The 230,686-nt window shown below is 53.5% G+C and carries 201 protein-coding genes, 3 rRNA genes, 1 pseudogene and 5 riboswitches (1 of these 210 cut by a window edge); of the genes and pseudogenes, 165 read left to right on the plus strand and 40 right to left on the minus strand.

What is annotated here, in order from left to right; translation table 11 throughout:
• The first annotated feature begins 305 nt into the window (after positions 1-305).
• The 6 genes from coxB (at position 306) to MKX51_RS01035 (ending at position 5,721) form a co-directional block, all read left to right on the plus strand.
• A complete protein-coding gene (coxB, locus tag MKX51_RS01010; protein ID WP_340944983.1) occupies positions 306-1,355 on the plus strand; it encodes a cytochrome c oxidase subunit II in 1,050 nt (349 codons plus the stop codon).
• Positions 1,356-1,483: 128 nt separating this feature from the next.
• On the plus strand, positions 1,484-3,322 hold the full coding sequence (gene ctaD, locus MKX51_RS01015) for a cytochrome c oxidase subunit I (RefSeq protein WP_340995456.1): 1,839 nt from the start codon (positions 1,484-1,486) through the stop codon (positions 3,320-3,322).
• A 6-nt stretch (positions 3,323-3,328) separates the two neighbouring features.
• Positions 3,329-3,955: a cytochrome (ubi)quinol oxidase subunit III gene (locus tag MKX51_RS01020; RefSeq protein ID WP_036722156.1), complete on the plus strand. Its 627-nt coding sequence runs from the start codon at positions 3,329-3,331 to the stop codon at positions 3,953-3,955.
• A 4-nt stretch (positions 3,956-3,959) separates the two neighbouring features.
• Positions 3,960-4,283, plus strand: coding sequence for a cytochrome C oxidase subunit IV family protein (locus tag MKX51_RS01025; protein ID WP_036722158.1), 324 nt, complete (start codon positions 3,960-3,962; stop codon positions 4,281-4,283).
• Positions 4,284-4,311: 28 nt separating this feature from the next.
• Positions 4,312-5,220 carry a cytochrome c oxidase assembly factor CtaG gene (gene ctaG, locus MKX51_RS01030; RefSeq protein ID WP_340946759.1) on the plus strand — a complete coding sequence of 303 codons (909 nt, stop codon included), beginning with the start codon at positions 4,312-4,314 and terminating at the stop codon, positions 5,218-5,220.
• A 36-nt stretch (positions 5,221-5,256) separates the two neighbouring features.
• Complete coding sequence (locus MKX51_RS01035) at positions 5,257-5,721, plus strand: DUF420 domain-containing protein (RefSeq protein WP_340990880.1); 465 nt, start codon at positions 5,257-5,259, stop codon at positions 5,719-5,721.
• 596 nt (positions 5,722-6,317) lie between these two features.
• On the opposite strand, the gene MKX51_RS01040 is transcribed toward MKX51_RS01035, so the two are convergent.
• Entirely contained in the window at positions 6,318-6,929 is a 612-nt protein-coding gene (locus tag MKX51_RS01040) for a helix-turn-helix domain-containing protein (RefSeq protein WP_340990881.1), read from the minus strand.
• A gap of 266 nt (positions 6,930-7,195) precedes the next feature.
• Between MKX51_RS01040 and MKX51_RS01045 the strand changes: the two genes are divergently transcribed.
• Complete coding sequence (locus MKX51_RS01045) at positions 7,196-8,203, plus strand: phosphotransferase enzyme family protein (RefSeq protein ID WP_340990882.1); 1,008 nt, start codon at positions 7,196-7,198, stop codon at positions 8,201-8,203.
• A 319-nt stretch (positions 8,204-8,522) separates the two neighbouring features.
• Positions 8,523-9,059: a nucleoside deaminase gene (locus tag MKX51_RS01050; protein ID WP_340990883.1), complete on the plus strand. Its 537-nt coding sequence runs from the start codon at positions 8,523-8,525 to the stop codon at positions 9,057-9,059.
• A 259-nt stretch (positions 9,060-9,318) separates the two neighbouring features.
• On the opposite strand, the gene MKX51_RS01055 is transcribed toward MKX51_RS01050, so the two are convergent.
• From MKX51_RS01055 to MKX51_RS01065, 3 genes are read right to left on the minus strand one after another with little or no spacing between them, the layout of a single operon-like run.
• On the minus strand, positions 9,319-10,908 hold the full coding sequence (locus MKX51_RS01055) for a methyl-accepting chemotaxis protein (protein ID WP_340990884.1): 1,590 nt from the start codon (positions 10,906-10,908) through the stop codon (positions 9,319-9,321).
• A 29-nt stretch (positions 10,909-10,937) separates the two neighbouring features.
• Positions 10,938-12,938, minus strand: a complete 2,001-nt coding sequence (locus MKX51_RS01060) for a chemotaxis protein CheA (protein ID WP_340990885.1) — start codon at positions 12,936-12,938, stop codon at positions 10,938-10,940.
• Positions 12,939-12,967: 29 nt separating this feature from the next.
• Positions 12,968-13,396, minus strand: coding sequence for a chemotaxis protein CheW (locus MKX51_RS01065; protein ID WP_340944970.1), 429 nt, complete (start codon positions 13,394-13,396; stop codon positions 12,968-12,970).
• Between the two features lie 210 nt (positions 13,397-13,606).
• On the opposite strand from MKX51_RS01065, the gene MKX51_RS01070 reads away from it, so the two are divergent.
• From MKX51_RS01070 to MKX51_RS01095, 6 genes are all read left to right on the plus strand, one after another.
• Positions 13,607-14,566, plus strand: a complete 960-nt coding sequence (locus MKX51_RS01070) for a tyrosine-type recombinase/integrase (protein WP_340944968.1) — start codon at positions 13,607-13,609, stop codon at positions 14,564-14,566.
• 497 nt (positions 14,567-15,063) lie between these two features.
• On the plus strand, positions 15,064-15,792 hold the full coding sequence (locus MKX51_RS01075; RefSeq protein ID WP_340990886.1) for a hypothetical protein: 729 nt from the start codon (positions 15,064-15,066) through the stop codon (positions 15,790-15,792).
• A gap of 52 nt (positions 15,793-15,844) precedes the next feature.
• On the plus strand, positions 15,845-16,255 hold the full coding sequence (locus MKX51_RS01080; protein WP_340990887.1) for a GntR family transcriptional regulator: 411 nt from the start codon (positions 15,845-15,847) through the stop codon (positions 16,253-16,255).
• Positions 16,255-17,184 carry an ABC transporter ATP-binding protein gene (locus MKX51_RS01085; RefSeq protein ID WP_340990888.1) on the plus strand — a complete coding sequence of 310 codons (930 nt, stop codon included), beginning with the start codon at positions 16,255-16,257 and terminating at the stop codon, positions 17,182-17,184. The genes MKX51_RS01080 and MKX51_RS01085 overlap by 1 nt, the downstream gene beginning before the upstream one ends.
• A gap of 2 nt (positions 17,185-17,186) precedes the next feature.
• A complete protein-coding gene (locus MKX51_RS01090) occupies positions 17,187-18,089 on the plus strand; it encodes an ABC transporter ATP-binding protein (RefSeq protein ID WP_340944959.1) in 903 nt (300 codons plus the stop codon).
• On the plus strand, positions 18,082-19,371 hold the full coding sequence (locus MKX51_RS01095; protein ID WP_340990889.1) for an ABC transporter permease: 1,290 nt from the start codon (positions 18,082-18,084) through the stop codon (positions 19,369-19,371). Before MKX51_RS01090 ends, MKX51_RS01095 begins: the two co-directional genes overlap by 8 nt.
• 48 nt (positions 19,372-19,419) lie before the next feature.
• Here MKX51_RS01095 and MKX51_RS01100 read toward each other — a convergent pair whose 3' ends face one another.
• Positions 19,420-20,304 (minus strand): helix-turn-helix domain-containing protein, encoded by an 885-nt coding sequence (locus tag MKX51_RS01100; protein WP_340995457.1) that lies wholly within the window; start codon positions 20,302-20,304, stop codon positions 19,420-19,422.
• A gap of 148 nt (positions 20,305-20,452) precedes the next feature.
• Between MKX51_RS01100 and MKX51_RS01105 the strand changes: the two genes are divergently transcribed.
• The gene (locus MKX51_RS01105; RefSeq protein ID WP_340990890.1) at positions 20,453-22,111 is read left to right on the plus strand and encodes a family 43 glycosylhydrolase; all 1,659 of its coding nucleotides are present in this window, start codon (positions 20,453-20,455) and stop codon (positions 22,109-22,111) included.
• A 114-nt stretch (positions 22,112-22,225) separates the two neighbouring features.
• On the plus strand, positions 22,226-22,432 hold the full coding sequence (locus tag MKX51_RS01110) for a hypothetical protein (RefSeq protein WP_340990891.1): 207 nt from the start codon (positions 22,226-22,228) through the stop codon (positions 22,430-22,432).
• Between the two features lie 507 nt (positions 22,433-22,939).
• Here the strand turns inward: MKX51_RS01110 and MKX51_RS01115 are convergent.
• The 4 genes from MKX51_RS01115 to ytxJ all read right to left on the minus strand — a co-directional run bounded on the left by MKX51_RS01115 (position 22,940) and on the right by ytxJ (position 25,942).
• On the minus strand, positions 22,940-23,395 hold the full coding sequence (locus MKX51_RS01115; RefSeq protein ID WP_340990892.1) for a hypothetical protein: 456 nt from the start codon (positions 23,393-23,395) through the stop codon (positions 22,940-22,942).
• A 132-nt stretch (positions 23,396-23,527) separates the two neighbouring features.
• Positions 23,528-23,697: riboswitch (cyclic di-AMP (ydaO/yuaA leader) on the minus strand.
• A 240-nt stretch (positions 23,698-23,937) separates the two neighbouring features.
• On the minus strand, positions 23,938-25,269 hold the full coding sequence (locus MKX51_RS01120; RefSeq protein WP_340990893.1) for a WD40 repeat domain-containing protein: 1,332 nt from the start codon (positions 25,267-25,269) through the stop codon (positions 23,938-23,940).
• 107 nt (positions 25,270-25,376) lie between these two features.
• A complete protein-coding gene (locus MKX51_RS01125; RefSeq protein ID WP_036722203.1) occupies positions 25,377-25,619 on the minus strand; it encodes a glutaredoxin family protein in 243 nt (80 codons plus the stop codon).
• A complete protein-coding gene (gene ytxJ / locus MKX51_RS01130; protein ID WP_340990894.1) occupies positions 25,616-25,942 on the minus strand; it encodes a bacillithiol system redox-active protein YtxJ in 327 nt (108 codons plus the stop codon). The genes MKX51_RS01125 and ytxJ overlap by 4 nt, the downstream gene beginning before the upstream one ends.
• A gap of 227 nt (positions 25,943-26,169) precedes the next feature.
• Between ytxJ and MKX51_RS01135 the strand changes: the two genes are divergently transcribed.
• Positions 26,170-26,892 carry an SDR family NAD(P)-dependent oxidoreductase gene (locus MKX51_RS01135; protein WP_340944909.1) on the plus strand — a complete coding sequence of 241 codons (723 nt, stop codon included), beginning with the start codon at positions 26,170-26,172 and terminating at the stop codon, positions 26,890-26,892.
• Positions 26,893-26,943: 51 nt separating this feature from the next.
• Positions 26,944-27,579 carry a ThuA domain-containing protein gene (locus MKX51_RS01140; RefSeq protein ID WP_340990895.1) on the plus strand — a complete coding sequence of 212 codons (636 nt, stop codon included), beginning with the start codon at positions 26,944-26,946 and terminating at the stop codon, positions 27,577-27,579.
• A gap of 93 nt (positions 27,580-27,672) precedes the next feature.
• On the opposite strand, the gene MKX51_RS01145 is transcribed toward MKX51_RS01140, so the two are convergent.
• Positions 27,673-28,572, minus strand: a complete 900-nt coding sequence (locus MKX51_RS01145; RefSeq protein WP_340990896.1) for a CHAD domain-containing protein — start codon at positions 28,570-28,572, stop codon at positions 27,673-27,675.
• A 223-nt stretch (positions 28,573-28,795) separates the two neighbouring features.
• On the opposite strand from MKX51_RS01145, the gene MKX51_RS01150 reads away from it, so the two are divergent.
• Positions 28,796-29,701: a lipoate--protein ligase family protein gene (locus MKX51_RS01150; RefSeq protein WP_340990897.1), complete on the plus strand. Its 906-nt coding sequence runs from the start codon at positions 28,796-28,798 to the stop codon at positions 29,699-29,701.
• A gap of 241 nt (positions 29,702-29,942) precedes the next feature.
• Here the strand turns inward: MKX51_RS01150 and MKX51_RS01155 are convergent, their stop codons facing one another.
• Positions 29,943-31,136 carry an IS256 family transposase gene (locus tag MKX51_RS01155; protein WP_076086938.1) on the minus strand — a complete coding sequence of 398 codons (1,194 nt, stop codon included), beginning with the start codon at positions 31,134-31,136 and terminating at the stop codon, positions 29,943-29,945.
• A 373-nt stretch (positions 31,137-31,509) separates the two neighbouring features.
• A complete protein-coding gene (locus MKX51_RS01160; protein WP_340990898.1) occupies positions 31,510-32,292 on the minus strand; it encodes a carbon-nitrogen family hydrolase in 783 nt (260 codons plus the stop codon).
• Positions 32,293-32,400: 108 nt separating this feature from the next.
• On the opposite strand from MKX51_RS01160, the gene MKX51_RS01165 reads away from it, so the two are divergent.
• From MKX51_RS01165 to MKX51_RS01200, 8 genes are all read left to right on the plus strand, one after another.
• Complete coding sequence (locus MKX51_RS01165) at positions 32,401-32,829, plus strand: MarR family winged helix-turn-helix transcriptional regulator (protein ID WP_340944901.1); 429 nt, start codon at positions 32,401-32,403, stop codon at positions 32,827-32,829.
• A gap of 39 nt (positions 32,830-32,868) precedes the next feature.
• Entirely contained in the window at positions 32,869-33,504 is a 636-nt protein-coding gene (locus MKX51_RS01170; RefSeq protein ID WP_340944900.1) for a nitroreductase family protein, read from the plus strand.
• Positions 33,505-33,541: 37 nt separating this feature from the next.
• A complete protein-coding gene (locus tag MKX51_RS01175; protein ID WP_076083848.1) occupies positions 33,542-33,838 on the plus strand; it encodes a putative quinol monooxygenase in 297 nt (98 codons plus the stop codon).
• 199 nt (positions 33,839-34,037) lie between these two features.
• Positions 34,038-35,666 (plus strand): phospholipase D-like domain-containing protein, encoded by a 1,629-nt coding sequence (locus MKX51_RS01180; protein ID WP_340990899.1) that lies wholly within the window; start codon positions 34,038-34,040, stop codon positions 35,664-35,666.
• Between the two features lie 67 nt (positions 35,667-35,733).
• Positions 35,734-36,114, plus strand: a complete 381-nt coding sequence (locus tag MKX51_RS01185; RefSeq protein WP_340944898.1) for a hypothetical protein — start codon at positions 35,734-35,736, stop codon at positions 36,112-36,114.
• A gap of 116 nt (positions 36,115-36,230) precedes the next feature.
• Positions 36,231-36,557, plus strand: coding sequence for an ArsR/SmtB family transcription factor (locus MKX51_RS01190; protein WP_036700195.1), 327 nt, complete (start codon positions 36,231-36,233; stop codon positions 36,555-36,557).
• Between the two features lie 106 nt (positions 36,558-36,663).
• On the plus strand, positions 36,664-38,442 hold the full coding sequence (locus MKX51_RS01195) for a SulP family inorganic anion transporter (protein WP_340944895.1): 1,779 nt from the start codon (positions 36,664-36,666) through the stop codon (positions 38,440-38,442).
• Between the two features lie 571 nt (positions 38,443-39,013).
• Positions 39,014-39,721 (plus strand): DUF1361 domain-containing protein, encoded by a 708-nt coding sequence (locus MKX51_RS01200; RefSeq protein ID WP_340944893.1) that lies wholly within the window; start codon positions 39,014-39,016, stop codon positions 39,719-39,721.
• Here MKX51_RS01200 and MKX51_RS01205 read toward each other — a convergent pair.
• Positions 39,718-40,083, minus strand: a complete 366-nt coding sequence (locus MKX51_RS01205) for an MGMT family protein (protein WP_340990900.1) — start codon at positions 40,081-40,083, stop codon at positions 39,718-39,720. The two genes, MKX51_RS01200 and MKX51_RS01205, sit on opposite strands and share 4 nt — an antisense overlap.
• 295 nt (positions 40,084-40,378) lie before the next feature.
• Here MKX51_RS01205 and MKX51_RS01210 point away from each other — a divergent pair, with 295 nt between their 5' ends.
• The 9 genes from MKX51_RS01210 (at position 40,379) to MKX51_RS01250 (ending at position 50,051) form a co-directional block, all read left to right on the plus strand.
• The gene (locus MKX51_RS01210; RefSeq protein WP_340990901.1) at positions 40,379-41,926 is read left to right on the plus strand and encodes a spore germination protein; all 1,548 of its coding nucleotides are present in this window, start codon (positions 40,379-40,381) and stop codon (positions 41,924-41,926) included.
• Complete coding sequence (locus MKX51_RS01215; RefSeq protein ID WP_340990902.1) at positions 41,923-43,080, plus strand: Ger(x)C family spore germination protein; 1,158 nt, start codon at positions 41,923-41,925, stop codon at positions 43,078-43,080. The genes MKX51_RS01210 and MKX51_RS01215 overlap by 4 nt, the downstream gene beginning before the upstream one ends.
• A 2-nt stretch (positions 43,081-43,082) precedes the next feature.
• Positions 43,083-43,286 carry a hypothetical protein gene (locus tag MKX51_RS01220; RefSeq protein ID WP_076083870.1) on the plus strand — a complete coding sequence of 68 codons (204 nt, stop codon included), beginning with the start codon at positions 43,083-43,085 and terminating at the stop codon, positions 43,284-43,286.
• A 27-nt stretch (positions 43,287-43,313) separates the two neighbouring features.
• Entirely contained in the window at positions 43,314-44,438 is a 1,125-nt protein-coding gene (locus MKX51_RS01225; protein ID WP_340944886.1) for a GerAB/ArcD/ProY family transporter, read from the plus strand.
• Between the two features lie 127 nt (positions 44,439-44,565).
• Positions 44,566-45,186, plus strand: coding sequence for a hypothetical protein (locus MKX51_RS01230; RefSeq protein ID WP_340990903.1), 621 nt, complete (start codon positions 44,566-44,568; stop codon positions 45,184-45,186).
• Between the two features lie 57 nt (positions 45,187-45,243).
• Positions 45,244-46,044: a phosphotransferase family protein gene (locus tag MKX51_RS01235; RefSeq protein ID WP_340990904.1), complete on the plus strand. Its 801-nt coding sequence runs from the start codon at positions 45,244-45,246 to the stop codon at positions 46,042-46,044.
• Between the two features lie 40 nt (positions 46,045-46,084).
• Positions 46,085-46,630, plus strand: a complete 546-nt coding sequence (locus tag MKX51_RS01240; protein WP_340990905.1) for a DUF1697 domain-containing protein — start codon at positions 46,085-46,087, stop codon at positions 46,628-46,630.
• Positions 46,631-46,793: 163 nt separating this feature from the next.
• Positions 46,794-48,983, plus strand: coding sequence for an ArnT family glycosyltransferase (locus MKX51_RS01245; RefSeq protein WP_340990906.1), 2,190 nt, complete (start codon positions 46,794-46,796; stop codon positions 48,981-48,983).
• Between the two features lie 84 nt (positions 48,984-49,067).
• Positions 49,068-50,051 (plus strand): glycosyltransferase family 2 protein, encoded by a 984-nt coding sequence (locus tag MKX51_RS01250; RefSeq protein ID WP_340990907.1) that lies wholly within the window; start codon positions 49,068-49,070, stop codon positions 50,049-50,051.
• A gap of 75 nt (positions 50,052-50,126) precedes the next feature.
• Here the strand turns inward: MKX51_RS01250 and MKX51_RS01255 are convergent, their stop codons facing one another.
• The 3 genes from MKX51_RS01255 to MKX51_RS01265 form a co-directional block, all read right to left on the minus strand.
• Entirely contained in the window at positions 50,127-50,693 is a 567-nt protein-coding gene (locus MKX51_RS01255; protein ID WP_340990908.1) for an FAD-dependent oxidoreductase, read from the minus strand.
• Positions 50,694-50,882: 189 nt separating this feature from the next.
• Positions 50,883-52,352, minus strand: a complete 1,470-nt coding sequence (locus MKX51_RS01260) for a sensor histidine kinase (protein WP_340990909.1) — start codon at positions 52,350-52,352, stop codon at positions 50,883-50,885.
• A complete protein-coding gene (locus tag MKX51_RS01265) occupies positions 52,349-53,035 on the minus strand; it encodes a response regulator transcription factor (protein ID WP_340990910.1) in 687 nt (228 codons plus the stop codon). The genes MKX51_RS01260 and MKX51_RS01265 overlap by 4 nt, the downstream gene beginning before the upstream one ends.
• Positions 53,036-53,521: 486 nt before the next feature.
• On the opposite strand from MKX51_RS01265, the gene MKX51_RS01270 reads away from it, so the two are divergent.
• The 3 genes from MKX51_RS01270 to MKX51_RS01280 all read left to right on the plus strand — a co-directional run bounded on the left by MKX51_RS01270 (position 53,522) and on the right by MKX51_RS01280 (position 58,352).
• Positions 53,522-54,685: a glucose-1-phosphate adenylyltransferase gene (locus MKX51_RS01270; protein WP_340944870.1), complete on the plus strand. Its 1,164-nt coding sequence runs from the start codon at positions 53,522-53,524 to the stop codon at positions 54,683-54,685.
• A gap of 23 nt (positions 54,686-54,708) precedes the next feature.
• A complete protein-coding gene (gene glgD, locus MKX51_RS01275) occupies positions 54,709-55,812 on the plus strand; it encodes a glucose-1-phosphate adenylyltransferase subunit GlgD (protein WP_340757339.1) in 1,104 nt (367 codons plus the stop codon).
• A gap of 107 nt (positions 55,813-55,919) precedes the next feature.
• Complete coding sequence (locus tag MKX51_RS01280) at positions 55,920-58,352, plus strand: glycogen/starch/alpha-glucan phosphorylase (RefSeq protein WP_340990911.1); 2,433 nt, start codon at positions 55,920-55,922, stop codon at positions 58,350-58,352.
• Positions 58,353-58,587: 235 nt separating this feature from the next.
• On the opposite strand, the gene MKX51_RS01285 is transcribed toward MKX51_RS01280, so the two are convergent.
• Positions 58,588-59,067 carry a GAF domain-containing protein gene (locus MKX51_RS01285; protein WP_340944868.1) on the minus strand — a complete coding sequence of 160 codons (480 nt, stop codon included), beginning with the start codon at positions 59,065-59,067 and terminating at the stop codon, positions 58,588-58,590.
• A gap of 231 nt (positions 59,068-59,298) precedes the next feature.
• Between MKX51_RS01285 and MKX51_RS01290 the strand changes: the two genes are divergently transcribed.
• The 3 genes from MKX51_RS01290 (at position 59,299) to MKX51_RS01300 (ending at position 61,880) form a co-directional block, all read left to right on the plus strand.
• Complete coding sequence (locus MKX51_RS01290) at positions 59,299-59,598, plus strand: hypothetical protein (RefSeq protein WP_036700151.1); 300 nt, start codon at positions 59,299-59,301, stop codon at positions 59,596-59,598.
• A 179-nt stretch (positions 59,599-59,777) separates the two neighbouring features.
• Positions 59,778-60,356: a GNAT family N-acetyltransferase gene (locus MKX51_RS01295; RefSeq protein WP_340990912.1), complete on the plus strand. Its 579-nt coding sequence runs from the start codon at positions 59,778-59,780 to the stop codon at positions 60,354-60,356.
• Positions 60,357-60,383: 27 nt separating this feature from the next.
• Positions 60,384-61,880: an MDR family MFS transporter gene (locus tag MKX51_RS01300; protein ID WP_445322048.1), complete on the plus strand. Its 1,497-nt coding sequence runs from the start codon at positions 60,384-60,386 to the stop codon at positions 61,878-61,880.
• 496 nt (positions 61,881-62,376) lie between these two features.
• Here MKX51_RS01300 and MKX51_RS01305 read toward each other — a convergent pair whose 3' ends face one another.
• Positions 62,377-62,844 (minus strand): MarR family winged helix-turn-helix transcriptional regulator, encoded by a 468-nt coding sequence (locus MKX51_RS01305; RefSeq protein ID WP_036722277.1) that lies wholly within the window; start codon positions 62,842-62,844, stop codon positions 62,377-62,379.
• A gap of 259 nt (positions 62,845-63,103) precedes the next feature.
• On the opposite strand from MKX51_RS01305, the gene MKX51_RS01310 reads away from it, so the two are divergent.
• Both MKX51_RS01310 and MKX51_RS01315 read left to right on the plus strand, forming a co-directional pair.
• Complete coding sequence (locus MKX51_RS01310) at positions 63,104-63,901, plus strand: ABC transporter ATP-binding protein (RefSeq protein WP_340990914.1); 798 nt, start codon at positions 63,104-63,106, stop codon at positions 63,899-63,901.
• Complete coding sequence (locus tag MKX51_RS01315) at positions 63,880-65,148, plus strand: ABC transporter permease (RefSeq protein WP_340990915.1); 1,269 nt, start codon at positions 63,880-63,882, stop codon at positions 65,146-65,148. Before MKX51_RS01310 ends, MKX51_RS01315 begins: the two co-directional genes overlap by 22 nt.
• Positions 65,149-65,230: 82 nt before the next feature.
• Here the strand turns inward: MKX51_RS01315 and MKX51_RS01320 are convergent, their stop codons facing one another.
• The gene (locus tag MKX51_RS01320; protein ID WP_340944860.1) at positions 65,231-66,490 is read right to left on the minus strand and encodes a BaiN/RdsA family NAD(P)/FAD-dependent oxidoreductase; all 1,260 of its coding nucleotides are present in this window, start codon (positions 66,488-66,490) and stop codon (positions 65,231-65,233) included.
• 197 nt (positions 66,491-66,687) lie between these two features.
• On the opposite strand from MKX51_RS01320, the gene MKX51_RS01325 reads away from it, so the two are divergent.
• The 3 genes from MKX51_RS01325 (at position 66,688) to nadE (ending at position 69,932) form a co-directional block, all read left to right on the plus strand.
• Positions 66,688-68,373 (plus strand): ATP-binding protein, encoded by a 1,686-nt coding sequence (locus MKX51_RS01325; RefSeq protein WP_340990916.1) that lies wholly within the window; start codon positions 66,688-66,690, stop codon positions 68,371-68,373.
• Between the two features lie 170 nt (positions 68,374-68,543).
• Entirely contained in the window at positions 68,544-68,978 is a 435-nt protein-coding gene (locus MKX51_RS01330; RefSeq protein WP_340944855.1) for a BrxA/BrxB family bacilliredoxin, read from the plus strand.
• 144 nt (positions 68,979-69,122) lie between these two features.
• Complete coding sequence (gene nadE / locus MKX51_RS01335; RefSeq protein WP_340990917.1) at positions 69,123-69,932, plus strand: ammonia-dependent NAD(+) synthetase; 810 nt, start codon at positions 69,123-69,125, stop codon at positions 69,930-69,932.
• Positions 69,933-70,248: 316 nt separating this feature from the next.
• On the opposite strand, the gene MKX51_RS01340 is transcribed toward nadE, so the two are convergent.
• On the minus strand, positions 70,249-71,067 hold the full coding sequence (locus tag MKX51_RS01340; RefSeq protein ID WP_340990918.1) for an alpha/beta hydrolase family protein: 819 nt from the start codon (positions 71,065-71,067) through the stop codon (positions 70,249-70,251).
• A 281-nt stretch (positions 71,068-71,348) separates the two neighbouring features.
• Between MKX51_RS01340 and acpS the strand changes: the two genes are divergently transcribed.
• From acpS to MKX51_RS01405, 13 genes are all read left to right on the plus strand, one after another.
• Positions 71,349-71,753, plus strand: a complete 405-nt coding sequence (acpS, locus tag MKX51_RS01345; RefSeq protein WP_340990919.1) for a holo-ACP synthase — start codon at positions 71,349-71,351, stop codon at positions 71,751-71,753.
• 32 nt (positions 71,754-71,785) lie between these two features.
• Entirely contained in the window at positions 71,786-73,165 is a 1,380-nt protein-coding gene (gene mutY, locus MKX51_RS01350; protein ID WP_340990920.1) for an A/G-specific adenine glycosylase, read from the plus strand.
• A gap of 1,296 nt (positions 73,166-74,461) precedes the next feature.
• Positions 74,462-75,499 (plus strand): LacI family DNA-binding transcriptional regulator, encoded by a 1,038-nt coding sequence (locus MKX51_RS01355; RefSeq protein ID WP_340944846.1) that lies wholly within the window; start codon positions 74,462-74,464, stop codon positions 75,497-75,499.
• 1,145 nt (positions 75,500-76,644) lie between these two features.
• Entirely contained in the window at positions 76,645-78,060 is a 1,416-nt protein-coding gene (locus MKX51_RS01360; protein WP_340990921.1) for an extracellular solute-binding protein, read from the plus strand.
• A 248-nt stretch (positions 78,061-78,308) separates the two neighbouring features.
• Positions 78,309-81,215 (plus strand): extracellular solute-binding protein, encoded by a 2,907-nt coding sequence (locus MKX51_RS01365; RefSeq protein WP_340995459.1) that lies wholly within the window; start codon positions 78,309-78,311, stop codon positions 81,213-81,215.
• 72 nt (positions 81,216-81,287) lie between these two features.
• Positions 81,288-82,193, plus strand: a complete 906-nt coding sequence (locus MKX51_RS01370; protein ID WP_445322049.1) for a carbohydrate ABC transporter permease — start codon at positions 81,288-81,290, stop codon at positions 82,191-82,193.
• 5 nt (positions 82,194-82,198) lie between these two features.
• A complete protein-coding gene (locus MKX51_RS01375; protein ID WP_076085569.1) occupies positions 82,199-83,062 on the plus strand; it encodes a carbohydrate ABC transporter permease in 864 nt (287 codons plus the stop codon).
• 19 nt (positions 83,063-83,081) lie between these two features.
• The gene (locus tag MKX51_RS01380; RefSeq protein ID WP_340990922.1) at positions 83,082-84,524 is read left to right on the plus strand and encodes a tetratricopeptide repeat protein; all 1,443 of its coding nucleotides are present in this window, start codon (positions 83,082-83,084) and stop codon (positions 84,522-84,524) included.
• Positions 84,511-85,134 carry a Yip1 family protein gene (locus tag MKX51_RS01385; RefSeq protein WP_340990923.1) on the plus strand — a complete coding sequence of 208 codons (624 nt, stop codon included), beginning with the start codon at positions 84,511-84,513 and terminating at the stop codon, positions 85,132-85,134. Before MKX51_RS01380 ends, MKX51_RS01385 begins: the two co-directional genes overlap by 14 nt.
• Positions 85,135-85,152: 18 nt before the next feature.
• Complete coding sequence (locus MKX51_RS01390; protein ID WP_340990924.1) at positions 85,153-87,723, plus strand: DUF5696 domain-containing protein; 2,571 nt, start codon at positions 85,153-85,155, stop codon at positions 87,721-87,723.
• Positions 87,723-88,622 (plus strand): carbohydrate ABC transporter permease, encoded by a 900-nt coding sequence (locus MKX51_RS01395; RefSeq protein WP_340944837.1) that lies wholly within the window; start codon positions 87,723-87,725, stop codon positions 88,620-88,622. The genes MKX51_RS01390 and MKX51_RS01395 overlap by 1 nt, the downstream gene beginning before the upstream one ends.
• Positions 88,623-88,644: 22 nt before the next feature.
• Entirely contained in the window at positions 88,645-89,658 is a 1,014-nt protein-coding gene (locus MKX51_RS01400; protein WP_340990925.1) for a carbohydrate ABC transporter permease, read from the plus strand.
• A gap of 14 nt (positions 89,659-89,672) precedes the next feature.
• The gene (locus MKX51_RS01405; RefSeq protein WP_340990926.1) at positions 89,673-92,351 is read left to right on the plus strand and encodes a glycoside hydrolase; all 2,679 of its coding nucleotides are present in this window, start codon (positions 89,673-89,675) and stop codon (positions 92,349-92,351) included.
• 118 nt (positions 92,352-92,469) lie between these two features.
• On the opposite strand, the gene MKX51_RS01410 is transcribed toward MKX51_RS01405, so the two are convergent.
• Positions 92,470-93,078, minus strand: a complete 609-nt coding sequence (locus tag MKX51_RS01410; protein WP_340990927.1) for a superoxide dismutase — start codon at positions 93,076-93,078, stop codon at positions 92,470-92,472.
• 416 nt (positions 93,079-93,494) lie between these two features.
• Between MKX51_RS01410 and MKX51_RS01415 the strand changes: the two genes are divergently transcribed.
• The 5 genes and pseudogenes from MKX51_RS01415 (at position 93,495) to folE (ending at position 96,979) form a co-directional block, all read left to right on the plus strand.
• Positions 93,495-93,914: a GNAT family N-acetyltransferase gene (locus MKX51_RS01415; protein ID WP_036723776.1), complete on the plus strand. Its 420-nt coding sequence runs from the start codon at positions 93,495-93,497 to the stop codon at positions 93,912-93,914.
• A 204-nt stretch (positions 93,915-94,118) separates the two neighbouring features.
• Positions 94,119-94,736, plus strand: coding sequence for a signal peptidase I (lepB, locus tag MKX51_RS01420; RefSeq protein WP_340990928.1), 618 nt, complete (start codon positions 94,119-94,121; stop codon positions 94,734-94,736).
• 35 nt (positions 94,737-94,771) lie between these two features.
• Positions 94,772-95,959: pseudogene (gene queG / locus MKX51_RS01425) on the plus strand (tRNA epoxyqueuosine(34) reductase QueG); the annotation flags it as partial.
• 122 nt (positions 95,960-96,081) lie between these two features.
• Positions 96,082-96,327, plus strand: a complete 246-nt coding sequence (locus MKX51_RS01430; protein ID WP_036700040.1) for a YneF family protein — start codon at positions 96,082-96,084, stop codon at positions 96,325-96,327.
• Positions 96,328-96,385: 58 nt separating this feature from the next.
• Complete coding sequence (folE, locus tag MKX51_RS01435) at positions 96,386-96,979, plus strand: GTP cyclohydrolase I FolE (RefSeq protein ID WP_340990929.1); 594 nt, start codon at positions 96,386-96,388, stop codon at positions 96,977-96,979.
• A gap of 459 nt (positions 96,980-97,438) precedes the next feature.
• Here folE and MKX51_RS01440 read toward each other — a convergent pair whose 3' ends face one another.
• The gene (locus MKX51_RS01440) at positions 97,439-98,626 is read right to left on the minus strand and encodes a Fe-Mn family superoxide dismutase (protein ID WP_340990930.1); all 1,188 of its coding nucleotides are present in this window, start codon (positions 98,624-98,626) and stop codon (positions 97,439-97,441) included.
• A 183-nt stretch (positions 98,627-98,809) separates the two neighbouring features.
• Positions 98,810-99,808, minus strand: coding sequence for an alpha/beta hydrolase (locus tag MKX51_RS01445; RefSeq protein ID WP_340995464.1), 999 nt, complete (start codon positions 99,806-99,808; stop codon positions 98,810-98,812).
• 285 nt (positions 99,809-100,093) lie between these two features.
• On the opposite strand from MKX51_RS01445, the gene MKX51_RS01450 reads away from it, so the two are divergent.
• Entirely contained in the window at positions 100,094-100,846 is a 753-nt protein-coding gene (locus tag MKX51_RS01450) for an IclR family transcriptional regulator (RefSeq protein WP_036723784.1), read from the plus strand.
• Positions 100,847-101,011: 165 nt separating this feature from the next.
• Complete coding sequence (locus tag MKX51_RS01455; protein ID WP_340990931.1) at positions 101,012-103,231, plus strand: helix-turn-helix transcriptional regulator; 2,220 nt, start codon at positions 101,012-101,014, stop codon at positions 103,229-103,231.
• 92 nt (positions 103,232-103,323) lie between these two features.
• Here MKX51_RS01455 and MKX51_RS01460 read toward each other — a convergent pair whose 3' ends face one another.
• Positions 103,324-103,917, minus strand: a complete 594-nt coding sequence (locus tag MKX51_RS01460) for a hypothetical protein (RefSeq protein WP_340990932.1) — start codon at positions 103,915-103,917, stop codon at positions 103,324-103,326.
• Positions 103,918-104,112: 195 nt separating this feature from the next.
• Between MKX51_RS01460 and MKX51_RS01465 the strand changes: the two genes are divergently transcribed.
• Together MKX51_RS01465 and MKX51_RS01470 are read left to right on the plus strand one after the other, a co-directional pair.
• Positions 104,113-105,345, plus strand: coding sequence for an IS110 family transposase (locus MKX51_RS01465; protein ID WP_340990933.1), 1,233 nt, complete (start codon positions 104,113-104,115; stop codon positions 105,343-105,345).
• Between the two features lie 238 nt (positions 105,346-105,583).
• Positions 105,584-106,603: an ABC transporter substrate-binding protein gene (locus MKX51_RS01470; RefSeq protein WP_340990934.1), complete on the plus strand. Its 1,020-nt coding sequence runs from the start codon at positions 105,584-105,586 to the stop codon at positions 106,601-106,603.
• Positions 106,604-106,697: 94 nt separating this feature from the next.
• Here MKX51_RS01470 and acnA read toward each other — a convergent pair whose 3' ends face one another.
• Positions 106,698-109,442 carry an aconitate hydratase AcnA gene (gene acnA, locus MKX51_RS01475; RefSeq protein WP_340990935.1) on the minus strand — a complete coding sequence of 915 codons (2,745 nt, stop codon included), beginning with the start codon at positions 109,440-109,442 and terminating at the stop codon, positions 106,698-106,700.
• Between the two features lie 309 nt (positions 109,443-109,751).
• On the opposite strand from acnA, the gene MKX51_RS01480 reads away from it, so the two are divergent.
• From MKX51_RS01480 to def, 8 genes are all read left to right on the plus strand, one after another.
• Entirely contained in the window at positions 109,752-110,780 is a 1,029-nt protein-coding gene (locus MKX51_RS01480; protein ID WP_340990936.1) for an amidase domain-containing protein, read from the plus strand.
• A gap of 19 nt (positions 110,781-110,799) precedes the next feature.
• Entirely contained in the window at positions 110,800-111,891 is a 1,092-nt protein-coding gene (locus tag MKX51_RS01485; RefSeq protein ID WP_076084775.1) for a D-alanine--D-alanine ligase, read from the plus strand.
• A 47-nt stretch (positions 111,892-111,938) separates the two neighbouring features.
• Entirely contained in the window at positions 111,939-112,256 is a 318-nt protein-coding gene (locus MKX51_RS01490; RefSeq protein ID WP_039308646.1) for a hypothetical protein, read from the plus strand.
• On the plus strand, positions 112,253-113,260 hold the full coding sequence (gene uvsE / locus MKX51_RS01495) for a UV DNA damage repair endonuclease UvsE (protein WP_036723795.1): 1,008 nt from the start codon (positions 112,253-112,255) through the stop codon (positions 113,258-113,260). The genes MKX51_RS01490 and uvsE overlap by 4 nt, the downstream gene beginning before the upstream one ends.
• A gap of 180 nt (positions 113,261-113,440) precedes the next feature.
• Positions 113,441-114,328, plus strand: a complete 888-nt coding sequence (locus MKX51_RS01500; RefSeq protein WP_036723796.1) for an inositol monophosphatase family protein — start codon at positions 113,441-113,443, stop codon at positions 114,326-114,328.
• Positions 114,329-114,344: 16 nt separating this feature from the next.
• On the plus strand, positions 114,345-114,635 hold the full coding sequence (locus MKX51_RS01505) for a hypothetical protein (RefSeq protein WP_340990937.1): 291 nt from the start codon (positions 114,345-114,347) through the stop codon (positions 114,633-114,635).
• 165 nt (positions 114,636-114,800) lie between these two features.
• Positions 114,801-116,093 carry a stalk domain-containing protein gene (locus tag MKX51_RS01510; RefSeq protein WP_340990938.1) on the plus strand — a complete coding sequence of 431 codons (1,293 nt, stop codon included), beginning with the start codon at positions 114,801-114,803 and terminating at the stop codon, positions 116,091-116,093.
• 111 nt (positions 116,094-116,204) lie between these two features.
• Positions 116,205-116,768 carry a peptide deformylase gene (gene def, locus MKX51_RS01515; protein ID WP_340995465.1) on the plus strand — a complete coding sequence of 188 codons (564 nt, stop codon included), beginning with the start codon at positions 116,205-116,207 and terminating at the stop codon, positions 116,766-116,768.
• Positions 116,769-116,937: 169 nt separating this feature from the next.
• Here def and MKX51_RS01520 read toward each other — a convergent pair whose 3' ends face one another.
• Both MKX51_RS01520 and MKX51_RS01525 read right to left on the minus strand, forming a co-directional pair.
• Complete coding sequence (locus MKX51_RS01520; RefSeq protein ID WP_339312634.1) at positions 116,938-118,254, minus strand: glutamate-1-semialdehyde 2,1-aminomutase; 1,317 nt, start codon at positions 118,252-118,254, stop codon at positions 116,938-116,940.
• 105 nt (positions 118,255-118,359) lie between these two features.
• Positions 118,360-119,418, minus strand: a complete 1,059-nt coding sequence (locus MKX51_RS01525; protein ID WP_340990939.1) for an LCP family protein — start codon at positions 119,416-119,418, stop codon at positions 118,360-118,362.
• 102 nt (positions 119,419-119,520) lie between these two features.
• Between MKX51_RS01525 and bcp the strand changes: the two genes are divergently transcribed.
• Entirely contained in the window at positions 119,521-119,982 is a 462-nt protein-coding gene (gene bcp, locus MKX51_RS01530; protein ID WP_340990940.1) for a thioredoxin-dependent thiol peroxidase, read from the plus strand.
• 120 nt (positions 119,983-120,102) lie between these two features.
• Positions 120,103-124,389: an acyl-CoA dehydratase activase-related protein gene (locus tag MKX51_RS01535; RefSeq protein ID WP_340990941.1), complete on the plus strand. Its 4,287-nt coding sequence runs from the start codon at positions 120,103-120,105 to the stop codon at positions 124,387-124,389.
• Here MKX51_RS01535 and MKX51_RS01540 read toward each other — a convergent pair.
• Positions 124,327-124,899: a hypothetical protein gene (locus MKX51_RS01540; protein ID WP_340990942.1), complete on the minus strand. Its 573-nt coding sequence runs from the start codon at positions 124,897-124,899 to the stop codon at positions 124,327-124,329. The genes MKX51_RS01535 and MKX51_RS01540 overlap by 63 nt on opposite strands.
• Before the next feature lie 130 nt (positions 124,900-125,029).
• Here MKX51_RS01540 and MKX51_RS01545 point away from each other — a divergent pair, with 130 nt between their 5' ends.
• The gene (locus MKX51_RS01545; RefSeq protein WP_340990943.1) at positions 125,030-125,482 is read left to right on the plus strand and encodes a MarR family winged helix-turn-helix transcriptional regulator; all 453 of its coding nucleotides are present in this window, start codon (positions 125,030-125,032) and stop codon (positions 125,480-125,482) included.
• Positions 125,479-127,011 carry a DHA2 family efflux MFS transporter permease subunit gene (locus MKX51_RS01550; RefSeq protein ID WP_340990944.1) on the plus strand — a complete coding sequence of 511 codons (1,533 nt, stop codon included), beginning with the start codon at positions 125,479-125,481 and terminating at the stop codon, positions 127,009-127,011. The genes MKX51_RS01545 and MKX51_RS01550 overlap by 4 nt, the downstream gene beginning before the upstream one ends.
• Before the next feature lie 186 nt (positions 127,012-127,197).
• Here MKX51_RS01550 and MKX51_RS01555 read toward each other — a convergent pair whose 3' ends face one another.
• Positions 127,198-128,151 (minus strand): helix-turn-helix transcriptional regulator, encoded by a 954-nt coding sequence (locus MKX51_RS01555; RefSeq protein WP_340990945.1) that lies wholly within the window; start codon positions 128,149-128,151, stop codon positions 127,198-127,200.
• A 38-nt stretch (positions 128,152-128,189) separates the two neighbouring features.
• On the minus strand, positions 128,190-128,870 hold the full coding sequence (locus MKX51_RS01560) for a DedA family protein (protein ID WP_339253397.1): 681 nt from the start codon (positions 128,868-128,870) through the stop codon (positions 128,190-128,192).
• 108 nt (positions 128,871-128,978) lie between these two features.
• Here MKX51_RS01560 and MKX51_RS01565 point away from each other — a divergent pair, with 108 nt between their 5' ends.
• The 4 genes from MKX51_RS01565 (at position 128,979) to guaA (ending at position 136,701) form a co-directional block, all read left to right on the plus strand.
• Positions 128,979-130,403: a polysaccharide deacetylase gene (locus MKX51_RS01565; protein WP_340990946.1), complete on the plus strand. Its 1,425-nt coding sequence runs from the start codon at positions 128,979-128,981 to the stop codon at positions 130,401-130,403.
• Positions 130,404-130,739: 336 nt separating this feature from the next.
• Entirely contained in the window at positions 130,740-132,104 is a 1,365-nt protein-coding gene (locus MKX51_RS01570; protein WP_340990947.1) for a DUF58 domain-containing protein, read from the plus strand.
• Positions 132,073-134,571 carry a DUF4129 domain-containing transglutaminase family protein gene (locus MKX51_RS01575; RefSeq protein WP_340990948.1) on the plus strand — a complete coding sequence of 833 codons (2,499 nt, stop codon included), beginning with the start codon at positions 132,073-132,075 and terminating at the stop codon, positions 134,569-134,571. The genes MKX51_RS01570 and MKX51_RS01575 overlap by 32 nt, the downstream gene beginning before the upstream one ends.
• Before the next feature lie 591 nt (positions 134,572-135,162).
• Positions 135,163-136,701, plus strand: coding sequence for a glutamine-hydrolyzing GMP synthase (gene guaA / locus MKX51_RS01580; protein WP_340944398.1), 1,539 nt, complete (start codon positions 135,163-135,165; stop codon positions 136,699-136,701).
• A 179-nt stretch (positions 136,702-136,880) separates the two neighbouring features.
• Here the strand turns inward: guaA and MKX51_RS01585 are convergent, their stop codons facing one another.
• Positions 136,881-137,900, minus strand: a complete 1,020-nt coding sequence (locus MKX51_RS01585) for a phosphotransferase (RefSeq protein ID WP_340990949.1) — start codon at positions 137,898-137,900, stop codon at positions 136,881-136,883.
• Positions 137,897-138,970 carry a ribosome small subunit-dependent GTPase A gene (gene rsgA / locus MKX51_RS01590; RefSeq protein WP_340990950.1) on the minus strand — a complete coding sequence of 358 codons (1,074 nt, stop codon included), beginning with the start codon at positions 138,968-138,970 and terminating at the stop codon, positions 137,897-137,899. Before rsgA ends, MKX51_RS01585 begins: the two co-directional genes overlap by 4 nt.
• Before the next feature lie 540 nt (positions 138,971-139,510).
• Positions 139,511-139,610, plus strand: a riboswitch (purine riboswitch).
• Between the two features lie 126 nt (positions 139,611-139,736).
• Between rsgA and MKX51_RS01595 the strand changes: the two genes are divergently transcribed.
• From MKX51_RS01595 to MKX51_RS01660, 14 genes are all read left to right on the plus strand, one after another.
• Entirely contained in the window at positions 139,737-141,137 is a 1,401-nt protein-coding gene (locus tag MKX51_RS01595; RefSeq protein WP_340990951.1) for an NCS2 family permease, read from the plus strand.
• Between the two features lie 157 nt (positions 141,138-141,294).
• Positions 141,295-143,295 carry a hypothetical protein gene (locus tag MKX51_RS01600; protein ID WP_340990952.1) on the plus strand — a complete coding sequence of 667 codons (2,001 nt, stop codon included), beginning with the start codon at positions 141,295-141,297 and terminating at the stop codon, positions 143,293-143,295.
• The gene (locus MKX51_RS01605; RefSeq protein WP_340990953.1) at positions 143,292-147,131 is read left to right on the plus strand and encodes a glycosyltransferase family 39 protein; all 3,840 of its coding nucleotides are present in this window, start codon (positions 143,292-143,294) and stop codon (positions 147,129-147,131) included. The genes MKX51_RS01600 and MKX51_RS01605 overlap by 4 nt, the downstream gene beginning before the upstream one ends.
• Before the next feature lie 96 nt (positions 147,132-147,227).
• Positions 147,228-148,205, plus strand: coding sequence for a glycosyltransferase family 2 protein (locus MKX51_RS01610; protein WP_340944389.1), 978 nt, complete (start codon positions 147,228-147,230; stop codon positions 148,203-148,205).
• Complete coding sequence (locus MKX51_RS01615; RefSeq protein ID WP_340944388.1) at positions 148,195-148,599, plus strand: GtrA family protein; 405 nt, start codon at positions 148,195-148,197, stop codon at positions 148,597-148,599. The genes MKX51_RS01610 and MKX51_RS01615 overlap by 11 nt, the downstream gene beginning before the upstream one ends.
• A 71-nt stretch (positions 148,600-148,670) precedes the next feature.
• The gene (locus tag MKX51_RS01620; protein ID WP_340990954.1) at positions 148,671-149,324 is read left to right on the plus strand and encodes a class D sortase; all 654 of its coding nucleotides are present in this window, start codon (positions 148,671-148,673) and stop codon (positions 149,322-149,324) included.
• A 125-nt stretch (positions 149,325-149,449) separates the two neighbouring features.
• A riboswitch (cyclic di-GMP riboswitch) is annotated at positions 149,450-149,531 on the plus strand.
• Positions 149,532-149,604: 73 nt separating this feature from the next.
• Positions 149,605-149,685: riboswitch (cyclic di-GMP riboswitch) on the plus strand.
• Positions 149,686-149,698: 13 nt separating this feature from the next.
• On the plus strand, positions 149,699-150,508 hold the full coding sequence (locus MKX51_RS01625; RefSeq protein ID WP_340944386.1) for a transglutaminase-like domain-containing protein: 810 nt from the start codon (positions 149,699-149,701) through the stop codon (positions 150,506-150,508).
• A 368-nt stretch (positions 150,509-150,876) separates the two neighbouring features.
• Positions 150,877-152,437, plus strand: a 16S ribosomal RNA gene (locus MKX51_RS01630).
• A 243-nt stretch (positions 152,438-152,680) separates the two neighbouring features.
• A 23S ribosomal RNA gene (locus tag MKX51_RS01635) occupies positions 152,681-155,726 on the plus strand.
• Positions 155,727-155,861: 135 nt separating this feature from the next.
• Positions 155,862-155,978 (plus strand): 5S ribosomal RNA (rrf, locus tag MKX51_RS01640).
• Together the 16S, 23S and 5S rRNA genes form the textbook arrangement of a ribosomal RNA operon.
• 229 nt (positions 155,979-156,207) lie before the next feature.
• Positions 156,208-156,954, plus strand: coding sequence for an acyl-[acyl-carrier-protein] thioesterase (locus MKX51_RS01645; protein WP_340990955.1), 747 nt, complete (start codon positions 156,208-156,210; stop codon positions 156,952-156,954).
• Positions 156,955-157,140: 186 nt separating this feature from the next.
• Positions 157,141-157,701 carry an RNA polymerase sigma factor gene (locus MKX51_RS01650; RefSeq protein ID WP_340990956.1) on the plus strand — a complete coding sequence of 187 codons (561 nt, stop codon included), beginning with the start codon at positions 157,141-157,143 and terminating at the stop codon, positions 157,699-157,701.
• Positions 157,676-158,809 (plus strand): DUF4179 domain-containing protein, encoded by a 1,134-nt coding sequence (locus MKX51_RS01655; RefSeq protein ID WP_340990957.1) that lies wholly within the window; start codon positions 157,676-157,678, stop codon positions 158,807-158,809. The genes MKX51_RS01650 and MKX51_RS01655 overlap by 26 nt, the downstream gene beginning before the upstream one ends.
• Positions 158,810-159,049: 240 nt before the next feature.
• Complete coding sequence (locus MKX51_RS01660; RefSeq protein WP_340990958.1) at positions 159,050-159,313, plus strand: hypothetical protein; 264 nt, start codon at positions 159,050-159,052, stop codon at positions 159,311-159,313.
• On the opposite strand, the gene MKX51_RS01665 is transcribed toward MKX51_RS01660, so the two are convergent.
• Positions 159,314-160,219 carry an AraC family transcriptional regulator gene (locus MKX51_RS01665; protein WP_340990959.1) on the minus strand — a complete coding sequence of 302 codons (906 nt, stop codon included), beginning with the start codon at positions 160,217-160,219 and terminating at the stop codon, positions 159,314-159,316.
• 19 nt (positions 160,220-160,238) lie between these two features.
• Complete coding sequence (tsaA, locus tag MKX51_RS01670; RefSeq protein WP_340990960.1) at positions 160,239-160,637, minus strand: tRNA (N6-threonylcarbamoyladenosine(37)-N6)-methyltransferase TrmO; 399 nt, start codon at positions 160,635-160,637, stop codon at positions 160,239-160,241.
• Positions 160,638-160,811: 174 nt separating this feature from the next.
• Here tsaA and MKX51_RS01675 point away from each other — a divergent pair, with 174 nt between their 5' ends.
• The 21 genes from MKX51_RS01675 to ilvA all read left to right on the plus strand — a co-directional run bounded on the left by MKX51_RS01675 (position 160,812) and on the right by ilvA (position 187,970).
• Positions 160,812-162,950, plus strand: a complete 2,139-nt coding sequence (locus tag MKX51_RS01675; protein WP_340990961.1) for a DNA topoisomerase III — start codon at positions 160,812-160,814, stop codon at positions 162,948-162,950.
• A gap of 248 nt (positions 162,951-163,198) precedes the next feature.
• Positions 163,199-164,446 (plus strand): MFS transporter, encoded by a 1,248-nt coding sequence (locus tag MKX51_RS01680; protein ID WP_340990962.1) that lies wholly within the window; start codon positions 163,199-163,201, stop codon positions 164,444-164,446.
• Positions 164,447-164,525: 79 nt separating this feature from the next.
• Positions 164,526-164,789 carry a DUF1294 domain-containing protein gene (locus tag MKX51_RS01685; RefSeq protein WP_036693313.1) on the plus strand — a complete coding sequence of 88 codons (264 nt, stop codon included), beginning with the start codon at positions 164,526-164,528 and terminating at the stop codon, positions 164,787-164,789.
• Between the two features lie 50 nt (positions 164,790-164,839).
• Positions 164,840-165,274, plus strand: a complete 435-nt coding sequence (locus MKX51_RS01690; RefSeq protein ID WP_340944376.1) for a universal stress protein — start codon at positions 164,840-164,842, stop codon at positions 165,272-165,274.
• Positions 165,275-165,519: 245 nt separating this feature from the next.
• A riboswitch (purine riboswitch) is annotated at positions 165,520-165,621 on the plus strand.
• Between the two features lie 243 nt (positions 165,622-165,864).
• Positions 165,865-166,350: a 5-(carboxyamino)imidazole ribonucleotide mutase gene (purE, locus tag MKX51_RS01695; RefSeq protein WP_340944374.1), complete on the plus strand. Its 486-nt coding sequence runs from the start codon at positions 165,865-165,867 to the stop codon at positions 166,348-166,350.
• A gap of 137 nt (positions 166,351-166,487) precedes the next feature.
• A complete protein-coding gene (gene purK / locus MKX51_RS01700) occupies positions 166,488-167,720 on the plus strand; it encodes a 5-(carboxyamino)imidazole ribonucleotide synthase (protein WP_445322050.1) in 1,233 nt (410 codons plus the stop codon).
• A gap of 6 nt (positions 167,721-167,726) precedes the next feature.
• Positions 167,727-169,022, plus strand: coding sequence for an adenylosuccinate lyase (gene purB, locus MKX51_RS01705; protein ID WP_340990964.1), 1,296 nt, complete (start codon positions 167,727-167,729; stop codon positions 169,020-169,022).
• 317 nt (positions 169,023-169,339) lie between these two features.
• Positions 169,340-170,230: a phosphoribosylaminoimidazolesuccinocarboxamide synthase gene (locus tag MKX51_RS01710; RefSeq protein WP_340944372.1), complete on the plus strand. Its 891-nt coding sequence runs from the start codon at positions 169,340-169,342 to the stop codon at positions 170,228-170,230.
• 283 nt (positions 170,231-170,513) lie between these two features.
• The gene (purS, locus tag MKX51_RS01715; protein WP_019913657.1) at positions 170,514-170,759 is read left to right on the plus strand and encodes a phosphoribosylformylglycinamidine synthase subunit PurS; all 246 of its coding nucleotides are present in this window, start codon (positions 170,514-170,516) and stop codon (positions 170,757-170,759) included.
• 5 nt (positions 170,760-170,764) lie between these two features.
• Positions 170,765-171,454: a phosphoribosylformylglycinamidine synthase subunit PurQ gene (gene purQ / locus MKX51_RS01720; RefSeq protein ID WP_238653883.1), complete on the plus strand. Its 690-nt coding sequence runs from the start codon at positions 170,765-170,767 to the stop codon at positions 171,452-171,454.
• The gene (gene purL, locus MKX51_RS01725) at positions 171,432-173,678 is read left to right on the plus strand and encodes a phosphoribosylformylglycinamidine synthase subunit PurL (protein ID WP_340990965.1); all 2,247 of its coding nucleotides are present in this window, start codon (positions 171,432-171,434) and stop codon (positions 173,676-173,678) included. The genes purQ and purL overlap by 23 nt, the downstream gene beginning before the upstream one ends.
• The gene (purF, locus tag MKX51_RS01730) at positions 173,663-175,159 is read left to right on the plus strand and encodes an amidophosphoribosyltransferase (protein ID WP_340944370.1); all 1,497 of its coding nucleotides are present in this window, start codon (positions 173,663-173,665) and stop codon (positions 175,157-175,159) included. The genes purL and purF overlap by 16 nt, the downstream gene beginning before the upstream one ends.
• Before the next feature lie 916 nt (positions 175,160-176,075).
• A complete protein-coding gene (purM, locus tag MKX51_RS01735; RefSeq protein ID WP_340990966.1) occupies positions 176,076-177,116 on the plus strand; it encodes a phosphoribosylformylglycinamidine cyclo-ligase in 1,041 nt (346 codons plus the stop codon).
• A complete protein-coding gene (purN, locus tag MKX51_RS01740) occupies positions 177,116-177,730 on the plus strand; it encodes a phosphoribosylglycinamide formyltransferase (RefSeq protein ID WP_340990967.1) in 615 nt (204 codons plus the stop codon). Before purM ends, purN begins: the two co-directional genes overlap by 1 nt.
• 403 nt (positions 177,731-178,133) lie before the next feature.
• Positions 178,134-179,681 carry a bifunctional phosphoribosylaminoimidazolecarboxamide formyltransferase/IMP cyclohydrolase gene (gene purH / locus MKX51_RS01745; RefSeq protein WP_340990968.1) on the plus strand — a complete coding sequence of 516 codons (1,548 nt, stop codon included), beginning with the start codon at positions 178,134-178,136 and terminating at the stop codon, positions 179,679-179,681.
• Positions 179,682-179,704: 23 nt separating this feature from the next.
• Positions 179,705-180,970 carry a phosphoribosylamine--glycine ligase gene (gene purD / locus MKX51_RS01750; RefSeq protein WP_340990969.1) on the plus strand — a complete coding sequence of 422 codons (1,266 nt, stop codon included), beginning with the start codon at positions 179,705-179,707 and terminating at the stop codon, positions 180,968-180,970.
• A 211-nt stretch (positions 180,971-181,181) separates the two neighbouring features.
• Entirely contained in the window at positions 181,182-182,504 is a 1,323-nt protein-coding gene (locus MKX51_RS01755; RefSeq protein ID WP_340990970.1) for an SEC-C metal-binding domain-containing protein, read from the plus strand.
• Between the two features lie 229 nt (positions 182,505-182,733).
• Positions 182,734-183,576: an NmrA family NAD(P)-binding protein gene (locus MKX51_RS01760; RefSeq protein WP_340990971.1), complete on the plus strand. Its 843-nt coding sequence runs from the start codon at positions 182,734-182,736 to the stop codon at positions 183,574-183,576.
• A gap of 45 nt (positions 183,577-183,621) precedes the next feature.
• Positions 183,622-184,113, plus strand: coding sequence for a PadR family transcriptional regulator (locus MKX51_RS01765; RefSeq protein ID WP_340995467.1), 492 nt, complete (start codon positions 183,622-183,624; stop codon positions 184,111-184,113).
• 311 nt (positions 184,114-184,424) lie between these two features.
• Positions 184,425-186,509 carry a methyl-accepting chemotaxis protein gene (locus tag MKX51_RS01770; protein ID WP_340990972.1) on the plus strand — a complete coding sequence of 695 codons (2,085 nt, stop codon included), beginning with the start codon at positions 184,425-184,427 and terminating at the stop codon, positions 186,507-186,509.
• Positions 186,510-186,707: 198 nt separating this feature from the next.
• Positions 186,708-187,970, plus strand: coding sequence for a threonine ammonia-lyase IlvA (gene ilvA / locus MKX51_RS01775; protein ID WP_076080190.1), 1,263 nt, complete (start codon positions 186,708-186,710; stop codon positions 187,968-187,970).
• Positions 187,971-188,064: 94 nt separating this feature from the next.
• Here the strand turns inward: ilvA and MKX51_RS01780 are convergent, their stop codons facing one another.
• Positions 188,065-189,003 carry a hypothetical protein gene (locus MKX51_RS01780; protein WP_340990973.1) on the minus strand — a complete coding sequence of 313 codons (939 nt, stop codon included), beginning with the start codon at positions 189,001-189,003 and terminating at the stop codon, positions 188,065-188,067.
• Between the two features lie 41 nt (positions 189,004-189,044).
• Positions 189,045-189,707, minus strand: coding sequence for a DUF1129 family protein (locus tag MKX51_RS01785; protein WP_340990974.1), 663 nt, complete (start codon positions 189,705-189,707; stop codon positions 189,045-189,047).
• 185 nt (positions 189,708-189,892) lie between these two features.
• Here MKX51_RS01785 and MKX51_RS01790 point away from each other — a divergent pair, with 185 nt between their 5' ends.
• The 13 genes from MKX51_RS01790 to corA all read left to right on the plus strand — a co-directional run bounded on the left by MKX51_RS01790 (position 189,893) and on the right by corA (position 202,017).
• The gene (locus MKX51_RS01790; protein WP_340944354.1) at positions 189,893-190,093 is read left to right on the plus strand and encodes a hypothetical protein; all 201 of its coding nucleotides are present in this window, start codon (positions 189,893-189,895) and stop codon (positions 190,091-190,093) included.
• 204 nt (positions 190,094-190,297) lie between these two features.
• Positions 190,298-191,128 (plus strand): alpha/beta hydrolase family protein, encoded by an 831-nt coding sequence (locus MKX51_RS01795; RefSeq protein WP_036730916.1) that lies wholly within the window; start codon positions 190,298-190,300, stop codon positions 191,126-191,128.
• Positions 191,129-191,211: 83 nt separating this feature from the next.
• Complete coding sequence (locus tag MKX51_RS01800) at positions 191,212-192,003, plus strand: DODA-type extradiol aromatic ring-opening family dioxygenase (protein ID WP_340990975.1); 792 nt, start codon at positions 191,212-191,214, stop codon at positions 192,001-192,003.
• Between the two features lie 154 nt (positions 192,004-192,157).
• On the plus strand, positions 192,158-193,273 hold the full coding sequence (locus MKX51_RS01805; RefSeq protein WP_340990976.1) for a DUF3048 domain-containing protein: 1,116 nt from the start codon (positions 192,158-192,160) through the stop codon (positions 193,271-193,273).
• 204 nt (positions 193,274-193,477) lie between these two features.
• On the plus strand, positions 193,478-194,095 hold the full coding sequence (locus MKX51_RS01810) for a DUF47 domain-containing protein (protein ID WP_036730910.1): 618 nt from the start codon (positions 193,478-193,480) through the stop codon (positions 194,093-194,095).
• Positions 194,096-194,107: 12 nt separating this feature from the next.
• Positions 194,108-195,097, plus strand: coding sequence for an inorganic phosphate transporter (locus MKX51_RS01815; protein WP_340944350.1), 990 nt, complete (start codon positions 194,108-194,110; stop codon positions 195,095-195,097).
• Between the two features lie 330 nt (positions 195,098-195,427).
• On the plus strand, positions 195,428-196,156 hold the full coding sequence (locus tag MKX51_RS01820) for an amino acid ABC transporter ATP-binding protein (protein WP_036693252.1): 729 nt from the start codon (positions 195,428-195,430) through the stop codon (positions 196,154-196,156).
• Positions 196,157-196,188: 32 nt separating this feature from the next.
• Positions 196,189-197,043, plus strand: a complete 855-nt coding sequence (locus MKX51_RS01825) for a glutamate ABC transporter substrate-binding protein (protein ID WP_340990977.1) — start codon at positions 196,189-196,191, stop codon at positions 197,041-197,043.
• A 185-nt stretch (positions 197,044-197,228) separates the two neighbouring features.
• A complete protein-coding gene (locus MKX51_RS01830; protein WP_340757177.1) occupies positions 197,229-197,879 on the plus strand; it encodes an amino acid ABC transporter permease in 651 nt (216 codons plus the stop codon).
• A gap of 42 nt (positions 197,880-197,921) precedes the next feature.
• On the plus strand, positions 197,922-198,572 hold the full coding sequence (locus MKX51_RS01835; RefSeq protein ID WP_340944346.1) for an amino acid ABC transporter permease: 651 nt from the start codon (positions 197,922-197,924) through the stop codon (positions 198,570-198,572).
• An 87-nt stretch (positions 198,573-198,659) separates the two neighbouring features.
• The gene (locus tag MKX51_RS01840) at positions 198,660-199,949 is read left to right on the plus strand and encodes an ATP-binding protein (RefSeq protein WP_340990978.1); all 1,290 of its coding nucleotides are present in this window, start codon (positions 198,660-198,662) and stop codon (positions 199,947-199,949) included.
• Between the two features lie 3 nt (positions 199,950-199,952).
• Positions 199,953-200,855, plus strand: a complete 903-nt coding sequence (locus tag MKX51_RS01845) for a response regulator (protein ID WP_340990979.1) — start codon at positions 199,953-199,955, stop codon at positions 200,853-200,855.
• A gap of 202 nt (positions 200,856-201,057) precedes the next feature.
• Complete coding sequence (corA, locus tag MKX51_RS01850; protein ID WP_340944342.1) at positions 201,058-202,017, plus strand: magnesium/cobalt transporter CorA; 960 nt, start codon at positions 201,058-201,060, stop codon at positions 202,015-202,017.
• A gap of 26 nt (positions 202,018-202,043) precedes the next feature.
• Here the strand turns inward: corA and MKX51_RS01855 are convergent, their stop codons facing one another.
• A complete protein-coding gene (locus MKX51_RS01855) occupies positions 202,044-202,592 on the minus strand; it encodes a tyrosine protein kinase (RefSeq protein ID WP_340944339.1) in 549 nt (182 codons plus the stop codon).
• 374 nt (positions 202,593-202,966) lie between these two features.
• Here MKX51_RS01855 and MKX51_RS01860 point away from each other — a divergent pair, with 374 nt between their 5' ends.
• The 4 genes from MKX51_RS01860 (at position 202,967) to rlmD (ending at position 206,539) form a co-directional block, all read left to right on the plus strand.
• Complete coding sequence (locus tag MKX51_RS01860) at positions 202,967-203,257, plus strand: YerC/YecD family TrpR-related protein (RefSeq protein WP_019913624.1); 291 nt, start codon at positions 202,967-202,969, stop codon at positions 203,255-203,257.
• A 3-nt stretch (positions 203,258-203,260) separates the two neighbouring features.
• Positions 203,261-204,031 carry a sirohydrochlorin chelatase gene (locus MKX51_RS01865; RefSeq protein WP_340990980.1) on the plus strand — a complete coding sequence of 257 codons (771 nt, stop codon included), beginning with the start codon at positions 203,261-203,263 and terminating at the stop codon, positions 204,029-204,031.
• A 104-nt stretch (positions 204,032-204,135) separates the two neighbouring features.
• A complete protein-coding gene (locus tag MKX51_RS01870; protein WP_340944336.1) occupies positions 204,136-205,026 on the plus strand; it encodes a diacylglycerol kinase in 891 nt (296 codons plus the stop codon).
• Positions 205,027-205,060: 34 nt separating this feature from the next.
• Positions 205,061-206,539: a 23S rRNA (uracil(1939)-C(5))-methyltransferase RlmD gene (gene rlmD / locus MKX51_RS01875; protein WP_340990981.1), complete on the plus strand. Its 1,479-nt coding sequence runs from the start codon at positions 205,061-205,063 to the stop codon at positions 206,537-206,539.
• Positions 206,540-206,714: 175 nt separating this feature from the next.
• Here rlmD and MKX51_RS01880 read toward each other — a convergent pair whose 3' ends face one another.
• The gene (locus MKX51_RS01880) at positions 206,715-207,956 is read right to left on the minus strand and encodes a tyrosine-type recombinase/integrase (RefSeq protein ID WP_340990982.1); all 1,242 of its coding nucleotides are present in this window, start codon (positions 207,954-207,956) and stop codon (positions 206,715-206,717) included.
• A gap of 65 nt (positions 207,957-208,021) precedes the next feature.
• Complete coding sequence (locus tag MKX51_RS01885) at positions 208,022-208,537, minus strand: helix-turn-helix domain-containing protein (RefSeq protein WP_340990983.1); 516 nt, start codon at positions 208,535-208,537, stop codon at positions 208,022-208,024.
• A gap of 163 nt (positions 208,538-208,700) precedes the next feature.
• Between MKX51_RS01885 and MKX51_RS01890 the strand changes: the two genes are divergently transcribed.
• The 21 genes from MKX51_RS01890 to MKX51_RS01990 all read left to right on the plus strand — a co-directional run bounded on the left by MKX51_RS01890 (position 208,701) and on the right by MKX51_RS01990 (position 221,593).
• Positions 208,701-208,934, plus strand: a complete 234-nt coding sequence (locus MKX51_RS01890; RefSeq protein WP_340990984.1) for a helix-turn-helix transcriptional regulator — start codon at positions 208,701-208,703, stop codon at positions 208,932-208,934.
• A gap of 154 nt (positions 208,935-209,088) precedes the next feature.
• Positions 209,089-209,418, plus strand: a complete 330-nt coding sequence (locus MKX51_RS01895) for a hypothetical protein (RefSeq protein ID WP_340990985.1) — start codon at positions 209,089-209,091, stop codon at positions 209,416-209,418.
• A gap of 190 nt (positions 209,419-209,608) precedes the next feature.
• Positions 209,609-210,247 (plus strand): hypothetical protein, encoded by a 639-nt coding sequence (locus MKX51_RS01900; RefSeq protein WP_340990986.1) that lies wholly within the window; start codon positions 209,609-209,611, stop codon positions 210,245-210,247.
• 2 nt (positions 210,248-210,249) lie between these two features.
• On the plus strand, positions 210,250-210,450 hold the full coding sequence (locus MKX51_RS01905; protein WP_340990987.1) for a helix-turn-helix domain-containing protein: 201 nt from the start codon (positions 210,250-210,252) through the stop codon (positions 210,448-210,450).
• A complete protein-coding gene (locus tag MKX51_RS01910; RefSeq protein WP_340990988.1) occupies positions 210,447-210,662 on the plus strand; it encodes a hypothetical protein in 216 nt (71 codons plus the stop codon). Before MKX51_RS01905 ends, MKX51_RS01910 begins: the two co-directional genes overlap by 4 nt.
• 22 nt (positions 210,663-210,684) lie before the next feature.
• Entirely contained in the window at positions 210,685-211,035 is a 351-nt protein-coding gene (locus tag MKX51_RS01915) for a hypothetical protein (protein ID WP_340990989.1), read from the plus strand.
• Positions 210,986-213,817 (plus strand): DUF927 domain-containing protein, encoded by a 2,832-nt coding sequence (locus MKX51_RS01920; RefSeq protein WP_340990990.1) that lies wholly within the window; start codon positions 210,986-210,988, stop codon positions 213,815-213,817. Before MKX51_RS01915 ends, MKX51_RS01920 begins: the two co-directional genes overlap by 50 nt.
• Positions 213,818-214,158: 341 nt before the next feature.
• Positions 214,159-214,332 (plus strand): hypothetical protein, encoded by a 174-nt coding sequence (locus MKX51_RS01925; protein WP_340990991.1) that lies wholly within the window; start codon positions 214,159-214,161, stop codon positions 214,330-214,332.
• Positions 214,333-214,828: 496 nt separating this feature from the next.
• Positions 214,829-215,278: a hypothetical protein gene (locus tag MKX51_RS01930; RefSeq protein WP_340990992.1), complete on the plus strand. Its 450-nt coding sequence runs from the start codon at positions 214,829-214,831 to the stop codon at positions 215,276-215,278.
• Between the two features lie 4 nt (positions 215,279-215,282).
• Positions 215,283-215,639: a hypothetical protein gene (locus tag MKX51_RS01935; RefSeq protein ID WP_340990993.1), complete on the plus strand. Its 357-nt coding sequence runs from the start codon at positions 215,283-215,285 to the stop codon at positions 215,637-215,639.
• A 1-nt stretch (position 215,640) separates the two neighbouring features.
• The gene (locus MKX51_RS01940) at positions 215,641-216,042 is read left to right on the plus strand and encodes a hypothetical protein (protein WP_340990994.1); all 402 of its coding nucleotides are present in this window, start codon (positions 215,641-215,643) and stop codon (positions 216,040-216,042) included.
• Positions 216,014-217,084: a hypothetical protein gene (locus MKX51_RS01945; protein WP_340990995.1), complete on the plus strand. Its 1,071-nt coding sequence runs from the start codon at positions 216,014-216,016 to the stop codon at positions 217,082-217,084. Before MKX51_RS01940 ends, MKX51_RS01945 begins: the two co-directional genes overlap by 29 nt.
• Before the next feature lie 54 nt (positions 217,085-217,138).
• Positions 217,139-217,657, plus strand: coding sequence for a hypothetical protein (locus MKX51_RS01950; protein ID WP_340990996.1), 519 nt, complete (start codon positions 217,139-217,141; stop codon positions 217,655-217,657).
• A gap of 69 nt (positions 217,658-217,726) precedes the next feature.
• Positions 217,727-218,038, plus strand: a complete 312-nt coding sequence (locus tag MKX51_RS01955) for a helix-turn-helix domain-containing protein (protein ID WP_340990997.1) — start codon at positions 217,727-217,729, stop codon at positions 218,036-218,038.
• Positions 218,039-218,183: 145 nt separating this feature from the next.
• The gene (locus tag MKX51_RS01960) at positions 218,184-218,369 is read left to right on the plus strand and encodes a hypothetical protein (RefSeq protein ID WP_340990998.1); all 186 of its coding nucleotides are present in this window, start codon (positions 218,184-218,186) and stop codon (positions 218,367-218,369) included.
• A 73-nt stretch (positions 218,370-218,442) separates the two neighbouring features.
• The gene (locus MKX51_RS01965) at positions 218,443-218,682 is read left to right on the plus strand and encodes a helix-turn-helix transcriptional regulator (RefSeq protein WP_340990999.1); all 240 of its coding nucleotides are present in this window, start codon (positions 218,443-218,445) and stop codon (positions 218,680-218,682) included.
• Between the two features lie 121 nt (positions 218,683-218,803).
• On the plus strand, positions 218,804-219,067 hold the full coding sequence (locus tag MKX51_RS01970; protein WP_340991000.1) for a terminase small subunit: 264 nt from the start codon (positions 218,804-218,806) through the stop codon (positions 219,065-219,067).
• A 50-nt stretch (positions 219,068-219,117) separates the two neighbouring features.
• Positions 219,118-219,561: a helix-turn-helix domain-containing protein gene (locus MKX51_RS01975; RefSeq protein ID WP_340991001.1), complete on the plus strand. Its 444-nt coding sequence runs from the start codon at positions 219,118-219,120 to the stop codon at positions 219,559-219,561.
• 111 nt (positions 219,562-219,672) lie between these two features.
• Positions 219,673-219,921, plus strand: coding sequence for a hypothetical protein (locus tag MKX51_RS01980; protein WP_340991002.1), 249 nt, complete (start codon positions 219,673-219,675; stop codon positions 219,919-219,921).
• A gap of 549 nt (positions 219,922-220,470) precedes the next feature.
• The gene (locus MKX51_RS01985) at positions 220,471-220,764 is read left to right on the plus strand and encodes a hypothetical protein (RefSeq protein ID WP_340991003.1); all 294 of its coding nucleotides are present in this window, start codon (positions 220,471-220,473) and stop codon (positions 220,762-220,764) included.
• A 256-nt stretch (positions 220,765-221,020) separates the two neighbouring features.
• Positions 221,021-221,593, plus strand: a complete 573-nt coding sequence (locus MKX51_RS01990; RefSeq protein WP_340991004.1) for a sce7726 family protein — start codon at positions 221,021-221,023, stop codon at positions 221,591-221,593.
• On the opposite strand, the gene MKX51_RS01995 is transcribed toward MKX51_RS01990, so the two are convergent.
• Positions 221,562-222,656 (minus strand): beta family protein, encoded by a 1,095-nt coding sequence (locus MKX51_RS01995; protein WP_340991005.1) that lies wholly within the window; start codon positions 222,654-222,656, stop codon positions 221,562-221,564. The genes MKX51_RS01990 and MKX51_RS01995 overlap by 32 nt on opposite strands.
• Before the next feature lie 558 nt (positions 222,657-223,214).
• On the opposite strand from MKX51_RS01995, the gene MKX51_RS02000 reads away from it, so the two are divergent.
• From MKX51_RS02000 to MKX51_RS02030, 7 genes are all read left to right on the plus strand, one after another.
• The gene (locus MKX51_RS02000) at positions 223,215-225,176 is read left to right on the plus strand and encodes a carbohydrate-binding protein (protein ID WP_340991006.1); all 1,962 of its coding nucleotides are present in this window, start codon (positions 223,215-223,217) and stop codon (positions 225,174-225,176) included.
• Between the two features lie 441 nt (positions 225,177-225,617).
• Entirely contained in the window at positions 225,618-225,857 is a 240-nt protein-coding gene (locus MKX51_RS02005; protein WP_036730891.1) for an acyl carrier protein, read from the plus strand.
• Positions 225,854-227,344 carry a class I adenylate-forming enzyme family protein gene (locus tag MKX51_RS02010; protein ID WP_340991007.1) on the plus strand — a complete coding sequence of 497 codons (1,491 nt, stop codon included), beginning with the start codon at positions 225,854-225,856 and terminating at the stop codon, positions 227,342-227,344. Before MKX51_RS02005 ends, MKX51_RS02010 begins: the two co-directional genes overlap by 4 nt.
• Positions 227,345-227,357: 13 nt before the next feature.
• A complete protein-coding gene (locus tag MKX51_RS02015) occupies positions 227,358-228,428 on the plus strand; it encodes a hypothetical protein (RefSeq protein WP_340991008.1) in 1,071 nt (356 codons plus the stop codon).
• Between the two features lie 120 nt (positions 228,429-228,548).
• Positions 228,549-229,478 (plus strand): NAD-dependent epimerase/dehydratase family protein, encoded by a 930-nt coding sequence (locus MKX51_RS02020; protein WP_340995468.1) that lies wholly within the window; start codon positions 228,549-228,551, stop codon positions 229,476-229,478.
• A 13-nt stretch (positions 229,479-229,491) separates the two neighbouring features.
• Positions 229,492-229,743 (plus strand): acyl carrier protein, encoded by a 252-nt coding sequence (locus MKX51_RS02025; RefSeq protein ID WP_340944313.1) that lies wholly within the window; start codon positions 229,492-229,494, stop codon positions 229,741-229,743.
• Positions 229,740-230,686, plus strand: the 5' portion of a protein-coding gene (locus tag MKX51_RS02030; RefSeq protein ID WP_340991009.1) for a UDP-glucuronosyltransferase. 220 nt of this gene lie beyond the right edge of the window; the window shows 947 of its 1,167 coding nt (coding positions 1-947); it begins with the start codon at positions 229,740-229,742; its stop codon lies off the right edge, out of view. The genes MKX51_RS02025 and MKX51_RS02030 overlap by 4 nt, the downstream gene beginning before the upstream one ends.

A 230,686-nucleotide genomic window follows, 5' to 3' on the forward strand; every position in this document is an offset into this window, starting at 1 on the left:
GCAGCGTGCTGCTTCTGGAATCGGTTTTTTTTGTATGCACTTTGCAGATCATCTTCGTATGTCAAATGAATGTTTAGACACAAATACATATGAATACGCTTCAGAAGTAGTTTAACAGTTTTCCGGAAAAATTGAAAGCGCTTATAAAATCAGTATTGACAAGCTTTCCGCGACTCCAAAAATGATTATGTGAATTTGTTGTGAACGATTGACAAAACCGTAGACCGAACTTATATTAATAGTGATTGTTATAATTGACAGGAAAATACTCTAATCTACGAATTCGGGAAAAGCGGGGTAGATCAATGATGAAAACGTGGCAGGCTGGTAAGCGGCTTCTTCCCATGACAGCAGCACTTGGACTCCTTCTGGCCGGATGCGGACGGGAGGACTTGTCGGTACTCAGACCGCAGGGACCCGTAGCGGAAAGCTCTTACGGACTGATGAAGCTGTCAATCACGATCATGATTGTGGTGCTGCTGATCGTCTTCTCCATTGCGGCTTATGTATGGATTCGCTTCCGCCGGAAGAAGGATCAGGATGAGATTCCCAAGCAAGTGGAGGGGAGCTTCAAGCTGGAGGTGCTATGGACGGTCATCCCGCTTATTCTCGTCATTGTGCTGGCGATTCCTACGGTGAAGGTGGTCTTCGCTGCCGGCAATGATCATTCGGATGACAAGGACGCCATCAAGGTCAAGGTGACCGGCCACCAGTACTGGTGGGAGTTCGAATATACGGATTACGGAATAACGACCGCGCAGGATCTGATTATTCCTACAGGTAAGCACATTGCCTTTGAGCTCAGCACCAAGGATGTGCTGCATTCCTTCTGGGTACCCTCACTGGCCGGGAAAATGGACACCAATCCCGACGGCACGGTGAACCGCTTCAGCTTCAGTGCGCCGAATGAAGGCGTTTACCGGGGGAAATGCGCGGAGCTATGCGGACCCTCCCACGGGTTCATGGAGTTTAAGGTGAAGTCGGTCAGCGGTGAGGCTTTTGACAAGTGGGTGGCTTCGATGAAGGCGCCGGAGTCTGTAATGCCGGAGGACCCGGTGCTGGCTGAGAAGTTCAAGTCCCAGTGCCTGAGCTGCCATGCGATTGGCAGCATGCCTGCATCACCGGTGGCTCCCAGCCTGACCGGAATCGGCTCCCGTGAATCCGTTGCCGGGATTCTGCTTAATGATGACACCCGTGAAGATGGAGCCCCGGTTCTGGAGAATCTGAAGACCTGGCTGCATGATCCGCAGAGCGTGAAGCCCGGCAACAAGATGCCGAGCCCGAAGGATATGGGCTTAAGTGATGAAGAGATCGACGGCATTGCCGAATATCTGGCCGGTTATACGCTGGACTAGGGGCCTATGACTGAAGCGGAAGCAGCATATTTGAGAAGGGGGTACGTTCTTTGGCTCACGCAGCGCAATCCTTGCAGCCCTCCCAGCCCTTGAAGCCCGGCCACAGTGCCAAGCGGCATACCGGGCTGATGGACTGGATTACTACCGTTGACCACAAAAAAATAGCCATCCTGTATCTATGGGCCGGCGGCCTTTTCTTCGGCATTGGCGGCCTGGAGGCGATCCTGATCCGTATTCAGCTGATCAAGCCGATGAATACCTTCCTGGATGCCCAGACCTTCAACGAGCTGATTACCATGCACGGCACGACTATGATCTTTCTTGGCGTCATGCCGGTCATTTTCGCGCTGATGAATGCGGTGATTCCGCTGCAGATCGGCGCGCGGGATGTCGCCTTTCCTTTTCTCAACTCGCTGGGCTTCTGGACCTTCCTGTTCGGCGGTCTTCTGCTTAACCTGAGCTGGGTGATGGGCGGCGCGCCGGATGCGGGCTGGACGGCCTATACCCCGCTATCGAGTACGGGCTACAGCCCCTCGCACGGAGTGGACTTTTATACGATAGGGCTGCAAATTGCCGGCCTCGGTACACTGATTGGCGGGATTAACTTCCTGGCTACCATCATCACGATGCGTGCACCGGGGATGTCCTTCATGCGGATGCCGATGTTCGCCTGGGCTACCTTCATTACCTCAGCCATTATTCTGTTTGCATTCCCTGCAGTTACCGTAGGACTTGTCCTGCTTACCTTCGACCGGATTCTGGACGCCAATTTCTTCAATGTTGCCGGCGGGGGCAATCCCGTGCTGTGGCAGCATATCTTCTGGATCTTTGGCCATCCCGAAGTGTATATTCTGATTCTCCCGGCTTTCGGCATCATCTCCGAGGTCATTCCGACCTTCTCGCGCAAGCGGCTGTTCGGGTACAGCTCCATGGTCTTCGCGACAATTCTGATCGCCTTCCTGGGCTTCATGGTCTGGGCGCATCATATGTTCACCACCGGCCTCGGTCCGGTCGCGAACGCCTTGTTCTCCGTCTCTACCATGCTGATTGCCGTCCCGACAGGGATCAAGATCTTCAACTGGCTGTTCACCATGTGGGGCGGACAGGTACGGTTCACGACCCCGAATCTGTTCGCGGCCGGGTTCATTCCTACCTTCACGATGGGCGGGGTAACCGGGGTGATGCTGGCCTCCGCGCCGGCAGACTTCCAGTTCCATGATACGTACTTCGTGGTGGCGCATTTCCACTATGTAATCGTTGGCGGTCTGGTGCTCGGCCTGTTCGCCGGGCTGCACTACTGGTGGCCGAAGATGTTCGGGCGGATGCTCAGCGAATCCTTGGGCAAGTGGACCTTCTGGACCTTCATTATCGGGTTCCACTTAACGTTCTTCGTACAGCATTTCCTGGGACTGATGGGGATGCAGCGGCGCGTATTCACCTATTTGCCGAACCAGCAGTTCGATACGCTCAACCTGGTCAGTACGGTGGGGGCGTTCCTGATGGGAGTGGGCATGATTATCTTCCTTGTAAATGTGTTCTTGACCTCCAGACGGCCGGCGGATGCGCCGGATGACCCGTGGGAAGACGGGCGGACCCTGGAATGGACGATCCCTTCGCCGCCGCCGGAATATAACTTCAAGCAGACGCCGCTGGTGCGGGGCCTGGATGCCTTCTGGAAAGAGAAAATGGCCGGGCATAAGGCGATGACCCCGGCGGAGCCGGTTGGCCCGATTCATATGCCGTCAGCCACGATTCTGCCGTTCCTGATGTCAGTCGGTATCTTCATTGCGGGCCTGGGCTTCATGTTCAGCCGTGATGAATTCAGCAGCGGCATCATGAGCTTCCTGTTCAATAATTATATTGTTACGGCGCTGGGGCTTCTTATTACCTTCGGATCGATGCTGATGCGGTCGCTGTTCGACGATCACGGCTGGCATATTGAACCCGAAGAGCTGGAAGGAAGGTGAGCAGAGATGACAACGGCACATGCTGAAGCGGCGGACGGTACACTCCCGCATGAACCCGAGAAAGCGACCCTGGAAGGACGCAATAAAGTGCTGGCCTTCTGGCTGTTCCTCGGAGGGGAGGCGGTGCTCTTCGGCACCCTGTTCGCTACCTTCCTGGCGCTGCGCAATCAGACGAATGAGGGACCCTCGGCGGCTGAGCTATTCCATCTGCCGCTGGTTGCGGCAGCGACCTTCCTCCTCCTGGTCAGCAGTCTGACCAGTGTGTTCGCCATTCAGGCCATGCACCGGGGAAATGTGGCCCAGTTACGGAACTGGCTGGTGGTGACTGTCCTGCTCGGCCTTGCCTTCCTGATCCTGGAGATCTACGAGTTCAGTGTATATATCCGGCATGAGGAATTCGGGATGACGACGAGTGCGTTCAGCTCGGCCTTTTATACGCTGGTCGGGTTCCACGGTGCCCATGTCGCCTTCGGGATTCTGTGGATCTCCGTGCTGATTGGACAATTGGCGCATAAAGGCTTGACGGTCGTTACTGCACCGAAAATCTATGTCTCGGCGATGTATTGGCATTTCATTGATGTGGTGTGGGTCTTTATCTTCACAGTCGTATACCTGCTCGGAAAGGTGGGGTGAAGCCATGACGACGAAGCAGCCTTCTTCAGATTCTGCGGTGAAGCACCGGCACCGTCCGGAAGGACCGCAGCGGCATATTGTGGTGTTTGTGTTCTCGGTGGTGCTGACGCTGATCGCCTTTGCCGCGGTGGCGGCCGGAGGGGTGAATGCTACCTTTGCGATCATCCTGCTGCTGGTAATGGCTGTGCTGCAGGTGTTCCTGCAGATGGGCTTCTGGATGCATTTGAAGGACAAAGGGCATATGCTCCCGATTATCTTCATGCTGGGCGGCTTTTTTATCGCAGGCACCTGTATTGTAATGGCGCTCTATTGGGTATGGTGGGATTGATTCTATCTCCGGGGAGGTCTTGAGGATGATACCGGGATTGCAATATTTCAGCTTTACGGAACTATGGAGTCCGTTGTTTCTGGCCCTGATGCTCCTCCTGACTGCCGGATATTTTGTGCTGATTGGTCCGCTGGCCTCCCGTTTTGAGGGCAGCACTGCAGTCCCCTTCTGGCGGAGGGGGCTGTTCTTATGCGGAATGCTGGCCCTCTATCTTGCGCAGGGAGGACCTGTCAGTCTGCTGGGACATATCTTGTTTTCCTTCCATATGGTGAGTATGGCCTTATCCTATCTGGTGGCGGTTCCGCTGATTATGCTTGGTATCCCCGACTGGTGCTGGCGCGCTCTGCTGCGGGTGAATCCGCTGAAGGGACTGGCTTTTCTCGCTAAGCCGGTGGTGGCGGCCCTGCTCTTCAATGGCCTGTTCTCGCTCTACCACATCCCCGCCATCCATGATTATGTCATGCTGCATTTCACCGTTCACCGTCTGTATTATGGCGTCCTGTTCCTGACCTCGGCGCTGATGTGGTGGAATCTGATCAACCCCTTGCCGGAATACCGGGCGCTTAGCGGTCTGGGGCAGGTGGGCTTCATCTTCCTGAACATGGTGCTGCTGACACCGGCCTGCGGGCTGATTATTTTTGCGGGCTCCCCCCTCTATGCTACGTATAGCGACCCGGGCACCTGGGCGAAGGCGATGGGCTACTGTGTACCGCAGAGTCCGGCTGCATTATTGCAGGCTTTTGGCGGTCCCGGCTTCTTCGGATCTCTGTCCCCAAAGGTAGATCAGCAGGTCGGCGGCATCGTGATGAAGTTCATTCAGGAATTTATTTTCGCCTCGATGCTTGCTTATGTGTTCTATCATTGGTATAAAAAAGAGAATGGACAGGAGGACACGGAAGTGTCCGCGCCATCCTCTGCCCTGGCGGAGGAGGTCTGACCTATAATGAGCTGGTAAGTACCGAGGGGGATATTCATGGATATTTTCACATTGTTTCCTACGATCAGTACATCGTTCATCGTCATAAGCGCGGTGCTGGTGGCCATCGGCTGGAGACAGATCATTCAAGGCAAACGCGAAGCGCACAAGAAGACAATGATTGCGGCTGCGGTGGCAGCGATTCTGTTCTTCCTGGTGTATTCGTCTAGAACGATATTCGTGGGCAATACCTCCTGGGGTGGTCCTGAGCATCTGACGACGATCTACCATGTCTTCCTGATCTTCCACATTGTACTGGCTACCGTCGCTGCCGTATTCGGCATCACCACGCTGACGCTCGGCTTCAAGGCCAAGTATGCCAAGCACCGCAAGTGGGGCAGAGTGACCTCCGTCATCTGGTTCATCACCGCTATTACGGGAGTCGCCGTCTATGTACTGCTGTATATCTTCTATCCTGGCGGACATACGAAGCCGGTCTGGGAGATTATCCTGGGCGCTTAAGCCGAGGGAAGAGAAGTCCGGGATGATATGGGAAAAGCCTGTCCATCTGCCGCTGCTGCGGGGGAGGGGCGGGCTTTTTTTGAGGTTGACGAAGTCAAAAAGGATTAGGTTGTTATATCTTTTTTGCTGCTACTAGTGAAAAAAAGATGTGCTAAATTATCGCTGGTAACTCCTGATGATGTACATTAGGGTAACGTGTCATATTAGTAAGTTTGGCATCTGCGGGAGGATGAATATGATAAGGTTCAGTGGTCGTCTGATAACGTTTATCATCTTTATGCGGCTCACTGTGAAATTTTAAATTATCTAACCCGTGTTCATCCACCCAGTCGTAGAAGTACATCTCTATTCGTCCTCTGCTGAGATGCTCAGTTATAAGCAAACGGGACAGATCCGTGAACACAAATGTGTGCCGGGTAAATGAGATAGAGGTGAATAGACCGCTGCCATCCCCATCACATGAGTTCATAATAATATTCGAAAAGTCTTTCTCCAACTGGCTGATGTTGGATGGGGGGCGAGTATTCAGTTCCATTTCCTTTCAATGGAGTACAGCAGACTGGACCATTGTACTGCGTCCCGAGATTGTTCTGGGGTTAAATCAGTTTTTTTCCCAGTGTCTCTTCGAATGTTCCGCCATATTTTTTTTCAAAATGAACGACAGCATTAAGTATTTCAGCCATTTCCCCAGCTGCTGTCATTTCTTTATTTCTTCCTGAACGTATTTGCTCTGCTTCATAACGTTTTGCAACCTCTGCTATAGCTGACTTCATTCCAGTAGGAGAAGTATAAACTGCGTTCTCAGGAAATCTAACTTGTTTGTAACGCTCTCCTTTTTCAACACCGTCAAATCGCCCAAGTGCAATCCAATTATGGATCGTAGCAATACTTACCCCGAAGAATCGGGCGACATCTCCTGTTGTGTAGATTTTAGTGCTTAATACTTCAGCCTCCATCCCTACAGTAACCATGTGGATTAGCACTCGTTGCAGAGCCTGCTCAGAATTACCGTGAACCAAATGACTATCCACGGCCTGAAGCACTTCTGAAGGATTATGAATAGAATTCCGTTCAATGTAATTGGCCAAAGCCTTAATAAACAATGACATCTGTGTTTCAGTCTCGTGAAGATGTGTCTTGAATACTTCGGAGATCGACAATGCTTCCGACAATGCTCTTTCCTTTTCTGTTACATTAAACATATACATCACCTCAACTCCATTCTAACACTTCTCGCTTAAACTTAAAATAACTTAAAGTATACCGCGCATAACTTAAACTTAACTTATATTATTTCCTGTTTTTGAATGATATAACGCATGCTATAAAAAAACCTGAAAATAGATGATGACAAGGGATGACTTCTGGAAGTTGCATTATTATTTGAAAAAGCTCAGGATTATTATTGTATTCAATCGTTAGCAGTCAGGTAACTGATCTACAACGACCTAATTATACATACTAAGGAGAAAACATGGACCCACACATCAAAAGAATGTTCCTGGACGAATATGCTGCTGAAGGTGCTAGGCGCTTTGGGATTAGCCCCAAGGATCTGAACTTCATTGGAGGCTTTCAAAACTTCATATATTCTTATACTCTCGGTGAATCCCAATATATTCTTCGCTTCACTCCTGACACACTTCGTACCTCTGAAGGGCTTGCAGCCGAAATCGAATGGATTCGTTACCTCGCGGAGAAGGGAGTGTCAGTTTCAGCTCCGGTTCTATCGGCGAATGGAAGGGATTATGAGCGTATTCATGGGAATACGATGGATTTTTACGCAGCAGCGTTCAATTTTGCACCCGGCACAAAAGTAGGATATCCGGAATGCCTGGGGAATCCGATGCTATATGAACAATGTGGCCGTATTACAGGCCGTCTTCATGAACTGAGTAAGCGGTATAAACCGGTATTCAGAAGACATACCTGGGAGACTAACGAATACCTTGTGCGGGCGAAAGATTATTTGCCGGCAGAGCTTGGGCCCATTCTGCATGCCCTAGACGGACTAAAAGCTGATTTGAGCAGTTTGCCTGTTACCTCAGATAATTTCGGTTTAATTCACGGGGATATCAACGTAGGTAATTTCTTGGTAGATGAGTCAGGGCGGATAACGCTTTTTGATTTCGATGAGTGTCAATACAGCTGGTATGCTGAGGATATTGCTATCCAGCTCTATTATTTACTATATGTATTTGGGGAAGATTCGAGGTCTGAACGTAAGGAGCAATACGAGCTTTTTATCCGTCATTTCGAGTTAGGCTACACGGAGGATGGCCGGCAGCTTCCCGATGGCTGGAAGAGTCAACTGGATTTGTTTCTTAAACTGCGTGAAATTATCGTAGTCGTCGGCATGCACCGGAGTTGGGATTTAACCCAGGCTGACGATTGGACGCGTAGGTTCTTGCAAGAGAGTACAGTGCGTATTACCAAGGGGATTTCATTAATTGATGGGTTCGGCGAAGAGGGGCAACGATGATAGTTGGAAAAAGCACACTTAATTCCAGCGAAACGGAGAGTTGTGGGTAAGCAATTGGAAAAAGTCCACCTAATCCCCCGAAAATCATCGAATTGGACGGAATCGTAGAAATTAAGTGTTGTTTGTCCAACTACTGTCTGCAAATGGGGCGATGCCGTCAAATTAGATGGACCAAATCCACTTAACGCCACCGGCTGCGTTCAGATTTGTACACTAAACCATTGAATCGGTGTATCCCTGTTCTGAAACGTTCCTGGGTATGATACTTTTCTTATGGGTACCGAAAAAATAGAATGAAATTTAGTTAGGATGGGTGAAAATGGACAACCACTATGAATACCTTCTGCTTGCCTTCGAAGAAGCTGAAAAAGCAAAAGAAGAAGGGACTTACCCAATTGGGGCAGTCATTATTGATTCTAACGGAACTGTTGTTAGCCGGGGTAGAAATAGAGTTTTTTCCAGCTATGATACAACTTCACATGCAGAAGTAGACGCTATAAGAAAGGCTGGACATAAGATATTAGATGTTGAAAGTAAGAAATTTGTTGTAGATAACGGGCTTACGTTATATACGACGTGCGAGCCCTGTCCAATGTGTACGGGGACTATAGTTCTCTCCAAGATAAAAAAAGTGGTGTGGGCTGCAAATGATGCTGAAATCGGAGCATTTAAAAAATTCAAAGAAAGGACAAGTCCGTTGCCGATTTATAATGATTTATTTAATGACATTGAAATTGTGGCTGCTCCCTACTCTGATTTAGAAATTAGACAAAGACTAATGCTGGCTGAATGGAATAATAATCGGGGTTACACCGATAATCATTGGAATAAAGAATTCATACGTGATGGGGAGTGATAATTTACGAAGAGCATATTCTCAGGCGGTTAAGCTCTAACGACCAAGGCATGATCCACACGGCTCATCAAACCGTGGCGGAAAGCTGGATGTTGTTACGTGAACAGCTAAATCTGAAGAATATCGTTAATCGATTCAGCTAACGGTAACCGTCAGCTCAATAAACAGCGACAGTCTAGGACTTGAATTTCTGTCCACCACTGCCGCTGTTTCACTTTCAAGGTCTGTCTAAATATTGTTGCTTGTAGCAAGGATGAAGCTACAACCGGAACGAAGACACCGTGCTCTGCAGCTCCTCGGCCAGGCTGGCCAGGGACTGGGCGGAAGAGGCGGTCTCTTCGCTGCTGGCAGCGGACTGCTGGGTGGTGGCGGAGATGCTCTCCACGGCTGCGAGGACGTTGGTGGACTGGGCGGCTTGTTCTTCGCTGGCGGCGGCGATTTCGGAGATTTTCTGGCCGGCGTTGTTGACCATCGTCACGATCTGATGGAACGAAATGCCGGTCTTCTGCGACAGCTCCGCACTCTCCTGCACAGCGCTCACACTGTAGCGGGTATTCACCTGCATCCCCTTGATGATGCTGGTGATCTGCTTGGTGGCCTCGCCGCTGCGCTCGGCGAGCTTACGGACCTCGTCGGCCACCACCGCGAAGCCGCGGCCCTGTTCCCCTGCTCTGGCGGCTTCAATGGCGGCATTCAGAGCAAGCAGGTTGGTCTGATCGGCAATATCCTCGATGACATCGATAATCTCGCCGACCTTCTGCGAGTCCTCCTCAAGCTTAGCCATCTGCCCGCTGACAGCCTGCATACTCTCCATCGACTCCTGAATGATGCTGTTCCCGTTCTCGGCAATCGTAACGGTCTCATCGGAGATCACCGAGGCCTGCTCGGTATTCTGGGCTACAGAGTGGATCGCGCTGGACAGCTCTTTGAATAACTCGCTGATGGTCCCGGCATCATCCGCTGTGGTTGTGCTGCCGCTTGCCACCTCTTGCGTACTGGCGGAGATCTCCTCGGCGGCGGCGGACAGGCTCTGGGAATGCAGCAGGATGGAGCCCACTGTGTTGCGGAGGTTGCTGACCATCTCGTTCACCTTGGCAGCCAGGATGCCGATTTCATCTCTGGTGTCGATATCGGATTGGCTGCGCAGGTCGCCGTCAGCCACCTTCGAGAGAACTTTGACAACCTTCGCCAGCGGATTAGAAATAATCCGGGAGATAATATATCCTAGCAGGATGCACAGAATGACTGCACCGATAATGATACTGAGGGTAATATTACGCGAAGAGCTATAGAGTGCGGCTCCATTCTGCCGGGCCTGATCCGCTTCCTTGGTGTTGGTGAGAATCAGCTCGTTCAGAATATTCTTCAAGGTATCGCCTTGGTTGTTAAGCGTGCTGCCGCGCAGCATCTCCAGCAGCTTCTCGTCCTGTCCCGTCAGGGAGAGGCTGACAAGAGAATCGTACGTTAACAGATAGTCATTCCATGCGGCTTCAAAAGGGGCAACGGCTTGAACCGATTCCGCGCTCAGCTTGGTTTTGCGGAAGGCCGCGATGTTATCAAGTACGTTCTGCTTCTCTTTTTTATAATCGTCCACCCGCTGCTGGCGTTCCTCAGGGGTCTTCTTAATGTACAGATCCCTGACGATAACGCGCATGACCGAGAAGCTGTTCTGTGAGCTTTGCAGGGAGGAGACGGGAACCAGATTGTTCACATACATATCATCCAGACTCTTATTAATCGAGCCGAGGTTGCTGAGACCGTAGAGACCCACGAAGGAAAGAATGACAGCGACGGTCAGGAAGGACGAGATTAATTTCACGCTAGTTTTTAGATTATAGAACCATTTCATACCTGTTTCCCCCAGTAAAGATGATTTTGTTAAGCGAAGACTCCCGTATTGAAAAAAAAGCTGGCTGTATCTATGATCAGAGCGATATTGCCATTTCCCAGGATGGTAGCTCCTGATATGTTCTCAGTCTTGCCCATGTAGGCGCCGAGCGATTTGATTACGATGTCCTGATTGCCGATAAGCGTATCCACGGCCAGTGCCAGCCGTTTCTCTCCCCGCCCCACGATAATCAGCGGAATGGATGCTGAACTGCCGCCCGCGCCTGCGGGGAGCCGCAGAATATCTTGCAGCCAGACCACCGGCACGAGCTGCCCCCGTGCGGTAATGACAGGCCGGCCCCGGACAGAGCTGATCTCCTCTGGAGCGGCGCGGACGATCTCGGCCACACTGCTCATGGGAATCACGAAGGTGGCTTCCCCCGCATGAACGAGCAGACCCCGGATGATGGCGAGCGTCAGGGGCAGGCGAATCCGGAAGCGGGTGCCCTGCCCCCGTGTGGTCTCGATATCGATCATGCCGTTAATCCGTTCAATATCATTGCGGACGATATCCATCCCGACCCCGCGGCCGGAAATATCGCTGATGTGCGGGGCGGTGGAGAAGCCGGGCCGGAAAATAAGCCGCAGCGCCTCATCCTCAGTCATCCCGCCGGCCTCTTCAGCCGTAATGATGCCCTTCCGCAGAGCAGACTCTGCAATCAGGCTGGAATCGATACCGGCCCCGTCATCCTCTATGACCAGGATGACCTGATTATCCTCATGGGAGGCGGCGACACGGACGGTTCCGGTCTCGCTTTTGCCGGCGCTGCGGCGGATTTCAGGGGTCTCTATGCCGTGATCAACGGCATTGCGCAGCAGATGGATCAGCGGGTCGCCAAGCTCCTCAATGAGCGTCCGGTCCAGCTCCGTCTCCTTGCCTTCAAGAACCAGCTCAACCTGCTTGTTCAGGGAGCCGGACAAGTCCCGGACCATGCGGGGCAGACGGCTCAGCAGCTGCTCTATCGGCAGCATCCGCACCTTAATCATGCTCTCCTGCAGTTCCCCAGTAATCATAGCCAGATGGTCGGCAAGCTGGCCCAGCTCCTCTGTCAGATCATTGGTTCCGTATTGCTGGTGGAATCTGCGGTTCAGCAGATGGAACCGGGTCTGGTCGATGACCAGCTCACCCGCCAGGTTCATCAGCTTCTCCAAACGCTCCACCTGGACGCGGATCGTTTGCGGCTTGGTTTTGTCAGCGGCAGACGGCGGGGATTCTGGGACTTCCGGGAGCTCCCGGCTCCCCACCTCCGGATGGGGCGGTCTCACGAATTCACCGGGACGCGGAGAATCGTTAAGCACTTCTTCTATGTATATACGTTCAACATCCATAATGGATAAGACCTCCTGACGGAGCTCCTCGATATCAATCTTAGGCGACAGCAGCCAGGAGGCCTCGTCGATCCGGCTGTCGTGGTCCTCTATCTCTTCCAGCTCCGGCTTCATGCGCAGGACCGCAGCGACACTCCGCAGCTTGGCATCGATCAGGTGAAGACGGGGCAGCTTCATCTCACAGCCGTAAGAGAGCCACACATGCACCCAGAACAGCTGGAGGGGAAGCTCTGCCTGACTGGTCTGCACAGCGGGGGCCTTATCCTCCGTCTTCTGTAGCTCCTCCGCTGCGAATGTACTCAGCCGCTGCACCAGACCGGACACATCTGTGGTCTCCTGATCCGTAGCAGCGATCTCGCTCTGCAGCGCGCGCATTCCATCCAGCGCTTCGAAGAACAGGCGGATCAGCTCCGGCGTGACCGTCCGTTCCCCTCCCCGCATCTGATGAAGCAGATGCTCCAGATGATGCGTGACTTCCTTCAGCCCGTTGTAGCCCATAGAGGCCGAGGAGCCCTTAAGGGTGTGGGCCGCCCGGAAGAACTGCTGGATTCCGTCTTCTGTCTCCCCGACCTGCTCCAGCCTGAGCACCTCATCCTCGATCAGCTGCAGCTGGTCCTCCAGTTCCTCCAGAAATATCTCTCGGTATTCCGATAAATCAACCATGGTTCGCCTTCTCTCCGTGTAGCCTTTGTTTAGTCGCGCAGCAGGATCTCATTCAGCCTCAGAATGCCGACCAGCTTGGAAGAAGAGAAGCCTACTCCGTTGAAAAAGGAGCTGCTGATTCCGGAGATGCTGTCATGTGCAGGCTGAATATCGCTGAAGGTTGTCACTTTATTCACGTTGTCGACAATGACGCCCAGGGATTCCTCCTGGTGATGGACCACCAGAATGCGTGTGTGCTTGGTCGGGTCCACTTCCTCCATCTGAAGCAGTACTCTAAGGCTGAGCACCGGCACAATTTTACCCCTGAGGTTGATAATGCCCTTCACATAGTGACGGCTGCTGGGGATTTCCGTTATTTCCTGCATTCTTATAATTTCATGGACATCTGAGATCGGGATCGCATAATGCTCGTGATCTATCCCGAATTCAACATATTGTTTCTGCAAAACGGTCTCCATAGTTACCCTCCGGCTTCTCATAGTACTTAGCTGGCCCGCAGCCGCTATTCTGTCTCCGTCTCCCTCCTGAGTTCTTCGCGTTACCTTCTGCTGATCTTGTGTATTCCGCTCTTTAGCCATTCCTGTGAGATAATGGGACAAAATACCACAAGAATGTCGTACAATATCACTTATGCGACATGTCTAATCCTGAGGAGTGATGAAAAAAGAATGAGACAGACCGAATTTAGCCGTACGGCGCTCAGCTTGGTGTACCCGGAAGAGGGCTACCTAAGCGATGATCAGATTGTTCAGATGTTTATGGCTACCTGCTGTACGAATGTTAATACAGGTCGGAATTATAAGCGGGCGATTGCCGATTTCCGCAGATTTATTGCAGGCACCTCCTTGCGGGCAGTGAGCTGGAGGGAGATGGAGGCGTATAAGATTTTCCTGACGCAGGGGGGCTACAGCTATCAGAGGCAGCTGGCACCGGCAAGCATAGCGGCATTCCTTGCGCCGTTGAAGTCTTTTTATAAATGGGGGAGTGACCAGCATATCGGGATCTTTGCAGTGAATCCGACCTCCTCGGTGCGCATCCCCAAAATAACCGTGACCAGCCGCAAAAACTTCCTGACCAAACGGGAGGTGGGAGAATTACTGAATGTACTGGAGCAGCAAGGACTGCGCAATTATCTGATCGGGCTGACGCTGGTAGTGCTCGGTCTGCGGGTGTCAGAGCTGACGGCGATGAAGTGGGGGGATTTCCATAATGATCTGCTGGAGACCTCGGTCTGGCTGACCGTGGAGAACGGCAAGGGGGGCAAGCCCAGAGAAATTAAGGTTCCGCCGACCCTGTGGCAGCTGTATTCCAAGTTGTCTGATACCCTGCCAAGGAAGGAAGAGGTCACCCCGGAGCAGAGAATGTTTCCGTTATCTTCACGGCAGGTAGAACGGATTATTAAGAACGCCGGAGCAGCCAGCACGATTGAGAAAAAGCTGACCCCGCACTGGCTGCGGCATACGAATGCCACACTGGCCTTGCTCCAGGGAGCGTCGCTTCAGCAGGTTCAGGAATCGCTGGGGCATTCCCACATCAACACCACCCAGCGTTATCTCCACACCGTTCAGCAGATTCAAAAGGCTGCCCCGGATTTTGTAGAGGACAGCCTGCGCATGTTCATTCAATAGATTAGATTCGACAAAAATTGCAGAGGCACGAATGAAGCGAAATTGTGGAAGCAGAGGGGATGATCCAGCGAAGTTTCTATACAGAAGTTAGGAAATGACCTATAATAAACGCATTGCTGCTTGAGTATGCGCAAGTATGCATGATTTATCATGTTTTACTCAAAAAAAGTCGCATAAGTGATATTGTACGACAAAAAACGTCAAAGTATACATACAGACTTAGCTTCATGTGGTTTGTTGCATCGAAAATCCGGCACTTGTGCCGCAAATCCCGCGCATGCTCCAATAATAAAGTCCAGACTCCGCCTATGTGCGGGGTTTTTTTGTACATGAAAATCGAAATAATAAAAATAGCAGAGGTAATCAGTTGACAGTGGAAAGTGCAGGTCATATACTGTGTATATAGATATATACAGTAAGCACACACAGATGCACACCGAAGTTAGCTGATCTGCCGGCTCCTGCCGTTCAAGACGAATAAAGCGAGGTTAGAAGTTATGACAACATTAAAGCAAGCGTGGGTCATCGTACGCAGCGAATTCCGCGGTGACCGCTGGAAGCTGCTGTGGGCGCTGCTGTTTGCCATCGTGTTCATGGGATACTTTTCTGCAATTACGGGAATGGTCATCGACGATACGCTCACTGGACACGATAAGCAGCTGCTCAGTGATTTTCTGATGGTGACGACGATGCTCATGCTCGTGATTACTTTTTCCCGGCGGACCATGAAATATATCTCTGAGGATTCCTATACCCGGATGCTGGCGTATATGCGGGCGTTGCCGGTACCGTTAGCTGCTGTTCTCTGTAAAAGAAAGCTGGACACCCTGTTCGCCGTTGCCATGAACAGTACAATCTATTTCAGCCTGCTCTATGCGCTCAACCCTGGAATACGTGCTGAATTGCCGCTTACTTCATATCTGGCTTTTGCCTTTACCTGGATCGGTTACAGTCTGATTATCGCAGGCATGTATATTATAATTGAGTTCTCGGTCAGCGGTGTCATCTACTTCTGGTCTATCTCTGTGATCTTGCTGCTGGCACTGGGTGTGTCCGGTATGGTGTATCTGACTGGAGGCAGCATACTGCTGGCAACGGTCGCTGTATCCAAGGAGTGGGGCCTATTCTCTCCCCTGATGTGGGGGACGCTGGTGCTGGGCGTGTTATCGATTCAGCTGTTCTCCAGATGGACGCTTCACCGGCTGAAGAGCCGTGATCTCGTATGAGACGGGGCAAGGCGTTCATCCGGGGGCCGGGCCTGGAAGGCAGGTGTCAATAATGTGGATTCCGATACAGATTAATGAGAACAGTGCGGAGCCGCTGTACCATCAGATTGAGACGCAGCTGCGGTCGCTGATCATCTCCGGCGCAATAACGGAAGGCACGCTGCTTCCTTCCATCCGCGAATTCGCAGGTGATCTGAAGTGCAGTGTCATTACGGTCCGACGAGTCTATCAGGATCTGGAGAATGAAGGCTTGCTGCGGACCAGACAGGGGACGGGCACCTTTGTATCCCATATCGGGACCGGGGCAATGGAGGACTATAAGCAGGAGACCGTCCGCAAGGCGCTGGAGAGTGCCGTCGATGTGGGGCTGTCCGTGCATTGCAGTGAGGAAGAGCTGAAGGAGCTGTTCACAGAGATCGTGAAGAACAAATACGGGAAGCAGGCAGAAAGAGGGGGAAGCTGATGGGACAGCAAGCCATAGAACTGCGGGATGTATGCAAGAAGCGGCGGCAAAAGACGATAGGACCGCTTAATCTAAGCGTACCGCAAGGGTATATCACTGCACTTGTAGGCCAGAACGGTTCGGGCAAAAGCACATTGCTGCACATGCTGCTGCAACAGAGTTTTCCTGGAGAAGGTGAGGTCCGCTGGTTCGGTGAAGCTTACCGGCACGGGCTGCCGCTGCCGCTCCGCCAGCAAATCGCATATGTGCCTGAGGTATCACAGAGCGAGGAGAACCTCTGGACAGCCGCTGAAGCTGCAGAGTTCCGCAGCCACTGGTATCCTTCCTGGGATCAGGGCTATTTCGAGGAGCTGATCCGTAAGTTTGAAGTGCCGCCGAATGCCAGACTGGGCAAGATGTCCAAGGGCGAGCGCCGCAAGTTCGAGCTTGCGGCCGCCCTGGCGGCGAAGCCACGGCTGCTACTGCTGGATGAGCCGTCCTCGGGCCTCGACCCTTTTGCCTGGAAGATTATGATTGAAGCGCTGCAGAATTACATGGAGGAGCATGAGGCGACGATTATCATCTCGACCCATATTGTTGAAGAGGTGCGGCGGTTGGCTGATTATATCGTGCTGATGCACCAGGGACAGCTGCTGGGAATGACCGAGAAGGATAGTCTGTTTGGTTCATGGAGTGAAATATGGGTTCAAATTGAGGGAGAGCAAGAGCTGCAGGCGCTGGCAGCCGAGCTGCCGCAAGCGCTGGAGCTGAAGCTTACGACGCCGGGTGTGGCTTCATTTTTAACCCAACAAATTTATCTGTATGAGAAACGCATTCACGATTTGGGCGTAAAGGTACTCAAGAGCCGCAGCCTGGAGCTGGATGAAATCCTAAGCTTATGGACCCGGGGGCATCGTCCGGTTCTGATCGACCAGAAGAGAGGGGAATAAGAATGGAAGCATTGCAGTTGAAGCAGGTAGTGAAGCAGTACGGTGAGAAGACGGCCGTCAACGGAATTAGTCTGAAGGTGGAGCAAGGCGAGATTTACGGTCTGCTGGGTGCCAACGGCGCCGGCAAAACAACGACCATGCGCATGGTGCTCGGCCTGATCTACCCCGACGAAGGGAGCATCCTGTATAACGGCAAGCCGTACAGTAAGGAGCTTCAGCATCTGATGGGCTATCTGCCGGAAGAACGGGGACTGTATCCTAAGGTCAAGGTCAGCGATCAGATTATCTATCTGGCAAGGCTGCGCGGGATGTCGGCAAGTGAGGCGGACAAGAGCCTGAAGTACTGGCTGGAGCGCTTCGATGTACCGGAATATTATAATAAGAAGATTGAAGAGCTGTCCAAGGGTAATCAGCAAAAAATGGGCTTCGTCGCCGCTGTGGTCCATAAGCCGAAGATTCTGATCCTGGATGAAGCCTTCAGCGGTCTCGATCCGGTCAATGTGGAGCTGCTGAAGGATACCGTCAGAGAGATGCGGGATCTGGGAACGAGCATTCTGTTCTCCACGCACCGCATGGAGCATGTTGAAGAATTATGCCGGAATATCACGATTCTTGACCGCTCGAACACCGTAGTTCAGGGAGATATCCGTGAGATCAAGAAGGGGTATCCGCGGGAAGAAGTTGTACTGCGCACCGCCGGGGAAGTGAACGGACTTGCCGGGATTGCCGGAGTTACCGGAGTCCAGCGGCAGGAGCGCGGGTATGTGTTAACTATCAGTGACCTGGGAGCCGCACAGCGCATTCTTCAACTGGCTGTGGCTCAAGGCGAGGTCGAGCATTTCGAGATTAAGGAACCGACGCTAAACCAAATCTTTATCAGAGCGGTGGGTGAATCCAATGAATAAAATGGCAACCATTATCGGCTTCACATTCAAGAATAAGGTAAGAACGAAATCCTTCATGATTACCACCTTAATTCTGGTGCTTCTGCTTAGTATCGGGATGAATATCCCTTATCTGATCAAAGTGTTCAACGGAGAAGACGGTGCCAAGGACGCGACACAGATCGGAGTCGTTGCCCAGCAGGGCTTCCGGCCTGCCGAGCTGCTGCTCGCTTATACTCCGCCGGCTGAAGCCGAAGATAAAGTCGTATTTACCGCTTATCCTTCCGCAGATGATGCAACCCTTAAGAAGGGGCTGGAGGATGAGAAAATTGAGGGGTATCTTACCTTTGCCGACAAGGGCAGTGTAGGGGTGCCTCCGGTAACGTATCACAGCAAAGACGGAGACATCAGCAGCAAGCTTAGAACGAATCTGCAAGCCGCTCTGCAGCAGGTGAATACCGGCCTGATTGTCGGCGATAAGCTGACCGAGAGCCAGGTGACGGCGATCTTCGCTCCGGTCTCGATTGATACCGCACAGCTAAGTACTGACGGGGCTGCGGGTGGCGTAGACCAGGATCAGGACAAACCGATTATCAACTATGTCATTGTCTATATCCTGCTGATTCTGTTCTTCATGTCGGTGATGATGACCGGCAACATGATTTCAGCCGAGATTACCTCGGAGAAAAGCTCGCGCATTATGGAGATTCTCATCACCAGCGCCTCGCCACTCACCCAAATGTTCGGCAAGGTCATCGGAATCTTCCTCGTCGGTCTGATGCAGATCGCCATTATCTCGGCTGCCATCGCGCTCAACCTGATGCTGCCGCATAATTCCACGATCCTGAGCGATTTCGATCTGAATCTGGGACAGCTTAATGTCAGCATGATCGTCTATGGCTTCATCCTGTATATCCTGGGCTACTTCCTGTACGCCCTGATGTATGCCGCTGTCGGCTCAATTGTCAGCCGGACAGAGGATCTCGGGCAGGCCGTGATGCCGGTCATGATGCTGGGCTTCGTCAGCTTCTATCTGCCGCTGTTCAGTATCTCGAACCCGGATACCCTGCTGGTGAAGGTCGCCAGCTTCGTGCCATTCACCTCTTCGCTCAGCCTGCTGCTGCGGATCGGGGTCGGGGAGGTCGCCTTCTGGGAGATCATGGTCTCGCTGGCGATCCTGCTGGCGACAACCTTCCTCTTCGGCTGGCTCGCCGCCAAGATCTACCGCACCGGCGTCCTGATGTACGGCAAGCGCCCTAGCATCAAGGAGATCAGAAAAGCAATGAAGGCTTATAAAATCTAAGGAATATTTTTTAGGAAAGCCCGTCTGGTTTAATGGACGGGCTTTTTGCTATACACCATTATTTTTACGATAGTCGGAGGGGTTAATGCCCGTCCATCTTTTGAATTGTCTGCTGAAGTGGGAAAGGTTCTTGTAGCCTAAACGGTTTGAAATCTCATTTAAAGATATTTTGGGCTGCTGTAGTAATATTTTGGCTTCCTGCAGCTTTAAGTCAGATAGATAGGTGCGGGGCGACATCTTGTATATTTTTTGAAATACCTCTAATCCATAGTTGGGGCTTATTCCAAGCGAAGCAATGATGGGCTGGATGTGGAGGGTGTAATCTGAATTGCCCTCGATACAATTTTTCTTAAAAGCTCTCTTGATGGCTTCGGCAATTTCTTTGGCATATTTTGCAGTGGTCATGGATTGGTTGGCACGTTTCTCCGTCTGTACCGGCTGGATATCTACAAGCACCTCCAATAGCTCGAACAAGACTATTTGTGCTTTTAGCTTTGCTTTGGTGAACGGCAACTCAGGCTCATGCAGAATATCGATCCATTTTTGAAGGCATTCTTTCAGCTTGGGATGGTACACATTGGAGGGCTCATAGACCCAGTCACAGTTTTGCATTATTCTCATCCGCAAGGAGGGCTCGTCTACATCGAAATGAGCACAAAAGTAGGTCATCGATGTAGCGGAAATGCATTTATTCGTATGCTCGAACCCAGGCGGAATCAGCAGAATATCATCCCTGTTCACAATGAATTGTTCATGTTCCATCCTTGTCTCTTGAGCCCCATCCAGCACAATTAGAATCTCAAAGGCATGGTGGGATTCTGTAGTCATGCTCCAGTCGGCAGGAACAGTCTGTGTATGTGCGCCAAAAAAACGTATATTCCAATCAATGCGCGGCAGTAGCAGCGTCTGTGTGCCTGTGAGATGGCTATTCATATGTTCCAATGGACAGCACCTTCCTTTGATTTGGGTAAATGTAGCTGTAATCATCCCATCGCATAAGTACGTTAGTAGTTATTATAATATACATAGACAACAGGAAAAGGGTAAATAATATGGCTAAACAGCGAAGGGAAGCAGAAAAATGATGAAGATTAACAATCCTATTATCCCTGGTATGGCACCAGATCCCTCTATTATTAGAGTGGATGATGTGTATTATATTGCGACATCCTCGTTCCATTGGAATCCCGGCGTTCAAATTTTCAAATCAACCGATTTAGCCCATTGGACGCTGACAGCCTCCGTATTAAGTAAAGGTGAAGTGAATTTGAGGGGGACCAATACTCCGGCCGGGATCTGGGCGCCGCATCTATCCTACGATCCTAGGGCGAAACGGTACTGGTTAGCCTATTCGCATATGTTAAACATGGCAGGCCGTGAATTTAATTCGGATTCCTATGCCATGTGGGCAGAGGATATCCATGGACCTTGGTCGGCCCCCATCTATCTGACCTCCATTGGTTTCGATCCGGCACTCTTCCATGATGAAGACGGTAAGCACTATGTGTCGATCCTTGAATGGGAGACCCGTGAAGGGTACCAAGCCCCTGGACATATTGTGATTGCTGAATTTGATTTGAATGAGGGTAAAATGGTTGGGAAGTGGCACCGGGTGACGCAAGGCTTCACCAGCCGCGGTTGTGCTGAAGCACCGCAGATCTATAAATATAGAGATAGGTATTATCTTTTATTAGCTGCTGGCGGAACTGGTTATGCTCATGGTGTTGAGCTGGGACGTGCGGAGAATATTTTTGGTCCCTATGAACCGCATCCGTCGGGAGAGCCGATCATCACCTCCTCGCCGCGCCATCTATTTTCACTTGGGAATCCGGATGCCGGGCATTTTGAGATGTATAATCCAAGTTCAATTATGCAAAAAGCAGGTCATGGCTCATTAGTTCAAACCCAAACAGGCGAATGGTATATTGCTCATCTCATGTCACGCCCTGTGAAAGGAACGCTAATGAATCCATTAGGCCGTGAAACCTCTATTCAAAAAATGCATTGGACAGAGGATGGCTGGCTGGAAATGAAGGATGGATCGAATGTAGCGAAAATGGAAGTTGAGGGGATGACAGGTGTTGAATTAGAGACGGGTGGACTCTCTCATGACGTATTTGATGATTTTAATCAGGAGAAATATGATCTTCATTTTCTGACTCCGTACCGGGACCAGCAAGCGGCATGGGTGAATACGGTTGAACGTCCGGGTTGCTTACGCATTCATGGAGAGAATTCTTTTTTCTCGCAGATCCATCCGGCGATTATGGCCACGCGTGCAACTTCCCTTCATTATGAAGTGCAAACCAGGGTGGAATTTCATCCCGATCACTACTCGGAAACGGCAGGTCTGGGGCTATACTATGATTCGAATAATTGGCTGTACGTTCACTTGACCCACTCCGAATCAGAGGGTACCGTTCTATACGTACTTCAGGCCAAGCTGGGAGAGCGCATCGAGCTGGTCCACAATTACATTCCAGTCCCTGAAGAGACAGCGGAGCTCAAGCTTATCTATAATGCAGGCATCGCGAGTATCCTTTACCGCTTCGGGGATAACGGGGATTGGCAAGCTTTTGTAGAAAATATCGATGTTCTCTATTTGTCGGATGAAGGCGTGAACGGGGAGCCGGGGGAGATTGGCGGATTTACAGGCTTGTTCAATTTCATTGGTTCCGTGGATGCTCACCAGCATGACTCCTTCGCTGATTTTGACTATTATGGCGTGAAGAATTACTAGCCAAGGACGCCCTGCGTTCTTCCGCCCGGGTGTGCCCGGAGCCGTGGTGAACTGGTGAAAACGCCGGAGATGGTGTACCTTAGTAGTATTAGTCTTTAGGAGTGGTGAATGGTTGTGAAGAAAAGTAGACAAACCCCCGTGCTGGTCGCGGCTTCTATCCTGCTCATTATTGTCAGCAGCCTGATCCCGTCGGATCAGTCGACTTGGCTGGGTGCGTTACAGACCCTTCTGCTGGGAGCCGGACTGCTCGGCTGCTGTATGGCTTTTTGGCGGTTTGCCAAGGGCGGCAAGGGCGGCAAGGGCGGCAAGGGCAAGAGCTGAGTTCTATGTAGTGAACGGCCGGCGGAGACAGGAGCAGTGCATGGGATGGTTAGCTATGTAAGGTGAGCCAGGCACTGTATGGGTGCTGATGCTGAGAGTCAAGGATTAAGTCGCGGCGGATGCTGCGGCTTTATTTGATAGAATTTATATGTTTGGGGTCCCCGCAAAGTACCTGAGTCATCACCTACGCTAAAGCCCCACTTTGTGGGGGGATTTTGCGGACTCAGCGGCCCTTATTTTGTGAAAAAGACTGATTATCTTCCCGGAGCGGACTGAGAGGACGCTAAAGGGCTGTATGGAGCGCAAAATGAGGCAAAATTGGTTCATTAAGCGCCTCTCAGTCCGCATGGCCTTCGGAATGGTCCCATTTGCTGAAATAGCGGATCTGTAGTCCGCATGGTCCGCTATCCATCTCCTTTTGTCGCATCCGTACCCTATTTCCGCCACATCCAACCAATTCCGCCACACTCATTCCTATATTCCGCGTATCCTGCGTTATTCCCAGTCTCACCCCGCTGAAGGGCGGTGGACCGCAGGCAAGGCTGAATGTGCGGCTGCCATCTGTTCGCGTATTCCTCTAAGCTGGGCCTTTAGCTCGGGAATGCTGCACTCCAGAATCTGGCTGATGTCGGGGAGGGGGAGCTGGATGCCGTACCATAAGGCACTGGCAACGTGATCATCCCAGTTAAGCAGCGCAGAAGCATATCGGCTGCGGTCGTGGGTGAGCATGGCACACTGGCGGATGCACTCTCTGTAGGCAGCCGCAGCAGCGCCGTCACCTGAGAGGCTGCCCTTCAGCCATAGTGGATGGAGTGCTACGAAGGTGGCGATTGCAGCTTGTTCGGCGCGGGCGCCTTGCTCCAGCAGCAGGCAGCTAAGCGCATAGACGGGACCGCTATATTGCTGGGTGTAGGGGTTGAATCCGGCAGCGGCTGTTAGTTTGGGCGATAAGGGGTCAGGCATGTGGTCACGTTCCTTCCTGAATCTATACTGTGCAGTTCATTCCAGCGCGCAAAAAACCGCAGGCAGAGGAGGACCTCTGCCTGCGGTTGGGTAACAGGCTTAAGACGCCTGGCACAAAAGCGTGGCGGATCAGGGCTCTCTCCTTACGCTTACGAGGTTAGCTGTCGGATTCGGACGGTGAGAGTCGCCCTACCTGCCGGAGACCTGCGCGTGGCATTCTCCTTCGGATTCACCCCAAGTCGGCCTGACGGCCGGATGGTTCCCCCGTTTTCCACATGACGGAAATTCAGCGTGCATGCATATGCTCATTTTCATGAATGCATTCATTTGCTTTCAACACGAATCATACTCTCTTCAGAGGGGGTTTGTAAAAATGGAAAAGAGTGCTATTCGCCTTGTTTTCAGCAAATGGCTGACTGGTTATGCAAATGGAAGCGAAAACTCATATATGTAGCAGATTATCTGCCATTTATCTCGCTCAATCGCCGTTTTTTATTTTTGGCAGACGGCGGCGGAGAAGAAGGGTTCCCCCATGTATCAGCTCACCACCAAAGCGGCCCATTCTGATTCTTCCAGGCAATCATCCGCTTCATCTCACGAACGGTTCCTGTTGTAATCTCATAGTCGCTGCGTTCAGTGGCATGAAGGTCCAGGAAATGCAGCATCCCTCCATAAGTCCCCACGGCCAGCATGGTCTCATCCGGATTGACAGCTAATCCGGAAATGGTGCTTCCGGCATAATAACGCCACAGCTCCCGCCCCTCTACATCAACGAGCCTCAAGTAGCCATAGGCATCGCCAATGACAACACCGTCCTTCAGCGCTGCCGCCGCATACACCCGGGCTTCCCCGTTAACGACCGGATATTCCTGATCTGGCAGGAGCTTGCCTGCTTCTAGATCTTCAAGGGACACGGCAAGAGTAACGCCATTGTAGAAGTGGCAGGCATTGTACCATACACTATGCTGGTCCTTCGTAAATATAGTATAGTGCGGGTAACTGGATTCCGGATTGAATAAGTGAACCTGCCCTGAAGCTGTGTCATATAAAAGATGATCACTGCCCTGGCTGCCATAGGCAATCCATCTTCCATCCGGAGAGACAGCACCATGCGGCATGTCGATCTCAATATGCTCCATCTCATCTGCTTTATATTCTTCGAGGTCAGGATGCAGCAGCTTCACCTCCCATGGCTTCTCCTGCGATTGCTGGACCAGGATAATCCCCTGACTTGTAACAAGCAATAACGCTTGACCGCCGTTAAAAGGAATAACTTGCTCCAAGGGTAACTCCTGATCCAGGCGGTCTATGTTCAAAACGGTAAAGTCCGGGTCCAGCGCTTGAATCGTTCCATTCAGCTCCCGCCACGAAAGCTCGGCCACTACTTCTCCCTGTAATGCGCTGTTCATGGATTGCAGAATAGTAATCCCTTGCGTGCCCGCGAGTGCATAGAACTGATTGTCAGGAGATGCCCCAACCAGGCTAAATTCGTCGAATACGGAAATAACATCCTTATGTACAGCCACAACTGCATTCTTCTCCCAAGGTGAGCCGGTGCTGAACACTACAGCATCATCACTTATGAAATGGATACCGCGAATCGCCTGCATCTCCTTCTGAAAGTGCCCGGAGAGCGGCCACGTTGCCGCCGGCAATTGCTCCCGCAGCTCAGCAATCTCACCGTGCTCATTAGCTCCTCGAATCATCTTATAGATTTTGGCGGCGAGGGCCCCGCGTGTATCCTCTGCGGGTTCATTTCCCGCTGTGTCCCAGCCTTCTGTCAGACCCTTATGTACGAATTGATTGACGTCGCTCACATAACGCTGTCCTTCTTCACGCCATTTGGCGGCATGCTCATCCTGTAGCCATTTCAAAGGATCAAGCCTCCTTTTCCAGATATATATAAATATACAGTTATTTCATCGATGAATCGCAAAAAAAAGGCGCTGCTCCCGTTGAGAGGACAGCACCTTTGCGTATATTACAGAACAGCAGCATCCATAAGCTCCTGAAGCTCAGGGAGATTGAAGCCCTTGACCGCCCGGTCCCCGGATACGGTGACTGGAATGCCCATGAAGCCCAGCTTCTCCACTTCCTCCTGATAGACGGAGCTGGTCATCACATCCCGGACCTCGAAGGGAATGCCCTTGCTCTCCAGCAGCTGCTTCACCTGATTGCATTCGCCGCAGCCGGAGGTCGAATAGACAATTACGTTCGCGCTCATTGTTCCACTGCTTCCTTTATCGCTTTTTGGGTAATCTTCCAGTGTGAGGTGTTCCAGCGGACCTCGCTGTCCTCCAGCAGGAAAATCTGCGGGGATTCATGCTTGATCCCGAAATCCTCAGCAATCTGATTGGAGACAGGACGGTCTTCGATCACATGAACCACGGCTGCAGGCGTATCTGAATGCTGTGCATAGGCCTGGAATTCCTCGTTGGCCTTGGCGCTGATCGGGCAGGTGGTGCTGTGCTTGAAGAGCAGTTTTTTGCCGGGCTGCCCGATATATTGCTGTAGTTCATCCTTAGTATGGATCTGTTGAATAGACACCTTAGAATCACCTTCCTGTGTAAGAGTGAATGAAACCTGTTGTCAACAATTGTGTTGTTAACAACTATTAATCATGATTGTAGCATAGTTCAAAATTAAAGCAAAAGAAAGTTCAGCTAAGCCTGCCCCTCCCTTGCAGGACGTTGTTAACGGCCGGTGGCCATGCTAATGTGAGAGGGATGAACTTAGGCTCAGTGCATAATCATGCAGATATGAGGGGGGAGCTTATGAAAAGGGTTGCTTGTGTCACCGGTGCTGACCGTGGACTCGGATTGTACCTGGTTCGCTCTCTTTTAGAGAGTAAATACATGGTGTTTGCCGGACAGTATTTGCCGGACCCTGCGCTACTTGAAGCTTTGAAAGCGCAATACCCGGATAGCCTGAGGCTGGTCCCTCTCGATATCGGCAGTGCAGGGAGCGTAAAGGAGGCCGCGCGGAGTATTGCCGGAAGTACAGGGCACCTTGATATAATTATCAATAACGCAGGGATTATCCACAAGTCTGATGATGCAACGGTGCTCGTGGATATGGATGATGAAGCTATGGCGGAGATTTATAACGTGAACACGCTGGGTGCGCTGAGGGTGAGCAATGCACTGATGGGCTTACTGCTGCAAGGCCGCCAGCGTCTGGTGGTTAATATCTCGTCGGAGGCCGGAAGCATCGGGCGGAACAAGCGGATCAATATGTATGGCTACTGTATGTCGAAGGCCGCGCTTAATATGCAGTCTTCGCTGCTGCACAATCATCTGCGTGCGATGGGCGGACAAGTGCTGGTCTTCCATCCCGGCTGGCTGCAGACTTATATGAACGGGGAGAAGGATGCAGAGGCGCCTGTAACTCCTGAAGAATCAGCAGGCAAGATTATGACGATCGTTCATAACCACAGGATGTATCTAGCCGAAGAACCGGCTTATATCGATCTGGACGGCAATCTCTGGCCCTGGTGACACGAACACATTCAGGACAGGCTAACTTGGCAAAAGAGAGGTGTGTACATCATGTCTTCATACAAAGCACTAGCGTTCGGCAGCTATACTGAAGTGAAATATCATCCCTTCGAAGGGGTAGACCGTGAGCTGGAGCAGCTCCTTGAGCCGGAGCTCCAGGTGGTCTCTACGGAGGATTACGGACGGATGAACCAGGCAGAGCTGGCAGAATGCAGGCTGGTGGTCTCCTATACGGAATTCTCCGAGGAGCAGTTACCCGCTGCGCAGAGCGGAGCCCTGCTTGCTTATGTGGCTGGCGGCGGCGGGCTGCTTGTCGTGCACAACGGCATATCCCTGCAGCGTAATCAGGAGCTTGGGGCGATGCTCGGTGCCCGGTTCACCCATCATCCGGCGTTCACGACGCTTCAGATGAAGGTGACTGCGCCGGAGCATCCGATTATGGAGGGGATCTCTGATTTTGTGATAGAGGACGAGCCTTACTATTTCGAGCAGCATCCCCACTTCGAGACAACGGTACTGGCCGAATATCCTCATGACGGAGCGATGAGACCGGCGGCATGGTGCCATACCTTCGGCGAAGGCCGGGTGGTCTATCTGATGCCTGGGCACCATCTGCCTTCCTTCTCTTCAGAGCCGCTGCGCCGGATGATCCGCAGAGGCGGATTATGGGCTGCCGGAATGCTATAGTACGTGACGCTTATGATAAAAGGCAGGATACCGCTTGGATAACATGCGGTGTCCTGCCTTTGTGTAAATGATAGGATGATCAGCTATGATGCCCTATTTTTGGGGCTCAGCTCCAGCAACAGGGACGACCTCGTTCTGATGAAGAGCTTCCAGTACCTCTGCACGCAGCGTATCGGTGAAGGCGACCCAGACTTTTTTGCCGACATCCAGCTCTTCGCGTCCAATCGATTGCAGCGTCTCAAGCCATACCCGCTTGTCATTAATGAGTCCGAGCTGGTCCTGGATGTCCTTATAGAAGGCTTCATGGGCATGGAATTTCTGATTCAGCGCAAAAGCAGCCGCATTCGCCGTATACCGCAGTTCCTTGGCCGCAATCCGCAGCTCATGAAGGGCTTCGAAGGCTTCCTTCGATTCAGCGGATGGACCCTTGAACAGGGTCTTGCAGGCTTTTTTCTTCTGTTCAAAGGCGACTTCGAGCTCGCGCATGGCTACATTGGCGTCTTTTTTGGCAGCGAAGGACTCTAACTGGGTCTGGGTAAAAGGGGTCCACAGCGCTTCGAGCGCTTGGCCGGACAGCTTGGGCAGTGCCTTCTTCAGCTTCTTGCGGGCGTCCTTCCGTGTGTCCTTCTGGTGTTCAATGACCGCCTTCAGCAGCTTGGCAGTCTTCTTATCGCCCGCCGCCTTCGCTGCCTTACGCCTGGCCTCAAACGATCCGATCAGCACATCTGCATCACGGACTCTGCCGAGCTTCTTCTGGGCCTGCTTGAAGCTGTCATACAAGTCTGCCGTTGCAGTATGGCCCGGATCAAGAATGGACAACAGGGTCAGCAGCTTGCGGCTATTGACTCTGGCCTGATGAATATCCTCATCGTTGAACCCTTTTCGCGCATCCTTGCTATAGTCCTGAAAATTAATATACAGCTTGCTCATAGCCTGTTCCCATTGCCTGGATTTGCTTAGTTGCCTGTCCTTTGCCTGTGGTACGGTGGTCATGCAGCATCACTCCTAGAGGTTGTGTATAGCATGAGCTTATGCGCGAATCTTATGGCTGGTATATTCTTCTGTACTACATTAAGGATAACGGGTTCGCTCCACCATTTCAAATCTGTAAGGGAGGCACTGCCGGTTATACGGTGCGCGGAGAGATCGGTTACAATGTGAATAGTTAACGGAGTTAAGATTAGCTTAGACCTTATAGATAGAAAGGGGAATCAGCATGCGGAGTGAACCTTATGATGTACTGGAGAACGGGTCGGCAGGGAGGCTGCCGGAGCAAATGATCCTCTTCACGCATACCGGCGGTGAAGCCGGGGGAGAAGGGGAAGAGGCATCTGCGGAGGATATGCTGATTCCGTTTGCTTTTGAAGAGGTGCTGTGCCGTGATGTCGGGGCCGGTAGGGTCCCGCCGGTGCTGCATCTCTGGAGCCACCCCGGCGGAGTCGCGCTTGGGCTGCGGGACAGCAAGCTGCCCCGCGCAGCAGAGGCGATGCAGGCGCTGGAGCGGCAGGGCATCCGTACGGCAGTCCGCCATTCGGGCGGCGCTGCGGTGCCGCTGGATGCGGGAGTGATCAACGTGTCCCTGCTGCTGCCGAAGCCTGCGGGCAAGCTGGACTTCCACGATGATTTCCGGCTGCTGGCTTCGTTGATTACCGAAGCGGTAGCCGCGGGCCATCCGCAGGCAGCGGTGCAGATCCGGGCAGAAGAAGTCACCGGGTCGTATTGCCCCGGTGACTTCGACCTGGCGATCGGCGGCCGTAAGTTCTGCGGCATCGCCCAGCGCAGACAGAGCAGCGCATACTTCGTCCATGCGTTCGTGATTGTGTCCGGCTCGGGGCTCGCGCGCGGAGAGTGCATCCGCCGCTTCTATCAGGATGCAGCGGACGGCGATGCCTCCCTAGACTATCCGCGCGTGCGGCCGGAGACCATCGCTGCGCTCGCGGAGCTTGGCGGCCCGTCTTCGGCGGCCGAATTCACCTCGGGGATCCGGCAGGCAGTTGCCGGCCGGGGAACCCGCCTGCTGCCGGCGGAGCTTCTGCAGCAGGAGACAGGCTACAGCCTGCGGTACAGCGACCCCCAGGTGCTTGAAGCAGCGCGTATGCTGCGCGAGAGGTACGCCCGCTGAAGCGGGCGGATACTGACGGAAGCAACGGGTGGATGGATGTATGCGAATAACCGCATACAATGTGCAGACTGGGGTGTGCGCAGCCCGAATGTATGTGAAAAACAGCATACAATGTGCAGGCTGGGGTAGCGTCAAGAAGTTTGTGTAAATGAGTAGAAGTACCTCCCCGGGGTTACGGGTTGGGGGTGTAGTGTTTCTGGGGGGAGGGGGAACCCCGACCCCCAGAAACTGGATTCCTTAGTTACTCTTCTTCGGCTGTCGGCAACGAAGGGTAGCGGGCTTCATAGAGCTGGCTGAGCTTCTTTTTCACCGTGTCCACCCCAAAGCCAGGGGTCACTCGCTGCCCAAACCTTTCGTTGTAGCCTAACATCTCCAGATACACGATTTTTTCTGCCGCATCCATGTTGGTCAGACTGTTCATCGGCTTCAGACGTTTGCGGATTTCCTTGTTCATTCGCTCAATGGGATTGGACGTGTAAATCGCTTTACGCATCGGTTCCGGGTACTTGTAGAACGTCAGTAACGTCGAAAGCTGCTCCTCCCAAGACCGCATTTCCTTCGGATATAACGCATTCCACTTCGCTTTCACCGTGTCAAAGTTCGCCCGGGCCACGACCTCATCCGGTGCATCATACACGGTCTTCAGGGCTTTAATCACATCGGTTTTGTGCTCCACCCGGATTTTGGGTAACGTGGCTCGTACTTTGTGCACCACACAATGCTGCACATCCGCCTGCGGGTAGGTTTCTTTAAAGGCCGCATCTAGCCCCGGCAGTCCATCAAATACACCCAGCAGCACTTCCTGGGCCCCGCGTGCGTACAGATCTTTGAGCACCTCCCGCCAGCCATTCGAGCTCTCTTGACCCCCCACGTAGAACCCCAGGATTTGACGCTGACCTTCTTCGTCGATTCCCATGGCAAAATAGACGACTTCACCCCGGACCGTGCCCCGTTTCAGCTTCACGTACAGCCCATCCAGGTAAATCACAGAGTAGCGCTTGCTCAGCGGACGTTTCTGCCACTGGTGAATGTCCTCCAGCACCGTAGCGGTGATGTTACTGATGGTGGTGGGCGAGTAATGGCTGCCGAACATGCTTTCAATAAATCGGGCCACGTCCCGGGTACCCATGCCGGATTTATACATCTGGATCACCGCCTCCTCCAGCCAGCCCTCCCGCCGCTGGTACGGTTCAAACATCTGAGTTTGAAAGAGACCCTGGCGGTCCCGGGGAACCTGAAGATCCTCAATATGGCCGTATCTCGTGTGCAGATCCCGTGTATAGTATCCGTTACGGCTATTGCTGGCACCGGCTTCTTCACTCGCCATAAACCCTTGGATTTCGGCACGCAGGAGCGATTCCATATTCTCTTTCATGAAGTCTTTAACAAGTTTTTCAAATAGATTATTTAGCATATGTTCGGGTACAATAGTCATCGAGTAGGGCTCCTTCTTGGTGTTGTGGTAAACCCGAGGATACCCTACTTTTTTGTTGCCTGGCTAGGCTCCAAATTGTGGTACACAACTTACTTTACGCCATCCAGGCTGGGGTGTGTGCAGCCCAAATGTATGCGAAAAACAGCATACATTTGGCAAGCTGGGGTGTGCGCAGCCCAAATGTATGCGGAAAACAGCATACAATGTGCAGGCTGGGGTGTGCGCAGCCCAAATGTATGTGAAAAACAGCATACAATGTGCAGGCTGGGGTGTGCGCAGCCCCAATGTATGCGAAAAACAGCATACATTGGGCAGGCTGGGGTGCGCGGCCGAGTGTATGCGAAAAACCGTACACAATCCCCTGCCGCCCCAACTACATATACAACTCCGGGCGACGGTCCGCGAAGACCGGGATTTGCCCCCGTACCTCACGGACCCGGGTGAGGTTAAGCTCGCCGCGGAGGATCTCTTCGCCGCCGGAGGCCTCGCTGACAATCTCGCCCCAAGGATCGATGATCAGGGAATGTCCAGCGAAGGTATTCGCCGGATCTGTCCCTGCCCGGTTACAGGCTACAACGTAGCACTGGTTCTCAATCGCCCGGCTGATCAATAGCGCGCGCCAGTGAGAGAGGCGGGGCAGCGGCCATTCGGCGCTGATGAACAGGATCTCCGCCCCTCCGGCCATATGGACCCGGACCCATTCCGGGAACCGGATGTCGTAGCAGATCAGCCCGGCACAGAGAATGCCGTCCAGCGTGAACAGTCCTTTGGCACCGCCGGGCTGGAGGTAGAGATGCTCCTCCATCAGCTTAAACAGATGCAGCTTGCTGTACTCCCCGATGCATACCCCGCTGCGGTCAAAGACATACATACTGTTCGTAACGCCGCCGTTCTCCTGCCTGACGGCAATGGAGCCGGCAACGATATTCACGCCGTATTCCCGGGCCAGATCCGACATCAAGGCCCCCGTGGTATGTCCGCCGGAGTCGGCAATTTCCCCCAGACGGGTCAGATCATATCCCGTTGTCCATAGCTCGGGAAGAATAATGCAGTCCGGACGGCCGACAGCAGCCTCACGTATTTTGCGCTCCGCCGCAGCATAATTCACCTCGGGTTTGCCGAATGCTATATCAAGCTGAATCAAGGCAATTCTCATGTGGAAATCTCCTCCTGAATAATATTAGTTGACGGGTCAATGATTTCGGTGTAAAGTGTATTTTATCGAAAAGGTTTTGCACAATATATTTGCCTTAGGGGGTATATTTTGAGGGAAGCTCAGCCCGATGAACATAAGATTTTTGAACTTCTGCAAGCTCTGCACAAAGGCATCGGCCCGAAGTTCGAGCGTTGTGCAGGCGTGACTCCTACCCGGTTCAGATTGCTGCAGGAGTTATATCACAGTTCGGAGATAAGCCAAATCTCGCTGCAAAAGCTAGTGGATATCGACGCTGCAGCGGTCACCCGCCACTTAAGAGGGCTGGAGGACACCGGAATGATCGCCCGCCGTAATAATCCAGCCGATAATCGCGTGACTCTCGTCTCCCTGACTGGTCAAGGCCGTGAACATATCGATGCCTACCGGGAGAACAAAACCCAGTTCATCAGCGATCTGCTGACCGGCTTCAATGAACAGGAGCGTACAGTGCTCGCAGACATGCTTACCCGGCTCCAGCATAATATCAATGTACTGTAGCCGTAACCTATAATCAAACCCATAAAGGAGCTAATTCATATGAACACTACCAAAAACAATGATTACATCAGCATTATTACAGGACGCCGCTCGATCCGCAAATATGATTCATCCGTCAAAATCAGCAAAGAGGAAATGACAGAGATTCTTACAGAAGCTACGCTGGCGCCTTCCTCCGTGAACATGCAGCCTTGGCGTTTTGTGATCATCGAAAGCCCGGAAGCCAAAGCCAAGCTGGCCCCTATTGCCAAGTTCAACCAGACTCAGGTCGAAACCTCCGCAGCGGTGATTGCCGTATTCGGTGATATGAATAACTTCGATTACGCTGAACAAATCTACGGAACGGCTGTAGAACGCGGACTTATGCCTGCCGAGGTGAAAGAAAGACAGCTGGCCGCCCTGGGCGCCCACTTCGCCAAGCTGCCCGCAGATGTGAACAGAGAGACCGTGATGATTGACGCGGGGCTGGTCTCCATGCAGTTGATGCTGTCCGCCCGCGCACACGGATATGACACCAATCCGATCGGCGGATTTGAAAAGGATCAGATCGCTGAACTGTTCGGTATGGACAAAGAACGCTACATTCCGGTGATGCTGATTTCAATCGGTAAAGCGCTGGAAGAAGGCTACGCCTCCGTCCGTCTGCCTATTGACACGATTGCCCAGTGGAAATAATACTCTATACCCATGAAATTCTAGGAGGAATATCCAAATGATTATTATCCATGCGCTGCTTCATGTGAATCCTGCACGGGAGGAAGAGTTCCTGGCCACGGCGAAGCCGCTGATTGCCGCCACGCACGAAGAAGAAGGGAACCTGTCCTACGAGCTGTATAAGCATGCAGCAGACGGAAGTCTCTATATCATGGTTGAGACCTGGCGTGATCAGGCCGCCGTTGCCGCTCATAACACAAGCCCTCACTTCACCGGCTTCGCCGCCAAAGCGGGAGAGTTCCTGACCGCACCGCTTGATGTTAAGGTGTATAGCGCTGAGGAATTGAGTAAATAATTACGAATTAAGCGGTTCACCCTATACGATCTGGAATCCCGGGATGCTCCGGCAGTCTATTGACTGCTGTGGCATCCTTTTTTTGCAAGACGCCATGCCGTTTATAAAACGTACAAGCCGGGTATCTTACCTTACCCTTACTTGGATTGTCATTTGCTGACGAAGCAAGGCGGGGAAGAACGAAGGAGATGAAGACAGCATGACTAATCTACATACCAATCACCGGTTAACCTCAATCCCTGCTGCTGCCGGGCAGGACGGGCAGCTTCAGCAGGATCTCATAGATTACGTGAATTATCATATTTCGGGCCGCTCCCTGGCGTCACTCACCGAAGGTGCGGAGGAGGCGGAGCCGGCGTTTGCCCCTCTTTTGCAAAGTGATACCGTGCGCGCTTACCGTCAGGAGTGCGGGGGCGTCATAACGGATATGCAGCAGCTCGAACAGCTGCCGGGTATAAGCCAGGAATGGCTTAATCAGCTCGCGGATACAGTAGCAGGACTCGATTCCGGTAAGCTCAGAGCTCTGGCCCCGCAGACCACCCGGCATAACCGGGTAGATCCTTATGTGAACGGACCACAATGTCTGGACATGCTGCTCGGCGAGATCGGCAAGGCTGAGCGTTACATTCATCTGTCCGTGATGCTGTTCTTCAATGACCATTCAGGGAACCTTATCGCTAGTGGGCTGCTTCATGCACTTGAACGCGGAGTAGAGGTTAGAATCATGGTGAATTATACGGTCACTGCGCTCGGATACGGCCAGAACCTGGAGGTGGGGCAATTCTCCAAGATTGCCGGGCGTCTGGAGCAGGCAGGTGCAAAACTGCTGGATACCTTCCACTCCTATTACGGTGCAGAGGAATGGGCTGCGAAGCGCAAAGTGCTGAAGTCACAGGGCGTGCCTGAGAGCATCCTTTTTCTGCAGGATAAGGTTCAGGAGGATGTGGAGGTGACCGGGCTGAATGTGATTGACCACCGCAAATTCATGATTGTAGACGGAATAACTTCCATTATCGGCAGTCTGAATATCGGGGACCAGTATACGTTTGCCACCCCCATTCAGGAAGCCCCGGATCAGCAGGTAGATGGACGTCCGCTCGGTATCCCCGCCAGGGAAGAGGAATGGCATGACGGCTGCTTCAGGATTCAGGGGGCTGTGGCCCAGTCGCTGAACGCTGTTTTTCACTCCAGGTGGCTGCTGCTCGGGGGAGATCACTTTGACCTGGCGTCAACCTTCTATCGTCCTGTGGTGGACTATGCATTTGGGGAGGAGGAGTGTACGCTCTTCGCGAGCTTTCCCGGCAACCCGGTGAATCTGATTCAGCAATATATTCTGGATGTGATCACCTATGCGGCCGATGAGACTCTTATTGTGAATCCGTATCTGATCGATCAGGCCTTCTGGGACCGGCTGGGTGAAGTGGGGCCGGAGCGCGCCTGCCATCTCACCATCTGCAATCCGCTGGAGGTTAATGATCATCCGACAAACCGGGCGGCGGTGCGCAGCAACATGTACGTTCCCTTTTGTAACGGCGTATCCTTCTATGATTATAGTGCGACTGAACGCTTCTCCCACTGGAAAATCATCTACGACCACAGAGCGCAGGCGGTATTTCACGGCTCTTATAATATTAATGAACGGAGTGCCTGCCATGATTACGAGCTGGGCCTGCTGGTGAAGGGCAGAAGCCTCGCCGAGAAAGTGAAGCACATGATTGATTATGACCTCAGCGTATCGCGCCAGATCACCGGCAAACACGAGTTCTTCAAGCATCCTTGGCTGCATCCCAGCACCTATCTGAACAAAGCAACACAGAATTACACCTGATATCCTCTCCGGCGCCCGGTCATGTATAATGACGTTATACCAATGAACGAAGATGGAGCTAATGAAGATGAACATACACATTCTTGGACAAGGTCCCCGGACCGGAGAAATCAGATTCGCGGCAGCGGAATGGGGGGAAGCCAGAGCCATCTGGTGCGGACCGCCTGTTCAGCCGGGTGAGGAATGGGTGGCAGAATGGGAGCTGCCGGCGCTGTTCATGAGCTGGGTCGATATTGTGCCTGCTCCCGGCGGTGCCTTTGGCCTGCGTATCGAAGGGGATACGGTCATCCTGACAGGCGTGCTGGAAAATATAGAGGAGGACGGCACGGGTTATCTGCGGATCGGTAGCGACCTGATCATGTTCGAATGCCTGGGCGAACCGATGGCACTGGGCGGCTTCGTCGAGCTGAGGACCCGTGAAGCCAGGCTGTATCCGGTGAATCTCTAGGGGCCGCAGGGCCCCCGGCGGACGAACTATTTCCTGCCCCGGCATAGCCACCTTCAGGCAAATGAGCTAATATAATATAGATTGAAACAAGTAACAGCATAAGGAGCAGAAGTCTGATGAACAGCGATATTCAACAATTTAAGACGGAATTCTTCAAGGCGCTGGCTCACCCGATGCGGATTCGGATTCTGGAGCTGCTTAGCGAAGGCGAGAAGAATGTGAACGAGCTGCAGGCGATCCTGGGTTCGGAAGGCTCTGCGGTATCCCAGCAGCTGGCCGTCCTCAGGGCCAAAAATGTGGTCACCAGCGTCAAGGAAGGGACCACTGTCATCTATGCCCTCCGTGATCCTCTGATTAAGGAGCTTCTGGCTGTAGCCAGACAGATCTTCGACAATCATCTGGTGAGTACCATTTCCCTGCTTGAAGGCATCCGCAGCGAATAACCCCGGCCTCCGGGGGCGGATTACCCCGTTGACAAGAGCAGCGGGCAGGAGTAATGTGGGTATTATATTCAAATAATCAGATATTCAGAGAAAAGAAGGTTAGAGGATGACAGGGTGGGGCCGTTTCAAAGGCTATAACATTGCTTCGCTGCGCAAGGATATCATTTCAGGGACAATCGTCGGCGTTATTGCCATCCCGCTTGGGATGGCATTTGCTATTGCTTCCGGTGTGAAGCCGGAGTACGGAATCTATACAACTATTGTGGCCGGCATACTGATTTCCTTATTTGGCGGGTCCAGGTTTCAGATTGGCGGGCCTACGGGTGCATTCATTCCTATTTTGTTCGCTATTGCCATGCAGTACGGGTATGAGAATCTGCTGATTGCCGGAATGATGGCCGGGGTGATTCTTGTCTTGATGGGTGTTCTGCGGCTTGGGGTATTGATTAAGTTCATTCCGAAGCCGGTGACCATTGGTTTTACGGCCGGGATTGCCGTTATTATCTTCAGCGGGCAGATTGCGAACTTCCTTGGCCTGAGGGATATGAAGCGGCATGAGAGCTTCATCGACAATATGAAGGAGATCGGGGCGCATCTCTCCACAATCAATCTGTACAGTATTCTGACTGCGGGGGTATGTCTCGCCGTAGTGGTGCTGGGGTTGCGGTTTGCCCCGAAGGTGCCGGGTTCTCTAATTGGACTGTTGTGTGCCACGGTTATCGCAGCCCTGTTCTTCAGCGGCAAGGTGACGACCATCGGCTCTGCCTACGGAGATATCCCGAATACACTCCCCAGCTTTCACTTCCCGGTCATTACGTGGGAGAAGATCAAGCTGCTGATCCGTCCGGCTTTTGTCATTGCGCTGCTGGGAGCCATTGAGTCGCTGCTCTCCGCAGTCGTGGCCGACGGCATGTCGGGCAGCCGCCATGACAGCAACCGTGAGCTGATCGGCCAGGGGGTCGCCAATATCGCCGCGCCGCTCTTCGGCGGGATACCGGCTACCGGTGCGATTGCCAGAACCGCCACCAATATCCGCAGCGGTGCCGCTTCTCCGCTCTCCGGGATCATTCACGGTGTGGTGGTGTTCCTGATCCTGCTGCTGTTCGCCCCGTACGCCTCCAGCATTCCGCTGGCAGCGATGGCCCCGATTCTGATGGTCGTAGCCTGGAATATGAGTGAACGCAAGGAATTTCTCCACCTGCTGAAGCTGAAGACCGGGGATTCACTGGTGCTGGCGATTACCTTCCTGCTGACGGTATTCGCTGATCTGACCGTGGCGGTAGAGGTGGGGCTGATCCTGGCCGTTGTCCTCTTCGTCAAGCGTATGGGTGAGGTGCATAGAATCTCCAAGGTGCTGCCTGACCCGTCTTCCGTCAAGGTCGAGGCCCATATGGTAACCGAGAGCCACGACTGTCCGCAGATCGGAATCTACAATGTGGAGGGACCTCTGTTCTTCGGCGCTGCCTACCGCTTCGACCACACCATGCCCGAGCTCGGCCCGGATCAGCCTAAGCTTATCCTGCTGCGCATGGGCAAGGTGCCGCTGATGGATACGACAGGCGAGGCCAATCTGGCTGCGCTGGTGAAGGAGCTGCAGAACGCTGGCGGCAGGCTGATGATCTCAGGCATCCAGAGCCAGCCGCTGGAGCTGCTGAAGAAGACAGGACTGTATGACCGGATTGGGGCAGCCCAGTTCTATGATCATACCGGCGAAGCGATCAATGATGCGCTGGGAAGCGTGAATCCCAGCCGTTGCCGGGGCTGCGAACATGCGGCCTTCAGAGAATGCAGCGCCCTCTCGGGGCTGGAGGAATCCTCATCGCGCAGCGCTGCCTTCAAGGGGCGCACTCCGGCGGTGGCCCGCAAGCTGAGCGGCGGGGTATAAGTATAACCTGCGCGCTGCAGGGCCAATGCGGGTACAAGGCAACCTTGGCTGCCGGTCCGCAGGCAGCAGTTGCAGCTAGGGTAAATCATACACAAGCAGTGTTTCCCTTCGGGGTGGCGCTGCTTTTTTATTTTTGGGGTAAGGGCCAGTAACATTTATAGATAAATCCTGCACAAAATGCAACAATGCTACCCAATAGAAGCGGCTTATGCTGAAATCCTGCACAAAATGCAACATCTCCGGCGCTAACTTGCTCTAACTACCGGAAATCCTGCAAATTATGCAACATTGCTTCCTAGCCAGTAACATTTATAGATAAATCCTGCATAATGTGCAACATTGCTGCTTCATACAAGCGGCTGGTGAGAGAGAGAGAAAAGTCTCAGGAGTGGCAGAGTTAGGCGGAGGTGGCGCATAGGCCAGGAGGTGGCGCATAGGCCAAATGTATGTGAAAAACCAAAACCGACCACAATGCAAAGCGTGAGGGTACAGCCCCCGATATTGGACTATCCAGCCCCATATTTGTACAATTACATAAATGGACTATATCAAGGTAAGGGGATTATCCTTCATGAAAGAACTGAATTACACCAAGGTCTTCATCCTTCTGGCTGCTATGACGGCGGCAACACTTGCTGTATACCGCGTTGTTTCGCTGCAGACGGATACGTTCTATGCCTTTCTGCTCTGGAATCTGTTTCTGGCCTGGGTGCCGTTCTTCTTCTCCATGGCCGCGCATGAGCTGGATAAGCGGAAGATCGGGGGGCTGCTGATTTTGCCGCTGGGCGTAGCCTGGCTGCTGTTTTTTCCGAATGCGCCTTATATTATGACGGATCTGATCCATCTGACTGTCCGCAAAAGCAAGTATATCGTCGGCGGAACGATCCAGAACCGGTACTGGTATGATCTGACCACCCTCCTCCTGTTCACCTGGAGCGGCTGGCTGACCGGATTCTTCTCCCTGTACCAGTTCCAGCACGTGATCTACCGGAAAAGCAACATGCTGCTCTCATGGGTCTTCGTCCTGTTCGCCTGTGTCATGGGCGGCTACGGCGTCCTGCTCGGCAGAGTCTACCGGCTGAACAGCTGGGATGTGCTGACGGACCGCCATCAGCTCTACCGGCTGGTCATGGACAGTCTGAACCGGCAGTCAGTGTTCTTCAGCCTGTTCGTCGCCTTTGTGCTGCTGGTGATTTATGCCACGATGTATTGCCTGCTGAACGGGCTGGCGGGCGGGGGCCGCAGGAGTTATTCCGAGGGCCGGAGGAAGACAGGTTAAGTGTCCTCCTCATCGCCGGGTTCAGGCGGAAGCTCCAGGTCCATCTCCAGCTCCGGAGCCGGAACATACTGGTAACGCTCCAGGTCAACCACGCCCCGTTCATCGAAAATAACGCCCTCTCCGGTTAAATATAGCTGCTGTAGGGATGCGGATTCGTCTTCGGTGAGCGAGATCATTCCTTTGGCGTTGATGACCCTGTGCCACGGCAGCTTGTACTTCCTGCTCATGGAATGCAGAATGCGCACGACCTGCCGGGCCGCCCGGGGACTTCCGGCCGCCCGGGCAATCCCGCCGTAGGTCATGACGGAGCCTTCCGGGATCGACTGAATAATGAGAATAACTTTTCGCGTGAATGGTGTCATTTTACGTGCTCCTTTTACCTTTCTCTGTCTGTAACAGTCCCACCGCTGTTTTCTAACTGTACTAACCATAACATAAAGCGGCTGCTGCAAGGAGCATTTGCCTTAGTGGAGCAGCGGCTGACGATATCATACGAAGCTTGGTCCAGCCTGCCCCTCTGTTACAGAGCGGGCTTATTTGCTGTGCCGTTCAAGGGCCGGGTGGCTTCTGCCTCTCCCATGCAGTAAATTCTGGCGAATAGGAGTCAGAGAGACGGGGGATAATCAGAGCAATAGATCTCTGACAGGAGTGATAGCAGTGAAGAACAAGCATTCTGCACTGAATAGTGAAGCTGCCGGTACCCTGTCCGCGCATCCTCCGCTAAGCCCTTCGCTGGAGGAGACGGTGGAACGGCTGCGGAAGATTTTCAATAACGACGGGACACTGAGAGTAAGGATCATAGAGAACAGTCAGGGTGCTCCCGTCCGCTGCGGATTAATCTATGTCGATGGAATGGTGGACCGGAATCTGATTCAGACGGGGATCATCAAGCCGATACTCGCTTACCAGCCCGCAGAACAAGAGCACCGGGACCCTGCAGCCCTAATGGAGAGAATCCGGATGACTGTCATTGATACCCCGGATGTCATGGTCTCCGAGGAGTTGGATGGACTGATAGGGGCGATCGTCAGCGGGAAGGCGGTGCTGCTGCTGGAAGGCTATGCCGGAGGGCTTATCATCAATGTTCAGGGCTGGGACTCCAGAGCGATAGAAGAGCCTACTACGGAAAAAACGGTGCGTGGCCCCCGTGAGGGCTTCACCGAATCGCTGCTTGTGAATCTGACCCTGATCCGCCGCAGGGTGCGGGACCCGGATCTGAAAATCGAATTCATGGAAATCGGAACACGCAGCAAGACGCAGACCTGTATCTGTTATATGGGAAGTCTGGCCTCTCCCGATATTATTAAGGAGCTGTATGACAGGCTGGAGAAGGTAGAAATTGATCTTATTCTGGACACAGGTTATCTGTCCGAGCTGATCCGTGACGAGCCCTACTCTCCGTTTGAAACCGTTGGAAGTACCGAACGGCCGGACACACTCGTGAGCAAAATCATGGAGGGCCGGGTTGCGGTCCTCGTCGAAGGCACCCCTTTTGCGCTGACCGTTCCTTATGTATTCGTTGAGAACTTCCAGGCCAGTGAGGATTATTATATCAACTATTATTTTGCATCGTTTAACCGTGTGCTTAGAGTGTTGGGAGCCTTCATGTCGATCAGTATCCCGGCCGGTTATATTGCCCTTGTAACCTATGCCCAGGAGATGGTTCCCACCCTGCTGCTGCTTAGTATTGCGACTGCCAGGCAATCGGTGCCTTTTCCAACCATAGTTGAAGCGCTGCTTATGCTGACCATCTTCGAGGTGCTGCGGGAAGCGGGGGCACGGATACCGACATCGATTGGCCAGGCTGTAAGCATCGTCGGGGCGCTGGTGCTGGGCCAGGCTGCCGTAGATGCGCGGATTGTCAGTGCGCCGATGGTCATTGTGGTGGGATTGACAGGGATAACGACGCTGCTGAATCCAAGGCTGACCGGGCCGCTGATCATCGCCAGACTGGCACTGCTGGGCAGCACCTTCTTCCTGGGCCTCTACGGATATTTCTTCGGTCTGCTTGGTCTGGTCATTCATCTGATGAGCCTGCGCTCCTTCGGCGTCTCTTACATGCTTGGGGTAGGCTCGATCCGCCCCCAGGATATTAAGGATACAACCATCCGCGCGCCCTGGTGGGATATGAATTTGCGGCCTGCGATGATTGGCATGCGCAACCGGAGAAGGAAGCCGTCCAAGAGACCGGCCAAGCGGTCATGAGATCTCTGCCGAGAGGGTGTACCTCTCTTATCTCACTGTTGCTGCTGCTGAGCCTGGGACTCACCGGCTGCTGGAATTATGCCGAGGTGGATGATATGGCGATTGTAGCCGGAGTGGCCATTGATAAGAATGAGGATGGGAAGCTGCTGCTCACAGCAGAGATTGTGGATACAGGCGGGTCGGCGGACAAGGCTCAGGCGGGCTACAAGATGGTCAGCCTCAGCGGGAATACGATGTTTGAAATCGTCCGCAATATGATCTCTATGACCGGCAAGAAGCTTTTCTGGAGTCATGCGAAGGCCATAATCATCAGTGAGGAAGCCGCCAGAGAGGGGCTAGTCAAAGTCATTGACTGGTACAGCCGGGACACGGAGACCCGCTCGGATGTGTTCATCTTCGTGTCTGGAGAGAAGACGGCCCGTGAGATCCTGAATATGAAAAGCACCACGGAAGCAATCCTGTCCTTTGAATTGGCCCAGATGATGCGTGATGAGAAGTATACGAACAACGCCCCGGCGGTGGAGATATGGGATTTCATCGATAAGCTGGAGACTTCAGGGATTAATGCGACGGCCCCAATCATTCATATTCACCGGAAAAATGGTGAGCAGAGCGAAAGGGTGGCAGGTACCGCCGTATTTGTGAAGGACCGGATGATGGGCAAACTGAGCGGCGATGAGACGAAGACGATGCTTATAATCAAAAATATCCTGCAGGGAGGGGTGCTGGCAGTGGATGATAAGCGGGGGAATCCGGCGTATTCCCTGGAGATTATCTCCAATCATACCAAGCTGAAGCACGAAATGGTGGATGGCAGGCTCCGGATACAGGTTCGTACTGTAACGAAGACAGGGTTGGATGAGGTCATGACCCCGGAGGGATTCCTGAAGGATGAGACGATTCAGGATATCGAGCAAAGGGCAGCTGAGCAGCTGCAGGCGGATATTCTGGCGTTAATTCATAAGTTGCAGCAGCAATATGAGGCTGATATTTTGGGCTTTGGCGAGAGCTTGTACGAGAACCAGCCTAAGCTCTGGGCCAAAGTGAAGGACCACTGGCCTGAGGTCTTTGCCGGTCTTGAAGTGAGCGTCAAGTCCAAGGTGACGATACAGAGCAGTGCCAAGACTTCGCGGGCCATCCGGCTGGGGGATTAAGTATGTTCATTTACGTGATATTGATCTACGCATTGATCGCTGTAATTGATCCATATGGGCTGCGGAAGAAGGGAATGAAGCGGGATTTCCTGGTCTGCTCCGCCCTGTACCTGATCTCCTTCGGGCTGGCCTTCGCACTGTCGATGCGCTGGGAGATTCCCAGTCCGTCCCCGCTGTTTGTGGAATGGGTGAAAAAGCTATATTAGAGCGCACCGCTGAAGGAGGAGGAGAGTGTGAGCAAAGAGACTATTCCGGCTGGACAGTCCATCAGCATCGCTATATTATTTGTCACCGGCGCTTCCCTGTTCCTGGGAACTTCGTCACAGTCCGGCAACAGCAGCTGGATTGCCCAACTCTTGGCGATTTTGCTGGCCGTTCCGCTTATGCTCGTCTATGCGAGACTCCATGTCCTGTTTCCGGGCAAGGATCTGTTTGACATGCTGATTGCAGTGTTCGGCTCCGTCCTGGGACGGATGCTTTCCTGTCTGTATATCTGGTATGCTTTGCATCTGGGAGCGCTGGTGCTGCGCAATTTCGGGGAGTTCAGCAAGACCGTAGCCTTAACCGCAACTCCGATGCTCGCACCCATGCTTATGATTGGCCTGCTCTGTATCTGGGTCGTCCACGCCGGGATAGAGGTGCTTGGAAGAAGTGCTAAGTTTCTCCTGTTATTCTCGCTAATTGTGATTGTAACCCTGCAATTGCTCTCAGTGCCCAAGTTTGAATACCATCATCTGAAGCCGCTACTCAATACAAGGTTTGAACTTATTCTTGCAGATACAGCAGGCTCGTTCACCTTCCCCTTTGCCGAGATTGTGGTCTTTCTGGGCGCATTCAGCGCCATTCCGGCCAAGGGCTCTGCCAAGCGGGTGCTGGTCAGCAGCACATTGATTGCAGGGGGGATCATTATTATGATCACGCTGCGTAACCTGCTGATACTTGGCCCTGATATTCTGTCCGGTCTGTACTTCCCCTCTTACGTGGCGGTCAGCCGGATTAATATCGGCGATTTCGTTACCCGGATCGAGGGCTCGGCGGCCATAGTGTTTGTTACGGCGCTCTTCGTCAAGGTCAGTCTGTGCCTGTATGTAACCTGCAACGGGATAGCGAAGGTATTCAAGCTGGGGAGCTACCGTTCTGTTGTGCTTCAGATGGGGCTGATCATGGTCTATCTGTCGGATTTTATCTATTCCAATATTATGGAAATGGAGTATTTCGCGTATCATATTTACAAGATATATGCACTCCCGTTCCAGGTGCTTATCCCTGTATTGCTGTGGCTTACAGCGGAGTTTCTCGCCCGCAGAAGGAGCAGCAGGCAGCAGGCTCTTCCAGAGCAGCAGCCGGAAGGATCATAAACGCAGAAGCGCCGTCTCCTAGCCCCGCCCATGCGGGGCTGTCCGATTTTCAACCTGTCCTGAAGTTAGCTATAATGAGAGGCAAGAGAGAATCTCATAGAACAGGTAGGAAAGGCGTGGATGATAGATGAGCGTATCCAGCATTGTAATGTCCTCACATTGGGGCAGAGAGGTCAGACATAAGCTTATTACTCAAGGCTCCAAGGTGCTGGCGGTGGTGTTTCCGGGACAGAATTATTCCGCCGAGCGGCCGCTGCTGGATTATGCGGGCAAGCTGGCCCGGGAATACGGCTGTGACCTGCTGCTGTTAGAATACGGCTACCAGGCTGCCAGAGTGGCCTTCAAGCGCGAAGAGATTGATATTGTTGCTGAGGAATGCAAGATTGCGCTTGCTTCACTTCCCGACTACGAGCAGCTTTTGTTCATCAGCAAGAGTATGGGGACGATTATTGCCGGTAAGGTGGCGTCAGAGCCCGGAGTGGGCGAGAAGGTCTCGCATCTGTTCCTTACCCCTGTTCCCGAGAGCCTTCCGTTCATCCGGCAGAGCCGGGGCAGTGTGATTTACGGCGGGAGTGACCCGATGTTCACCGGGCAGCATCCCGCCGAGCTTAGCAGCATGAAGCAGGTAAGGGTATACAGGATTGACGATGCCAACCACGCTCTGGAAGTGGACAGTGTCAACGAATCGCTGGCTGTGCTGCTGGTTATTATTAATTTCTATCATGAGTTTTTCCGCGATTCACTATAAAGGGAGATGAGAGCATTTACTCGCGGATCAGTCTGGATTAGCCGGGAGGGCATTGATATGCAGGGGAAGGTAATCGGTCAAGGCAGATCGGCTGAAGTGCTGGAGTACGGGGAAGGAAAGATTCTTAAGCTGTACCGCGATGACGTTCCGGAAGAGCATGTGGACTTAGAATATCGTTTCAGTAAGTGTGTGTATGAACAAGGTGTTGCTACTCCGCAGCCCCATGAGCGGGTAGTGGTAGAGGGCAGACCGGGAATTGTGTATCAGCAGATCGCCGGTCCTACTCTGTTACAGCAGATGAACCGGAAGCCGTGGCTGAACTTCAGCGGCTTCAAGCAGATGGCCGGCCTGCATCACAGCCTTCATCAGCTCGATGGCATGGGCGAAGCCGGGGCGCAGAAGAAGCGGCTGGAACAGCAAATTATCGCCGCACCGATGCTTGAGACAGAGGAGAAGACACAGATTCTGTCCCGGCTTGCCCGGCTGCCGGACGGGGAGAAGCTATGCCATGGCGATTTCCACCCGGATAATATCCTGATGGATGATAAGCTGTGGGTCATTGACTGGATGACCGGCGTCCGCGGCAATCCTGCAGCGGATGTGGCACGGTCAGTAATCATGTTCCGTATCGGGGCCATGCCTGAGCAGGCTTCTGTGTTCGCTAAGGTGTTACTGGGGTTCGCCAGAAAAAGGCTGACCGCGCAATATCTCCGCAGATATCTGAAGCTGTCAGGCTTGACGCTTGCTGATATTAACCCGTGGATACTGCCGGTAGCAGCCGCACGGCTGGTTGAGGGACTTTCGGTTCCCGAGAAGGAGCTGCTGGTCCGCGAGATCCGCAGACGCCTGAGGGCATAGCACTGCGGGCAACAGACTGTATAGAGGAGGCAGAATGCAGGTGAATACATACATTGCATGGCTGCGCGGCATCAATGTCGGCGGCAACAAAGTAATTAAAATGCAGGATCTGAAGGCCATGCTCGGAACGCTTCCATTCAGGAATGTACGCACCTACATCCAGAGCGGCAATGTTATATTTGAGAGTGAAGCGTTAACAGGCGACGGGCTGGCGGAGATGATTAGCGGGAAGATTCAGGAGACCTTCGGCTTGGAGGTGCCTGTCATCATCCGTTCTCTGGAGGAGCTGGAGGCGGTCATCGCCGGTAATCCGTTCCCGCAGAGTGAACAGGAAGCCTACAAGCGCCTGTACGTCTCGTTTCTGGCAGCGGAGCCAGCCGCTGAAGCACTGGAGAAGCTCCGTCCCTATGAGGATGGAGCCGATAAGGTGCGGGTGCTCGGCAGGGAGCTGTATGCCTTCTATGAAGTGAGTGTGAGCGAGTCGCCGCTGTTCAAGGTGCCGTTCGACAAGCTGCTGGGAACGGCGCTTACCGCGCGCAACTGGAACACCCTGAACAAGGTAGCAGCGCTGGCCCGTAAGCCGTAAAGGAAATAGCAGCTCTCCCAAATACCCCACCAGGATGTATCTCTTGGTGGGGTATTTGGCGTGTCCGGCACGTTCAGCAAACATTCAGCGGGCATTCATTGCCGGTTAAGGTACGGATGCCATAATACACCTAAGAAATGAACGAATCGGAGTGGATCAAACGATGAAAATACTGAAGAGGCCGGGTACCGATGTTGTACTGGTAATGATTATGCTGCTGGCAGCCGTCCTGTACGGATACGGAATCTGGAATGACCAATATGCCAATACGTACTATACAACCGCAGTGGGCAGCATGCTGCAGAGCTTCCATAACTTCTTCTTCGCTTCCCTGGATTCAGCAGGGTCTGTAACGGTCGATAAGCCGCCGGTAACCTTCTGGCTGCAGACCTTAAGCGCGCTGGTCTTCGGCCTGCATGGCTGGAGTGTCATTCTGCCGCAGGTGCTCGGCGGCATAGGCTCGGTACTCTTAATTTATCTGCTGGTGAAGCCTGCCTTCGGACAGGCGGCTGCACGGCTTGCAGCGCTCGTTATGGCGGCTACCCCGGTAGCAGCGGCGGTAAGCCGGACGAACAATATTGATGCGCTGCTGGTGTTCACGCTGCTGCTGGCGGCATGGTTCCTCTTCCGAGGCACCCGGACCCACCGGACGGGCAGCCTGCTCGCCGCCTTCGGGCTCATCGGTGTCGCCTTCAATGAGAAGATGCTGCAGGCTTATATGGTTCTTCCGGCCTTTTATCTATTCTATCTTCTGGCAGCCAAGGTGAACTGGAAAAAGAAGGCCGGCACCCTTGCAGCCTGCACTGCCGTACTGCTGGCAGTGTCTCTATCCTGGGCTGTAATTGTCGATTCCATTCCGGCAGATGAGCGGCCTTACATCGGGAGCAGCGGCACCAATTCTGTGCTTAATCTGGCTTTTGGCTATAACGGTGTGTCCCGTCTGACCGGTGACCGCAGCACTGGAGGACCCGGGAGCGGCGGATTCGGCGGCGGCATGCCCGCAATGAACGGGGAAATGCCGGAATTAGGCGGTGAATTCCCGCCTATGGATGGAGCTGATGGACAAGGGGGCGCAGACGGGCAAGGGGCGACGAACGGCCGTGATTCCGCCGCCGGGGACAATCAGAGCCGTGACAGCGGCGGGACTGCTCCAGGCCAGAACGGACGCGGTGGCGGAATGGTGCCGGGCGGTCAGGACGGCGGACGGCGCGGAGAAGGAGCGGAAGGCGGATTCGGCGGGTTCGGCGGCCCGAACGGACGCGGCGGGATGAACGGCGGCGGCATGTTCAACACCGGCACCGCCGGTCCGCTGCGGCTGTTCCAGCAGGAGCTGTCCGGCCAGGCGAGCTGGCTGCTGCCGTTCGTGCTCTTCGGCAGCATCGGGATCTTGGCCAGCTTGCGCCGCAGGAGCTTCACCCGGCAGCATAAGGAAGCCATCTTCTGGCTGGCCTGGCTGGTTCCGGTCATGGGATTCTTCAGCATCGCAGGCTTCTTCCACCAGTATTACCTGATTATGATGGCTCCGCCGGTGGCGGCGCTGGCAGGTACAGGCTGGTCTCAGCTCTGGAGCTACTATAAGGAGCGGAAGGCCTGGCTGTCCTGGCTGCTACCCGCAGCGGTGCTGGCTACAACGGTACTTGAGGTGTACATTATCCGTCCGTACGACGATACCATCGGCAGCGGCTGGTCCACCGGTATTCTGGCAGCAGGTCTTGCCATGACGGTACTGCTGGTCATTCTGCGGCTGCTGAAGGTGGTACGCGATAAGCCCTCCTGGTTACATGCCGCTGCGGTAACAGGGTTCCTGGTGCTGCTGATTGGCCCGCTCTACTGGGCATTTACACCGATTGTCTATGGAAATAATAGCATGACTCCAGCAGCAGGGCCGGATAGCGGCAGCTCCTTCGGGATGGGTGCAATGGGCAATATGAGCGGCATGCCCAACATAGCCAACATGGGCGGGGGCGGAAGGAACAACGCTGCCGGTATCAATGAGTCTCTGCTGACCTATCTCAAGGAGCATAATACCGGCGAGAAATATCTGTTCGCAGCGATGGATTATGGAACGGCAGGCCCGTATATCATCGACGAAGGGGAGCAGGTCGTCATCCTGAACGGCTTCAATGCATCAGATACGCCCTACACCCCAGCCACTCTGAAGGAGCTTGTAGAGAGCGGGCAAGTGAAGTACTTCCTGGTCACCAGCGGCGGCATGGGCGGGATGCGGGGCGGCGGCAGCTCGGAGATTACGGAATGGATTACCGCGAACGGGACGGAGGTTCCGGCCGCAGACTGGCAGGGGACGCAGAACAGCGGCAATGCCGGAACCTTGTACGAGATCACCCTGAACTAACCTGCGGGAGCAGGAGATCAGGAAGCGCGTATATCCGGCCCTTTGCCGGCGCGCTTCCTTACTACTTTTGAGGAGGAGCTGCCCATGAGTGTTCAAGTGCGCTATTCCATTATCATACCGATGTTCAATGAAGAGGCTGTTATTCAGGAGACCTACCGGCGCATCAAAAAAGTAATGGGCATAACAGGCGAGCCCTACGAGCTGATCTTCGTCAATGACGGCAGCACGGACAACTGCGCGCAGATGATCGAGGAATACAGCTATTGGGATGAAAGTGTGAAGCTGATCGATCTGTCCCGCAATTTCGGGCATCAGGTCGCTATTACCGCAGGTATGGATTATGCGCTGGGTGATGCGGTCGTGATCATTGACGCGGATCTCCAGGACCCGCCCGAGCTGATTCCCGAGATGATTGCGGAGTGGAAGCAAGGCTACCAGGTCGTGTATGCCAAGCGGATCAAGCGAAACGGAGAGTCCCTGTTCAAAAAATGGTCGGCCAGCTTATTTTACCGGGTGCTGCGTTATTCGACCGATATCTCCATTCCGGTGGATACCGGCGATTTCCGCCTGATGGACCGCAGAGTCTGCGATGAGCTGAAGCGTCTGCCGGAGAAGAACCGCTTCGTGCGCGGTCTGGTCAGCTGGGTCGGATTCCGCCAGAAGGCGATAGAATACGAGCGGGAGGAGCGGCTGGCCGGAGAGACCAAATATCCGTTCAGACGGATGCTGAAGCTGTCGCTGGACGGCATTACCTCCTTCTCTTATAAGCCGCTGAAGCTGGCGGGTGTTCTTGGAGCACTGCTGTCCGTATCCGGGTTTCTGTACCTGATGTATGTACTGTATCTGGCGCTCTTTACGGATGCGGCCGTGAAGGGCTGGGCGTCGATGATCGGGATCACCTTGACCTTCAACGGGTTCGTGCTGCTCATGCTGGGTATTCTGGGTGAGTATGTCGGACGGATCTATGATGAGTCCAAGGGGCGCCCCCTCTACATCGTTCAGGAATTCTACAGCGGCAGGCCGCAGCAGAACGCGCAGGAGCAGAGAGTCGCCAGTCTCAACAAATAACCATATTCCTTCCACATTAAAAAACCGCCTCTCCTCCAAAAAGGAAAGGCGGTTCTTATGTAACAGCTGTATTTGCTAAGCCTTCAGCAAATCGTGATCGACATACCGTGCACCGTTCAGCTCACTGATGATGTTAACGGCCACCTTGGCGCCGTCCCCGGCAGTGATAATCGCGTGGACACTCATTCCGGCAACGGTTCCGGCGGCCCAGATTCCGTCGATGTTGGTTCTGCCTTCCGGTGTGGCGGCGATCACCGTCTTGATTCTTGGCTCCGTACCCTCCTCGGTGGTTACCCCGGCTGCGGCAGCCAGATCTGTCAGAACACCTGTCGCCAGCACGACATGCTTAGCTTCATAAGTAGCTCCGCTCTCCATCCCGATGACGAAGCCCTCACCGCTGGCTTCCAGTGAGGTCGCCTGTCCGGCAACCAGCTCGGCCCCGAACTTCACGGCCTGCTTATGTCCGGTTTCTACAAGATCAGGTCCGCCAATCTCGCTAATTCCGTAATAATTCTCATACCAGCCTCTGCGGGTCATACCTTTGTCGTTGTCAATCAGCAGTGTTTTTTTGCCGGCCTTGGCAGCGAACAGGGCGGCGCTTGCACCGGCAGGACCGGCGCCGATAATGGCGATTTCGTACATGAGATACCCTCCTAAAAGTTTTGATAGCCTAAACCTCATGGAATCACTTCGCAAAACTCGCTTCGGAAGCATATGCTTAAGTTTTGATAGCATAAACCTCATGGAATCACTTCGCAAAACTCGCTTCGGAAGCATACGCTTAAGTTTTGATAGCCTGGAACTATTATATCGCTATTTACAGCTCATTGGCTAATCCCGCAGGCATGGAAGGGAGACCTTGAAGGCAGCGCCCTCACCCGGAGTGCTGGATACCGTCACCTCTCCCTGATGCGCTTCGGCAATGGACCTCGTAATCGATAACCCAAGCCCGGAGCCGCCGTATTTGCGTGTGCGGGAGGAATCGCTGCGGTAGAAACGGTCGAAGACATGCGGGAGATGCTCTGCAGAGATGCCGGAGCCGTTATCCTTTACGGTCAGCTCTGCCAGTTCTCCCCCGGCGTGCAGAGATATATGGATGATGCCCTTGACCGAATCGGTATGCTGAACCGCATTGTGGAATAGATTAAGAAGGACCTGTCTGATCTGGTCAGGATCAACCAGGCACCGGATGCCGCAGGCCAGGTCGAAGACAACCTGCCGTTCTCCGGCCAGTACCCGGAGCTGCGCCTGCATGTCGTCGATCAGCTCGTCCAGCAGCACCTGCTTGACCCGCAGCCGGGGTGCGCCGTCCATCCGGGCGAGCAGAAGCAGGTCCTCCACCAGCTTGTTGATCCGCTTGGCTTCACCGTGCATGCTGCTGAGCGCGCTGTAGAGCTGTTCCCGGTTATCGGCAGCTCCGCGCAGCAGCACCTCCAGGAAGCCGTAGATGGACGTCAGCGGCGTCCGCAGCTCATGGGAAGCATCGGCGGCGAACCGGCGCATCTGCTCTTTCGCCTCCCGCTCATTCTTGAACGAAATTTCCAGCCGCTCCAGCATGCCGTTGAAGGACTGGGAGAGCTGGTCGATCTCAAGCTGGCCCTGCTCCTTCGGGAACCGCACATTCAGGTTGCCGGCATCGATAATCTGGGCCGAATGCCCCATGTTGGATAAGGGGACCAGCGTCTTGCGCAGTGTAGGTAAATACAGCAGCAGCCCGGCCAGCAGAGCCGCTACCGACAATGCGCCGAAGATAAGCAGCTGCTGCAGGATGACATCCCTCAGCGGTCCGGTCTCCACCGTCATCTGCAGGAGCATCCGGGCAGCGCCCGGTCTGCCGAGGTTCATGAAGACAGCCAGATGCTCGCTGCCATCCCCGGCGGTAATGAGCCGGTAGTCCCCATTTGGCTTGAACGTGGGGAGCTTCAACAGCTGGTCATAGGCCTCATTGCTCATTCTCGGAGCAGGCGAAGCGGACAGCGTCTCTTCCTTCAAATCCATGAAGCCGCCATCCTGATTGTAGATAGCGAGGGTAGTATGGGCGTCCAGCAGCAGGGGACGATGGTCTCCCCCGGGCCGTCTGTTACCTGCATTATTGAAGATTTCAAATGGCACAGAGCGTATCTGGGTCTCCATCGCCTCCGCCCGGTTGCTGTATATGAAATTTCGCATGAGTACATACTGGAGTGTGCCGATCAGTATAAGCAATCCTGAGAGAATGAGCAGCGAGGTGACGAGCAACTGCTTGCGCAGGGAACGCGGAGCATGAAATCTGCCCGTGAATCTACGGGTCCGGGCAGTCATACCAGATCCACCCGGTACCCCGCCCCGCGCAGGGTGCGGATGATCCGGTGTTCCTTATCGCCGAGCTTCTCCCGGAGGGAGCGGATATAGACCTCCACGATATTCTCCTCCCCGCCGAAGTCATAGCCCCACACCTTGTCCAGAATCATCGGCTTGCTCAGGACCAGTCCGTGGTTGATCACCAGATACTGCAGCAGCTCATATTCGGTCGGAGACAGCTCCAGCACTTCCTCCTTATGGCGGATCTCTTTGCGGCGGCCGTCAATCCGGAAGGGGCCGCAGCGGACCTCGCCGAGCAGGCCGGGGAACTGGTTGCGCAGCCGGGCCTGAATCCGGGCCAGCAGCTCCTCGAAGCTGAACGGCTTCACCATGTAATCATCTGCGCCCAGGGACAGGCCCGTGACGCGGTCGTCTACCTCATCCCTAGCGGTCAGCATAATGATCGCCACCTCCGCTTCCTCGGAACGGAGGCACCTGCAGACCTCGAATCCGTCCATGCCGGGCATCATCACATCGAGAATAACGACATGCGGCTTGAAGTCGGCCGCCGCTGCCAGCGCCTCAGCACCATCTGCGGCGGTCTGTACCTCAAAGCCTTCATTGATCAGGCCCAGCTCCAGGAACTGAAGGATATGAGGCTCATCATCCACCAGGAGTAGCCGGACACCTTGGGCTGCTTTCATTAGCAATTCCTCCAGATCCAGTAATTAAGTAAGTATAGTATGTCCATAGTTTGAAGCCGCAGGTTGAAGGTTTGCTGAAAATAGGTCTTTGGAGCCAAACCTTCGATTCATTCGCGCTGATTGCGGTTAATCATAATGGTTAATCTAATTATAGTGATTTATATCGCCATGAATATGAAATATAGTTAGAAATTAATCAGTTTAAGGCGGGCAATAAAGGGTTTTGACGGCGGGTATAGAACACTATTAGAATAAAGGGTACAACCTGGTTTTTGCTTTTGATTCGGCTTAACCGGTAATATGTCCCGATCAGCTGTTTTCCTCCCCGTATCACCCGTATTCATCCTGTCTCTGCATTTCTTTTGGGCTACATCTTTTCACAACACTTCTTTTTAGGGTATTTACTTAGGTCTACACTTCATAGCATCACTCATTCAACCTAATTTATTACATGTTCCATTACCCATAAGTCAAGGAGGCTCTTCCATGAAGAAAAAAGAGATGGTAGCCATGCTATTGGCGGGAGGCCAAGGGAAAAGATTAAAAAGTTTGACCAAATCGATTGCCAAACCGGCTGTTTATTTCGGAGGAACCTACCGGATCATCGACTTCCCCCTAAGTAACTGCTCGAATTCGGGCATCGATACCGTGGGTGTGCTGACACAATATGAACCGCTGGTGCTGCATTCGTATATCGGAGTCGGCAGTGACTGGGATTTGAACCGCAAGGATGGCGGCGTATTCGTATTGCCGCCGCATGAACGGGAGAATGGAAGCAGCTGGTACCGGGGAACGGCGGATGCCATTTACCGCAATCTTAAGTTCGTGGATCAATTTGATCCGGAGCATGTATTAATTCTGTCGGGAGACCATATTTACAAGATGGATTATCATGCCATGCTGCAATATCACAAATCCAAGAACGCCGACTGCACCATCTCGGTCATTGACGTTCCATTGGAGGAAGCGAGCCGCTTCGGCATACTGAATACGGAAGATGATCTGAAGATTTACGAGTTCGAAGAGAAGCCAGCCCAGCCTAAGAGCACACTTGCTTCTATGGGAGTATATATTTTCAAATGGGATGTTCTGCGCAAGCATCTGCTTGAGGACGGAGAGAACGCCGGATCATCCCATGACTTCGGTAAGGACATTATTCCGATGATGCTGGGTGAAGGCCAATCCCTGTACGCTTATCCTTTTGAAGGCTACTGGAGAGATGTAGGTACGGTAGACAGTCTGTGGGAAGCGAATATGGATCTCCTGAGCGATACGCCTCCCCTGAACCTGAATGATACCGGCTGGAGAATATTCACCCGTAATCCGAATCAGCCTGCACAATATGTGGCACCGGGTGCCAAGGTATCGAGCTGCATCATTAATGAGGGCTGCATCGTGCATGGCGAGGTGAAGCACTCTGTCCTCTTTTACGGGGTTGAAGTGGGCGAAGGCAGTGTCATCACCGATTCAGTCATTATGCCCAAGGTGAAGATCGGCAAGAACGTGAGAATTCACAAAGCGATCATCAGTCAGAACACGGTCATTGAGGATAATATGGAAATCGGCGTCGACCGGGAGAATGAGGATGAAATCCTCCTGATCGACAGACGAAGCAAGAAGCTCAAATCTGTAGCAGCCAAAACCATATAACCACAAGAGGACGGGGGATTCCGATGAAAGAGCTTATGGGCGTAATTAATCTTGATCATGAACTGGATAATTTAAATGAATTGACCTATTTCCGCTGCGGGGCAGCGGTCCCCTTCGCCAGCCGTTACCGGCTGATTGACTTCGTCTTGTCCAACATGATGCGTGCAGAGCTGGAGAGCGTGGGACTGTTCGTCCGCCGCAAATACCGGTCGCTGATGGATCATCTCGGCGACGGCAAATCGTGGGATATGAACCGCAAGCATGGCGGATTGTTCATCCTGCCGCCGGACTGGAATGACCCTACGGATACCTCCCTGGGAGACCTGCAGCATTATCATAACAATCTGGATTTTTTCAGAAGGGCTTCGGCCAAATACATCGTCTTCTCCGGCAGCCAGCACATTAACACGGTGGATCTGCAGGACCTCTATCAGTATCACCTGGAGCAGGGCGCGGACGTAACGATGGTCTACAAGCAGATCGACGAGCTTCAGCCGGAGCATGATCCGTGCCTGCGGGTCGAGCTTAATGAAGACAACGTAGTAACGAATATCCACCATGAGAAGCATCATCCGAATGTGTATCTGGACATCTTCATTATGGAGAAGAAGCTGTTCCTGGAGCAGGTGGAGCATTGCATCGCCCATGGCGAGAGCTATTTCTTCCGCGATGCCATTCAGAAGAACCGCCACAAATTCAAAATCTCCGCCTATGAATATAAGGGTTACCATGCCGTTATCAATTCGCTGGAGAGTTACTATAAGAACAGTCTGGAGCTGCTGAAGCAGGAGAATTACTTTGGCCTGTTCAAAGAGAATCCGGTGCAGACCAAGATTAAATACGAGGCACCTACCCGTTATCTGGATAGTGCATCCGTCAGCAACTCGCTGGTGGCCAACGGCTGTGTAATCGCCGGGACGGTGGAGAACAGCGTTATTTTCCGGGGCGTACAGATTCGTAAGGGTGCGAGAATTATTAATTCTGTGATTATGCAGAAATGCGTGATTGAAGAGAATGCCGTGATTGAGAATGTGATCATGGACAAAGATGTGCATCTCAGCAAAGACCGGATACTCGTTGGAGACAGCAGGCGTCCATTTGTCATAGCCAAGAGCAGCAAGATATAATATCTGGATCAGGGGAAATGTGCCACTTCAGGGCATTTCTTCTGATCCAGTGTTGTAATAGGCACTATTATCAACCAATACATGCTTGTGTAAGGAGGAACCTGCTGTTGTTCAACGATAAAGAGACTTTCAAACAAGTGTTCCGTGAGAAACTCATCGGGAAATTAGGCAAGCCGCTTGAAGAAGCTTCGAACGCCGACATTTATAATATTCTCGGCAACATGATCCGGGAGAGTGCCGGTAAGGACTGGGCGGACACCAATCAGAAGTTCAAGATCGACAAGGATAAGCAGGTATATTATTTCTCCATGGAATTCCTGATCGGCAGGCTGTTGGGCAATAACCTGCTGAATATGGGCGTGCTGGAGGTTGTCCGCGAGGGCCTCGCGGATCTGGGGTTCTGTCTGCAGGATATCGAAGAGGTGGAAGCCGATGCCGGTCTGGGCAACGGGGGGTTGGGGCGTCTGGCCGCCTGCTTCCTGGATTCACTCGCTTCCCTGCAATATGCAGGACACGGCTGCGGCATCCGTTATAAATACGGATTGTTCGAGCAGAAGATTGTAGACGGCTATCAGGTGGAGCTGCCGGATTACTGGCTGCAGAATGACAACGTGTGGGAAGTACGCCGCGAGGACAAACAGGTCGAGGTGCATTTCTGGGGACATGTGGACACCCGCTGGGAGAATGATGAGCTTGTGTTCGAGCACAAGGATTATGAAGCCGTACGGGCGGTTCCGTATGATATTCCGGTGATCGGTGCCGACCGCAGACATGTGAACACGCTGCGGAACTGGAGTGCCGAGTCCATCACCCAGCCATCGAGAGTCTTCGGCACGCTGGGCGGTACGGATTATCACAAGTTCCTCGAATACAAGCGTTCGGTGGAATCCATCTCGGAATTCCTGTACCCCGATGATTCCCAGTACGAAGGCAAGCTGCTTCGTCTGAAGCAGCAGTACTTCCTGTGCAGTGCCGGCCTGCAGAGTATTATCCGGACCTTCGCCAAGACGGGCCTGCCGATTGACAGCCTGCCTGACAAGGTAGCCCTGCATATTAATGACACTCACCCTACGCTGGTGATCCCAGAGCTGATGCGCATTCTGATGGATGTCTATCATCTGGGCTGGGATCAGGCCTGGAGCATGACTACCCGGATGGTGTCGTATACCAACCATACCATTCTGAGCGAAGCGCTGGAGAAGTGGCCGATCGGCATGGTCAGAGAGCTGCTTCCGCGCATCTTCCTGATTATTGAGGAGATTAACGCCCGCTTCTGCGGCGAGCTGATGAGCAAATATCCCGGAGATCAGGACCGGATCAACCAGATGGCGATCATCCATGATGATCAGGTACGGATGGCGCATCTGGCGATTGTGGCCAGCCACAGTGTGAACGGTGTAGCGGCGCTGCATACGGAGATTCTGCAAAAGCGTGAGATGCGGCTGTTCAATGAGATGTATCCGCACCGCTTCAATAACAAGACCAACGGCATTACGCACCGCCGCTGGCTGCAGCATGCCAATCCCGAGCTTGCCGGACTAATCAGTGAGTCGATCGGCACCCGCTGGATGCATCAGCCCCAGGAGATGATCGGACTGATCAAATACAGTGAGGATGCCTCCTTCCAGGAGCAGGTGGCTGCCATCAAACGCCGCAACAAGCTGCATCTGGCTGAATATATCACGAATAAGCATGGTATTGCGGTAGATCCCGACTCGATCTTCGATGTACAGGTGAAGCGCCTGCATGCTTATAAGCGCCAGCTGCTGAACGTGCTTCATATTATGCATTTGTATAATCAGATCAAGGATAATCCATCCATTAATATCGTGCCGCGGACCTTCATCTTCGGTGCCAAGGCCGCTCCAAGCTATCATCTGGCCAAGCGGATCATTAAGCTGATCAATACAGTGGCTGATGTAGTGAACCGGGATCCGGACATTAACGGGAAGATCCGTATCTTCTTCCTGGAGAATTATTCGGTATCGCTGGCGGAGAAGATTATTCCGGCCGCCGATGTCAGCGAGCAGATCTCCACGGCGAGTAAGGAAGCCTCTGGTACCGGCAATATGAAGTTCATGATGAACGGTGCGCTGACGATTGGAACCATGGACGGGGCTAACGTGGAGATGCATGAGATGGTAGGGGACAATAATATGTTCCTGTTCGGCCTACGGGCAGAGCAGGTACTTGATTATTACCAGTACGGCGGATACCACGCCCGCGATATCTATAATGGCGACGGCCGGGTAAAAGAAGTCTTGGATCAGCTAATCGTCCCTGGTCCCTTCTGCTCCCATGCCCAGGAGTTCGATACGCTCTTCCAGTCGCTGATTGACAACAATGACGAATTCTTCGTGCTTAAGGATTTCGCCAGCTATGTGGAGACCCATGTCAAGATTGACCTGGCTTACCGGAACCAGAAGGAATGGCTGAAGAAGTCCATCATCAATATCGGCCATTCCGGCAAATTCTCCAGCGACAATACGATTAGCCGCTACGCCGCCGAGATCTGGCATATCGATCCGGTCCGGTTATAACGCCATCGGTACAGGCTGCAGCTTCATAGCCGCAGCTCCAGGCGGTATAATCAGAACAGCAAAAGCCGCCCCACCCAGGAATAATTCCTGCGGTGGGGCGGCTTCTTTGGTGCATAAGAATTGATATGTTTTGGGGTCCCCGCAAAGTACCTGAGTCATCATCAAAGCTAAGCTCCACTTTGTGGGGGTATTTTGCGGTTCAGGACTTACTTGCTGCTGCTGATGAAGGCTAGCCTTACAGCACCTCGGATACCATGGCTGCGAACCGTTCGAGGAAGCGGCGCTCCTCGTCGTCGAAGCGGTGCTTGAGCGGGCTGTCGATATCCAGTACGCCATAGAGGGTGTCCCCTTTGACCAGTGGAACAACAATTTCGCTGTTAGAGGCAGCATCGCAGGCAATATGTCCCGGGAAGGCATGAACATCGCCTACCACTAGCGTGCGGCGCTCTGCGGCTGCGGTTCCGCAGACACCGCGGCCCAGCGGTATGCGGATGCAGGCCGGAAGTCCCTGGAAGGGGCCGAGCACCAGCTCTGTGCCGTCAAACAAGTAGAAACCGGTCCAGTTGGTGTCCGGCAGAGAGAGCTTTAACAGCGCCGAAGCGTTGGCCAAGTTGGCAATGGCGTTCGGTTCACCCTCCATCAGTGCCCCGAGCTGGCTGAGAACGGCTTCGAACCGTTCGCTGCGAGTGCCGTCATAAGGCATGGCTTGAAACATGAAGCATCACCTTCCTGTACCTTGAGTCAGTATGAATCCCATAACTGTTAACTATCAAGATAGTACAGGGAAGCGCTATACGTCAAGCATTAACGGGGGATTAACAGGTTTTACCGCTTAGTGGAAGAAGAGGAAGAAGCAAGAATTACTTAAGCGGAGGTGTTTCCGGGAACTCAGGGCAGGGTAATGCTTTTATAAATACAGCAGGCTAGTAGCCAGAAGGAGTGAAACATGCGCGCCGACGTACAGAACTTGTTTATTGGAATCCATATGCTATATTGTGCACATGAGAAGGATCTGACACTAACGGAAATGCTGCCGGAGCTGGAAAACCTGGGGTACCGGGTGGCGGAGCGCGAAGTGAAACAGGAGCTGGAACGGCTGACCCAGGAGAATTTCCTCACCGCCCATGGCGACGCTTATAGTGTCACGGGAACAGGAATCGAAGAGTTCAAAGCCATTCAGGCCAAGCTTGGTGTACTGTGCACCGAAGTGCTTAAGCCGGTTAAGGCTGCGGGTGCTTCGGGTTAAGTCTGAAGGTAGCTGCACCGAATGGAACATAACATTAACGATAAGGTACAGCGTCTGACCGTGTGGCGGCAAGCCATGGGGGCAGACGCTATTTGTGATGGGTAAGCGGGAGTGACAGGTAAATGCGCCGTCCGGGCAGAATAAGTTGTATACTGATAGGGTTGAAAGGGGACGGGAACATGTATGTGTGCGGGGGGGCTATCCCGGAGTTAAGCGGACGGAGGGTGCGTCTGCGGGCGATGCTGCCGGGGGATGCGCAGGCGCTGTTCGCGATTTGGAGCCATCCGGCAGTAGCGCCCTGGCTGGATGGTCCGCCTCTGTCCTCTGTGGAGGATGCAGAAGCACTAATTACCCTGCTGGCGGGGTGGGCGGTGGAGGAAGAGAGCCTGCGCTGGAGCATCCTGAACCCGGAAGGCAGTGTCATCGGAAGCTGCGGCTATAACCACTGGCAGCTTCAAGGCGCTTACCGGGGAGAGATCGGCTTCGAGCTGTCACCGGCAGCCATGCGCCAGGGGTATATGCGGGAAGCGCTTATGCTTGCGCTTGCGTTCGGCTTCCATAGCATGGGGCTGAACCGGATGGAAGCCCTGTGCCACCCGGACAACCTTCGCGCAGAGCGGCTGCTCACGGGACTTGGCTTCCGGCAGGAAGGGCTGCTGCGGCAATACCGGCATACGGCATCGGGCTATCAGGATGTAGTGATGTATTCCCTGCTGCTAGGCGATACGGGCGCAGGAGAGAGAACAGAGAGAATATAGAGAGAAGGTATGGATTCATTGAGTTCAATGGGGGACAAGCAGCGGAAGTTAATATTGACAGGCGTACTGCTGGCCACATTTCTGGCAGCGATTGAAGGGACGGTAACGGGTCCGGCGGGTCCGGCCATCGTAGGGGATTTCCAGGGGATGCAGTGGCTGAGCTGGATCTTTACGGCTTATCTGCTGGCGATGGCAGTGACCACACCGATTTTTGGCAAATTAAGCGATCTGATCGGAAGGAAGCCCGTGTTCATAGGCGGTGCTGTAGTGTTCCTGGCAGGCTCGCTGTTATGTGGACTCTCTCAGAGTATGCAGCAGCTGATTATTTACCGGGGGATTCAGGGGATCGGTGCGGGGGCGCTGATTCCTATGACTTTTACCATTATCGGAGATATCTACAGCCTGAAGGAACGGGCGAAGACGCAGGGGCTGCTTAGCTCGGTGTGGGGGATTTCTTCACTGGTCGGGCCGCTGCTTGGCGGTTATGTAGTGGATTACTTAAGCTGGCGCTGGGTATTCGTGTTCAATCTGCCGTTCGGCCTGCTGTCGATTATCTTCATCTCGCGTTATCTGAAGGAAGAGAAGGTCCGCCGCAAGACGAAGATCGATGTAGCCGGAGTGCTGCTGTTCGCTGCGGGAATGGGGGCGCTGCTGTTTGGCCTGACGACTGGGGGGCAGAGTCTGCCCTGGAATTCTCCGCTGCTGCTGGCTATTCTCCTGGCGGCTGTTCTGCTGCTGGTGGTGTTCCTGTTCGTGGAGCGCCGGGCCGCCGAGCCGATGCTGCCGCTGGAGCTGTTCTCCATCCGTAATATTGCGGTATCTACAGGCGCGAATCTGCTGGTCAGTACGCTCATTATCGGCCTGTCTACGTATGTTCCGCTGTGGGTGCAGGGCGTATTCGGCAAAAGCGCCGCCCTCTCGGGCCTGCTCCTCGCACCGATGTCGGTCGGCTGGATGCTGGGCTCCATCGCGGGCGGGCGGATGATTCTGCGTGCAGGCACACGCCGTACGGGAATGCTGGGCCTGTCACTGATTGTTATCGCAGCTGTGGGGCTTACGCTGATGAATGCAGACTCCTCGCAGCTGCTGCTTCTGGTGCTGATGCTATTCTGCGGGGTGGGCTTCGGCTATGCCTCGACCGTCTTCACCATTATCGCCCAGTCCTCGGTGCAGCATGAGCAGCGCGGTGCGTCTACGGCACTGAACACCTTCACCCGCTCACTCGGGCAGACGGTGGGGGTGGCAATCTTCGGCTCCTGGCTGAACTTCAGTATTGACCGGAGCCTGGCGGAACAGCCGGGGGCAGCCGCCTCCGGCGCAGATATTAACCAGCTGCTTAACCCGCATAGCGGAAGCGTGCTGCCTAAGGAAGCCTGGAGCAGTCTGCAAGGCGCACTGGAGGGCGGTCTGCACTCCCTGTTCATCGTGATGGCAGTGTTCGCTGTGATCTCGCTGGTAATCTCGGTACGTCTTGACCAAGGGGTGCCCTCCATACAGGAAGTAAGCACACCATCGAAGCGTTAAGCTTCAACTCGTAGCACGGATTGTCCTGATTATGAGATTTATCGGGTGAGGGCTTGAACATACAAAAATCGCTCCTTTGGGGATGGATGGCGGACCTTCCATTTACCAGAAAGAGCGATTTTTTGTGTTTATTTAGGGAACTATGATTTTCTTCTATTGTGGATTATAGAGAAATCTTGCAAAAAGTGCAAGAATATTGCCCCGTAGGAGCGGTTTATGCTGAAATCCTGCAGGAAATGCAACAAATTTAGCGCTAACTTGCTCTAAACATCGGAATTTGTGCAAATAATACAACATTGTGCTTCAGTCAGTAACTTTTATAAAGGAATCCTGCAAGATGTGCAACAATGCTGCTCCTTACAAGCAGCTTACGTTAATCCTGCTCAAAACAAAGGGTTGTTCCAAGCAGCCGGTGCATGCTTTTTGGAACAACCCATACCTTGATATTTGGATGAATTAGTGAATATATTCACAACTACCCATTCCTCAACTCCCCTTATTTGCGCGGGAGCGGGGAGAGCTTCTCGGCCTGCAGGCCCATCTTCTTCAGCAGCACAATCATCTGTTCCTTCTCTTCGTCGCTGAGTCCGCTGAAGGCCAGATGCAGGCGCTCCGAATACTTCGGATACATCTCGTTCATCAGGCGTTCGCCCTCGGTAGTCAGCTCGGCAAAAATAACACGGCGGTCGCTTGGGCAAGGCTTGCGCTGCAGGTAGCCGCGTTCTTCCAGCTTGTCGATCACATAAGTAACGTTGCCGCTCTGCAGCAGCAGCTTGGCACCGATCTGCTGGATCGGCTGCGGTCCTTTGTAATAGAGAACCTCCATGACGGCGAAGGCGGTCGGATTGAAGCCTTCGATCTTGCTGCCGGTTACAGCATGCTCGTTAATGCTCTTAAAGGACTTGGCAAAAACTCTGTACAAATGCAGGGTCAACTGAGTATCGCGTTCATAGGATTGTATCATGCTTCTCCACCTCTATTGTTAATCGTACGGGGCTTATCCGCACGGTTTGGAATACTTCCTTCCGGATATCTAGCTTTTACAATACGTCAAACAAAGATTGAAGAACATGTCATTTGTCACAATAAGCACACTTTTAATTATAAAAAATTGAACAATTTTTTGAAGGACGGGTAAAGGGTGAAAATTATTGCAGCAAAGGCCCGTCCATGGTGCTATGATCGCATTATATTGAATGATGATACAGGAGATGGAGAGATACATGGAAGAGACAGAAGGCTCAGAGGAACAGAAGACTCCGAAGCAGACGGAGAACCGAATCAACAAGTATTATGAAGACGACGATGACTACGATGAAGAGGATACCGTGCTTGATGTGGTAATTGAGGAAGCGGGCTATGAGGCAGGAGATATCCGCATCTCAGGAATCTCCTTCCAGGTGAGAAAGGGCGAGCTGCTGGGACTGATCGGACCGAACGGGGCCGGCAAAAGCACTACGATCAAGACGCTGCTTGGTCTGCTGAAGCATGCCAAGGCCCGGGTGAAGCTGGGCGGTGAGAACCAGTCCTATGCGTACGTGCCGGAGCAGCCAGTATTTTACGAGGACCTTACGCTGTGGGAGCATCTTGATCTGGCTGCCGCTGCCTACGGCTTAAGCTATGAAGCCTTCGAGTCTACGGCGGAACAGCTGCTGGTACAGTTCAGTATGACCCATGTGCGCGATGATCTGCCGGCGGGCTTCTCCAAGGGGATGAAGCAGAAGATGATGCTCATGCTGGGCTTCCTGGTACAGCCGGATGTCTATATTGTGGACGAGCCGTTCATCGGTCTTGATCCCAGGGCCACCAAGGATTTCCTGCGCCTGCTGGAGGCGGAGCGGGAGCGCGGCGCCGGGGTGCTGATGTCCACGCATGTTCTGGATACAGCGGAGAAAATCTGCGACAGCTTCATTCTGATCTCCGGAGGCAAAATTGCCGCCGAGGGGACGCTTGCGGCGATACGCGGGGAAGCGGGGCTGCCGGAGGGATCGCTGTTTGATTGCTTCGACGAATTAACATGAGCGGGAATTCATTTGCGTTCCCGGCTGCGAGGAATCTCTTAAGGCGAAGACTGTTCTCCCATTTCCGGGAGCAGACTGCTATTATCCGTACGGCTGTAGACTGGACGGTCCTGCTGTATATCCTCATCCCGGGGGGCCTCCTCGGCGGCCGTTTCTATTATGGCTACTGGAACGGCAATCTGCCGGGCTGGTTCAGCCATGTACCCTTTGTTGTTGTGCCTTCGCTGCTGGCCATTCTGCTGGCTACCGGAGGGATCGTGCTGCTGCTCCAGGAAGGCGATCTGCTGTTCCTGCGGCAGCGGCAGAACTGGATCAGCACGATCCTCAAGGGCGGAATGGTCTATAGCCTAGCGGTAACTGCGCTGAAGATGGCGGCGGTGTACGTCATTCTGCTGCCGTTTCTGATCCGCGGCTATGCTCTGAGCGCGGCAAGCGCCTATGGCTTGCTGGCGCTGACTATAACCTGCAGCTGGGCCGTTAAGCTGCTGGGCCATATCGTCAAGGTGCAGCGGCAGGGCTTCCGCCGCCGGCTGTGGCTGATCCTGGCGGTGGCCGTACCCTGCGGGATCTACCTGCGTCTCGCGCTCTTCTGGAAGGACAGTCCGGCCCTTCTGTTCCTGGCGGCAGCCGCCTACGCGGTGGTGACCGTCCTGGCCTTCAGAGCCCGCCTGCGTCTGCGCGGCACGTTCATGAATGATGTGCGCGAAGACTACAAGCAGCGGATGAGAATTGCGGCGATTCTGCTGCGCCGTGTGCTGGATAAGCCGCGGCCGACACGCTATAAGCCCTGGATCTTCCGCAAGTCACAGCCGCTGCTGGCTTCGAAGCTGCCCGAGAGCCGCTTCGCCGCCGCAGGGATGAAGGCGCTGCTGCGCAATCCGGCCCATTTCAAGCTGTATTTGCAGTTCACCGGGGTGTCGCTGATAGCAATCTTTATTGTACCGGTAGTGCTGAAGTGGCTGTTGTATATTGTCTTGACTAGTATGATGGCGTACTGGCTGACCTCCTTCTGGAATCTGTTCTCCGGGGATGATTATATCGGCATTCTACCGTTCACCAAGGTGCAGAAGGCGGACGCCGGTTCCAAGGCGATGCCGATTCTGTTGATGCCCTTCGCCGTTCTGTGCTCCGCAGTGCTCTGCATGCCAGCCTATGGCTGGTGGGGCTTGCTGATCTTTATCCCTGTCGGGGCTGCCGCCGGAATCTGGATCGGCCGCATCTTCAGTGTCATAAGGTTTGCAAGATAACAGCAAAGAGCCTTCCTCCACATTCCGGGGGAAGGCTCTTTGCTGTTCGGACTGTTCTAACTATAGGCGCTGCTTATCCGCCTTACTGCGCCGCCGCATGCTTACCGGCAGTATAGCCGGTGGAGAAGGCGGCGGTAATATTATAGCCGCCGGTATAACCGTGAATATCGAGAATCTCACCGCAGAAATAGAGGCCTGCGGTCAGCTTGGACTGCATGGTCTTGGGGTCAATCTCCTTGAGCGCAACTCCCCCGCCGGTCACAAAGGCTTCCGCCAGGGAACGTGTCCCATGAACCTGAACGGGCATCCGCTTCACCAGGGCAGCCAGCGCCCCAAGGCCAAGCTTGGGCAGATGATGGCCTGTGATCTCCCCGTCCAGCCCGCTCTTCGCCAGCAGCAGCGGGATCAGGCGCTCGGGCAGCAGGCCCTTCAGCGAGTTGCGGATAGCCTTCTTCGGCTCCAGATCGAGCTTATTCTGGAGCATAGACTCCGCCTCCTGAAGGGACAGGTCCGGGAACAGGTCGATGGACATCTCCACGGTATCGGTTCCCGACTTCTGCTGAACCTGGCGGAGGAACTGGCTGCAGCGCAGCGCAATCGGGCCGGATAAGCCGAAATGGGTGAAGATCATATCCCCCCGGTGGGAGATCACCTTCTTGCCCCTCTGATTCCAGACGCTCAGCGTGACATCGCGGAGGGACAAGCCCTGCAGCTCCCCGGATTTGATCCACGCCTCCCGGGAGAGAATAGGGACTTCGGTCGGGAACAGCTCCGTGATCGTATGTCCGGCGGCGGCAGCCCAAGGGTACCCGTCACCGGTAGATCCGGTCTGCGGCACGGACTTGCCTCCGGTAGCGATGATGACAGCCTTCGCGCCGAATGCTTGGCCTGACTCCAGGCGGATGCCCCGGACGGCTCCTTCCTCGTAGAGAACCTCCCGGACCGGGCTGTCTGTCATGATCTGCACACCAAGGCTCCGGACTTTGCCTATAAGAGCGGATACTACGCTTGCGGCCTTGTCCGATACAGGGAACATCCGGCCGTTATCCTCCTCCTTCAAGGCAATGCCCAGCCCCTCAAAGAAATCTATAATATCCCGGTTGTTGAAATGATCAAACGAGCTGTATAAAAAACGGCCGTTGCCCGGAATATGGGCGATCAGCTCCGAGGTCTCCTTTATATTGGTAACATTGCAGCGCCCGCCGCCCGAGATTCCCAGCTTGCGGCCCAGCTTCGCCCCTTTGTCGATCAGAAGTACGGACGCCCCGTGTCCGGCTGCGGCTACGCTGGCCATCAGCCCGGACGGGCCGCCTCCAATGACGATTACATCATAGTTACTCATTCATTTGCTCCTTTTGCTTATTGCGACACTCTATTAACGGCATCATACCATTCCAGGCGGAGTGTAGCCAGATCCAAGCGACCGAAACCTGATTATCGTTGTCAGGAATGCGCGGTTATGCTTTAATCTAAGTGGAAAAGGAATTTTAACCAATTTGAGGAGTGATTGCAATTATTTATGCGGTAAAGGATATTTTATTGCAAATATCGGCTGCCTGCATTTTCCTGTTCCTCTTTCAGTGGAGGCTGGACCGGGGCCATCCCCTGCGCCGGAGCATCAGGTTTCCCGATGATCATACCTTTCTGATGATCTGCTGTGCACTGGGGATTACGCTGTGCATGGCACTGTCGGCTACGATGTTCGGGGTGGTCTATTTGAATCTGGCGATTCTCCCTGCGTATATTGGAATCTTATATGGTACTCTGCGCTCCAGCGTCTACCTCGCGCTATATTTCTTCTTCTGTACTGCCTTGTTCTCGGTGCCCTCAGGTCTGGAGCATCTCTTCCTGAATTCAGGGGTGCTGCTGTATCCGCTGCTCTTCGGTATGTCCGGGATGTTCAAGAAATCTGCGATACCCGGCAAAATCTTCATCCTGTGGGGCGCACTTTTCCCGAGCATGTTATTCATAGTTATTGTACCGAATATACAGGGCAGGAACGTCATCGATATACCTCCTAGCCAAGCGGCTCTCGCCGGACTATACGGATTAACGGCCCTAATTCTGGGCGCCTTGTTCATCACCTATATCGATAAGGCGTGGGACAAGCTGCAGGTCAGGGTCCAAATGCAGGGAATCTCGGAGAAATTCCAGTGGGAATCGGAGAAGCTGCAGCAGATTACAAATGTGGTTCCGCTGAATATTATAGAGTTCGATGACAACGGGTATGTGACAGAGGTGAATGAATATATGCTGAGCCTGATGCAGCGTCATTGTCCCCTGTTGACCAGAGAGTTTATTTTGTCCAGGCCGGCTGGTGATATCTTCGGCAAAAGCATGGATCAGGCTACCCTGGACCGGTTACAGGCGGTTCTGCGGAGCAGACAGCGCTCCAATACCAAGATCAGGGTCGATTCGATGACCTATCATATTTTTACCGCGCCGCTCCAGCATGAATCGGGGCTGCCGGGCGGCATCGTCATGATTATTCAGGATTTGACGGAAGAGGAGAAAATGCGCAGTGAGCTTGACAATGTCGAGCGACTGTCGCTGGTCGGGCAGATGGCTGCGGGCATTACGCATGAGATCCGTAACCCGATGGCGGTAGTTCGCGGCTTCCTGCAGCTGATGCGGGAAAAGAGCCCGGAGGATCTCCACTCCTATTATCATATTGTCATGGAGGAGCTGGACCGGGCCAACAGCATCATCAATGACTTTCTGTCGCTGGCGCAGACCCGTGTATCGGACAAAGAGCCGGCCGGGCTCCAGTCTGTTCTGGAGGAGCTTTCGCCGCTGATCTGGGCGGATGCCAATCTCCGCGGCCAGAGTGTGGAGCTGAAAATCAGCCCGACGATGCCGCTGCTGCAGCTCAATGTCCGGGAGATTAAGCAGCTGATTCTGAATCTGGCCCGCAACGCCATGGAGGCGATGGAGGCTAAGGGCGTACTGACGCTGGCTGCCTGTGAGCATGAGGATAACGTGCTGCTGATTATTACGGATACCGGAGGAGGCATGCCCCAGAGCCAGCTGAATCAATTGTTCACCCCGTTTTTCACCACCAAGAGCCAGGGGACAGGTCTTGGCCTGCCGCTCTGTCTCAGTATTGCGGAGCGGCATAACGGGACGATACGGGTAGAATCGGAGGTAGGGTCCGGGACCTCGGTCATCGTTACTTTTCCGGTGGAGTCCAGAGAGGGAGCGGTCCAGAGCCCTGTATATATGTAGCAGATTTCACGGGGACGGCACCGTTTCGGGGCTGTGCAGCGGCAGGCTGCGTCTCTTGCTTTCGCAGAGTATGTATGTATAATAAAGTTAGCAAGTAGTGCTGGAACGCGGTAACGTTATCCGGGTTCTGACCTTATCTCAATTCAAGTGATGAAGGAGAGTGCAGAGAAATGTCCATGTCTTTTAATCAATATATGAGAGATTCTATCCAACCTATGCGCGACGATCTGACAAGCATCGGATTTCAGGAGCTGTTGACCCCGGAGGAGGTGGAAGCAGCCCTTCCGGCAGCCAAGGGAACTTCGCTGGTTGTTGTTAACTCGGTATGCGGCTGTGCCGCCGGACAGTGCCGTCCAGGGGTAGCCCAGGCGCTGCAGAACGAGATTCTGCCGGATCACCTGTTCACCGTATTTGCCGGTCAGGAGAAGGAAGCTACCGCCAAGGCGCGTGAATATTTCGCACCGTATCCGCCATCGTCCCCTTCCATCGCGCTGATGAAGGACGGCGAGCTGGTTCACTTCATCGAACGTCACGGTGTGGAAGACCGTTCGGCCGCCGAGATTGCTGCGGAGCTGAAGGAAGTTTTTGACCGCGTGTGCCAGTAATAATGTCCTGCAGCCTGAGGGCAGCAGCATGAATAAGTAAGGATCCCGCATCAGCCAGCCGTCAGCCGGAGGCTTGGCTTATGCGGGATTTTTTTAACTTGTGTTAAGGGCAGGGATTACAATTCTAAGAAACGGGGTGGTCCTGTGAGTCTGCAGGAAGAGATTATTGCTACGCTGGGAGTTAAGCCGGCGATTGATACGGATGCGGAGATACGTAAGCGTGTAGATTTCCTGAAAGCGTATGCGCTCCAGGCGGGGGCCAGAGGTCTGCTGATTGCGATTAGCGGAGGTGTGGACAGCGCGGTGGCTGCGGGTCTGTGCAAGCTGGCTACGGACGAGCTGACGGCGGAGGAAGGCAAGGAGTATATGACACTCGGGGTGTTCCAGCCTTACGGGGAGCAGGAGGATATTGAGCACAGCTATGCGGTGGCCCGGGCTTTTGAGCTGACCCATACGGTGGAGACCAATATCGAAGAAGCGGTGAACGAGATCGCCCTGGAGGTTGAGCACAGCCTGAAGGCCCTGGGCCAGCACAAGCATATCACCCATCAGGGCAAGGGGAATGTAAAAGCGAGAACGCGGATGGTGATGCAGTATGCGCTTGCTTTTGAGAACAATCTGCTGGTGGTGGGTACCGATCATGCCTCTGAGGCCATTACCGGATTCTATACGAAGTGGGGCGATGGCGCCGTCGATATAACACCGCTGTCCTCCCTGAACAAACGTCAGGTACGGCAGCTGGCTGCGGTGCTTGGCGTGCCGGCGGATATCGTGACCAAAGCGCCGACGGCCGGACTCTGGCCGGGCCAGACGGATGAGACTGAGCTAGGAATCACCTATGAGGAGAACAGCGATTATCTGGAGGGGAAGACCGTCAGCCCTGAAGCGGCGGAGAAGCTGGAGCGCTTCTTCCGGAGAACGGCGCATAAGCGCGATAGTATTCCGGGGATCTAGACAGGTTATGCCGGAGCCGCCGGGGCGCTGCGCTTGATGCAGACGCTCCGGCGGTTTTTGTGTAAGAGTATGCTGGTGCGAAGGCGAACGAGCCGAATGTATGTGGAAAACCGAATACAATGTGCTCGTATGAAGGTTCACCGGCCAAATGTATGTGGAAAACGGAATACAATGTGCTCGTATGAAGGTTCACCGGCCAAATGTATGTGGAAAACCGAATACAATGTGTGGTGCGAAGGCGAATGGGCCGAATGTATGTGGAAAACCGAATACAATTAGGCAGCCAATTATGTGAGGCTAATTATAGGTGTACGGCCTACTTCGCCAGTACCCGGTTGATGAATTCCCTGGTAGCGGATATCGCCTGCTCTAACTGGGGAGTAGTTCCGGCAAAAGGATGAACGGTGCCAAAGGTATGATTGCCGCCGGGAATCTGCACCCATTCGATATCCGGCCGCAGCCGGATCAATTGCTCGGAGCCGCGCCGCAGATGCTCGCCGTCCTCACTGCCTTGAATCAGGACAACGGGGAAGTTGGCCTGCTTCATCCGCTCTAGAATCTGGTAACGCTCCGCCTGCTGCTCCAGATCCTCTATAATGATGGCGTCCAGCGGCATTTGCTGGCCGGTCCGTCCGTTGAGCACATGGGTCCGGCCCTTTTCCCGCATTTCACTCTTCTGCTGCTCTGTGAACAGATCCAGGTTAGTGATTCCGTTCCAGGAGATGACCCCGGCAATTTCTGCCGGATGATCCAGTGCGTAGAGGAGCGAGTCGCCCCCGCCGCGGCTATGGCCCAGCAGGAAAAGCGGGAGGCTGCCGAACCTGTGGTGCTGGCTCAGATAGGAGAGCAGGATCTCCATATCCTTGATCTCACGCTGGTAGGTGTTGCGGGCGAATTTGTCCAGCTCGGTGAAATTCTGCAGATCCTCGCCGATGCCGGCATGGGAGAAGTTGAAGCTGATCACTTCATGCTCGTCGCTGAGCGCCTGTGCCGTATACGGGAACATCCCCCAATCCTTGAAGCCTTTGTAGCCGTGAGCGATAACCACCACACTCCGGGCCTCCCCTTGAGCGGGAAAATGGGAGCAGCGAAGCACCGCATCCTCTCCTGCGGGTAATTCAAAATTACGGAACATAAGGTATTCTTCCTTTCCTTCATCTCTTGGAACTGGCGGTTGTACCTCTTTACCAGATATACCTGATTTGCGGGTGATAGACTTTCAGTTTTTTTTCTTTTAAGATAGCAGAAAGCTGACGCTAAGACTATTATTAATAATACTTGGCCGAGAAGCTGACAGGCCTCACTGTTACATGAGATCTGTGGAGTCCTAGCAAGATCATATCATTAGACGCAGGGTAAGGATAGAAGGTAATATAAGAGGGTTAAGGAATGCAGAGCCAGGAGAGGTGTGGGAGTGTGATTTACGGAATCGGGCATGATGTGCTGGAAATCGGCAGGGTTGCCGGGATTACGGAGAGCAGCCTGGGTAGCCGCTTCTCCCGGAGAATTCTGACCGGGCCGGAGCGGGTGCTGGCCGCAGGCAAAGGCGCGAAGACAGCGGAATTCACCGCCGGGAGATTCTCGGCCAAGGAAGCGGTTGTGAAGGCGCTGGGCTGCGGCATCGGACAGATGGTGGGTTTTCAGGACATTGAGATTCTGCCGGATGCGCTGGGCAAGCCAGTAGCCATACTGTCGGCGGAGGCCTGGGCCCGGCTGGGGCTGCCGGAGCAGGAGTATGTCATTCATCTCACCATTACGCACAGCCGCGGACTGGCCTCGGCCTTCGCGGTGGTGGAGCGGACGACCGGCTACAGCCTGTAACTATATAATTATGAACGGCAAGGAGAATAACGATGACCACAGATGAGAAGCACATAGAAGCGCAGCAGGAAGCCAAGTTATTCTTCAGCCGGTTCCTGCTGGAATGGTACCACCTCCAGAAGCGGGACCTGCCGTGGCGTCGCCACCGCAACCCTTATTACATCTGGATCTCGGAGATTATGCTGCAGCAGACCCGGGTGGATACGGTAATTCCTTATTTCAACCGATTCATTGAGCAGTTCCCGACCGTGGAGGCGCTCGCAGATGCACCGGAGGAAGAGGTGCTGAAATGCTGGGAGGGCCTTGGCTACTACTCGCGTGCCCGGAATCTCCAGCATGCCGCGAAGCAGGTCAAGGAGCTGTACGGGGGGCAGGTGCCGGATGACCGCGATGCCGTATTCGGCCTCAAGGGCGTAGGCCCGTATACAGCCGGTGCTATTCTAAGCATCGCGTTCAACCGGCCGGAGCCGGCGGTGGATGGCAATGTGATGCGCGTCTTGTCCCGGTATTTCCTGATTGAGGATGACATTGCCAAAGGTCCGACCCGTGTGAAGATGGAAAAGCTCGCCGCCGAGCTGATCCCCGAAGGGGAAGCAGGCAGCTTCAATCAGGCGCTGATGGAGCTTGGCGCGCTCATCTGCACGCCGAAATCACCGCGCTGCCTGCCGTGCCCGGTGATGGAGCACTGCGCCGCGCGGCTGGCGGGCTGCGAGGCCTCGCTGCCCGTCAAGACCAAGGCGAAGCCGCCGCGTCCGGAGGAGCGGCTGGCCGCCCTGGTGGAGGGCCGCGGCGAGCACGCGGGCCGGGTACTGATCCGGCAGCGGCCGGCCAGCGGGCTGCTGGCCCGCATGTGGGAGCTGCCGCACTGGCCTGCGCCGCCTGCTGAGGCGGGCGGCGCGCGCGGTGCGCTGCTGCCGGAAGCGGCAGCGCTGGACCGGCTGCGCCGGTCCATGAGCCAGGCCGGGATTCACGCCCGGCCTGAGGGGCACTGGATGGCTGCGGAGCATACATTCAGCCATATTGTGTGGACCCTGCAGGTGTACCGCTGCAGGGAAGAGGCGGCGCTGCCGCTGGCAGCGGAGAGCCGCGCCGTGTACGGGGCGGCTCCTGCGGAGCGCGGCGGCAGACCGCTGGGCGGCGCAGACGGCCCGCAGGCTGCGGAAGCCAGAGCAGCGCAGGCGCAGCGCGGGGACGGCCTGCTGAGCGCAGAGGCCGGGGCAGTGCTTGCGGCGCTGGGGGCACAGCCGGCGGAAGACGCACCGCTGGCGCTGTTCGACAGCGGGGATGCCGCAGCCGACGCGGCAGACAGCGGAGCGCAGCGCTGGATCAGCCGTGAGGACATGAAGAACTACGCCTTTCCGAATGTGTTCCTCAAGCTCCTGAACAGCTATTTCGATGAGCAAGGGACCTAGGGTCCCAGCCACAACCGTGATGCTGTTGCCCGCTGAGCCATACAGTACATCCACGGACAAGCATCACTGCTGCCGATTGCAGTGTAAAGATTAGTATGTTTGGTACTAGACGGGGGTGCTTCTCTTATCTTCTCGCCAACGCTGCAACGGCTGCCGTCCTTCTCAATAGAGCGCCACCGCTTCCGTGTGCTGTTGAGCAAATGTAGGGGCTTCGGTTGTGGACAAACTGGAATTAAGTATTACCTGACCCAAACAGCCGAAAGTATAGTATATGTGCGCCACTGACCGCGCCGGAATCAGGCTGCAAAAACCCATTAAATGTGCCTGAAGTGAGCCGCACGGTGAAATCAAAGGGATAAATCCCATTAAATGTGCCGGAAGTGAGCCGCATGGTGAAATCAAAGGGATAAATACCTTTGAATGTGCCTGAAGTGGGCTGCACGGGTGAAATCAGAGGTATAAATCCCACTAAATGTGCCTGAAGTGAGCTGCACGGTGAAATCAGAGGGATAAATCCCATTAAATGTGCCGAAAGTGGGCCGCACGGTGAAATCAGAGGGATAAATCCCTTTGAATGTGCCGGAAGTGGGCTGCACGGGTGAAATCAGAGGGATAAATACCTTTGAATGTGCCTGAAGTGGGCTGCACGGGTGAAATCAGAGGGATAAATACCTTTGAATGTGCCTGAAGTGGGCTGCGCGGTGAAATCAGAGGTATAAATCCCATTAAAAGTACCGGAAGTGGGCCGCACGGGTGAAATCAGAGGGATAAATCCCATTAAAAGTACCAGAAGTGAGCCGCAGGCGTAAATGAGGAGCACAACTACCCCTGAATCCGCCGAAAGTGGGCGGTTGAGCAAAATGAGGAGCACAACTACCCCTGAATCCGCCCAAAGCGGGCGGTTGAGCAAAATGAGGAGCACAACTACCCCTGAATTGGCCAAAAGTGGGCGATTGATCGAAATGAGGAGCACAACTACCCCTGAATTGGCCGAAAGAGGGCGGTTGAGCAAAATGAGGAGCACAACTACCCCTGAATCCGCCAAAAGTGGACGGTTGAGCGAAATGAGGAGTACATATACCTCTGAATCAGCCGGAAGTTAGTGGTTGAGCGAAATGAGGGGCGACTGGCACGAATAAAGGGCCACTAAGCACCAGCCCATCTCCACGCGCCCTTCCAGCCCTAACTGCACCCTGCCCCTCTGCCGACTTCCCCGCTCCACCCCAACCCCCCGCACCCATCCGCCCCGGATGTAAGTTGCCATAAGCCAGGAACGTGAGACCAAGGAGGTAAAGGATGAAGACGATTACCATATATGATATCGCCAAGGAGGCCCAGGTGTCCGTAGCCACAGTCTCCCGTGTCCTCAACAATACAGCTCCGGTCAAGGAGAGCACCCGGGAGATCATCATGGCTGTGATTGAGAAGCACCAGTTTCAGCCGAACGCGCTTGCCCGCAGTCTACTCAAGAAGGAGACCGGCACCATCGCGATGATTCTGCCTGACATCACCAACCCTTTTTTCCCGGAGGTCTTCTGGGGAGCCGAGAATGTGGCCAGAGAGAAGCATTATACCTTCTTCCTCTGCGATACGGCGGGGGAGCATAGCCGCGAGTCGGAGTACCTTAGCATCCTTCGGGAGAAAAGAGTGGATGGGATTATTTTTCTGGGCGGCAGAATTAACCTGAACCAGTGTCCCCCGGCGTTGTCCCAGGAGGTAGTGGAGCTGTCAAAGCATGTGCCGATCGTGCTGGTCAACGGCAATCTGCCCCGGAGCGGTCTGCACCGCATTTACACCGATGAAGAAGAAGGGGCAGCGCTTGCCACCCAGCATCTGCTGGACCTGGGGCACCGGAGAATCGGGTTCCTCGGGGGGATGGAGGAGACCTCCACGACTCAGGTGAAGCTGAAGTCCGTGAGGATGAAGCTAAAGGAGCAGGGGCTTGAGCTGCGCAAGGATTGGGTTATGTTCCACGACTTCTCGATCGAGGGCGGGCGGAAGCTGATGGACCGGATGCTGGAGCAGGAGGAACGGCCGACAGCGGTATTGTGTGTAAATGATTTTACGGCTATCGGCGCGTTGAAGTCGGCCACCCAGCATGGGCTGAAGATACCGGAGGATCTGTCGATCGTCGGGTTCGATGACTCGCCCTTGTCCAGAGCGGTTATTCCGGAGCTGACCACGGTGTCGCAGAACACCAACCAGCTGGGGGAGCTGTCTGTAGAGATGCTTCATGAGCTGATCAGCGGCAGAAATCCCCGAAAACGGACGGTGCTCCAGCCTAAGCTGGTGGTACGTGACAGCACGGGCCGCCCGAAAATTTTCGCAGAATAGCTCACAAAATAGCTCGCAACAACACTTGCCGGAAGCTGCTTACCAGACAAGTCTGCCGTGCACGCATTCAAGTATGTTCATCCAGGGCCGGTCAAGAACTTTCCAGGCGTATGTGGAGTGCGTCAGCACGAGGGGGCCTGTATTCTGGAAAGTTTTTGGATTGAAGCATGAAATTTGTGTAAAGTAGGATTGACCAGGGGATAACCAGAAGTTATAATGAAATGGATTTCATGAAACCCATTTCATTATTTTTTGGGATTTGAGTAAGCGGTTACTCTGGCGGTACATATGGGACAAGGAGATTTTGCGAATTTACTGATAATTTGAAAAGTATAAGAATTCGCAGCCGTAACCCACCAGTCATCCGGATATTTCCCGCGAGAGAGGTGCCGATCTGAGAGGGACGGCATGGCCCGTGCACAGTTGCTCCTAATACGCCCTCTGAAGCGGTATCGCTCTCAATGGGACGGCAAGGGCCGTGCAATAATCCTTATCCTTCTCTCGGGAGAGGCACCTGCACAGTTGCTCCTGATACGCCCTCTGAAGCGGTATCGCTCTCAATGGGACGGCAAGGGCCGTGCAAAAATCCTTATCCTTCTTCTCTCGGGAGAGGCACCTGCACAGTTGCTCCTGATACGCCCTCTGAAGCGGTATCGCTCTCAATGGGACGGCAAGGGCCGTGCAATAATCCTTATCCTTCTTCTCTCGGGAGAGGCACCTGCACAGTTGCTCCTGATACGCCCTCTGAAGCGGTATCGCTCTTAATGGGACGGCAAGGGCCGTGCAATAATCTTTATCCTTCTCTCGGGAGAGGCCCGTGCACAGTTGCTCCTAATACGCCCACTGACGCGGTATCGCTCTTAATGGGACGGCATGGGCCGTACAATAATCCTTATCCTTCTCGCGAGAGCGGCACTGCCCGTATCCAAGTTCATTTATTTCCAAGTTTTCTTTTCATCATTTCAAGGATAGTCTTAAGGGCTTATATGCTGGCATACGCCACTATATAAATATGACATCGGGAAGGGAGCGGGGGACGGGCGCAGACATGCTTGGATCAGTTCAATCTTGAATCAGTTCAATCTTGAATCAGTTCAATCTTGAAATGGCTTAACATCACTGAAATTAGGGGAGCGTGGCGAACAGTGAAACAGTTGAAGAAGAAAAGCTCGGCTTGGTTCATGCTGATGACAGCCGTAGTTACACTTGTAACCGGTTGCAGCGGAGGGAATAATGCGGCTGCACCGGCAACACCGGCGGCGGAGGCGACTCAGGCTCCGGCAGCCAGTGAAACGGCACCAGCAGCAACGGAAGCTCCTTCGGCAACGCCGGCTGCCAATCTGAACGGGCGGGAGATCCGCATTTCCCACTGGTGGGATGCCACTCCTGTCGGGGATTCAGAGGCAGATGAGCTTGCCCGCGAACGGATCAAAGCGGTGGAAGAGAAATACAACGTCAAGATTAAATACCTGAATACAGAGTATTGGTCCACCGCCGAGAAGCTGTCCTCTTCCGTTATGGCGAGCGATCCGTTTGCCGAGATTGTCCGGCTGCCTGACGGCTTCATCTGGGGCCTGATGCATGGCGGCTTCCTTACACCGCTTGATGATTATCTGAAGGATTCACTCATCGATCAGAGTGTGATTGATTCCATGCGCTTCGGCGGCGATAAGGTCTATGGTCTGGAGAGCTGGTACAGCCCGAACGACAGCGGCGTGTTCTACAACAAGCGTATTTTCAAGGAAGCAGGCCTGAAGGACCCGCAGCAGCTGATGGATGAGGATAACTGGAACTGGAATACGATGCTTGATGCGGCGAAGAAGCTGACGATTGACAAGAACGGGGACGGGAAGATGGACCAGTACGGTCTGGCCGGAGCCCATTATGTGATCTCGGAGCTGCTGATCGCCAGCAACGGCGGCAAAATCTACGACGAAGCCACTCAGAAGGCGGTCTTTGATTCACCGGCATCTATGGAAGCGCTTAACTTCCTTCATAAGCTGTACACGCAGGATAAGGTTTTCAAGCCTAACGAGGGCAATGACTGGGAAGACCCGGCTAAGTATTTTGGAGAAGGCACCGTGGCTATGTATCCGGGCGGTCTCTGGGAAATCGAGGGGCGTATTCTCGGCAAGATGAAGGATGAATGGGGATATGTCTATATTCCAAAAGGCCCGCAGGCCGATAAGTACTACGATCCGCTGGGCCAGACAGCAGCGTATGCCATTCCCAAAGGGGTCAAGGATGCGGATACCATCGTGAAGATCTGGGAGGATCTGCAGCCGTTCGACAGCTGGCAGGAGAACCGCAGACTGTCGATGGAGAATATTTTGCCGGATGAAGCCTCTATCGCCAATGCGATGAATGATGAGGGTAAGGTAGAGCGGGTCTATGGCGGACGCTACGGCGGTCTTGGCGTCAAGGATCAGCTGGATAAGGTGACTGAGAAATTCCTGAAGGGCGAGGTTACACCGTCCACCGGGGTGGCCCAGGTCATTGGAACGGCGCAGGCCGCAGCCAAGAAGGTACTGAGCGGTGAGCAGGATAAAGAGAAGAAATAGGTAGCAGGACAGCTCATAACAAGGATAATTCCTGATTGTTCTGCACCATACCTGCTGTGTTAGTCCGCAGAATCGGCAGCCGCCCTTAAAGGGCGGCGTAGCCGTGTGCGCTTGAAATATAAGAATTTCGCGCTGAAACGGTACCGTCCTTCAAAAGGACTGCCAGGCCGTTCCACTTGAAATATAACCAGTTGCACCTGTAACACTCTTTAAATGCAAGTCTGCTAGAGGAGGGAACCCGAGTGAGAATGCCATTATCCCGGCGGATGATGAACCGGACACTTGTAACCGTCATGCTGATCTCCATGATGGCGCTGCCTGCGGCAAGCGCAGAGCTGCCTGCTGTCCAGGCGGCGCAAGGTGTAACGGGGAACGGGCAGGAGGTACGGCAGCTGCCTGAGGGCAGCTATGAGCATTATCTGCAGCAATACGAGGGCGAGGAGCAGCCGCGCGAAGAAATTATGCTGAAGGGGGCCGATTATACAGGGGCCGAGGGGATGAGCCCGGAGGTGCTAACAGAGCTTGGCGGGGAGACGGGGAGATACGTCAGAACGGAGGAGAGCGGCTCCATCCGGTGGCAGCTGGATGTGCCGAAGTCCGGACTGTACCACATCTCGGTCCGTTATTATCCGGTGAAGGGCAAAAGCTCGGCGATTGAACGTGAGCTGCTGATTGACGGCAAGCTGCCGTTCGCCAGCGCCCGCAATCTGTCCTTCGCGCGGATCTGGGTCAATGAGAACCCGGAGATCCAGCAGGATAACCGGGACAATGATCTCCGGCCGCGCCAGATTGAGGCTCCGGCCTGGCAGGAGACGCTGCTGAGAGATACGGAAGGCTACTATGAGGAGCCGTACCAATTCTATTTCCCGGCAGGCCGGCACACCATAACGATGGTGTCCGGCAGAGAGCCGATGGTCATCGACTATATTAAGCTGCACAGCTACGCTGCACCCGCTGCCTATGCAGAGGTGAAGCAGGGCTACGAAGCTCAAGAATACAAGGAAACCAGCGGCCATACGATCAAGATTCAGGGGGAAGACGCGGCCTACAAATCCTCCCCGACCTTGTATCCGGTCACAGACCGCTCAAGCCCTTCAACAGAGCCGTACGATGTCTCCAAGATCAGAATGAACACGATTGGCGGCAACAACTGGCGGGTACCGGGCCAATGGATCGCCTGGGAAGTGGAAGCGCCGGAGGACGGTCTGTACAACATCACCATCAAAGGCCGGCAGGAGCTGCTAAGAGGGATCTATTCCACACGCTCCCTGCGGATTGACGGAGAGGTTCCTTTTCGGGAAATGCTGCAAATACCGTTCTATTACGATTCGGATTGGCAGATGAACCGGCTGGGGAACGGGGATGAGCCGTATTTGTTCTATTTAAGCAAAGGAAAACACGAATTGCAGCTGGAGGTCAGCCTCGGGGCGATTGCGCCGCTCTTGCGCCAGGTGGAGGCCAGTGTGCTGGACATTAATGCGATGTACCGCAAAATCCTGATGATTACAGGCAATGTGCCGGATCCGTACCGCGATTACAGGCTGGAGGAGCAAATCCCGGATATGACGGCGGTCTTCCGTGAGCAGAGCAAGATTCTATATGGCATATCGGAAGAGCTGGTCCGGCTTACAGGGGAAAAGAGTGATAAAACCGCAACCTTGAATAAAACTGCTTATCAGCTGGCGGACATGGCCGACAAGCCGGAAACGGTGCAGAAGCGGCTATCGCAGTTCAAAATCAATGTCGGCAGCGTCGGCTCCTGGATTCTGGAGGTACGGGAGCAGCCGCTGGAGATTGATTACCTGCTGCTCTCTTCGCCGGATGTGAAGCTGCCGAAGGCGAATGCTTCCGGGTTCAGGAAGCTTGTGCATGAGGTGTCGTCCTTCACCCATTCGTTCTTCGAGGATTACAACACGATTGGCAATACCACGGAGAACGGCGAGACCATTGATGTATGGATCGGAACCGGCCGCGACCAGGCGCAGGTGCTGAAGGCAATGATCGATGATACATTTACCCCGCTTACCGGCATCGGTGTCAATCTGAAGCTGGTGAGTCCGAATGTGCTGCTGCGCGCCTCGCTGGCCGGGGAAGGCCCGGATGTGGCGATGCAGGTCGGCAATGATATGCCGGTGAACTTCGGGATGCGCCAAGCGGCGGAGGATCTGTCGAAGTATCCCGGCTATGAGGAAGTGGTGAAGCAGTTCAGAGACAGCGCGCTCGTGCCGTACCGGTTCGAGAATCAGGTCTTCGCCCTGCCGGAGCAGCAGATCTTCAACATGCTGTTCTACCGGAAGGATATTCTGCAGGAGCTGAATCTTGAGCCGCCGCAGACCTGGGATGAGGTCTACGCGATGATTCCGGTGCTGCAGAAGCACCGGATGGATATGGCGCTGCCGCTCGCGCAGACGACAGGCGTACCGGTGCTGGAGGTCAACCGCGCCTATGCCATGCTGCTCTATCAGATGGGCGGATCCTTTTATCTGAATAACGGAGCGAAGAGCGGACTCGATACAGAGACCGGGCTGGCTGCCTTCAAGAACTGGACCAATTTCTATACCAGCTACAAGCTGCCGCTGATCTTCGACTTCCCGATGCGGTTCCGCACCGGCGAGATGCCGGTCGGCATTCAGGATTATACCTTCTATAACTATCTGACAGTATCTGCGCCGGAGATTAAAGGGCTATGGGAATTCATTCCGGTTCCGGGAACGAAACAGCCGGACGGCAGTATCCGCAGGGATGTTGCCAGCGGGGGCACCGCCGCGCTAATGCTCAAGCAGGCGAAGAACAAGGATGCCGCCTGGGAATTCATGAAGTGGTGGGTAGACAAGGATTCTCAGGTCCGCTTCGGCCGGGAGATGGAGGGCCTCATGGGCGCGGCAGCGCGGTATCCGACCGCGAACGTTGAAGCGCTTAAGGAGCTGCCGTGGCCGACAAGCGATTACCGTCATCTGGAGGAGCAGTGGCAATGGGTGCAGGGTGTGCCTGAGGTGCCGGGCGGTTACTTCACAGGCCGCCATCTGGACAATGCTCTGCGCGAGGTCATCAACAATGGAACGAACACCGCTGATGCCCTGTACGATTATGTGCAGGAGATCGACTATGAGATTGATCAAAAGAGAGCAGAGTTCGATTTGAAACGAAGGGAATAGGGAGGGACTCTTGTGCAGAAAGTGAAACATACGGCCGAACCCTTGATTCAGCCCCGGCTGTCCCCTTCCGGGCTGCGTAATTACTGGGCTTTGTTCGGCAAAGACATACGGCGGGATAAACATCTGTATGTACTGCTGGCTCCATATATGATGCTGTTTCTGTTGTTTACCGTACTGCCGGTGGTCATTTCGATCATCTTCAGCTTCACGCACTTCAACATGCTGGAGATGCCGCGCTGGATCGGCTGGGAGAATTATTCCAAGCTGCTCTGGAACGATGATGTGTTCCTGATCGGGGTCAAGAATACACTGATTTTCTCGGTGGTTACCGGACCGGTCAGCTATATCGCCTGTTTTCTGTTTGCCTGGCTGATCAATGAGCTGAATCCCAAGCTGCGGGCGTTTATGACCCTGATCTTTTTTGCGCCGTCGATCTCGGGGAATGTCTTCTTCATCTGGCAGATTATCTTCTCCAGTGACTCCTACGGGATCATCAACGGACTTCTCATGCAGCTTGGCGTAATTTATGAGCCGATCCAATGGCTGCAGGACCCCAAGTATATGCTGGGGATCATCATGCTGGTACAGCTCTGGCTAAGCCTCGGGACCAGCTTCCTGGCCTTCATCGCCGGACTGCAGACTGTTGACAAGACGCTGTATGAAGCAGGGGCTGTGGACGGTGTCAAAAACCGCTGGCAGGAGCTGTGGTTCATTACGCTCCCTTCCATGCGGCCGCAGCTGATGTTCGGTGCGGTCATTCAGATCACTGCGTCGCTGGCAGTTGCCGATGTGGCTATGGCGCTGGCGGGCTTCCCGAGTGTGCAGTACGGGGCGCATACGATCGTAACCCATCTGGTGGACTACGGGACGATCCGCTTCGAGATGGGCTATGCCTCGGCGATTGCCACCGTGCTGTTCGTGATGATGCTGGGCAGCAATCTGATTGTTCAAAAGCTGCTGAAGAGGGTGGGTGAATAAGCGGGATGAAGCTTGCTATACGTCTGAACAAAAAAGTAAACCGTTCCTGGCAGGTCGACGCCCTGCTGTTCCTGGCCCTGGCCGGATTCGGATCCTTCATGGCGATTCCGTTAATTTATGTCATTAACAATGCGTTCAAGCCGCTGGATGAGCTGTTTATTTTCCCGCCTACGCTGTTTGTACGCAATGCCACGCTTGAGAACTTCGCCAATCTGTTTCAGGTGATGAAGAATTCCTGGGTGCCGTTCTCCAGATATATATTCAACACGGTATTCATTACCGCTGCCGGTACAGCCGGGCATATCCTGCTGGCCTCGGCGGCGGCTTACCCGCTGGCGAAGCATAAATTCCGCGGCTCTAAGGTGCTGTTCACCGTGGTTGTCCTGTCGCTGATGTTCTCGCCGCATGTCACCGCGATACCGAACTATATGATTATGTCCGCTCTGGGCTGGATGGACTCCTACCAGGCGGTTATCGTTCCTGCCTTTGCCTATCCGCTGGGACTCTATCTCATGAAGCAGTTCATGGAGCAGATCCCCGATGCGCTGCTGGAGGCGGCGAAGATAGACGGGGCAAGTGAATACCGCATCTTCTGGCAGGTCGTCATGCCGCTGGTGAAGCCGGCCTGGCTGACGCTGCTCATTCTGATGATGCAGATGCTATGGGGAACGGACGGCGGCAGCTTCATCTACAGCGAGCAGCTCAAGACGCTGCATTACGCGATGGGCCAGATTATTCAGGGCGGGATCGCCCGTGCAGGAGTCGGGGCTGCGGTAGCGGTGATTATGATGACCGTGCCGATTGTGACGTTCATTCTGTCACAGAGCAATGTGATTCAGACGATGGCTTCGTCCGGCATGAAGGACTGAAGCGATGGAGGCGTTAGGGTTGAGAATAAAGTCATCGATACTGGTGCTTGTATCCGTGCTGCTGCTTGTCAGCCTGTGTCCTAGGCCGGCCGGGGCTGCGCCGTATGAAGGATATACCTACTCCTACTGGGGAGACGCGGTTCAGTCGCCGATTGCTTATCTTCCTTCGAGGGCTATCAGCGGGCTGGAGGCAGGGACGGGAGTCTGGACTGCTCCGGGAGACCTGTTTGTCTCAGCGGAAGGGCTGCTCTATGTGCTCGATTCCGGGAACGGGAGGATTGTGGTGCTGGATAAGGAGTGGAAGACACTCCGTGTCATCGAAGGCTTCCGGAACGGGGAGAAGAAGGACAGCTTCAATAACCCGGAGGGACTCTTCGTTACGGATGCCGGCCGGATCTACGTGGCGGACACGGAGAACAGACGGCTGGTCGAGCTGGACGGTACAGGGGCCTTCGTGCGGGAGATCGGAGCGCCGGAGGCGGATGTGATCGGAGCGGGTTTTGAGTATTTTCCGCGGAAGGTGATTGTTGATAAGGCAGGCCGGATCTATGTGGTGGGCAGAGGGGTCTACGAAGGGCTGATCGAGTTCGACAGCGACGGGCAGTTCACAGGCTTCATGGGCACGAACAAGGTGCAGTTTGATCCTGTGGATCTGTTCTGGAAGTCGGTATCAACCAAGGAGCAGCGCGAGAAGATGGTGCAGTTCATTCCGCTGGAATTCAACAATGTCGATGTCGATGAAGATGGCTTCATCTATACCACTACCGTGGATAAGAAGACCTTCTCTCCGGTAAAAAGATTGAATCCCTCCGGCATCGATGTCCTGCGGGTCAGCGGGGAGATCCCGCCCATCGGCGATCTGAGCAGGGACCGCTCCGCCTTCATTGACATTGATGTGACCGGAAACGGGGTCTACCGGGTACTGGACTCCACGCGCGGGCGGGTGTTCACCTACAATGAGGACGGCAAGCTGCTGTATGTCATCGGTCAACTAGGCAGCCAGCTCGGTACCTTCAAGAACCCGGCGGCGGTGGAGAGCTATGAGAATGCAATCTATGTACTGGACCGTGATCTGGGGAGAATTACCGAGTTCACAGTGACTCAGTTCGGCAGCATGGTCAATGAAGCCAACACCCTGTACAGCTCCGGTAAGCATGATGAAGCCGCCAAGCTGTGGCGGGAGGTGCTGAAGCTGGATGCCAACTATGAGATGGCGTATGTCGGCATCGGCAAATCACTGCTCCGCCAAGGCGAATATAAGGAGGCTATGACTTATCTGAAGCTGGGTAATGACCGCGAATATTACTCCAAGGCGCTTGGGAAATACCGCAGGGAGTATATGCGCGATTATTTCAGCCTCTATATGACCGGAATAATAGCCGTGCTGCTGGGCGGCTACGTCATCGTCCGCCTGGTAAAGCGGCCGAGAAAGGAAGGGAGGGTTCAGGATGCCGTTTCTTAAGGACATTAAATATTCACTGCATGTAGCAGTGCACCCCTTCGACGGATTCTGGGATCTGAAATACGAAAATAAGGGCAAGCTGCGCATGGCACTGGGCATTCTTATGGCCCTTACCCTGACCATGATTGTGAAGCGCCAATATGTAGGCTATGTGGTCAATTATAATCACCCGCTTGCACTGAACAGCATCAATGAGCTCAAGTATATTATTTTCCCGTTCCTGCTCTGGTGCCTGGCGAACTGGTCCCTGACGACGCTGATGGACGGGGAAGGGAAGTTCGGAGAGATCGTCATTACGACAGGCTACGCCCTGCTTCCACTGATTCTGATCAACATTCCCAATATCCTGCTCAGCAATGTGATCACGCTGCGGGAGGCTTCCTTCTATCATTTACTGGATGCTCTGGCCACGCTCTGGTTCGTGTGGCTCTTGTTCATCGGAACCATGACCGTTCATCAGTACACGGTGCTCAAAACGATTACAACCATGCTGCTGACACTGGCCGTGGCGGGCATCATCATCTTCCTGGGCCTGCTGTTCTTTAATCTGATCCAGCAAATTGTCAGTTTTGTCTACACCGTCTACCAGGAGCTTTCACTTCGCGGATAAGAAAGGAGGAGCCAGGCTTTGAAGAAGAAGCTAACCATCATTGCCATTGTGCTTATGCTCAGCGGCGCAGCCCTGCTGCCGTACACAGACTTGGCGGAATCCGCGCCTGAAGCGGAAGCGGCGGTACAATCCGATACGGCAATACAATCCGAAGCAGCGGTACCATCCTCAGCGCAGAGCATGCAGGCCACCCCTAAATCGCCGGAGCTATCCGCAGATCTGAAGGCGGCCCTGGACAACGAATATTTGACCCTGTATCTGAACCGGGCCACAACGGAGATCGCCGTTAAGGATAAGAAGAGCGGAGCGCTCTGGTATTCTAACCCGCAGGACCGCGAACAGGATGCTGTCGCCACCGGATATAACAAATCCAAGCTGAATGTACAGGTAGAGCTGACCTACTATGACAGCAAGGGCAATCTCATGAACTATGACAACTACACCCACAGTGTGCAGAACAGCCAGTTCACCATCGAGGAATCGGGTGGCAGCCTGAATATCGTGTATACGCTGGGGGAGGTCAAGAGCAATATCGACGGAATTCCCAAATACATCAGTGAAGAACGCTTTCGTACCCTGATTATCGGCCGCCTTGAGAAGGACAGTGACAAGAAGGAGATTGAGAAGCGGTTCAGGTATGATGAGCCGAACAAGCGGTATGAACGAAGAGATACGTCCTTTAAGGGAGTCGGGCTTAAGAAGGTGACTTCCCTGTTCGAGCAGGTTGGCTATGATGAGGCGCAAATTGCCATCGACAAGGCGGCCTACGGTGAAGAGGAGGACGGAGCCGCCCTGGTGACGCTCCCCCTGGAATACCGGCTGGACGGAAAACAGCTACGGGTAAGCATCCCGGGCGATAAGGTCCGTTATCCGGATAATATGCATATTCAGACGTTGACGCTGCTTCCGTTTTTTGGGGCAAGCGGGACGAAGGATGAAGGCTACAGCCTGGTGCCTGACGGCTCCGGGTCACTGATACACTTCAATAATAACAAGCTCTATGCTACCCCTTACCGCACCGCGCTGTACGGGCCGGATGCTGCGCTGACCCAGCTGGGGCAAGTGCAGAAGGAGGAGACCGCACGGCTGCCTGTATTCGGCATGAAGGTTCAGGACCGCGGCTTCCTGGCGGTGATCGAGAGCGGAGCTGCGGTAGCAGCCGTGGAGGCAGACGTCAGCGGGCGGCTGAATCAGTATAACAATGTCTTCTCCAGCTATACGCTGGGCAGTCTGGAGGAAGTGACGCTGACCAACGGCTGGCGCTCCAGTACGGTGAAGCAATTTCAGGCAGGTATCTTCCCCGGAGATATCACTGTAGCGTACAGCTTCCTTGATCAGGAAGAAGCCAGCTATTCAGGCATGGCCGCCCAATACCGGGAGTATTTAATCGAACATACCGGGATGGCAAGGCTGGAAGAGGCGGAGGACGTTCCCTTCTACCTGGAATTGATCGGCGGCATTCCGAAAAAGAAGTTCTTCCTGGGCATTCCCTACAGCGCTTATGAGCCGCTTACTTCCTTCAAGGAGGCCAGGGTCATTCTGGAGCAGATGCAGGAGAAGGGGATCGGGGACATTCAACTGCGGTACACCGGATGGTTCAACGGCGGCATCAACCATAATTACCCGAAGGGCGTATCGGTGGACAGCAAGCTTGGCGGGGCAAAAGGACTTCAGGAGCTGCAATCTTACGCACAGGATAAGGGGATTACACTGTATCCCGATGCTTCGTTCCTGCAGACTTTCCCGGAAGCCAAGGGCCTCGGCAAGTCACAGGCCTCCAAGCTGATTACGGGCAAGCTGGCGCATACATATCCCTATGATATCTCTGACCTCAAGCAGGATGTGAAGCAGCCCTCCGGTTATGTCGTCAGTCCCCGGGTACTGCCGGGTGTGGTAGACGGCTTCCTCGGGGATTATGCAGCGCTTGGAGTGGACGGCTTGTCCCTGCGGGATCTCGGCAGCGGGCTGAATTCCGATTTCAATGCGGAGAATCTGGTTGACCGCCAGCGGGCCGAGGGAATCGTCAAAGAGCAGCTGGAGCGCATGAGCAGCTCGGTGCCCCGCTTGATGGTTGAAGGCGGCAATGCGTACGCAGCTCCCTTCGCCCGTCATATTGTGGCTGCGCCCATGCAGAGCAGCGGGTTCAATATTACGGATGAGAGCATCCCCTTCTTCCAGATGGTGTACCACGGCTATCTGCAATATGCCGGAACTGCCTGGAATATGGCTGACGATCAGGATGCAACGCTTAGTCTGCTGAAGGCGCTGGAGACCGGGAGCGCACCGTATTATACCTGGTTCTATGCAGATCCCTCTGCGGTCAAGATGACGGGCTTCGACCGGCTGTATTCAGCCGATTACCGCAGCTGGATTGATCAGGCAGCCGGGCAGTATCAGGCATTGAGCCGTGTACTGAAGAGTGTCCAGTCCCAGACGATCAAGGAGCATAAGAAGCTGGCGGAAGGTGTCTATCAGACGGCTTATGAAGCGGGTACCAGGATTATAGTGAATTACAACCGTGCACCGGTGACTGTGGGCGGAGTAACCATAGACGGACGGAATTACCGGGTAGGAGGTGAGCAGCAATAATGAAGCTTAAGAAGCTGTCCCTGGAGCAAAAAAACAGATATTACGGCCTGTACTTCATTCTTCCCTGGTTCGCGGGCTTCTGCTTCCTGTTCCTGACGCCGCTGCTGTCCTCCCTGCGGTTCAGCCTCAGTAACCTGCAGGTCAATGATGAGGGCTTCACGCTAAAATATATCGGACTCGCGAACTTCCGGGAGGCGCTGTTCTCCCATGAATCCTATGTCCGGACATTAACGGAATCCGTGTCGAATATCGTGCTGAACACCCCGCTTATTCTGATTTTCAGCCTGTTTTTCGCTGTGCTGCTCAATCAGAAGTTCCATGGCAGAGTGCTGGCCCGGGCCATCTTCTTCCTGCCGGTCATTCTGGCCTCGGGGATTATTGCCAGCATTGAGAACGGGGATCTGATGCAGTCCGTTGTGCGCAGCGCCAGTGATTCCACGGGCGGAGGCCTGTCGGTGATCAAGAATCTGGAGCTGACCACGCTGCTGATCGAATCCGGTCTGAGCCCCACCGTGGTGCAGTATCTGACTGGGGCGGTGAGCCGGATCTATGAAATTGTCAGCCAATCGGGCGTGCAGATCCTGATCTTCCTGGCGGGGCTGCAATCGATTTCCCCTTCCCTGTATGAGGCGGCGAAGATTGAAGGCTCCACAGGCTACGAGGCCTTCTGGAAAATTACGTTTCCGATGATCGGCCCGCTGATCCTGACGAATCTGGTCTATACCATCATCGACAGCTTCATCAGCGACCAGACCAGCCGCATGGTGGTGGATACAGCGTTCAAGAGCTTCAATTTCGGGCTGAGCGCAGCCATGTCCTGGATGTATTTTGCCATCATTGCGCTGCTGTTGTGGATCACGACGGCGCTGATCTCACGCAAAGTCTTTTATCAAGACTAGCGGTTAGGAAGGAGGAGCATTCATGAAGACAGAGACCGCAGCAATGCCGCACCGCTCCAGGAAAGAGCAGCTGCACAGGCTGGCCTCGGCCGCCTATTGGGTAGAATTTTCGAAAAAATGGTTGTGGGTCATCGCCCGCTTTGTGCTGGTCTTCGGTATCTCGTTCGTCATCCTGTACCCGATCCTGCTGAAGCTGTCGATTGCGTTCAAGAGTATGGATGATTTGTATGATTCCACCGTGATCTGGGTCCCGCAGGCCTTCACCCTGGAGAACTTCAGGCTGGTCTTCACAGCGATGAATTATCCGGCAGTCCTGCGGAACACCCTGCTGTTGTCCTCAGCGGTCATGGTGCTTCAGACGATCATCTGTGTGCTGGCCGGTTACGGCTTTGCCCGGATTAAGTTCAGGGGGAGCGGGCTGCTGTTCGCGGCAGTGATCTTTACGATTCTTGTCCCTTCCCAGACGATCATGATTCCGCTGTACCTGCATTTCAAGAACTTTGACCTGTTCGGCCTGATTGAGCTGTTCACGGGGAAGCCGGCGAATCTGATCAATACGTACTGGCCGTTTATTATTTCTTCGATGCTCGGGATGGGCGTCAAGACAGGGCTGTATGTCTATATTTTCCGCCAGTTCTTCAAGGGCATTCCACGGGAGATTGAGGAAGCGGCCTATGTGGACGGAGCAGGCTATTTTACCACCTTCGCCCGGGTGATTCTGCCCAATGCCATTCCGTCGATGGTAACGGTGATGCTGTTCTCCTTCGTGTGGCAGTGGAATGACTCCTTCTTCACCAACATGTATCTGAATGAACCGAAGGTCATGTCATCGATGATGTCATCGGCGGGCTACGGCATTGCTACCTACATGACCGGCGGCGGCCAGGCGGCGAATTCGCTCGTTCAGGACCCGTTCTTCATGTCCATGATGATGAATACCAGTGTGCTGATGGCGATTCTGCCGCTGATTATCCTCTATGTATTCGTTCAGCGGCATTTCGTTGAGAGTGTGGAGCGGTCCGGTCTGGTCGGTTAGGAGGATGATATGAGATGAAGCGGCTGGCAGCTATGGCGGTTACCGGCGTTGTTCTAGTGTGTGTTGTTATGATTCTGTTCAGTAATAGGAAAGAGGAGGAAATCCCTGTGCAGCACCAGAAACCGCCGGATGCGGCAGTGACGATAGACGGCAATGTCCGCTATCAGACTATCGATAACTTCGGCGCATCCGACGCCTGGTCCATGGACCCCCTGGGGAAGGAGTGGACCGAAGAGAATAAGAACAAGGTGGCAGATTTGCTGTTCTCACGTACCGAAGGGATCGGGCTGTCGGCCTGGCGCTTCAATATAGGTGCAGGCTCGGTAGAGACCGATCAGGTCATTATTCCAGATCCGTGGCGAAGAACGGAAGCCTTCAAAATAACGGAGGAAGGGCCGTACGACTGGAGCAGGCAGGCGGGCCAGCAGTGGTTCCTGCGGGCGGCCAAGGAGCGCGGAGTCGAATCTCTGATTGCTTTCGTCAACAGCCCGCCGGTCTGGATGACCCGGAATGGCCATGCCCAGCCTGATCCGGAGGTAGGGTCCAGTAATTTGAAGGAAGGCTCTGAAGCGGCATTCGCCTCCTTCCTGATTGAGGTGCTGGAGCATTTCAAGCAGGAAGGGCTGGCGTTCGATTATATCAGTCCCGTTAACGAGCCGACCTGGGACTGGAATCACGCGCAGCAGGAAGCCAGCCGGTACAACAATGACGACCTGAAGCGGGTGATTCTGGAGCTGCATGCCCAGCTTCGTTCTAGCGGGCTGGAAGCGCAGATCAGTGCCCCGGATGGAGTGGAGATTATTTCTCTGCTGGATGATGAGCACTACCGGGAGTTCGCGGGCAGCGGCGTCTATTCCAGCGGAGCCAATAGCCTGGGGCTGGGGAAATACCGGGAATACATTAAGGACCTGCTGGGTGACCCTGTGCTGAAGGAAGCGGTCGGCAATAAGATCGCCTCGCATTCCTACTGGTCTGATTACAGCCATTCCGGCGATGACCGTCTGGTGAAGCTAAGACAGCTGCTTGACGGTAATCTGAAGCAATATGATCCTGAGGCCAAATACTGGGTCACCGAGTACTGTATTATGGGCGATTATGGCCCGGGACGGGATCTGGGGATGGAGCCGGCGCTACAGGTGGCGCGCACCATTCACTTCGATCTGACCGAGGCGAATGCAGCCGCATGGCAGTGGTGGACCGCAGTATCCAAGGTAGATTACAAGGACGGCTTGTTGTACACCGATTACACTCAGCCTGGGGATGAGCAGAACATCCTGACCTCGAAGATTCTGTGGTCGCTTGGTAATTACAGCAGGTTCATCCGTCCCGGAGCGGTGCGGATTGCACTCTCCGGTCTGAGTCAGGAAGCCGGAAGCGGGCTGCTCGGCTCGGCTTACGTGTACGAGGAGGAGCAGAGCATGACGGCGGTGCTGGTGAATGACAGCCTGGAGGAGAAGCGGGTGCAGCTCACGCTGAGCGGACTGGGACTAAAGGCATCTGCCTTGCGTTCCTATGTAACCAATGAGCAGCTGGATCTGGCCCGCGGCGAGGATGTGGCTGCTGATGTAGCTGCTGATGAAGCTGCTAATGGGACAGCAGATGGGGAACAGGTATTCCAGGCCGTTATCCCGGCCAAGTCGGTGGTGACCCTGGTGGCAGGCGGGCCGGAACTAGAGGAGGAGGCTGGCTCGCCGGGTGAGGTTGCCGGAACTCAGGTTACCGGGACTCAAGCTGCACAGGACATTCCGGCGGCGGAGGACTATGCGGGCTATCTGTTCAGCTATTTCACAGGCGAAGGGAGCGAAGACGGCGAACAGGTATACTTCGCCCTCAGCGTAGGCAATGACCCGCTGCATTGGGAGGAGCTGAACGGCGGGAAGCCCGTGCTTACCTCCCCCTTGGGCGACAAGGGAGTCAGAGATCCCTTCATCATCCGTTCGCCTGAAGGAGACCGGTTCTACCTGATCGCCACCGATCTGAAGATCAACGGCAATTGGGATTGGGGCGCAGCCCAGACACGGGGCAGCCGGTCGATCATCGTGTGGGAATCGGATAATCTCGTGGACTGGTCGGAGCCTTGGGAAGCCAAGATCTCGCCGGAGGAGGCGGGGAATACCTGGGCACCTGAGGTAATCTATGACCAGGATAGCGGGGAATATATCGTATTCTGGGCCTCGCGGATGTTCGCCGATTCCGCTCACACCGGGGACGCCTACCAGACAATCCTGTACAGCAAGACACGCGATTTCCGCGCGTTCACAGAGCCGCAGGTCTATATGGACTACGGGCATTCGATTATTGATACCACTATGGCTGCGTATAACGGGAAGATCTACAGATTCACCAAGGATGAACGCGAGCAAGGCCCGGAATCCCCTTTTGGCAAAATGGTGTTCCAGGAGTCCCTGGATTCGGTATTTGCGCCTGAGGCAAAGCTGCTCAGCGGGAGTGTCGGCGGACTGAAGGGCATTGAAGGGCCGACCCTGTTCAAATCCAATACGGAGAAGAAGTGGTATCTGTTTGTGGATGAATTCGGAGGGAGAGGGTACATCCCGCTGGAGACGGAAGATCTGGATTCGGGCAAGTGGACGGTATCCTCTGATTATGAGCTGCCGGCCAGCCCCCGCCATGGAACGGTAATTCCGGTCACCCGGCGTGAGTACGACGCTCTGAACGCCAAGTTCATGCAGTGATCTAAGGCCGGGCCTAACGTACACGCTGGGCGGGGCCGGTATACAAAAACAGGTTCACCCTTGCCATTACGGCAGAGGTGAACCTGTTTGCTTAGAGCATCATGCTGAAGGCAGATGCTTATTTCGCGCTTTCGTAACGCTTGCCGACTTCTTCCCAGTTCACTACGTTCCAGAACGCCTTGATGTAGTCAGGACGTTTGTTCTGGTAGTTCAGGTAGTAGGCATGCTCCCAGACATCGAGGCCGAGGATTGGAGTTGCGCCTTCGCTGATCGGGTTATCCTGGTTCGGTGTGCTGGTTACAGCAAGCTTGCCGTCCTTCACAACGAGCCAAGCCCAGCCGCTGCCGAAGCGTGTAGTAGCTGCAGCCGCGAAGTCTTCCTTGAATTTATCGAAGCCGCCCAGCTCGCTGTTAATGGCAGCAGCCAGTGCGCCAGTTGGTGCGCCGCCGCCATTCGGTCCAATCACTTCCCAGAACAGGGTGTGGTTGGCATGTCCACCGCCGTTGTTGCGGACCGCTGTGCGGATCGCTTCCGGTACAGCGTTCAGGTCGGTCAGAAGCTCATCGATGCTTTTGTTTTGCAGTTCGGGTGCCTTTTCCAGTGCGGCGTTCAGGTTCGTCACATAAGTGTTATGGTGCCTGTCATGATGAATCTCCATCGTCAATGCGTCGATGTGTGGTTCAAGTGCGTTGTTCGGATACGGAAGTGCCGGTAATTGAAAAGCCATGGAAAAATCCCTCCTGATTATATGTTGGTTTTGGTATATATCCGTTGAGATACTATTATTAAAACGCATCTGGAACAATAATGCAACACTAAATAAACATTATTGTTTAAAAAGTATTTTTTCGTCCTCAGCTCACCGAAAGTGTTAAGCCTATGTTAAACTGATAAGACTCGTAACCGGGACGTTTTGACTACTAGAATTTCCTAATACATGTTAAATATGAAACTATATTGAATGTAAACGCTTCATATCAAGCGCTTTCAAAAGAAAAATGATGATAACGCGAGAAAAGTGTGCTTTAATAGAGACAAAAGCAGGTATTCCTCGGTTTTTGATGCTTTTTTCCACTTTATGCTGTTATGGAAACTCCTTCTTTTTGTAAAATCATAAGCCATAGAAAAGGGAGACTTGAAAGTATGCACGTTCGTTCCTTTCAATTAAGCGATGTAACTCCAGTGACTGAATTGCTGCAGACCGCATTATCGGAAGAATGTTTCGAGAGCACGATCGAGCCTTTCTCCAGGCAATTGTCATGGGATTCTGATCTCATTGTAGTTGCTGAGGATGAAGGAGAAATCATCGGTGCGCTGATTGGTACGATTGAGAAGAATCACGGCTGTTATTTCCGCATTGCCGTCCATCCGGATTACCGCCGCAGAGGAGTCGGCAAGAGTCTTGTAACGGCTATGGAGAGCAGATTTCAGGCGCGGAAGGTCAGCGGCATTTATGTTGCCGTCGATGAACACAATTCTTTTGCAATGCCTCTCTATGAAGCCATGGGTTATGACGAGAACCACATTTTCAAATCCGTGCGCAAGCTGAGCATTGTCGGGTAACTGTTGCTGAACCGCTGCTGTAAGCGGAATCAAAGGTCAGAGTAGAGAACTGTTGCAGGGCGGATACTTTGAATATGGGTATTCCTGCATAGTCTGTTTCATTATACTAAAGCATATCTTCCCTATGTCCATTGCAAATGGGCGGGAGATATGCTTTTCTATTGTTAAGGAACGGATAACCCAATCGAAGCAAGTAGGTGGCCTATGAACCGGGAGCTTGAAGAAGATTTCATGCGCAGCCGCAGACAAAGATACAGATCAGTAACGCATAACAACTCCAGACAGAAGTCGAGAAGAACTTGGATCAAGGATATGCGGGAGTGGATCATTACGGCAGGGATTGTGTTCGCTGTGATGTCACTGCTTAATATCTATGTGTTCAATGTGTCAACTGTAATCGGCCAATCCATGGAGCCTACCCTCTATCAGGGAGAGAAGCTGATTATTAATAAAATCGCCCTCAGCTTCGGGAATCCGGGCCGCGGGGAGGTTGTCGTCCTTCATGATCCCAGTACGGGACCCAGCCGCAAGGAATATCTGGTCAAGCGGGTAATCGGCATTCCCGGCGACATTATTGAAGTACGGAGCCAGCAGCTCTATCTCAACGGCAAGCTGCTGGATGAGCCATATATCGATACGTCTATAGAAGATCCTGATTTCAGCAGTCTGACCGTGCAGGCGGGGACCTACTTCGTCATGGGGGACAACCGGCATGCCGGAGCCAGCAAGGACAGCCGTTATTTCGGCGCTGTCGCAGGGGAGAGTATTGTGGGTAAGGTGTCCCTGATCTGGTGGCCTATCTCCAAGATGAAGGCCCTGTAGAGCAACCTTAGTCAATCTATAAAGGAGAGGCGGATATGCACCTCAACATCCAGAAAGGTTACGCTCCGCCCCCTTCCAATTGGGAGGAACTTAAGGCAGAGATTAAGGCGGCCGCCCCCGCGCTCGGTATCGACGATATCGGGTTCACCACTGCGGAGCCGTTTTTATATTTGAAGAACATTCTCCAGGAGCATCGGGACAAGGGGTACGAATCCGGCTTCGAGGAGCCTGACCTGGACAAGCGGACGGTTCCGGCCCTCCAGTCCGGAGAGCAGCCGCTCTCCATCATTGCTATTGCGGTGGCCTATCCCTCCAAAATGGAGGACCCGCCCAAATCCGAGCCGGGTGCGCGCAGAGGTATTCTGGCCCGCGCCTCCTGGGGCCAGGATTACCATCATGTCCTTCGTGAAGCGCTGGCGAAGCTGGAGAGCTTCATCCGTGAGCGTGTCCCGGATGCTGTGCTGGAGAGCATGGTGGATACGGGAGCACTGGTAGACCGGGCAGTAGCGGAGCGGGCGGGGATCGGCTTCAGCGCCAAGAACTGTGCCATTATCTCACCCAAGTGGGGATCATGGATCTATCTGGGGGAGATGGTGACGAATCTCCCGCTTCCCCCAGACCAGCCTGTAGAGGAGGGCTGCGGCGATTGCACCAAATGCATCGACGCCTGCCCTACCGGCGCGCTGGTCGGACCGGGCCAGCTCAATGCCCAGGCCTGTATCTCCTTCCTGACCCAGACGAAGGGCTTCCTGAGCGATCACTATATGACCAAGATCGGGAACCGGCTCTACGGCTGCGATACCTGCCAGATTGTCTGTCCGCATAACCGCGGCAAGAATTGGAACCACCGCCCGCAGCTTCTGCCTGATCCTGAGGTGGTCAAGCCGCTGCTGATGCCGATTCTGGATCTCAGCAACCGGGGATTCAAGGAGAAATTCGGCAGCAGCTCCGCCGCCTGGCGCGGCAAGAATCCGATCCAGCGCAACGCGGTCATCGCGCTGGGCAACTTCAAGGAGGCTTCGGCGGTGCCGAAGCTGACGGAGCTTGTGCTGAAGGAGACGCGGCCGGTGATGCGCGGGACGGCAGCCTGGGCGCTGAGCCGCATCGGCGGCGAAGAGGCCCTTGCGGCTGTTGAGCAGGCGCTTGGGAGCGAAGAGGACGCTGCGGTACGCGACATGCTGGAGCGGGCCGCAGGCAAGCTGCGTGAGCAGAGAGCAGCAGACGGGAAATGAACCGGCTGTCAACGGGATTTGCCAATTGCTGTCCAGTTGTTGAAATGCTATGATAGATTCGCGTGCCTGAACAGGGTTATCGCCAGACAATAGAGTACAAAGGTGGATTACAGATGAACATTGCATTGCCTATTATTACGCTTGTGGTAGGTCTGATCGGCGGATTCTTCATCGGTGTGTATTATCTGCGCAGACAGATGACAACGATGCAGAATGATCCTGAAATGCTGCAGAAGGTTGCCAAGCAAATGGGGTATAACCTGAACGGGAAGCAAATGCAGCGTGCCCAGCAGATGATGAAGAACGGTAATCCGCCGGGGCGTCCTGCTGCGGGCAAAGGACATTCCCGCAAGAAGTAATAATGATGATCGTATAATAGATAAGAGTCAGCTGCAGGTGCGGAAGGGGGGAGTTTTCATGGGGGGCATCAAGGAGTACAAGAACGGGAAGGTTACTGTAAACCGTGAGCAGATTGAGTATCATGTTGAGAAAATTCTGGAATTAATCGGTGAGGATACGAGCCGTGAAGGCCTGCTGGAAACACCGGCCAGAGTGACCCGGATGTATGAAGAGATCTTCGGCGGTTATTCCGTTGATCCGCGCGAAGCGCTGGGCGTAACCTTCGACGAGTCTCATGAAGAGCTGGTCATTGTGAAGGATATTGTCTACTATAGCCAATGCGAGCATCACATGGCTCCATTCTTCGGCAAGGTGCATATCGGTTATGTGCCCAGCGGCCGCATTGCCGGACTCAGCAAGCTGGCCCGGCTCGTAGAAGCGGTCAGCCGCCGGTTACAGGTGCAGGAGCGCATTACGGCCCAGATCGCCGACATCATGACTGAGGTGCTGAATCCGCACGGTGTCATGGTTGTAGTCGAAGGGGAGCATCTGTGCATGTGTGCCCGGGGCGTGAAGAAGCCGGGCAGCAAGACGGTTACGATGGCCACCCGCGGCACCTTCCGTGAGGACGCTGCGGCAAGGGCCGAGTTCCTGGCCTTGATCAAGGAATAAGGCCGGAGCCGGGAAGGATAAGCTTGCCGGACCGGCCCTGCAAGCGCAAAAGCCCGCCTGCCACTTCAACAGTGGCGGCGGGCTTTTGCGCGCGAAGGTGCGTGGCTCAAATGTATGCGAAAAACAACATACATTTGCTGGCACGCAGGCATGTGGCCCGAATGTATGCGGAAAATAGCATACGTTTGCTAGCGCGCAGGCTTGTGGCCCGAATGTATGTGAAAAACAGTATACATTCTGCTCGCTAGCAGGCACACGGCCTAAATGTGTGTGAAAAACAGCATACATTGTGCTCGCGCGAAGGTGTGTGGCCCAATACCTCCACAGCTTCTAATAAATTTAGAGAAATCCTGCAAGAAGTGCAACAATGCTACTCCATACAAGCAGCCGGTGAGAGTGAACAACCTCAGAATTGGCCAGAGATACGCAGAACGCCGCCATGAGAGGGAGGAATCAGCCTCAGAAAGGCTGCCAGACCAGCTTGCGGGCGGCCCCGTAGCGCTCGGCGACATAAGGCCAGTTCACGACTCTCCACCAGTCCTGGATGTAATCGGCGCGGTTGTTCTGATGCTTGAGGTAATAGGCATGCTCCCACACATCGAGGGCCAGCAGCGGAACGACATCCCATTGGGACAGGTTCTGATGCTTCTCAGCCGTCAGGATCTCCAGTCTGCGGCTGCGCGGGCTCCAGACCAGAATAGCCCATCCGCCGCCCTCGACTTTACCCGCGGCCTCAGTGAACTGGGTCTTGAAGGCGTCATAGCTTCCGAAGCTGCGTTCTATAGCGTCCAGCAGGGCGCCGGAGGGGCGGCCGCCTCCTTGCGGGGACATGACATTCCAGAAGATCGTATGCAGATAGTGTCCGGCTCCATTGAACGCAAGCTCCCGCTCCCAATGCTTAACCAGATCGTAGTCGCCACTCAGGCGCGCTTCCGCCAGCTTGTTCTCCGCCTTGTTCAGCCCGTCTACATAGCTCTGGTGATGCTTGTCGTGATGAATGATCATCGTCTTCTCGTCAATATACGGCTCCAGTGCATTATAGGCATAAGGCAGAGGGGGAAGCGTATGCCCGCCGATGGGAACCGCGCCTGCCTCGCGGGATTCCCATAACGGAACTGCGAAGCTTCCTGTTCCCTGTAGACTGTCATCGCCTGCAGCAGGATCGGGTGAAGGTGCGGGTTCAGCCTGTTCCGGCGGATTCATCCGCAGCTTCCCGGGCCCGTAGTCCGCAGGAGTCAGAGCGGCTAGTACAGCGAGGAAGTATTCGGACTCCCGGATGAAGTGCAGCAGCGTTGTTCCCGCCAGGGGGAAGGCATTGACGGCGGCGCTGGCCTCCTTCATGGCCTTCAGGTGCCGGATGAATTCGGCGGACTGGTCGCAGGCGGTCTGCAGCAGCCGCCCGGCTTCGGCAGAGGGACTCCCCGGACCGCCTGCGTCCGGTGCCTGGGGACTAGCGAGCAGCTGCTGCGCCGTCTGTTCTGTAGCCAGGAAGACAATGGCCCAGTCCTCCAGCAGCTTTACATAAGGCTCCTCCAGGCGTGGGATGATCTGGATCAGGACCTCGGCATGCTCCTTCTCCTGATTTTTCCAGAAGGCAATCTCCCCTAGAATCTGTACTGGCGGCGGTGCAACGAATACATATGGCATGACATGTAGTCCTCCCGTCCTAAAGTTTCATCGGTCCATTATATGCCGGAGAGGGACAGCTTATGAGACTGGCCTGTGAGGGGAATTGCGGCGGACTGGAGTCCTGTGTCCCGCACAGTAAAAAGGCATGCACAGAATGTATCACAGGATACATCTGCACATGCCTTAGGTAACGATAAGATGCTATTTGCTTGCGGTGGGGTTGCCTTGGCTCCCGCTGATCTGGGCCAGCTGCACATTCCCGAGAAAAGCGGATACCCGCCGCAGATACTCACGCGGATGCTCGCGGAACAGCAGCTCATGATGGCTGTCCTCCACGATCCATGAATCCGAATACGGATTGCTCTGGTTCGCCGCCAGCTCCTCGGCAATCGGATAAGGTGCCTTATCGTCCTTGGTGCCGTGCATGAACAGTACCGGGAACGGATAATCCTCCGATTTGACCTTGGAGTAAGGAATCTGATTCAGTCCTGTGCCGTTCAGCACCGGGAAGAGCATCTCCATAATCTCCAGCGAAGGCTGGCGGGGAAGATTGATGTTCTGCTTGATGTTATGGTACAGGGTGTCCGGTTCCAGCAGGAAGGTGCTGTCCAGAATCATCGCATCCACATCTTTGGTTACAAGTCCTGCCTGCAGGGCGGTGCCTGCGCCCATCGAGAAGCCCCAGACCACAATCTGGTCTGCCCCCTTCTCCTTGGCGAAGGCAATGGCTCCGAGCAGCTGCTGGGATTCTTTTTTGCCGCCGGTTGCGATATCCCTGTCGGTCTTGGAGGCGAAGCCGTAGTCGAACATGACGACATTGAATCTCAGGCTGTGCGCGTAGTGGGCCAGATCATACATGGGAACCCAGCTCTCCTCGCGGTTCGCGCCATAGCCGTGACTGAAAATAATAGTTTTGGTAGCTCCTTTGGAAGGAATATACCATCCCTCCATCATCCGGCTGCCGTCCTTGGCAGGGAAGCTGATATCCTCGTAGGCAAGCCCCTTGGCCTGATAAGGATTGGAGTAAAGTGGGGCTACGGTAGGATTCGAGAGTACCCAGGCGATATAGGCATGCAGGGCGATGAAGCAAAATACAAAGAAGAAGAATACGGATAACAGCAGGGCCACAATGATGTGCTTAAGGCGTATCATCCGAAGTGGAATTAGTGTTGACGAAGCGGGCTTACCCTCGTTAGGCATACGGGAGACCGGCGCGCCGGGATGACTAGTTGCCAGATTCATAAGGTCCCCTCCTGGAAAGTTTCAAGATTCAGAGCATGAATAGTTCATATATTTAATCGTAAATTTATGCCCTTACAAAGTCAATGGAAATGGTTCTTTTGTAATGTAACTGTAAACTGCGGACGGCTGATTATGGATACGGAATCTACTGGACTTTATTTAGGCTTTTGCACTAAGATAGGGATATCTTAATAATTATGTAACCGGGTTTCAATAGGTGAAACATGTGAAGGGGAGATCGGGGTGGAAGACCGGAAGCTGACTGTACGCGCCGTAGAACGTGCGCTGGATATATTACTGTGCTTCACTCAGGATAATGATGATTATGACCTTAGTCTGACGGAGATCTCTGCGAAGATCGGCCTGCATAAAAGCACAGTGCACCGCCTGCTGACCACACTGGAGGAGAAGGGCTTCCTGCAGCGGGATGAGGGGACGGACAAATACCGCCTGGGCATCCGCATCTGGGAGCTGTCCACACATCTCCCGACGCTGAACGAGCCGGCGGTGCTTCTGCTGCCCGCCATGGAGCGGCTGCGCGACCGCCTGGGAGAGACAGTCAGCCTGTATCTGCGCGACAATCTGGAGCGTGTGCGCATTCAGGCGGTGCAGAGCCGGCAGGCTATCCGCCGGGTAGCCCAGATCGGCGCAAGGCTGCCGCTCTCGGTAGGCGCATCAAGCAAGGTTCTGGCTGCTTATGCGCCGCCGGAAGTGCAGGTCCGGCTGCTGGCCGATCCCGCATGGCCGGACAGCGTAGACCGCAGCCAGTACCTGGAGCAGCTGAAGGAGATCACCCGCTGCGGCTATGCGACCAGCTTCGAGGAACGCGAGCCGGGAGCGGCAGCCGTGGCTGTGCCCATCGCCGGACGGGCCGGGGGCGTGGTAGCAGCGCTCTCGATGTCCGGCCCGGTCAGCCGCCTGTCGCGGGAGACCCTGGAGGAATATGCTGTCATTTTGGCTGAGGCCGCTGCTGAAATGGGCCTAATGATGGGCTAACCTGAGGCCTACGGCAGCGGATTTATGAAGGGAAAATTTAGGACATACAGGCTATTCAGCCTTCGACATTCATTGTATATCTAGTTAAAATGAACTATCATTAGTAATGATTAGCTAAATTAAGATTGAAGAAATAATAGGAATCTAAGTGCACGAGGTGATGGGATGAAAGTAGTTATACCCGATTCACTGATGGGAGAAATTCAAGAGCTCCAGGATACGTTCGGCTCTGTTACGGGCCAGGCGCTTGTGCTTACGGATCAGGCTGGGAATGTGGTGACCCGCCCGACGCTTTCCGGAATATTCTATCAGAAGATGTTTAAATCTTTACAGGTCATAGAGCGGCCCTTCGAGCCTGCATTGCTCAGAATGGGCCCCTTATCATATCCTGCCGTACTTGAAGAGTGGGTCCCCGGACTGAAGTATGTGGTCAGTCCGCTGGTGCCTGACTATGGGCAGACATACTATTTATGGTCCGGCTTATATATGGAAGAAGGTACACGCGGGCTTGTGCTGCAGGCGTTCGAGGCCAAGATGCGGAAACACCCCGACTATGAGATGCTGAAGGATGTACTGGCCGCCATGCCTGAGCTTAGCCGGGAAGGCATCGTCAGCATCAGGGGGAAATTGAGTGTGCTCGGGAATGTGCTCTCCAAATTGCTGGCGGGGTGCGCAGTGAAGCCGCTGGAACAGAGACGGAGCCTGGTGATTTCCCAGCTGTTATCCAATCTGGAGAGTGAGTTCCTGAAGATAGAGGTTGTGCTGCAGCAGATGGCCGGTACGTTCTCTGATGCGGAGCTGTATGCCTTTGCCCAAGAGGAGGAGGCCGGACAGTTCAAGGTCAAATATTCTGCCGGCAAAGAAGCAGGACTTCTCATGAATGCCGGGTTCCAGCAGGGAGACGGCTTCCTGGGACAGGCAGTTCTGGGCAGGGAGCCCCGGCACTGGCAGGACATTGCCCAAGATCCGAGATCGTTATTCTTCACTCAGCGCGCAATGACGCAGCCGGAATATTTGTCATGCTATCCGCTGAGAATTCACAGCGGGAAGAGGGCGTTGCTGCTTGCTGTAGGCTTTGGGAAGAGCCATCCAATCCAGGATTATGCCCAGCATGAGCAGAATGTTGCTGCGCTCCTGGGCTTATCCGGACGGGGAGAGCAGCTGGTGCAGCGCGAAGCCCTGCGCAGGGAAGCCACCCAGCGCTTGAAGGAGGCTGCCCGCCTGCTGCCGCAGGCCGCATCCATTCAGGAGCTGGGTACTGTGCTGCTGGATATGGTAATAGGCATGCCGTTCTTCCCGTCATCGGTGCTCGTGTTCTTCGAGGAGCAGCCGGGGGATACCCATTACGCCAAGGGGTGGAGGCCGGAGGAGATTGCGCTGTATGTCCAGGACCTACAGTCCCGTTACTCCTCGCAGGCCTTTCTCTCTTCTGCGATCATCAACGGGGAGGCCGAGGGGCAGGTCTTGCTCGAATGTCCGCTGATTGCCGAGAAGGTATTCAAGGGCATTCTGTCTGTGGGCTTCAGACGCCGCAGCGAAGCTGAGGAGTGGCTGTCCTTAACCGGCTGTCTCGCCAGTCTGGCGAGTACTTCGATCCGTCTGATCGAGAAGGAAGTCAGACATATGAAGCAGGCAGGGGTCTTCACCGGACAGACACTTCATTATCTCCGGCTCAGTAATCCCGAGCTGCACCGCCTGTCGGCAGAGGCTTCTTCCATGGCGTATGAGCTTGCCCGTTATACAGGACTGCCAGAGCGGGAGTCAGAGCAGATGAGAACGGCCGCTCAGCTGGCTCCGTTCAGGCTGGATTTCCTGCATGGATACGGGTTCTACCCGGAGGAGCTTACTTTGCTGAAGCAGGTGGACCAATTTGCTTCGTTCTATTTTCAGATCAATAAGCCTTCGGTCTCTGTCACTGCCCAACTGCTCGCGCTGGTGCTTCATCATGCAGGCAAGGGCGCGGATAAGGAGCTGCTGGCGGACTCGGATCTGGAGTGGCTGGACCCCGCCCGCTTCAACCTGGATGATCATGTGGTCGGGGAGCTGTACAGTGAGCCGCGCACTACCTTCGAATCCTTCTTGCGCAGCCGCTCGGAAGCGTTGCCCGCCAAAAGAGGTGTGTCGGCAGGGAAGCTGCTGAACAGTACGGCACTGAAGACGCCCAAGGAGGAATGGGGAATCTCGCCGCGCGAGGAGGAAGTCCTGGAGCTGATTATTCTGGGCAAGACGAACAAGGAGATTGCCAGCGCCTTGTTTATCAGCGAGCATACCGTCAAGAATCATCTAAGCCGTATTTTTAATAAAATGGACGTAACAGACCGCTCACAGATCATAGCACTGGTCTACAAAAGAATATTCGATTCCGAGCGTATCGAGATGTCCTGAAAGCCCTCCTGAGGCTGCGATAATTTATCAGCTTATTTCAGAGAAATGAAATCCCCTTTCCAGCGAAAGGGGATTTTTTGGTGATTAGGAACTTATGGTTTTCGTCCGATGTGTATAAGTTGTGCATAAAGTTGGGGGGAAGTGTCTTGGAGCATCGACGGGATGACTATATTCTGAATCAGTAATAGGAATGACTTCGCTGATTTCACCGAACACATGGACAGCGAGTGGTCATCTGGGCCGGATATGGTCGAAAAACCGACCACATTCGGTGCGGCAGGGGCGTGTGGGCCGGATAAGGTCGAAAAACCGACTACATTCGGTGCGGCAGAAGCGTGTGGGCCGGATAGGGTCGAAAAACCGACCACATTCGTTGAGGCAGGGGCGTGTGGGCCGAATGTGGTCGAAAAACCGACTACATTCGTTGCGGCAGAAGCGTGTGGGCCGAATGTGGTCGAAAAACCGACTACATTCGTTGCGGCAGAAGCGTGTGGGCCGGATAAGGTCGAAAAACCGACTACATTCGTTGCGGCAGGGGCGTGTGGGCCGGATAAGGTCGAAAAACCGACCACATTCGTTGCGGCAGGGGCGTGTGGGGCGAATGTGGTCGAAAAACAGGCATGACAAGACAGAGGCCTTGTCACCCCCAGGAATGAAAATAAGTGGGTGGCATCCGTCGCAACCATTCTAAATGAGGCTGTAGTCGTCAACACTACATATACAAATCAAAGGGCGGAAACGGTTACTGGGATACACCCCGTGCGAAAAACTGTTCTATTGCGCTTTTCGAGCATCGCCTATTGTAGCCCCCAAAAGTACGTGTATTAAATTACACTCACTCGAGCGCATGATTTGTAAGCTGACGATGGAGGATGATTGGAATGGATGCTGTACGTATGTGTTGCGCCGGTCTAGACGTGCACCAGGAAACCGTTGTGGCCTGCGTGTTGAAAGGACCGATCGAACAGAAACCACAATGTCACCTGAAAACCTTTGGGACGACAACCCGAGAATTGCTAGGCCTGCAAGATTGGCTGAATGAACACGGCTGTCGGGAAGTGGTGATGGAGAGTACCGGCGTGTTTTGGAAACCGGTATGGAATATCTTAGAGGGCAGTTGTGATCTGGTCTTGGCCAACGCCCAGCGGGTAAAGAATATGCCGGGTCGAAAAAGTGACATGCAAGATGCGCGCTGGTTAGCGCAATTGCACCGTTGCGGGCTCATTGAAGGCAGTATGGTGCCAGAACAGGACATCCGGGATTTGCGAGACTTGACCCGTTACCGGAGTAAGATGGTGCAGGCGGTGACGGCGGAGAAAAACCGTATTCACAAAATCCTGCAGGATGCTAACATCAAGCTGACCACCTTTATGTCCGATCTATATGGGGTTTCGGGCCGGGGCCTGCTCCAGAAGATCATGGACGGCGAGGTCGTAGACGAAATGGCCGTTAAAAGCCTGGTCAAAACCCGTTTAAAAAAGAAAGTTCCGCAGTTGCTAGACGCGCTCAATGGCAAGTTGCGCCGTCATCATCGGGAGATGATTCGAGACCATTGGGACCACTTGGTCTATTTGGAGAAAAGGATCACGGAGCTGGAAGCGCGAATCGAGGCGAAGGCAGAACCGTACCTGGAGGTGATTGAACAAATTGACTCCATTCCAGGAATTGAGCGGACGTCTGCCGTGACCATCTTTGCCGAAGTGGGGCCGCATGTCGCGGAAATGTTCCCGAGTGATGCGCAGTTTGCTTCATGGGCGGGGGTGTGTCCAGGGAACAACGAAAGCGCGGGAAAGCGAAGAAAGTCAAAAACGATGCAAGGGAACAAGCATCTGAAAGGGGCCTTGTGTCAGGCGGCTTGGGCGAACTCTCGGTCCTCGAACCGGATCGGCCAATTCTTTCGACGAATACGTAAGAGACGAGGCGATAAAAAAGCAAACGTCGCCACCGCGCATTTGCTGATTCGAATCCTCCATGCCCTGATGCGGGAGAAGAGGTCCTACCAAGAAATAGACGTCTCACTAGGCGATGAGACGTCCAAGAAAAACCGGTTGGATCGGTACGTGCAATATATCCAGCAGTTAGGATATAGCGTGCAACTAAATCCTACCCCATAGTCTCCCCTTTTTCAAAAAAAACGAAACGTTTTTTTAGGGCGGTGGGTCTTTTTTTGTCAAAATCCAGTCTGCGGTGCATTGTCCGGTACTTTTATTTTCGTATTAAACCGATCAGAATGGGGATGCTGCAGGTATTTTGTTCTGCGGAAAGTTCCTGAAGTGTTGTCAGCCTGCCTACTCTGTGATATATTACTAATGATAATGATTATCAATATCACATATACATAGGGGGATTATCTTGCGACACTCTAAACAAAGTCTTATCCTGATTGTCTTTACTCTCGTCATGGCTCTCCTGCTGGCAGCCTGCGGTTCATCGGGTAATTCCGGCTCAGGCTCCGGGACGGCAGCGAATGCACCTGCACCCGCAGCTTCTGAAGCACCTACTGCTGCTCCGGCTGCTGGCGAGCCTTCCGCTGAAGGAGAGATGGTTACCTTCCAGGATAGCGCCGGTGAGGTTCAAGTGCCTAAGAATCCGCAGCGAATCGTGGATACTACAGCTTTTTATACAGGATATCTTCTGGCACTGGGTGTGAAGCCGGTAGGGGTCATGCAAGGAGCCAAGGATAGTCCGTATCTTGCAGACATGCTTGAAGGTGCAGAAGGGCTTGGTGACGATGTCACCCCGGAGAATATCCTGTCCCTGGACCCTGACCTGATTATTGTGTATACCGGCACAGAAGGCATCGATAAGCTGAAGGAAATCGCGCCTGTGGTACAGATTCAATATGGTGCCAAGAATTATAAGGATCAGATGCTCGACTACGGTAAGCTGGTGAACAAGAATGATGAGGCGAAGGCCTGGATCGCCCAGTGGGAGGCCCGCATTGCTGAGCTGAAGCCGCAGGTGCAGGCTGCTGTTGGCAATAAGACCGTATCCATCCTGAACCCATATGCCAAGGGACTGTTTGTATTCGGACATAACTATGGCCGTGGCGGTGAGATTCTGTATGGGGAGTTCGGGCTGAAGGCTCCTGCAGAAGCGCAGAAGGAGGCCATCGACAGCGGAACTGGCTGGGCTTCCATCTCCCTGGAGAAGCTGCCGGACTTTGCCGGAGATATTATCTTCACCTGCCCGTGGTCAGGGGATACTACAGACCCGAAGATTGTCTATGACAATCCGCTGTGGAAGGGGCTTCCGGCGGTCAAGGCAGGGAATGTATTCCTGTTGAACCCTGCTGCCGATACGTACAATGATCCGATCTCCCTGGAGAAGCAGTTGGATTTCATTACGACCAGCCTGCTGTCAGTTAAATAAGGCCTATTTAGATAAAATAAAAAGCTGCGCCGGTATCAGACTGAAATCTGATACCGGCGCAGCTTGTATAATGATCTATCCTTATGAAGCCGAATTATTCTACCGGCTGAGCCGCTTCCGAAGCTGTAGCATCTGCCAGCATCTGGCGGAGGACTGTCTGCAGAATACCGCCATTGCGGTAGTAGTCGATATCTACGGTACTATCGAGACGTGCAATGACCGGGAAGTCGAACTGGGTGCCGTCTTCACGGGTAGCAGTGACTGTCAGCTCCTGTCCGGGAAGGACGTGGTTGTCAAGACCGGTAATGTCGAAGGTCTCGCGTCCGGTCAGCCCCATGCTGCTCCAGCCATGGCCTTCCTGGAACTGCAGCGGCAGCACGCCCATGCCGACGAGATTGCTGCGGTGAATCCGCTCGAAGCTCTCAGCGATGACGGCTTTGACTCCGAGGAGGAGTGTTCCCTTAGCAGCCCAGTCGCGGGAGCTGCCTGTGCCGTATTCTTTACCGGCGATAACGATCAGGTTCTGTCCGGCCGATTGGTACAGCATGGAGGCGTCATAGATCGACATCACCTCATCGCTCGGCAGGAAGGTGGTGACGCCGCCTTCTGTTCCAGGAGCCACTGCGTTGCGGATACGTATGTTGGCGAAGGTACCGCGCATCATCACCTCATGATTCCCGCGGCGTGAGCCGTAGGAGTTGAAGTCAGCGCGTTCCACGCCATGGCCGCGCAGATATTCTCCGGCTGGACCGGAAGTGGAGATATTCCCGGCTGGCGAGATATGGTCGGTAGTGACGGAATCGCCAAGCAGCGCAAGTACACGCGAGCTCTTGATATCCTTAATGTCAGAGACACCGTCTGCCAGATGCTCGAAGAATGGCGGATTCTGAATGTAGGTGGAGTTGTTATCCCATTCATACAGCTCGCCTTCCGGTACCGGAATGTTATTCCAGCGTTCATTGGCTGTGAATACATTCTCGTATTTGCTGCGGAACATTTCCGGACTGAGCGAGAGCCCTATGGCTTCGCGGATCTCGGCTGTAGTCGGCCAGATATCGGCCAGGAAGACAGGCTCACCCTGCGGGTCATAGCCCAGCGGCTCGGTCTTCAGGTCAATATTCACCGTGCCGGCCAGAGCGTAGGCGACAACCAGCGGCGGTGAAGCCAGATAGTTGGCTTTGACCTGGGCATGCACGCGGCCCTCGAAGTTACGGTTCCCGGATATTACGGCGGCAACCGTCATATCATGTTCTGTAATGGCTTCGCTGACTTCATCCGGCAGCGGGCCGGAGTTGCCGATACAGGTAGCGCAGCCGTAGCCGGCCAGGTAGAAGCCGAGCGCTTCCAGCGGCTTCAGCAGGTCTGCCTTCTGCAGATATTCCGTAACGACCAGCGATCCGGGAGTCAGGCTGCTTTTGACATAGCCCGGTTTGGTGAGACCGCGTTCTACAGCCTTCTTGGCAAGCAGTCCTGCGCCCAGCATTACGCTCGGGTTAGAGGTGTTCGTACAGCTCGTGATGGCTGCAATGACTACCGCTCCTGTAGAGAGCTTGCTAGTGCTTCCGTTCTTGTGCTGAATCTCAACTTCTTCGGCAATCTTCTCGTCGCTGAGGCCATAGCCGCCCTTGTCGACAGGTGTACGGATAATACCTTCGAAATTCTCCTTCATATGGGTAAGCTCTACCCGGTCCTGCGGACGCTTCGGTCCGGCCAGGCTGGGAACCACAGAAGCCAGATCCAGCTCAATGACATCGCTGAATGTCGGGTCAGGTGTCTCTGCGGTGCGGAACATGCCCTGCGCCTTATAATAATCCCCCACCAGCTCTACCAGCTCATCCGGGCGTCCGGTGCTGCGCAGATAGGCCAGTGTCTCATCATCTACAGGGAAGAAGCCGACGGTTGCGCCGTATTCAGGAGCCATGTTGGCTACTGTCGCCCGGTCTGCCAGACTGATGTTCGCCAGACCCGGACCGTAGAATTCAACGAACTTGCCGACTACGCCTTTCTTGCGCAGCATTTGGGTAACGGTAAGGGCCAGATCGGTAGCTGTGGCGCCTTCCATCAGACTGCCGGTCAGCTTGAAGCCGACGACATCCGGGGTAACGAAATACAGCGGCTGTCCGAGCATTCCTGCTTCAGCCTCAATTCCGCCAACGCCCCAGCCTACTACGCCAAGGCCGTTAATCATTGTAGTATGGGAATCCGTGCCGACCAGGGAATCCGGGTAGACAACCGTCTCTCCGTCAATGGTCTTGGTGGCCGCAACAGAGGCCAGATACTCCAGGTTCACCTGATGCACAATTCCGGTTGCCGGAGGAACCGCACGGAAATTATTGAAGGCGGTCTGTGCCCAGCGCAGGAAGCGGTAGCGCTCCTCATTACGCTCAAATTCTACGTTCATATTATATTCAAGGGCGTCGGCCGTTCCGAACGCATCCACCATAACCGAATGGTCAATAACAAGGTCAACCGGTACAAGCGGGTTGATCTTCTTCGGGTCTCCGCCCGCCTTCTTAACGGTATCGCGCATAGCCGCGAGATCGACAACTACAGGCACGCCGGTGAAATCCTGCAGGACAATCCGGGCAGGAATGAACGGGATTTCCTTATTGCGGTCAATGCCGCCGGACCAGTTGGCCAGCTGCTTGACATGTTCTTCAGTAATTGCCCGTCCGTCATATTGGCGGACAGCCGCTTCGAGTAAGACCTTAATGGAGAATGGCAGGGAGGAAATGTCGCCTGCACCTTGCTCCTCCAGAGCATTCAAATGATAGTAGCGATAAGTTTTGCCGCCTGATTTCAGGTTCTTGGCCAATGAAAAATGGTCCTTGCTTGGCATATATGCGCCTCCTCGTTTCATCTGGTGAAACTACATTTCATAATTCCTATACTTTAAGTATAACGTTTACAATGGGGGGAGTAAAGTTTTTTTTGCTCCTTGATGTAAGGTATATTCAGGGTTTCCACGGATGCATAGAACCCCCGGCTCCCTGACTTCCTTGCAGTTAAATCGCTCCCGCTTCCGTATAGGTGCAAGCAATGCTTCATATACATAGGACAGCAGCCATTGTGGCGGTGAAACCGTGAAGGAATATTCTTAGCTTACATCATATACATTCTTATCTGTGAACGAAAGGGCGGAGGATGAATGGAGCAGCAGTGGAAAAAAAGTCTCTATGTCTATGTGGACCAGCTGAACAAGGGGCGGGTTGCACCTGGCGCCGAACCGCGCCATAGCACGATCAGGGACCCGCGGTTCCAGGACGAACAGCGCACGCGTTCCCGCCGGATTGCCCAGTGGTACAGCCGCCGGGGCATTACTCCGCTGCGCGGGGAGACGGGAGTGCGGACCATCCGTACCGTGCGGGAGAGTCCTGCCGAGGTGGTCGCCGATGTGGCGCTGCACAGCGCCTTCTATTATGAGAAGGGCGGCATGACGCACCGCGAGGATGTGGTGGAGTCGGAGCGGCTGACCTTTGAACGTGAAAAAGGCGGCTGGGAGATTGTGAATGTGGAGCGCCGTGTGCCGGAACGGAGCGGGGTGCGCAAGGTAGTGGAGAAAGATCCGTCTCTGCGGCTCTCGGAATGGGGGGAGGCGCTGCCCGATCCGCGTCCTTCCCAGCCGCTGCTGAACCGCCGTGTCCTGAAGGGCGCAAGCGGCGCAAGGGAGGTGCGGTACCGCAGGGAGGAGGCTGCAGCCTATGCCGACCTCTGGTGGAAGGAGGGGAATCCGGAGTTCGAGATTTTCGAGGTGGACTGCACGAATTATGTCTCCCAATGTCTCTTTGCAGGGGGAGCGCCTATCAATTATACTGGTAAAAGAGAAACGGGCTGGTGGTACAAGGGCTATAATGGAGCCCAGGAATGGTGGAGCTTCAGCTGGGCGGTCTCCGACAGCCTGAAGCGTTATCTGAGCGGGAGCCGCAGCAGCGGGCTGCGTGCGGAGATTGTCGAGCGGCCGGAGCAGCTTCAGCTGGGCGACGTTATTCAGTATGACTGGGACGGCAACGGACATTATCAGCACAGCACGATCGTTACCGCTTTTGATGCTGGCGGGCAGCCGCTGGTGAATGCGCGGACGGTCAGCAGCCGTCACCGCTTCTGGGATTACAAGGATTCCTACGCCTGGACGGACCGGACGGCTTATCGTTTTTTTCATATCAATGACTATTTATAGATCAGAAAGAGGTTAGGGCATGGGGAACGCTAAAACTACCGTAGGACTGGTGTACGGCGGCAAATCCGGAGAGCATGAGGTATCGCTGCAGACGGCTTATGCGGTTATGAACGCTTTTGACTACGATAAATATGAGATTATTCCGTTCTATATCTCCAAGCAGGGGGTATGGAAGGTGGGTGCAGTGCTGGAGGCTCCCTTCCCCGCGATTGAGCAGCTTAAGCTCTCCGGGGCTGCCGGAGATATGGGCATGGCCCTGAATGCCTTGTTCAGCGGACTTGGCGGAGGCGAGCAGGTAATAGACGTCATGTTCCCGCTGCTGCATGGCACGAACGGCGAGGACGGCACCATTCAGGGTCTGTTCGAGATGGCGAATATCCCGTACATTGGTGCAGGCGTACTGGCTTCATCGGCGGGTATGGATAAGGTTGTCATGAAGAAGCTGTTCGGCGAGGCGGGGCTGGAGCAATGTGACTACTGCTACTTCAATGCTGCGAACTGGAGACAGCGCAAGCACGAGCTGATTGTAGATCTGGAGGATAAGCTGGGATATCCGGTATTCGTCAAGCCTGCCAACCTGGGCTCCAGCGTAGGAATCTCCAAGGCCACCGACAAGGAAAGTCTGATCAAGGCTGTGGATTATGCCTTCCGTTATGACACGAAGGTAATTATTGAGGAGTTCGTGGATGCGCGGGAAGTGGAGGTGGCGGTCCTCGGCAATGAGGAGCCGGAGGCCTCGGTTCCGGGTGAAATCGTCTCTTCCGGTGAATATTATGATTATGCGGCCAAATACACGGACGGCAAATCACAGATGCTGATCCCGGCACCTGTCGATCCCGAGGTAGCGGACCGTCTGCGCGAGTCGGCAATACTGGCCTTCAAGGCTATTGAGGGCAGCGGAATTACCCGGGCCGACTTCTTCCTGCGGAAGTCTGACGGCAAGATACTTATTAATGAAGTGAATACCATGCCTGGCTTCACCCCGTTCAGCATGTATCCTCTGCTGTGGCGTGAGACTGGTGTGTCCTATAAAGCGCTGCTGGACCGTATGATCGGGCTGGCGCTGGAGCGTTACCGGTTCAGACAGGGCCTGAAGTACGATAATGAATAAATCACGTTGATCGGCGGGAGCATTCCGGCCGGGAAGGAGAGAGAAGCATGGGGTTTCAATCAGAATTCAATTCGGTGTGCAAGTTCAAGAATGAGCAGGAGCTGTACGAGCTGCTGGAGTACGGACGTACCAAGATGGTGAAGCAGGGCTTCCGTGTCTATCCGACCGGCCAGAAGGTGATCGCCTATAACCCGGAGAATGTAGCGGTGGCCATTGTCAAAATTTCTGCGTCGATTGCTGAAATCAATTTTCAGGGCAATGAGGTTACGGCGGTGGAAATGGATCTGGTCCGGAAGCTGAATGAGGAAGAGTCGCGCGTTCAGACGGCTCTTGCCTACGAAATGTTCTTCGGGGAAGAGGGATGATTGTCCGCTTCGGCTATGTTGCCATGTCTACGGTGATCCCTGACTGTTCTCCCTCCAAAACGATGACTATGGCAAGCTTCAACAAGCTGGGCGACCGGGAGGCAGGCCTTCGTAAGCTGGAATCCATCGCCCGGATGAATCTGCATAATACGCTCCGTCTGCTGAAGCATAATGTTGGCTCGGATATTAAGGTCTACAGGCTCACCTCCAAGCTGGTTCCGCTGGCCACCCATCCTGATCTGGCGGACTGGAATCCGCTGGCTGCTCTTGCGGAGGAATTCGCTGAGGTGGGCAGCTATGTGAAGAAGCACGGGCTGCGCGTCAGCTTCCACCCGGATCACTTCACGGTGCTGAGTACGCCGCGTCCGGAGGTGCTTGCAAGCTCGATCCGTGATTTGCAGCATCATACGGACATGCTGGACGCGATGGGGCTGCCGGCGACGGCTAAGAGCAATATCCACATCGGCGGCGCTTACGGGGACAAGCCTCTGTCTGCGGAACGCTTCTGCGTACAATGCTCCGCGCTGCCGCTTGCGCTTAGAGAGCGGATGACGCTGGAGAACGACGACAAGACGTTCAATGCGGTGGAGACGCTGGAGGTCTGCCGCAGAATGGAGCTGCCGATGGTGCTGGATATCCATCACCAATGGGTCAACAATGAAGGTGAGCTCCCCTGGGAGCTGTGGCCGGAGATCCTGAAGACATGGACAAGCCCTCTGGCGCTGAAGGATGTGCCGCCCGGCGGGCAGCTGCCGCCGAAGATCCATGTGTCCAGCCCGCGCAGCCCGTCTGATCCGCGCAGCCATGCCGATGGGGTGGAGCCGGCACCGCTGGTTGCTTTTCTGAAGCGGATTGCTGCGGATACTCCCGCCGTAGATGTGATGATTGAGGCGAAGCTCAAGGATGGGGCCTTGTTCGGTCTGATGGAGGAGATGAAGGGACTGTCAGAAGGCGGGAATGGAATTATGGTACTAAACGGAGCGAGTGTGAATATAGAACCATAACTGGCAAAAAACTTGCCGGCCAGGCCCTCTAGCGGCACCAGTCATGACTTGATAAACCGGCCGAAATGAGGTACGTTGAAAGAAAGTTGAGCAGTCATGTTCTAAGGCAGAGAAAGGGTATCCTGCGGAAACAGCGGTCCCCGGGAGAACAATCATGCGCAAAGAAAGCGGAGTGAAGAGATGAGTCCTGTAAGTCCTGATAACCGAAATGAACGGCAGCCCTATGTAGTTACAAGCAAGGGACATACGGCGGCAGCCATCAATGCTGCGGCCAAAGCGGGGGAATGGATCAAGAGCAGACAAGGCCAGGTGAAGGAGCTGGGCAGTAAGACATCTGCCCAGGATCTGGTCACGGAGGTCGATAAGGGTGTGGAGCAGATGATCCGCCGGCTGATCCTGACCCATTATCCCGACCATGCCATCCTTGGCGAGGAGGGTGTTGAGCCTGGTGCGGAGGCACTGACGGCCGCCCTGGATGAAGCTCGGGAGCATGAGTATCTGTGGATCGTCGATCCGATAGACGGCACGACTAATTTCGTGCACGGCTTCCCGTTCTATTGTGTATCGATTGCTCTGGTCGTTAAGGGAGAGCTTACGGTAGGCGTGATCTATGATCCGATCCGGGACGAGATGTTCGTGGCCGAGAAGGGTAAGGGCGCATACATGCACGGGATTCCTACGAAGGTATCGGCTGAGACTCTGCCGGGCAACAGCCTGATCGCCATGGGCTTCCCGCCGGACCGCGTGGTGGCCCAGCCGGCGAATATGGCCGGTCTGCAGCAGATTATGCCGCAGGTCCGCGGCATTCGTGCCGGAGGATCGGCGGCACTGCATCTGGCTTATGTTGCTGCCGGACGAGTGGACGGGTATTGGGAGGTTGGACTGAGCCCTTGGGACTGCGCAGCGGGGGTGCTGCTGGTGCTTGAATCCGGCGGCAAGGTCACGAATACGCTGGGCGATCCCTATGATATCGGCACACGCCATGTAGTCGCAAGCAATGGACGAATTCATGATTATCTGGTTACGTCCCTGCAGGCCGCAGATGCTACAGGCTTCAAGAAGCAGTAGGAGGGCTTACACCGTTATGAATGAGAATGAAGATCTGGAGCGGAGGCTAAGCGAGCTTCTGGAGGACGGCGAGATGGAGCAGGCGGACCGGCGGGCCAAGGAGATCCGTCAGATTTCGCCCAAGTATGAGATCCGCATACAGACTACCCTTGACCCTATAGTCGAAGAGACGCTTCGTTACCGCAAAATCGCCTATGAGCTGGATGACCGGTATGATAAATATGTGAAGCGCTCAGACCAGGCAAGCGGTCCGCCCAGCACTGGCGGACCGGAGAAATCTTCAGAATCCGGCAGCGGAGAGCGATAAGCTGCTGTTATCCACAGGAGCGGTTTTCCGAATTATCGGAAGACCGCTCTTTTGCGCAAAGATAAGCCGTTGAAACGCTACCTGCTATAAAAAGACGGCAAAGCTGTTTCCACAGGAGCTGGGCGGGATGTTAGAATAGAATTATACTAATTTAGGAGGAATACGATGCTGAAGACATGGAGAAGGTTAATATCAGCTTCTGCTGGCGGACTGCTGTTGTTCACCGTATTAATCAATGTGCATGCAGGTCCGGCGGTTGCCGCCGCAGCAGCCGTGGCGCAAGGAACGGAGCAGGATGTCTTTCGCATCGTGGCACTTGGAGATTCCATTACTGCCGGGTATGAGCCGGGGATGACAGATCCCGGCGTGAAGCCGTACGGATACGCTGAGCGATTACTGGAGCAGGGCTGGTATCACGGCAGAAGTGAGCTTAAGAATTATGGCATCTTGGGCCTTAAGACAGCGGGACTCCTTCAATACACCGGAGCGATTAAGGACAGCGCGGTAATTACGCCGGAGGCCATTCAGCCGGGGCTGTCTGATCCGCGTACCTTGCAATTTGCTGCGCTGGCCCCGCAGATTAGAACGGAGCTCGCTGCGGCGGATCTGATTACTATTACCATCGGCGGTAATGATGTCAGCAGCCTGTTCTTGAATTACAAGACGCTGAGCGATGCCGAGTTCGCTTCCCAGCTTGCAGAGCGTCTGACGGAATACAGCAGTAATGTAACAACGGTGCTGAAGAACATCAGGGAGGTCAATCCGCAGGCAACCATTCTGCTGGCCGACCAGTATCAGCCTGCCCCGAAAATTGCCTTGGGCGCATCGTATGACAAGCTGATGAATGCGGCTGCACAGTTCACCATCGCGGCTGAGAATATCGCGGCTACCCTGAACCAGGCAGGCGCTCCGCTTAAGGTAGCTCATGTAGCCGCAAAGTTCGCCGGTGTAGAGGGATCGCTAACTCATATCATCGGAGCTGGGGCGGCAGATTTCCATCCTACGCAGCTTGGATATGAACGGATTGCCGCTGTATTCGCTGAATTGCAATGGGGGGAATACCGTACGCCGGCAGTAACGGCGATGGCTTCGGAGACAGCGCCGATGTCCATCGTGGTGAAGGGGAAGGAACTGAATACGCCCAATAAGCCCATTCTGAAGAACGGACAGAACTTTCTGGCGCTGAAGGATATTCTGAATGCAGTCTCAGCGGATGGCAAATGGGATAACAAAACCTCCAGTGCGACTGTAATTTACGGAGGAAGAACGGTGGTTATTACGATCGGCTCGAAGACCATTAAGGTGAACGGTGCGGATGTAGCGATTGCTACTCCAGCTTTTCTGCATAAGGTTGGCAAAGAGGATAAAACCTATCTTCCGCTCGCCGCACTCGCTACCGGACTGGGCTTCGATGTGAATTACAGCAGCAAGCTGCGGACAGCTTTCATTAATCCTTAATCGAGCATAATCTAACCATAGCATCATCAAATCACAAATCAGGCCCGTAGTGGAAAAGGTGGATGAACCCAGTTGTCTAGTACAAAGTATAATGCTGATTACATCATCACGATGGAGGATATAGTGCGGGAAGGCGACCCTGTTCTGCGTGCGGTAACGCAGCCCGTAGAGTTGCCATTGCAGGCGGAAGATCGCGGTGCGCTGCAGAGCATGATGCAGTTTCTGAAGAACAGTCAGGATGCCGAGATGTCTGCCAAATATAAGCTGCGTTCAGGGGTAGGCTTATCGGCTAACCAGATCGGTCTATCGAAGCGGATGTTTGTCATGTATTTGAAGGATGATAATGGAAAAAATGTGGAATATACCTGGGTGAATCCCAAGATTATCAGCCATTCGCTGGCGATGGTCTATCTGCCGGAGAGCGAGGGCTGCCTGTCCGTGGACCGGCCGGTGCACGGCTTCGTACCGCGTTATGAGTCTGTGAAGGTCAGGGGCTTTGATCTGAACGGCGAGGTGGTCACCCAGAAATTCAAAGGCTATCAGGCGATCATCATCCAGCATGAGATGGATCACCTGGACGGAATGATGTTCTATGACCGGATCAATCCGCAGAACCCGTTCAAGCTTCCGCAGGATGTGGAGATCCGCAGCCTGTATGAGCAGAAGGGCAGATAACGCGGATATGAATTTGATGGACGTACGGCTGGTGACCCGCTCGTGGTGGCAGCGTTGTTCATGTATGGACGGTACTCACATGGATCTTAATCTTACGTAAACAAAACAAAGGCTGTCCCACGAAGTCATTATCTGACTCTTGGGACAGCCTATTCTTATAGTTGGGCGATTACTTCTCCGCAGCCATAGCCGCGAATGAAGCCTCTGCCGCCTCCAGGGTGAGGTCGATGTCGGCATCCGTGTGGGCTGTGGTCAGGAACCAGGCCTCATATTTGGACGGGGCCAGATTGATGCCCCGGCTCAGCATATGCCGGAAGAAGCTGGCGAACATTTCACCATCGGTATCCTGCGCTTCTTCATAATTCGTAATGGGATGGCTGCAAAAATGTGTGGAGAATGCCCCGCGAATCCGGTTGATGGTCAGCGGAATACCGTGACGGTCAGCGGACGCCTGAAGTCCTTCGGTCAGGCGGATGGCCAGCCGCTCCATCTCGTCATAGACGCCTTCTGCGCTAAGCACCTCCAGGCAGGCGATCCCTGCCGAGATCGAGGCGGGGTTACCGGCCATCGTGCCTGCCTGATAAGCAGGACCGAGCGGAGCGACCTGCTCCATGACATGCTTGCGTCCGCCGTAAGCGCCGATGGGCAGCCCGCCGCCGATGATTTTGCCAAGGGCCGTCAGATCGGGAATGATCTCCTCATGATTAGCAAGACCGGCATAGGTCTGAGTGGAGCCATAGTGGAAACGGAAGGCGGTAATGACTTCATCATAGATAACCAGGGAGCCGTTCTCGTGCGTCAGCTTGCATAAGCCTTCCAGGAAGCCTGGCTCCGGCATAACCATACCGAAGTTGCCGACAATTGGCTCGACCATTACGGCAGCCACATCCTGGCCCCATTGCTCCAGCGCTTCACGCAGGGCGTCCAGATCATTGAAGGGAACGGTGATGACCTCCTGGGCGATGCTGGCCGGAACGCCTGCGCTGTCCGGGATACCCAGTGTCGATGGACCTGAACCTGCGGCTACAAGCACAAGATCAGAGTGGCCGTGATAACAACCGGCGAATTTGATGATTTTGCTGCGCTTGGTGTAGGCGCGGGCGACGCGGATGGTCGTCATGACGGCTTCTGTACCGGAGTTGACGAAGCGTACCTTGTCCATCGAGGGAATAGCTTCCTTCAGCATCTTGGCCAGCTTGATCTCAAGCCGGGTTGGCGTTCCGTAGAGCAGTCCGTTCTGCGCGGCCTCAGTAATAGCGGCGGTGATATGAGGGTGGGCATGTCCGGTAATAATCGGGCCATAGGCGGCCAGATAATCAATATATTCATTGCCGTCCTCATCCCAAAAGCGTGAGCCTCCGGCGCGTTTCATGAAGACAGGGGCGCCTCCGCCCACGGCCTTGAAGGAGCGGGAGGGGCTGTTCACGCCTCCGACAATATGCTGGAGAGCTTCCTCGTATAACTGTTCTGATGTGCTGCGGTTCATAGGTAATGTTCCTTTCTTCTTGGCTTGCGCCCATGGGAAAGGGCGAACCGCGGCTGATTCCCGCTGTCCGCCCGCCCCGTGTGCCAAGCATGGTTATATTGGAGTTTACTTTGTTCCCGGTGATGCGGAAGGGCTGCTGCCCGGTGAAGCCTCTGCTCCAGGAGTTGGCGAAGGTTCGGGTGCGGTTAGCGTATCCTCTACGAACTGCTTCAGAGCCTTCTCGCTGCTGAAGCTGATCACCTGGGAGCCGTCCTTGAGGGTCTTCTCCCGGATCAGATTCATCGGCGGAATCTGCGCGCTGCCGCCCATAGAGCTGTCATAGCCTACAGCGCCGAGCTTCCACATGTCGCTAATATCCAGATTCGTGTCAATATAAGGTGTAACCTCACCAAGAATGGTCGGCAGCTTGATAATGGAGGTGGTGCTGATCACCTTATCTGCTACAGCCTTAAGGAAGCCGCGCTGGCGCTCTGTCCGGGTGAAATCGGAGGTCGCGTCATGACGGAAGCGCACATACTGCAGCGCCATTTTGCCATCCAGGTGCTGGAAGCCCTTCTTGAGATCGATATCGAACTCAGGCCCGTCCGCCTTGGTGGTATAACGCATATCCTTCTCGACCTCATAATCCACACCGCCCACGGCATCCACCAGCTTCATGAAGCCCTGGAAATCGGTATAGACATAATATTGAATCGGGATACCGAGCAGGTCGCTGACCGTCTGCATCGCCGTGTTGGGTCCATAGGTAATGGCGGCATTGATCCGCTGTGAACCGTGGTCAGGGATGTCAACATAAGTGTCACGAAGAATGGAAAAGACATAGAACTTCTTCTTCACCGGATCAAGTGAGGCGACCAGCATAGTGTCGGAACGCGGCACTTCGCCCTTCTTCACCCCGCGCGCATCCACGCCCATGAGCAGGATATTGACCGGCTCTGTGCCTTCCCATACAGGGGGCTTAACCGCCTCCGCCGAGGCTGTGGGAACATTGGCGAACGGAGAATCTTCACCTGTCTTGTGGAGGTTATCGAGCTGATTGTAAATTGCAGTGAAATAGTAAACCAGACCTCCGATGATTAAAAGGAGTATGATTGCCAGAGTCCAGAGCAGCGTTTTCTTCTTTGACTTGCCGGCTTTGGCGTGCCGGTTCTTTCTTGGTGGCATTTCGTTCGTCCTTTCCAGTTCACATTCTCTACATTATAATTTCTTTTGGGAAGACACGCAATTTCAGAAATCAACAACCACATTAAGAGGAGTGAATAATAAATGAGTATGACAGTAGGCGACAAGGTTCCGGACTTCACACTGCCTGCCTCAACAGGGGGCAACATCAGCTTAAACGATTACCGCGGCAGGAAGGTGCTGCTCTACTTCTATCCTAAGGACAGTACCCCGGCCTGCACCCAGGAGGCCTGCGATTTCCGCGATGCCCACGATACGATTGCCGCGAATGGGGCGGTTGTTCTTGGAATCAGTGCCGATCCGCTGGCCTCACACAGCAAATTTATTGCGAAGAATAGCCTGCCCTTTCCGTTATTATCCGATGAGGAGCATACGGTGAGCGAATTGTTCGGGGTATGGCAGCTCAAGAAGCTCTACGGCAAGGAATTCATGGGGATTGTGCGCTCTACTTTTCTGATTGATGAGGAAGGGATTCTGAGCGCAGAGTGGCGAAAAGTCAGAGTGAAGGGCCATGTGGAGGCCGCATTAGAACAAATCGTGAAATAATTAAGTATGCTGGTAATTAATTGTATTTGTCTGTTACATTTCTAACAGCTATAGTCAGGCGCTCTCGTGATATAGTTGCCTCATATTACTTCAAATTTGGAGCAAGGTATGGGGGATGGCATGAAGAGACTGCGTATTGGGCTTGACGTCGGATCAACTACGGCCAAATTGGTGGTTATGGAACGGGATATCATTATATATCAGGATTATGTGCGTCATTTCAGTGATATAAAAAAAGCGGCGGTTACCCTACTCTCAGAGGTGCAGTATAGGTTCTCCGGCAGTGAAGCAGCCCTCACCGTAAGCGGCTCCTCCGGGTTGTCCCTGTCCAAGCTCGGGGAGATTCCGTTTGTCCAGGAGGTCATTGCCTGCACGAGGGCGATCAGCGGACGGATTCCAGAATGTGATACCGCGATTGAGCTGGGCGGAGAGGATGCCAAAATCATCTACCTCAGCGGCGGCATCGAGCAGCGGATGAACACAGCCTGTGCAGGCGGTACAGGGGCATTCATTGATCAGATGGCCTCTCTGCTGCAGACGGACCCTGCGGGTCTGAATGAGCTTGCCGTGAAGCATGAGCGGATCTATCCCATCGCTTCGCGCTGCGGGGTATTTGCCAAGAGCGATGTGCAGCCGCTGCTGAATGAAGGGGCGCGGCGTGAGGATGTGGCGGCCTCGATCTTCCAGAGCATCGTGAACCAGACAATCAGCGGCTTGGCCTGCGGACGTCCGATCCGTGGGCGTGTTGCTTTTCTCGGGGGACCGTTAACCTTCCTGTCCGTTCTGCGGGACCGGTTCAAGGAGACGCTTGGACTGAAGGAGGAGGAGGTGCTGTTCCCGGAGCACTCGCAATATTTCGTTGCCATCGGTTCGGCGCTTGCCGGGTCAGATCCCGTATTCCTGCCGCTGAGCGGCTGGATTGCCCGGATCATGGCTGTAGACTTCTCGCAGGACCGCGCGGAGGATGCAGAGCTGGCGCCGCTGTTCAGAGCGCCGGATGATCTGGCACAGTTCAGACTTCGTCACAGTCAGGCTACGGCACCGCGTTCCGCGCTGGCTGCCTACCGGGGGCCGGTCTATCTGGGCATTGATGCCGGCTCTACCACGACCAAGCTGGTGGTTACCGGAGCGGCGGATGAGATTCTGCATACCTTTTACGGGAGCAATGGAGGCAATCCTCTGCAGTCAGTCACCGGCGCGCTGAAGGAGCTCTACCGGATTCTGCCCCAAGGCTGCTACATTGCGGGAGCTTACGCAACCGGTTATGGAGAGGGTCTGGTCAAGGCGGCGCTGCGGATGGACGGCGGAGAAGTAGAGACGGTGGCCCATTACAAGGCAGCCTCCCGGTTCATGCCGGAGGTCGACTTCATCCTCGATATCGGCGGCCAGGACATGAAGTGCATCAAGATCCGCGGGGGAGCCATCGACAGCCTGATGCTTAATGAAGCCTGCTCGGCGGGCTGCGGCTCCTTTCTGGAGAGCTTTGCTTCCGCGTTGGAGCTTGGCATAGAGGAGTTCGCCGCTGCGGCGCTCGAATCGAAGGCACCGGTGAATCTCGGCTCGCGTTGTACCGTGTTCATGAATTCCAAGGTGAAGCAGGTCCAGAAGGAGGGGGCTACGCTTGCCGATCTCTCGGCCGGGCTGGCTTACTCCGTGGTGAAGAATGCGCTGCAAAAGGTGATTAAGATCCGTAATCCCGAGGATTTGGGCCGGAATATCATCGTTCAGGGCGGAACCTTTTATAATGAGGCTGTCCTGCGGGCTTTTGAGCTGCTGACGGGAAGGACGGTAGTCAGACCCGATATCGCCGGCGTGATGGGCGCTTACGGCTGTGCGCTGATGGCCAGAGAACAGGCTGCCCCGGAAGGAATTAGCACGATTCTCGGACCGCAGGAGCTGGAGGACTTCCAGTATTCAGTCGCTCCAGGCCGCTGCAGCCGCTGTGCCAACAGCTGTGCGCTGACCATCAGCCGGTTCCCGGACAAGAGCTTCCATGTGACGGGGAACCGCTGTGAACGCGGCGCAGGCGGCAAGAAAGAGAAGAACACGCTGCCGAACCTGATGCAATACAAATATGAGCGGTTCTTCGCCTACGAGGGCCTGCCGGAAGTGGCGGCGGTCCGGGGCACGGTTGGACTTCCGCGCACGATGAATATGTTCGAGAATTACCCGTTCTGGCATACCTTTTTCACCTCGCTGCGCTACCGGACCGTGCTGTCTCCGAAGTCCAGCAAGAAGCTGTATGAGAGCGGAATGGATACTATTCCTTCGGAATCGATCTGCTATCCGGCCAAAATGGCCCACGGGCATGTACAGCAGCTGATCGGCCAGGGCGTGGACTTCATCTTTTACCCGGCGGTGGTGTATGAGAAGAAGGAGGATGATGCGGCGCAGAATCACTTCAACTGCCCGGTGGTTGCTTCCTACCCCGAGGTGATCCGCAATAATATGGACGGTCTGAAGGAGCAGGGGGTTCCGCTGGTCAGCCCGTTCCTGACCTTCGATGATATTCCGGCGCTGACCCGGGTGCTGGCGCGAACGTTCGCCGAGGTGCCTAAGGAGGAGATTGCGGCTGCTGTCCAGGCGGGACTGGCGGAAGCGGAGCAGGCGAAGAATGATGTGCGCACCAAGGGCGAGGAGACGCTGGTCTTTCTCACGGAGACAGGTACGAAGGGAATTCTGCTCTGCGGGCATCCGTATCATGCCGACCCTGAGATCAACCACGGGATTGCCGATATGATTACCGGGATGGGACTTGCGGTGCTGACCGAGGATTCGATCTGCCATCTGGACCGCAGCGAAGGGGATGTTGGTGTAGTGAACCAGTGGACCTATCATGCGCGGATGTACCGTGCGGCCCGGCTGGCGGCGGGAAGAAGCGATCTGGAGCTGGTCCAGCTCACCTCCTTCGGCTGCGGGATCGATGCGATTACCTGCGATGCGGTTCAGGAGATTATGGAGCGTCACAACAAGGTCTATACGCTCATCAAAATCGATGAAATCAGCAACCTCGGAGCCGCGCGGATTCGCCTGCGTTCGCTTCAGGCCGCGATGCGTGAGCGCGAGAGAGGCGAGGTTAAGCCGCAGCTGCTCTACAAGCCGCAAGTCAATGTGCCGTTCACCAAAGAAATGAAGGATACCTATACCATCCTTGCTCCGCAGATGTCGCCGATTCATTTCGAGCTGTTCGAACGGGTCTTCCAGGATGCGGGCTACCGGCTGAAAATTCTGGAATCGACCGGTCCGCAGGAGACGGAGGAAGGCCTCCGGTACGTCAACAATGATGCCTGTTATCCGGCGATTGTAACGATCGGGCAGATGCTGTCGGCACTGAAGAGCGGCGATTATGACCCGGACCGGACCGCTGTAATCATGTCGCAGACCGGGGGCGGCTGCCGGGCGACGAACTACATCTCCCTGCTGCGCAAGGCTCTGAAGGATGCCGGTCTGGGGCAGATCCCGGTGATCTCCCTGAATGCCTCCGGGATGGAGAATCAGCCGGGCTTCCGCATCAGCCTGAAGCTGGCGAACCGCCTGATCGCCGCAGCCTGCTACGGAGATCTGATGATGCGCCTGCTGCACCGCTTCAGACCGTATGAAGCGGTGCCGGGAAGCACAGAGGCCTTATTCCGCCAGGGAATGGGACGCTGCAAGGGCAGCCTGTCGAACTTCTCGTTCCGTGAATACAAGCGGCTGACCCGTGAGATTGTTGCCGGGTTCTCGCGGCTGCCGGTTATCCCGGCGGATAAGCCCAAGGTGGGCATTGTCGGGGAGATTCTAATCAAATTCCATCCGGATGCCAACAACCATATCATCGACATGATTGAGGCGGAGGGCGGAGAGGCTGTGATGCCTGATTTCCTGGACTTCATTTTCTACTGTGTCTACAATCCGATCTACAAGGCCGAGCAATTCGGCAAAAGCAAGCGGCTGGGCTATATTAATCCCATGCTGATTTCCTACCTCGAAATCTACCGCAAGCCGGTCAAGGTAGCGCTGGAGCAGGCCGGACTATCCAAAGGCCGGGAGAATATCTACGGTCTGGCCGAGAAGGCAAGCCGCCTCGTGTCGGTAGGCAACCAGATGGGCGAAGGCTGGTTCCTGACGGCGGAGATGATGGATCTGCTGGATAACGGCGTGAACAATATTGCCTGCATTCAGCCGTTTGCCTGCCTGCCGAACCATATTACCGGGCGCGGGATGATTAAGGGGCTTAAGGATCTATATCCTGGCGCGAACATCGTTGCCATTGATTATGATGCCGGAGTCAGCGTGGTCAACCAGGCCAACCGGATCAAGCTGATGATGTCGATTGCCAGCGGCCTTGCCGCCGGCACCCAGCCGTCAGCGGATGAGGTGGCGCAACTGGTGCCGGTACTGGCCGGTGGTGTGGGCTGCCAAGGATAGCAGCTTCTGAATATACAGAGCGGACCGGTTATTACACCGGTCCGCTCTTTTTGCTGCAATGTGCTGGCGCGCAGGCGTGTGGCTCGAATGTATGCGGAAAATAGCACACATTTGCTGGCGCCCAGGCGTGTGGACCGAATGTATACGGAAAACAGCATACATTGTGCTCACATGCAGGCGTATGGACCGAATGTATGCGGAAAACCGAACATATTGGGGAGCGTGGTGGCACCATTGACCGAATGTATGCAAAAAACCGAATACAATGTGTTTGGCACGAAGGTGAGTGGGACGGATGCCACCCCCGCTGCGCGCGGTGGATTCCAGCAGCTTGTCCCCTAAGGAATCCTCATAGGTTATCTGTTGCCCGTTGCTTTCTTCAGAAGCGTAGAGGGCAGTGTGCAGCTCCAGAATGATAGCGACTGCTTCAGTATGCGTCTCCGGCTTGGTGATGATTCCCGATAAAATTTTATGCTGCCTGTTCCAGTGATTACGTTGTTCAAAATTCATGTGTAACCCTCGCTTTCCGTGATTTTTCAGAAAATTTCTGTAAGAAAATCATTGACGGATAAATAGGTAACTAGTAAAATAGTTCGCATGCGAAGTATTATTGTGCATTATGCTTGTGGAGGGATAAGGCTTGGAAGAAAAGGAAAAGCAACTGGACGATATTCTATCCTCTTTCCGCTGCATTACCCATAATTTCCAGCAGCTTCTGTGGAAGGATGCAGAGGAGCTTAACATCACATCTACCCAGCTGATGGTATTGCGTAAGTTATCCTTGCATCCTGATATCGGGATCACGGAGCTGGCCGATCTTCTGCATCTGGGCAACAGCGCTGCCAGCGGTGTAGTGGACCGGATGGTGAAGGCCGGACTGATTACCAGAGAACGCTCGCAGAGCGACAAACGAATATTCAAGCTGGCGATGACCGAGAAAGGCAAGGAGATCCGTCTGCTTAGCAGACAGTCACTCCGAAGACATTTGCAGCCCTTGGCAGATATTCCTGCGGAGGATGTACAGGAGCTGCTGCGGCTGCATGGTGAAATTATCCGAATTCTAGAACAAGGGAGAGACAACAAGAAGCTATGAGTACAATTACAGCCGGTAATGCACCGTCCAAGACGGTCCGCAGAGGCCCGATTATCGCAGCGCTCCTGATCGGCGCCTTCGTGGCGTTATTGAATCAGACACTGATGAATGTGGCACTGCCCAAAATGATGGAGGATCTGAATATCCTCGCCAATACGGCCCAATGGCTGACGACAGGGTTCATGCTGGTTAATGGTGTGCTCGTGCCGATCAGCGCCTATCTAGTGGAGAAATTTACGACCCGCCAGCTCTTTACGACGGCAATGATGTTATTTTCGATAGGTACACTGGTGTGTGCGATAGGAACAGGCTTTGAGATGATTATGGTCGGCAGAGTCATTCAGGCCGTAGGTGCCGGAATTCTGATGCCGCTGATGAACATTGTGTTCCTACGCATCTTCCCGATTGAAGAACGGGGCAAGGCGATGGGACTGATGGCGGTTGCGATGATTTTTGCTCCGGCTGTCGGCCCTACCTTGTCCGGCTGGGTCGTGCAGAACTATTCCTGGCGCGTGCTGTTCTACATCGTGCTTCCGCTGGCCATCTTCTCGATGCTGCTCGGCATGAAGACTATGCAGAATGTAGGTAAGCTGACTTCTCCAAAGCTGGATAAACCGGGTGTGATTCTGTCTACACTGGGCTTCGGCGGGCTGCTCTACGGCTTCAGTGATGCCGGAACAGACGGCTGGGGAAGCACGACCGTTATTCTCTGCCTGATCCTGGGTATCGTGTCCCTGGGGCTGTTCGTATGGCGTGAGCTGACCACGGATAAGCCGCTGCTTGAATTCCGGATTTTCCGCTACAACATGTTCTCCCTGACTACCGTGATCAACATTATCGTCACCATGGCTATGTATGCAGGGATGATCCTGCTGCCGATCTATCTGCAGACCATCCGCGGCTTTACACCGATGGAATCCGGACTGATGCTGCTCCCGGGTGCGGTTCTGATGGGCGTTATGTCACCGATCACCGGAATTATATTTGATAAAATCGGCGCCCGCTGGCTGGCGGTTATCGGCCTGGCCATCACCACAGTGACTACCTGGGAATTCAGCCAGATCAGCACCACTACCACCTATACTCATCTGATCCTGACGTATACGGCCCGGATGTTCGGGATGTCGATGCTGATGATGCCTATCGTCACCGCCGGTCTGAACCAGCTGCCGCAGCGTCTGGCTTCTCATGGTACAGCCATGTCCAACACCCTGCGTACCGTAGGCGGCGCACTGGGGATGGCCCTGTTCGTCAGCCTGATGACCAACCGTACGAAGAGCAACATTACCGATGCACTGGTAAGCGGTGCGGTGTCGAAGACCGATAAGGCTGCGATGCTGAAGCTTACTCAGGACGCAACGATTAACGGGATTACCCACGCGTTCGCTGTAGCAACCTGGGTGACTGTTGTTGCCCTGGTGCTGGCGCTGTTCATCCGCAAGACCTCTCCGCAGCCCGACTTCCTGAAGACGGAAGAAGCGGAAGGCGAACAGCCACAGCCGAACCTGACCAAATCACAGAGAGCATAATCGTGCATACATTTTAAAAAAAGACGATCCGCTATAACCGTTAACGGTTATAGCGGATCGTCTTTTTGCGTCTGCGAACTAGGGTAGAATTACCCCGCTGTCCTTCATCCTCCCCAGTCTCCCAGTCAAAAACCGGCTTCTCAGGAGGTCATGCGATGGCGAATTGAAAATGCTTAGGGTCGGCTTTTATTGCCGCTCCGGCAAGTCTGCTGAATATGCCGCCGCAACGCCGCGGGCCACCTCGCCTAATCTGCGGCGGACATGCTCCGGCCCCAGCACCTCCAGGACAGTCCCGAAGCTTAGCAGGAAGCCGTATAGCCAGTCATTCTCAGGGTACTGGAGCGTTAGGGTATAACCGCCGGTATCATCCCGCTGGAGCGTCTCACAGTCGAAGTATTCCTCGGCGAGATGCTTGCCTTCGGGGGCGAACCGCAGCGTGACCGGTATGAGATTCTGCGGTTCCTTCCAGCTACTGCTCCATGGCAGCTCTGTAAGGGGAATATCCTGGCGGATATAGTGCCTGTTCTTCTTCACCAGCGCTTTCATCCGCAGCAGCTTGAAGAGGCGGAAATCCTGACGGTCCTGGCAGAACCCGTATAAGTACCAGAATTGTCCCTTGAGGACCAGCGTATAGGGCTCGACCGTACGCAGGCTTACCCTGCCTTCAGCAGTTATGTATTCAAAAGTGACCAAGACCTCCTCCTCTAAGGCTTCTTTAAGGAGGTCCAGCCGCTCCTCCAGCGGAGCTGTCAGCTCCCAGGGGGAGAAATCGACGATCATTTGGGTGGTTTTGCTGCGGAAGGCGGAGATCTGGGAGGGAGGGACAACGCTGCTGATCTTCTCCATCAACAGCTGATGGCCCTCTCCTCCGATGGAGGAGGCGCTTTGCAGCGCACTGAAAATATCGGCCAGCTCGCGTTGCGATAATACGTTGCGGTCCAGCCGGTAGCCCTGCATGAGGCCGATGCCGCCCCCTGCCCCCTGATAGGTAACCACAGGGATGCCTGCGCTGTTAATGCTGTCTATATCACGGTAAATCGTACGCACGGAGACCTCGAACATATCGGCCAGCTCCTTGGCCTGAATCAGCGGCCGGTTGAGCAACAATATAACAATGGAGAGCAGACGGTCTATTTTCACAGGGATACCTTCTTTCAGACGTTAAGGTGAGGCTATAGTCAGCGGGTCTTGGAGGTCTCTTTGACCTTCACTTGGACCTTGGCATCAAGCGTAGCCACTGGCTTGCGCCGCCGCAGCCGGAGAGAAATGGCAGCCCGGTAACGGTAAATGACAATCAGCGCGGCAATAGCCAGCACGCTTACCGCGATCCAGAGGGCGTAGGATTCGATCAGGTGGAAGATGCCCATCCACTGCGGGCCGAAGATTTTGCCGATTCCGAGGAATAACACCACCCAGAATATTGCGCCTCCGTAGGCATACATAGCGAATTTACGGAAGGGCAGGGCAATAATCCCGGCAAAATAGCCGGTGAAGTGGCGGACGCCGGGGATGAAATAGCCGATGGAGATCAGCACGCTGCCGTATTTCTCGAACCAGCGCTGCGTCTTTTCCAGCTTGGCCGGAGAGAACATGAACCATTTACCATACCGCTGGATAAAGGGCAGACCCGCCTTGAGCCCGATGAAATAAGTAATGGTCATCCCGATTGTAGTCCCTAAGAAGGCTACGATCACCAGGGTGAAGAAATCCAGCCTCCCCGTGAAAGAGAGAAATCCTGCGAAGGCCATCGTGGTCTCCCCGGGAAAAGGCAGGGCGATAAATTCTAGCAAAAGCCCGAAAAACAATACGCTATATCCATAGCTCGCAAACAATTCCTGTATCCATTTCAGCATATCCATAGATTCTTCACTCTCCAAAGGCTGCGCGCCTATTCTATTCTTAAGCTTGTCTTCATACAATCTACCAAATGGTGCGGGTGCGCCAATAGAATGCTGGAGGTAGAGAAGATGAAGGACAACCTGGAAAATCCGATCCGCAGCATCATGATCTGCGGGTTGCTTGTTATTGCTGTTGTGCTGAGTCTGGGTGTGTCAGCCTATGGAGGGCAGGGGAATTCTTCCGGTTCGCGGATTACGTACTCCCTGCAGGCTGAAGCAGGCAGTGCGTTACCTCTACTCTCTAAGAATAATGCTCCGGCTGTCCCGGTGCAAGATTTGCCTCCGGCAGCGGCCAGAATGACAACCGCAGAATCACGGCAGCCGCATATTTCGGGCGGTTCAGCCCCTAAGGCAGATGCAGAGCGTCCTGCTCCCGCTATACACCAAGTAGCTGCTGCTGCGGGGAAAGCTGCTCCGGCAGCCGGTCACCGCCAGGAGAAGGTGGTCTATCTGACTTTTGACGACGGGCCAAGCGCAGTTACTCCCAAGGTGCTTAGCATATTGCAGGAGCAGGGGGTTAAGGCGACCTTCTTCGTGCTGGGGGATCAGGCCGCAGGGCGTCCCGAGCTGATCCATGCCATCTGGGAGCAGGGGCATGCTATCGGCAACCATACCTACAATCATAACTATCATGATTTATATAGCGGCTTCACGGAATTCTGGCGCCAAATCAAACAGACGGAGGAAACGGTACGTGAGATCACAGGCGTCCGTCCGCAACTGGTCCGTGCACCGGGCGGCACGTTCGGCCATTTCGACAGTACATACTTCAATCTGCTGAAGCAGGCAGGCTACCGGGTGATCGACTGGACTGTGGACAGCGGAGATTCCCGCCGCCGGGGAGTGCCCGCTGCGGAGATTGTGCAGGCATCTGTGGCTGACTTGAACGCCTCCAGTGTGGTGCTGCTGCTGCATGACGGATCAGGCCATGAACAGAGCGCCAAGGCGCTGCCTGCCATTATTGAACGCTACAGAGCGGCCGGTTATGAGTTCGGCGTTCTGGATACGCAGAGTGATCCCGTACAGTTCAGGGTGTCCTCCAAGGCAGCCTCCCTTCAGCGGGGCAAGCCGTCACAGGATTGGATATCGGCCAATATTGCTCCGAATGCGGAGCTGTTTGCACCAGGCAAGGCGCTTGCGCTTGAGATTGGGCGGATGGAGATCAAGCTGAAGCCCGGAGAGTACCGTCTCCAGGACGGGCAGTACTATGTTCCGCTCCGCGCCACCGTGGAACGGCTGGGCGGGCGGGTCGGCTGGGATGCGGACACCCGCAGCGCAGCTGTAAGCTGGAACGGCCGCAGCATGACGTTAGACTCACAGAAGCAGGAGGTTGGCATTCACTGGCCGGACGGTACAGCAGAGTACAAGGCGGCACAGGTGCAGCTCCAAGGCTCCTCCCTCTGGGTACCCCTGCGTATGCTGCTTGAGGCGGCAGGTCATCCGGGTGCGGAAGCCTTTGTTAATGCAGAGGAGCGCAGGGTTACCGCAGCTTAAGGCGGATATCCGTTTTGGAGGAGGGCCGGACGGAGGGGAAGGCAAGGAGAGCAGAGAACAGGCAGAGCTGGCGTGGAAAAGCGGCAGCTGAATGTCTGGGCATCCTTTTTGGTGGAAAGAATAGATAGCAAGAGGCCTCAGCAAGTAGTATAGCCAGGGAAAGAACAGGCTGTCAGGGGGCTAGTCTATGACCATGGAAGGGTGTCCTCCTTGTCCTCATCATCATTGACAGATCCGAAATCACAGGTATATTCACAGCAGAACAGGTACGGGAATGCAGAGATAGCCGGGTTCCCCCGGAAGCGCATCCGCCGCGCAGCTAAGGAGTGGGGGCGAATGCTGCTCCTGATGGCAGTTGCCGGAGGACTGTATATGTGGCGCGGCGGAGAATCGCTCCTGCTGCTGCTGACAGCGGGCGGAGTGGTCATGTCCGGCGGCCTGCTGATGCAGCTCTGCGGTCCCCGGAGAGTTAGTGTCCAGCGCACGATTGTTCCTGCGCGTCTGTCTGCGGGGGATGACGCCGTTGTGGAAGTTCAGATTTCTTTTGCCGCCCGAATCCCGCTGCCCTGGATGATTGTGACCGATTACTGGAGCGGGGGCAGCCATCAGGAACTGCTGTTTCCCGGCTTCCGGCGTTCCTTCAAATATTCTTATGAGCTGCTGTCCGTTCCCAGGGGTGTACATCAGCTTCATGGGTGCAGTGTAACCTGGGGAGATCTGCCGGGGCTGTTCACCGGCGGCTGCCAGCCGGGCGGCAAGGCGGACTTCAAGGTGCTGCCAAGGGCGTTATATATGGGCACAGTTGTGCCGGATACCGGCTTGCTGCCGGGAGACCGTGTGTCCGGGCGGGGGAACCACAGCAGCCCGCAGGCAGCGGATATCCGTGATTATACGCCGGGTGATCCGTTCAGCCGGATTCACTGGAAGAGCAGCGCCCGTAAAGGCAACCTGCAGAGCAGAGTGCCGGAACGTGAAGCGGGGCAGATGACCTGCATCGTGCTTGCGAGCAGTCCGGCGGATTACGAGATTCCCGGCGGTGCGCATCCTCCCCGCAGCCAACGGAGGACGGTAATCCCGGCCTTTGAACAGGCGGTATCGGCTACGATGGGGCTGCTGCTCTCTGCCGAGCGTACCGGCAGCTACATCCAGCTCTTCAGCGGCGGCTGGCCGGAAGGAATGGCCAGACATGAGGGGCTGGGCCAGATCCCCGGGAGGGTCCGGGATCTGCTTACAGAGATTGCTCCTTCCGGTTCACAGAGTCTCAGCAGACTGCTGGAGGATGCGTCACAGAGCTGGATTCCCGGGATGACGGTATCGGTCGTTACCGGCAGGCTGGAGGAGGAGTCGGCGAGAACGCTGGCCCGTTTCCTGGTTCAAGGAATCCGGGTGGAGCTGTATTATGTCTGGGACCAGCCTTCTCCGAGCCGGACTCCCGGTAGTCCTGTGCGGAGCCCGGCCAGAGCAGCGGGGACGCTGCCGGAGCTATCCCGCAGCAGCAGGCTGGCACCGGAGGGGTGGGAAACAACCGGGCAGCATGATCCCGCAGCTTACGGGAACAACAGACCGCCTGCCTCGGATACGATTGCGGGAAGTCTGATGCGGCTTGGCGCGAGGATTCACTGTCTGAGCTATGCTGCTCCTGCACAAGGGTACAAGGGGGCGGAGCCTGATGGATTCCCGGATAACTCCACCTCCTGCTAGTGCGAGTACGGATGGCGCCAGTCCGAAGGGCTCAACCCACAGCGGGCAACGCCGCTACGGAAGCATCAGGTTTACAGCGGCAGGGATGCAGGAATCAGACCTTGCAGAGAACAGCTCCGCAGGTAAAAGAGAGAACAGTCCTCTGTATTATCGCGGTCTGTTCTCTTTGGCGATTATGGGCGTCTTTGGGCTGTGGCTGCTGCCGCTCTACAGATTGTCTGCGGCAGCGGACCATACACAGCTCCTGCGGCTCCTGATGCTCTCGGCAGCAGCGCTTCTCGCATGGGGCTGTCTGCTGTTGCCCCGTCTTGTCCAGGCAAGCGGGCAGTTTCTTCTAATCTTCATGACCTGGTATGGCCTCTGTGCTGCTGCGGGAGGCGGGGGCGGGTGGCTGAAGGTCTATGCCATGGAGAAAAGTGGACAGGATGCCCTGCTGCTGCTCTCTGGCCGGATCTCCGCATTAAGCGAGGACAGCAGGCTGCTGATTCTGGTGCTGGGCTGGGGACTGCTGGTGTCCTCCGTCCAGCAGCTCGCGCTGTACAGGGGAAGTATTGCGCTGTTCACCGGTGTAACGCTGGTGTATCTGCTGGTGCTGGATATGGGCTATTCCGTTAATACTTCCGGGGATGTTCTGGTCACTGCGGGGCTGATCCTGTGGCTGCGGGCTTTAAGCGGGCTGCTCCACCTGCAAGAGAAGACAGAAAGGCCTGTTCTGCCTTACGCCCGCTGGGGAGCCAGGGCATTCTCGGCAGCTGTACTGGTAACGCTGGCCGCCTGGATGGCCGGGCAAGGGCTGGGCGCACGCCCGGCTGCCCCGGTTACACTGCAGCCGGTGCTGGACAAGCTGGAGCACTGGGCAGCGGCGCAAAGACCGGAGGAGGCAGGCGTACCCGGCACTGGCAGCGCTGGCAGCACTGGCTACAGTATGGAAGACAGAGAGCTTGGCATGCCCCTGACTCCCAGCCGGGAGGCGGCCTTCACGGTCACTGCTTCCCGTCCCTATTACTGGCGGGGAGAAAGCATGGCGTATTATGACGGCCGCCGCTGGATCAGGAGCGGAGCGGCGTATTCAGCGCTGAATCTGCCCCGGCTGTCCGGGGCGCTGCCCGCTCTGGCGGATGCTGAATTAGCCGGGGGCCAGACATTTATCCAGCGGATTCAGCTGGCCTCGCCTTCCACTGGAGGTATGCCGCTGTTCAGTGCAGGCGCTATAACAGACATACAGAACATCCGGCTTGCGGACGGAAGCCAGCTGGGTTACGTGCTGGCCAGCCCGGACAGGCTCAGCTTCCGTCTGCCGGAAGTCTACAGCTCCGCAGGGGTTACGGAATATACCGTCAAGTCTGTTCTGCCGCCAAGCGATCCGGCAGCGCTGCGGAAGCTGAAGGGGAGTGATCCCGAAGGGGTTCGCAGCCAGTATTTGCAGCTCCCCGCTGCTCTGCCGCCCGGAGTGCGTGCCCTGGCCGGACAGCTTACAGCTGCGGCGGCGAGCCGTTACGATGCCGCCGTAGCTGTAGCCGGTTATCTTCAGGACGGCTACACCTATTCGCTGAAGACCCGGGTGCCGCCGTCCGGTGCCGATTTCACCGATGATTTCCTGTTCGGGACCCGTCAGGGCTATTGTGTGCATTTTGCCACTGCGATGACGGTCCTGCTGCGCAGCAGCGGCATTCCGGCGCGGTACGTCCAGGGCTACGGCCCGGGCACCGCTGTGCCCGGCTCTGTGCCGCAGCGCTACAGCGTGACCGGCGGCGATGCCCACGCCTGGGTCGAGGTCTATTTCCCCGGCGCGGGCTGGGTCCCCTTCGACCCCACGCCCTCCGCCGCTGCCGCCGCTGCCCTCGGCGCGGCGGCTACGGACCCGGCGGCGGCCTCCGCGCCGCCGGACACCCGCCGCTCCGCTGCGCTGCACGCGGACGCGCTCACCGCCGCCCTGCCGCAGGCGGGCGGCCCGGACACTGCGCTGCTTGCGCTGGCGGCGCTGGTGCTGGCTGCCGCCATCCGCTGGCGGCGCAGCCTGGCCCTGCTGCCGGCGGTGCGCCGCGCCGGCAGGCTTGGCCGTGAGCGGCAGCTGCGCGCCGCCGCTCTGGCCTGGCACGGGCTGGCGGCGCGCTATGGGCCGCCGCTGCCCGGGGTTACCGCCAGGGAGTACGCAGACTCCCTGGCTATCGAGGACGGGCGGCTGCGCGCCGCCGTCCGGGGGTTTGTACGCCAGTGGGAGACCCTGGCGTATGGCGGCGCCGGAGGCGGCGTGCCCTTAGCGGCGTCGGACCCCGGCGGCGAGGCCGTGCCTTTGCCTGTGGCTGTCTCCGCCGGAGGCGGCGTGCCCTTAGCGTCGTCGGGCTCCGCTGGAGACGCCGCTCGCTCGACGCCCTCCGCGTCCCCCGCGCCCCCCAACGCTGCCGATACCATAGACGCAGCGGCATTCATGGCACGGTGCCTGATGATCACCTTCCATCTAACCTGATCGAGAAGCGGCGTCCCTGCATTTGCAGCGGACGTCTTTGTGACGGCTAAGCTTGCCGCTTCAAATGTAATCGAAAAACCGACCACATTTAGCGCTGCATGGGCACGAGGGCCAAATGTAATCGAAAAACCGACCACATTTAGCGCTGCATGGGCACGAGGGCCAAATGTAATCGAAAAACCGACTACATTCGGAGCTGCATGGGCACGAGGACCAAATGTAATCGAAAAACCGACCACATTTAGCGCTGCACGGGCACGAGGACCAAATGTATGTGAAAAACCGAATACAATCAAATTCACGCTTCCCCTAGCAACGCTGTATAAGCCAGCCAGGGCTGTAATTCTTCACTGTATTTCCATAACATAGATACCTGTTCCCGGCAGCGGGAATTCGGCAGACACTTGCTCATCTGCAGGTATTAAGTACTGTCATGGCCACGAGCCTGTTTCCGCTACCTTTGCCTCGTGCAGGTATTACCTCCACCCCTGCCACACCTATCCCAAAACCTTGAAACAGAGGGACCCCATTTCCTTGACGCTGAGAATTAACCATGAGTATAATGAATCCAATAATCAAGGGAGGCAAGTAATGAACAAGCCAAATGAAATAATCGTTGTTCTGGATTTCGGGGGACAGTATAACCAGCTTATCGCGCGCAGAATTCGTGACCTGGGGGTATACAGTGAGCTTCTGCCGTACAATACACCGATGGAGAAGATTAAGGCCTTATCACCCAAAGGGATTGTATTCTCAGGCGGGCCAAGCAGTGTCTATGCGGAGAATGCACCACATGTAGACCCGGCGATTTACGAGCTCGGGCTGCCGATCTTCGGAATCTGCTATGGGATGCAACTGATGGCTCAGCAGCAGGGGGGCAAGGTGGAACGCTCCGCCAAGCGCGAATACGGCAAAGCCGATGTAGAATTCGCACCCAGCTCCGTGCTTGCAGCAGGTCTTGAGAGCAAGCAGACGGTATGGATGAGCCACGGCGACCATGTTGTGGAGCTTCCGGAGGGCTTTAAGCTGGATGCCGGTACAGAGAGCGCGCCGATTGCAGCCATGAGCAATGATGCACGCAAATTCTTCGCTGTTCAGTTCCATCCTGAGGTACGCCACTCCGTGAAGGGGAATGAGATGATCTCGAACTTCCTGTACGAGGTCTGCGGCTGCGAGGGCAAATGGACGATGGAGTCGTTCATCGAGGATGCCGTTAAGGATATCCGTGATAAAGTCGGCGACCGGAAGGTGCTCTGCGCACTCAGCGGCGGTGTGGATTCCTCTGTTGTGGCGATGCTGATTCACCGTGCGATCGGCGATCAGCTGACCTGTATGTTCATCGACCACGGCCTTCTGCGCAAAGGTGAAGCGGAGAGCGTCATGGAGACTTTTGTCGGCAAGTTCGATATCCATGTCGTCAAAATAGACGCCCGTGACCGCTTCCTCGGCAAGCTGGCCGGTGTCTCCGATCCCGAACAGAAACGTAAAATCATCGGCAACGAGTTCATCTATTGCTTCGACGAAGAATCGGCCAAGCTGGGTGACTTCGCGTTCCTGGCTCAAGGTACACTGTATACCGATATCGTAGAGAGCGGTACAGCGACGGCGCAGACGATCAAGTCGCACCACAATGTGGGCGGGCTGCCGGAAGATATGAAATTCAGTCTGATCGAGCCGCTGAACACCCTCTTCAAGGATGAAGTCCGTAAGCTGGGCGAGGAATTGGGCATGCCGCATGCGATCGTGTGGCGTCAGCCTTTCCCGGGTCCGGGTCTGGCGATTCGTGTGCTGGGTGAAGTGACCGAAGAGAAGCTGCAGATCGTCCGCGATTCCGACTATATCCTGCGTGAAGAGATTGCCAAGGCGGGTCTTGACCGTGAGATCTGGCAGTATTTCACTGCACTCCCTAACATGAAGAGTGTGGGTGTAATGGGTGACGAGCGTACCTATTCCTACACCGTAGGCATTCGTGCGGTAACCTCCATCGACGGCATGACCGCCGACTGGGCGCGTATCCCATGGGATGTACTGGAGAAAATCTCTGTGCGCATCGTCAACGAAGTGGACAACGTCAACCGTATCGTGTACGACATTACCTCGAAGCCGCCAGCGACGATCGAGTGGGAATAGATCAAGGATAAAATAAAAACTCTCTTCTATAGGCGATTTTTGCTGATGGGAGAGAGTTTTTTTCGAAATATAAGAAATTATATGTTGCACACGATAAATTATCCTTCTATTTCTCGCTGAAACGGTTATGACAAAAAAGAACTCCAAAACCCTATATTAAGGTTTGGAGTTCTTCCCGCTTAGACGGACAGCTGCAAGCTCTTCAATTCATACACCTTCTCCAGCGTATTCAGACACTCTGTCTTCTTATCATCACTATCCGCATGAAGATATCCCTCCACCAGCCGGTATCCGAATACGAGCAGGATGAATTCGTAGACGCAGTGGCCGGCAAGCGGGGCAATCTCTCCCGCATATTCCGCGAAGCCCCGGTAATAAGCAGGGACACACCGCTGATAGTATTCAATCATGTGATCAAGATCCGCCTCATCTGCAATCAGGCTGGCGATGTCCTCGCCGAGGTAGCCCCAGCCGCTGGTATCCCAGTCGATCAGCGCGATGGTCCCGCCAGAATAGATGATGTTGGTTACCCAGAAGTCCCGGTGGCATAACACCAGAGGCAGGCATTCAATCCGGGCAAAAATATCGTCTGAATGCTCATCAATGTCGATGAGCATTTGCCGCACATGCTGCGGGAATTCGCATTCCTCTGAACGGATATAGTCGTAGACAACCGGCCAAGACCGGTAGTGCAGATAAGTATTCTTCATGAGGTCTGGATGGCTCAGGTTGGTCAGACTTTGCGGCCCCTCAGGCTGCTCCGCGTACAGCTTCCCTTGATACCGGCCCAACTCCAATGCCGCCTGTTCATACATGTCACCGGTCAGCTCCAGACCGGAGATGCCATCCATATATTCCAGCCATAATCTCATTTCATCCCCGGCTTCATTCATCTCAGCGTGATAACACACCGGCCAGCGGAAGGATTCTGTGAAGGTTGCCCCCAATGGAGAAGCGTAGAGATCATATTCCCGCCGCCAGGAATCCGGATCATCGTAACGCTCCCATTTCTTCTGGATTTTCAGCACAATATGGTACGGCCGTTGCTCTCCGTCAGCCGTTTCGGCCGTTCCGGTAACCAGCTGCACATCTCCCAAGGTCCCGCCATGCAGCTGTAACGTCTGGTAGTCAGCAGATGTAATCGTTGTTTTGAAAAGCTCACTTAGTGCAGTATATAACGCTTCAGTTGGAATCTTCATTTTTTCCAGCCCCCGGTTTTCTTGGTTTGTTTTCTTTGCATAGCGATGGATTGATTGCGGGCATTCTTGCTGATCAGATAGCCGGTTCTGTTCTGGACGAATTGGTTCTCCTGCTGCTGGGCCATGTAATGCTCCCAGCGTTCGCGCGTCAGGGAACCCTCCGCCAGGGCGGCCAGCACCGCACAGCCCGGCTCGGCCTCATGGCGGCAGTCACTGAACCGGCATCTGGTGAACAGGTCTTCTATATCAGCGAAGCCTGCAGAGATGCCTTCGTCAGCATCGAACAGCCCCAGTTCACGCATCCCGGGGGTATCGATTACCATTGCTCCCGAGGGGAGCATGAACAACTGACGGTGGGTCGTCGTGTGCCGTCCCCGGCTGTCTTCCTCCCGGATGGAACTGACCTTCATAACATCCCGTTCCATCAGGGCGTTAAGCAGCGATGATTTGCCGACTCCGGACATGCCAAGGAAGACGACAGTTGAACCTGGCTTAAGGTAGACATCGAGCTCATTCAGCCCGAGACCGTTATGACTGCACACGGCGTGCACGGGAACATCCGGCATGCTCTGCCGGACTTCTGCCAGCCGGAGGCTGTAATCTTCGGTGAGATCAGCCTTGGTCAGAATGACGACCGGCTGGCCGCCGCTCTGCCTGGCCTGGGTCAGGTACCGCATCATGCGGGTGACATTGAAATCCCAGTTCAGGGAGGACAGAATAAATACATAGTCAAAGTTAGCTGCCACGACCTGCTCCAGAATGGTTTTGGTATAGCCTGCGGCATGGCCGGAATAATTTGCCCGCGAGAACTTGGAGCGGCGGGGGAGAAGGGCAACAATGAGCGAATCCCCGCTTCCGTTCGGGCGCAGTAAGGCAAAATCACCGACGCACGGGAAGTCCTCCCGGGTTTCTGTACTGTGATAGAACGTGCCTTTGAGTACAGCGGTCAACTCGCCCCGCTCTGTGATTACCGTGAAGCGCTCCCGCCGGAGCTCTGTAATTCTGCCAGGCAATAGCCTGGACGGGATTTTTTCTATTTCTGTATATCCATAGGTTTTTAGATCAATCATGGTTTTGGGTTTAGCTCCTTTTAAAGTTGTTTTGTGGACGCAAAAATGCCGCGGAACAGCAGCCTCAAGAAGAAGCTGCTGTTCTACGGCATCAAGATGCAAAGAAGATACGACCTTCATCGTATCCCGCAAACAGCAATATTCACGAAAGGTTACTTGGGATGGCATACCAAATAATACGGGCTTTTACCCGCCTTTTTAAGAAGCATGCCTGCTATGCAGTTCTAAACTGAAACCACCATATAAGTAGTAGCCAATTAAAACATCCCCTTTCGGATTAAGGAACTTGTAAGAAAATGGAGTGCTTATCGCTAAGCTAATTCAGTTTAACATATGTTTGCGTGCCCATCCATGTAGAGTTTAATTATAATTAATTAAGTGCGGAACTATCCGCATTTATGCTGCAAGGTTTGGCCGATTCTCCCTGAACCAAGCGGGATTTGTCATAGAAATGTTCAATTTACGAACATTTGTGTAAACCTGACGGGCAATGTTCGTATTTACCATTGACAAGAGCTGTCATCTCCCCCTAAAATGATAAAGCGCTACAGCAAATATATTCGTATAATTCCGGGGATCGGCCCGGAAGTCTCTACGAGGTCACCGTAATGACCTGGCTACGATTAAGAAGAGCAACTTGTTCTGGGATTTCCGGCGATTGTCCGGAATTCCCGGCAGCCATCTCTTTTTCGGGCCGGTGTCTTCCCAGATGCCGGCTTTTGTGTTGCTGTAATGGCACAACATACAACCTTAGGGGGAGAACGATTTGAACCGCTTTTTCAAATTGAAAGAGAACGGCACCACAGTACGCACAGAGATCATGGCCGGTATAACCACGTTTATGGCAATGGCTTATATTCTGTCGGTTAATCCAAGCACTCTGACTGCCTTCGGCCGCATTGATATGGGCTGGTATTCCGTATTCCTTGCGACTGCGCTGGCAGCCGGTATTTTCACCATTGCCATGGGGGTATTCATTAACTTCCCGGTCGCTCTGGCACCTGGTATGGGCCTTAACGCATATTTCGCTTCCGTCGTCTTATCCTCCGCCACCACTGAACATGAGTTCACCTGGCAGATGGGTCTTACCGCCGTATTTATCTCCGGGATTATCTTCATCCTCCTGACCGTTACCCGGGTCCGGCAAATCCTGCTCACTGCCATTCCTGACAGCCTGAAGCATGCGATCACTGTCGGTATCGGGATGTTCATCACCATTATCGGCCTGAAGAACAGCGGACTGATGACCATCGGCGTTGAAGCCGGTAAAGACATCTCCGCCAATACATTTACAGATGTACTCTCCTTTGAAACGGTTATTCATATGGGCAGCCTGGAGAACACCAATGTTCAGCTCGTGATTATCGGTCTGCTGCTGATCTCCATTCTAATGGTACTGCGCGTTCGCGGCGCCATCCTGTTCGGAATTCTCGGGACTACCGTGGCTGCGATTCTCATGGGTGCAGTAGATTTCAGTTCACTGAGCAATCCGCAGACGCCATGGGTTCCTGACTTCACCCAGCTTAACTTCTGGGAATTCGACTGGGAAGGCATTATGCACACCGGTATCGTATCGGCGATTGCCACTTTTACCTTTGTAGAACTGTTCGATACCTTCGGTACGCTGGTGGGTACTGCTGAACGTGCCGGAATCATGAAGAACCCTGAAGAGGGCAAAAAACGTGTCGGCAACGCCATGTTCGTAGATGCGGTAGCTGTTGCGGGCGGTGCGGTGCTGGGTACTTCCACCACTACCGCTTATGTAGAAAGTGCAGCCGGTGTAGCTGAAGGCGGACGTACGGGTCTGACTGCAGTAACTACGGGGATCTGCTTCCTGCTTGCCTTGTTCCTGGCTCCGGTAGTCGCTCTGATCCCTGGTCCGGCCACAGCGGCAGCGCTGATTATTGTCGGTGTACTCATGGCTCAATCGATCCGTGATATTGACTTCCAGGACATGGTGTTGGCGATTCCGGCCTTCCTGACCTTCGTGATCATGCCGTTTACGTATAACATTGCTAACGGGATCTCGTTCGGGATTGTTACTTACGTGATTCTGGCTTGTGTAGCGAATATCGCCGGCAAGAAGAAATATGATATCCACTGGATGATGTGGGTGCTGGCAATTCTGATCATTCTGCGTTATGTTCTGATCGGCAGCCAAGGCTGATAAGCTCTACGGATTCTGACTTCCATTCTGCGGTCTCTTCATTATATGAAGGGGCCGTTTTCTTTTTATTCTTTTAAGGGGGGAGCCGCGCGGGACAAGCTGGGTTTTACCCTTTTCATCAACCAATATTTAGATTATATTGTTGAAGAGGTGATAAATGGTGTCCGGTGTATTCAATCGAGTGTACAAGTTCTTCCGTAGCCAGCCCTGGCCGGTGCTGCTGTTCCTGCTTGGGGCAATAGTCCGTATTCTATACATAACTTCTATTCCACCGGGACTGAACCAGGACGAAGCCTCTATCGGCTATGATGCCTACGCCATTTTACACTACGGGATGGACCGGAATGGTGTTCATCTGCCAATTCACCTGATCGCCTGGGGGAGCGGGCAGAATGCGCTCTATGCCTACTTGTCCATGCCGTTCATTCTGTTGTTCGGACTGACGCCGTTGTCTGTAAGGGCGCTTAGTCTGATCATGGGACTACTGGGCATGCTGTTTTTCTATCTGATTATGAAAAGACTGTCGGCCTCGCCTGGGGCCGGGACCGCTGCCATGTTCTTCATCGCCATTAATCCGTGGCATATTATGATGTCCAGGTGGGCGCTGGAATCGAATCTGTTTCCTACGATGATTTTGATCGCTGTATACTGTCTGCTGCGCTCTCTTGCGAATCCAAGATGGCTGTACGCCTTTACCGGCATGCTGGCCCTCTCACTGTATGCTTATGGAACAGCCTACTTCTTCGTCCCGCTATTTGCGCTCGGTACGGCAATTCTTCTATTATATAGCAAGGTCCTGCGACCCCGTGCCCTAGTCTGGAATTGTGTAGGGTTTGCGGCACTGGCGCTGCCTATATTACTATTTATTATCATTAACCGTTACGCTATGCAGGATATAGCCACTCCGCTGTTCACGATTCCGAAGCTTACGACGCCGCGCGTGGAGGAGATTTCATCCGTATTCGGCGGCAGGCTGTGGCAGGCGGCTGCGGATAACCTCAGTGCTTTCAGCAAGCTGATGTGGAGCGGAAGTGACGGCTTGGCCTGGAACTCCATCTCTCCTTACGGATATGCGTACCCGCCGGCACTGCCTTTTGCACTGCTCGGCCTGATCGTTCTCCTGCATTCCTGGTGGACAAGCCGGCGGGAGAGGGAGAGCGCTGGTAAGGGAGCCGTGCTGCTCTGGTTCCTGGTGGCGGTGCTAATGGCGCTGATTACAACTGTGAATATTAACCGGATTAATATTATTTTTTATCCGTTCATTATGCTGGTAAGCACCGGATTCGTCTGGCTGGCAGGCAGAGTCAAAGGTATAGCCATCCTGGCCGCGGCCGGGTTCGCCGTGATGTTTATTTTATTCTCCAATACGTATTTCCGCGAGTTCCCTGAGCGAATCGGTCCGGCCTTCTATGAATCCTTGGGGGAGGCAGTCCAGTATGCTTCGGAACACAGCACCGGTGAAGTCTATCTTACGAATCAGGTGAATATGCCTTATATTTATGTGTTGTTCTATGAACAGATCAGTCCGCATGATTTCCTGAAGTCCGTTCAGTATGCCAATCCGGGAGAAGCCTTTCAGCGTGTTTCTTCCTTTGGAAGATACAGATTTGAGGATTTGAACAGGGTGCCTGCGAATGCCGCATATATCTATGCGAATACTACTGCGCCGCCTGTAGCAAGCGCCGGGTCCAGAGTGAAGCGTTTCGCCAACTACAGCGTACTGCTCACCAGTGAACAGAATGGCGGGCCTCAAGACACACCCAAGACTGCTGCAAGCGAATTTGTGAATGGCGGATTTGAAGAAGGGACGGCGGGCTGGTCCTTCTCTGCGGGAACGGGAGTTGCTGTCAACAACCCCTTCGCCGGGAGTAAGCTGGCCTATCTTGATCCCGGAGCGGAGAACATCGTTTCGCAGGCTTTTACCGCCGCAGCCGGTGAGTACAGACTGACCGTCATGTCCAGTAGCGGGGGCAGCGGCGGCAAGATCGGCGTTCGGGCAGCCGGTAAGGTGCTTGCGGAGACAGAGCTGCCTGCGGCGGAAGCCTATCAACAGGTCACACTTCCTGCAGTCACTCTGGAGCAGGGGATACAGGCAGAAGTATACATAACCGGCGGTAATGGCTGGATTAACATTGACGAGGTGAGGGTAGAACGATGACCAAGAAGGTACGTGCAGCGGCAACCGTTATACTGATGCTCCTATTATTTATTCTTCCTGTAACAAGTATTTATGCCGAAGGGAACCTATTGCAGAACCCGGGCTTTGAAGAAGGGGGAGACGGGGCCCCGGCAGGCTGGAGCAAGGATATGTGGATTGCCGGAGATGCGGCGGGCTCCATATCCGTTCAGTCCGAAGAGGTTCATTCCGGCAGCAAGGCTGCGGTTATCGAGAATCTGGAGCCCAATCACCTGAAGTGGGTGCAGACCATTACCGTCTTGCCGGATAGTTACTACAGAATCTCTGGATATGTCAAAATAGCCAGCATCGCAGGCGGGGGGATCGGGGCCAATATTTTCCCGGTAGGCATTGGCGGCGGTTATCCCGCTACTAGCGATACCGGCGGGGAATGGCAGCGTCTGGAGTTCATCGGCCAGACCGGCAAGGAGCAGACCGAGATCGGAATCGGCGCTGCGCTGGGCGGCTATGCCAATCTGATTCAGGGTAAAGCCTATTTCGATGATCTGTCCGTAGAGAAGCTGGATACAGTGCCGGAGGGATCGAATATCATCTCACTGGACAGCGGAGCCCAGGCTCCGCCGGCAGATGCGGACGGCGGAAGCAAGCCGGAGGAAGTGCCGCATAAAGTATCGCCGGCCAAGCTGCTGCTGCTTTCCGGAGTATTCTGTTTGTTCTTTGCTTTTCTATACACAAGAGCCTTCCGCAGTGAGCGTCTGCTGAGACAGGAGGATGTAATCTATACCCGCTGGCTGTACGTCTTGTTTGGAGCGGCATTCATCCTGCGCATCTGGATCGGCCTTACGGCACAGGGCTATAAGAATGATATGAACACCTTCATGGCCTGGGGACAGCGCCTGACCGACCTTGGACCGGGCAAATTCTATGAGGAAGGTTATTTTGCTGATTACCCGCCGGGGTACTTATATGTGCTATACCTGCTTAGTCTGCTGCGTGGATTGTTTAACTTTGCCGGCGGATCAGGTGCCGAGACGGTTCTCTTCAAGCTGCCGGCGATTCTCTCTGATCTGGTGCTTGGCTGGATTATCTATAAGAGCGCACGTACCAGGCTCGGCTCCGGGCTGGCTATGGGGCTGATGATGCTGTTCCTGTTCAATCCCGCTGTACTGATGGATTCGGCAGCCTGGGGGCAGGCGGACTCCTTTTTCCTCATCTTCCTGCTGCTCAGTATAATGGGGGTTGTCGATAAGCGCTTCGTACGTGCGGCGGTCTTCTTTGCCGTCGCTACATTGATCAAGCCGCAGGCGCTGATTTTCACACCTGTACTGCTGCTTGCCTTCTACCATCACCGGGCCTGGAAGCAGCTTGCGCTGGGCGCCCTGTACGGATTGGGGATTTTCCTTGTCCTCGCAGCCCCGTTCTTCTGGAACAACGGCGGTTTTGCAGGCTTGATTAACCTCTACAAAAGCACACTGTCCTCCTATCCGTATTCCACAGTGAATGCATTCAATCTGTATGCCTTGACTGACCCGATGTGGTCGGCACTGGATGTGACCTGGCTCGGCATACCGTATCGTATATGGGGCTTTATTTTCATCCTGGTGGCAGTAGCACTTGCTGCTTATTATTCCTTCAATACCAAGGACCGCAAGGATCTCTCCAAGTCCTACTTCATCGCTATGGTGCTGATCACGATTGTCTTCGTATTCGGTACCAAAATGCATGAGCGTTACTTGTATCCGGTACTGATTCTGTCCTTATTCGCCTTCATGGAGAGCCGGGACCGGCGGTTCCTGACCCTGTTCCTCGGGTTCTCCCTGACCCAGTACATCAATGTTGGTTATACACTGGCGTACCTGAATACCGGCGGAAATCCGCCGGCTGACGGCATTGTTCTGGTTACAGCTATTACCACTATCATTCTTGCGATATATCTTCTCTATATTGGATACGATGTATATATCCGCCGAACTGTGAAGCTTTTGCCTGAGCCGGTTACCCCCAAGGAGGCGTACGCAGCAGATCTGCTGCTTGCAGAAGGCATCAAGCCGCTTGCCGCTGCTGAGCGGCGTTCTCCGCTGAAGCTGAAGCGCAGAGACTGGATCTGGATGCTCGGTATCACCGTACTATACGGGGCACTTGCCCTCTATCATCTGGGAGATAACAAGGCACCTGAGACTCTGTGGGAGCCGGCAGCCAGCGGCGAGAGCTTCTATGTGGATCTGGGGGAGGCCCATCAACTGGAGCGGGTCAATGTGTTCGGCGGTGTCGGAACAGGGAAGTTTCAGCTGGAATTCAGCCAGACCCCTGATAATTGGAGCAGCCCGCTTGAGGTGAGCGAGGATGTGGGCAATGTCTTCATCTGGAAAAGCCAGCCGCTTAACGTATCCGCAAGATATGTCAAGCTCTCGGTTACGTCTCCAGGCTTCACGCTCAATGAGATGGCCTTCTATGAGCAGGGGGCACCGGAGGTTCCTCTGACGATAGCAAGCGTGACACCCGATTCGGGAGCAGCAGCTAAAAGAGGAATGCCGGCCAATCTGTTCGACGAGCAGTCCGTCATACCCAAGAACTCTAATTTCATGAACAGTACGTATTTTGATGAGATCTATCATGCCCGTACGGCTTATGAGCATTATCATAATATTGTTCCTTATGAGAATACGCATCCGCCGCTTGGCAAGCTGCTGATCGGGGTAGGGATGGAGCTGTTCGGCGTCAATCCGTTCGGGTGGCGGATCATAGGGACCTTGTTCGGGATTGCAATGCTGCCGCTGATCTATATCATGGCGATGCGGTTGTTCCGTAAGACCACCTATGCTGCACTGGCAGCGGGACTATTCGCTCTGGACTTCATGCATTTCACCCAGACGCGGATATCGACCATCGATGTGTACGGTGTATTCTTCATTATGCTGATGTTCTATTTCATGCAGCGGTATTTCACGATGAATTTCTACCGGATGCCGCTGCGGACCACACTGGCTCCGCTGTTCTGGTCCGGCCTGTTCTTCGGAATCGGGGTTGCTTCGAAGTGGATCGTGATTTACGGCGGCGCGGGACTTGCTATTATGCTGGTGCTGTCGCTGCTGGACCGCTACCGGGAGTATAAGGCTGCCGGACGCCTGCTGGCTGAAGGCAAGCTGAGCGGTCAGGAGCTCAAAGCCGCCTGCCGGACTGCAGATCAGTCCTTCTGGAAGAACACGATCATCACGCTGGCCAGCTGCATCGGATTCTTCGTCATCATTCCGGGAATCATATACAGCCTGTCCTTCATTCCTTCACTATCTGCGTCGGCAGAGGGCTTCACCGTTAAGGGGCTGATTGATGCCCAGAAGAATATGTACAACTATCACAGCCAGCTTGTAGCTACACATCCGTTCGCCTCGTCCTGGTGGGAGTGGCCGTTCATGAAGCGTCCGGTGTGGTTCTTCAGCGGCGGCGAAGGCTTGCCTGCAGGCAAGGCGAGCAGCATAGTAACGATGGGCAATCCGCTGATCTGGTGGACAGGAATCTTCACGATGCTGGCTGCTGTATGGTTCACCCTGAAGCGCCGGGACAAGAGCCTGTATATGATCTGGATCGGCTTCTTCTCACAATATGTTCCGTGGATGCTTGTGCCGCGTGAGACGTTCCTGTACCATTACTTTGCGATGGTGCCGTTTATGATTCTATCCATTGTGTACATCCTGAAGCTGCTTGACGGCAGGTTCCAGGGTGCCAGATATCTGCGGTACGCCTATGTTGCGGCCGCCGCCATCCTGTTTGTAATGTTCTATCCGGTATTGTCCGGCATGCAGGTGAACAGCAGTTATATCATTCATGTACTTCGCTGGTTCCCTTCCTGGGTATTCTAGGAGGGGAGCTGTAAGAGCCGCATAGTTGCTCAAAGCTGATGTTGATGAAGCGCATCAAGGAAGCTGTGGCTTACAATAAATTTAGGAGGAACCCTTGTGAAGGCCAGATATAGTGTAATTGTGCCCATGTATAATGAGGAGGAAGTCATTCAGGTAACGTACGAGCGGCTCAAAAAAGTAATGGATGGTTGCGGCGATTCCTATGAGCTAGTATTCGTCAATGACGGCAGCCGGGACCGTACGGCTGAGATTATGCGCGGCATAAGCAATACGGATGAGCATGTCAAGCTGATTGACTTCTCCCGTAACTTCGGCCATCAGGTGGCGATTACGGCGGGTATGGATTATGCTGAAGGCCAGGCTGTTGTGGTCATTGACGCAGATCTCCAGGACCCGCCGGAGGTCATCCTGCAGATGATCGCCAAGTGGAAGGAAGGCTATGAGGTAGTCTATGCCAAGCGGCTGAAGCGCCACGGAGAGACCTTCTTCAAGAAGGTGACAGCCAAAATCTTTTACCGTCTGCTCAGCAGCATGACCAGTGTGGAGATTCCCACGGATACCGGGGACTTCCGGCTGATCGACCGTAAGGTCTGCGATGTGCTGCGCGGCCTGAAGGAGAAGAACCGTTATGTACGGGGGCTGGTAAGCTGGGTCGGCTTCCGGCAGACCATGGTGGAATATGTGCGGGAGGAACGCTTCGCCGGGGAGACGAAATATCCGCTTAAGAAAATGATCCGCTTTGCGCTCGACGGAATCACCTCCTTCTCGCACAAGCCGCTCAAAATCGCCTCGTATATCGGATTCTTCCTGTCCTTCTCCAGCTTCATCTACCTGTTTCTGGTCTTATTCCAGAAAGTCTTCACCTCTTGGACTGTACCGGGCTGGGCCTCCATTGTCGGGGTTAACCTGCTGTTTAACGGCATTGTGCTGATGCTGCTGGGCGTCATCGGGGAATACATCGGACGGATCTATGATGAATCGAAGGACAGACCGCTCTATATCGTAAGCGAGACACGGGGCTATCCGGATGCCGAGACCGAAGACACGCGGAAGGAAAGCGACTATGCAAAATAAGGCCTGGAGCGCAGGCATGATCCAGTTTCTGAAATTCAATGCGGTGGGCCTGCTTAACACGTTCATTGATTTTGCGGTATTTACCCTGCTGCATTCCCTGGGGATGCTCAACACCCCTGCACAGATTATTTCCTACAGCGCCGGGACGGCCAACAGCTTTGTCTGGAATAAGAAGGTGACCTTCAAGGGCCGGGACAGAGGAGGCAATAGCGGCTTTGACCGGATGCAGCTGGTGAGATTTATTGTGCTGAATCTGCTGGTGCTGGGCATTTCGGTGCTGCTGATTCATCTGCTGACTGACCGGCTGGGAGTCCAGGTGCTGATGGCCAAGGTGCTGGTTACCTTTATTACAGTAATCATTAATTTCTTTGGAAGCCGGAAGTGGGTATTCTAAAGAGATAGAGCGTATATCTTCCCCGTATTCTGCGGAGGCAGCACTTATTCTATATTGCGGAGGCGATTGTCATGCGGAAGTTATCCTATTTGATTATACTTGCCGGGGTCCTGATTATGCTCTACCCCAAAGGAAGCGAATGGTACGAGGACCGTCAGCAGCAGAAGCTGCTGGAAGAGGCTGAACAGGCCTATAGTGAAATCGTTCCTTCGGCTACGGCTCCTGCCAGCCAGGATCTGAGTAAGCCTTATGCGGAAGTCACCCAGCTGCTGGCGGAAGAGTCTGGTGCGGAAGAGCCGGTGCCCACTACAGCGCCCGAGATTGAAGTGGGAGGCAAGATCACCGCTATTATTGAAATCGATAAAATCGATCTGAAGCTGCCTGTACTGGAGGGCGCCAACAAGACCAATATGAAGCATGCAGCGGCGCATATGAAGGAGACAGCTCCGATTGGCGCGGTAGGCAATGCAGCGATTGCTGCGCATCGGTCAAGAACGGCAGGGCGGCTGTTCAACAGATTGGATGAGGTTGGTAAAGGGGATACCATTACTGTTATTACAAGCGGACAGGAATACAAGTATGTTGTATATGATGTATCTATTGTAGAGCCTACCGATATTTCGGTACTGAAGGGAAAGGATGACGATAAGATTTTGACCCTTATTACCTGTGATCCGCTAGTCAACCCTACCCACAGACTCATCATTCACGCGAAGCTGACCTGATTCTATCAGGACAAGGCGATAAAGGTCGAAAAAACATAAAATTTTAGTATATTTGTGGTGAAATCTAGCAATTGGGTCTTGCTAATAGATATAGATATGGTAAGATATAACTATGAAAGCTAATACACGATAAACGGCAAACCTATCGAAAGGTAGGGACGCAAAGCTACAGGGCCTTCCCGTCATGGATGGCAGCCAGTTACCGAATGAAGAGGCTTTTTTTGTTTGTTTTCATTCTGGATCTGTCATTATGTGGTAGTAGATTGGACAGATAAAGCTTATACGATAACGGCAAACCTATCGAAAGGTAGGGACGCAAAGCTAAAGGGCCTTCCCGTAAGAATGGCAGCCAGCTACCGAAAGGGGTTTTATCCATGAAGAAGTTTTATTTAATGCTGATTACGCTTTTTGTGATCGTCACTTCCGTGCAGACAGGCACTGCTCAAGCAGCAAATGCAGATTCAAGCTGGTTAAATGTTGGACAACTTGATCAAGGGATTATCGGGGTTTCGTACGATGTTCCTAAGGACAAGAAGATGAAGCTCATGATTACCAAGGACAATAACAGCTATACTTACAACTTATACACTTCCAAACCGACCGAGACGTTCCCGCTGCAACAAGGTAATGGCTCTTACAAGGTCTCCGTTCTTGAGAATACTACCGGCAACAAATACAAAGTACTATCTTCCGAGACTGTATCTCTCTCCATGAGCAATGTGAATGCCGTATATTTGAGCTCTGTACAGAATGTAAAGTGGAGTTCTTCCGATAAATCCGTTCAAAAGGCAGCACAGCTTACAAAGGGTCTGACCACAGATGCAGACAAAGTTAAGGCTATCTACAATTACATCGTAGCTAACGTGAAATATGACTACTCTCTGGCCAACAGTGTAAGCACGGATTATATTCCGAACAACGACAACACACTGGCTACCAACAAAGGGATCTGCTACGATTACGCTTCCTTGTTCGCTACTATGCTCCGCAGTGAAGGGATTCCAACCAAGTTGGTTATGGGGAATACAAGCTATGTAACTTCATACCATGCCTGGAACGAAGTGTTCCTGAACGGCAAATGGGTGACGATTGATACTACAGTGGATGCAGGTCTGGGCAAGAAAACAGCAACAACAGAACTGGTCAAATCAGCAAGCAAATATACTGCAGCGAAATTCTACTAAGAATAGCTGTGAACTATAGCATTATCTGAGACTAACCCGCTTAATCATTAAGCGGGTTATTTTTATTTATATAAAGGTTGCTTTTTAATAGAAGGATAGGTTATTATAAATAAGCGTTGTTGGAGCGGCAAAGGAAATGAGAGATTACTTAAATAAGTGATTTCAAAAATAAAGCTTGCATTGCTCAGAAGAACGTGATATATTATAAGAGTTGCTGGTGACGATAACATCGCCGCTAACAACGAGCTTGATCTTTGAAAACTGAACAACGAGTGAGTATCTGGAGATCACTTCGGTGAGATCCAAAATTAGAGAATGTAAATTCTCGTCAGATGTTTCAAAATGAGCAATCGCTCTTTCTAAATACCAATTTGGAGAGTTTGATCCTGGCTCAGGACGAACGCTGGCGGCGTGCCTAATACATGCAAGTCGAGCGGAGTGTGAAAGGAAGCTTGCTTCCTTTCAGACTTAGCGGCGGACGGGTGAGTAACACGTAGGCAACCTGCCCTCAAGCCTGGGATAACTACCGGAAACGGTAGCTAATACCGGATAATTTCTTTTTTCTCCTGAGGAGAGAATGAAAGGCGGAGCAATCTGCTGCTTGGGGATGGGCCTGCGGCGCATTAGCTAGTTGGTGGGGTAACGGCCCACCAAGGCGACGATGCGTAGCCGACCTGAGAGGGTGAACGGCCACACTGGGACTGAGACACGGCCCAGACTCCTACGGGAGGCAGCAGTAGGGAATCTTCCGCAATGGGCGCAAGCCTGACGGAGCAACGCCGCGTGAGTGATGAAGGTTTTCGGATCGTAAAGCTCTGTTGCCAGGGAAGAACGTCCGGTAGAGTAACTGCTGCCGGAGTGACGGTACCTGAGAAGAAAGCCCCGGCTAACTACGTGCCAGCAGCCGCGGTAATACGTAGGGGGCAAGCGTTGTCCGGAATTATTGGGCGTAAAGCGCGCGCAGGCGGTTATTTAAGTCTGGTGTTTAAACCTTGGGCTCAACCTGAGGTCGCACTGGAAACTGGGTGACTTGAGTACAGAAGAGGAAAGTGGAATTCCACGTGTAGCGGTGAAATGCGTAGATATGTGGAGGAACACCAGTGGCGAAGGCGACTTTCTGGGCTGTAACTGACGCTGAGGCGCGAAAGCGTGGGGAGCAAACAGGATTAGATACCCTGGTAGTCCACGCCGTAAACGATGAGTGCTAGGTGTTAGGGGTTTCGATACCCTTGGTGCCGAAGTTAACACAGTAAGCACTCCGCCTGGGGAGTACGGTCGCAAGACTGAAACTCAAAGGAATTGACGGGGACCCGCACAAGCAGTGGAGTATGTGGTTTAATTCGAAGCAACGCGAAGAACCTTACCAGGTCTTGACATCCAACTAACGAAGCAGAGATGCATCAGGTGCCCTTCGGGGAAAGTTGAGACAGGTGGTGCATGGTTGTCGTCAGCTCGTGTCGTGAGATGTTGGGTTAAGTCCCGCAACGAGCGCAACCCTTGACTTTAGTTGCCAGCAGGTGAAGCTGGGCACTCTAGAGTGACTGCCGGTGACAAACCGGAGGAAGGTGGGGATGACGTCAAATCATCATGCCCCTTATGACCTGGGCTACACACGTACTACAATGGCCGGTACAACGGGAAGCGAAGCCGCGAGGTGGAGCCAATCCCAGCAAAGCCGGTCTCAGTTCGGATTGCAGGCTGCAACTCGCCTGCATGAAGTCGGAATTGCTAGTAATCGCGGATCAGCATGCCGCGGTGAATACGTTCCCGGGTCTTGTACACACCGCCCGTCACACCACGAGAGTTTACAACACCCGAAGTCGGTGGGGTAACCCGCAAGGGAGCCAGCCGCCGAAGGTGGGGTAGATGATTGGGGTGAAGTCGTAACAAGGTAGCCGTATCGGAAGGTGCGGCTGGATCACCTCCTTTCTATGGAGAATCGTTCTCTGCAATGAGGACATTCAAATCGGAAGCTTCGCTTCCACCAAAGAACCCTTGGGTTCGAATGCTCACTCGTTGGTCAGTTTTGAGAGTTTAAGCTCTCAACTTGATCCTTGAAAACTGGATACCGAAACGAATTTGCGTTTTAGAACATCTTTTAGCTGAAACTTGTGTAAGCAAGTTGGAATAGTTATTAGTTGCTACCGTGATTTTCCTTAGGGAAAACACATTGGTTAAGCTACTAAGAGCACACGGAGGATGCCTAGGCGCCAGGAGCCGACGAAGGACGTGGCGAACAACGAAACTGCCTCGGGGAGCTGTAAGCAAGCTTTGATCCGGGGGTGTCCGAATGGGGAAACCCAGCTGTGGTAATTCGCAGTTACTCGTATCTGAATACATAGGATACGCAGAGGCAGACCAGGGGAACTGAAACATCTAAGTACCCTGAGGAAGAGAAAACAATAGTGATTCCGTCAGTAGCGGCGAGCGAACGCGGAACAGCCTAAACCAAGGGGCTTGCCTCTTGGGGTTGTGGGACGTCTCACATGGAGTTACAAAGGAATTCAGTAGGTGAAGAGGTCTGGAAAGGCCCGCGATAGAGGTAAAAGCCCTGTAGCCCAAACTGTGTTCTCTCCGAGACGGATCCCGAGTAGTGCGGGGCACGTGAAACCCCGTATGAATCCAGCAGGACCATCTGCTAAGGCTAAATACTACCTGGCGACCGATAGTGAAACAGTACCGTGAGGGAAAGGTGAAAAGCACCCCGGAAGGGGAGTGAAATAGAACCTGAAACCGTGTGCTTACAAAAAGTCAGAGCCCTTTCTATGGGTGATGGCGTGCCTTTTGTAGAATGAACCGGCGAGTTACGTTTAACATGCAAGGTTAAGGTGAGAAGCCGGAGCCGCAGCGAAAGCGAGTCTGAATAGGGCGATTTAGTATGTGGACGTAGACCCGAAACCGTGTGATCTACCCCTGTCCAGGGTGAAGGTGCGGTAACACGCACTGGAGGCCCGAACCCACGCATGTTGAAAAATGCGGGGATGAGGTGGGGGTAGCGGAGAAATTCCAATCGAACTCGGAGATAGCTGGTTCTCCCCGAAATAGCTTTAGGGCTAGCCTCGGTGAATGGAGTGGTGGAGGTAGAGCACTGATTGGGTGCGGGGCCCGCAAGGGTTACCAAGCTCAGTCAAACTCCGAATGCCATTTACTTCTTGCCGGGAGTCAGACAGTGAGTGCTAAGATCCATTGTCAAAAGGGAAACAGCCCAGACCATCAGCTAAGGTCCCCAAGTGTGTGTTAAGTGGGAAAGGATGTGGAGTTGCACAGACAACCAGGATGTTGGCTTAGAAGCAGCCACCATTGAAAGAGTGCGTAATAGCTCACTGGTCGAGTGACTCTGCGCCGAAAATGTAACGGGGCTAAACACACCACCGAAGCTATGGCTAGGATCGACTTCACTGCGCCTTTGAGGCGTGTTTATCCGGAATCATGAATGCCAATAAATCATCTGAAAGGATGGTTGGCTAAATGACTCCAGGGGATAGACACGAACTTCGAAGCTGGAGTGAAGTCGATCCTGGGGTAGGGGAGCGTTGTATGTGGGTTGAAGGTGTACCGTAAGGAGCGCTGGACAGCATACAAGTGAGAATGCCGGTATGAGTAACGAAAAGATCAGTGAGAATCTGATCCGCCGAAAGCCCAAGGTTTCCTGAGGAAGGCTCGTCCGCTCAGGGTAAGTCGGGACCTAAGGCGAGGCCGACAGGCGTAGTCGAAGGACAACAGTTTGAAATTACTGTACCACCGTAATCCGCTATGAGCGATGGGGTGACGCAGGAGGGTAGTGACGCGGACTGATGGATGTCCGTCTAAGCAGTGAGGCTGGTGTGCAGGCAAATCCGCACATCATTAAGGCTGGGCTGTGATGGGGAGCGAAAATTACAGTAGCGAAGGTCATGATCTCACACTGCCAAGAAAAGCCTCTAGTCAGGAGAAGGTGCCCGTACCGCAAACCGACACAGGTAGGCGAGAAGAGAATTCTAAGGCGCGCGGAAGAACTCTCGTTAAGGAACTCGGCAAAATGACCCCGTAACTTCGGGAGAAGGGGTGCCTCGGTAGGGTGAATAGCCCGAGGGGGCCGCAGTGAAAAGGCCCAAGCGACTGTTTAGCAAAAACACAGGTCTGTGCGAAGCCGCAAGGCGAAGTATACGGGCTGACGCCTGCCCGGTGCTGGAAGGTTAAGGGGAGCGGTTAGGAGCAATCCGAAGCTGTGAACCGAAGCCCCAGTAAACGGCGGCCGTAACTATAACGGTCCTAAGGTAGCGAAATTCCTTGTCAGGTAAATTCTGACCCGCACGAATGGCGTAACGACTTGGGCGCTGTCTCAACGAGAGATCCGGTGAAATTTTAATACCTGTGAAGATGCAGGTTACCCGCGACAAGACGGAAAGACCCCATGGAGCTTTACTGCAGCTTGATATTGAATTTGGGTACGATCTGTACAGGATAGGTGGGAGCCGTGGAGGCAGGAGCGCAAGCTTCTGCGGAGGCGCCGTTGGGATACCACCCTGATCGTATCTAGGTTCTAACCTAGTGCCCTCATCGGGTACGGGGACCGTGTCAGGCGGGCAGTTTGACTGGGGCGGTCGCCTCCTAAAGAGTAACGGAGGCGTTCAAAGGTTCCCTCAGAATGGTTGGAAATCATTCGCAGAGTGCAAAGGCATAAGGGAGCTTGACTGCGAGACCTACAAGTCGAGCAGGGACGAAAGTCGGACTTAGTGATCCGGTGGTACCGCATGGAAGGGCCATCGCTCAACGGATAAAAGCTACCCTGGGGATAACAGGCTTATCTCCCCCAAGAGTCCACATCGACGGGGAGGTTTGGCACCTCGATGTCGGCTCATCGCATCCTGGGGCTGAAGTAGGTCCCAAGGGTTGGGCTGTTCGCCCATTAAAGCGGTACGCGAGCTGGGTTCAGAACGTCGTGAGACAGTTCGGTCCCTATCTGTCGTGGGCGCAGGAAATTTGAGAGGAGCTGTCCTTAGTACGAGAGGACCGGGATGGACGTACCGCTGGTGCATCAGTTGTTCCGCCAGGAGCATGGCTGAGTAGCTACGTACGGACGGGATAAGCGCTGAAAGCATCTAAGCGTGAAGCCCCCCTCAAGATGAGATTTCCCAATTAGTAAGACCCCTTGAAGACGACGAGGTAGATAGGTTGGAGGTGGAAGTGCAGTAATGCATGGAGCTGACCAATACTAATCGGTCGAGGGCTTATCCAAATTTCTAACACGCAGATTCGTTTCGGATTCAGTTTTCAGGCGATCAAGCCTGGTACACCTTAAGCTGCATGTCCTTTCTGGGGACAGATATTTTCTCGCAGCGATTTCGAGAAGCGGAAGCTTCGAAAAATCATGTTTGGTGGCGATAGCGGAGGGGTTCCACACGTACCCATCCCGAACACGACCGTTAAGCCCTCCAGCGCCGATGGTACTTGGACCGAAGGGTCCTGGGAGAGTAGGACGTTGCCAAGCACACAAGACCACTGTTGATTCTCAGACAGTGGTCTTTTTGTATTTTCAGGGAAGCCTTGTGGACAGCTTGTGAGTAGACTTCAGGTCTTCTTACAAGTGACGCATAGTTATACACATGTGGATAGATTTAGTTTTTTTGATACTTCTCCCCAAATGATGTGGATATCCGTTAGAATAATGTGGATAGGTACCGAGAATTGGGGATAGACAGGTGAAGGAGCTAAAAGTTATGGACAAGCATAGCAGCTTTTTGTGGACAGAGCAGTTCAGGGTTCAGGCAAGTGACACGGATTACCGGTCAAGGGGCAAGCTCTCCTTCCTGCTGGATATTATGCAGCGTGCTGCGGATTCTGCTGTAAGCAGTCTGGGGCTAAGTATGGAGAGTATGCTCAAGGCGGGAATGGGCTGGATGATCATCACCCTTGATCTGAATCTGCAGCGTCTGCCGTCGCCGGGTGAGCTTCTTGATGTGCATACCTGGAGTAAAGGAAACAAAGGACCGCTCTGGCAGCGGGATTACCGGATCTATGATAGCCAAGGTGTAGAGCTTGCTTCGGCGCGCTCGATCTGGGCCCTTGTGGATATCGGGAAGCGGAAAATTCTGCGTCCATCGGCTTTGCCTATTGTTGTCGAGCCGTATGTAGAGGATTCCGTAGGAAGTCTGCCGGATAAAGTAATTATTCCATCCGAACTCCCCTTGCAGGAGGCTTACCGTTATCAGGTCAGATATAGCGGGCTGGATAACAACAAACATCTTAACAATGCCCGATATGCAGATTTATGCTGTGATGCACTGGCACTGGAGGAGTGGGAGGAGTTAGAGCTTATGGGACTTCATATTACCTATACCCAGGAAGCCAAGTATGCTGAGGAGATTAGTGTTATGCGATCTTCTCTAACTGAAGAAGGTGTATATGTGCGAGGGCAAGGCGGGGAACGGGTATTTTTTGAGGCTTGCTTGAAGCTTAGAAGATAGATTGATGTCTGAGAGAGAGACTTACATAGCGTTAAATCCAGACAGTGGCTCGAATTTCAGGGGAACTGTCTTTTGTCATATTTGCTACTTCCTTAGTTGTCACAAATACACAATTGGCATTCGTTATACAGGTGTAAAAGGAAAGTGGAGGTGATTCTTTTGGAGCAAGGCAACCCCGGGGGCCCAATGAATCCAAATAAGATTGAAGAAGCCATTCATCAGATACATGCAGGAGACAGGGAAGCGTTCTCAACAATAATTAAGGAGTATGAAAAAAAGATTTACACGTATTGCTACTATCTCCTAAGGAGCCGTGAAGAAGCAGAGGATGCTGTGCAGGATATATTCGTTAAGGTGTATCAGCAGCTTGGGCGTTATGAACGGCGGGTTTCTTTTTCGGCCTGGCTATATAAGGTGGCTTATCATCATTGTCTGGACCAGCTTCGCAGGCGTAAGCGACGCAGCCGGTTGCTGTCTCTGTATAAGCTGCAACTGATGACGAATCAACAAGCGTTGCCGGAGGATTCGCCGGTAGACCGGATTTTTGAAAATCTCACTTCGGAAGAGCGGGGGCTATTAATCCTTCGTGTCATTGAACAATACAGCTTCGAAGAGATCTCAATGATTACCGGAAGCAGTTCGGCGGCGCTGCGCAAAAAATATGAACGGCTCCGTAAAAAACTGATTCAGCAAAAAGCGGGTGAAAGGGGAGGGTGTGCTCATGGAGAAGTGGCAGAATCAAACTGAGAAGCAAATGCTGGAACGTATTCGCAGCAGCGTTGGAAGAGTAGAGCTTCCTGTAGATAGCTATAATGAGCAGATTATGAACCGGATCGAACATTTGGAGACCAGAGGAGGAAGCAAATTGCTTAAAAAGACATTAGCAGCCGCAAGTATAGCCGTAATGATCGGGTTAGGTACAGTAGCAGCAGGTTTCATCTCCCCGGTATGGGCCGATACATTGAGTCAATTGCCCGTGTTCAGCAGTATATTCAAGCACACGGAGAACCCGGGTTTGAAATTGGCGGCGGAACAGGGGCTGACTACTTCTCCTAATATGAGCGTTACCAAGGATGGAGTGACGTTAAGTGTTACGGAGGTATTTTATGATGGAATTCAGCTGGCCATTGGTTTTGAAAGAACTGGAGTAACAGATGAGCGGGTACTTGCAGAGATTACAAATTATAAAACTCATGAATTCGATCAGTCGACAAAAGGGCTGTTGGGTCTGCCGGTGGTTACTCTGGCGTCAGGAGAGCCTATCGGCTTCGGTTCTTCTATCACAGGTGATGTAAAAGGACAACCGAACACCCTCTTATTGGAGCTTAGAGAACTGCACAATGCTTCGGCTCTCGGAGACGAATTCAAGGTGAATATCCGCGTACCGGTTGCCCAGATCGCCGAGCCGTTTGAGTTCGAGGTAACAGCGAAGAAGCTTGCGGAGGGAATCATCAACCTTACCCCGGGCCAGGGAGCGAGCAAAGACTCCTTCCATTATAAAGTAAAGAGTCTGGACATCACGCCTGCTGCCATGAGGATGATCATCACCAGTGAAGGGGAAGTGCCTGCATCACCGGAGCAGACAGGGGAATATGGTCCAACGGAGGTATTCTATGAGCTTGTGGATGATGCCGGTAATGTAGCTACTTCCGGTCAGGGATATGCCTTGAGGAAGGCCGTTCAGCATCCTATTGTGGATAGTCTGTACAATCTCTTCCCGCAACCACCCAAGACGATTACGGTCAGACCGTATACATTCACTTTGGATAATGAGCTGAAGCTCTTGTTGGATGCTAATGGGAAACCGATGAGAACTTATCATAAGGATCTTGAGAGCACTATAGTGATTCCATGAACCCGCGAACCGTGAAAACGGGAATGGGTAAGATAGGCTGAGTCTGGCCCGTGTCTGCTGTGCAGATGCGGGCTTTTTTGGTTTTTTATGTTTTGGGGTCCCCGCAAAGTACCTAAGTCATCATCGAAGCTAAAGCCCCGCTTTGTGGGGTTATCTTGCTGATTAGGAAATTATGATTTACATCCGATGCGGATAAGTTGTGCATAAAGTTGGGGGGAAGTGTCTTGGAGCATCGGCAGGATGAAAATATTCTGGATCAGTAATTGGAATGACTTCGCTGATTTCACCGAACAGCCGGATAGGGTCGAAAAACCGACTACATTCGGTGCGGCAGAGGCGTGTGAGCCGGATATGGTCGAAAAACCGACTACATTCGGTGCGGCAGAGGCGTGTAGGCCGGATATGGTCGAAAAACCGACTACATTCGGTGCGGCAGAGGTGTGTGGGCCGAATGTGATCGAAAAACCGATCACAATGGGGATGCCGCAGGCATTTTGTTCCTGATTAGAGCAGCGTTAACGGAATGTAGATTTCACTTATAGAGTCCTGATGGTGGGGGCCTAGATAGTCTTGGCCGTAGTATTCAAATTCATAAGAGAGGTTCAGGCGGTAATCGGTTCTCGGCAGAAAAACGCCATAGATATATTTGTAGGTGGCAGATACTTCTGCGGATGGTCCTGTATGCTTAAATCTGAGATAACGTGCTGGAGGCAGTGTGTGAATGGGTAGATTGTGGCTTGTTTGTTCGCAGCTCGACTGAACGATAGTGCCGTCACGTACAGATGCCGGGGTATTCAACTCGCAGGCAATGTGAAAGGAGATTCCCTGGTCCTCATAGTTATCCGGCCAATAGCCTAGCTGATAATATTGTTCTGGAAGCTTGCGGTCCGGGATAGCGGAAAGGCTGCTGAACAACTGCTCCCATGCTGATCCGATGACCGACTGATCTTGCGTAACGGTAATGAATGGCCCCTGAAGCCTGATTTCACCAAGCTCAATCAGGTCAGGAGAGGCGCCCTTCTGGTCTGACCAATGTGGTAAATCAGCCGGCTGTAAGGGGTGAAGCAGCAGAGGGATGTCCGGGTTAGACTTGTGGCGGATATGGGTGGGAGTAGTGTGCAGCAGTCTTTTGAAGGCCCGGGTGAAGGTCTCGTAATCATTATAAGCATAGTCCAATGAGATCTCTTGAAAGGTCCGCTCGGGTCTGCCAAGAATCTCCCTGGCCGCCTCGGAAATCCTGCGTCTTGCAATATAGTCGCCCGGGGTGAACCCTGTAACCCCTTGAAACAGGCGGATGAAGTGGAACAAGGAATACCCAGTCTCTTTGGAGAGGTCCCGAACAGACAGCGGCTGCTTCAGATTCGATTCAATATATTGGGTGGCCTGCAGAATAAGCTGGCTGTTCTTCATGAAGTCCTCTCCTCTATGGTTACTCTACAGTCCACTCCCCCCATGAGGCAGCCCACTCGGGCACTCTAACCTGATAGACACGGTCGGTGGAAGGGAAATAAGCTTTGATATCAAGTACAGGTGTTCCTTGATAGGCATCCAGTCCGCTGACCTCCACAATTCCCTGATCAAGATCGACGGATATAATACGGGCAACTGTAAGTCCAATCGGATTAGGGCGGACCGGTGACCGGGTCGCAAAAACACCACTGACCGGCGCATTATAGGGAGGCTCGATCTGCGTAGTTTCCCGGAAGCAATCTTCTGCAAACTCATGAATCCACCACAGGATCTGGCAGTGGCTGAAAGCATCTAACCCCTTCAAGGCAGGTCTGTATTCGGGTCTAATCTCAAGTCGCAGGTTCTGCGGTGTTCCCATTACTACTCCTACTGGTATAATATTATACAATTCTGAGGCGGGCATTGGCTGTGACTCCTTTCGGCTGGGGGATGATTCTAGTCTAGCTGAAGTGGAGGGAATTCGGCCTGATGATAATTGCGGACTTGTATGTCATGTTATAATAGGTTGTTGATGACAGGAGGGGTTTGGACGATGAAGGTATTAGTATTGGCAGAGAAGCCGTCGGTGGCCCGTGAGATTGCGCGGGTGCTGGGCTGTGGGAATAAACAGAAGAGTTATATGGAAGGTCCGAAATATGTGGTGACCTGGGCGCTGGGGCATCTGGTGGGCCTGGCTGAGCCTGAGGACTATAACAATAAATATGCAACCTGGGCGCTGGAGGATCTGCCGATTCTTCCAGAGAAGGCCAAGCTGAAGGTGCTGCGCGAGACCAGCCAGCAGTATAAGGCTGTGCAGCAGCTGATGAAACGGCAGGATATCGAAGAGCTGATCGTAGCAACGGATGCGGCGCGTGAGGGTGAGTTGCTGGCGCGCTGGATTATGAATATGGCTGGCTGGAAAAAGCCGTTCCGGCGGCTGTGGATCTCTTCGCAGACGGATAAGGCGATTAAGGAAGGATTCGCTTCGCTCCGGCCTGGACGGGATTTCGACCGGCTGTATGAATCTGCCCGCTGCCGTGCTGAGGCGGATTGGATGATCGGGCTGAATGTGACCCGGGCCTTAACCTGCAAGTTCGGCGCGCCGCTCTCTGCGGGGCGTGTGCAGACACCTACCTTAGGAATGATTATGGACCGGGAGAATGAGATTACCGGCTTCCGTTCCCAGGAATATGATCTGCTGACTGGGGATTTCGGGAATTTCCAGGCGGGATGGCGCGCGCAGGGCGGGGATGGACGGATTTTTGATAGAGAGAAGACAGGAGTTCTTAAAGATAAGCTTACAGGCCGCAACGGAAGGATTACTAAGGTCCTGAAGAGTGAGAAAAGCGAGCCTCATCCGCTGGCTTACGATCTGACTGAGCTGCAGCGGGATGCCAACCGCAAATTCGGCTTCTCGGCCAAGCAGACCTCAAGTGTGCTCCAGAAGCTGTATGAACAGCATAAGCTGGTCACTTATCCGCGTACAGACAGCCGTTATCTGACCGCTGATATGACGGGTACGCTAAAAGAAAGACTCGACAGCGTGGCTGTAGGTCCGTATGTAGCTCTCGCCAGACCGCTGCTGCGGAAGCCGCTGCCAATCACAAAGCGGATTGTCGATGACAGCAAGGTCAGCGATCACCACGCGATTATTCCGACCGAGCAGACGGTGCTGCTCAATCTGTTGAGTACGGAAGAGCGGAAGCTCTACGATCTGATCGTACGGCGGTTCATTAGCCTGTTCTATCCTCCGGCCCGTTATGACGCCGTAGCTGTGACGGTAACCGTCGATGGTGAAAGCTTCTATGTGAAGGGAACTACCGTCAAGGATGCAGGCTGGCGTGAGGTATACGGCGGAGATATGAGCCAGGATGACGAAGAGGAGAATGCGGGGGATGAACCCGCAGCAGGCAGTGTGAAGCTGCCGGAGCTGCGGGAAGGCGATAGCGTGAAGCTTGCGCGCTGCATCATCAAGCCGGGACGGACTCAGCCGCCGAAGCGTTATAATGAAGCGACGCTGCTGACGCAGATGGAGAAGCATGGGCTGGGGACACCGGCCACCCGTGCGGATATCATTGAGAAGCTGGTCAGCTCGGATACGATTGAACGGCAGGGCAATCTGCTGCATCCGACTGGCAAGGGCAAGCAATTGATTGAACTGGTCTCGGGACAGCTGCGTACACCGGAGCTGACGGCACGCTGGGAAGCAGAGCTGGAGAGAATTGCGCGCGGGCAGGGGCGCCCGGAGCCGTTCCTGCAGGGTATCCGGAGTATGGCCCAGGAGCTGGTGTCCGGGGTGAAGAACAGTGGAGCGGAATACAAGCCGCATAATGTCTCTAACAGCCATTGTCCGGAGTGTGGAACAAGGATGTTAGAGAAGAAGACCAAACGCGGCAAGCTGCTGGTCTGTCCGAAGGAGGACTGCGGCTACACGCGGGCGGGCGAGAAGCAGTTGTCGAACCGCCGCTGCCCGCAGTGCCATAAGAAGATGGAGATGAAGGAGGGCAAGGCCGGGAAGTATGTGCAGTGCCTCGGCTGCGGAATTACAGAGACGATGGATAAGGATCACAAGCATATCAACAAACGCGAGCAGCAGAAGCTGGTTCAGCAGTACAGCAAGACGGAAAGTGCCGGTAACAATCTTGGCGACCTGTTGAAGGCGGCGATGGAAGCGAAGCAGAAGGGCAAGTAGTCCAAGCAGCTGGAAGGCCGTACAACTGGGCAAGCTAACCTGATGTGGGATAGAGCTGTTAGGTGGATGCGCTCATGAGTGAAAGACTAGGTGACAAAGAAAGGCCCCTAATAAGACTGCCGGGATATACCGGTGGTCTTGTTGCGGCTTAAGGACTATTCAAGGGACGGCAGATATGCTTTACTGTAGAAGATTGATACGGGGTCAGGCGTTAGGGCTCCGGTAAATAGAGTGGGGCGGGTGGAGAAGTGGCGGCGGCTGAAGGTTTAGCGGGTGTGGAGAAAGCGGCAGAGGCTCCGGGTACGAAGGGGAGCAGCCGGTTGTATTTTCTGGTGATTGTCTTTATGTTCTGGTTCTCTTCATATATCTATGTTCCTGTGCTCTCGCCTTATGTGGAGCATCTGGGAGCTTCTTATGTCATGGTAGGAGCGGTGCTTGGGATATACGGCCTGATGCAGATTCTGTTCCGGCTGCCGATAGGGATGGGTTCAGATGTGCTTAACCGGCGGCGGCCGTTCATTTATCTGGGACTGATTGCAAGCGGAGCGAGCTGTCTGCTGTTCCTGGCAGGGGCACATCCGGGTTGGGCGCTGGCGGCGCGGGCGGTCTCGGGGATAGCAGCATCGGCGTGGGTCGTGTACTCGGTGATGTTCGCAGGGTATTTTCCGAAAGAAGAGGCGGGCAGGGCTATGGGGATGCTCCAGTTCACCACGGTGATTGCCCAGTTGACCAGCATGATGATCAGCGGCTATATCGTAGACCACTTCGGCTGGAATACCCCGTTCATCATCGGAGGGGTTGTGGCGGTGGCCGCGATGCTGCTGGTCGTCCGTCTTCCGGAGCAACAGCTGGAGAAGCGTGCAGCGATTAAGCTCAAGGATCTGGCCGGTGTCGTGAAGGAGCCGCTGCTGGTAAAAGTATCGCTGTTATCAGTGCTGGCCCATTGTGTGCTGTTCATTACAATGTTCGGCTACACGCCGAATCAGGCGCTCTATATTGGCGCGAGCAAGGGGAGTCTCGGCTGGCTGACGCTGGCTTTTATGCTGCCTCATGCGGTAGCGACCCTCTATGGAGCGCGGCTGTTCGGCCGGTGGCTGGGCGACCGGGGGACGCTGATGCTGGGTTTTGCCGGAAGTGCGGTGTTCACGCTGCTCATTCCTTCGATGCCCACGCTTGCGGCGTTATGCATAACACAGATCGGGAACGGCTTCATGCAGGGCCTGATCTTCCCGCTCCTGCTGGGTAAATCGGTCTCCGGGGTAGCTCCGTTCAAGCGGGCGACGGCGATGGGCTTCTATCAGGCGGTGTATGCGATCGGCATGTCCGGCGGTCCTTTTGTGGCGGGATGGATGAGTGCGGCGTATGGCCTGCGCGGAGGCTTCTGGCTGGGCGCCATTGCAGCGGTGCTTGCGGCGGTGCTGTCCTGGTTCTGGATCAGGGAAGCCGGAGCCGCAGGCGGGCGGAGCAAGAAAGAGCGGCGGTTGCAGGGCCGGTGATGTGAGGTTATTGGTTTTTTGCCGGAAAGGGTAATATAATAGAGAGCAGAGTAGGATGCTAGGAGGAGGGGCCGGAAGGATGGTCAAGGTGGTATTGCTGTGGTTCGCGCTGATCAACATTATCGGGTATGTCGTGATGTCGGAAGACAAGAACAAGGCCCGGAAAAGACGGGATCGGGTGCCGGAGAAAACACTGTTTCTGCTGGCGTTCATGGGCGGTGCGCTGGGTGTGCTGATTGCCATGTACCGCAAACGCCACAAGACAAGGCATACTTCCTTCAGACTCGGAATTCCGCTGCTGCTGCTGCTGAATATGGTGCTGTATGGATATTTTTTGAGGTAAGCCGCTTAAGGGCTTGGTAATGATGTAAATAATAGAAAGAGGTGGCGTATATGTTATTCTCTAAAATTCTGCTTGCCTATGACGGTTCAAAGGCTTCGAATCAGGCTCTGGAACGGGCGATTGAGCTGGCTAAGGTAACGCCAGGGTCCTCCCTGTACGTCGTACACGCATTTGAATTCCCGCGATTCTTCATCGGGGAAGCTCTCGCGCCTCTGCCGGCATCGGTGAACAAGGATTATTATGACCTCGCGGTCCAGACTACGGATGAAGTGAAAAGCCGGCTGGAAGCCGAAGGTCTGAATGCTACGGTAGAATTGCTGCAGGGATCGCCTGCGGAAATTATTCTGAATTATGCCAAAGAGCAGAATGCAGATGTGATCGTAATCGGCAGCCGGGGGCTGGGCGGTATCCGGGAATTCGTTCTGGGCAGCGTCAGCCATAATGTGGTGCAAAGTGCGCGCATTCCGGTGCTGGTTGTTAAATAATAGGGAATTTAGTAGAGGGACGCTGCGGCGTTCCCCTTTTTTTAGGAGATATTTATATGTTTTGGGGTCCCCGCAAAGTACCTGAGTTATCTTCGAGGCTAAGCTCCACTTTGTGGGGTTATTTTAATACGAGGATGGGCGGATTAGCGGGAATAAGATTTTCAATCAAGCCCAAAAGCGAACATTATACAGACATGATATGACAATGTTCGTGTTTAAGTTGACATGATGTGTAGGGCGTTGTTAAACTGAATCTATGAAGAGCTCGTATAAAACCGGGGATAGGGCCCGGAAGTTTCTACCCGGTAACCGTAAATTGCCGGACTACGAGGAAATAGGATAACTGGAACGGCAGCAGATAGCCTCCCCGCAGACCGGGGCGGTGTTCCTGCATTCTCCTGTCTGTAAGGACGGGGACTGTGCAGCTGCCAGGCGGTTATCACCTGATTCCTTAGTAGTCCGGGTCCACCCGCAGCAGAATGCGTCTGGAGTCCGGGCTATTTTTCTCGGTCAACGCGGGAATTGGCAGGAAACGGGACACACTGAAATCAGAGAAATCTCTATAACGGAAATGGAAGGCTGGGTGAACGATGTCTGTGCAAGTAGGTGTCATTATGGGCAGCAAATCGGACTATGAAACGATGAGGCATACCTGTGAAGTGCTGGAGGAGCTGGATATAGCTTATGAGAAAAAGGTTGTCTCCGCACACCGCACACCGGATCTGATGTTCCGTTATGCCGAAGAGGCAGCGGAGCGCGGCTTGCGGGTTATTATCGCCGGAGCGGGCGGCGCGGCGCATCTGCCGGGTATGGTGGCTGCGAAGACCACGCTGCCGGTCATCGGTGTACCTGTGCAGTCTAAGGCCTTGAACGGCATGGATTCGCTGCTGTCTATTGTGCAGATGCCTGCGGGCATCCCTGTAGCGACGGTAGCAATTGGCCGCGCCGGAGCGATCAATGCGGGACTGCTGGCGGCGCAGATCATCGGCGCCTTCGAGCCGGAGGTGGCGGACAGGGTGCAGCTGCGGCGCGAGGCGACTCAGCAAGAGGTGCTGGAAAGCAGCGAGAGCCTATGAGCCCGGAGGAGCTGAAGGCCGGGGGATTGGAGAGCGGCCCAGAGCGCGCTATGAAGGCTGAGGGCGAAGCGGAAGGTGCCGGAGCTGGACGAATGGTAAAGGCTGAAGGCGAAGCGGAAGGTGCTGGAGCTGGACGAATGGTAAAGGCTGAAGGCGAAGCGATAGCTGCCGGGGCTGAAGCACAGCGGGAAGAGACCGGGGCACAGTTGCCACGGACGCTGTTGCCCGGCGCAACGATCGGCGTGCTCGGCGGCGGGCAGCTTGGGCGCATGCTGGCGTTGTCCGGCAGCGCCATGGGCTACCGCTTCGTGGCGCTGGACCCGGCAAAGGATGCGCCGTGCGGGCAGGTGACGCCGCAGATCACTGCGGCGTATAACGACCGGGACGCCGCGCGTGAGCTGGCGCGGCGCTCGGACGTCATCACGTACGAGTTCGAGAACGTGGATGCGGGCGTAGCCGCGCTGCTGACGGAGGAGTCGTACGTGCCGCAGGGCAGCGCGCTGCTGTATACGACGCAGCACCGGCTGCGCGAGAAGGCGGCCATCGAGGCAGCGGGCGTGCCCGTTGCCCCGTACCGCAAGGTTGGCAGCCTGGCGGAGCTGGAAGCGGCGGCTGCCGACCTGGGCCTGCCCTGTGTGCTGAAGACAGCCACAGGAGGGTATGACGGCAAGGGACAAGCCGTCATCCGCAGGCCGGAAGAGCTGGCCGCAGCGTTCCGGCGAGTCGCGCCGGGTGCGCAAGCAGATGTACCGGAGCTGGTGCTGGAGAAATTCATCGCCTTCCAGTGCGAGATTTCGGTCATCGCCGCCCGGAGCGCCTCGGGGGAGGTCAAGAGCTTCCCGCCCGCCGAGAACATTCACGTGAACAATATCCTGCATCTCTCCATTGTTCCTGCAAGGGTGCCAGAGGAGATTCAGCGGCGGGCCTGTGAGCTGGCCGAGCGGATTGTGTCCGGCATGAATGCCGTCGGGCTGCTGGCGGTAGAGATGTTCGTGACGGAGGACGGAGAGCTGTTCGTCAATGAGCTGGCCCCGCGTCCGCATAACTCCGGCCATTACACGATGGATGCCTGCGTGACCTCGCAGTTCGAGCAGCACGTGCGGGCGATCTGCAATCTGCCGCTCGGCGATACGAAGCTGCTGACTCCTGTAGTGATGGTGAATGTACTCGGCGAGCATCTGGACGGAGCCGTTCAGGCAGCCTGCCGTGCGAATGAAGAAGTGAGCAGGCTTGGAGTATCACCCAAGCTTCATATATATGGTAAGACCGAGAGCAAGACCGGCCGCAAGATGGGCCATATCAACCTGCTCTGCAAGGACACCGGAGACGGATTGTCCTGGGTAGAGCAAACTAACCTTTGGAGGAACTGACAAGCTATGATTGAACGTTACAGCAGACCTGAGATGCGGGCCATATGGACCGAAGAGAATAAATTCAACGCGTGGCTGGAGGTTGAGATTTGCGCCTGTGAGGCGTGGGCCGAACTGGGAGTGATCCCGCATGAGGATGCCGCGAAGCTGCGTAAGGATGCCAAATTCGATATCGCGCGGATTGATGAGATTGAACTGGAAACGCGCCATGATGTGATTGCTTTTACCCGTGCCGTATCCGAGAGTCTTGGCTCAGAGCGCAAATGGGTGCATTACGGACTAACCTCGACAGATGTGGTCGATACGGCGCTGGGTTACCTGCTGCGTCAGGCCAACGAGATTCTGGAGCAGGATATTATCCGGTTCATTGAGATTCTAAAAGACAAAGCCATCGCCTACAAGGATACCCCGATGATGGGCCGTACTCATGGCGTACATGCCGAGCCAACAACATTCGGCCTGAAGATGGCGCTGTGGTATGAGGAAATGAAGCGGAACCTGGAGCGTTTCCGTCATGCCGCCAATGGCGTACAATTCGGCAAAATCTCCGGGGCGGTCGGCACCTATGCCAACATCGACCCGTTCGTGGAAGAATTCGTCTGCCGCAAGCTGGGCACCAGCCCGGCACCAATCTCCACCCAGACGCTGCAGCGTGACCGTCATGCAGAGTATATGGCGGCGCTGGCACTGGTTGCTACTTCCCTCGACAAGTTCGCTACCGAGATCCGCGCTTTGCAGAAGAGTGAGATCCGCGAGGTAGAGGAGGCTTTTGCCAAGGGTCAAAAGGGTTCATCCGCTATGCCGCACAAGCGTAACCCGATTGGCTGCGAGAACATCTCCGGCCTGTCGCGCGTCATCCGCGGCCATATGATGACAGCTTACGAGAACGTGTCGCTGTGGCATGAGCGCGATATTTCGCATTCTTCCGTAGAACGGATCATCCTGCCGGATGCGACCATGCTGCTGAACTATATGCTGAACCGCTTCGGCAATATCGTGAAGAACCTGACCGTATTCCCTGAGAATATGAAGCGCAACATGAACCGTACCTTCGGCGTTCCGTTCTCCGGCCGTATTCTGACGAAGCTGATCGACAAGGGCTTCAGCCGCGAGCAGGCGTACGACACTGTTCAGCCGCGTGCGATGCAGGCCTGGGAGGAGCAGACCCAGTTCCGTGACATCGTGGAAGCAACCCCGGAGATCACGGCCGTGCTTAGCGCAGAAGAGATCGAGGATGCGTTCAATCCTTCCTGGCATCTGAAGCATGTGGACACCATCTTCCGCAAGCTGGAACTAATCTAATCTTTAAAAATAGTAAGTCAGTGGTGAACTGATGAGCTGGAGAAGAGTTGGGCGTGCGGTGGGGGCAGTAGTTGTTCTGGAGCGTAAGCGACAGGGGGACACGATTAGACATTGGGGTTAAAGGAGGAACGGAGAGGAATTTTGGAACTGGAGAAGCGTTAGCGTTCGCCTTTATGTTTGGATTTTCACCGCCCAGCGGTCCAAATCAAGAAATTCAAACATAACAGCGATCGGAAGTCCAAAACTTCCCGCAGTGACCCTATTAACCCGAAGGAATAATTATGTAGCAAGATCATTTGTTCAAGGGAGGAAAGGTCATGACATCATCGGCCGTATCCACTGCCGTGGAACTTGTAAATGCGCCGCTGCTCTACAAAGGCAAGGTTCGTGAGCTGTATGATTTGGGGGATGAGGTACTGATCGTGGTGACAGACCGCATCTCTGCCTTCGACTATGTGCTGGACCCGGCGGTGCCGGATAAGGGCAATGTGCTCAACCGGCTCAGCGCCTTCTGGTTCGGCCAGACCCGGGAGCTGATCGAGAACCATGTGGTGCATATCGAGGTGGACAAGCTCGGGGATATTGTGAAGGACCGTGAAGCGCTGAAGAACCGGATCATGGTCGTCCGCAAAGCCGAGCGGATTGATATCGAATGTGTCGTGCGCGGCTGCATTACCGGCGGCGGCTGGCGGCAGTATCAGGAGACCGGCAAGGTGAACGGAATCGTGCTTCCTAAGGGACTGCACAAGAATGCAGTGCTGGCCGAACCGATTTTCACACCGGCAGCCAAAAATGATGTCGGCCATGATGAGGATATCCCTTTTGAGCAGATGCAGGAGCAGATCGGCGCAGAGCTTGCGCTGGAGCTGAAGGAGAAGAGCCTGAAGCTGTTCGCTTTTGCCAGAGCCTATTGTGAAGAACGCGGCATCATCCTCGCCGATTGCAAATTCGAGTTCGGTCTGCTGGACGGTAAGGTGATTCTGATCGATGAGATTTTCACGCCGGATGCTTCCCGCTTCTGGGCCAAGGACAAGTACGCACTAGATATCGAGATCGACAGCATGGATAAGGAGCCGGTCCGCACGTACCTGTCAGCCTCCTCCTGGGACAAGAACAGTAAGCCGGACCCGTTGCCGCCTGAGGTGGTTGAAGAGACGTCGCGCCGGTATCTGGATATCTATCACCGCCTGACCGGGAAGTCGTTATAGATTATCGTATGATCCTATTCTGAACAGCTGCAGCCAACTTTAATTGCATTCTCTACAGTTATTTTGCCCGAAAAAGAGGCCATTTGCTGTTTAATTGTATCCGGTACAACTAAACATTAGCGGGATGACCTGAAACGCAGATGTCCGTAGAAATAGCTGTATGAAATGCAACTAAGGCTAATTTTGCAGGGAATATTGAGAATATAGCTGTACATTATGCAGTTAAGCAAGCTGCCATTAAGCCCAATTCAGTTCATTAAATTCTAGGAGGAACTACAAGCGTATGTTAAAAGCGACAGTCTACGTCACCATCAAGAAAAGCGTGCTCGACCCTCAGGGAGTTGCCGTGCAGGGCGCCCTGCATTCCGTTGGATTCCAGGAAGTTGAAAGTCTGCGGATCGGCAAATATATGGAGCTGACCTTGGATACCGATAACCGCGCAGAAGCGGAAGGACGCCTGAAGGAAATGTGCGAGAAGCTGCTGGCCAACACGGTGATCGAGGATTACCGCTACGAATTGGAGGACTAAACGTCATGAAATTTGCGGTACTTGTCTTTCCAGGCTCCAATTGTGACATTGACTGCTACAAGGCAGTAGAAGACAGTCTTGGCGAACCAGTAGATTATGTATGGCATACAGCGACAGACCTGTCGGCGTATGACTGCATCCTTGTACCTGGCGGCTTCTCTTATGGTGACTATCTGCGCTGCGGCGCAATCTCCCGGTTCGCTCCGGTAATGGCTGAAGTGGCTAAGGCGGCAGAGCAGGGCAAATTCGTGCTTGGTATCTGCAACGGGTTCCAGATTCTGACCGAGGCGGGGCTCCTGCCGGGCGCGCTGCGCCGCAACATGTCGATGAAGTTCCGTTGTCATGACACGGTGCTTAAGGTCGTTAATAACACAACCCCGTTTACTATTGACTATGCGAAGGATGAAGAGATCGTCATTCCGATCGCGCATGGCGAAGGCAATTATTATTGTGATGAAGAGACGCTCGCAGAGCTGCAAGCAAATAATCAGATCGTATTCACCTACAGTGACAACCCGAACGGTTCGGTGGCTGATATTGCCGGAGTCAGTAATAGGGCGGGCAATGTAGTCGGCATGATGCCTCACCCGGAGCGTGCAGCCAATAGCCTGCTGGGCTCGGAAGACGGCAAACGGATGTTCACATCCATTCTCAAGACATGGAGGGATCGTTATGACGCAGCAAGTATCCGCTAAGGAGCCGACCGCAGAGCAGATCGCGGAGCAGAAAATCTACAGTCAGTTCGGTGTATCAGACAGCGAATATGAGCTCATTACCTCCTTCATGGGACGTAAACCCAACTATACAGAAATCGGTGTGTTCAGCGTCATGTGGTCTGAGCACTGTGCATATAAGAACTCCAAGCCGCTGCTGAGCCGCTTCCCGACAAGCGGGCCGAAGGTGCTGATGGGACCGGGCGAAGGCGCGGGCATCGTGGACATCGGTGATAACCAGGCCGTTGTCTTCAAAATCGAAAGCCACAACCATCCGTCGGCAGTAGAGCCTTATCAGGGCGCGGCGACCGGGGTGGGCGGGATTATCCGCGATATTTTCTCCATGGGAGCAAGACCGGTGGCGCTGCTGAACTCCCTGCGGTTCGGGAAGCTTGAGAGCGACCGGGTTAAATATCTGTTCGAGCATGTTGTGTCCGGGATCGCAGGCTACGGCAACTGTATCGGCATCCCTACCGTCGGCGGGGAAATTATGTTCGACAACAGCTATGACGGCAATCCGCTGGTGAACGCAATGTGTGTCGGTCTGATTGACCATGATAAAATCCAGCGCGGTGTCGCCAAAGGGGTAGGTAACCCCGTGTTCTACGTAGGTCCGCCTACTGGCCGTGACGGCATTCATGGTGCGACCTTCGCCTCTGTGGAGCTTAGTGAAGAATCCGAAGCTAAGAAAACAGCAGTTCAGGTCGGCGATCCGTTCATGGAGAAGCTGGTAATGGAATCCTGTCTGGAGCTGATCGACAGCGGCATCGTCCTCGGCATTCAGGATATGGGCGCAGCCGGACTGACCTGCTCCAGCGCGGAAATGGCGAGCAAGGCGGGTAATGGTCTGGAGCTGTATCTGGATCAGGTGCCGCAGCGTGAAGACGGGATGACCCCGTATGAAATGATGCTCTCGGAATCGCAGGAGCGGATGCTGTTCGTGGTGGAGCCTAAGGATGAGGCGCAGGCGCAGGAGATTTTTGACCGCTGGGGCGTGATCTGCCGCAAGGTGGGGAAGGTGACCGATGACGGCCGCCTGAAGCTGTTCCATCACGGCGAAGTGGTCGGTGATATGCCGGTGAAGGCGCTGGTAGATGAATGTCCGATTTATAACAAACCGTCTGCCGTTCCTGCTTACTATGAGGAGAATGCCTCTATTGATACACTTCGTTATGAGGAAGTGACTGATCTGGGCGGCGCGCTGCGTACAGTATTGGGCTCACCTACTGTAGCCAGCAAGGCTTGGGTATACAACCAATACGATTATATGGTCCGCACCAGTACGGCTGTTCGTCCGGGTTCCGATGCGGCTGTAGTAACTATCCACGGTACACGTAAGGGGCTGGCGATGACTACGGACTGTAATGGCCGTTACGTCTATCTCGACCCAGAAGTGGGCGGACGCATTGCTGTTAGCGAAGCGGCGCGCAATATCGTGTGCTCCGGTGCCCAGCCGCTGGCGATAACGGACAACCTGAACTTCGGCAGCCCGGAGAAGCCGGAGATCTTCTGGCAGATGGAGCGTGCGGTAGACGGTATGGCGGAAGCCTGCCGGGTGCTGGATACGCCGGTTATCGGCGGGAATGTCAGTCTGTACAATGAGAATGCTTCGGGAGCTATCTACCCGACACCGGTTGTCGGTATGGTAGGGCTCATTGAAGATACCGATCATATTACAACCCAGGCCTTCAAGCAGGAAGGCGATGCTGTATTGCTGCTTGGCGTGACGAAGGCAGAGCTGGGCGGCAGTGAATTCCAGTATGCCGTTCACGGAGTGACTGAAGGCCGTCCACCGGAGCTGGACTTGGCTACAGAGCGCAAGCTGCTGGATGCCGTACTTGCTACAATCCGCAGCGGTCTGGTCCGCTCGGCGCATGACTTGTCGGAAGGCGGTCTGGCCGGAGCACTGGCAGAGAGCTGTATCAGCGGCGGGATCGGCGCGAATATTGAGCTGTCTGCCGGCGGATTGCGCCCGGATGTGGCGCTGTTCAGCGAGAGCCAGTCCCGTATCCTACTGACTTCGGCACCTGACCGTGCAGAAGAGCTGAAGGCTGCAGTAGCCGCTTACGGCGTACCTGTTGAGATCATTGGAACCGTTGGCGGGGACCGCCTGCGTGTTGATCTGGACGGATCGGCTGCACTGGATGAAGCCGTTACTGAACTCAAGACCATTTGGGAGGATGCTATTCCATGTCTTATGAAATAAAGACCGGGAACAAGCAGGAAGCCCCTATCCTGTGGACCGGCGACTTTTACAACGAAGGAACGGGCTCGGGAGATATTTTTGACACATTAAAAGAGGAATGCGGTGTCTTCGGAGTCTTCGGACACCCGGAAGCCGCTTCCATGTCCTATTACGGCCTGCACGCTCTGCAGCACCGGGGAGAAGAGAGCGCGGGCATCTGCGTGGCGGATGGACGCGACTTCAACTACCACCGCGGCATGGGCCTGGTGAAGGAAGTGTTCGACAAAGACAAGATTGCTTCGCTGGTGGGAGACATGTCCATCGGGCATGTACGGTACTCGACCAGCGGAGACAGCCGGCTGACCAATGCGCAGCCGCTGGTCTTCAAATACCGTGACGGCGATCTGGCGATTGCCACGAACGGCAATATCGTTAACGAACCGCTGATCCGCAAGCAGCTGGAGCAGGGCGGCTCGATTTTCCAGACGACCAGTGATACCGAGGTGCTGGCGCATCTGATTGCGCGTTCGCAGAAGGATTTTGTCGAAGCAACCAAGGATGCCCTGTCGCAGCTGGTCGGCGGCTTTGCCTTCCTCTTGATGACCAATGACAAGCTGATTGTCGCATCAGACACCCACGGACTCCGTCCGCTCGTGATGGGCCGTCTGGGCGAAGCCTATGTCTTCGCTTCCGAGTCGTGTGCGCTTGAAGTCATCGGTGCCCAGCTGGTGCGTGATATTGAACCGGGTGAACTGTTGGTGCTCGATAAGGATGGCTTCCGCGAAGACCGCTTCGCCGAGCCTAAGCGCAAAGCGCTGTGCGCGATGGAGTACATCTACTTCGCCCGCCCGGACAGCGACTTGAACGGCTCCAACCTGCACTCCGCGCGCAAGCGGATGGGCAGCCGGATGGCGCTCGAAGCCTTCGTGGATGCGGATATTGTCACCGGCGTGCCGGATTCCAGTATCTCCGCCGCCATCGGCTATGCCGAGCAGACGGGCATCCCGTACGAGCTGGGGCTGATCAAGAACAAATATACCGGCCGCACGTTCATCCAGCCCAGCCAGGAGCTGCGTGAGCAGGGCGTGAAGATGAAGCTCAGCGCGGTACGCCGCGTCGTGGAAGGCCAGCGCGTAGTGATGATCGACGATTCCATCGTGCGCGGCACCACCTCGCGCCGGATCGTCAACCTGCTGCGCGAAGCCGGAGCCGTAGAGGTCCACGTGCGGATTACCTCGCCGCCGTTCAAGAATCCATGCTTCTATGGCATTGATACACCCGACCGCCGCGAGCTGATTGCCTCGTATAAGAGCATCGCCGAGATGTGCGAGGAGATCAACGCCGATTCTCTGGCGTTCCTCTCGCCCGACGGACTGATCCAGTCCATCGGCGGCTATAATAGTGACGACTACAAAGGCGGTCTATGCCTGTCCTGCTTCGACAATGATTACCCGACACAGGTGGATTTCGGCGGGGAAGAGAAGGACGGATGCTCGTGTTAACATCTGGTGCCCATCCCCCTAAGTCCCCCTTACAAAGGGGGATTCCGGAGGGCGCTGCCCTCCGGCCACCCGAAAGTTTGGTGTGAGGAGTTTGCTCTAAACTTGCTAAGAGGGCGTGGGTGCGGGTGCCCGCTTTGTCCCTGTGTGCTGCGCACGGACGGGACACGCTTCACGGCGCTGCCCCCCCGGCGGCTTGCGGTCCGCCGGGCCCTCTGGCTCCAGAATCTGCCCTGTTTGCTGCGCAAATCCGGAGATTCTGTTGCCCCAGGGACCGCACGGCTTCGCCCCGTGCGGGGAGTGCCCCAGACCCTGTCCTGTTTGCTGTCGCAAAATCGGAGGCTCTGTCGCGCTAGGGACCGCACGGCTTCGCCCCGTGCGTGGAGAGCTCCCGCCCCTGTCCTGTTTGCTATCGCAAAGTCGGAGGCTCTGTCGCCCCAGAGACCGCACGGCTTCGCCCCGTGCGGGGAAGTGCCCCAGACCCTGTCCTGTTTGCTGTCGCACAATCGGAGGCTCTGTCGCCCCAGAGACCGCACGGCTTCGCCCCGTGCGGGGAGAGCTCCCGTCCCTGTCCTGTTTGCTATCGCAAAGTCGGGGGAGCGGTTGCCTAAGGAGGCGCTGGGCTTCGCACAGCGCCGACCCCTTGCCGCTGTGCAAGGCGCGAAATTTCGGCTTGCGGCACGGGTTTGAAAACCCGGTGGTTGGAGTCATGGAGAGGAATTTTGGAACTGTAGGAGCGGTAGCGTCCGCCTTTATATTTGAATTTCTACCGCGGCCGGCGGTTCTAATCAGGAAATCCAAATATAACAGCGGCCGGAAGTCCAAATATTCCTCGGAATGACGACTATAACCACCTGTCTTTTCAATCACTGCCGCCCCGAACCCGCGCTCTAAACTAATTTAAATGAGGTGCTCAAAAGTGTCGGAAGCTTATAAAAACGCCGGAGTGGATATTGCGGCTGGCAATGAAGCCGTAGAACGCATGAAGAAGCATGTGAAGCGCACATACCGGCCGGAAGTGATGACCGAGCTGGGCGGCTTCGGCGCCCTGTTCGGCCTGAATAAGGACAAGTACGAAGAGCCGGTTCTCGTATCGGGAACAGACGGTGTGGGCACGAAGCTGAAGATCGCGTTCGCGGCTGACCGCCACGACACGATTGGCATCGATGCGGTCGCCATGTGCGTGAATGACATCGTGGTGCAGGGCGCTGAGCCGCTGTTCTTCCTCGATTATCTGGCCTGCGATAAGGTCGTGCCGGAGAAGATTGAGGCGATCGTAGCCGGGATCGCGGAAGGCTGCCATCAGGCGGGCTGCGCGCTGATCGGCGGCGAGACCGCCGAGATGCCGGGCATGTATGCGGCTGGCGAATATGATATCGCCGGATTCACCGTAGGTGTGGCCGATAAGGCCAAGCTGGTGACGGGAGCGGACATCGCTCCTGGAGACATTGTGATAGGCCTGGCTTCGAGCGGGATTCACAGCAACGGCTTCTCGCTGGTGCGCAAGCTTTTGCTGGAAGAGGGCGGCTACGGCTTGAATGATGTCGTGCCTGAACTCGGGGCTCCCCTCGTAGATGTACTGCTGGCTCCGACCAAAATCTACGTGAAGCCGCTGCTCGCTCTGCTCGAACAGCTTCCGGTCAAGGGCATGGCCCATATTACCGGCGGCGGGTTCATCGAGAACATTCCCCGCGTATTGCCGGAGCATGTGAATGTAGAGATCAACTACGGCTCCTGGCCGATTCAGCCGGTCTTCAGCCTGATGCAGAGCAAGGGGCAGGTAAGCAACCGCGACATGTTCACAACGTTCAATATGGGCGTGGGACTGGTGCTGGTCGTGGCTGAAGCGGACGGAGAGCGTGCCCTTGCGCTGCTTAAGGCCAGCGGGGAAGAGGCTTACCGGATCGGCACAGTTACTGAAGGAGAGCGCATCGTTACCTTTACGGGAGCTGAAGTCTGATGGAGTGGAGCCGAATCGCTGTCTTTGCCTCCGGAACGGGCAGCAATTTCGCTGCACTGGTCCGGGCACAGCGGGAGGGCAGGCTGGGCGGAGGCAGCATAGAGCTGCTGGTCTCGGACAAGCCGGAAGCGCCTGTAGCACAGCGGGCAGAGGAGGCAGGAATTCCTGCTCTGCTGCTGCGGCCGAAGGACTTCGCGGGCCGGGAGCAGTACGAGGCCGCGATTGTGGCTGAATTGCAGCGCCGGAACATCGGACTGGTGGTGCTGGCCGGCTACATGCGGCTGATCTCCCCCGTCCTGCTCGCACCGTATGCCGGACGGATCATCAACATTCATCCTTCGCTGCTGCCGGCGTTTGCCGGGAAGGACGCGATCGGGCAGGCGATGGAGTACGGCGTGAAGCTGACGGGCGTGACCGTGCATTTTGTCGATGGAGGCATGGACACCGGACCGGTGATCGCCCAGCGCAGCGTGGAGGTCCAGTCTGGAGATACCGCCCAATCGCTGGCTGCACGCATCCATCAGGTGGAATACGCGCTGTATCCTGAGGTAGTGAGTGCTTTTGCCGCCGGAAAAGTAGAATTGAACGGAAGAATGACGACCATTGCCGATTAAGCGAAGCTGCTGCATAGCTGCTTGTTGACTGTTGAACCGGAGTGATTTCGACATTTCAGGCAAACTGCGGCCGATTCTGATATTTCTCGGGAAATACTTCACAAGTGGCAATATTTGACGGAGGATCTGGCGGTATAGCCGGAAATTGCGGAAATACAGGATTGCTGCCGTAAGGACAAAAGCATATATAGCAGGACAGAAGCAACCAAAACAACTGATTACCTAAATTACCAGCTTATTTTACAGGATTCGCCGCTGCAATCATCCGCAGTTCATCCGGCAATCATTCATAGCTCCATAGGTACAAGGTAATTCTGATATGAAGCTTCAGAACAGCTGAACCCATAAGCAATCGTACAACACCCCAATAATCTAGCGTGAATCCAGAGGAGGACTATTCAAAGTGAGTATCAAGAGAGCGCTGGTCAGCGTATCGGACAAACAGGGCATCGTGGATTTTTGCCGCGAGTTGTCTGCATTAGGCGTAGAAATTATCTCCACAGGCGGCACCAGCACACTTTTGGCGAAGGAAGGCGTTCCGGTCATTGGCATCTCTGATGTTACCGGCTTCCCTGAGATCATGGATGGACGCGTCAAAACTCTGCACCCGGCCGTACACAGCGGCCTCCTGGCCGTTCGTGACAACGAAGAGCATACCCGTCAGATGAATGAGCTTGGCCTTGATTACATCGACCTCGTCGTGGTGAATCTGTATCCGTTCGCGGAGACGATTGCCAAGCCGGATGTGTCTTATGAAGAGGCTATCGAGAACATCGATATCGGCGGACCGACCATGCTGCGTTCTGCGGCGAAGAACCATGCGTTTGTCAGTGTGGTGGTCGATGCGGCCGACTATGCGAATGTGCTTGAAGAAGTACGCGCCGGTGGAGATACAACCCTTGCTACCCGCAAACGTCTTGCGGCCAAAGTCTTCCGCCATACGGCGGCTTACGACGCCCTGATTGCCGATTATCTGGCGAATGTCACCGGTGAACCGCTGCCGGAGCGCTATACGGTCACTTATGAGAAAATCCAGGATCTGCGCTACGGCGAGAACCCGCATCAGAAGGCTGCATTCTACCGCAAGCCGCTGGCGGCGCAGGATACCCTTACGGCTGCCGAGCAGCTGCACGGTAAAGAGCTGTCCTACAACAACATCAATGACGCGAACGCAGCGCTCCAGATTGTCAAAGAATTCGAAGAGCCTGCCGTTGTAGCTGTGAAGCATATGAATCCTTGCGGTGTGGGCGTGGGCACAAGCGTCTATGAAGCGTATCAAAAAGCGTACAATGCGGACCCTACCTCCATCTTCGGCGGCATTGTTGCTGCTAACCGGATTATTGATGCGGACACGGCTAATCTGCTGAAGGATATTTTCCTCGAAATCGTCCTGGCCCCAGGCTTCACGGATGAAGCGCTGGAGATCCTGACGAAGAAAAAGAATATCCGCCTGCTTAAGCTGGGCAACCTCAGCACTGCTGCATCCCGTAAAAGCAGCTTTGTGGTCACTTCCATTGAAGGGGGAATGGTGGTGCAGGAGAGCGACGTACACTCCGTGAATCCTGAGGAATTGCAAGTGGTAACCGACCGTAAGCCTACCGAAGAAGAGCTGAAGCAGCTGTTGTTCGGCTGGAAGGTCGTGAAGCATGTGAAGTCCAACGCCATCGTGCTGGCGGCTGACGATATGACAGTCGGTGTAGGTGCAGGACAGATGAACCGTGTCGGTGCGGCCAAGATTGCCATTGAACAAGCAGGCGAGAAAGCGAAGGGTGCTGTGCTGGCATCAGATGCCTTCTTCCCGATGGGCGATACCCTGGAAATGGCTGCGAAGGCGGGCATTACGGCAGTGATTCAGCCGGGAGGCTCGATCAAGGACGAGGAATCGATTAAGGTTGCCAATGAATACGGCATTGCCATGGTCTTCACCGGCGTACGCCATTTCAAACACTAGCACGCTGGGAGGATCAGAGCCTTATGGATATTTTAGTAGTCGGCGGCGGCGGACGCGAGCATGCGATCATCTGGAGCTTGTCCCGCAGTCCCCGTGCCGGTAAAATCTACTGCGCGCCCGGCAATGCCGGGATTGCGCAGCTTGCGGAATGTGTACCGATCGGCGTCTTCGAGTTCGATAAGCTGACCGCTTTTGCCAAGGAGAAGAAGGTGGGCCTGGTGGTCATCGGACCGGATGATCCGCTCGCTGCAGGCATTGTGGATGCCTTCGAAGCCCAGGATATCCCTGTATTCGGCCCGCGGAAGAATGCCGCAGAGATTGAGGGCAGCAAGACCTTCATGAAGGATCTGCTGCATAAATACAGCATTCCGACAGCCGATTATGAGAAATTCAGCGATTATGAGACAGCCTTGTCTTATCTGCGGAGTCAAGAAGTGCCGATTGTCATCAAGGCGGACGGCCTGGCCGCAGGCAAAGGGGTAACCGTGGCGTATTCCCGTGAGGAAGCGGAGCAGGCCCTTCAGGAGATCATGGTCGACAAGGTTTTCGGGGAAGCAGGGGCGCAGGTCGTCATTGAAGAGTTCCTTGCCGGGCAGGAAATGTCGATTCTGGCGTTCGTGGATGGCGAAACGGTGCGGCCGATGGCTGCGGCCCAGGACCATAAGCCTGTATTCGACGGCGATAAAGGACCTAATACGGGAGGCATGGGGACATATTCCCCGCTTCCGCATATCGATGAAGCGATCATCCGTGAAGCGGTGGAGACGATTATTGAGCCGACAGCCAGAGCGATGGTGGCTGAGGGCCGTCCCTTCAGCGGAGTGCTGTTCGCAGGACTGATGATCTCGCCGGACGGCAGACCGAAGACAATTGAGTTCAATGCCCGCTTCGGGGACCCGGAGACACAGGTGGTTCTTCCCCGTCTGCGAAGCGATCTGCTGGAGATTTTCCTGGCTGTGACCGAAGGCAGACTCGCCGATATTCCGATCGAGTGGAGCATTGAGGCGGCAGTCTGCGTGGTGCTGGCCTCGGAGGGATATCCCGGGCCTTACCCGAAGGGTGTGCCGATCAGCGGGCTGGAAGACAGCGGCTCGGCGCTTGTCTTCCATGCCGGTACCGCACGCAGCGAAGACGGAGGCTGGGTGACCGCCGGCGGCCGTGTGCTTGGGGTGGTAGGCCTAGGGGCAACCATTGCGGAAGCACGTACATCGGCCTATGCCAGTGCGGAGATTATCACGTTTGCAGGTAAACAGAACCGCAGTGATATCGCAATGAAGGCACTGGTCTGAGGAGAAAGTCCCAAAAAAAGGACTGACAAGTTGTAGGAGAAGTGCTATAATACAACTCGTACGGGGGAAAATGTGCGGATATATACAGATAAAGGGTCTTTCCTTTCTAAGGAAAGGCCTTTTTTAACAATTCCATAACGAATGCTATAATAGTACAATAACAGCGATGCTTATGCGGATGTACAGTTACTGATTTAAGGGGGAATTCGTTTTGAGTAAGGTAGGAAGAAATGACTTATGCCCGTGTGGAAGCGGGAACAAATATAAGAAATGCTGCATGGAAAAAGACCGGTTGGCAGCCCAGTCGATGCTGCGGCTGGTTACAGCAGGGGATGCAGCGGCGCAAGCACCTGTAACCATACCCGGCGTAATCGTGCACGAGGAACAGCCGGCTACGGTAAGTGCCGCCCCTGCTGCGGGCAAGCTTACGCTGCCCAAGCTGAAGAAGATGGTGGCGAAGGAGCTGAACTGGGAGCATCCGGCCCATGAACAGCTGGCGCTGGAGCTGATCGAGCACATGAGAGAACAGTATGACCGGGAGCTGATCCTGGAAGCACTGCTGCTGTGGAACGGCTTCTCCCGCCAGACCAAGCCGGCCGTGAAGAAGACCGGCTCCTTCTGTGCGGCGATCGAATACCTGCTGTCCGAGGAGTACGGCTTCATGCTGTCGCAGGCGGAGCTGGCGGACAAATACGCGGTTACCACGGCCACGATCTCCCGCAAGGTTAAAGAGATCTATAACTATGTCGAGGAATACGGCATGGCCGGGGAAGCGGACGAATTGATGGCGCTGAACGGAGCGGGAACTCCGCAGGAGAAGGCACAGACCCTTCTGGCCCAAGCCATGGAGGCAACCTCTGCGAAGCGCCGGGTGCAGCTGGCGGAGAAGGCGCTGGAGCTCTATCCTGACAGCCCGGAAGCCTACCTTATTCTGGCCGAGGAGACGGAGAATGAGGAGGACGCCCGTGAGCTGCTGAAGGCGGGAATCGCCGCAGGCAGACGGGAGCTGGGCGAGTCTTATTTTACGAAGCATAAAGGGTTCTTCTGGGGGCTCTATGAGACCCGCCCTTATATCCGTATCTGCCAGAGCTACGCGGAATCCTGCTGGTTCGGCGGTAAGGCGGAGGAAGCAACAGAGATGCTGGAGCATATTCTGGAGCTGAATGAGGATGATAATACCGGTGCCCGCTATCTGCTGACTGCTGTATACCTGTATAGCAACCAGCTTGAAGAGGCTGAGCGGATCATTAAGAAATACGGTGAAGAGGATGCGGCGGCGGCTTTTGCCTATGACCGGATTGTACTGGAGTTTAAGAAGAACGGTATTACCTCGCAGCTCAAAATGCTCTACCGCATAGCCCGCGGAGTGAACGAGCATGTGCCGGATTACCTGCTGGGCATGAAGCGGCTGCCGCATAATCTTCCGGATTTTGTCGGCATGGGTGATCCCAATGAAGCGATTGAATATGTAATTATGCACTCGCGCTTGTGGGCGAGCCTGCCGGATCTGCTTAAGTGGATGCTGAAGCAATAGACATCATATAGGATAGCAGAGCACAGTCCTCCGGGGCTGTGTTTTTTTATGGAGATTAGGAGTGACCTCGCTGATTTCACCGCACACCGGCCGTGTATGAGAAAAACCGAACACATTCGGCGAGGCGGAGGTGTAAAGACCATATTACCCCTTGCGATCCTAGTCTAATTAGACTATATTATGTGATATGGTCTAATTAGACTAAATTATCTGAAAAGAGGTCCTCCTAATGCTATTTATTACTGGAGCAACTGGAACCGTTGGAAGCCGGGTTGTACATTCCCTCAAGTCTAAGGCTGTCAATTTCAAAGCCCTCACCCGCACACCTGAGAAGCTGATGAGCGATCAGACCGGTCACATGACGATCGTCACTGGGGATATTAAGGATTGCAGTGCCTGGTCAGACAGCCTGCACGGCGTGGAGACCTTATTCCTGATCCTCCTGGATGATGCCGAAGAGATTCTGCAGACAGCCCGGTCCAAGGGTGTGCGGAACATCGTGTTCTTATCCTCTGCCTCCATCAACCGCTCGGATGCCGCTTACAACGAGAACGCTATGAAACATAAGAAGGTTGAGGAGCAGATTCAGGCGTATGGCTTTCAGTATGTGTTTATCCGGGCCGAGGCCTTCATGCATAATACCATTTACTGGAGGGACCTTTTTAGATACAATAAGGGGACGATCCGGTTACCGGCCTTGGAGGCTAAGCTGGCGAGCGTACATGAAGAAGATATTGCCGGGGTTATCAGTGTGGTTGTAACGGATTTTGACAGATTCTCCGGGCAGGTCTTGACGCTCACAGGAGCCAATATTCTTAGCCAGCGGAATATCCTGACCGAAATCTCTAAGCAGCTGGGACAATCCATTACACTGGAAGAGCAGACCATCGATGACTTCCGTTCTTATATGAGCAAGTACATCGCTGAAGAATACATTACCCTTAGAGTTCAGGACTGGGAGTATACCCTGAAGCATAAGCTCGCCGTGACCGACACGGTGCTGACGATTCTTGGCCGGGAGCCCTATACGTTCCGGGAATGGATTGCGGAGCATCTCGGTGATTTTCAATAAATACAGAAAGAGGAATTCGCTATTATACCCTTACTTATACTGGGTCTGCTTAAGGATTGCGGACAATCCAGCGCTTATGAATTGCTCAGTGTCTTCAAGGAGCGGGATTACAAGTATCTTGTTCATATGACGAAGGGATCGCTGTACTATAACCTCCAGAAGTTAGCGGGGGAAGGCTTGGTCCGGCTGGTGGAGGTCGTCAGTGTGAACAATTATCCCGAGCAATACATCTACGAGATTACACCGCAGGGCGACGAGCATTTCAAAGCGCTGATGGCCAAGTACTCGCTGCAGACAGACGATATTACGTTAACCTTTTATATGACGACGCTGTTCGCTCACCAATATGATCCTGAGCAATTTAAGGCGGCTGTTGCTGTGCAGATGGAGCAGACACGGCGCAAAATTGCTGAAATTGACCATGCGCTGGATGCCAAGCAAGATAAGATCTACGATATGGCAAAATCGATGATGAATAATGTCAGAGCGCACCATGAATTGAACCTGAAATGGTTTCAGGAGCTGCTGGAACAGTAGTGCGGCAGATTGCTGGATAAGATGAATTGGAAAATTGGTATATAGAGATATGCTCCCTTTTGTTTGCTGAATACAGCAGATACAAGGGAGTATTTTTTTGTGGAAATAACCTGACATGAATAAGCGGTGATATGGGTAAATAAGAGGTTTGACTCGATAATTATGAGAAAATACCTGACATGGACACACTTATTTCACAGCCTATGGGAAAACGGTACAGGGATAAAGGGATTTTTTGCAGAAATAAGTCGAAAAGACAGAGAAGATTCGGGACAGCCCCGAGTCTTTATACATGGAAGGTGGGAGGGTCTATGGCACTGGGAAAGAGTAAGAGGGTCAAGGAGAGGGGGCTTATCGGCTCACTCCGTAATATGGGGATTCGCGGCAAGCTGTTTTTGTCAGTGATTCTGTCTGTGGTGGTTATTTTCGCGACTGTGTCTGTAGTGATCTACAGCAATGCCAAGCAGCTTATCGTGGACGGGCTGAAGAGCTCGCTGACGTATGAGAAAGGGGCGATCGGGGTGCAGGTCAATGACCTGCTGCAGCCTGCTGTGGACAGTGTGGCGCTTCTCAATGCCAACGCCTACCTCCGCGATTTCATTCTAAGGGTGAAGGATGCACAGACGCTGAAGACTACGGACGGGTACACGGAACTGATCGAGACGCTGAACCTGATCAAGAACAACAATAAGAATCTGCTTAATGTATACATAGGTCTGGATGCGGTGAACAAGGTGATTACCCAGGATGAATTCGAGCCTCCGGCAGACTACGTGCTGAAGGAGCGAAGCTGGTATTCCGCTGCGGCTGCGAACAAGCGTGTAACGATTACCAATCCTTATATTGATGCCGGGTCAGGCAAAATGGTCGTCAGTGTCAGCACACCGCTGCTTGATGATTCCGGCAGGCTGATCGGCGTGGCGAGTGCAGATATTTCGATTGAGCAGATTACAGCTGCGCTGGGCGCTTTTCATTATAAAGGCAGCGGCTATGCCGTGCTGATTGATGAGACGGGGACCTTCATCTATCATCCCAATCCGGATCATATTCTGCTGAAGAAGATGGCTGATCTGGGCGGATTGTGGAAGACGGTCGGCGATAAAATGCTGCAGTGGGGCTCAAATGTCATCCAGGCGGACATAGACGGCGAGCCCAGCTATGTATCCTATTCACCGGCTGTGGCTAACCAGTGGTCAGTCGCGCTGATCGTACCGCAGAAGCATGCGGAGCTGGAGCTGAAGCGTTTCGAGCTGATTTTCTTCCTTTCGATTATTGCTTCAATCGCGGTGCTGTCTGTTCTGCTGTATCTGGTCTCGGGCAGTATTCTGAAGCAGATTCCGCTCCTCACGGCTGCGTTCGGGCAGGCGAAGGCGGGGGACCTGTCGGTAAGGGCAAGGGTAACTGCGGGAGGCGAGATCGGGGTGCTGGCTGAGGGCTTCAACGATATGATTGCCTCGCAGCAGTCGCTGATTCAGGAGATCATGCACAGCTCGCAGAGTATCTCGGGCGCGGTTGGGAATACAGAGCAGAATGTATTCGTGCTGGATGGCAGCATCACCGATATCTCGGGGGTTACGGAGGAGTTGTCCGCAGGCTTGCAGCAGACCGCCGCCTCGATGGAGGAGATGAATGCCAGCACAACCCAGATCGAGGCGGCGATCAACGGGATTGCCCGCAAAGCCCAGGAGGGGGCGGAAGCCGCCGGAGAAATTAACCTGCGGGCGGAGCGGCTGAAGGAGAGAGCCTGGGAATCCCGCACACAGGCGGATACCGTCTACGGGCTTAGCGAAGAGAAGCTGCGCACGGCCATTGAACAGTCGGGATCGATCTCGCAGATCAGTACGCTTACGGGCGCTATTCTGGAGATCGCCGCCCAGACCAACCTGTTATCGCTGAATGCTTCAATTGAGGCGGCAAGGGCAGGGGAAGCGGGCCGGGGGTTCGCTGTAGTGGCAGAGGAGATCCGTAAGCTGGCCGACAACTCGCGTGAGACGGTGACTGAGATCCAGGGAGTGACCGGGGCGGTAGTCCAGGCGGTGTCCAATCTGGTGGAGGCTGCGGAGAGTATGCTTGGCTTCATGGACAGCCAGGTGAAGAAGGACTACGATGCCATGCAGGAGACCGGAGAGCGGTACAGTGAGGATGCCCGGTATATCGAGGAGCTGGTGACGGACTTCAGCGCCACCTCGGAAGAGCTGCTGACTTCCATCCAGAGCATGCTTACTGCGATCAGTGAGACAGGCAGTGCGACGAATGAGGGAGCGGAAGGAGCGGGAGTCATTGCTGCCGGAGCAGAGCAGATCATCGGGCGGTCCGGCAGCATCGTAGCCGAGATGGAGGAGATCAAGCTTAGCTCGGCGCAGTTGCTGAGTGCGGTGTCGAGGTTTAAGGTATAGAGGGCTGTGTTGAGCGGGCGGTCCGGCAGATAGATGCCGGGCCGCCCGCTTGCTTATAGGCCGGGGAGCTGCAGGTTACAATTCCACTCTCAGTGGATGTTATGGTGTGTGGGGAGGACAAGGGTTGAAAAAAAGTCCTTGGAAGAGTATGTTACAAGAAGCGAAACGATAAGAAAGAGACAGTGAGGCGGGGAAAACATGAGAGAAGGCGAAAACCGGATCGTAGGAATGGAAGATATTGTACGCGCGCACCATGTGCTGCGGGAGGTTATCGTCCGTACGCCGCTCCAGCTGGATGCGGTATTGTCGGCCAAATACGGCTGTAATGTGTACTTGAAACGTGAGGATCTGCAGATTGTACGCTCCTTCAAAATCCGGGGAGCCTATAATATGATCCGCAGTCTGTCTGACGAGGACAGAGCCAAGGGCATCGTCTGCGCCAGCGCGGGAAATCATGCCCAGGGCGTGGCTTATTCCTGCAAGGCACTAGGCATCAAAGGCAAGATATTCATGCCGAGCACTACTCCTAATCAGAAGATTAAGCAGGTCCGGCGCTTCGGCGGCGAATTCGTTGAGGTGATTCTGAAGGGGGATACCTTCGATGATGCTTACGATGAAGCGCTGCAGGCTTGCATTGACCATAGCATGACGCTGATTCACCCGTTCGATGAGCCGCGTATTATTGCCGGCAACGGAACCATTGCCATGGAGGTGATGGAGAATCTGGACAAGCCAGCGGACTTCGTGTTCGTCACCATCGGCGGCGGCGGGCTGGCAGCCGGTGTAGCCACCTATATCAAGACGGTGAGTCCGGCAACCAAGGTTATTGGTGTGGAGCCTAGCGGCGCGGCTTCGATGAGTGAGGCCATGCAGAGCGGTGAGGTAATCACCCTGAAGGAGATCAACAAATTCGTGGACGGCGCGGCGGTGAAGCGTGTCGGCGGCCTGACCTTCGATATCTGCTCGAAGCTGCTGGATGATGTGGTGAAGGTGCCGGAGGGCAAGGCGTGTACCACCATTCTGGAGCTGTATAATGAGAATGCGATTGTAGTGGAGCCTGCCGGTTCCCTCCCCATTGCTGCACTGGACATGTACCGTGATCAGATCCGGGGCAAAAGCGTGGTCTGCATCGTCAGCGGCGGCAACAACGATATTGACCGGATGCAGGAGATCAAGGAGCGTTCCCTGATCTATGAGGGTCTTAAGCATTACTTCATGGTCAACTTCCCGCAGCGCGCGGGCGCCCTGCGCGAGTTCCTGACCGAGGTGGTCGGACCGGATGATGATATTACCCGGTTCGAGTACACGAAGAAGAATGAGAAGGAGAACGGCCCGGCCCTGGTCGGCATTGAACTGATGTCTACCGATGCCTACGCCCCGCTGATTGAGCGGATGAAGCAGAAGGGCGTCGATTACGTGGAGATTAACAAGGATGTTAATCTGTTCAGTATGCTGATCTGAGGTGCGGCGGGTAGCTGCATATAGACAAAGTAAGCCCCGCCCAGCAAAGTCTGGACGGGGCTGTTTCACGTTGTATGGGATTTAATTGAACCGCCTACAGCTGGGGCACCTCAGTCTTCAGATACTGCTCCGCTGCGTCGTCCAGCAGGTAGCCGTTACTCTTCATCAGCTTCATGAAGCCCTCAAGCTTCTGCAGGAAGGCGCTGGAGCTGCCGTTCTTGGCCAGGATGCTGGCGTAAGCCTTCTGCGCTTCCAGATCCATCTCCAGATTATCGTAATGGAAGAGCGGGGTGTTATTCAGGCCGTAGAAGGTGTTCACAGCATACTGGTTGTAAAGCTTCTTAACGGCCTGTACCCGGTTGGATGTGGGATAGGTCTGGATGAATTGCTCCTGGGTCAGCGCACGGTCGGCTACCTCGCCCCAAGCAATGATCAATCCGTTATCCTTGGAAGGAGGCAGATCTGATTCAGCTGCCATAATGGAAATATAGCTGCTGATATCCTCCGTTACATAAGGCTTATATTTGCGGTAATCCGCATAATCAATCACCGGGTAAAAGCTGCCCTCGGCGGTATCCAGCTTGTATCCGCTCTCTCCCGCACTTTGCAGCAGGGCGCGCAAGGAAGCGTTATCTGTACTCTCAGCCAGCTTCTCCATGCTGACTCCCCCTCTGTAGACGGTGAGGAGCTTCCGCTGGACCTCGCTGCTGCTGAATTTCTTCTCCCAGGAGGGCAGCAGCGCCTTATGCAGGTTCTCCAGCTTCAGCGTCAGTACAGTCGCCTGATAAGGAGTGACTGCATACAGCTTTGTCTTCATATAGGCAATGGCACCCGGCAGGTTACCGCTGGACAGCAGCGGCAGCGCGGCTTTATAGACCGCTTCTGCATGGCTGGCAGTCTTAGCGCTTGCAGCTGCACCGGAAGTGCCTGTCCGGCTGCTTCCGCTGCCTTCGGCACCGGCCGGGACGGCTGCGCCTGCCTGAAGCCCTATGAGCAGGGCGATTGCGGCGGATATAACGGCATGCTTGTTCATTCGAGTCTCCTCCTGTGTGGAATGGATGTGGGATACAGTCTCTAAGATGGGAAGAATATGAATTTCAGCCCCAGTCCTCCGGCAGCGGCCAGCGCCAGACTGACCCAGGGCGAGACCGGAATCACCGGGAACAGATTATCGAGGAATATGCCGGCGAATACCGCAATCACAGCAATTCCGATGTAGATGCCCAGGGCCTTAATGTCGAAGGTCTTGGGCTTCGGACTGTCATCCTCCGACAGGGAGGCCATCCATTTCATAATAAGCTCAACCAGCAGGATGGAGCCTGCGCCGACAACGACCAGCGTGAATAGACTGAGCTGGCCGAAGAGTTCGTGCGGGCCGCCGCTCCACTGTGTGATCAGACCGGCAACGCCCATCGTCCCGAACAGCAGGGTCAGGGCGGACCAGGAGATCATCAGGGAGTTATTCAGCCGGCTGCGCGGTGTGCGCGGCGGGGCGCTGTCCATCACGTCCTTGAAATAATCACCGGGCTTCCCGCCAAAAATCTGCTTGGCATTCTTGCCCTTGGCTTGTCCCTTCAGCAGCAGCTCAGCCGCCTCCAGCAGCAGCTCCTCTGCACGTACAGCATCTACTGAACTGGCGCGCATCGCCAGAATCATATCTTCGAAATAAGAGCGGTTAGACGGCGTCATCTGCTCCCGCAGCAGGTTGTTCTGCTTCATCATAGCTTTGACTTTCATAGTGTGGACCTATACCTCCAGCATTGAGTGATCAGGATACCTTCAACCTAGAGTATACGTTTGTGCACCAGCCGTGTGCAAGGACAACGTTCGTTCACGAAGGTCTGAATAATCCTTTTGGAAGAGTAAACACTGAAGAGGTGGTGGCTTCACCAACTATAGCTAGAGGGAAGGCAGGGAGCGTTATGGAACAGGACAACAAGCAGGAACCGGGCAAGGCTGTGAACGACGGCACCGCGCCTGTACCGACTAATGAAGTGGGGGACTGGGGCAATTCTGACGGCTTCAGCCTGTGGGATGCTGCGGGGCAGGGCCAGGAGAACGGGCTCGAGGATTGGGAAGGCCGGCAGGAGACACACGACATGTTTCACGACAGCTATGACTGAGTGATGCCTAAGCGGGTATGGGCCTCTTTTGCTCCTGCGGGAGTGGAAGGGGCCTTTTCTCCGGTAGAGCTGACGTAAGCTGCGGGCTTCATGCGTATTGACAACAAATTAGCACAGATATTATAATAGAGATATTAATCATACTAAGTTAATCGGAATTATCGTATTTTAAAATAAATCAGCCATTCAGGGGAGGACGCCGCAATGGAACGGAATATCATCATCCGGCATAACGGAGAGGAACTGACAGCGAGCATACATTATCCGGCCGCAGACCGGGCAGGGACAGGACGGTGCAAGAACCGGGTGCCGCTTGCAGTGATCTGCCACGGCTTCGTGGGCAGCCGGATCGGTGTCGACCGCATCTTCGTCAAGGCAGCCCGTGAGCTGGCGCAGGATGGCTATATGGTAATCCGCTTCGATTATGCGGGCTGCGGGGAGAGCAGCGGTGATTACGGCAGCGAGGATATGGAGTCGATGATCGGGCAGACCCGGGCGGTGTTGGATTACGGCATCAGCTCGGCCGATGTGGACCCGCAGCGTGTAACGCTGATCGGCCATAGTCTGGGCGGCGCGGTGGCGCTGCTGACCGGTGTACGTGACCGGCGGGTGAAGAACCTTGTACTGTGGTCAGCTGTCGGTTATCCCTTCAATGATATCGTCAAGATTGTTGGCAGAGATGCCTTCGACCGGTCGGTGAAGAGCGGTTCAGCAGATTACGCCGGCTATTCGTTCACGCCGGTATACTTCAATTCCCTGGCTGCCTTCCAGCCGTTCCAGGAAGCCGGGAAGTTCAGCGGCGATGTGCTGGTCATCCATGGAACCTCCGATGATGTGATTCCTGTGGACTATGCGTTTCTCTACCAGAAGCTGTTCTGGACCCGGCCGGAAGGACGGTGCGACAAGGAGATTATTTTCCAGGGCGATCATACCTTCTCTTCGGGTCCGGCGCAGGAGCAGGTGCTGAAGCGTACCCGGGATTGGATGAACCAGCAGGAGCATCTGCAGGAGGAATGGCAGAACTGGATGATATAGGAGCGGTAACGGCACTCGCAATGGCTAGGAATTAGCTGTAAAATAAAGGGGAAGACCATACCGGAAATGGAGGCTCTTACCCTATGAAATTACCGGCCTTTTTCATTGCGCATGGCTCCCCGCTGCTGGTACTTGAGGATAACGACTATACGCGTTTCCTGCAGCGGCTGGGTTCGGATCTGGGGAAGCCCCGCGGCATTGTGATCTTCTCAGCTCATTGGGACAGTCCCGAGCAGCTGATCACAGTGGACGCACAGCATGAAACGCAGCATGATTTCTACGGGTTCCCGGAAGAGATGTATCAGCTGAGTTATCCTGCTCCAGGTGATCCCGCACTCAGCCGCCGTATTTCGGAACTGTTCAAGAATAGTAATCTGCCCCATCAGCCCGTGCTGGGCCGGGGGCTGGATCATGGCGCCTGGGTCATCCTGAGGACCATGTTCCCGCAGGCGGATATTCCGGTCGTGGCTCTATCCGTGGATTCGCTCCGCTCGCCTGAGGAGCAGTACAACATCGGACGGATGCTTGCTCCGCTGCGCGAGGAAGGTGTCCTCCTGATTGGCAGCGGCGGTCTGGTGCATAACCTCAGGCTGCTGAAGCAGAAGGATCAGCCGGAGCCATGGGCGCTTGACTTCGACGGGTGGATTGCTGAGCGGCTTGCGGCCTGGGATCTTTCCTCCCTGTATGCCTATGAGAAGCAAGCACCGCATGTGAGGGAGGCCGTACCTACCTACGGCAAGGAACATTTCATCCCGCTCTTCTACGTAATGGGTGCAGCTGATGAAGGCAGACGCGCACAGTTAATGATCCAGGCCTACCAATACGGTACGCTCAGCCTGAACTGCTGGATGTTTGATAAATATAGGAATGAATAGAGGGTACAGCTGCTATAAGGGCTGTACCCTTTTTCTGTTGCCGATTCCACTTGACTCAAGACAAACTCTGCCAGCTATGATTAAATAAAGGAAGCGAGTTTCATAGAAGAGAATCGAGAGAAGCAAGCTGTAACTTACGATTAGGAGGAACAACGTGTCTATATCGGTGAACCGTTATGTATCCCGTCCTGTATCTGCTCTGGTCCTTGCCGCCGTGCTGCTCTCTGCCTGCAGTAACGAGCAGGCCAGCCCTGTGCCCGTACCTACGTCTGCACCAACAGCAGCGCCTACCCTGGAGCCACAGCCGACAGAAGCGGTACAGTCCCCCTCTCCTGAGCCTGCCGCCGGAGCAGTCTCCGGCTTAACAGGCCTGCCGGTTGAGGAGGAGAGCCTGCCCCGGCCGCTCGCGGTCATGATCAATAATGCCCCGGCGGCCCGCCCGCAGTCCGGGATCAGCGAGGCAGATATTCTGTACGAGGTGCTGGCCGAAGGCGGAATTACCCGGCTGATCGGTATCTTTCAGAGTCATGCCGGGGTGGTGAAGATCGGGCCGATCCGCAGTATCCGCCCTTACCTGCTGGATATCGGCGAGAGCTATGGCGGCATAACGGTGCATGCCGGAGGCAGTCCGGATGCTTATGCCATTCTGCAACGGCAGAAGAAGGCGGATATGGACGAAATCGGCCGCGCGGGGGCCTACTTCTGGCGGGACAAGGAACGCAAGGCCCCGCATAACCTGTACAGCAATGCCGCCAAGCTGCGGGAGGGGGCAGTGAAGCTGGGCTATGCGGAGAGTGTGAAGGTCCCTGGTTTTCTTTTCAATGATCCGGATTATATTCCTGTGGAGGGCACCCCGGCGCTTGCGCTGGGTGTGAACTTCCTGCTGAAGAGCTACAATGTCGGGTACCATTATAACGCAGAGCAGCGCATATACGCCCGCTGGGTGAACGGCAAGCCGCATCTCGATCTGAATAATAACCGTCCGGTGGAAGCGGCGAATATCATCGTGATGGGTTCGGATCATAAGGTGCTGGACGATGTCGGCCGGCTGCAGGTGGATACGGAGCTGGGGGGAGAAGCAGTGCTGTTACAGCGCGGCGTAGCGATGAACGGCAAGTGGTCGCGCAGCCCCGGAGACGTCATCCGGTTCGTGAAGAAGGACGGCAAGGAGGCGCTGATGTTCCCGGGGATTACCCATATTCTGATCGTTCCGAACAGCCCTTCGTTCAGCAGTCATCTCGAATACGCGCAGGCGCCTGCATCCCCCTAATTCCGGCTGGAGATTGAATGTTCGGATGATTATTTTCGTAAGTTGCAGGGAATTGTTATTATAGTGTGAAAAAGTTCGGTTTTTTGTCTTCTATCCCTTCTGTCGATATGATAAGATAACAAGGGTTGTCATTCATTTTCATGCATTTACATTTGGATGGCTGCATTTTTTTACGGCAATTTCATGTAAAGGGGTATAAAGCTAATGAGGCTCAGAAAAAAGGATATATTCTTTGAGACGCTGGAAAACATGGCTGACACCATTGTTCAGGCGGCGGATTATTTCGCTCAGAATATCTCGACTCTCCAGGGCAATGTGGAGAACTTCGCCGGGGAGATGAAGAAATACGAATCCCAGTGCGATACCTACACACACACTGTCATCAAGGAATTGAACAAGACGTTCATTACGCCGCTGGAACGGGACGACATCATGGATCTGATTACAAGCATGGACGATGTCATTGATGGGCTGGAGGCTTCTGCCTCGCGTTTCTATATGTATAACCTGCTGGATGCGGATGAGTATATTGTCCAGTTCGCAGAGATTCTCCGCCAGAGTGCATACGAGATCCAGAAGGCGGTTCATTTGCTCTCCCAGAAGAAGCTGCTGGCGATCCGCGAATACACCATCCGTCTGAATGATCTGGAGAACCAGGGCGACGAAGTCCTGCGTATCTGCACCAAGGCCCTGTTCGAGACTGTGAAGGACCCGATTGAGCTGATTAAGCGCAAAGAATTGTACGAGCGGCTCGAGACAACCACAGACAAATGTGAAGACGTAGCCAACATGCTGGAATCGATCATCATGCGTAACTCATAAGGGGCCTCAAATATGGATACATCTATATATGTACTAGCTTTTGTTATCTTTCTTGCGCTGGCGTTCGACTTCATCAACGGCTTCCATGATACAGCCAATGCGATTGCTACCTCTGTCTCAACCCGTGCGCTGAAGCCGCGTACAGCCATCATGCTGGCCGCCTCGATGAACTTTATCGGCGCCTTGATGTTCACCGGAGTGGCGAAGAAGATCGGGGGCAGTATTACCGATCCCACCCTCCTGGACAACGGGATAGATATTGTCACAGCGACGCTCATTGCGGCGATTATCTGGAATCTCGTGACCTGGTGGCTGGGTATTCCTTCGTCCTCCTCCCATGCGCTTATCGGTGCGTTAGCCGGTGCGGTCTATGTCGGGGCAGGGACAGAGCATATCAAATGGAACGGGTTCGTTGAGATCGTAGAGGGGCTGGTTTTCTCCCCGCTGATCGCTTTTGTAATCGGGTATATTGTGATGACGATTCTGAAGTGGATCTTCGCGAAGCGCAGTCCGCATACGGTCAATAAGGGCTTCCGTTCGATGCAGATTGTGACGGCTGCACTGCAATCCTTCACCCATGGTACGAATGACGCGCAGAAGGCGATGGGGATCATTACCTTTGCCCTCGTCACCTCGGGACGGCTGGATACGATGGAGGTTCCGCTCTGGGTTAAGATTGCAGCGGCTACATCGATGGCACTCGGAACGTCGATCGGCGGCTGGAAGATTATTAAGACGATGGGCACGAAGATTTTCAAAATTGAGCCGATCAACGGCTTCGCGGCGGATATTTCGGCGGCTTCGGTTATTTTCTCAGCCACGCTCCTGCATCTGCCGGTAAGTACAACCCATGCGATCACCTCATCGATTCTGGGTGTAGGTTCAGCCAAGCGCTTCTCCGCAGTCAAATGGGGAGTGGCCGGACGGATCGTGGTTACCTGGTTCATTACGATTCCGATCAGCGCTGTGCTGGCGGGAGTGATCTTCAAGCTCTTCTTCTAGGGCTGGAACAGAATAGATTACCTGGACAAGATGTCGCAGAAGCCATGGATGGCTTTAGGACATCTTTTTTTGTGTTCAGCGGTAAGCCTCGGCCTAAGAGGGGTTCTTTATTTTTCAAGAGAGAAATGTCACAAAAAGTCACAACAAATCGATAAAAGATGTTAATAGCGTTAAAAGAAAATGAAATACATAACATAACTAAAAGAAAATAACATGATGGAATTAAATTTTACATAGTATTATGTAGGATTTGGTAGTCTCTGAAGTAAGGTTTGTTTTAAGTGTTACCATTGCTGACAAACACCCGAATAGACAAAGGAGGCCTAGCCATTGATCGACTTTCATCAGGTAGACAAACATTACGGACAATTTCATGTACTGAAGGGCATTGACCTGCATGTTCAGGAAGGGGAAGTCGTTGTTGTGGTCGGTCCTTCCGGCTCCGGCAAGAGTACGATGCTGCGCTGCATTAACCGTCTGGAGACGATCACGAGCGGCGGATTAACCGTGGACGGTATAACTGTAAACGAACGCAAGACAGATATCAATACCCTGCGTAAAGAGATCGGAATGGTCTTCCAGCATTTCAACCTGTACCCGCACAAAAAGGTGATTGATAACATCACCCTGGCCCCGGTGAAGGTGCTGGGCTTAAGCAAGGCGGAAGCGGAGAAGACCGCCATGTATTATCTGGAGAAGGTCGGCATTGCGGACAAGGCGGAGTCCTATCCTTCCCAGCTATCCGGCGGACAGCAGCAGCGGGTAGCGATTGCCCGGGGGCTGGCGATGAAGCCGAAGATTATGCTGTTCGATGAGCCGACCTCGGCACTGGACCCGGAGATGGTCGGGGAGGTGCTCGATGTCATGCGCGCCCTGGCCCGCGAAGGCATGACGATGGTCGTTGTGACCCATGAGATGGGCTTCGCCCGCGAGGTGGCGGACCGGGTCATCTTCATGGATCAGGGGCAGATCGTGGAAGAGGCGGAGCCGGAAGCTTTCTTCGCCAGCCCGAAGGAAGAGCGGACGCGTACTTTTCTCAGCCGTGTATTAAGCCACTAAACTAAATAATAGGAATCCGGGGAGGAAACGAAATGAAAATGTCCAAGAGCTTCAAGGTGTTAAGTGTGCTGCTGATTGCGGCCATACTGGTCATTGCCGGGTGCGGCAACAACAAGGGCAAGAACGACAATGCGGCAGGCGGCAACGCTGCCGGAGGAGCAGCCGCTGACTCTGCGGCCATTGCCAAGATCAAGGAGCGCGGCAAGCTGCTCGTCGGCGTGAAGTTCGACACCCGCCTGTTCGGTCTGAAGGACCCGGCCTCCGGCAACGTGGAAGGCTTCGACATCGATATCTCCAAGGCCATCGCCAAAAAAATTCTCGGTGACGAGAATGCCATTGAGCTGAAGGAGGTCACCTCCAAGACGCGTATTCCGATGCTGAATAACGGCGAGATCGATATGGTGGTGGCTACCATGACCATTACGGAGGACCGCAAGAAGGAAGTCGATTTCTCTGACGTCTATTTCCAGGCCGGCCAGTCCCTGCTGGTGAAGAAGGGCAGCGCGATTACAGGCCTGGAGAGCGTTACGAAGGATACGAAGATCCTCGGCTCCAAGGGGGCGACCTCGATCAAGAATATCAAAGAGAAGGTGCCGGGCGTAACCGTGCTTGAGTTCGACAACTACCAGGATGCCTTCAGCGCGCTCAAGGCGGGTCAGGGCGATGCGCTCACTACAGATGATGCGATTCTGTACGGAATGGCCTCACAGGACCCCGGGTTCGAGGTTGTTGGGAAGCCGTTCACCGATGAGCCTTACGGCATTGCGGTCCAGAAAGGCAACGCCGATGTAGTTAAGGCGATTAATGATACACTGGCTGAACTAAAGGCGAACGGGGAGTATGATGCCATCTACACGAAGTGGATTGGTAAAGCTCCTGCTAAATAAGTCTGTTCCAGGCAAGAGCTTGCTTCCTTCAAGGTAAGAACGAATAAATGGGCTGCACACGAATTTCCCGTAGAAACGGTACCGCCTTGTCCAAGGACGGCAACGCCGTTTCTACTTGTTTGTAGGAACGGTGGTCATACCGGGGAGGAACGAACTTATCCACAGGTAAAGGCAGGTGAACATTGATGGATTTCTCAATATTAACGAACTACTTCGGATTGTATATGGAAGGCTTCTACGGTACGCTGCTGTCCAGTGTACTGGCCCTGATCGGCAGCTTCCTGATCGGCGCGGTCGTTGCCGTCTTCCGCATGACTTCAGTCAAGGGTCTGCGCTGGTTCGGTGCGGTGTATGTGGAGTTCATCCGCAACATCCCGCTGCTGCTGGTCGTGTATATTTTCTATTACGGGCCTTCCGCTCTGGGCTTCACACTGGACGGCTTCAAGGCAGGAACCATTGGACTCGCCGTATATACCTCGGCCTTCATCGCCGAAGCGATCCGTGCCGGAATTATGGCCGTGCCCAAGGGACAGATGGAGGCGGCACGTTCCTCCGGTCTCAGCTACATACAGACGATGCTGCATATCATTCTGCCGCAGGCGATCAAGCTGGTGATCCCGCCGCTCGGCAACCAGTTCATTAACCTGATTAAGAACTCCTCGGTACTGACTCTGGTGGCCGGTCTTGATCTGATGTACTTCGCCGACGGGATCTCTACAGAGACTTACCGTACCTTCGACACCTACATTTTCGTAGCGGTATTCTATCTGGTGCTTACGCTTCCGCTCAGCTACGGCGTGCGGATCTGGGAGCGCAGACTGCAGCGCAAATATTAAGAAGCATCATAAAAGGACATCTGAAGCCAAAGGAGGGCTATTATGGATTTCACAGGTGCATACTCTGCCGATAATTTGAAGTTTCTGCTGGACGGATTGTATGTGACGCTGATCGTTGCTTTTGTATCGATCTTCCTGAGCTTTATCATCGGCTGTATTATTGGCGTCATCCGCTACTCGGAGGTGCCGGTGCTGTCTCCGGTCATGTTCTACCTGGTGGAGCTGATCCGTAATCTGCCGCTGCTGCTGATCATCTTCTTCATCCGCTTCGCCTTGCCGGAGGTCGGGATCAAGCTCGGACTGATTACTGCGGCCATTGCGGCATTAACCATCTTCGAGGCGGCGATGATTGCCGAGATTGTCCGCGGCGGCTTAATGTCTATCGACAAGGGGCAGATTGAGGCGGCGCGCTCCTCCGGTCTCAGCAGTGTACAGACCTTATGGCATATCGTGCTTCCCCAGGGGCTGCGGCGGATGGTCCCGCCACTGGTCAGCCAGTTCATCTCCCTGCTGAAGGATACCTCGCTCGCTGTTGTGATTTCCCTGCCGGAGCTGATGCATAATGCCAACATTGTCATTGGCCACAGCTACAGCTATGCCATCCCTACGCTGGCGCTGGTTGCCCTGATTTATTTTGTCGTCAATTACCTGCTGTCGCTGCTGTCCAGAAGGCTTGAGCACAGAGCGGTATAACCTTAGCCGAATGAGGATTAAGCCATATTCAATCCAGTGCGGCTATGATACTATAGTTGTCAACCTCTCTAGGCAGGAGCAGTGGCGATGGGACAATCGATTCTGAGAATGAAGGCGGTACAGATTCTGCTGGTGGCCGCCGTTACTGCGGTAGCCGGAGAATTCAAGATCAACCCGTTTGACGGAGATATCTTCCGGATTGCCATGGGCAGCAGCGCTTTTCTCCTCTTCCTGCTGTTAATGAGGCAGCTGCCGTATATCCGCACAGGCTGTGCTGCCGGGGTGGTCGTGCTGCTGTTCCGCACTGCCATGGATATGGTGGAGGGGAGCGGACTGACGGTAGAGCAGAGTCTTAGCAGCCACTTCTCGGCAATGATCTATTATATGGTATTCGGCGCACTGATGCATGTCATCAAGAGCCGGATCGATACGTTTCATCCGCTGGTGCTGGGCGCGGTTGCCGCGCTGATCGATCTTCTGTCGAATGAGATGGAGCTGCTGACCCGGCTGATTGTGCTGGATTCGGCTACCTTCCGGCTGAACGAGTGGACGTATCTGATGGCGATTGCGGTCTTGCGTACCTATTTCACCACAGGGGTATACAGCAGTATCTCTGTCAGCCAGCTGCGTATCCGGGAGCGGGAGCAGCATGAGCGGACCCAGCAGATGCTCGGATTCGGCTCCGGCCTGTACGGGGAAGTATTCTATCTGAAGAAGTCCATAGGCACCCTGGAGCAGGTAACGCTGAACAGCTTCGAGCTGTACACCAAGCTGAAGGACGGGGAAGGCACGGGGCGTTACAGCCGGCAGGTGCTGGATATCACCCAGCAGCTCCATGAGGTGAAGAAGGATTCGCAGCGGATTCTGGCGGGGCTGGTGAAGCTGGTGGAGCGTGAGGTGAACGGGGACATGCCCCTATCAGGCATTCTGCGGTTCGCGGTTAAGAGCAATGCCAAATATGCGGAAATGCTGGGCAAAGATATTAAGTTCCATATTCACATCACCTCCGATTACACAACCGACAGCTACATTCCTCTATTGACCCTGCTTAACAATCTCACCGCCAATGCGGTGGAAGTCATCCAAGGAACAGGCAGCATCCATCTGAACGCTTATGAGCAGGACGGCATGACGATTCTGACAGTGAACGATAGCGGGACAGGCATCGGGAAGCGTGATCTCGATCTGCTGTTCGAGCCGGGCTTCACCACGAAATTCGATGAAGAGGGGATCGCTGCCACAGGGATCGGGCTCTCTCATGTTCGGGATATAGTGAATATGTTCGAGGGAAGCATTACGGTTCAGCCGGTATCGCATACCGGAGGGGCCATGTTCCAGATTACAGTGCCGAGCATTAAGCTGCGGAAGGAGGAATAGAGGATGCCGCTATCATTCTGTATTGTAGATGACGATGCGTCGGCGAGAAGAATGCTGCAGCATATTATTGAGGACAGCGGGCTTGGTGAGGTGACGGGTACCGCAGCGAGCGGACAGGAGGGGATCGCTCTGATTCTGAGCGAGACCCCGGACATTGTGCTGATGGATCTGCTGATGCCGGACCAGGACGGGATTGAGACCATCCTCTCTCTTCAGGCACAGGGCTGCCGTTCCAAATTCGTCATGATCTCGCAGATTGAGAACGGGGATATGGTCAGCCGCGCCTACAGGAGCGGAATTGAATTCTTCATCCGCAAGCCGATCAACAAGATTGAAGTCGAATCTGTTCTATATAAAGTGAATGAACGTTACGCCATGGGCCGTTATCTGGATGAGATCAAGATGACGCTGGGCAAGCTGGAGGGTCTGCAGTTCGGACTGCCGCAGCTGCCGCCGGGCAAGCGTACCGTCAAGGAGATTGTCCAGCCGATTCTGATGAATATGGGCATGATCTCGGAGAACGGCAGCCGTGATATTATCACCATCATGGAGCTGGCGGTAGCGGAAGGGAAGAGCGGAAGTCTTCCGTCCCTGAAGGAGCTGTATGAGCTGACTGCTGCCAAGTACAGACCGGTGCCTGCGGAAGCAGCCAAAGAGGTCAAGGCTATTGAGCAGCGTCTGCGCCGCGCTTTGGCGGCGGGTCTGACAAGTCTCGCGTCCATCGGTCTGACGGATTACGGGAATCCGAAGTTCGAGCATTATGCGCCGCTGTATTTCGACTTCGAAGAGGTACGCCTGAAGATGAAGGAAATTGAACAGGGCAGGGATAGCGGCAAGGTGAAGGTGAACATTAAGAAATTCCTGCAGGTGCTTCATCTGGAGGTGCTGGAAGGCTTGGGCCGATAAGCTATATATTGGAAAATTTAACCGGGCCGTTCGCCGTAAATGACGCCGTCAACTATAAAGACAAGACCAAGAAACCTCCGGAGCCGCTGGTCAGCGGGCTGGCGGTTATTTTTTTGCGTAGACATGCTGTACAATGGGAGGAAGCAACTAGAACAGCGCGGCTCTGCTGCGGATTGCCTACATAGGGCGGAGGACTTATATTATGATACGAACACTTGCCGTAACGCATACAGGCGAGATACTGACCGATCTGCTGCTTCAGGATATTGTCCTGGATGATTATGCCTGGATCTGGGCGGATTTCGCTATGCCGACGGATGATGAAACCTTGTCGCTGGACACCTATTTTCATTTTCACCCGCTGGCGATTGAAGACTGTATGCATGTCTTGCAGCGGCCGAAGCTGGATTATTACGAGGATGTGCAGTTCTTCGTGCTGCATTCGCTGAATGAGCGGACATTGGAGGCCGAAGAGATCGACCTGTTCCTCAGCCCGAAATTTCTCGTCTCCTACCATCATCAGGACAAGCCGGAGATGGAGGAAGCGTGGCAGATGGTCAAAGCTGAGATTCATAGCCGCAAGGGCTGGTCGGGCGGGCCGATGGCCGCTGCTTACACAGTGATGGACAAGCTGGTCGACAGGTATTTCCCGTCTCTGTATACGCTGGAGGATGAACTCGCGGATCTGGAGAGCCAGGGCGGCAACGAATCGGTGGAAGAGCTGATGAGCCAGGTCTTCAATGTGCGCGGAAGGCTGCTGAAGCTGCGGCGGACGATTGTGCCGATGCGTGATCTGATGTACCGGATCGTCAATTCGCAGCATGTGCAGAGTAACGGCGAGGAGCGGGTCTACTTCGGCGATATCTACGATCATCTGCTGAAGCTGACCGACATGATTGAAGTGGACCGGGAAATGACCGCCGACCTGCGTGACAGCTATATCTCGCTCAACTCCAACCGGATGAACTCCATCATGAAGACACTCACGGTGATTACCACGGTATTCATGCCGCTGACGCTGATCGCCGGAATCTATGGAATGAACTTCAGGGTGATGCCGGAGCTGGAATGGAAGTACAGCTATTTCGCAGTGCTGCTGCTTATGCTGGTGCTGGGGATCGGGATGTTCGGCTGGTTCCGGCGGAGCGGCTGGTTTAAGTAGAAGAAAAGCGCGTTAAACGCCGCCGCTTAGGAGCGGCGGCGTTTAACGGAGGAAGGCCCACCGGATTTACGCTTCTTGGAGGTGGTATTGCGGCGCTTCGTGACGGGGCGTCTTTTTTTGCGCCGTTTGGGGCTATAAAGGGCTGCATCCTCTTCGGCGGCGAGCTCTCCCGCTCCGCTTCCCTTGCCTTTGCCGAACCCGCCCATCACAAGCTTCACCATCGGAGCCATCTGTGAGAAGCCCTGCATCACCTTCTGCACCTTGCCCATGGTATTGACGATTCCGTCAATTCCGCCCATCCGGTCAACGATGCCCTTGATCTGTTCCATATTCGCCAGACTTCCAAGATTGCCAAGTCCGCCCAGCAGGCCTCCGGCCTTCGCGGTAGAGGCTTCTGCAGCAGGGAGCGCGAGTGCCGTATCGGTGACTTCGGCGCTGTAAGCAGGCAGCAGCTCAGGTTCTCCGGGAAGCGGGGCAGGTGTATAAGCAGATAGTCCCGGGTAAGGTGACGGATTGTAAGGTTCAGCCAGTGAACGGCCTTGCTGGCGGGAATGATTATAGTAATGCTGAGGCATAGGATCACATTCCTTCGTTAGTGGTTTGCTATACTGTATGTCATGGGCGAACAGACGGTATAGACGAATGCCCGGGTAACCGGGATACCAGCGGAAAAGGGCGAATGCCTATAGTGCGGCAGGCGGAAGTGAAGAAACCGTGTCTGTGCTTGATTTTGCACGGTTTTGTAGTACTATGAGTAAGGCGGTCTAACCTGGGAGCCGGAAGTAGTGACGGGTTAACCCTGATTATGGTGTGCGCCTGGAGTGGACGTTTGTCCGTCGATTTCACTCTTTACAGCGTGAAACCGTTAATGCTTGAAAAATGTGCTCCAGTACAATATAGTAGAGGCAAGATAGTCACATTAAGTTAATGTTTAGGGGATGATAGGGCGATGCAGCTAAAGAAGCTAAACGATAAAAGTATCGATCAATTATTTGAGGCTATTTTAACATTGAAAAATATGGAAGAATGCTATGTATTCTTTGACGACCTGTGCACCGTGAACGAAATTCAATCGCTCTCACAGCGCCTTGAGGTGGCCCGGATGCTGGGCAAGGGGTCTACATATAATCAGATTGAAGCCGAGACGGGGGCCAGTACGGCAACAATCTCGCGCGTGAAGCGCTGCCTGAACTACGGCAATGACGGTTATAAGCTTACGCTGGAACGTCTGGGCCGATAATTTATGGTTCCGGGTGTATTGTTAATCAGTCACGGCTCCCGTGATCAGGCCTGGGTGTCGATGGTAGATGAGGCAGTGAGCCATCTCACGCTCAGGGAGGAGCTGCCGGTGGCAGTGGCTTTCCTTGAGCTGGTAGAAGGACGATTGATACAAGATGGAATTGATAAGCTGGAACATGCAGGGGTCACAGATATTATTGTGATCCCCTTGTTTGTGTCTTCCGGCAGCACGCATGTCGATGAGATAGAATATGCGCTGGGTGCGAAGCCGGTTCCTGAACGGGAGACCGATCTTGAGCCGTTCAGAGTTGCTGCGAAGATTCATTACGGCTATCCGGTCGATGACGATCCCGATATTGCACAGATGCTGTGGGATAAGCTCCGGGGACTGTCGAAGCATCCCGGCAGAGAGATGGTGCTGCTGGTCGGACACGGCAGCAGGCATGACGGCTTCCGGCAGCGCTGGGAGCAGGGCATCTATTCGCTTGCGGCGCGGGTACGGGAGATAAGCGGGCTGGCCGCGGCTGATTACGGGCTGTTGAACCCGGATAGTGTAAGAAGCCGGGTGGTGCATTGGCAGGAGCAGGGCTATGATGTGCTGGTGGCTCCGCTCTTTTTGAGTGAGGGGTACTTCACCAAGGTGGTTATTCCGCAGCGGCTGGAGGGGCTGAATTATGCTTACTCCGGCCAGACGCTGCTGCCGCATCCGCTGCTGCCGCGCTGGATTCAGCGGCAGGTGGAAGCAGCGCTCCAGCGCCTGGAGGGTCAGCGTTAAATCGTAGGCGGGTAATGTAGCTGGCCCCTGACATTGCTTGTGGGGTACAGAATTGGGTATAATCAGTAAAGTTATCCATTATATAAACAGGTGGCGTTCCGGTAATGAAAACTGCGAGATTGATTTATAATCCCACTTCTGGTCGGGAAGAAATGAAAAGACGACTCGCCGATATTCTAGACCGGCTGGATATGGGCGGTATCGAAGCTACCTGCCATGCAACAACGGGAGAGGGCGATGCTACTGCGGCTGCAGCCCAGGCTGTGGAACGCGGTACTTATGATCTGATCATAGCTGCCGGAGGCGACGGTACGCTCAATGAAGTGATTAACGGGATGGCGGAGAAGCCGAACCTTCCCCCGCTCGGCATCTTGCCGCTGGGCACGACGAATGATTTCGCGCGGGCTATGGGCATTCCGAAGAATTGGGAGGAAGCCTGCGACCTGATTCTGCGCCAGGAAGCGCGCCTGATCGATCTCGGCAAAGCCAATGACCGTTACTTCATTAATATAGCAGGCGGCGGACAGCTGACGGAGCTGACCTATGAGGTCCCCAGCAAGCTGAAGACCATGATGGGCCAGCTCGCCTATTACCTGAAGGGGATCGAGAAGATGGCCAGCCTTGCTCCGCAAGAGCTGTACATCCGCGCGAACGGCCAGGAGATGATCCATGACGAGTTCATGCTCTTCCTGATCGCCAACACGAATTCGGTCGGCGGCTTCGAGAAGCTGGCTCCGGGTGCGCGCATCGATGACGGCCTGCTCGATGTTATTGCCGTTAAGAAATGCAACCTGGCCGAGTTCATCCGGCTGGTGCGTCTAACCATTCGGGGCGAGCACCTGAATGACAAGAAGGTTGTCTATTTCCGCACCGATGCCATGGAGGTTACCTCTCCAGGCTACGTTCAGCTGAACCTGGACGGTGAGCTGGGCGGCACCCTGCCGGGCAACTTCAGCATTTTGCCGCAGCATCTGCAGATTTTTGCGCAGAATTAATTGTGAAGAACATGAAAGAAGTGAACCTATACACATGAATAAACAACGCAGCAGGCGCAGCGCAAGCCGCCGGGAGCAAGGGGCGGCCCCTGTCGCCGGACTGCCGGTGAATAAGAATGATGAGGTCCTGCTCGATATTATCGGCATGACCCATGAAGGTGAAGGGGTAGGCCGCGTAGAGGGCTTTACCCTATTTGTGCAGGGCGCTCTTCCCGGTGAGAGAGTCCGGGCCAGAGTGCTCAAGACCAAAAAACAGTACGGCTACGCCAAGCTGCTGGAGCTGGTGCAGGCCAGCCCCGACCGCATCGCGCCGCCCTGCCCGATCTATGATCAGTGTGGCGGCTGCCAGCTGCAGCATATGGACTATACCGCGCAGCTCGCGTGGAAGCGCCAGCTGGTGGTGGATAACCTCCAGCGGATCGGGAAGCTGGAGGTGGCCGGTGCGGCGGGGGCTGATGCGGCAAGTGCATCAGGGGCTCAAGGCGAAGGCATCCGCGTGCTGCCTACCCTTGGCATGGACGAGCCATGGCGTTACCGTAACAAGGCCCAGGTGCCTATCGGGGTGACCGAAGGCGGTCTGGTCGGCGGCTTCTATGCACGGGGCAGTCACCGGATCATCGACATGGAGACCTGCCTGATCCAGCATGAGGACAACGACAAGGTCGTTGCTGCTGTCAAAAGCCTCGGCCGTGAGCTGGGCATCACCGCCTATGACGAAGAGACCGCCCGTGGACTGCTCCGCCACGTGGTGGTGAAGAAGGCGTTCCGCACCGGCCAGATGATGCTGGTGCTGGTCACGAACGGCCGGGATATCCCGCACCTGGACGCCTGGCTCGGCAGTATCCGCGAGCAGCTTCCGGCAGTGGTCAGCATCTGCCAGAACATCAACACCCAGCGCACCAATGTCATCTTCGGCAACGATACCCGCGTCCTCTGGGGCAGCGAGGTCATCTACGACTACATTGGCGAGGTGCAGTTCGCCATCTCGGCGCGCTCCTTCTACCAGGTGAACCCTGCACAGACTGAGGTGCTATACGGCAGAACGCTGGAGTATGCTGCGCTAACCGGCAAGGAGACTGTAATCGATGCCTACTGCGGCATCGGCACCATCTCCCTGTTCCTGGCCCAGCATGCGGATCAGGTGTATGGTGTGGAAATCGTGCCCGAAGCCATCGAGGACGCCCGCGCCAACGCGAAGCTGAACGGAATGAACAACGTGAAGTTCGAAGTCGGCGCTTCGGAGGATGTCATCCCGGCCTGGAAAGAACAGGGCATCACCCCGGACGTCATCGTCGTCGATCCCCCGCGCAAGGGCTGCGACCCGCGCCTGCTGGAGACCATCCTGCTGATGCAGCCGGAGCGTGTCGTGTACGTGTCATGCAACCCATCTACCCTGGCCCGCGACCTGCGGGTGCTGGAGGATGGGGGCTACCGGACGGTGGAGGTTACGCCGGTGGATATGTTCCCGCATACGACACATATCGAATCAGTCGCTCTACTGGAGCTGAAATAGTACAGTGGTGGGAAGCCTTATGTATCAAGGGTTTTTGCGGTGATACAGATGCGTGGAAGTTGGTAGGACAGTGAGTGGAATTGTTCATTGATGTGAAATTGATGTGAAAAGCCTAAATAATCGCCAGTAAATAAATATAATTCGACATAAAAGAAAGCAAGAAGGCGCTCGGGAATTACTCCTGAAGCGTCTTTATTTTTGTGTTTTTTCCTTTTTTGGAAAACAGGGAGTCCAGCTTATCTGCTGCAGCCTGGTCCGCAGACTGGAGCGCATGGCCGTAAATATTCATCGTTGTGGTGATATTCCCGTGACCCAGCCGCTCCGAAATGATCTTGGCATGAACGCCCTGGTTAATGAGCAGTGTGGCCGAGGTGTGCCGTAAATCGTGGAAGCGGATATAGCGCAGGTTGTTATTCTTGATGAATTGCCGGAACCACAGGTAAGGGCGTTCATGATGGAATGGGGATCCGTCCGCATGGCAAAACATGAAATGCCACTCCCGGCCTTCCCGATCCCTCCCGTTCCAGGCATCACCCAGTTTGTCCCGCTCCTTCACCCTATAGGCGTAATAATCCCGCAGTTCCTCCAGCACAGAGGCCGGCAGCGTAACCTTGCGTTTGGAGTTCTTGGTCTTCGGTTCCTTGACGATGATCTCACCCTTGAGGGCTTGAACAAGCGTTTGAGAAACATCAATTACCCCCGTCTTCCAGTCCACATGCCGCCATTCCAGTCCTAGCAGCTCCCCGCGCCGCATGCCAGTAGTCAGGGCCAGCGTAATCAGCATACGCCAGTGGATCGGTTCCTTCTCAATCGCCTGAAGCAGCAGCTCTACCTCATGCTCATCATAAGGGACGATTTCCTTACTGGTAACCTTCGGCTTCTGGACCGCAGCTACAGGGTTGCTCTTAATGATCTTCCATTCCACAGCCCGCGAGAAGATGTTTTTCAGAATACGGTGGTTGATCTGGACTGTCCCTGATGAGAGACCGCCGCTTTTCTTATCGCCCCGGCCGCCGTCCTGGCTGAGCAATTCAAGGAAGTCGACAATATGGAGCGGCTTCATATCTTCCAGCTTCATGTGGCCGAATGTTGGCAAGATCCGTGTCTTCAGGTGGGACTCATACGCGGTGAGCGTCTTATGCTCCAACTGCTTCGCGGCGTATTTCGTCCGCCACTCCTCCACAAAATCCGTAATGGTCATTTTCTGTGGAGCGATGTACTCTCCGGCCTGAACCTCTTCACGGAATTTGTTGTATTCCATGTCCAGGTGATCCTGCAGCCGCTTCTTGGTCTTCAGTAAGGATTCATCGGTTATTGTTACTGTCTTGGTGCGGCGGCCGTATTTTCCGTTAGCCTGGACGCCAGTGTAGACAGTGAAGCACCAGCTATTATCCCCGCGTTTTTGAATGTTTGCCATTGTGTTTGCTCCTTTCGATAGATAAAGGGGGTGGCTTAAACCCACATGCTTAATGCCTACTGACCTTATTGATATTGAGGAAATATAGCTTGAAGAACGCCTAGAATCTGCTGACATTCTTGCCTTGAAAGTTTATGTCCGTTGTATATAGGGAACGGGGAGGTTTCTCGGGTTAGTAATTTTCTTAAATCCACGATCTCAGCAATATTTTCTGAATCAGTGAGGTCCGCATCACCAAAAATCTCTTGTGCTTCCCGTAGCCTTACCCCTTTAGCTAGGTCATCATATCCTGCGAGCTGAAGCAGATCTGAATACCCGACATTAAGAGCCGGAGCAAGTTTCTCCAAATACTCAGGAGCAGGTAAGTACTTTTTCTTTCCAGTCTCGACCTGTGAAAGGTGGGAAGTGGAGTAACCTGTTAATTCACCTAAAGCGGCCAAAGTTAAGCCTCGTTCTTCTCTAAGCGCCTTTAACCATTCCCCGTAAGTCTTAACGTCTAAAGGTCCACTATCAACATGTGCTCGTGCTGATGCTGGCACATGTTCAGGTTTTAAGTCTAATGAATCGTAACCATCTTCCATATTAGTTCGCTCCCTTTAAGTTAAAGTATATATTAATTCTACAATTACATTCCCTAAAAGTAAATATTTTATTCTTAGTACTTGAAAAAAGTGTTGAGCAATGTTATTCTCATACCGTAAACAATTTATTTACTTACTGAGAGTGTAAAAGGAGGCGCAATTAATGAAAGCTGTTGTTAAAACGGAAAGGCTGGCGGAGTTAATGTTCCGTCGCGGTTGGTCCCGTAGACAACTGGCTAAAAATGCGGGAATCGGTGAAGTGACCGCTCAGCAGATATGCAGCGGCGCTCGAAATCCGAGCCCCCCGGTGGCTAAGAAGTTGACGGATGTTTTTGGGGTAGACTTCTCGGAATTATTCGAGTTGGAGACTGCCAACAAATCTGAGCAGGGAGCGTAGGTGATGAGATTCTTCGGAACTTATCAGAATGGTCGGCTTTGGGTCCGTACAGTGCGAGGCAATCTGATCGCATTAGAGTTGTCGGCCCAGACTTATCCAGTATGCAGCTTTGACAGGAAATGAATAACTCAAACCTGAGAGGAGGTCAATAGCTTTGAATGATCTAGAATACACGGCCGCACAGCGGCGCCGGGAGCTGGAACAGAAACATTTTCCTCAGGGGATGGAGCCTGGCATGATCGCATTGCTGGATGAGGTAGAGCAGCTTCTGATTAAAACCTACCACGCAGGCCAGCAAGAGTCAGATCAGTTATCAGTGCAGGGGTGGAGTAATCAGTCAGCCGCAGGTTATACCATCATGGCTGCGGAGAGTGTGGGGTTCACAGAAGGACAGATTCAAGCCCTGGTGAACAGACTTCATAACCGCTTCGACATGGTCACCCTGGAAGAGGCAGCGGCTCTTTATTGTAATTCTCCATATTGAAGGGCGTTTATAGGAGGCGTTGTTGATGGATGTGCGGACAGAAGAAAATACAAATCGCCTTTAACGAAGTGTCCTTGGCGGGGTCTCGTTAAAGGCGATCAACATTAAATCTATGGGTGCTCTTTCTGCAATTATATCGTTCTTGGTATGAGGCGGTCAAGAGTGGAGCCCGATCTCAGGAGGAATTACCATGTCAACTATCTCACCTAAAACAGAATCAAAGGCGGAGTTTCTGGCTTCCAGCTTCACAAGAATTATTGAAAATGGAAAGCTGCCTGCACTGTTCAACCTTGTTATGGCTGAAGGCCGGCGAATTCTGGATGATGACAATTATGAGTCTGCTGATGAGAAGCGCAATCTTCTGAATACCACATTGGGTGAAACGAAACAGGCTTTGGCCATTGCTGTCAAACGCAAGATCCGCTGCTGTGGCTTTCCGCTGGAGGTCAGGGGTGGTTATGACCGCAAGACTGGTCATCATTCGTTGCTGGTCCGCTGCAATCATTGTGGCTACTCATTGTATATGGAAGAGGAGGGGGAGACAAGATACGTTCCGGGGAAGTTGAACAGCCTAGCTGCATTTGCGCCGAAGAGAGCAGCGAGAGTTGCTATCACGCTGCGCATGGCGCGGGATCGGGCCGGATACACCGAAGTGGCAGCGGCAAAACTGTTGGGGATCAAAACCAAGAGGCTGAGGGAGTTGGAACTGGACTGCAGTAAGACACGCCTCAATCTGGCAGAGAGATTTTGTGAGCTCTACCGCTGCTTCTCGCTGGATCAGATTCATTGGGGCCGGGAGGACGCATACAAACAGGGAGAGGGGGCTTAAGCATGAATGAATCACAACAGGCCACAGTACAGCGTCAGACCTTGGATGTGAAGCAAGCTGCTGCGCTGATCGGCGTATCCACGACATCCATCTATCAACTCTGCCGCGAACAGAAAATTCCTCATATTCGGGTTCGGGCCCGTATTTTATTTCATAGGACAGTGCTTGAAGAATGGTTACGGAGTGGTGGGGTGACAGTATGAACCAACAACAAGTTAAAGTCCTGAGCGAGCTGGCGCTGCTGACCGGATGGAAGTATTCGATTTTAAACGAAGCGATGGCCCTCTTGAATGATCAGAGCTATACGCGTGAACAAGCAGCGCTGAAGCTGCTGGAAGTCGTAGCTGATATGGGGGACAGTGAGCAGGCTTACTTGTCCGCTGTGGTTGAAGCCAGGTTTGTGAAAGATCATTAAATAATGAGAGGAGCTGAAGCGATTGAAAACGGTGAGATTTTCACTTATAAGCCTTCAGGGGGAAATCATAAATAACTGGTCGGTTCCCTACGCCCGCCGTCATGCTGCACTTGATGTAGCAATTGACCGGGCAGAGGATGAAGGGCATGCGGGAGTACTATGGGCAGTCTTCAACAACGGAAAGACTCGGGATTTCGCATTTGATTCGCATGACCCACGTGCAATTTCGATATTCGCTGCTCAACTGCAGCCATTCATGACCAAGCGGGGGACGTTTGATATTGATCGCTTCTTGCAGCAGCAGAAGAAAGAAGGTGCGGCGAATGCAGATGCGGGACGCGGCCGGGCAAGGTATCAAGCCAGTCATTCATGAGGCGGAGCTGCCGATAAGCTTTGGAAGAAATGCTACAGATGCCAACTGGAAAGTGGAGTATCTGAAATGGCCGGATTTTGTAGATCGGTTGCGGATCGCTCGGCGCACGAATGAAACAATGAAGCAGTACGACAAGTTGAGCCGTGAGGAGAAAGGGGCCGTTAAAAACGGTCCGGCTTTTGTTGGCGGCTTGGTCAAGAGTGGCCGCCGCCGTAAGGAAAACGTGGATGTACGGAGCCTGATTACTCTGGATATAGATGCTCCGGACGAACATTTCCTTTTGACGGTGGATCTGATGATTGGTGGCTATGCGTATGTGATCTACTCCACACACAGCCACCGTCACGGAAAGCCAAAATATCGACTAATCATTTTAATGGATCGGGAAATGACACCAGATGAATGCTCGGCAACATCGCGGAAAATTGCGTTTCTGATCGGGATGGAGCAATTTGATAAAACTACATTTGATGTCAATCGGCTGATGTACTTGCCGTCTTGTTCCAAAGACGCTACTCCCTTCTTCATAGAATCGGAGGGGGCTGCATTTGGAGTGGAGTACGTGCTGAAAATGTACCAGGCGGATTGGGCAGATCCGGCGAACTGGCCAAAGCACCCAGGAGAGGCGTTCTCCCGCTTCACAGGCAGGAAACCGCAGGATCCCAGGGATAAGCGTAACATCGTAGGGCAGTTCTGCCGGGTGTATACCATCGAATCTACAATTAACGAGTTTCTGCCTGAAATCTATGTGCCGGGCACTATGGCAAACCGCTTCACCTACACGCAGGGCAGTAGCGGAAACGGCTTAGAGGTATTTCCGGATCAAGAGTTGGCGTATTCACACCAGGACAGCGATCCTATTGCCGATGGTCACAGTCACAATGCTTTTGATCTTGTCCGGATCCATCTCTTTGGCCATTTGGACGAGGATGTCCCCGAAGAACAGGAAGTGGATCAGAAGCCCAGCTATTTAGAAATGGTTAAGTTTGCGCATGGTCTTGATGATGTTCAGCGGTTAATCCAAGAAGAGGCGACAGCTGAGATTCAGGAAGCCTTTGGTAATGATCCTGATTTTGAGACTGACGCAGGCCCAGGTGCAGAGGATGCAATAGATTTAGCCGGCATTAGGATTCCGCTAGGCTTTGAGGTCATTGCTGGCAAGCTATTTGAAGTCAAGGCCCTGAAAAGCGGTGAGGTGCGGAAGGCTGGTGTTTGTGAATGCCTGGTTGCTGTCACTGGTCGCTACACGAATCTGACAGATCATACGCAGGGGCTAGAGGTCTCATGGGTAAGCAACAGGGGGACAAAATCCGTTTCTGATACACGCAGCACCTTTGCCGATTCTAAGAAGCTTATTAATTTGTCGGACTATGGGCTGCCGGTTCATTCGGAGAACGCCCGGAAGCTGGCAGCCTATATCAGCCGCTTTGAATCGGAGAATGCAGATTGGTTGGTTACAAGGAAGGTCAGTAATCAGCTCGGGTGGATCGGTGGTGGGTTCTTGCTTGGTGAACAGTTTATTGGCGAAGGCAACATTCAGTTCATGCCGAAGGATGCAGGGGATGGGCAAACAGCACGGGGCTTTCATACCAAGGGGGAGCTGCAGGGAACGCTGCTGGTTTTGGAGCGAATCAAGCCTTTCCCCGCGGTTAAAATGGCAGTCTATGCCGCGCTGTCGGCTCCACTGCTGAGCCTTTGGGGAGAGAGCCCTTATATATTCGAGCTGGCAGGCAGCACATCTAGAGGGAAAACCACGGCGCTGAGAATCGCGGCCAGCCTTTTCGGAAGTCCGGATGAAACCAAGCCGGGAATCTTCCGGCAGTGGAACATGACGAAGGTAGCCATTGAGCGATACGCGTCAACTATGAATCACCTGCCACTCTTCCTGGACGATACGAAGAAGACGGACGAACGGACAGCGCGGCCAATCGTCTACCAATTCAGCAGTGGGCAGGGGAAGGGCAGAGGATCGCTGAAAGGCACTCAGGTCAGCGCTGGCTGGCAGACGGTAATGCTCTCAACCGGTGAGCAGAGAGTTACGAGCTTCGCCAAAGACGGAGGCAGCGTGGGCCGTGTGCTGTCACTGGAGGGATCGCCATTTATTACAGCGGATATTGAAGCGGCCCGGCTGGTCCAAGAGCTGAACAAGCTGGTGGGTGAGAACTACGGCCATATGGCGGAGCCGTGGATCCGCTTCTTGCAGACTGCTGATATGACCCACTGGAAGAAGCAGTTCAGCGCCGCTTGCGAACGGTATTTGCAGATCAGCCGAACTGCCGGAGAAGTGGCCATGCGGTTGTCACGGATCATGGCGCTGGTTGATGTGACTGGGCAGATGTTTGATGCCTGCTTTGACCAGAGGTTATATGCTGCTGCTGATCTGGAAAAATCTTGGATAGATGTTACCGAGGGCTCCCCGGAGCTGGACCGGGCAGAGGAGGCCCTTGAGTCTGTAATGAGCTGGGTGACCACGAATAATAGGCAGTTCATCATTAACGGGGGCGGGCAACCATTCCAGGGGCGATTGTTCGGTGAGATCAAGGAAGATGAACTTTTTGTAATTGATAATTTGCTTGATGAGCATTTGCAGTCTCGCGGATATGAGCCCCAATCTATAGCCAAAGCTTGGAAGGGTAAGGGATGGACCAAGACTGCGCTCCAGCGGACAAAGCTGCGCCGCAGATTAGGGGGAGGAAATCCCTGGACCTATTGCTTTGACCTTACCAAGCTTGGATGGTCTTTTGATGTAAAAGATAGATTCGCTGAATTTGGAGATTCATAGTTCTCAGTGTTCTCAATACTCGATAAGGCACTGAGAACATAGAAACCCTTGCTGCAAAAGGGAATTTGAAATCTTGTTCTCAGTGTTCTCAGTGTTCTCAGTATAAATACAATATGTACACATAAGAGAAATCAGCTTACTCTAATCCCTCTTTTTTCATATAGGTGTATATGTCTTTCTGACTGAGAACATGAGAACAAACATGGAAAATTCTTATGCCACAAGGGTTTTCACTGAGAACAGGCAGGTGAGCCTCTGAGAACAACCGGGAACAATTCCATTTAGCATGGTGGGGTTACTGCAAGTAAGGTCAATGCTGGAAAGGGGGTGAACAGTAAATTATGAGCAAACGACTGAATCAGGAAGTGAAACAGACGATTGATGAGCTCTGGGAGCGTGGTATGGATGCCTCCCTGCTGAGCCGTGAGATCGAGAACATCATTGATGACCGCTGGCCGTATTATGAAGCGGAACGTGACTGGCGGGATGTAGCGGAGCGGCTGGGGCTGATGTAGTACAGCAACCTAAGAAAACCTAGTGTTTTTTGTTTGTTGGAATTTCAAACAATCGGCGTTTCCGGCGGCCATAAAAAAGGGGACAAAGAAGCAGTTTCCGCAGTTTCAGCAGGCCTAAAAGGAAGGGGACTATGATGTTAAGTATTGTTAAGGTTTAGTAGGCGCATTCGGACATTTCAGACACCCTAAAAAGGAAGAGCGCACCTCACAAAACCTCACTTGTATAACGGTTGGTTACTATTCAGAACCTGATAAAACCTGATATGGGAATCAATGTTCCGGCAATGTGACCGCAGAGTTTCCGGAATATTCGGAAGCCCTAAAAGACGCTGCACAATGCCATGCATTACTAAGGAAAACTAGGGGGAAAGTGTACTGATTAGTTTCATCAGCACTTAGCAAAACTTAGTCTCCAAGAGGCTTTGAGTGGATCTGACATCGTTACATTTGTGACACCCTAAAAAGGCAAAGCCAATGATCGGAGCTGAAGCAGGAGATGGATAGTATACGAGATGTCCGCCGGCAGTTAATGGCGTACAACGGGCTGCGGGCAGATCGTGACGAGTTGCTGCGCATTTTGAAGAAGCGTGACCAGGATATCCGTCTGGGAAGTTCTTTTACGGACGGCATGCCCAGACATCAGGGCGGGCTCCCACGCTCCAGTGTAGAAGGTGCTGCAATCCGGCGGGAGGAAGAAGCGGAAGAGTTGAACATGCAACTGGTCCCCATTGAGCGGTCGCTGGCGGCGCTGCACTGGCGTGAACGACAAATCATACGTCTGTCCTTCTTCAATATAGACGAAGACGACAAGAGCAATGCGGCAATGCTAGGCCTACCTGAGAGGGAGTTTAACCACATTAAGCTCCAGGCATTACGGAATTTTAATAGCCTATTGAAGTATGAGAGACGGCCTACTCGCCAGCATGAACAATTCGCAAGGAGCTGATCAAATGTCAATATGGAGTGATTCACCGCGTATCCAAGGACCGCCATCAGATCCGGCACAACTGCTGGTCTACGTGAAAGACCTGGCCAATACCACGGCGAAGATGGCGAAGGATCTGGAATTTATCCTGAATGGCAACATTGCTTTCGATAACATCCGGGCGGAGAGCATTGAGACGCAGAACCTGAAAGCCGGAGCCGTCACGGCTGAGAAGATCACAGTGGATGAGCTTTCCGCAATCAGCGCGAACCTGGGGCATATCACGGCGGGGCTGGTAGAAGCTGTTCAGGTTTTTGGGTCAAATATTGCAGTTGTGAATGAGAGCATTTCAAGGATTGATATATTCGGAGAGGAGACATAGCATGCCGGTTCCCACACTTAATGGACTTCCCCCGTTCTCCACAATGGAAGATGTGAAGAATAAGATCAACAGTGTTATTCGAGAATTAAATCATTTTTTAGTCAGTCTCGATACATTGAATATTTTGGAGCTGAACGCCAAAGTCATTACAGCCGAATCCATCACTGGAGATAAAATCTCAGCCGGAGCGATTACAGCAGAGAAGATCGAGGCTGGAGCGGTCACTGCAGAGAAGATCACAGTTGATGAATTATCGGCGATCAGTGCTGACCTTGGCCATATTACAGCGGGGATTGTAGAGGCAGTTCAAGTCTTTGGTTTTCGGGCTATCACCGGTCAGCCTACAATTTTAAAAATAGAAGGGATGATAAATTATGAGTCTTTGCATTTGCTTACAAAATAGTGACGGGTTAATGATAGCTGCTGATACGGCAGCTACAATTACCCACGGTGGAAAACAATACCGGTTACGTGAACCACTTCAGAAGCTTGTTCAGTTTGGGAATTTCCTAATCTTCATGAGTGGTAGCGCGGGTGCTGCTGTGATGGTGTTTGAGAAGTTTAAACAAGCAGCAACACATAGCGCTGAAACGTTTCAGGCAGCACTAATTGAAGGGTGTGCTGAATTTGCTGAATTGTATCCGGAAAGATATGCTTCTCTGGAACCCGAGACACGTGATGCGGGGGCACTGGTTGCTGAATGGACGCCGCGGGGCGTATTGGTCCATACGTTCCAACCAGCAGATGGATTTCAGCCGCATACATGCAAGGCCTCTCCTACGGAAACAATCCCCCATGCAGGAGGCTACCATGCGGATGAGGCTCTGGATCGGATATGCAAATGGCTGAAATCGGGTGGCAGATCGCCTTCTATGTCGGTAGCCATTCGTGAAACATTTGAGATATTGGCAGGTGATAGAATCGGCGGGATTATGACCTTAGCAACAATAAATAATCATGGTATTTCCTTCGGGCCACACCAACCAATCAAAGAGCAAATTAGGTTGCCATTTTATGATGATTTTGTTCAGCAGCAGATATTAAAGAAACACATGACGTTGTATGGTTCGTACATCGCTACGAAGGAGGATGCGTTCCCGCGCTGCGAAATGTCCAGTAATGGTAATATCTTTGCAGCATATACCAATGCGGGCAACAAAATAGCCATTGATCCCAATTATGCAGGCGTCCCTTCACTGGATTTCTACATGAACGGAACAGTAAAAGGGAAGCTGGATACGATCTCATCAATTATGGAGTTGGTTGGTAATGGCGGCCTGCTGCTGTATGCGAATGGCGGAGACCTGGAGTTGAATCCTTCCACTGGATTTGTGACAGTGCCTACATGGTACAAATTTTTAAATGGTAATACCGATAGGACCTTAGGAGAAGAGCTATCTGAGATATACGACAGATTGGAAGCATTGGAAGAAGGCGGAGCTTAACGGATTGAGGATGCTGTGGTATATTGGTGAAAATTGGATGAGAAGGGGATTGCTTTGAAAAAATACATTGTCGGATTCCTTGTCGGAGCTATTTTCACTGTTTCTACCACGGCCTTTGCAGATGATATTAAGAGCCTTGTCGGAAAGGCTATCCAAGGAGAAGCGCCGGTTATTGTAGACGGCCAGCAGCTGGACACGGCTATAATCGTTGACGGAAAGAGCTATGCACCGGTCCGGGTAATCGGCGAGGCTGCCGGTTACTCTGTATCGGTTGATGGGAAGAAGGTCATTTTAAAATCGGAGGTAAAAGACACGATGAAAACAACCAGCGAGAATTTGGATAAGCCTCGAACTCTTGAGGATGTAATGACTGTTATTACAAGAACTCAAGAGAAAATCGAACGATACAAGGAAGCAATTCAACTCTATGAGCTGAACGTCTCAGCCTCCAAGACGGAAGAGGCCAGGGCGAACAATCAGCAAATGCTTGATTCGTATAAAAAGCAGCTCGCCGAAGCTGAACAGAAATTGGTCGACCTGGAGAAACAAAAGGCAGAGCTGGAAAGTAGATAATATGTAAGCTGATGGGCCCTCTTCGGAGGGCTCTTATTTATTTTTATACTGAGAGAAGGGATGCGGATTATGACCACCAATGAGTTTATCAATGAAATTAAAGAACGCATTGCAGCTGAGCTGCTACCGGCTACACAGGAAGTTGTGAATCAGAGATATGCGGATCGGCTGAAGCGGGCCACGTTGTCGGCTGAAGAAGCAGCTGAGTACATCGGCATTTCCAAGACACTCCTGTATGCAATGGCCAAGGCCAGGAGTATCCCGTGGTTTTCTATTGGAGCCCCGGGGTCGCAGAAGCCTCAGATGCGGTTCAGGCTGTCTTCACTGGATCGCTGGATGGATGAGCAGGAAAGGCTAAATTATGACGCGCCGAGCGGCTGATAGAGTGCCCGTGACTACCGGGTCATGGTTGTATACCGGGCTGCTTCAGAAAACCTCAGTTTTGGGTGCCTATCTTCGAGGTCTGAAATCTATCACTTTTGACAATAATAGATAGTGTGAATTGAACATAGATAGGTGTGGTTTGATGAAGAAGGCAGTAATCAATGTGACCGTAAAGTTTGTCCCGCATCCAGATCCGCAGCGGCTCATCGACGTTTGGGCCCACTTGATACTGAAAGAGATTTTACGCCAGGAGGCAGACGCGGCTAAAGGTACCGTTGCAGTTTCCGGCTTTTCTGGCTGCCCTAAAAAGGGAATAGCCGATTCATGATTAATTTAGGGATGTTAGCAAATGTTAGTATCCAAAGAGCCGGATAATACACGAGAAAGTGAGGTGAGACAAAATGATTGTAAAAACTATGCACCTCCCGCCGCATCTTACAGCTAAGCAGATATCAGAATTCACTAGCTTATCGAAACGCAAGGTATATGTCCTAATGAGTATTAATCCTGAAATTGGCGGCATTCCAAGCTTTAAAGTCGGACCCAAGTCCGTGCTGGCTGACAGAGGCGAATTTCTTGCGTGGTGGGAAAAGACAAAAATTGAGGGGCGGACGTTTCCTATTGAAGGAGCGACTCTATGACCAACCTCATTCTGAATATGGAGCCTAACCTGTACGCCCGTGACGGCCAAACAGAAGCTATTTGTGAAAGAACCTGTTCGATCTGAACGCCACGCAGGCGGCCATCCGGGCAGGCTACAGCATGAAGACGGCTGAGGCGATTGGATTCGAGAACCTAAGAAAACCTAAGATCGCCGAAGCTATCGAAAAGGCTCAGAATAGGCGCGCTGAAAAAGTGGAGATTACGGCCGAGATGGTCATGCAGCGCTGGTGGGACATCGCCACCGCTAACCCCAATGACCTGATCCACACGCGCCGTCTGGCCTGCCGGTACTGTCACGGCACTGATCATCGGGGGAAATGGGTTACAAGCATGGTACCGGATAGCAGAAGGGCCTTCACATAATGAATACCTCTGGAGTTTTAAATGTTGGAGCTTAATTATGGAGTGATGCAATGGAGTACAAGACTCTGGATCTGATAGAGGCGCTCCGGGCGGACATCAAGCAGGGGCTGCGTGAGGAGATTCTTGCTGAGCTCCAGCCTGAGATACAGCGGCAGCTTCGGGCAAATATTTTTGACCTCCGGGAAGCGGCTGCTTATTTGAAAGTTTCCACTCAGACTGTTCGGCGCATGATTAAAGGTGATGGGATACCGCACTTTAGATTACGCGGACAGATCTATTTACGACAAATTGCACTAAACGGATGGGTTAAAAGAAAAGAGAAACGAATGAACGAGTTGATTCTTGATGAGCTAGCTCTTTCATCTGATCTCAAGGTCATTACGGCAGAAATCAATAGCTTTAAGCAGATCGCTGGTCAGTCCATTTTTGAAATTGGTAAACGGCTCAAACATGTTAAGGAAAGTGACCTTGCGAATGGGCAGTGGGAGACCTGACTCATCTCAATTGACCTTGTACCTCAGACAGCGCGTAAGTTTATCCAAGCGTTTGAACAGTTCGGAAATCGCGCGATGTCGAGCGATTTGCCCACTGGGAAAATATTTGAAATGCTTGCCCTGCCTGAATCGATTGACCGTTCTGAATTTGTAGAGCTGGAGCACATCGTGCCTTCTACTGGAGAATCGAAGTCAGTCAACGATATGGGGGCAAAAGAACTTAGGGAAGTCCGGAAAGCAGCGAGAGCCTATGGGGCCGGAGGAGCTGAAGGCTGGACGGCTGGAAGACGGTGCGGAGTGGGCGAAGCGGAAGGTACCGGTGCGGAGCAGGAACAGACCAGGACGCGGCGCGGGAGCTAGCACAGCGCACTGCTGTGTGCGACGCAGCACTGGCTGCGTGAGAATGTGGCGATCAAGGCTGCGGGCGTGCCCGTCACCCCGTACCGAAAGGTCTGCAGCCTGGAGCTTACCGGCGCAGCCAGTGCTGGAGGCCGCCACAGGGGGCTATGACGGCAAGGGACAAGCCGTCATCGCAATCCGGAGGAGATTCAGTGGCGGGCCTGCGAGCTTGAAGAGAGCTTGGTGACAGGACCCAGAAAGGAGTCAGGCCATGAAACACTTCTACACAACCAAAGAAGTGCAGCAGATGTTAAGCCTTGGAACTGAAAGAACAGCGCTAAACAGAATCCAATCTATGAATGCTGTACTGCATGCTAAAGGGTTATTGAGTAGAGCGGGGGGAAGGTTCTGGTATCATTTTTTCATGAGAAATACCCCTAAATCAAGTAAGGAGATATGAAGCCTTGAAAATAAACTGGTAGTGCGACACTGACACGAGCCAACGGCAACTTGAATCATATCTAAAGAAAATGTATTGTAGAATAGAAACTGTTGCAGGGGGAGATGTTGATGGAAGAAAAAAATCTAAATTATTATGATGGGGTTGCCGCTGCCATTAATAGCTTAACAGAGTCTAAGAAAGCAATTCTAAAGCTCCTTGAAGATAAAGATCACAATAAGAAATTTAGAAAGAAGCTTTTTGAACATGTTATTGAAATTGATCGCGATTTAGCAGGTTACATGCAAGTAATGACTAAGAAAAAGTTTCAAAAGAAGGTTGCAGATGTTCTGCGATCTGAATTGGAAAAACGTGATATCCTTGATGAAGATAACAATAATAATACAGATTCAGCACCCCATTGAGAGGTGCTTTTTCTTTTATTAGAAGAAGCAACCTTGATGGATTAAGGTAAATATTACGCCTAATGAACTGTTGAAGTATGGACCCGCCACTATCTGCCAGACGAGCCAATTGTAGAACGCATGGTTATGACGGCCGATCTCCATATCTAAAAGATATAGTGCATTTAATTGAGAAAAATTTACATCACCTATATTCTGTTGACTGATAAGATGTGTTAAAATGATCAGAGTTAATTATGCTTAAGGGAGGGTAGGAATGAAGACACGTGATATTGACATTAGAACACACCTCCATACTCTCTTGAAATATGAACACAGTGACCCGGACACAATTGTATTAGATGAATTGGGATTGTGCCAAGGCGAAGCTCGTATTGATGTGGCCGTAATAAATGGATCTATGAATGGCTATGAAATAAAGAGTGAGAGCGATACACTTGAGCGACTTCCAAAACAATCGGAAATATATAGTAAAGTGTTTGATACTGTCACTATTGTGACTGCATCTAAATTTGTTGATGGAATAGATGACATCATACCAAAATGGTGGGGAATAAAAATCGCTGAGTTGGACTGTGATGGCGGTATGATGTTATTTGATATTCGAAAAGCAAGGAAAAACAGGAAAATTGATGCATATTCTTTAGCACAGTTGTTATGGAGAGATGAGGCTATTGATTTATTAAAGAAAAAAGGTTTGCAAAAGGGGTACCTTAGCAAACCTAGAGAGATTTTATGGAGAGTATTGTCAGAAAATATTCCCACTATAGAATTAAAAGATGAGGTTCGGGCAATTCTCAAGTCCAGAGAAAATTGGCGAGTTCATTAGTGATAAAAGTAAGATGATGATTAGTTCCTACTCTTCTCCAAGTTTCTGCTGTTCCGGTTGAAGCGGTACCTTTGGCACAATCATTAATATACTCGTCCCCCCAACTAAAGGTGGGCCCACAGTAACAAGGGTGTTTGATAATCTCTTGGCATAAAGCTTTTGCTTGACCCCAGCCACCAGAATTGGCTTTTCTAATAGAAATACCGCGAAATATATAATAATTATCTATTGAAGTATAACGAATTCCAGCAGCCATTTGCATTTTACGTGGATCCATCTCGATCAAATCAGGGCTATTAATCGTGTAATCTCCGAATGTTGGGATTCTAAGTAATTTATCTTTAATTTTATATATGGATTTCCAAACTAGCCATTCATATCTCGGGACTGATCCTGTGGTCCCGGTGGAAACTTGAGTTGATAAATTTTGCGGGAAGCCTGATCCTACTACGGTTAGGCTTCTATATTTATTTATTGTACTTATAGAGTTAATTACAGCGGTGGCAGTAATAACTGAAGAAGATTGATTTTCTTTTGTGATGCTTCCGAGGTCAATTATAATATCTACCTCTTCTTTATTTACATTTAGCTCAAAAAGTAGATCATCCAGTATTTGAGCAGTTCCAATAAAGTCTTCATCCTCTAAACGTATACAAACACCATTTTTGTCAATGGAATTTAACTTTTTAACATTTTCTTGATAGTCTAGGCCTCTTCCATTCCCTGTAACAGGTATACCATTTAAGCCCTCGGTGCGTACTTGATCGAATAGAAACTCTAAAGGATGACTTCCATCCTGCATTGTTTCAGATTCGTCAAGGTAAGCGAGGTCAATAAATACAGGTTTTTCAGTTCCCCAGGATTTAGATAATTGCTGTCCAAAATCTGAAAGATGCTCGTCAATTGTTTCTTTAGGACAATCATTTTTGTAGTCATAGGTAACTGGGACAATTTCAATTAATGGAGTCAGGGCGGCCTTTAGTGGAAGGGGGAGCTTTTCTAATGCAACTTGCTCACCTCTTTTCCATTTAAGAATAGGTACATAGTGCCGTTCATTAAACATTATTATCCTCCTATTGCCCCATCGGCTGAGGTGTGTCTAGTAATTTCTGCCTCTTTATTTTATTATCTATGTATTATTTTGTCTATAATTGGAAAGGTAATAATTAGGATTGATGTGAATCTGATGTGAAACTTGATGTTAAACCGCCCTAAAAGCTGCTATCACAGCACATGACATACATAAAGGCCCTTATTCCACGCGGTTTCCCACCACTATAACAGAAGCCCCAATAACGGGATGGTTGCCCGCATACGGTGCATGTGGAAAGTGTGGCTGTACTGGAGCTGAAGTAGGTGATAATTCGACATAAATGAAAGCAAGAAGGCGCTCGGGAATGACTTCCCGCAGCGTCTTTATTTTTGCGCTTTTGCTTGCTATTCTGTGATGATTTTGTTCAGCAGCCTCCCTTCTCTGTATAAAGCTGCTGCAGAAATCTGCCCTTAATGTGGGATTACCCGCCTTATCCGGATGCGCCTATCAAACTATAATCAGGTTGTAAGCGAATACAAAAGAGATGGCAGAGTCTTTTCTAAAAAAATATGAAAGAGGTGTTTATTTATGTTAAGGAAGTTAAAGTTATTAAGTGCATTATTGATTTTTTGTATGGCCAATCTGTTACCTGTCTTTCCTTTGACAGCAAGCGCGGCGGGTACAATTGTAAGCTATCCGTTACCGTCGGTCTATACCACGACCAGTCAATACACGGTAACAGCAGACTCTACCAATATACCGGTAATCGACACTTCAGAGGTATTTGTAAACTATAACTATTGTAATTTCTCTTTTTCAGGTACGACTACAATCACAATCACAGCAAGCGAGCCCATCAATACCTATAATATTTCTCCCAAAGCTTTGGGAATCACTGCAACTAAGAGCGGAAATACGCTGACCTTTACCCTTTCATCGCCAACCTATCTTATCGTTAAAATCAATAATCTCAAAGATCTGGTCATTGCGGCAGATGCGCTTGAAACCAATGTTCCGGCCTCATCCGGTACAGGGATTTACAATGTTAAAACCCAGTACGGTGCTGACAGTACCGGTGCCACTTTGGCGACAACTGCCATACAGAATGCCATCAATGCGGCTAACGCAGCAGGCGGCGGTATCGTATACGTTCCAGCCGGAGTTTATAAGAGCGGTAACATTGTTCTAAAAAGCAATGTTTCGGTTTATCTGGCGGGTGGTTCTGTGATCAGGGGTTCAGGAAATCCAAGCGATTACACTACCCATTTTCATAAGAATTCTCTAAATAAGGATGGAACGTGGTTTATCTATACCGAAACCAATGCAAACAATATTAAGATATACGGCAGGGGAACGATTGACGGCAATGGCCATTATATGAGAAATACAAACAATTATTTGAACAATATTCTTGTCCCCTTGCAGTGCAGCAACTTCACAGTTGACGGCATAACCATCAGAGACAGCGGTGGCTGGGCTACAATCGTTACCAGATCCAATAACGTAACCTTCCAGAATACTAAGCACTTTAACAATAATGAACTTGATTATGAAAATGATGCAATAGACATCCAGGAGAGCCAGAATGTACTCATAAAGCACACTGTCGCCGTATCGGAGGATGACACGTACTCCTTTAAGACCTGGGATGTAGCTACTACGGATATAGCTGCAAACTGGCCTGGAAGTCCTGAACAGCAGTCAAATGTAGTGGTGGATGATGCTTTGGCCTGGAGCAGATGCGGAGCCTTCAAGGTTGGAGATGGAGTGAAACAGCTTCAGGATGGCATCGTGGTTAAAAACTCTTTTGTATACAGATGCTGGCGTGCTTTAGCGGTAGGTCATCTCTATGGGACTCCGGCAGCACAGAACATCGTATTCGACAATATAGATGTAGAAGGCTTCTGGCCAAGATCCGGTGTTCACTCCAGATGGTTTGATCTTTCTGCAAAAACCGGTCCGATCAAAAATGTGGTCTATAATAATATCAATTTACGCGCTCTGGGCGAGGTTTCAATAATGAAGGGTTGGAGTGACACCTCTACGGTCTCCGGAGTGACATTGAACAATGTCCGCGTCGGTGGAGTTGCGGTGAATAATTTGACAGATTTGAAAATAACAGATACGAACAGCTATGCGGCAGAGCCAAAATTCAACACATTGAAATTCGAAGCAGAAGGCTATAACCTTAGTTCCGGTGTTCTTTCCTATGAGTCAAGCACTGACGGCGGGCTGAATGTGGGTGCCGGGAGTAATGGCGACTATATCGCATTTAAAAATGTAGACTTTGGCAGTACAGCTAAAACAAGTATTGATATGAAGGTTGCCTCCGCTAATTCCGGCGGAAAGATCGAATTCCACTTGGATAGCCCTACAGGCCCTATGCTGGGTTCTTGGACGGCCGAAAGCACAGGCGGATGGCAGACATGGTCCCTCAAAAATATCCCGCTTACTGCCGGGACAGCGGTAGGAACCCATACGGTATATGTTACTTTTGTGAAGTCAGATTCAACCACAGTTGCCAATTTAACCTGGTTCCAGTTCAAATAAAATGGAAACGGCTTAATTGGATTGTAATAAGATGGATAAAGGGGTATATCAACTGATATACCTCTTTATTCAGCTAAAGGACGTACTCACTAGTGTTGCATAAAATTTTAAATTGTTGACAATTGGTATATTTGCAATTTATACTAAACATATCCATTTACGGGTGTCATTCACCGTAGTGAAGTAGAGCATTTTCAGCAGGGCTTTATCGCTTGGGAAAATGCTTTTTTCTGCTTTTCATTCCTGCACCGAGTCCTATTCCGCCTCCAGTATTAATTGCAGCATCTCTGCAAACAACTCTCTTAGTGCGAATGCACATTGTCCATCGTTTTGAGATTATTCTCCTTCACACTCACTTTCACTTACTCATTACTGAATATCATCATGTATGCTATCCTCTCTAATCAGCCTTTCTAAAGATTATCTAACGGAGGAAACAGGATGTCTAAATCAATAGAATCTATCTTGAGAGATGAAGTTTTTGCTGAGCTGGACATCGAGTATCCGGAAGATCCCGATACCCGTTTGCTGGACCTGGGGATCGATTCGGCAGGCTTCATCAAGCTTATTGTTTCAATGGAATCGAAGTTTAATATCTCGATCCCTGATGAGGATCTGTTGTTTGAGAAGTTCTCCACGGCTGGATTAATCCTTAATTATTTGGCCGGGAAAACGATATGATGACTATCATTCAGCGTTTATTCATGGAAGCTTGTGATCGCAAGGATCATATTCTCCTTCAAGATCTAAAGCAGCAGTGGACTTATGCGGAAGTGATGACAGAAGCATACTTGATTGCTCTATATATCCAAAAGAACTTTGAGCTTGAGGCCGGTAGCCATATAGCAGTATACACAAATAATGAGCCCTTGTTCATTACTGCATCGCTTGGCATTCAGTTCAGCGGTCATGTACTAATACCTGTTCCTTACTCGGCATCCAAAACAGAGATTGAAAATATTCTAAATGCCAGTGACGCCAAGCTGGTTATCAGCAAATATGTACAGCCTGCGGGTTTAAATTGCCATATTCATTGGGTTACCGCTCAGGATTTCTCGCAAGAACCGATGCCTTCGTTTGAATCGATCTCGCTCACGAATTCGTCCGATCCCCATCTATGTGCGATTCTCCTTCCTACATCGGGCACAACCGGAAAATCTAAAATCGTTATGTTATCCCATGAGAATGTATTAACGAATGCGTTGGCACATGGCGAAAAGGTTGGGTATACGGATCAAGATTCGTTTCTTGTAACGATGCCCGTTCATTTCAGTTCTACGATTGTCTCCCAATTGATTTCTTGCATGCTATTTGGAACCCGAATTAGGCTGATCAGCTTGCCCTTGCTCCCGCGCACAGCGTTTAGACTGTTTCAGGATAAGGCAGTCACGGCATTCTCAGCGGTGCCTACGCAATTGATGCACTTTGTTTCCGATTATCATCAGACAACCCACTGGAGTGCCTTTGATTCCATTGAATTTATTGTTATAAGCGGTGCGCCGATTCCCGCGAGATTAGTAGACCATCTTCAGACTGTATTTCCCCAAGCGGACATTATTCAAACCTACGGACTAACAGAAGCTTCTCCGCGGGTGAGTATGATGGAACGGGGAGAACGAAGCCTGTCCTGTGGAACACCCGTCAGTGGCGTGTCTGTCCGGCTTGTTGACGGAGAAGAGAATGAGGTTATAGGACCTGCTGCTTCAGGAGAAATTTGGGTCAAGGGCCCGAATGTGATGCTCGGTTATTACAGGAACCCGGAGTTAACGAACGTTACCATTGTTGAGGGTTGGTTAAAGACAGGAGATTTGGGATATTGGAATGAATCAGGGTGTCTCATCATCACAGGCAGAAAGAAAAATATCATTATATCCGGCGGTATCAATATCTATCCGGAAGAAATTGAGGAGTTTTTATATGGCTTGAACGAAGTGGAGGAAGTCATGGTTGTTGGTGTGCCCGATGATCTATTAGGCGAAGTACCCGTCGCATTGCTGAAAGTTTGTGAAGAATGTCTGGTTGATATAGATGCGCTGACCAAACATTGCAACTTGCATTTATCCTCGTATAAAGTACCTAGACAATGGAGGATTATAGATGACATTCCAAAAACAAAAACAGGAAAACTGGACAGGGCAAGCACGAAGCGCTTATTGCTAAAGGAATAGGGGGGACGAAAAGTTGAAGAATACAACTCAAACATTGCGCAGCGAAAGATTGCCGGTCCGTTATCCGATGATTACAACCTATACGCAGCATGCCCATCTCTTGTCCATACTTACCCACTACGAGTGCGCACACCCATGGATATTCAGCAATTATATTCAATTATTTATTAACAAAGATTATAAACATCATTGGGGAGATTTCTATTTCCCTCTGGCGTATGAGCTGCGGCCTTCGGAAGGTTGCAAATGGATTTCGACTCAGAAGATACATAGAGATACTGTAACGACTAAATGGGACTCTGTTATTCATTTTATTATAGAAAATGTTAATGCCAATAACTATATCCATACCATGATCAATTATTTCTACGTGCCCCTAAGCGACCGATATCATAGACTCCAATTGCATCATGACATATTTGTGTATGGCTATGATTTAGATCGGGAGATATTGTATGTTTCCGATTTCTTTAAGAACGGCGTGTACAGTCAGGCTGAGATCTCATTTGCCGATTTCAATCTTGCGTTCAACACTAATCATCTAACAACCAATCATGATTATCTGAGAGAAATGGTGTATCTGTATAAATTCAATGGCCAACATCAGGATAAATTCAGTGCAGATACCCTAGTGAATTCTATAAGAAATTATTTCACTAAGAGAACGCCGGAATATTGGGAGATGTTCAACTATGGGGGCGACAGGGATCATCTTGACTTCGGCATGCAAATATACACCACTCTATTTAATTATGTGAAAGAGACAGCGGAACATAAGGCTATGCTTGATATAAGACCCTTTCATTTACTTTATGATCATAAGAAGATAATGACGCTGAGATTCAAGTATTTGTACGATCATCGGCATCTTATTCATTTAAATCAAGAGCATATTGATGAATTCGCAGCTATTGAAGTGAAGGCGAAGATCCTTGTGAATGTAGCGTTTAAATATAATTTGACAAGGGATGTGAGTATTATAGACAGCTTACATACACTGATAACGAAGATAGAAAATGAAGAAGCCATCTTCCTTGAACGATGGCTGAAGAAGGTGAGCATTCCGGAGCCCATGGTGTTCTAGATATTACATATGGAGGGAGTGATGCTGGGATTATAATCGTTGCGATACAGCGTATTGAATAAGCTCTGCACAGTTCCTGCTGTTTAACCAACCGTAAGCAATGGGGGGATCTTTATATTCATTGTATTAACAGGAGTCGCAGGCTTCATCGGTTCCAACCTTGCCGAGAGGCTGCTGCGGGAAGGACATACCGTTATCGGGGTCGATAATTTTCTGACCGGGTCCCCTGTCAACATGGACAATCTCTTGCGGTCGCCAAATTTCAAGTTTATCGAGCATGATGTCATTTATCCGCTTGCCATTGAAGACCCTGTCGATTGGGTGATGCATTTCGCAAGTCCTGCCAGCCCGCCCAAATATTTGTCCTATCCGATCGAAACGATGAGGGTCAACAGCGAAGGAACGATGCATCTGCTGCAACTGGCCAAAGAAAAGCAGGCTGCGTTCTTCTTGGCTTCAACAAGCGAGATCTACGGTAACCCAACCGTTCACCCTCAGCCGGAGAGCTATTATGGCAACGTGAATTCGATCGGATCAAGAAGCTGCTATAACGAAGCGAAGCGGTATGCAGAGGCGATCACCTACTGGATGAACAGAAAATACGGCATACCGGTAAGGGTCATTCGAATCTTCAATACATTCGGCCCGAAGATGGATTTATATGATGGTCGTGTCATTACCAATTTCATTAATCAAATCATGTCCAAGAACAACCTTACGATTTATGGCGACGGCAGACAGACGAGAAGCTTTCAGTATATTGACGATTTGCTGGAAGGGATTATAAGACTGCTGGGCACCACATATGAACAGCCAGTCAATTTGGGGAATCCGCAGGAAGTCACCATCCTTGAAGTCGCCCAAGTATTGAAGGAGCTCATGAAGTCCAACGCGCAGATCGAGTTTCTCCCGCTGCCGGAAGACGATCCCAGGAGAAGGAAGCCGGATATTACCATTTCAAGGACGATTATGGACTGGGAACCGGCGATCGGTTTGCATGATGCACTTGCTAGAACGATCCATTATTACCAGGGTCAATATATCCATTAAACGGGAGGTACCTATGCAAGAACAGATCATAGCGATGATAAGCGAAATCAAGGACGACGCCCAGCTGGCAAACCGCTTGAACGAGCATTCCAGCATCATGGAAGACGGGGGGCTCGACTCGTTACAGCTAATTACTTTCCTATTAAAGGTGGAAGAGCGTTTCGGTATTGAAATCGATTTTGAACAATTTGACTTCGATTTTTTGGAGTCGGTCACGGCCTTTTGCAATTATATCTCGGAGCTGCAGAAGACAGCATCTGCATGAACGATAGACGGGAAGCGCTTGATACCATGGATGGAGGAAGAGAATTTATGGGTAAGCGGCAAGTAACGATTCTATGCTCGGGTTTCGGTCTGGGTTTCTATATTCCCGGCCTATTAGCTGCAAGCGTTTTCAAGGAAAGGGATATCGCGACGGAAGTGCTCGTGTTCGAAAGCTATTTGGAGCAAGACAAAAGGGATCATATTGCAGACAGCAGGACGGCGTACCACAATAATTTCGCACTTGCCAATTTTTCGGCGCGAATGCCGATGGATATCCGGAGCAGCATGGATTACGCCCAGGTTGAGCTATTGCTGGAGGCGTGGGCAGCGGAAGAGCGCTGCGAATTCATATCGCTATCCGGACACTGGGTCTATATTCTGGATTTGTACAGGGAGAAGATGCTGCCGAGTCCAATTCATGTAGACCTGCTCTATGTCGATTCCGATCTGGCCCCGTCCTGGAAGAGCCTGAAGAAGTTTCATCCCCGCTATGACGAGCATTATTACAATGCTTGTCTCTATGACACCGGTAAGATGGCGATTCGATACGAAATCCCGGTTCTTCCGGGTGCGCCGCTGCCCTTCGAATCAAGGAAGCGGCGGCTTGTTGTTCATGGCGGCGGCTGGGGGATGGGCACTTATCAAAGTACAATTCCGGAGCTTGCCGGCCATAACTATGGGCTGGATATCGTAGCTTACGACTGGAAGGAAGCGAAGCCCGATCCCGATTACCGGTATTGGATGAACGATCCTGAATGGTGTTCATGGGTGAAGAGCGGAAGCGGCCTGCACGAGTTCCCGCCATATATTGAAATAGCGGGAGAAGCTACGAATTCATACGCCGCTGAGGCGGATCATCATTGGTTATTTGACGTCGCTTCGCAGGCAATGGCTATCGTGGCCAAGCCGGGAGCGGGCACATTGATCGACTCGCTTGCATCCGA

It is taken from the genome of Paenibacillus sp. FSL M7-0420 (assembly GCF_038002345.1).
GTDB lineage: Bacteria > Bacillota > Bacilli > Paenibacillales > Paenibacillaceae > Paenibacillus_AQ.

Coding starts and splice junctions, on each gene's coding strand:
- coxB (WP_340944983.1), top strand. CDS start 306: ATGATGAAAACGTGGCAGGCTGGTAAGCGGCTTCTTCCCATGACAGCA.
- ctaD (WP_340995456.1), top strand. CDS start 1,484: ATGGACTGGATTACTACCGTTGACCACAAAAAAATAGCCATCCTGTAT.
- MKX51_RS01020 (WP_036722156.1), top strand. CDS start 3,329: ATGACAACGGCACATGCTGAAGCGGCGGACGGTACACTCCCGCATGAA.
- MKX51_RS01025 (WP_036722158.1), top strand. CDS start 3,960: ATGACGACGAAGCAGCCTTCTTCAGATTCTGCGGTGAAGCACCGGCAC.
- MKX51_RS01035 (WP_340990880.1), top strand. CDS start 5,257: ATGGATATTTTCACATTGTTTCCTACGATCAGTACATCGTTCATCGTC.
- MKX51_RS01040 (WP_340990881.1), bottom strand. CDS start 6,929: ATGTATATGTTTAATGTAACAGAAAAGGAAAGAGCATTGTCGGAAGCA.
- MKX51_RS01045 (WP_340990882.1), top strand. CDS start 7,196: ATGGACCCACACATCAAAAGAATGTTCCTGGACGAATATGCTGCTGAA.
- MKX51_RS01050 (WP_340990883.1), top strand. CDS start 8,523: ATGGACAACCACTATGAATACCTTCTGCTTGCCTTCGAAGAAGCTGAA.
- MKX51_RS01055 (WP_340990884.1), bottom strand. CDS start 10,908: ATGAAATGGTTCTATAATCTAAAAACTAGCGTGAAATTAATCTCGTCC.
- MKX51_RS01060 (WP_340990885.1), bottom strand. CDS start 12,938: ATGGTTGATTTATCGGAATACCGAGAGATATTTCTGGAGGAACTGGAG.
- MKX51_RS01065 (WP_340944970.1), bottom strand. CDS start 13,396: ATGGAGACCGTTTTGCAGAAACAATATGTTGAATTCGGGATAGATCAC.
- MKX51_RS01070 (WP_340944968.1), top strand. CDS start 13,607: ATGAGACAGACCGAATTTAGCCGTACGGCGCTCAGCTTGGTGTACCCG.
- MKX51_RS01075 (WP_340990886.1), top strand. CDS start 15,064: ATGACAACATTAAAGCAAGCGTGGGTCATCGTACGCAGCGAATTCCGC.
- MKX51_RS01080 (WP_340990887.1), top strand. CDS start 15,845: ATGTGGATTCCGATACAGATTAATGAGAACAGTGCGGAGCCGCTGTAC.
- MKX51_RS01085 (WP_340990888.1), top strand. CDS start 16,255: ATGGGACAGCAAGCCATAGAACTGCGGGATGTATGCAAGAAGCGGCGG.
- MKX51_RS01090 (WP_340944959.1), top strand. CDS start 17,187: ATGGAAGCATTGCAGTTGAAGCAGGTAGTGAAGCAGTACGGTGAGAAG.
- MKX51_RS01095 (WP_340990889.1), top strand. CDS start 18,082: ATGAATAAAATGGCAACCATTATCGGCTTCACATTCAAGAATAAGGTA.
- MKX51_RS01100 (WP_340995457.1), bottom strand. CDS start 20,304: ATGAATAGCCATCTCACAGGCACACAGACGCTGCTACTGCCGCGCATT.
- MKX51_RS01105 (WP_340990890.1), top strand. CDS start 20,453: ATGATGAAGATTAACAATCCTATTATCCCTGGTATGGCACCAGATCCC.
- MKX51_RS01115 (WP_340990892.1), bottom strand. CDS start 23,395: ATGCCTGACCCCTTATCGCCCAAACTAACAGCCGCTGCCGGATTCAAC.
- MKX51_RS01125 (WP_036722203.1), bottom strand. CDS start 25,619: ATGAGCGCGAACGTAATTGTCTATTCGACCTCCGGCTGCGGCGAATGC.
- MKX51_RS01135 (WP_340944909.1), top strand. CDS start 26,170: ATGAAAAGGGTTGCTTGTGTCACCGGTGCTGACCGTGGACTCGGATTG.
- MKX51_RS01140 (WP_340990895.1), top strand. CDS start 26,944: ATGTCTTCATACAAAGCACTAGCGTTCGGCAGCTATACTGAAGTGAAA.
- MKX51_RS01145 (WP_340990896.1), bottom strand. CDS start 28,572: ATGACCACCGTACCACAGGCAAAGGACAGGCAACTAAGCAAATCCAGG.
- MKX51_RS01150 (WP_340990897.1), top strand. CDS start 28,796: ATGCGGAGTGAACCTTATGATGTACTGGAGAACGGGTCGGCAGGGAGG.
- MKX51_RS01155 (WP_076086938.1), bottom strand. CDS start 31,136: ATGACTATTGTACCCGAACATATGCTAAATAATCTATTTGAAAAACTT.
- MKX51_RS01160 (WP_340990898.1), bottom strand. CDS start 32,292: ATGAGAATTGCCTTGATTCAGCTTGATATAGCATTCGGCAAACCCGAG.
- MKX51_RS01170 (WP_340944900.1), top strand. CDS start 32,869: ATGAACACTACCAAAAACAATGATTACATCAGCATTATTACAGGACGC.
- MKX51_RS01175 (WP_076083848.1), top strand. CDS start 33,542: ATGATTATTATCCATGCGCTGCTTCATGTGAATCCTGCACGGGAGGAA.
- MKX51_RS01180 (WP_340990899.1), top strand. CDS start 34,038: ATGACTAATCTACATACCAATCACCGGTTAACCTCAATCCCTGCTGCT.
- MKX51_RS01185 (WP_340944898.1), top strand. CDS start 35,734: ATGAACATACACATTCTTGGACAAGGTCCCCGGACCGGAGAAATCAGA.
- MKX51_RS01190 (WP_036700195.1), top strand. CDS start 36,231: ATGAACAGCGATATTCAACAATTTAAGACGGAATTCTTCAAGGCGCTG.
- MKX51_RS01195 (WP_340944895.1), top strand. CDS start 36,664: ATGACAGGGTGGGGCCGTTTCAAAGGCTATAACATTGCTTCGCTGCGC.
- MKX51_RS01200 (WP_340944893.1), top strand. CDS start 39,014: ATGAAAGAACTGAATTACACCAAGGTCTTCATCCTTCTGGCTGCTATG.
- MKX51_RS01205 (WP_340990900.1), bottom strand. CDS start 40,083: ATGACACCATTCACGCGAAAAGTTATTCTCATTATTCAGTCGATCCCG.
- MKX51_RS01215 (WP_340990902.1), top strand. CDS start 41,923: ATGAGATCTCTGCCGAGAGGGTGTACCTCTCTTATCTCACTGTTGCTG.
- MKX51_RS01220 (WP_076083870.1), top strand. CDS start 43,083: ATGTTCATTTACGTGATATTGATCTACGCATTGATCGCTGTAATTGAT.
- MKX51_RS01230 (WP_340990903.1), top strand. CDS start 44,566: ATGAGCGTATCCAGCATTGTAATGTCCTCACATTGGGGCAGAGAGGTC.
- MKX51_RS01235 (WP_340990904.1), top strand. CDS start 45,244: ATGCAGGGGAAGGTAATCGGTCAAGGCAGATCGGCTGAAGTGCTGGAG.
- MKX51_RS01245 (WP_340990906.1), top strand. CDS start 46,794: ATGAAAATACTGAAGAGGCCGGGTACCGATGTTGTACTGGTAATGATT.
- MKX51_RS01250 (WP_340990907.1), top strand. CDS start 49,068: ATGAGTGTTCAAGTGCGCTATTCCATTATCATACCGATGTTCAATGAA.
- MKX51_RS01255 (WP_340990908.1), bottom strand. CDS start 50,693: ATGTACGAAATCGCCATTATCGGCGCCGGTCCTGCCGGTGCAAGCGCC.
- MKX51_RS01260 (WP_340990909.1), bottom strand. CDS start 52,352: ATGACTGCCCGGACCCGTAGATTCACGGGCAGATTTCATGCTCCGCGT.
- MKX51_RS01265 (WP_340990910.1), bottom strand. CDS start 53,035: ATGAAAGCAGCCCAAGGTGTCCGGCTACTCCTGGTGGATGATGAGCCT.
- MKX51_RS01270 (WP_340944870.1), top strand. CDS start 53,522: ATGAAGAAAAAAGAGATGGTAGCCATGCTATTGGCGGGAGGCCAAGGG.
- glgD (WP_340757339.1), top strand. CDS start 54,709: ATGAAAGAGCTTATGGGCGTAATTAATCTTGATCATGAACTGGATAAT.
- MKX51_RS01285 (WP_340944868.1), bottom strand. CDS start 59,067: ATGTTTCAAGCCATGCCTTATGACGGCACTCGCAGCGAACGGTTCGAA.
- MKX51_RS01290 (WP_036700151.1), top strand. CDS start 59,299: ATGCGCGCCGACGTACAGAACTTGTTTATTGGAATCCATATGCTATAT.
- MKX51_RS01295 (WP_340990912.1), top strand. CDS start 59,778: ATGTATGTGTGCGGGGGGGCTATCCCGGAGTTAAGCGGACGGAGGGTG.
- MKX51_RS01300 (WP_445322048.1), top strand. CDS start 60,384: ATGGGGGACAAGCAGCGGAAGTTAATATTGACAGGCGTACTGCTGGCC.
- MKX51_RS01305 (WP_036722277.1), bottom strand. CDS start 62,844: ATGATACAATCCTATGAACGCGATACTCAGTTGACCCTGCATTTGTAC.
- MKX51_RS01310 (WP_340990914.1), top strand. CDS start 63,104: ATGGAAGAGACAGAAGGCTCAGAGGAACAGAAGACTCCGAAGCAGACG.
- MKX51_RS01320 (WP_340944860.1), bottom strand. CDS start 66,490: ATGAGTAACTATGATGTAATCGTCATTGGAGGCGGCCCGTCCGGGCTG.
- MKX51_RS01330 (WP_340944855.1), top strand. CDS start 68,544: ATGTCCATGTCTTTTAATCAATATATGAGAGATTCTATCCAACCTATG.
- MKX51_RS01340 (WP_340990918.1), bottom strand. CDS start 71,067: ATGTTCCGTAATTTTGAATTACCCGCAGGAGAGGATGCGGTGCTTCGC.
- mutY (WP_340990920.1), top strand. CDS start 71,786: ATGACCACAGATGAGAAGCACATAGAAGCGCAGCAGGAAGCCAAGTTA.
- MKX51_RS01355 (WP_340944846.1), top strand. CDS start 74,462: ATGAAGACGATTACCATATATGATATCGCCAAGGAGGCCCAGGTGTCC.
- MKX51_RS01365 (WP_340995459.1), top strand. CDS start 78,309: ATGCCATTATCCCGGCGGATGATGAACCGGACACTTGTAACCGTCATG.
- MKX51_RS01375 (WP_076085569.1), top strand. CDS start 82,199: ATGAAGCTTGCTATACGTCTGAACAAAAAAGTAAACCGTTCCTGGCAG.
- MKX51_RS01385 (WP_340990923.1), top strand. CDS start 84,511: ATGCCGTTTCTTAAGGACATTAAATATTCACTGCATGTAGCAGTGCAC.
- MKX51_RS01395 (WP_340944837.1), top strand. CDS start 87,723: ATGAAGCTTAAGAAGCTGTCCCTGGAGCAAAAAAACAGATATTACGGC.
- MKX51_RS01400 (WP_340990925.1), top strand. CDS start 88,645: ATGAAGACAGAGACCGCAGCAATGCCGCACCGCTCCAGGAAAGAGCAG.
- MKX51_RS01405 (WP_340990926.1), top strand. CDS start 89,673: ATGAAGCGGCTGGCAGCTATGGCGGTTACCGGCGTTGTTCTAGTGTGT.
- MKX51_RS01410 (WP_340990927.1), bottom strand. CDS start 93,078: ATGGCTTTTCAATTACCGGCACTTCCGTATCCGAACAACGCACTTGAA.
- MKX51_RS01415 (WP_036723776.1), top strand. CDS start 93,495: ATGCACGTTCGTTCCTTTCAATTAAGCGATGTAACTCCAGTGACTGAA.
- lepB (WP_340990928.1), top strand. CDS start 94,119: ATGAACCGGGAGCTTGAAGAAGATTTCATGCGCAGCCGCAGACAAAGA.
- MKX51_RS01430 (WP_036700040.1), top strand. CDS start 96,082: ATGAACATTGCATTGCCTATTATTACGCTTGTGGTAGGTCTGATCGGC.
- folE (WP_340990929.1), top strand. CDS start 96,386: ATGGGGGGCATCAAGGAGTACAAGAACGGGAAGGTTACTGTAAACCGT.
- MKX51_RS01440 (WP_340990930.1), bottom strand. CDS start 98,626: ATGCCATATGTATTCGTTGCACCGCCGCCAGTACAGATTCTAGGGGAG.
- MKX51_RS01445 (WP_340995464.1), bottom strand. CDS start 99,808: ATGCCTAACGAGGGTAAGCCCGCTTCGTCAACACTAATTCCACTTCGG.
- MKX51_RS01455 (WP_340990931.1), top strand. CDS start 101,012: ATGAAAGTAGTTATACCCGATTCACTGATGGGAGAAATTCAAGAGCTC.
- MKX51_RS01460 (WP_340990932.1), bottom strand. CDS start 103,917: ATGGTTGCGACGGATGCCACCCACTTATTTTCATTCCTGGGGGTGACA.
- MKX51_RS01465 (WP_340990933.1), top strand. CDS start 104,113: ATGGATGCTGTACGTATGTGTTGCGCCGGTCTAGACGTGCACCAGGAA.
- acnA (WP_340990935.1), bottom strand. CDS start 109,442: ATGCCAAGCAAGGACCATTTTTCATTGGCCAAGAACCTGAAATCAGGC.
- MKX51_RS01480 (WP_340990936.1), top strand. CDS start 109,752: ATGGAGCAGCAGTGGAAAAAAAGTCTCTATGTCTATGTGGACCAGCTG.
- MKX51_RS01485 (WP_076084775.1), top strand. CDS start 110,800: ATGGGGAACGCTAAAACTACCGTAGGACTGGTGTACGGCGGCAAATCC.
- MKX51_RS01490 (WP_039308646.1), top strand. CDS start 111,939: ATGGGGTTTCAATCAGAATTCAATTCGGTGTGCAAGTTCAAGAATGAG.
- uvsE (WP_036723795.1), top strand. CDS start 112,253: ATGATTGTCCGCTTCGGCTATGTTGCCATGTCTACGGTGATCCCTGAC.
- MKX51_RS01500 (WP_036723796.1), top strand. CDS start 113,441: ATGAGTCCTGTAAGTCCTGATAACCGAAATGAACGGCAGCCCTATGTA.
- MKX51_RS01505 (WP_340990937.1), top strand. CDS start 114,345: ATGAATGAGAATGAAGATCTGGAGCGGAGGCTAAGCGAGCTTCTGGAG.
- MKX51_RS01510 (WP_340990938.1), top strand. CDS start 114,801: ATGCTGAAGACATGGAGAAGGTTAATATCAGCTTCTGCTGGCGGACTG.
- def (WP_340995465.1), top strand. CDS start 116,205: ATGGAGGATATAGTGCGGGAAGGCGACCCTGTTCTGCGTGCGGTAACG.
- MKX51_RS01520 (WP_339312634.1), bottom strand. CDS start 118,254: ATGAACCGCAGCACATCAGAACAGTTATACGAGGAAGCTCTCCAGCAT.
- MKX51_RS01525 (WP_340990939.1), bottom strand. CDS start 119,418: ATGCCACCAAGAAAGAACCGGCACGCCAAAGCCGGCAAGTCAAAGAAG.
- bcp (WP_340990940.1), top strand. CDS start 119,521: ATGAGTATGACAGTAGGCGACAAGGTTCCGGACTTCACACTGCCTGCC.
- MKX51_RS01535 (WP_340990941.1), top strand. CDS start 120,103: ATGAAGAGACTGCGTATTGGGCTTGACGTCGGATCAACTACGGCCAAA.
- MKX51_RS01540 (WP_340990942.1), bottom strand. CDS start 124,899: ATGAATTTTGAACAACGTAATCACTGGAACAGGCAGCATAAAATTTTA.
- MKX51_RS01550 (WP_340990944.1), top strand. CDS start 125,479: ATGAGTACAATTACAGCCGGTAATGCACCGTCCAAGACGGTCCGCAGA.
- MKX51_RS01560 (WP_339253397.1), bottom strand. CDS start 128,870: ATGGATATGCTGAAATGGATACAGGAATTGTTTGCGAGCTATGGATAT.
- MKX51_RS01565 (WP_340990946.1), top strand. CDS start 128,979: ATGAAGGACAACCTGGAAAATCCGATCCGCAGCATCATGATCTGCGGG.
- MKX51_RS01570 (WP_340990947.1), top strand. CDS start 130,740: ATGCTGCTCCTGATGGCAGTTGCCGGAGGACTGTATATGTGGCGCGGC.
- MKX51_RS01575 (WP_340990948.1), top strand. CDS start 132,073: ATGGATTCCCGGATAACTCCACCTCCTGCTAGTGCGAGTACGGATGGC.
- guaA (WP_340944398.1), top strand. CDS start 135,163: ATGAACAAGCCAAATGAAATAATCGTTGTTCTGGATTTCGGGGGACAG.
- MKX51_RS01585 (WP_340990949.1), bottom strand. CDS start 137,900: ATGAAGATTCCAACTGAAGCGTTATATACTGCACTAAGTGAGCTTTTC.
- rsgA (WP_340990950.1), bottom strand. CDS start 138,970: ATGATTGATCTAAAAACCTATGGATATACAGAAATAGAAAAAATCCCG.
- MKX51_RS01600 (WP_340990952.1), top strand. CDS start 141,295: ATGGTGTCCGGTGTATTCAATCGAGTGTACAAGTTCTTCCGTAGCCAG.
- MKX51_RS01605 (WP_340990953.1), top strand. CDS start 143,292: ATGACCAAGAAGGTACGTGCAGCGGCAACCGTTATACTGATGCTCCTA.
- MKX51_RS01615 (WP_340944388.1), top strand. CDS start 148,195: ATGCAAAATAAGGCCTGGAGCGCAGGCATGATCCAGTTTCTGAAATTC.
- MKX51_RS01620 (WP_340990954.1), top strand. CDS start 148,671: ATGCGGAAGTTATCCTATTTGATTATACTTGCCGGGGTCCTGATTATG.
- MKX51_RS01625 (WP_340944386.1), top strand. CDS start 149,699: ATGAAGAAGTTTTATTTAATGCTGATTACGCTTTTTGTGATCGTCACT.
- MKX51_RS01645 (WP_340990955.1), top strand. CDS start 156,208: ATGGACAAGCATAGCAGCTTTTTGTGGACAGAGCAGTTCAGGGTTCAG.
- MKX51_RS01650 (WP_340990956.1), top strand. CDS start 157,141: ATGAATCCAAATAAGATTGAAGAAGCCATTCATCAGATACATGCAGGA.
- MKX51_RS01655 (WP_340990957.1), top strand. CDS start 157,676: ATGGAGAAGTGGCAGAATCAAACTGAGAAGCAAATGCTGGAACGTATT.
- MKX51_RS01660 (WP_340990958.1), top strand. CDS start 159,050: ATGAAAATATTCTGGATCAGTAATTGGAATGACTTCGCTGATTTCACC.
- MKX51_RS01665 (WP_340990959.1), bottom strand. CDS start 160,219: ATGAAGAACAGCCAGCTTATTCTGCAGGCCACCCAATATATTGAATCG.
- tsaA (WP_340990960.1), bottom strand. CDS start 160,637: ATGGGAACACCGCAGAACCTGCGACTTGAGATTAGACCCGAATACAGA.
- MKX51_RS01675 (WP_340990961.1), top strand. CDS start 160,812: ATGAAGGTATTAGTATTGGCAGAGAAGCCGTCGGTGGCCCGTGAGATT.
- MKX51_RS01685 (WP_036693313.1), top strand. CDS start 164,526: ATGGTCAAGGTGGTATTGCTGTGGTTCGCGCTGATCAACATTATCGGG.
- MKX51_RS01690 (WP_340944376.1), top strand. CDS start 164,840: ATGTTATTCTCTAAAATTCTGCTTGCCTATGACGGTTCAAAGGCTTCG.
- purE (WP_340944374.1), top strand. CDS start 165,865: ATGTCTGTGCAAGTAGGTGTCATTATGGGCAGCAAATCGGACTATGAA.
- purK (WP_445322050.1), top strand. CDS start 166,488: ATGGTAAAGGCTGAAGGCGAAGCGATAGCTGCCGGGGCTGAAGCACAG.
- purB (WP_340990964.1), top strand. CDS start 167,727: ATGATTGAACGTTACAGCAGACCTGAGATGCGGGCCATATGGACCGAA.
- MKX51_RS01710 (WP_340944372.1), top strand. CDS start 169,340: ATGACATCATCGGCCGTATCCACTGCCGTGGAACTTGTAAATGCGCCG.
- purS (WP_019913657.1), top strand. CDS start 170,514: ATGTTAAAAGCGACAGTCTACGTCACCATCAAGAAAAGCGTGCTCGAC.
- purQ (WP_238653883.1), top strand. CDS start 170,765: ATGAAATTTGCGGTACTTGTCTTTCCAGGCTCCAATTGTGACATTGAC.
- purL (WP_340990965.1), top strand. CDS start 171,432: ATGACGCAGCAAGTATCCGCTAAGGAGCCGACCGCAGAGCAGATCGCG.
- purF (WP_340944370.1), top strand. CDS start 173,663: ATGTCTTATGAAATAAAGACCGGGAACAAGCAGGAAGCCCCTATCCTG.
- purN (WP_340990967.1), top strand. CDS start 177,116: ATGGAGTGGAGCCGAATCGCTGTCTTTGCCTCCGGAACGGGCAGCAAT.
- purD (WP_340990969.1), top strand. CDS start 179,705: ATGGATATTTTAGTAGTCGGCGGCGGCGGACGCGAGCATGCGATCATC.
- MKX51_RS01760 (WP_340990971.1), top strand. CDS start 182,734: ATGCTATTTATTACTGGAGCAACTGGAACCGTTGGAAGCCGGGTTGTA.
- MKX51_RS01770 (WP_340990972.1), top strand. CDS start 184,425: ATGGCACTGGGAAAGAGTAAGAGGGTCAAGGAGAGGGGGCTTATCGGC.
- ilvA (WP_076080190.1), top strand. CDS start 186,708: ATGAGAGAAGGCGAAAACCGGATCGTAGGAATGGAAGATATTGTACGC.
- MKX51_RS01780 (WP_340990973.1), bottom strand. CDS start 189,003: ATGAACAAGCATGCCGTTATATCCGCCGCAATCGCCCTGCTCATAGGG.
- MKX51_RS01785 (WP_340990974.1), bottom strand. CDS start 189,707: ATGAAAGTCAAAGCTATGATGAAGCAGAACAACCTGCTGCGGGAGCAG.
- MKX51_RS01790 (WP_340944354.1), top strand. CDS start 189,893: ATGGAACAGGACAACAAGCAGGAACCGGGCAAGGCTGTGAACGACGGC.
- MKX51_RS01795 (WP_036730916.1), top strand. CDS start 190,298: ATGGAACGGAATATCATCATCCGGCATAACGGAGAGGAACTGACAGCG.
- MKX51_RS01800 (WP_340990975.1), top strand. CDS start 191,212: ATGAAATTACCGGCCTTTTTCATTGCGCATGGCTCCCCGCTGCTGGTA.
- MKX51_RS01810 (WP_036730910.1), top strand. CDS start 193,478: ATGAGGCTCAGAAAAAAGGATATATTCTTTGAGACGCTGGAAAACATG.
- MKX51_RS01815 (WP_340944350.1), top strand. CDS start 194,108: ATGGATACATCTATATATGTACTAGCTTTTGTTATCTTTCTTGCGCTG.
- MKX51_RS01825 (WP_340990977.1), top strand. CDS start 196,189: ATGAAAATGTCCAAGAGCTTCAAGGTGTTAAGTGTGCTGCTGATTGCG.
- MKX51_RS01830 (WP_340757177.1), top strand. CDS start 197,229: ATGGATTTCTCAATATTAACGAACTACTTCGGATTGTATATGGAAGGC.
- MKX51_RS01835 (WP_340944346.1), top strand. CDS start 197,922: ATGGATTTCACAGGTGCATACTCTGCCGATAATTTGAAGTTTCTGCTG.
- MKX51_RS01840 (WP_340990978.1), top strand. CDS start 198,660: ATGGGACAATCGATTCTGAGAATGAAGGCGGTACAGATTCTGCTGGTG.
- MKX51_RS01845 (WP_340990979.1), top strand. CDS start 199,953: ATGCCGCTATCATTCTGTATTGTAGATGACGATGCGTCGGCGAGAAGA.
- corA (WP_340944342.1), top strand. CDS start 201,058: ATGATACGAACACTTGCCGTAACGCATACAGGCGAGATACTGACCGAT.
- MKX51_RS01855 (WP_340944339.1), bottom strand. CDS start 202,592: ATGCCTCAGCATTACTATAATCATTCCCGCCAGCAAGGCCGTTCACTG.
- MKX51_RS01860 (WP_019913624.1), top strand. CDS start 202,967: ATGCAGCTAAAGAAGCTAAACGATAAAAGTATCGATCAATTATTTGAG.
- MKX51_RS01865 (WP_340990980.1), top strand. CDS start 203,261: ATGGTTCCGGGTGTATTGTTAATCAGTCACGGCTCCCGTGATCAGGCC.
- MKX51_RS01870 (WP_340944336.1), top strand. CDS start 204,136: ATGAAAACTGCGAGATTGATTTATAATCCCACTTCTGGTCGGGAAGAA.
- rlmD (WP_340990981.1), top strand. CDS start 205,061: ATGAATAAACAACGCAGCAGGCGCAGCGCAAGCCGCCGGGAGCAAGGG.
- MKX51_RS01880 (WP_340990982.1), bottom strand. CDS start 207,956: ATGGCAAACATTCAAAAACGCGGGGATAATAGCTGGTGCTTCACTGTC.
- MKX51_RS01885 (WP_340990983.1), bottom strand. CDS start 208,537: ATGGAAGATGGTTACGATTCATTAGACTTAAAACCTGAACATGTGCCA.
- MKX51_RS01890 (WP_340990984.1), top strand. CDS start 208,701: ATGAAAGCTGTTGTTAAAACGGAAAGGCTGGCGGAGTTAATGTTCCGT.
- MKX51_RS01900 (WP_340990986.1), top strand. CDS start 209,609: ATGTCAACTATCTCACCTAAAACAGAATCAAAGGCGGAGTTTCTGGCT.
- MKX51_RS01905 (WP_340990987.1), top strand. CDS start 210,250: ATGAATGAATCACAACAGGCCACAGTACAGCGTCAGACCTTGGATGTG.
- MKX51_RS01910 (WP_340990988.1), top strand. CDS start 210,447: ATGAACCAACAACAAGTTAAAGTCCTGAGCGAGCTGGCGCTGCTGACC.
- MKX51_RS01920 (WP_340990990.1), top strand. CDS start 210,986: ATGCAGATGCGGGACGCGGCCGGGCAAGGTATCAAGCCAGTCATTCAT.
- MKX51_RS01925 (WP_340990991.1), top strand. CDS start 214,159: ATGAGCAAACGACTGAATCAGGAAGTGAAACAGACGATTGATGAGCTC.
- MKX51_RS01930 (WP_340990992.1), top strand. CDS start 214,829: ATGGATAGTATACGAGATGTCCGCCGGCAGTTAATGGCGTACAACGGG.
- MKX51_RS01935 (WP_340990993.1), top strand. CDS start 215,283: ATGTCAATATGGAGTGATTCACCGCGTATCCAAGGACCGCCATCAGAT.
- MKX51_RS01940 (WP_340990994.1), top strand. CDS start 215,641: ATGCCGGTTCCCACACTTAATGGACTTCCCCCGTTCTCCACAATGGAA.
- MKX51_RS01945 (WP_340990995.1), top strand. CDS start 216,014: ATGAGTCTTTGCATTTGCTTACAAAATAGTGACGGGTTAATGATAGCT.
- MKX51_RS01955 (WP_340990997.1), top strand. CDS start 217,727: ATGACCACCAATGAGTTTATCAATGAAATTAAAGAACGCATTGCAGCT.
- MKX51_RS01960 (WP_340990998.1), top strand. CDS start 218,184: ATGAAGAAGGCAGTAATCAATGTGACCGTAAAGTTTGTCCCGCATCCA.
- MKX51_RS01965 (WP_340990999.1), top strand. CDS start 218,443: ATGATTGTAAAAACTATGCACCTCCCGCCGCATCTTACAGCTAAGCAG.
- MKX51_RS01970 (WP_340991000.1), top strand. CDS start 218,804: ATGAAGACGGCTGAGGCGATTGGATTCGAGAACCTAAGAAAACCTAAG.
- MKX51_RS01975 (WP_340991001.1), top strand. CDS start 219,118: ATGGAGTACAAGACTCTGGATCTGATAGAGGCGCTCCGGGCGGACATC.
- MKX51_RS01980 (WP_340991002.1), top strand. CDS start 219,673: ATGCTTGCCCTGCCTGAATCGATTGACCGTTCTGAATTTGTAGAGCTG.
- MKX51_RS01985 (WP_340991003.1), top strand. CDS start 220,471: ATGGAAGAAAAAAATCTAAATTATTATGATGGGGTTGCCGCTGCCATT.
- MKX51_RS01990 (WP_340991004.1), top strand. CDS start 221,021: ATGAAGACACGTGATATTGACATTAGAACACACCTCCATACTCTCTTG.
- MKX51_RS01995 (WP_340991005.1), bottom strand. CDS start 222,656: ATGTTTAATGAACGGCACTATGTACCTATTCTTAAATGGAAAAGAGGT.
- MKX51_RS02000 (WP_340991006.1), top strand. CDS start 223,215: ATGTTAAGGAAGTTAAAGTTATTAAGTGCATTATTGATTTTTTGTATG.
- MKX51_RS02005 (WP_036730891.1), top strand. CDS start 225,618: ATGTCTAAATCAATAGAATCTATCTTGAGAGATGAAGTTTTTGCTGAG.
- MKX51_RS02010 (WP_340991007.1), top strand. CDS start 225,854: ATGATGACTATCATTCAGCGTTTATTCATGGAAGCTTGTGATCGCAAG.
- MKX51_RS02025 (WP_340944313.1), top strand. CDS start 229,492: ATGCAAGAACAGATCATAGCGATGATAAGCGAAATCAAGGACGACGCC.